This window comes from Enterobacter cloacae complex sp. IR5459 (genome assembly GCF_049238005.1).
Taxonomy (GTDB): domain Bacteria; phylum Pseudomonadota; class Gammaproteobacteria; order Enterobacterales; family Enterobacteriaceae; genus Enterobacter; species Enterobacter hormaechei_C.
On record NZ_JBMKIG010000008.1, the window covers coordinates 113,620 to 278,971 of the forward strand.

A 165,352-nucleotide genomic window follows, 5' to 3' on the forward strand; every position below is an offset into this window, starting at 1 on the left:
ATCAATCACCCAGCGTAATCCTCTGGCGCTGTAATCGCCAACCATGCCGCTGCGTTCGTCATCGCCCCAGAAGCGTTGCCACCAGATGACACCCTGCCCGTCTATCGTACCTGTACCGGTAATGCTGACGTTTTCACAATCGATGATATTAATAATCCCTGCCGGCCAGCGCATATCAATGCCGGCCACCCGGGTGTTTATCAGGGGATAATCAGCCAGATCCTGGCTTCCAACGAGCTGTGCGCCAGCATCCAGGCGAAGCGAAACACCGCTTTTCAGAAACAGTGCGCCGGTCAGAAAACGGCCTTGAGGAATAACAATGACATCGTTCTGTTGAGCACTGTTTATGGCCTGCTGAATGGCAGACGTTGACAGGCGTTGCGCGGTTGGGTCCGCGCCGCACGCCAGAATGGAGATCGCTTTCATGGCTTGTCCTTAAACAGATGAAAGCCTTAGTCTAGAAATCCGCGTGAAGGATAACCTTTGTCTTTTTGACAGCCTGGCGGTCAGGCTGGCAAAAAAGCGGATATTTACTGGCTTGCGATCACCGTAACGCCCTTTTCTTTCATGGCGCTCACCCAGCGTTCATCCGTTGTGTTTTCAACAACCAGCGTATTCACCAGCGACAGGTCGCCAATCACGAACGCCGAGGCCGTGTTGATCTTTTCCGGCGAGGCCAGTACCACCGTTTCCGCCGCTCTGCCGGAAAATGCACGTTTGATGCACGCTTCTTCATAATCTCCGGTGGTCAGCCCGGCCTCAGGATGCACGCCGGTGACACCCATGAAAAACAGATCCGCATGAATATTATTGATGCCTTCAATTGCGGCCGCGCCGACCGTGACGATGGAGTGTTTATACAAACGACCACCGATCAGGATCACCTCTATGCTCGGATGGCCGACCAGACCCAATGCGATACCCGGGCTGTGCGTCACCACGGTTATCGGTAAATCGGGTGGCAAGAATGTAATAAGTTCGGAGGTGGTCGTCCCGCCATCAATGATCACCACCTGCCCCGGTGAAATGAGCTGCGCGCCTCGCCGTGCCACGCGTTTTTTTGCATCCATTTTGACGGACTGACGCTCGGCAAAAGGCGCAATCGCTGAAGATGCTGGCAGTGCACCGCCGTGAACACGCTGCAAACGCCCTTCTGCCGCCAGTTCACGTAAATCCCGGCGGATAGTGTCCTCAGACACCGAGAAAAAGAGGCTGAGCGCAGTTGACTGGACCTGGCCTTCCGCCTCCAGTTTTTCCAGAATCAGCTGTTTACGCTGGCTTGTAAGCATGATTTATTCCTGCTGTTGCACGATATGTCTTGTATTTGCACGATAGTGCTGTTTATGATGCTTACTCTACGAGAGGAGAGCCAAACGTGCAATCAAAACGTGCAGATATACGCATCATCAACAGCGAAACGTTGTCCGACAACTGGTATAACCTGAAAAAATACACTTTTGACTTCCAGCGTAGCGATGGCGAGTGGCAGCGGCAAGAGCGTGAAGTGTATGACCGGGGGAATGGCGCGACGATCCTGCTCTATAATCGCGACAGCAAAACCATCATTCTGACGCGTCAGTTCCGTTTCCCGGTGTTTATCAATGGTCACGAAGAGGATCTCATTGAGGCGGCCGCCGGGTTGCTTGATAACCTTGACCCGGAAAGCCGGATTAAGGCCGAAGCGGAAGAAGAAACCGGGTTTAAGGTGACGCGCGTAGAGAAAATTTTTGAGGCCTATATGAGCCCGGGCTCGGTTACCGAGAAACTCTACTTCTATCTGGCGGAATATCATCCGCAGGATCGGACCAGCGCGGGCGGCGGCGTTAAAGCTGAGGGGGAAGATATCGACGTGCTGGAAATGACGCTGGACGACGCGCTTCAGGGCATTGAAAATGGGCAGATCGTCGACGGAAAAACCATCATGCTGCTCTATCACCTGGCCCTCAAAGGCATTTTATAATCTCACCATTAGCCAGATACCTGCCCCGGCGCAGGTATTTGCCTGTGCTATTCTTGCTGAACACCTCAACATGGAGATGCGAAAATGGCCGACTGGGATCCCTCTCTTTATCTACAGTACAGCGCAGAACGCACACGTCCCGCCGCTGAGTTACTGGCCCGGGTGCCGCTTGCTGACATAACCTCAGCCGTGGATTTGGGCTGCGGGCCAGGCAACAGCACCGCGCTGCTGAAACAGCGCTGGCCTTCTGCGCAGATCGCCGGCGTGGATAACTCCCCGGCCATGCTGGAGGAAGCCCGACAGGCCCTGCCAGACTGCCACTTTGTTGAGGCGGATATCCGGCACTACAAACCTGACCAGCCGCTCAGCCTGATCTACGCCAACGCCTCATTGCAATGGATCCCGGACCATTACCACCTTCTGCCACACCTGGTTTCACTGCTCCAGTTAAACGGCGTGCTGGCGGTGCAAATGCCTGACAACTGGCTTGAGCCGACGCACGCCCTGATGCGTGAAGTTGCCTGGGAACAGGGCTACCCCGATCGTGGCCGCGAGCCATTGCCGGGTATCCATGCCTACTACGATATTCTGACGGAAGCGGGATGTGACGTGGATATCTGGCGCACCACCTACTTCCATCAGATGAGCTCTCATCAGGCGATTATTGACTGGGTCAGCGCGACGGGGTTACGGCCGTGGTTACAGGAACTCAACGAAAGCGAGCAGAAAAACTATCTGAAACGCTACCTTGAGCTGCTGGAAGAGCAGTATCCGCTCCAGGAGAACGGGCAGATACTGCTGGCTTTTCCGCGCCTGTTTATGGTGGCTCAGCGGGTTCCGTAAGCCGGATCAGGAACGCGCTTCCTTGAGCAACTGCTGAATCACGGCCTCCTGCTTGTCGTAGTTACCTTCGCCAAACGCGGTGTAACGCAGTTGCCCTTTCGCATCGAAATAGTAATGCGCTGGCCAGTACTGATTTCCGAACACGCTCCAGATTTTGTAGTTATTATCCGTCACTACGCGGTACGGCAGCTGCCATTTATTGACCGCGTTTTTCACCGATGATAACGGCTTTTCCCAGGGGTATTCCGGGGTGTGGACGCCAATCACCACCAGACCTTGTGACTCATATTTCTTCGCCCAGTCTCGAACATGCGGAAGGGTATGCTGGCAGTTGATACAGTCCCAGGTCCAGAAATCGATAAGCACAACTTTCCCCCGCAAGGCCTCAGACGTGACAGGGTCACCGTTTACCCAGCCCGTACCGCCGCTTAATGATGGTAGCTGGCTGCTCGGCGTTGCGTCAGCGACTGGTTGCAGTTTCACCTGCGTGGAGGATGGTTGCGCAAGGCTCAACAGAGCGTTTTCCAGCTGGTCGGCAATACCGTTGGCACCTTTCAGGGCTGAGGTCATCCCGCTGGCGTTGAACGCAACGGCAGCTAACATCATCACTCCCGCTCCCTGACGCAAACGCGCCATCAATGCGGATTTGGCTCTCAGAGGGGTTATCAGCTTACGGCCCCCCGCGACAAGCAGCCCCAGCATCAACGCGCACCCACTGCCGTAAGCGGCTAACAGCGCTCCGGTTGCGATGGCCGAGTGGCCCGCAATATTAATGCTGAAGATCGCCCCGAGAATCGGTCCGGCACAGGGGGACCACAGAAGTCCAACGGCCAGCCCTGCCAGAAAAGCCGAAACCAGGCCGTGTCGCTGAACGCTGTGGGTGTTGAGAACGTTTCCCGCACTGACCGCCGGACGGGCAATGCGCTGAGCAAACTGCGGGAAGATCAGAGCCAGGGCAGCAATGCTCAGTATCAGCAGCGCAATCCAGCGACCGATAACGGTGGCGTCAGCGATCCACTCGCTGGCAACCGTTACTACCATCGCCACCAACGTGAACATCACAATCATTCCCGCCAGAAGCGCCAGAATGTGTTTGCGCTGCCCCTGAAAGCCAGCGAACAGCAGAGGAATGACGGGAAGCGTGCACGGACTGAGCAGGCTAATCATGCCGCCCAAAAAAGCGATTATCAGAAACATAACGACCTCACGATACGGTTGCTGCGAAGGTGCAGTGAGGTTATTTGACCGTACGAATGTGTTCAGGCCGTGTGCGAAAAGCTGAATTTTGTCTGCCTGCGTATCGGCACGGGGTGCAGATACACAGGCGTACAATTAACCGCGCGGAAGAGTCACGCTTACGGCCAACCCGCCCTCTGCCCGGTTTGCAATATGCAATTTCCCGTCAAGCTGGGCGGTGAGCTGCGCGGCAATGGCGAGGCCTAACCCGGTGCCGCCCGTTTCGCGGTTGCGCGACGTTTCAACCCGGTAGAACGGCTGTAACACCGCCTCCAGTTCTGCCTCCGGGATGCCGGGGCCGTTATCCATAATACGGATCGCTACCTGCCTTTCATCTTCATCAATCTCTATAACCGCGCTATCGCCAAACTTGAGCGCATTATCCAGCAGATTGGTCATTACCCTGCGCAATGCCTGTGGACGAGTAACGATCGGCAGACGCGCATTGCGTGCATGAAACTGCACGTTTTTACCAATGTCCTGATAATCACTGGCGATGCTGTTAACCCACGCGTTCAGCTCCAGCTTCAGCGTGGTCTCTTCCAGTGATTCTGATGACCGGGCATAGGCAATCCCCTCCCGTACCAGGCGCGACATATTATCCAGGTCGCTCAGCAGCTTATCGCGGAGTTCGGGCTGATCTGCCATTTCGATCCGCAGCTTCATACGCGTGATGGGCGTCTGGAGATCGTGAGAAATGGCCGCCAGAATCTGCGCGCGTTCACGCAGATACGTTTGTATCCGCGACTGCATCTCATTAAAAGCGTGTGCAGCCTGGCGCACTTCAACCGGTCCTTTTTCAGTCATCGGTGAATGGGCCGCAGGATCGAGGGAATCAACCGCACGCGTGAATTGCAGGAAAGGCCGGACAACCTGGCGTACGGCAATCCAGGAGCAGAGCGCGACAAGTAACAGCTGAAGAACTAGCACCACGGGTAACCAGCTGGCGACAGGCGGCATGCGCGGGATCAGATCGATAGTGAGCGGTGCGCCGTCGCGGAGCGTCAGATGGGCCTGAATATGGGAGATTGGCCCTGGCACCGCCGTAAACTGGAGCGGATATTGGGCTGAAAGCGTCTCTTTCAGGGTGCGAATTGCATCCCGCGAGCGCTTGTCCGTTGGTGCGGCGCCTGCCTCGCCGGGGCCAAGGATATAACGATAATTACCGCGACTGAGCCGTTCCAGCCACTCTGGCCTCTCTTTGGCCGGAAGCCGGTCGAGAATGGCCACGCTGGTCGCCACGTCATTCTCAAGATTGCCCAGCATAACCGTGCGCGCGCTGTGCATTCGCTCAACCATGACCAGCGTCAGGCTGAGCGCGTTAGCCAGTAAGAGTCCAAGCAGCACAATGATCAGCAGCCGGGCCAGTAAGGTGCGGGGCCACAGCGTCATTCATTGGCCTCGACGATGGTCACCGGCATGGTAAAAACGTAGCCTTCGCTGCGAACGGTTTTAATGTAGGCCGGCGTGCGGGCATCTTCATTCAGGCGCTGTCGCACGCGGCTCACCAGGAGATCAATCGAACGCTCAAACAGCTCGGCATCACGTCCCTGCGTCAGGTTCAGCAGCTGATCGCGGGTCAGCACCCGTTGAGGATGATCGAGGAATACGCGCAAAAGGCGATATTCCGCCCCGCTGAGCGCCACAACCATCCCCTCGTTATCAATCAGATGACGCGCCACGGTATCCAGTTGCCATTCACCGAACACCACCAGGCGCCCTGCCTCGGTCACCTGAAGATTAGGCGGCATAGTACGAAAACGACGCAGGATAGCTTTGATACGCGCCAGCAGTTCGCGGGCCACAAACGGTTTCACCACATAATCGTCGGCGCCCATCTCCAGTCCCAGGATCCGGTCCGTGTCCTCGTTGCGCGCGGTGAGCATCAGGATCGGTAGATCCTTATGCCTGCTGCTGCGCAGCTGTCGACACAGCGTCAGGCCATCATCGCCGGGCATCATCACGTCCAGCACCACCAGGTCGATATGCTGTTTGTCGAGCAGTACGCGCATCTCTTTCCCGTTCGCCGCGCCAGAGGCGTGGTAGCCGGATTTCACGAGGTAATCGACAATCAGTTCACGAATATCCCTGTCGTCATCGACGACAAGGATGTGATCAATATGCTCCACCGCAGGCTCCTGATTAAGAGGTAACGGATTGAAAATAGCACATATCAGAGCTTATCCGCGTCGACAACGGCTTTAACAAAGTCCTGCGGATCTTCCTGCGGCGGGTTGTGGCCAACCGTTGCGCCGAAAGTACGGTGCTCATATTTTCCGGTGAATTTCCCCGCATAGGCTGCGGGTGCAGGATGTGGTGCTCCGTTGTTACCACCCTCGATGGTGATGGTCGGCACCGTAATATTCGGCAGCGTAGCTAGCTTTTGTTCGTAGGCGTCATATTTCTGCTCACCCTTCTCCAGCCCCAGACGCCAGCGGTAATTACTGAGCGTGACGGCAACGTGGTCCGGGTTATCGAGGGATTTGGCGCTGGCATTGAAGGTGGCATCGCTGAATTTCCAGTCAGGCGAAGCCTGGGACCAGATCAACCGGGCAAAATCGTGCGTATTTTTAGCATAGCCCTCCGCCCCGCGCGGCGTGGCGAAATAGAACTGATACCACCACTGAACCTCTGCCTTCGGCGGTAAAGGCTGTTTGCCAATCGCCTGGCTGCTGATCAGGTAGCCACTTACCGAGACCAGCGATTTCACCCGTTCCGGCCAGAGCGCTGCAACGATATCTGCCGTACGCGCCCCCCAGTCATAACCGGCAAACACCGCCTGTTTGATATTCAGGGCGTCCATCAGGTTGACGATGTCTTTTGCCATTGCCGAAGGCTGGCCGTTTCGCGGCGTTTTATCAGAAATAAAGCGTGTGGTGCCGTACCCGCGCAGGGACGGCACAATGACACGATACCCCTTCGCGGCCAGCGCGGGGGCCACTTCTGCATAACTGTGAATGTCGTACGGCCAGCCATGCAGCAGGATCACCGGTTGCCCCTCTTTTGGCCCGATATCGACGTAACCGACGTTCAAATCGCCAGCGTTAATCTGTTTAACCTGGTTAAAGGCCGACGCGTAATCCTTACCCGTCGCTTCTGCCTGGCAGGACATCACGGTGCCAAGTGATACGGTCAGGGCGACGGCTGAGTATGCGAGTTTATTAAACATGATGTTATCTCCGGGTAAGTTCAGTTGACGGAGATATAACACCATGCGTTTGTACAGGAGATGTGTGCGGATGCGGTTTTATTGCATACCTGTGTATGTATCACAGAGGCAGATACAGTGTGATACAAACCCAGGTATTAAACGACTAAAGCGAGATTCGGTACCGGACGTAATCGTCGGCTTCACCATAGTGATCATACAGCTTACGCGCCGGATTGTTCATGCGGGTTACCCAGTAGAGTTTTGACCACCCTTCCCGCTTGCCTTCATCGATCAGGGCGTCGATAAGCGCTTTACCCGCCCCTGCGCCACGTTCGGCAGCGTCAACAAACAGATCTTCCAGATAGCAAACGGGCGCGGTTGACCAGGTCCCTTCATGCAGGACGCACATGGCGAAGCCGATGACGCGGCCGTCCTTCTCCACGACACGGCAAAACAGAGATGATGAATCTGCGAGCGCCCTGTCCCAGGTGGCCGCGGTAACGGACTCGTCAAGGTAGCACTCATAAAAATGGGTATAGCCATCCCACAGCGGTCGCCATTGTGGGTAATCATCTGTGCATAAAGGACGTACGGTTAGCGTCATCTGTTCTGACCTTACAAATCAATTGCCATTTCAATACAGCGTAAATGCGCGTCGGCCATACGCGAGTAATGCGTATTTTCACCCAGCATGGCAAAACCCACTAGATTTTGCAGCCATGGCGAATCGCTTCGTTACGGACGTGCCAGAGTGTTTCGGCTTCTTCGGGCCTGGCTTTTCTCAGCATCATATAACCCCTTTTATGGATAAACCTGAATAACAAAAGCACGACCAAATAGAATGTGATATTGATGAAAATACCAGAACCCAAACAAAAGCATAACGCTTAATTATGGAGATCAGCGGATGACCATACCCACGCTTACCACCGAGCGCCTGATATTACGCCCCCTGATTGCAGAAGATGCCGTCCAGATCCAGCAACACTATCCGCGCTGGGAGATTGTCCGCTATATGGTGGCTTCAGTCCCCTGGCCCTACCCGGAAAACGGTGCAGAAAATTATGTCAACAACGTTGCACTGCCCGATATGGCCAAAGGGATTGCGTGGTTCTGGACGATTCGCCGTCGCGAAGCGCCTGACGAACTGATGGGGTTGATTTGCCTGTATGACGTGGAGGACAACAATCGGGGCTTCTGGCTCGCGCCGGAATTTCAGGGCCAGGGATATATGCGCGAGGCGAGCATTGCGGCCACGGATTACTGGTTCAATACGCTCAATAAACCGGTGTTGCGCGCGCCGAAAGCGGCTGCAAACAGCCGCTCCCGATGTATTTCAGACAGCAGCGGCATGCGGCTCATCAGGACGGAGAAGAAAGCCTATGTCAGCGGTCTGCTGGATTCGGAGCTGTGGGAAATCACCCGCGACGAGTGGAATGCCCGTCAGGTCAGCTGATAATGCTTATCCGGCATCAGTCTTTCAGGTATGTTCTCTTCATCGCTCATCTGCAACAGATCGCGCTCCATCATGTTGCAGATGGCGTCCAGCGGCAGATCGTTATCTTCCGTCCCAAACGGATCTTCCAGCTCTTCCGCCAGCGTGTCCAGCGAGATAAAGGTGTAGGAAATCAGTGCAGAGACAAAGGGCGTCATGTAATGCAGGTCAACGACCAGCGCAAACGGCAGCATGATGCAGAACAGATACACCGTCCGGTGCAGGATCAGCGTATAGGCAAACGGGACTGGCGTATTGGCGATACGCTCACAGCCAGCCAGCACGATGGACATATCATTCAGGCGGTTGTTGAGGCTGTGAAACAGAATGTCTGAAAGGTGCCCGCTACGCCGCCGCACGGCCAGCCACTCCCCCATGATCAGCAGGATACGGTTCGCCGGCGAGTTGGCGTCCATCACTTTACGTAAATCGTCTGGAGCCAGATAGCGGGACAGCTGATCGGCATTGGTTTCTCTGCGTAGAGTCATTCGCAGACAGTTAGCAAACGCGATTTGCAGGCGGACAAACTCTCCAAGATGTTTATCATCCGGCAAGGTGTTTTTTACCTCGCGAAACAGCGAGCGCGCCGCTATCATCAACTGCCCCCAAAGCAGACGCGCCTCAACGTAGCGCGAATAACAGGCGTTATTGCGAAACCCCAGGAAGATGGCGATAGCCACACCCAGAATGCTGAACGGCGCGACGGTAAACCGGATACCCAGCGAGGTGTACCACGGCAGCATGACAATCACGGCGATGGAAAGCAGGAAGTTAAGCAGCAGTCGGGTATAAATTTTGGGAAGTACCGAACCATGCCAGACAAAAATCAGTTGCAGCCAGTGCTGTTGAGGACGAACAATCATAATCAGCTTCAGAAAAGTAAAGAGCGCGGCTATTAAACGTGATCCCCCTCACGGTTGCAAGCATGTTAATAGTTCATTGCATTTTCTGACCTGTTAAGCCTGAACCGCACGGTGCCGCAAGTGCGTTCTAAAAAAAGAACGGATAGTATGTTGTAACTAAATAGGGTCTTTAAAAAACCCGGCCAACGCCGGGCATTATGATTAGCAGAGCGGTTTCACCGCATCGCGCATGCCTTTGCTTAAAATTGCATCCAGATCCAGCGCAACCTGTTCTACCAGTCCGTTCACCAGAGTGAGATCCTGTTCCCAGTGCTCGCTCACGCTTAACACCGACGATACCAGTTCACGGGTAGTGACCTGTTTGTCGTGATGTTGCGTCCACAGCTGCTGGTAACGTTCAAGCCAGTGCGCATCGTCCTGCACCGGATAGCGCTCACCGTTGCGCTCGGCACGGTAAAATGCAATCAGCGCCGCCAGAGCAAAGGTCAGACGTGCTGGCAGTTTGCCGGTCGCCTTCTGCCCTGCCAGCAGTTGCGGCAGAATACGGGTGCGGTACTTGGTCATCCCGTTCAGTGCAATCGACAGCAGCTGATGCTTAATGTACGGATTACGGAAACGCCCCGTTACGGCACTGGCGAAGGAGTGCAGCTCGTCGCGCGGCAGATCCAGGACCGGAATAATCTCCTCATAAATAGCTTTCTCTACGAACGCGCAAATTTCCGCGTCGTTCATGGCTTCCCCAACCGTATCCAGGCCGGCCTGAAAAGCGACCGGAACCAGCGCCGTGTGCGCGCCGTTGAGGATCGCCACCTTACGCTCTTTATACGGTTTGATATCGTCAACAATCAGGACGTTGAGTGGGTATTTATCCAGGCGCAGTTCAGCTGCAAGTGATTTCGGCCCCTGAATAACAAACAGATAGAAATGTTCCGCCGTGTCGAGGAAGCTGTCGTGATAGCCCAGCCCGGCTTCCAGCTCTGCCACCTCATCACGCGGATAGCCGGTAACAATGCGGTCAACCAGCGTCGAACAGAAAGTGTTAGCATCATTCAGCCACGCAATGAATGCCGCCGGCAGTGCCCACTCCTGTGCATAACGCAGCACCAGTTCACGCAGGGCATCGCCGTTGTAGTCGATAAGCTCACAAGGAATAATGATCCAGCCTTTATCCGCAGCCCCGTTAAAGTGGGTAAAGCGCTCGAACAGCAGACGCGTCAGTTTGGCCGGATAGCTGGCAGCTGGCGCATCGTCAAACTTATCCCCCGCGTGATAGCTGATGCCCGCCTCCGTGGTATTGGAGAAGACAAACCGTATGTCCGGGTTATGGGCGAGCGCCAGAAATTCATCGTACTGGCTGTAGACGCTGATTTCACGATTTACGGAACGAATAAGACGCGCATCGCTTACCGCTTCTCCCTGCTCATTCAGACCACGAATAATTGTGGTATACAGACCATCCTGGGTGCTCAGCGACGGCGGAAAATCGCTCTGGATCGGCCGCACAATCACCACACCGGCATTGAGGTCGGTATGCTCGTTTAAGAGGTCGATTTGCCAGTCAACGAACGCGCGCAGGAAGTTACCTTCGCCAAACTGGATGATACGTTCAGGGTAGCACACACCGGGGAAATCACGACGGTTGAGAGTGTTCACAATGGAGGTCCTTTATGATTAGTCATACAGCCTGATAAGATTGGTGTGATAACTTATCAAAACTTCAGGACCAGAACCCCTGTCTGGATCAACTCAGGACGCGATGGTGAAAAATATCAAAGAAATTTATAGAACATCGAGGTCGCCGTCATGTCCCCGTTCGGCATCAGGGCGTAGCGTGGGATCTCCCCCGCCTTTTGCCAGCCCGCTCTCTGATAAAACGTCTCCGCGCCGCTGCCGGTCGAGGTATCAAGCACCAGCACCGTAAGCGCTTTTTCACGCGCAACCGCCTCCAGGGATTCCATCAGCGCCATTGCCGCCCCTTTACGGCGCGCCTTCCCATGAACCAGCAGTTTCGCGACATCTGCACGGTGCGGCTGGTTTTCAGGCTGATCGGTGATCAGCTGGACCGTGCCAACCAGCCCCTGCTCCGCATCAAAACAGCCCAGGACGGTACGCTCGTCGCGCCCGACGCTGTCTGCGACGCCGAGCCAGAAGGTTCGGGCTTTCCCGGCAGAAAAAGGCAGCATAAAGCTGACGGAGGCGCCGCCGTTGACACAGTTGACGAGAATATCGTTCAGGGCATCAATGTGGGTGAGGATGTCCTGTCGGGAGAGAGGTTTAATCAGCATGGGAGAGTTCATTGCGCGTCCTTAGGTTGAATCTCTCCACTTTGCTATTAACATTTTTGTAACGCAATAAGCGATGACATAGGATTTCGTTATGTCATTTTTCGCCGTGGTGTTGCCGCTTCATGGCGTACATTTGCGCATCCGCGTGTTTTAACCATGCCTGAATATCGTTGCGGTGATGATCGAACTCGCTCAGCCCCCAGGAGAACTGTAACGACCAGGGATGTAGCTGACGCGCGTTATACTTTTCCGTTTGTTCGACGAGATACTGCATGGCGATCCAGGCGCCAGGCTCATCGGTATCCGCAAACAGCACCGCGAACTCATCTCCCCCGAAACGTACCAGTAGATCGGCCTCGCGGAACGAGGAACGCATCAGGGCGGCCATCGCTTTCAGAGCTTTGTCACCCTCCTGATGTCCGAAGCGATCGTTAATGGTTTTGAAATGGTCCAGATCCAGCCAGCCAAGGGTTAACGGTTCTGCCCGACGCTGCGAAACCGACAGTGCAAACTGCGCAAACTGGTTAAACCCGCGACGGTTAAACAATCCCGTGAGTTCATCGGTCGTGGCGGCGCTAACGGCTGCAAATTCATCCTCCGCCAGCGCGCTGAGATCGGCCAGTACGGCGGCATCCGCCGCGGTAAACTCCCGCGGCGCGTAATCAATGAGACACAACGATCCTACGCACGCCCCGTCGCGTAAACGCAGCGGGAAACCGGCATAAAAGCGCACGCCCGGATCTCCCGCCACCTGCGGATTATCCGCGAAGCGTTCGTCCAGCAGCGTGTCACTCACCACCAGCGGCGCGTCACCCAGGATCGTATGACCGCAAAACGAGAGGTCGCGAGGCTGGCTGGCGAGTGCCCGGCCGTCAGCAGATTTCACGATCGCGGCGTGGTCATCCACCAGCGTAATCATCGCCAGCGGCACCCTGAAAAAGCGTGTTGCCAGCCGCGTAAGACGATCAAACGCGGGATAATTGTCGATCTCAAGCAGACCGGATTCGCGCAGCGCATTCATGCGCTGCGCTTCATTAACGGGAATTTGAGGTGCCTTCATAACGTCTCCTGACGCTGAGCATTAGTAAAAGCGTAGCTTAAACAGAGACATTGTCAGTTCAGGAGGCACGATTTACCTCTATGACCAGCCAATGATGGATTACGTTGACGATATACTGTTGTTGCTGCGCACTCAGCGGCACGCCCTGCGGAATAGCGTGCCACTTAGCCAGACAGCCCCGACAGCAGGTTGCCGTGGCATGCTGGGCGATAAAAACCGGATGGCCGCGCATCGGCGTCTGCTTACCGTCATTCACCGGGTGTGCAGGCGCCAGCCGCGCGGCGACAAAATCGGCGGCATGCTTATCGATAGTCTCTGCGCCCTTATCCCAGCAGTATTGCCGCTCTTTCGTCCCTAAATGAAATCGTGAACGAAACGTGGAGCGAGCCAGGCGCGCGAACAGAGGATCTAACGTGGACATCAGTATACGGACCGTCCAAGACGTTTGGTCAGCTGTTCCAGCGCCGCTACGCCCGCCAGTGAATTTCCGGTCTCGTCCAGTTCCGGGCTCCAGACGGCAATCGCCATCTCGTGGGGGACAATCGCCACGACCCCACCGCCAACGCCGGATTTAGCCGGCAGCCCCACGCGCCAGGCAAACTCCCCGGCATTCTGATACATTCCGCTGGTTGCCATTAAGGCGTTGATCTGCCGGGCCTGCATCGGGGAGACAACGTCCTCGCCCAGATGAGGGGCATGGCCCTGATGCGCCAGAAACAGAAAAGTCTGCGCCAGTTCAACGCAGTTCATCTTCAGCGCGCAGTAATGAAAATAGTTTTGCAGCACCGTGGCAACGTCATTATGAAAGTTGCCGAAGGACTTCATCAGCCAGGCGATGGCGGCGTTACGTGCAGAGTGTTCAAACTCAGAGCGCGCTACCACCGGATCGTAGGCGATGTCCTGCACGCCGGAAAGCTGCCGCACAATCTGGAGCATCCGCTGGCGCGGCGCGCTCAGCCGGCTTTGCAGCATATCGCACACCACCAACGCCCCGGCGTTAATAAATGGGTTACGCGGCTTACCCTGTTCGATTTCCAGCTGAAGAAGGGAGTTAAACGGCTGACCGGACGGATCTTTGCCCACCCGCTGCCAGATCTCCTGCTCGTCATACTGGCGCATGGCGGCAACGAGGCTAAGCACTTTTGAGATCGACTGAATGGAAAATCGCTCCAGCGCGTCTCCCGCCTGAAAACGCTGCCCGTCGACAGTACAAATGGCGATGCCGAGCTTATTACCGCTGATCGAGGCCAGCGCGGGAATGTAATCGGCAACCTTACCCTGCCCCAGTAACGGACGAACCTGCGCCAGAATCTCGTCCAGCATCTCATTATGGATGACCGCAGCCACACTTTGCTCCTTGCCCTCAGGCTAAAACGGGCTGCGAGTATAACAGAGGCTTATACGTCACGTCAGGCAGGGAGACGAAAACGCGAGACGGCCTGCAACAAAAGATCGGACTGTTGATGCAGGCGCTCAGAGGCATTTGACGCTTCGCTAACCAGCACATCAGTCTGACGTGATACCTGATTCAGCGCCTGAAGCTGACGGGTCATCTGATGGATGCTATCCCCCTGATTCAGGGTGGCCAAGGAAATATCATTCAGCAGGCTGCTCAGATTCGCCACCAGCCCGGTGACCTGTTGCAAATTCTCTTCCAGACGGTTTACCACCTGAGATCCTTCCTCAATGCCCTGAAGCGAGTGGTTAATCAGCGCCTGGATGGTTTGCGTAGAGTGACTGCTTTTTCTGGCCAGCAACCCCACTTCCCGGGCGACCACCGCAAATCCGCGCCCCTGCTCTCCTGCATGGGCGGCTTCAATGGCAGCATTGAGGGCGAGAATGTTGGTCTGAAACGCCACGCTGTCGATCATCGCGACGATCCCGCGCATCTCTGAGGATCGGTCGACGATCGTCTGCATCGAGCCATTCACCGCCGCCATCATTTGCTCCCCGCCTACGGCAGCCTGTCGGGCCTCATCCGCGCGCGAGCGGGCGAGTTTTGCATAACCTGTGTTCCCCTCAACGTGGGTTTCGAGATCGGCGATATGCGCGGTCACCTCCTCCAGCTCTTTGGCTTGTCGCGTAGACTGCTGATAAAGCTTCTGATTCCCCTGCGCAAGTGACCCAATATTTTCAACCATGGCGGTAGTGGCCTCGCTGACCTGAGTCACCAGCTGCTGTAGCCCAAGCTGCATGGCGGTAATACTGCCGCAGAGCTGGCTGATTTCACGGTTAAAGCGCACAACGTCAGGCGGCGTGCCTGATAAATCCCCTGCCGCAAGCTGGTTAATATGGATAATCAGACGGCGTAGCGGGGATATCACCCACTTCGCCATTCCAAACCAGACGGCTATGGCAATGGCCAGCAGCACCAGCGGCGCAAACAGGAACAGCCGTTGCAGGCCTGAGAGTTGTTCCATGAGCGACTGACGCCCCTGTATCGCCTGCTTCTCACTCCGTTGCTGATAGCGTGCAAAGTTGTCATTAAAATCGGTCTGAAAGGCCTGGGCGGGTACGGCAAAAAAGAGGTCGATGCTGTTGGTTTTCACCAGCCCTTCCGCCTGCTCGCTAATGGCACCGAAGAACAGCTGATAGCTGTTAACAAGCCCCTCGTCCTGCGGAGGATTAAGCGCGAGCCATGCTTGCCATGCCTGTTGAGACGCCGCCAGGGATTTTTGCGCCTCGTCCATCAGGCTATGCCAGCTCCCTTCCGAACCGGTCTCTTTATCCTGCATAAAGTACACTCCGGAGCGGTTGAGCAGATCGCTCGCCGCAAGCAGCGAAATACGGGCCTGATCCAGCCTGCTCTGTTGCTGCCAGGCCAGCTGATTGCGCTGTTCGTTACGCTGGGCTTGATTCAGGGAGGCGGTCAGCAGGAAGGAGGAAGAGAGTTGCAGGGCGGAGAAAAGGCCAATAATACAAAAGATGCCGGTCAGCAGGCCAAACTGACGAGGAATAAAGCGCGGCGCAAGACGGCGAAAAATTTGCGTTAGGTTCATAATTTTCTTCTGTAACAATACGTTAGGCGCGAGCGAGTCTACGAAACGAAAATGACAGAACCATTACGCAAAAATGACAGGAAACGTGAATTGCCGGGTAGCGGCCTGGCCTTACCCGGCAACAATATTAGATGCGGTCCTTCCACACCGTCTGCACATTACAGAACTCATGCAGACCGAAATGAGATAGCTCTCGCCCGAAGCCGCTCTTCTTCACTCCGCCAAAGGCAACGCGCGCATCGCTTGCGCTATAGCCGTTGATAAAGACTCCGCCGCACTCCAGCTCGCGAGAGAAGGTTTCAGCCAGCGCATCGTTCGCGGTAAAGACCGTCGCCGATAAGCCAAAATCGCTGTCGTTAGCCAGCTGCAACGCGTGCGCCGCATCATTGGCGACGGTAATCGCGGCCACCGGGCCAAACAGCTCCTGACGGAAGGCCGTCATCTGTGGGGTGACGCCGCCGAGTACGGTTGGCGCATAATAGTTACCGCTCCCGGCAAGCTTCTCTCCGCCGAGCAGCAGGGTCGCCCCTTCCGCCAGCGTAGCCTGCACCTGCTGATGCAGTTCATCGCGAAGATCAAATCGCGCCATCGGGCCAATATAGTTATCTTCCTCATCCGGTGCGCCCATCTTCAGCGCCTTGACCGCGTCAACAAAGCGTTGGGTAAAGGCGTCCGCTACGCCCGCTTCCACAATAAAGCGTTTTGCCGCCGCACAAACCTGTCCGGTATTCTGATAACGTCCGGCCACCGCCGCGTTGACGGCCAGATCAAGATCCGCATCGTTCAGAACGATAAACGGATCGGAACCGCCCAGCTCCAGCACGCATTTCTTCAGCGCCGCGCCCGCCTGCGCGCCAATTGCCGCACCAGCCCGAACGCTGCCGGTTACGGTCACCGCCGCGATATGCCGATCGTTAATCGCCTGGCTGACGCCGTCATTTGTCGCGTTCACCCAGCCAAAGACCCCCTCCGGGAAACCGGCATCCGCGAATACCTTCCCGATCAGCTCCGCCGAGCCGAGCACATTTGGCGCATGTTTAAGCAGATAGCTGTTCCCTGCCAGCAGGATCGGCACCGCACCGCGCAGCACCTGCCAGAGCGGGAAATTCCACGGCATCACCGCAAGAATAGGTCCCAGCGGACGGTACTCAATCACCGCATTTTCGACCTGGGTTGATTCCGGGTGCAGCATCGACGGGCCGTGTTCAGCGTACCAGTCGCAAAGGCTGGCGGACTTAGCCACCTCCGCACGCGCCTGCACAATGGGCTTGCCCATCTCCCGGGAGATAGTCTGCGCCATCTCTTCCGCACGGCTACGCAGTGCCGCACCCAGATCGCGAAGTTTTTGCGCCCGGTGCGCCACGCTTTCGCGTCGCCATTGACGAAAACCGGTATCCGCCTGTGCAATGGCACGCTCAACGTCACGGGACGTTGCCCACGGGTAAGCAGCCAGCGTTTCGCCGGTAGCCGGGTTGACAGAGTGGGCATGGGTAGCAGATGAATAGGTCATGATGTCCTCCACGTAATAACAATTGATTGATTGTGGCCTACTCTGCTATTTCTTAAAAATGAATAATACTCACCACCTTATTCACGAATCGAGAACGGCATGGACTTAACACAGCTTGAGATGTTTAACGCCGTCGCACTGACCGGCAGCATTACCCAGGCGGCGCAGAAGGTACACCGGGTGCCCTCAAACCTCACCACCCGCATCCGACAGCTAGAAGCGGATCTCGGCGTGGAGCTGTTTATTCGCGAGAATCAGCGCCTGCGGCTTTCCCCCGCCGGGCACAATTTTTTGCGCTACAGCAAACAGATCCTGGCGCTGGTCGACGAAGCGCGAATGGTCGTCGCCGGGGATGAACCGCAGGGATTATTCTCGCTCGGCGCGCTGGAAAGTACCGCCGCCGTACGCATTCCGGAAAGTCTGGCGCGGTTTAACCAGCGCTATCCGCGCATTCAGTTTGCGTTATCCACCGGGCCTTCCGGTACGATGATTGACGGCGTGCTTGAAGGGACGCTTAGCGCCGCCTTTGTCGACGGGCCGCTCTCGCACCCGGAACTGGAAGGAATGCCGGTTTACCGGGAAGAGATGATGCTGGTCACCCCTGCGGGCCACGCGGAAGTGTCAAAAGCCACGCAGGTGAGCGGCAGCGACGTGTATGCCTTTCGCGCCAACTGTTCTTACCGGCGTCATCTGGAGAGCTGGTTCCATGCCGACCGCGTAACGCCGGGAAGGATCCATGAGATGGAGTCCTACCACGGGATGCTCGCCTGTGTGATTGCCGGGGCAGGCATTGCGCTGATGCCCCGCTCCATGCTGGAGAGCATGCCGGGGCATCATCAGGTGGCGGCGTGGCCGCTGGCGGAAAACTGGCGCTGGCTCACCACCTGGCTGGTGTGGCGACGCGGGGCGATGACTCGCCAGCTGGAGGCATTTATCGCGCTGCTGAACGAGCGTCAGCCACCTGCGCCCAGTTGTTAAAGTTGAACGTAGTCCTGGAGTCGAAGGAAAATTTTTCCCTTCATATACAGCGTGGCCTGCCCGCCAATCAGCACGCGGTCGCCTTTCAGCTCGCAGCGCAGATCCCCGCCGCGCAAGGAGACCTGGCGGGCCGACATCTGCGTTTTACCAAGCTTTTCGCTCCAGTACGGGATCAGCATGCTGTGAGCTGATCCCGTCACCGGATCCTCCGGCACCCCTTCCCCCGGGCAGAAGAAGCGGCTGACGAAATCATACTCATCTCCCGGCGCTGTAACGCAGACCATTTTCCCCAGCGGGAGCATGGCAGTGATATCCGGCGTCAGCGCCTCCACCTGCCGCTGGCTGTCGAGCACCACCATGTAGTCACGCCCCACACGGACCTCGTTTGCCGCGTTAATGCCCAGCGCGCTGAACAGCACTGGGGGTGGAGTATCGACAACCTCGGTTGACCACGCCGGGAAATTAAGCGTCAGCCAGTCGCCGCTGCGTTGTACCGTCAGTTCGCCGACAAAGCGCGTGGTGAAGGTGATTTCCGTATGCGGATAATCCAGGTATTCAAAAATAACGTGAGAAGCCGCGAGGGTTGCGTGGCCGCAGAGGTTAATTTCATCCTGCGTGGTAAACCAGCGCAGCTCAAACCCGTTATCCGTTCGGACAAAAAACGCCGTCTCTGACTGATTATGCTGCTTCGCCATCTTCAGCAGCGTCTCATCCGGTAGCCACGCTTCCAGCGGACACACCGCCGCCGCATTGCCGCCGAACGCCCTGTCGCTGAAGGCATCTACCAGATAAAAATCAATTTCCTGCATCGTTGGTTCCTCTTAGATTTATTCAGCGCAGAAATACTGTGCCCTTCAGATACAGCGCCGCCTGCCCGCCCATCCGCACGCGGTCGCCCTTGAGTTCGCAGCGTACGTCTCCTCCACGGGCGGAAACCTGGCGGGCAAACATCTGTGTTTTGCCAAGCCGTTCACTCCAGTAAGGGATCAGCATGGTGTGCGCGGAGCCGGTGACAGGATCTTCCGGCACGGCCACGCCCGGCGAGAAGAAACGACTGATAAAGTCGTATTCTCCTTCGTCCCGGGCGGTGACGGCCACTTTATGCTCCCCCGGCGTCATGGCGGAGAAATCCGGATTAATGGCTTCCACCTGCTCGCGGCTCTCCAGTACCAGCACCCAGGCGCGGCCTTTTCGCGCCTCGACGTAGCGGGTGATACCGAGTGCGGTGAGCAACTCCGGTGGCGGCGTCTGTGCCTGCGTCGGGCAGGCCGGGAAGTCCAGCGTCATCCAGTCACCTTCACGGCTGACGGTCAGGCGACCAGAGGCAGTGTCAAAATGAAGGCGTGAGTCCGGATAATCCAGTTCGTTAAACAGAATATACGCCGCGGCAAGCGTCGCGTGACCACACAGATTAACCTCGGTTAGCGTGGTGAACCAGCGCAACTCGATCCCCCCTTTTGTACACACAAAAAACGCGGTTTCCGACTGGTTATGCTGTTGTGCCATCCGCAGTAACGTCTCATCCGGTAGCCACGCGTCGAGGGGGCACACCGCCGCCGGGTTGCCGCCAAAGGAGGACGCGCTGAACGCATCTACCAGATAAAAATCAATCTCCTGCATTGTGTTACCGCCTGTTTTTGTTGTGTTGTTCTTTATCTTCAATGAAAACAACCGCGTTCGCTACCGCTGCATGAAGGTAAATTTTGTGATTCATATCACATAACGGTTGAGTTTTCGCCGTTTAAGGCTTTAAGATCGTCTCCTCATCTTTCAGGCAACGAATCCCAGATATCCCTATGACAACACACACGGTTTCCCGCAGGGTCGCGTGGCTACGCGTGGTCACGCTCGCCATCGCAGCGTTTATTTTCAACACCACGGAATTTGTTCCGGTTGGGCTGCTGTCCGACATTGCAGCCAGCTTCCATATGGAAACGGCACAGGTTGGCATTATGCTGACCATCTATGCATGGGTGGTAGCGCTGATGTCGCTGCCGTTTATGCTGCTGACCAGCCAGATGGAACGTCGTAAGCTGCTGATTGGGCTGTTTGTGGTGTTCATTGCCAGCCATGTGCTGTCATTTATGGCATGGAACTTCACCGTGCTGGTCATCAGCCGCGTCGGCATCGCGTTTGCCCATGCCGTTTTCTGGTCGATCACCGCATCGCTCGCCATTCGTCTGGCCCCGGCGGGGAAACGCGCCCAGGCGCTGAGCCTGATTGCCACCGGAACGGCGCTGGCGATGGTGTTAGGCCTGCCGATCGGGCGCATTGTGGGTCAATACTTCGGCTGGCGCACCACCTTCTTTGCCATCGGCATGGGGGCGCTGATCACCCTGGTGTGTCTGATCAAACTGCTGCCAAAACTGCCCAGCGAACACTCCGGCTCGCTGAAAAGTCTTCCGCTGCTGATGCGTCGACCGGCGCTGATGAGCATCTATTTGCTGACCGTGATTGTGGTGACCGCCCATTACACGGCCTACAGCTATATTGAGCCGTTTGTTCAGGTTGTGGCGGGCTTTAGCGCTAACTTTGCCACCGTTCTGCTGCTGATCCTGGGCGGCGCGGGGATTATCGGCAGCATCCTGTTCGGGAAGCTGGGCAATCAGCATGCGTCTGCGCTTGTAAGCAGTGCGATTGGCCTGCTGCTGGCATGTCTGCTGTTGCTGATGCCTGCGGCAGGCAGCGAGAGTCATCTGGCGATCCTCAGTCTGTTCTGGGGCGTGGCGATCATGATTATTGGTCTGGGAATGCAGGTCAAAGTGCTGGCGCTGGCCCCGGACGCCACGGACGTAGCGATGTCGCTCTTCTCCGGGATTTTTAATCTGGGGATTGGCGCCGGTGCGCTGGTGGGAAATCAGATCAGCCTGCATGTATCGATGTCGGCCATTGGCTATCTCGGGGCGATTCCGGCGCTGATCGCGCTGATCTGGTCGGTGCTTATCTTCCGTAAATGGCCGGTCGCGATGGAAGAGCAGTCCAGCCACGGTTGAAGTTTGTTATGCCGGGTGGCTCTGCGCTTACCCGGCAACGTTCTCAATGATACGTCTTAACAATCTCCAGCACGCCGTTAATAATAAACTGCACGCCCATACAGACCAGCAGGAAGCCCATCAGACGGGAGATAGCTTCAATCCCCCCCTTGCCCACCCAGCGCATAATCGCCCCGGAACTGCGCAATGACCCCCAGACAATAATGGCAATAAGCGCAAAAATGATCGGCGGCGCAACGGTGATAACCCAGTGCGGAAATGTCGACCCATCACGCACCGTTGAGGCGGAACTGATGATCATCGCAATCGTTCCCGGCCCTGCCGTGCTCGGCATGGCTAACGGCACAAACGCGATGTTGGCGCTCGGTTCGCTTTCAAGCTCCTCCGATTTGCTTTTGGCTTCCGGGGATTCGTGCGCTTTGTGCGCCGGGAACAGCATCCGGAAACCAATAAAGGCCACGATCAGCCCGCCAGCGATACGCAGACCGGGAATCGAAATACCAAAGGTATTCATCACCAGTTGCCCGGCGTAATAAGCCACCATCATTATGGCAAAGACATACACAGAGGCCATCATCGACTGCTGATTGCGCTCCGCGCTGTTCATGTTCCCCGCCAGCCCCAGAAAAAGCGCCACCGTCGTTAACGGGTTCGCCAGCGGCAGCAACACCACCAGCCCAAGTCCCACTGCTTTAATCAAATCCAACATAATGCACCGCAGTCCTTATCCTTATTCAACATCGCAATTATAGGGGCAAATCCTCGTCCGTAGCCATCCGCGCAGCGTAACCATAATTGTCTCTCGTAATTGATAACCCCAGATTATCTGTATGATTTAAAAGCGTACAGAATGAGTTCCTGAAGCGTTTTAACATTTCGTGGCATCGGCCGATTCATTCAGTTGACTTATACTTGCCTGAGCAATAATATCTGCCGTGACTAAACTACTTGCCAGGGCAACCATTGTGAAAAGCACCAGTGACCTCTTTAACGACATAATCCCACTGGGTCGTCTTATTCATATGGTTAATCAGAAAAAAGATCGCCTGCTCAATGACTATCTGTCACCGCTGGATATCACCGCAACACAGTTTAAAGTGCTGTGTTCCATTCGCTGCGAAGTGTGTATCACGCCGGTTGAGCTGAAAAAGGTGCTCTCTGTCGATCTGGGTGCGTTAACCCGCATGCTGGATCGTCTCGTCTGTAAAGGATGGGTAGAACGAAGCCCTAACCCAAATGACAAACGTGGCGTACTGGTGAAACTGACCAGCGATGGCGCGGCCATGTGTGAGCAATGTCATCAATTAGTAGGACAAACACTGCACCAGGAACTGACAAAAAACTTAACGGCGGATGAAGTGGCAACGCTTGAGCTTTTACTCAAGAAAATCCTGCCGTAAACAGAAAAAGAGGTATGACGATGTCCAGACGCAATACTGACGCTATCACCATTCATAGCATTTTGGACTGGATCGAAGATAACCTGGAATCTCCGCTCTCCCTTGAGAAAGTGTCTGAGCGTTCAGGTTACTCAAAATGGCACCTGCAACGGATGTTTAAAAAAGAGACCGGCCATTCATTAGGACAATATATTCGCAGCCGCAAGCTGACGGAGATTGCCCAAAAACTGAAAGAAAGCAATGAGCCGATCCTCTATCTGGCGGAACGTTACGGATTTGAATCGCAACAAACCCTGACGCGTACGTTCAAGAACTACTTTGACGTGCCGCCTCATAAGTACCGTATTACCAGTATGCCGGGTGAATCCCGTTATCTGTATCCGCTAAAACATTGCAGTTAATCATCGCCTGTTAAGACGTAACCGAGGAAATCATGAAATTTATCGCCTCCGCCGCCCTCACCTTGCTGGTGCTGGTTTCCGGCCAGAGCTTCGCGGAGCAAACCCCCAGTGCGGGGCAGCAAAATAATCGTGACACCATGATTATGCCGTCCACGCAAAACCAGTCGCCCTGGGACTTCAATCACATGGGCGCTGGCAGCGACAAATCCGACGAATTAGGCGTGCCGTATTACAACCACGACCTGTAATTCGTTTTTGCCCCGCTAATGCGGGGCTTTTTTCTGCCTTAACTCTGCACCCGCGTCGCCCGACGCACCCGCAAGCCAAAGACGTTGATATACAACCCGGCCATAATCAGCCCTGCGCCACACAGTTGCAGCGCGCCGAGCGTTTCATCCAGCAACAGTGCGGCGCTGGCAAGCCCGACCACCGGTACCAGCAGCGATAACGGCGCCACGCGCCAGGTTTCATAGCGTCCGAGCAGCGATCCCCAGATACCATAGCCAATGATTGAGGCAACGAACGCCAGGTAGATTAGCGACAAAATAGTCGTCAGGTCGATTTCCACCAGGCTTTTCAGCATCGCCTGCGGCCCCTCCAGAATAAACGACGCGGCCATAAACGGTACGATGGGGATCAACGCGCTCCAGACCACCAGCGATAAGACCGCCGGACGCGCCTCGTGCTGCATTATCAGCTTGTTAAAGATATTGCCGCACGCCCAGCTCAGACCCGCCGCCAGGGTGAGCATAAAGCCCAGCAGCGCGACATGCTGACCGTTGAGGCTGCCTTCAATCAGCACCAGCACGCCAAAGACCGCAAGGCTAATGCCCGCCAGCTGTTTGCCCTGCAAGCGTTCGCCAAAGACAAACGCGCCGAGAATGATGGTAAAGAACGCCTGCACCTGAAGCACCAGCGAAGCCAGGCCCGCAGGCATACCGAATTTAATAGCGCAAAAAAGAAACGCAAACTGACCAAAGCTGATGGTGAGGCCGTAGCCCAGCAGCAGCTTGAGGGGAATTTTCGGGCGGGCAACGAACAGCAGCGCCGGAAACGCCACCAGCAGGAAGCGCAGACCCGCCAGCATCAGTGGAGGCATGTTGTGCAACCCCATTTTGATGACCACAAAATTGAGTCCCCACGCCACGACAACCAGCAACGCTAACAGCCCGTCTTTCCGCGTCATTTTCCGCCCCTGAAATATTAAAATTTTGTAAACACTTCAAGGTAACAGAAAAAATAGCCCCGCGAGAAGATCATTAATTCTGGTACTGAAGAGAAGCACTTGCGGATAAATTGGGTGCTATACAAGCTGCCTATCCCATGATAATCCTGTAATAACACAACAAAAAAAGCATAAGCATTTGTCGGGCAGGAAAATGAAACCATCAATCAGGCGCTCAACCGCAGCGCTGCTGGCATCGTCATTGTTATTAACAATTGGCCGCGGGGCAACGCTGCCCTTTATGACCATATATCTTACACGCGTGTACGATATGAGCGTGGAGAATATTGGCTATGCCCTTACCGTGGCGTTGACCATTGGCGTGGTGTTTAGCCTGGGGTTTGGCATCCTGGCGGATAAATTCGACAAAAAACGCTATATGCTGATCGCCATCGTCGCCTTTATCGCCGGGTTTGTGGCCATTCCGCTGGTGAATAACGTGACGCTGGTAGTGCTGTTCTTTGCCCTGATTAACTGCGCCTATTCCGTCTTCTCAACGGTGCTGAAAGCATGGTTTGCCGACGTGCTGACCTCCAGCGAAAAGGCGCGCGTTTTCTCACTCAACTACAGTTTCCTGAACATCGGCTGGACGATTGGGCCGCCGATCGGCACCCTGCTTGTGATGTACAGCCTGCAACTGCCGTTCTGGCTGGCGGCCTTCTGCGCCGCACTGCCGCTCGGGTTTATCCATTTCTTTGTGCAGAAAAGCATAGCCTCGGACAGCCCTGAGGAGAAAATGCCATGGCAACCCTCGGTGCTGCTGAAAGACCGGGCGCTGTTCTGGTACACGCTCTCCGGGCTGCTGGCGTCGTATGTGGGTGGATCGTTTGCCACCTGCATTTCCCAGTATGTCCTCGCTGCACATGCGGACAGTGATTTCGCAGAAAAGGTGGTGGCCGTTGTGCTGCCCGTCAACGCGGCGGTGGTCGTCACCCTGCAATATGCGCTTGGACGGAAGATCACCGCCAGCAATATCCGTCCGCTAATGACCGCCGCGACGCTTTTTTTCATCCTCGGGCTGGGGGGGTTTATGCTTTCCGGCGAGAACCTGATTTACTGGGGGATCGCGGCAGCGATTTTCACCCTGGGTGAGGTTATTTATGCACCGGGTGAATACATGCTGATCGACAATATCGCCCCGCCGGGCATGAAGGCGAGCTACTTCTCCGCACAAGCGCTGGGCTGGCTGGGCGCGGCGGCGAACCCGATGATCACCGGGCTCATCCTGACCCATCTGCCGCACTGGTCATTATTTATCATTATGATGGCCGCCATCATTGCGGCCTGGCTGATGATATTGCGCGGGATGCGCGTGAAAAGTGAAGATAGCGTGTCGAGTAGCGCTGCGCTTACCCGACCTGGAAAACCCTAATCCCAGGCCGGGTAAGGCGAAGCCGCCCCCCGGCAAAACCAACACCTTAGTGGTGCAACATCTCCTCCACCACCTGCTCTTTGTACATCTCATTCGGGTAGTAGGTCGGCCAGTTATCCATCTCTTTCAGCAGCGCCTCGTGGGAGGTGTTGCCCATAAAGATATGGAAGTGTGAAGAGGCTTTCGGCCCGATGATATGGTCGCTGAACTGCACAAACTTAGGCGCCTCGCTCGCGTTATCCTTGCATTCAAACAGGTAGCGCACACCTTTTTTCCCCGACGCATAGGTCAGAATTTTGTAGCCGCTGTAGTCGTAGCGGCAGCTGCTCACCGTTTTGCCTCGGTGGAATTCCATCACGTTGTTTTCAATGCCGATGGCGTCCACGTCCGTCGCGTAACCCTTGCGGTAGTAGGCCTTCACCTCGGCAGCAGATTTTTCTCCCTTCTGCGCTTTCTTTTCGAAAACCGGATCCAGCGAACCATCAAGCAGGAACGGGTAAACAGACTGCCATGTTCCGTCCCAGTCAGACAGCTTCCTGTCCCTGACGTCTTTATCCTCAAAGACGCCGTTTGCCGCCTTCTGTTCCGCCTCCGTCATCTGATGACCGTGCGAATGGGCAAAAAGCGAGCCGCTTACCAGCAGCGTTCCCAAAGTCAGCGCAATTTTTCCAGGTTGTGCAGCCACAGCAAAATCCTCATTCCGTTTTATAAGAACAGGGATGTTATATTATAACATTTCAGATCGCAACCAGCCCGCGAACGCCCTCCTGCTCCATATTCTCCCCGCGCCCCTGCTGGACGATGCTGCCGCGCGACATCACCAGATAGCTGTCGGCCAGCTCTGCCGCAAAATCATAAAATTGCTCCACCAGCAGGATCGCCATATCCCCCCGGTTCGCCAGGCTGCGGATCACCTGCCCAATCTCTTTAATCACCGACGGCTGAATACCTTCCGTGGGTTCATCCAGAATCAGTAACTGTGGACGGCTCGCCAGCGCGCGACCAATCGCCAGCTGCTGTTGCTGACCACCGGAAAGATCGCCTCCGCGTCGGTGCTTCATCTCCTTCAGCACCGGGAAAAGCTGCCAAATCTCCTCCGGTACGCTCCTTGCGTTTCCCGCTGAGAAGCGCGTCAGCCCCATCAGCAGGTTTTCTTCTACGGTCAGACGCGGAAAAATCTCCCGCCCCTGCGGAACATACGCCACGCCGGACTGCACTCGCTGGTGCGGTTTACTGTGAGTGATGGTCTTTCCCTGCCAGACGACCTCCCCGGCTTTCACCGGGATCAGCCCCATCAGGCACCTCAGCAGCGTGGTTTTGCCCACCCCGTTGCGCCCCAGCAGGCAGGTAACTTCCCCGACGACCGCCTCAAAGCTCACCCCGCGCAGAATATGACTTCCGCCGTAGTACTGATTCAGTTCGCAAACCTGTAACATCCCCTCTCCTTAACGTCCCAGATAGACGTCAATTACCTGTTCATTGGCCTGTACCTCGCGAAGCGAACCTTCCGCCAGTACCCGCCCCTGATGCAGCACCGTGACGTGGTCGGCGATGGTCTCGACGAAGCCCATATCGTGCTCAACCACCATCAGCGAATGCTTGCCTGCCAGGGTTCGGAACAGCTCGGCTGTGTATTCCGTCTCTGCGTCGGTCATACCGGCGGCGGGTTCGTCCAGCAGCAACAGGTGCGGGTCCTGCACCAGCAGCATGCCGATCTCCAGAAACTGCTTCTGTCCGTGGGAAAGCAGTCCGGCACGGCGATCGCGCTCACAGCCAAGCCGCAGCAAAACCAGCATCTCGTCAATGCGGTCGCGCTGCTCGCCGCTGAGCGTGGCCCGCAGGCTCGCCCAGACGGACCTGTCGGCTTTCATGGCGATTTCGAGGTTTTCCCCTACGGTCAGCGCTTCAAACACGGTCGGCTTCTGGAACTTACGGCCAATGCCCTGACGGGCGATGGCCGCCGGTTCCAGGGCTGTCAGATCGATGGACTGATCGTAAATAGCTTTCCCGCTTTTTGGCCGGGTTTTGCCGGTGATCACGTCCATCAGCGTGGTTTTACCGGCGCCGTTAGGGCCAATGATGCAGCGCAATTCTCCGACGCCGATATTCAGCGAAAGATCGGTCAACGCCTGAAAACCGTCGAAACTGACGTTAATGGCCTCGAGCTGCAACACCGGATCGGTCTGCTCACGGTAACGATCGCCCGGTAGCTGGCGGGTAAAGAGTCCTTCAGAGGGCTGCATTAATTCTCTCCCTTACGAAACAGACCGAACACGCCGCGCGGTAAAAACAGCGTCACGGCGATGAAAATCAGCCCCAGAAACAGCTGCCAGTACTCCGGCATCGCCACGGTGAAAAAGCTCTTCGCACCGTTGACCAGCGCCGCGCCAATCACCGGGCCCACCAGAGTGCCGCGCCCGCCCAGCGCTACCCAGATGGCCGCTTCAATCGAGTTGGTTGGCGACATTTCACCCGGGTTGATAATGCCCACCTGCGGAACGTACAGCGCCCCCGCCAGGCCACACAGCACGGCGGAAAGCGTCCAGACCAGCAGCTTGAAGCCGCGCGGATCGTAGCCGCAGAACGTGAGACGGTTTTCCGCATCGCGCACCGCCGTTAAAATGCGGCCAAATTTACTCTTCGCCAGCGCGTAGCCTGTGCCCAGGGCCAGAAGCAGCAGCACGACCGTTGCGAGAAACAGCGCGATCCGCGTGGTGGTCGCCGTGACGGAAAATCCGAGCAGCGTGGTAAAGCCGGTAAAGCCGTTATTGCCGCCAAAGCCGGTTTCGTTGCGAAAGAACAGCAGCATGCCCGCATAGGTCAGCGCCTGGGTCATGATGGAGAAATAGACCCCTTTGATCTTCGAGCGGAAAGCAAACCAGCCGAAGACCAGCGCCAGCAGGCCGGGTATCGTCACAATTAACACCAGTGCCCAGGCAAAATGCTGCGTTCCCCACCAGAACCAGGGCAGTTCGCTCCACGAGAGAAACGACATAAACGCGGGCAGCCCGTCTCCGGCCGCCTGGCGCATCAGGTACATGCCCATCGCATAGCCGCCCAGGGCGAAGAATATGCCGTGCCCCAGCGAGAGCATACCGGCATAGCCCCAGACCAGATCGAGGGCCACGGCGACCACCGCGTAGCAGAGGATCTTGCCGATGAGCGTCAACATCCACGTGGAAACGGCCAGCGGATGGGTGGCGGGCAACAGCGCGAGAAAAGGCAGCACCAGCAGCGCCGCAACCAGCAGACTGCCGAAGATTTGCGCGGTGCGCGGTGCCCTGCGCGCCAGTGTTAAGGTCAATGGCTGGCTCATCAGTCTGTCACCCTCCCTTTAAGTGCGAATAACCCCTGCGGACGTTTCTGGATAAACAGAATGATCGCCACCAGAATCAGTATCTTGCCCAGCACGGCGCCCATCTGCGGTTCAAGAATTTTATTGAAGATCCCCAGACCAAAGGCCGCCGCGACGCTACCGGCCAGCTGGCCGACGCCGCCGAGCACCACCACCAGGAATGAATCGATGATGTAACCCTGGCCCAGCTCCGGTCCCACGTTCCCCAACTGGGATAACGCCACGCCGCCCAACCCGGCAATGCCGGACCCGAGGCCAAACGCCAGCATATCTACCCGTCCGGTGGGAACGCCGCAGCAGGCCGCCATGCTGCGGTTTTGCGTCACCGCCCGCACGTTCAGACCCAGACGCGTTTTGTTCAGAATGAGCCAGGTGAAGAACAGCACCATCAGCACAAACCCGAGCACCACAATACGGTTCCACGGCAGCGTCAGGTTGGCGAAAACCTGCACCCCGCCGGACAGCCAGGCCGGGTTTGCGACCTCAAGGTTCTGAGCGCCAAAGGTCATGCGGACCAGCTGGATAAGCATCAGGCTGATCCCCCAGGTGGCGAGCAGGGTTTCCAGCGGGCGGCCATACAGATGGCGGATCACCGTGCGCTCCAGCACCATCCCGATGCCTGCCGTCAGGCAAAACGCCACCGGCAGCGCCACCACCGGATAAAGCGCCAGCCACTGAGGCATCCACTGCGCCATCACCTGCTGCACCATCCAGGTGGCATACGCCCCGAGCATCAGCATTTCGCCGTGGGCCATGTTAATCACCCCCAGCAGACCATAGGTGATAGCCAGCCCGAGCGCGGCCAGCAAGAGTACCGACCCCAACGACAGGCCCATGAAGGCCTGCCCCAGCAGTTCACCCCACATCAGCCGGTGCTGAATACGGTCCAGGCTCTCAGCGGCGGCGGCACGTACCCGTGCGTCCGGCTCGGTTTGCGCCCGGGTGAATGGCGTCAGCGTGGCCTGAACGTCCGGATCGTCAGACTGTCCCAACAGTTCAACCGCGTTGCGGCGCGTTTCCGCCTGCGGACTCGCCAGCTGAAGATTTGCCAGCGCCAGCCTCAGCGACTGTCGGGTGACGTCGTCCGTTTCGCGATTAGCCCGCTGTTGCAGAAACCCGAGCATATCCGGCTGGGCGTCACGCTGAAGCTGCCGCGCGGCATGACGTCTTTCGGTGACACTGTCACTGACAAGCTGATGCGTCGCCAGCGCCGTGACGGTTAACACGCGCAGCCGGTTGGTCAGTCGCACGGCTTTGGTCGTTCCTTCGGCGCTCTTTGCCGCGCCCAGGGCCACCATTTCACCGTCGATGCGGGTAAAAGCCTTCTTCTGGCTGTCGGTGTAGAGGTTCTCTTGTTGCAGCGCTTTAAGCAGCGGCAAGCGTGCAGGTTCCGGCGTGGCTGCCCAGCGGGTCAGCATGGAGGTTTGCTGGCTGCGGCTAGCGGCAACGAAATCATCGGCATCCGATGCCTGCGCCATCCCTGGCAGCAGTCCGGTAAGCCACACAATCGCAATCATCATGCGCATGGCGTTCATGACGTCTCTCCCTGGTGGTGGCTTAGTTGCTGGCGGTTTTCATCGGCTGGTCAGGCTTTTTGTCATTCCCGGCGATAAACGGGCTCCACGGCTGAGCGCGTACCGGCTGTTCGGTTTGCCAGACGACGTTGAACTGGCCGTTGCCTTCGATTTCACCAATCATGACGGGCTTATGCAGGTGGTGGTTGGTGGCATCCATGGTCAGCGTAAAGCCGGATGGCGCGTTGAACGACTGGCCCGCCATTGCCGCGCGCACTTTGTCCACGTCGGTTGTCCCCGCTTTTTCAACCGCCTGCGCCCACATATGCAGGCCGACATAGGTCGCTTCCATCGGATCGTTGGTGACGACGGTATCGGCATTCGGCAGCTTATGGGCTTTCGCGTAAGCTTTGTAGGCCGCGACAAAGGTCTGGTTGGTCGGGTTATCGACGGATTCAAAGTAGTTCCACGCCGCCAGGTTACCCACCAGCGGTTTGGTATCAATGCCCCGCAGTTCCTCCTCGCCCACCGAGAACGCCACCACCGGCACGTCCGTGGCTTTCAGGCCCTGGTTCGCCAGCTCTTTATAGAAAGGCACGTTGGAATCACCGTTGATGGTGGAGACCACCGCCGTTTTACCGCCCGCGGAGAATTTCTTGATACTGGCGACGATGGTCTGGTAATCGCTATGACCAAACGGGGTGTAGACCTCTTCAATATCTTTATCTTCCACGCCTTTCGAGTGCAGGAAGGCGCGCAGGATCTTGTTCGTGGTGCGCGGGTAAACGTAGTCCGTTCCCAGCAGGAAGAAGCGTTTCGCGCTGCCGCCGTCCTCGCTCATCAGGTACTCCACCGCCGGGATCGCCTGCTGGTTAGGCGCCGCGCCGGTATAGAAGACGTTAGGTGACATCTCTTCACCTTCATACTGCACCGGATAGAACAGCAAACCGTTCAGCTCTTCAAAAACCGGCAGAACTGATTTACGCGATACGGAGGTCCAGCAGCCGAACACCACGGCGACCTTATCCTGGCTCAGAAGCTGGCGGGCCTTTTCGGCAAACAGCGGCCAGTTGGAGGCCGGGTCAACCACCACCGGCTCCAGCTTTTTCCCGAGTACGCCGCCTTTGGCGTTGATTTCGTCGATGGTCATCAGGGCGACATCTTTCAGGGGCGTTTCTGAAATGGCCATCGTGCCGGAGAGTGAGTGCATGATCCCGACTTTAATGGTCTCTGCGGCCTGAACGCCAAAACTCACTCCCATGGCGACCACGGAGGCGGACAAGGCGAACGCTTTTATAAAGGTACGACGGTGCATATTTTCACTCCTGAAAAAGAAAGCTGTGCGAAGACGTCCGTTACCGCCCGGACGCAGAAAAAAGTAACGTCAGTTTCAGGAGAGCAAAAAGAGTGCCAGGTTGCAGAGGCAGGATTTAAACGGGTTCGAAGAGAGGATCTACGGGAAACGACTCAGAATGGTACAGCGCTGCACTGTAATAATGCAGCGCTGTAAACGATGTTACCAGACGTCGCTGGCGATTTGCGTCACCAGGCGAACTTTATCCCACTGCTGGGCTTCGCTCAGGCTGTTACCCTCTTCCGTGGAGGCAAATCCGCACTGCGGGCTGAGGCAAATCTGCTCTTTCGCCACGTAGCGCGCAGCCTCTTCCAGACGCGCTTTCACCCCTTCCGGGTTCTCCAGCTCACCGTGCTTGGTGGTGATCAGCCCCAGCACCACCTGCTGTTTACCCGGGCGCACAAAACGCAGTGGCGCGAAGTCGCCGCTACGGTCGTTGTCGTACTCCAGGAAGAACGCGTCGACGTTCACCGTGCCGAACAGCACCTCCGCCACCGGCTCATAGCCGCCTTCGGAAATCCAGGTTGAGCGGAAATTACCGCGGCAGACGTGTAGCCCGATGGTCAAATCGTCCGGTTTGCCCTCCAGCGCCTTATTCAGCACCCGGGCATAGGTTCGGGCAAGTTCGTCTGCATCATCACCGCGCTCGCGGATCTGGCGGCGCTGGTCTTCTGAACAAAGGTAGGCCCAGACGGTATCATCCAGTTGCAGATAGCGGCAGCCTGCATCGTAAAAGGCCCGAATGGCATCGCGCCAGGTTGTCGCCAGATCGTCAAAGTAATCCTTCAGATCCGGGTAGACCGTGGCATCAATATCCTTGCGGCCACCGCGGAAGTGCAGCACGCTCGGGCTCGGAATGGTCATCTTCGGCTGTGCGTTACCGCTGATGCTTTTGAGGTAGCGAAAATCTTCCAGCATAGGATGATCGCCGAAGCCCAGTTTGCCCGTTACGCGCACGCCGTGGGCTTTGGTCTGCACCCCGTTGAACTGAATGCCCTGCTGCGAATCATAACGCTCTACGCCCTGTAGCCCGTCAAAGAAGTCAAAGTGCCACCAGGCGCGGCGGAATTCACCGTCCGTTACCACATGCAGACCGCAGGCGCACTGCTGTTCGACAACATGGCGAATGGCCTCGTCCTCAACCGCGCGAAGCTGACCGGCATCGATCTCACCGCTGGCAAATTGCAGACGGGCCTGTTTAACAGAGTCCGGGCGTAAAAAACTGCCGACTACATCGGCGCGGTACGGGGCGTGGTGTCGCTGCATGGAAATCTCCTCTGTCTGTCGGCGTTAATTGCCCACAGTGATAATTCATCTCTTGAACATTTAGACTTCTGGATGTCTAAACGTCCTAAAAAGATGTCATACCGGCTCGCCGCCGACAAACGAGAAAATTTCATCTGTGATGAAATAAATTCATGTTCACAGGGCGGGCGATGAAGATCCTGCAAACGCGAACCGCTCATCTTCCCAGCCGGTCATGCCCCCGAGCATAATCTTAACCGGCAGACCCAGACGCGCCAGCTTCAGCGCCGCCCTGTCCGCCCCGTTGCAGTGCGGGCCTGCACAATAGACGACAAACAGCGTGCCCTCTGGCCACGCTGTCATCCGCTCGGCGGTGATCTGGCTCCAGGGTAAATGCAGCGCGCCGGGCAGATGCCGCCGGGCAAAATGTTCAGGCTTCCCGACAACGTGCAGCAGAACAAAGTCCTGCTCACCGCTGGATACCGCGTGATGGACATCGGCGCAGTCCGTCTCGACGCTCAGACGACGCAGAAAATGCCCCACGGCTTCCTGCGGATCAGCAGCCGGAAATTCAGTAACATAGCTCATGAATCTTCCTCATTTGTGGTGTTTGTGTTAACACTACTCTATCCCTTAATTCAGAACATGAATGCGTCCGCCTATGCCAGAAAACAGCAAAAAGATGACAAACTTAAGACATCCCTCGCCGCGCGCGGTCGTGCTAGCATATGACGGTTTATGTACCTTTGAGTTTGGCGTGGCGGTAGAAATCTTTGGCTTGCCGCGCCCGGAGATGGGCGATGACTGGTATCAGTTCGCCGTGGCGAGCGTGGATGGCGGCGAGCTCCGGGCAACGGGCGGGATCCGTATTCTGGCCGACGGCGATCTGCGTCTGCTTGAAACGGCGGATCTGGTTGTTGTACCCGGCTGGCGAGGGCTGGATGAACCCGTACCCGAAGCGCTCTGCCAGGCGCTCCGCGCGGCGCATGCCCGCGGCTGCCAGCTACTCTCGATCTGTTCTGGCGTTTTCGTTCTGGCAGCCTCAGGCCTGCTTGACGGGCGGAAGGCAACCACCCACTGGCGCTACACGCAAGCTCTGAAAACACGCTTTCCCGCCATCACCGTGGTCGAAGATGTGCTCTACCAGGACGAAGGCGATATTCTCACTTCCGCCGGCAGCGCCGCGGGGATTGATCTGTGTCTGCACGTGGTGCGCCGGAATTACGGTATGGAGGCAGCAAACCGCGTGGCGCGTCGACTGGTGATCCCGCCCCATCGGGACGGCTCGCAAACCCAGCAACTTAGCCGACCGGTGGCTCAGTTGCGGGAGAGCCAGCGCCTGGGCCAGCTGTTCGATTATCTTCATCAGCATCTGGCCGTTTCCCATACCGTCGAATCGCTGTCCCTGCGGGTAGGTATGAGTCAACGCACCTTTCTGCGCCGTTTCCAGGACGCGACCGGGACAACGCCCGCGCGCTGGTTATTGACTGCGCGATTGCAGCGGGCAAAAGATTATCTCGAAAACAGTCGGCTCAGCATTGATAATATTGCGGAACAAACCGGATTTGGACAAAGCGCCACGCTGCGCCACCATTTCCGGCAGCAATTTGCGCTTTCGCCCGCGCAATATCGCAAACAATTTTTACAGCCGGTACGATAAACGGGCAAAAAAAAACCGCCATAATCTGGCGGTAAATGCTTGCATGGATAGATTTGTATTTTGGTATCTACGCTCCGGTATTCCCTACCGGGATGTGGATCACCAGCAATCTACCACTGTGAGCCTCAACGAAGCATAAACGAATCGATTAACCCGCTTTGGTATTAATTTGCAGATAACGCATCAGCCCCTGATCTGCACTCTGGCGGGCATCATCATTAATCGCTTCGAGATAAAACGCACGCGAGACCCCATACGGTGCCTGCTCGGGTGGGTAAACGGCGAACTGGAAGGTTTTGCCTCTCGCCTTATTGGTACAGCCCAGTTCCCAGCGATCTTCACTTACCTGGGTGCTATTACATTCGACACGTCCGTAATCGCTGGTTAAATACGATCCGACACGGCTTTTTGCTGACTGAATATATTCTGGTTCTTCATTTGAATAGATGCTGGCCGCAGCACCCACCGCAACCACTACGCCCAGAAGTGATAGCACGATTATTTTTTTCATTTATTCGATCCAATCCTTAGCCAGAAAAATCTTATTGTAAATGATTTCCCAATAAATCTAGTTGTTCTTTTCATACCAGAAATGGGAGTTTACAACGTCGATATCGCTTTTAAGAATAGTCTTAAGCGCGTTTTATTGCGACCACAATTTTTGACACTCTATTTTCTCAAATTTAAAGAGTCGAATAATTACTCTATGAAATTATCCCTACGATGACCGTAGCGTATTTTCAGGGGATAAATGATGTTCAGAAAAGAATTTTCGCTACTGCTGGTGATTAGCGCCCTGTTCTCAGGACAGATTATGGCGGAGCACAAAGGGCATGAATTTGTGTATGTGAAAAACGCCGACCATCAGCTTCGTCATGAAGCTGACAGCGACGAGTTACGCAGCGCGGCTGAGGAGTCTGCGGAGGGGTTGCGCGAGCACCATACCTGGCAGAAATCGCGCAAACCGGATACCCACTCTGCGGGTTAGCTGCCTTTACGCTTCGGCAGGGTCTTCATCAAATCGTCAGGGCTGACGGAGGCCACAATGCTTCCCGGCGGCGGCATTTTGAAGATGTGATTCTTCATCTTGCCGATAACGTGCATTTCACACGGACGGCAGTCAAACTTCAGCGTCAGCACTTCATCGCCATTCACCAGCTGCATCGGCGTCGCTTTCCAGCTTTTAATATTGCCTTTCGCCTGTTTCGGACAAAGGTTAAAAGCAAACCGCAGGCAGTGTTTGGTGATCATCACCGGCACATCGCCCTTCTCTTCATGCGCTTCATACGCGGCGTCAATCAGCTGCACGCCGTGACGATGATAAAACGCACGCGCTTTGTGGTTGTATACGTTCGCGAGGAAAGAAAGATGCGTGTCCGGGTAGACCGGCGCAGGCACCGCTTCGGCCTTACGGCTGCCGCGCGAATAGTTTGCCAGGCGTACTTCATCCAGCATCTCGGCCGTTTCACGGCGGAACTGGTTCAGCAGGCTGTTCGGCACGAACAGCGCGTCCGGCAGATTCACCTCAATATTGCGCGCGTAATAAATGGTCTGCCCCAGCTTCGCCACGCCATCCTTGAGGTTGTTGAGCGCTTTCTCCGCATTGTTCGCCACCTCGAACAGGCCGTCGAGCGTATGCGTCACGCTGATGCCGTCTTCGCATGTCATGGTCAGGATCAGCTGCTCTTCCCAGCCCCCCAGCGCGATATCCACCGCAATGCGGCGCTCGCTGGAGGTCTTGAGCAAGGCCTGCTGCCAGTTGTGATCCAGGTTACGGTTAAGCGCCGCATTAGGACGGGCTTTGTAGAGATCGGCAGGCATTTCGTTCGGCCAGACGCGATAGCGATTTTCGCCGGTTTTCTCCACCGTATTGGCGCGGAAACCCACTACTTCACGTTTGATCATCACGTTGAGACCATCGCCGTTCGCCAGCGGCTCTGTCACCTGAACGTCAAGATGATCTTTCGCCACTTTCAGCACTTCACCCACCGGCAGGCCGATAAACTTCGGTGAGTCGAACGCGCCAATATCCCCTTTACGGGCATTCACGAAATAGTCCGTGCTGCCGCGGTGGAAGGTTTTGTCCGTAGACGGAATAAAGAAATGCTCTGTACGCCCGGCGGAGGCGCGCGCCAGATCACCGCGATCGTCGATGATGGCATCCAGCATCTGACGATAATGGGCGGTGATATTTTTGACGTAGCTCATGTCCTTGTAGCGCCCTTCAATTTTGAAGGAGCGTACGCCAGCATCGATCAGCGCACCGAGGTTCGCCGTCTGGTCGTTATCTTTCATCGACAGCAGGTGTTTTTCGAATGCCACCACGCGGCCCTGATCGTCTTTCAGGGTATACGGCAGACGGCAGGCCTGAGAGCAGTCGCCCCGGTTAGCGCTGCGCCCCGTCTGGGCGTGAGAGATATTACACTGCCCGGAATAGGCCACACACAGCGCACCGTGGATAAAGAATTCAATGGTCGCGTCGGTCGCCTGATGGATATCGCGGATCTGGTTCAGGTTCAGCTCGCGCGCCAACACAATCTGCGTAAACCCGACGTCCGAAAGAAACTTCGCCTTCTCGACGGTGCGGATATCGCACTGAGTGCTGGCGTGCAGCTCAATCGGCGGGATATCCAGTTCCAGAACGCCCATATCCTGAACGATCAGGGCGTCAACGCCGGTCTGGTAGAGATCGGTGATCAGACGCTGCGCGGGCTCCAGCTCATCATCATGAAGAATGGTGTTCAGGGTCACAAACACCTTCGCCCCGAAACGGTGAGCGAACGGTACCAGCTCGGCAATGTCGCGCAGGCTGTTGCTGGCGTTATGCCGGGCACCGAAGCCAGGGCCGCCAATGTAGACGGCATCCGCACCGTGAAGAATGGCTTCACGGGCAATGGCGGCGTCGCGGGCCGGGCTTAGCAGTTCAAGATGATGGGAGTGCAGGCGCATACTTCGTCGTTATCCGTTATGGTCAAAATGGCGGCTATTGTAGTCAGAAGTCTGTGTCAGTGAAACCGTTTTGCGACGCTTTAGCGGGGATAATGGATCAGGGAGTGAAAATGCACCGTACGGGCGCTGCTGTTGCGGTACGCGTGCGGTTTATCGCCGGCAAAACGCACGCCGGAATCAGCGTATATTATGCGCCAGACACCGTCGATCTGCATATCCAGCTCACCGCTTATCACCACCACATGTTCGATCACCCCGGCTTCGTGCGGCGTGGACTCGCTCAGCGCGCCGGGCGACAGGGTGATGGAGAAATGGTCGAACTTAAGCTGTTCATCCCAGGGGAAAAGCGGTTTCACCACCATCGCCTGCTGCTGCGGATCGAATACCGCCTGCGGTTCGCTTTCTGGAGTGATAAACGCCGAAAAAGGTACGTTCAGCCCGGTGGCGATTTTCCACAAGGTAGAGACCGTCGGGCTGGACTCATTGCGTTCGATTTGCCCAAGCATCGCTTTCGACACGCCCGTCTCTTCCGCCAGTTTTGACAGGCTCCAGCCCCGCGCCAGACGCAGCGCTTTCAGTGTGGTTGCCAGGTGTTGAGTGATATCCATAGTTCCTCCCGTTGCGGCAAAGCATACCACTTGTACGCTATAGCGCACAGTGATACCTTATCCCGGACGTTATAACGCACAACGGAGTTTCCATGCGATCGACTGCCTCTCTCTTTCCTGCCGTGCTGGCCGGTTTTGTTGCCGTTCTGGTGGGCTATGCCAGCTCTGCCGCCATTATCTGGCAGGCGGCTGCGGCGGCTGGCGCCAGTACACAGCAAATCGCCGGATGGATGACCGCGCTAGGGCTCGGGATGGGGATCAGCACGCTGGCATTGTCGTGGTGGTATAAAGCCCCCGTGTTGACCGCCTGGTCGACTCCTGGCGCGGCGTTGCTCGCCACCAGCCTGCATGGCGTGACGCTGGCGGAAACCATCGGGGTATTTATATTCGCGAATACGCTGATTCTGCTGTGCGGCGTCACCGGCCTGTTTGCCCGGTTGATGAAACTGATCCCGCACTCGCTTGCCGCCGCTATGCTGGCGGGCGTGCTGTTACAGTTTGGCCTGAAGGCATTCAGCAATCTTGAAGGACACATTTTTCTTTGCGGCAGTATGCTGGCCGCCTGGCTGGTGGCCAAAGCTGTAGCGCCCCGGTACGCCATTGTCGCCACGCTGCTGGTGGGCGTGTTCGTTGCCTGGGCTGGAGGTGACGTTGTCACGAAAAGGATAACGTTATCGGTCATCATGCCGGAATTCATTGCCCCTGCGTTCACCTTCACCAGCCTGATCAGCATCGGCTTACCCTTCTTCCTGGTGACCATGGCGTCGCAGAATGCGCCCGGCTTCGCCACTATGCAGGCATCGGGCTATCCGCTGGCGGTCTCACCGCTGATCGTTGCCACAGGCGGGCTGGCGCTGCTGTTGTCCCCCTTCGGCGTCTATTCTATATGCATCGCCGCCATCACCGCCGCCATCTGCCAGAGCCCGGACGCCCACCCGGATGCCAGTAAACGCTGGCTGGCTGCGGCGGCCGCAGGTGGGTTTTATCTGCTGGCGGGGGTGTTCGGCGGGTCGATTTCGGGGCTGATGGCCGCCCTGCCGCTGAGCGGCATCCAGACGCTGGCCGGGCTGGCCCTGCTCGGCACTATCAGCGGGAGTTTGTATCAGGCACTGAATCATGAAGCAGAGCGCGACGCGGCGATCGTCACCTTCCTGATGACCGCCAGCGGCGTCACGCTCCTGGGGATTGGCTCCGCCTTCTGGGGGCTGGTGTTGGGAGGGATCTGTTACGCCGTCTTCTCACGCCTTCGCCGCGCGTAGCTGTGACGGCGTAATGCCGGTCATGCTGCGAAAACGGTTACTGAAATGGCTGGCGGAGTTAAATCCGCAGGCCAGCGCGATGTCGGTGAGCGGCGTGGTCGTGTGCTGCACCATCGCTTTGGCCTTCTCCATGCGGCGCTGCATAACGTACTGATGCGGCGCCAGGCCCATCGACTGGCGGAACATCCGCGCAAAGTGATACTCACTGAGTGCGGCCTGGCCCGCCAGTTCCGCCAGCGTTAAGGGTTGCGCCAGGTTTTCCTCGATAAAGGCCAGCACGTTGCGCAGCACAAACGGCGATAACCCGCCGGTCACTACCGGCAGCTTCCACTGTACGCTGGAATAGTGCTGGACTAAATGCGTCAGCAATAAGGTCGACGCGGTGCTCAGGGTGAGCTGATTGGCGTTTTGCTGCCAGTCGCAGCCGAGCAAAAACTGGCGATAAAGGGCGGTGATTTTCGGATCGCTGCCGAATATTTTTTCCTCCAGCGTCAGCGATAGCGGTCGTTTATCCCAGATTTTCTCCCCCACGTCCCGCAGGTGTTCATCGGTGCAGTAGAGGTGCACGAACGACAGGTCGTCACGAATATCCCACGTGGATTCGCTCTCTTCCGGCATCAGACAAAAACGATCCGGCCCACCGCCATTTTTCCAGCCACCCGGCGTTTTTTGATAGCTTTCATAGCCATCTGCCACGTACAGGCTAAGGGTGTGATGGTTGCTTTTCACGGTGATCGTGTCGTGCTTGTTGTACCACGCCGCCAGTTGAATGCCAGTATTGAGCGCGACGGTTTCCCGCAGCACCGCATTTTGTTGGCGTAACGTTTCAAAGGTGTCGTAAACGAGAGACATGGCCGTAAACAGGTGATTAATCAGACTGTCAGTCTAAGAAGTGTTGCAGCCTGTTACCAGCCATTGTGCGAGAAAAAAGCGCAAGAATTTGCAAGTCCGGCGCAAGGCGATGAAAGCAGGGCCCATCTTCTTTCGCCACACTGTTGTTTTTCGCGGTATGAGAAGAGAGAAACCATGAACGCATTACTCTATGGGCTGGTTGTTGTTATCTGGGGCACGACCTGGATCGCCATTTTTTTGCAACAGGGGCCGGTTGCAGCGCCGGTCTCCATTTTCTGGCGCTTCGCCGTGGCCAGCGCCACGATGATGATCGTCCTGGTCGCCCTTCGCCGCCTGCGCAGGCTGGCGCTGCGGGATCATCTCTACTGCATGCTACAGGGCTGCTGCGTTTTCTGTTTCAACTTCTGGTGCTTTTACACCGCCGCCGCCCATATCAATACCGGCCTTGAGTCGGTGATTTTCTCGATGGCCGTGCTGTATAACGCCATCAACAGCTTTATCTTCTTCGGCCAGCGTCCACCCGCACGCTTCTGGACGGCGGCAGCGCTGGGGCTTATTGGGATCATTACCCTGTTCTGGAACGATCTGCTCGCCAGCGGCTGGAGCGCGTCGTTGCTTACGGGCATCGGGCTTTCCGCCCTCGGCACCTACGGCTTCTCGCTGGGGAATATGATCAGCATGCGTCATCAGCGAAACGGGCTGGAAACCATGACCACCAACGCCTGGGCGATGCTGTATGGCACCGTCGTGATGGGACTTATCGCCCTCTTCAGAGGCGATAACTTTATGCCGGAATGGACGGTGAGCTATATGGGGGCGCTGCTCTATCTTGCGCTGTTTGGCTCGGTGATTGCCTTCGGCGCCTACTTTACGCTGGTAGGCCGCATTGGTCCCGGTAAAGCCGCCTACAGCACCCTGCTGTTCCCGCTGGTGGCGCTGTCGATTTCAACGGTGTACGAGGGTTACGTGTGGCATCTCAACGGGATCGTCGGCCTGTTGTTGATACTGGGGGGGAATATGGTGATGTTTACGAAGCCGGAAACCTGGTTCCGCCGCCTGCGGACGGCATAAAAAAACGGCCTGCGAAAATGCAGGCCTTTTTTTATTAATTTGCTGTCTGATGAACATCAAACATAGTGGCATCCGTTGCCATGTCATCCACAACCTGCTTCAGGGTGCCGAAGCCCATTGGCGTATTCTCGTTCGCCAGCTCTTTCCCTTCCCCCTTACGAACAACCTTAATCACCGGTTTGTTCGTAGCCGCGTCGATTAACTCACCTTCGAAGAACAGATGCGTATCCATGGTGCGATGGCCCGTTGCCATCTGCGTACCCGCCACCAGCAGCGCCACAGGCACCACTTCATAGAACTGCAAACCTTCTTTGTCTGAGCTCACACCGGTAATGGCGCCGCGGAAGATCAGGCTATGTTTGCCCGGCGTCGTCACAATCGGCTTACGCTGGGCAATCGCGGTTTTCAGTTTGGTATTGGTATAATTCAACAGCTCATCAAGCGTTTTTTGCCCAAGCTGAGTGGTCGGTTTTGGCGTCGGATAATAGGTTATCGGCGTCCAGATAATGCTGTCATAATTCGCCTCATTATAAGAAGGATCAACCCAGCGCAGGGTTGGCTTCCCTGTTGCAGATTTCATCTCCTGCAAGCCTGAGTAATCTTTTAAAAAGCCTGAATATTGATCGGGGGCTGCGACTTTGGACGCACAGCCTGAAAGGGCCAACAGACCAGAAAGCACTGCAACTTTAAAAAAAGTGTGAGTACGCATGATGGTATTCCATGTTATCTGCAAGTATGCACTTGAAGTTATAACAAAAAACCGGGCGATGTGTTGTGGCAAAAAATGACGAAGACAGCACAAATAGCGAAAAAACTGCCCGACCGAAACCGGGCAGTGAAAATTACTCTTTCAGGTCCACTTGCCAGAACAGGTGTTTGCCGAAGGGATCAATTTCATAGCCCGTGACCTCTTTACGGACTGGCTCAAAAATCGTTGAATGAGCAATCATTACCGCCGGCATTTGATCGTGCATCATCTGCTGCGCCTGCTTGTACAGCGCCACGCGTTTTTCGCGATCGGTTATCGATTTTGCTTCGGCAATCAGGTTATCAAACGGCTTATAACACCATTTCGCCGAATTCGACCCGCCGTTGGCGGACGTACAGGTAAACAGCGGGCCGAAGAAGTTATCTGGATCCCCCGTCGCCGTTGTCCAGCCCATCAGCGCAGCCTGATGCTCCCCGCCCTTCACGCGCTTCAGGTATTCGCCCCATTCGTAGGTCACGATTTTGGTCTGCACGCCAACTTTCGCCCAGTCCGCCTGGATCATCTCCGCCATACGCTTCGCGTTCGGGTTATACGGCCGTTGCACGGGCATGGCCCACAGATCGATGCTTACGCCGTTGGCAAACCCCGCCTCCTTTAACAGCGCTTTCGCTTTTTCTGGATCGTAATCGTAGTCTTTCAGCTCACTGTCGGCACTCCAGACGCCAGGCGGCAGCAGGTTTTTCGCCGCCGTGCCGGTGCCGTGGAAAACCGCCTCAATGATGGCCGGTTTGTTAATCGCCATCGCCAGCGCCTGGCGCACTTTTACGTTATCCAGCGGCGGCTTTTGCGTGTTAAACGCCAGGAAACCGGTATTCAGACCGGCCTTGCTCATCAGGTTGATATGTTTGTTAGCCTTCATACGCGGCAGGTCCGCCGGGTTCGGGAACGGCATCACCTGACACTCATTCTTCTCGACTTTGGCAAAACGTACCGAGGCGTCCGGCGTGATGGTGAACACCAGACGATCCAGCTTCGATTTTCCCTGCCAGTAGTCAGGGAAAGCGGTAAAGAGGATGCGGGAATCCTTCTGATATTGCGACAGCTTAAACGGCCCGGTGCCAATCGGCTGCATATCGACCTTTTCTGGCGTGCCCGCTTTCAGCATGGCATCGGCATACTCCGCCGACAGAATGGAGGCAAAGTACCACGCCAGGTCAGCGACAAACGGCGCTTCCGGATGCGCCAGGGTGAAGCGCACGGTGCGATCGTCAACTTTATCAATGGCGGTAATCAGGCTGCCGAACTCCAGACTTTCGAAGTTGGAATAACTGCCGTTGGAGACGTTATGGTAGGGATGATTGACATCCTTCTGGCGCATAAACGAGAAAATCACGTCGTCCGCGTTGAAATCGCGCGTCGGCGTGAACAGCTTATTACTGTGGAATTTCACCCCTTTGCGCAGGTGGAAGGTGTAGACCTTGCCATCCTCGCTTACCTCCCAGCTTTCCGCCAGGCTCGGCACCAGTTCGGTAGTGCCCGGTTTGAAATCGACCAGACGGTTATAAACCGGTACGGCGCTGGCGTCCACGCTGGTCCCCGACGTATAGAGCTGAGGATTGAAATTTTCCGGCGATCCTTCGGAGCAATACACCAGCGTTTTTGCCGCGACGGTGGAACTGACCGTCAGTGCAGCAAGCGCCAGCGTTATCATTGTGAATGTGCTTTTCATCATTTATTCCTGTCTTTTTAATTCGACGGCTAATTACTTCTTTTGCCATTTCATAAATAACATTAAAGTGATGGCGCAAACACATGAAAAATAAATACAGAAGGAAACACTATGGGCTCAGAACTCTCCAGACAATTAACCCAACGCTTTTTCCGCTATCTCGCCATCACCAGCCAGAGCGACCCGAAAGTCAAAACCCTGCCCTCCACTCCGGGCCAGCACGACATGGCGCGGGAGCTGGCGAAGGAGCTGGAAACGCTGGGGTTAGACGATATTGTGATTGATGAGTTCGCCACCGTTACCGCCGTGAAAAAAGGTAATGTTCCCGGCGCGCCGCGTATTGGTTTTATTACCCATATCGACACCGTCGACGTCGGTTTATCCCCGGATATTCATCCACAAATATTAACCTTTACGGGGGATGATCTCTGTCTGAATAAAGAGAAAGATATTTGGCTGCGCGTAAAAGAGCACCCGGAAATTCTGGCTTATCATGATGAGGAGATTATTTTCAGCGACGGAACCAGCGTATTAGGCGCAGATAATAAAGCGGCCGTCACCGTGGTCATGACGGTGCTGGAAAACCTCACCGCTGAGCACAACCATGGCGATATTGTGGTGGCGTTTGTGCCCGATGAAGAGATTGGCCTGTGCGGCGCGAAAGCGCTGGATTTAAAGCGCTTCGACGTCGATTTTGCCTGGACCATCGACTGCTGCGAGCTGGGCGAAATTGTTTACGAGAACTTTAACGCGGCGGCGGCTGAAATTCGCTTTACCGGCGTCACGGCGCACCCGATGTCCGCCAAAGGGGTGCTGGTCAATCCGCTGCTGATGGCAACAGATTTCATCAGCCATTTCGATCGCCAGCAAACCCCGGAATGCACCGAGGGGCGCGAAGGTTATATCTGGTTTAACGGCATCCAGGCCGGGCAAAACGAAGCGGTACTGAAAGCCAACATTCGTGATTTTGACAAAGACGGTTTTGCCGCCCGCAAGCAGCAAATTGCCGATGTGGCGGCGCAAATAGCCGCGCAGCATCCCACGGCAAACGTGGAGTATCGCATTGAAGATACCTACAGCAATATCAGCAATGCGATTGGCGAAGACCGCCGCGCGATCGACCTGATGTTCGAGGCGATGGAGTCGCTCGGCATCACCCCAAAACCGATCCCCATGCGCGGTGGCACGGATGGGGCGGCCCTGTCAGCTAAAGGCCTGCTCACCCCTAACTTCTTCACCGGCGCCCATAACTTCCACTCGAAGTTTGAGTTTTTACCGCTGTCGTCGTTCGAGGCCTCCTGTCGCACTGCACTGCAACTCTGTCTGCTGGCCGCGCGTTAAGCGGGCTTGCGTGCGAGCATGGTGGCGAAGCGCAGCTTGATACGGTTCCCGTTGGCATCGGTACGGTGGAGTTCCCCCACCTCTTCGTTGTACTTGATCAGCTCCCAGCCTTCGTAGTAGTTACTCAGTTCACCGGGTTTGAAGGCAAACGGGAAGCCGACGGTGCACGGATAATCTTCCGTATCCATGGCGGCAACGATCAGGTTATAGCCGCCTGGTTTAGTGCAACGCTGCATATTGGCGATAAGACCAGGGATGGTATTCGCTTCGAGGAACATCAACACGACGGTGGAAAGAATAAAGTCGTATTCGCCGTCAAAGGTCAGGTTGTTCAGATCCTTGATCGCCGTTTGCAGATTCGCGATCCCTTCCGCCGCCTTAATGCGCTCAATGTTATCGATGCTCATCGGGTTTTTATCCCACGCCGTCACGTCATAGCCATTGGCAGCGAGGTAGAGGCTGTTACGGCCATTTCCGCAACCGAGATCGAGCGTTTTTCCCGGCTTAACAATGTCCGCGCTGAGCAGCACCTCTGAGTGCGTGCGGGTCAGCCCATATTTCTCAGTAAAGTAGTTTTCATCGACAGTCATTATTTTTCCTCAGATTGCATAAGCAGTGCCTTATCAGCGCGCACCAGAAGTTTGCCCTGCATCAGCAAGATAAAAGTACGGACCAGCAGCATCGCGATGATGACGTTGGTGAAAATAAACAGGGGAACCGCGAGGGCATGAAAGAACCCTGACGGACTGCTCTGCCCAAGATGTAAACCGGTGGTCGCCAGCGCCGACACCCCGAACGAGAAGCTCCAGAACGACGCGTTGAACGGCTGCGACAGATACCACGGCATCAGACGCAGCATAAACAGGAGTTGCAACAGGCCATAGCCGAAAAGCATTTTGGCGAAGGTGTCCGCTTCGCCGCCGTTGACGCTAAACCAGGCGCTACAGGCCACCAGAGCAGGCGCAAGCTGGATCCCGAGCGAGGTACGAAGGGCAGCGGGCAGCTCGCCCGCGCTGCGCAGGCGTTGTAAAATGACCGGCTCCAGGCTCAGCCAGGAAAAGACCCCGGCACCAAGGAACACCAGCCCCGCGTCGTGGAAACCCAGCGCACCGCAGGCCATCGCGCTGATAAAATTGTTCGCCACCGTTGGCAGATAGAGTCCCGGCGTCGTGGCTTCTTCCGGATGCTTGCCGCGCCACAGCCCGGCGCTTTGCCAGGCGGCATACGCAAGCTGGATCACCACGCCCACGCTAAACAACCCCAGCGCCACCGGGCGATACCACGGCACAAAGCCGATGGCCACCAGCAGCGTTGTGGCAGGAAACAGGCTGACAAAACTGCTCATTACCGGATGCCGCATCTCGGCCAACACGCTATGTGGAAACCGTACCGCACGGGTAAGAAACGCCACGCTCAGAAGGAACCAGATCGCCACCGCCAGCGCCACCAGGATCTCGCCCGGCCAGCGCGTCACCGGCCAGATGGTGCTGGCATAACGCCAGGCGAACCCCATGCCTATGGTCCCGAGGACCATACCGAAATACCCGGCGGGCAAGTTAAGAACGCGTTGGTTTTGGTTATGCATTTTTTTTAAAGTTTAAAATGTATTTTAAATGCCATTTTAAGGGGTTTCCTGAGCGGACGCCAGCACTTCGAAAAACCAAAACTTTGCTACGTTTATTGAAAGGCTTTTCAGGGATAACACGATGACAAAATATCGGCTCAGCAATGAAACGCGTCTCTGGCACTGGCAGGACGGATCAACACCGTGCACAACGCCTCTAAGACAAATTATTGCCGTGAAGGATTTTAACGATGTGACCAGCGGGACTAAAGGCGGTTGGGTTGAGGATGAACACGCGCTCGCCCAGGACGGGGATTGCTGGGTTTACGATGAAAACAGCGTGGTGTTTGCCGGGGCCAGGATATCCGGTAACGCCCGCCTCACCCAACCCTGCATCGTAAGCCACCGCGCACACGTTGGCGGCAACGGCTGGCTTGACGCGGCAGAGGTGAGTCACGGCGCGGTAATATGTGACAACGTCACCATTCAGCACTCTACCGTACGCGGGGAATGTCGTATCGCGGGTGACGCGCGGGTGCTGCATAACAGCCTGGTGATTGCAGCCAAAGGGCTGACACCCGACCGTGAGCAGATCCTGCAAATTTATGACCGAGCCACGGTCAGCCAGTCGCGTATTGTGCATCAGGCGCAAATCTACGGCGATGCCATGGTGACCTGGGCCTTTGTTGAGCACCGTGCCGAGGTGTTCGATCGCGCCATTCTTGAGGGCAACGCGCTGAATAACGTCTGGGTGTGCGACTGCGCCAAAGTGTACGGCAACGCCCGTCTGCTGGCCGGTCTGGAGGATGATGCCATCCCGACCGTGCGGTACAGTTCACAGGTCGCGGAAAACGCCCTCGTTGAAGGCAACTGCGTCATTAAACACCACGTATTAATAGGCGGCGAGGCGTGGTTACGCGGCGGGCCAATCCTGATTGATGACAAAGTGGTTATTCAGGGGCGGGCGCGTATCAGCGGCGATGTCCTGATTGAGCATCAGGTGGAAATAACGGACGATGCGGTTATCGAGGCGCTGGAGGGTGAAAGCATTCACGTCCGGGGAGCCAAAGTGATCAACGGCGACACGCGGATCACCCGGACGCCGCTGCTGGGGGCGCTATAGCGGGAAGATTCTGGCGTACAGGTTCACGTCATCGTAACGCCCGTTGAGCATTTCCGCTTTCCGCAAACAACCTTCCAGCGTGAAACCGTTGCGCTGCGCCACCCGGTTACTGCTCTGGTTATCCACGCGACACTTGATCACAAAACGGCGGATCTCGCCGCGCTCAACGTAATAGCGCATAAACGTCTGGAGCGCCTGAGAAAGAATACCCTGCCCCTGATGCGCCTCGTCAAGCCAGTAGCCAATGTACCCGGCTTTATTCGCAGGCTCGATCGCGTTGAAGGACAGCACGCCCACCAGCTCGTCCTTCATGAAAATCAGGAACATTTTGGCGTAACCGCGCTGGTGCAACATCTGATTGCTCTGCACGTTGCGGCGCGTGTCCTCTTCGCTGCCGACATGCTGCGCCCAGTCGAAGGCGGTTTGCAGCCAGGTTTTGTTTTTGATTACGAGGTTATGCAGATCGGTGGTATAGCGCTCTTCGACGGCGCGAAGCTCGATTTCCCGGTTAACGGGAATGATTTCTGAAGACATAGTGCCTCTTAATTGCCGGGTGGCGCTAACGCTTACCCGGCCTACAAATGCGTCCAGAGCAGGCCGGGTAAGGCGAAGCCGCCACCCGGCACAAACCCATAAGGACTAGCGCATGATCCGGTCGTCAACGTAGTTACGTTTGTCCGGCGCGGGCGGGAAGTACTGGTACAGCCAGGTCTCGCTGATGGCATCGCCCTGACAGCGCAGGAACAGGCGCATATCCACCGGCTCGGTGGAGTCAGAGGTTGGATACCAGTCAAACAGAATGCGATACCCGTCGAACGGTTCGACATAGAGGATCTCCACCTGCTTCGCTTCACCGCTGGACAGGGTAATCACCGGCTCAATGCCCTTCGGTGCGGCGGCCTTCAGATCGCCCCCGACGAAGTCAATGGCAAAGCGACGGGCCCACACTTTCGGGTAATTTTCACCCGGCGCCCAGCCCTCCGGGAAGCCGCCCATACCGGTACGGGTAGCGTAGACGTTTGCCAGCGGGGAACGCACCGGCGGCTGCGCGCTCCAGTAGAGACGGTATTTGAAGTCCAGCTCATCACCCGCCTGCACCGGTTTCTCCGGCTGCCAGAAGCAGACCACGTTATCGAGCGTCTCGCCGGTTGTCGGGATCTCCATCAGGGCAATAGAACCTTTCCCCCAGTTGTTGCGCGGCTCGACCCACAGGCTTGGTCGCTTGTTATACCAGCCCATGACGTCCTGGTAATGGGAGAAGTCACGGTCAAGCTGTAACAAACCAAAGCCTTTCGGGTTTTTATCCAGGTAGGCGTTGAATTGCAGCTTTTGCGGGTTGTTCAGCGGTCGGCAGATCCACTCCCCGTTACCGCGCCACATCGCCAGGCGGTCTGAATCATGGATCTGCGGATGTATGGTGTCGCACATGCGGCGTTCGTTGTTGCCGCAGCTGAACATGCTGGTCATTGGTGCGATGCCGAGCTGCTTGATGTCTTTGCGCGCATAGAGATGGTTTTCGACGTCCATGATCACCTGACTCTTCTCACAGTGGATCACAAACTTATAGGCACCGGTAATGCTCGGGCTGTCCAGCAGCGCATAGACGGTAAAGGTGGTATCACCCGGCTTAACGGTTTCAAACCAGAAGGAGGTGAAATCCGGGAACTCTTCCGGGGTGTCGGTAAAGGTATCTACCGCCAGCCCGCGCGCGGAGAGGCCGTACTGGTAGGTATCATCCACTGCGCGGAAGTAGCTCGCGCCCAGGAACGAAACGATATCGCGTCGCGCCAGTTCCGGCGCTTTAAAGACGCGGAATCCGGCGAAGCCGAGGTCACTCTGCCCTTCAAGCTGTTTGGTATCCACGCCCGTATCGCCATAGCTGAACAGCTCAGGCCGGAAGTGGATCTCACGCGCCTGAGAGGTGGTTTGATCCAGCGAGAACATGCGCACGCGGCGGCGGAATCCCATCCCCATATGGAAGAACTGGGCGTCCAGCTGACGGCCTTCAATGTTATTCCACAGCGACTGCTTCTCATCGTAACGGATGGCGTTGTACGCCTGCGGCGTCATGGTGGCCAGCGTTTCCGGCAGCGGACGCGGCGCACCGCCCCACGGGGTTTTCGCCAGATCGTGCGCCATGGATTGCAGAACAGAGAAGTCAAAGCGACGGCTCTGACCGTCGGCAATGTCGGAGTCAGCAGCATACGCCGCCTGGGAAAACAGAGATGCAAGGCCAGAAGTGCCGCTCAGGGCAGCCATTGCCAGGGAACCTTTGAGAAAACGTCTGCGATTCATGCCTGAGAAAACGTCCTTATGGTCGTGTGAATGAGTTTCGCGCGCAGCGAAATGACGGCAAGAAAGAACGCACAGCCTAAACAAAAACGGTTAAGAATCCAATTGTTGGCGGGTGATTATCTGAACAAACCGAGAAATATTTTCTGTCGACCAGAACGGCCTGAAAAAGGGGTAAAGTTATGTATAAAAATGCCCCGGCTGGACATCGACAGCCGGGACCAACGAGGCGGTTATTTTACGCTGACATCGATACCCGGGAAGTACTTATCAGCCAGTTTAGCGATCGTGCCGTCGGCACGTACTTTATCAATTGCGGCATCAAGCTGCTTTTTGGTGGCCTCATCCCCTTTACGCAGCCCAAAGCCGATCCCACTGCCGAGGATGGTGTCGTCCGACACCGGTTTGCCGATAAAGCCAAACCCTTTACCCTGCGGCTTACTGAGGAAACCTGCCTGCCCGGCCGCTGACATGACCAGCGAGGCATCAATGCGGCCATTCAGCAGATCTCCCCAGGCCATATTCTGATCTTTATAAGACACCACGGTGACACCGTGCTTTTCCCAGTGCTCTTTGGCGTAAGTTTCCTGAATTGAACCCTGGAGAACGCCGATGGTTTTGCCCTTCAGCCCTTCGGGGGTAGCCTCTACCGCAGAACCGGCTTTGCCCACCAGCTGGGAGGGAATGCGATAGATGGGCTGGGTGAAATCAATGCTTTTGCGACGCTGCTCGGTGATGTTCATCGCCGAGTTTATGGCGTCGAACTTTTTCGCCACCAGACCGGGGATCAGCGCATCAAACGAGGTTTCAACCCAGCTGCACTTCAGCGCGGCGGCTTTACAGATGGCATTTCCCAGCTCTACGTCAAACCCTTCCAGCTCCCCTGACGCATTGCGGCTTTCAAACGGTGGATATTCCGCTTCCAGCCCGTATCGCAACTCGGTGGCGGCAAACGACGAGAATGAACACAACAGTCCCATGCCGACAACTAACGCGTGTAATTTCATCTCAAATTCCTTAACGTGGTGTAACCCGACAAAGGGCCTGGGCACCTGCCCGTAACGTCGCCTCATCTTTCGCAAAAGAGAGACGGATTAACTTATTGTCCGTGCCATCGGCATAAAACGCCGACAGCGGAATGGTGGCAACCCCGTACTCGACAATCAGCCTTTTCACCATCTCGCTGTCGCGCTCGTCGCTAAAGCCGCTGTAATCCGCCAGCAGGAAGAACGAACCGGCACTTGGTAGCAGCCTGAACGGTGAGTCGGCGAGCAAACTTTGCAGCAGATCGCGCTTGCGCTGATAAAACGCCGCCAGCGACAGCCAGGTTTGCGGATCGGTCATGTGTTCGGCAAACGCGTACTGCATCGGCGTATCGGCCGAGAACATTAAAAATTGATGGACTTTACATATCTCATCCATCAGTTCCGCGGGTGCCACACAATAACCCACGCGCCAGCCGGTGACGTGATAGGTTTTTCCGAAAGAAGAAATAATCACGCTGCGCTCCGCCAGCTGCGGGTGCGTCGCCATTCCGTGGTGCGGTTCGCCATCAAAAACGACGTGCTCGTACACTTCGTCAGACAAAATGATGATGTCGGTGTGGCGCGTCAGCGCTGCCAGCTGGTGCAGATCGGCGGCTGAAAACACCTGTCCGCTCGGGTTGTGCGGCGTATTGACGATGATCATCCGCGTGCGTGGGGTTATAGCCGCCCGTACTTCATCCCAGTTCACGGCAAAATACGGTACCGTCAGTTTAATGGCAATCGGCGTCGCTCCTTGCAGACGGACAATCGGCGCATAGCTGTCAAAGGAGGGCTCGAAATAGATCACCTCGTCTCCAGGATGAACCAGCCCGCTGATGGCTGAGTAAAGCCCTTCGCTGGCGCTGGCGGTCACCAGCACCTCACTCGCCGGGTCATAGTGTGTGCCATAGAGCGTGGCAATTTTGTCCGCGATGCGCTCTCTGAGCGGTTGCAGACCGGTCATGGAGGCGTACTGGTTATGCCCTGCCTCCATGGCGCGGGTCACGCCGGTGATAAGTTTTGGGTCGCAGGAAAAATTCGGCGCACCCTGAGAAAGGTTGATGGCGTTATGCCGGGCTGAAAGCTGGCCGATAACGGTAAAAATGGTGGTTCCCACATCGGGCAATTTGGATCGTGTCTGCACCGGCGTTTTCAAAGTCATCCTCTGTCCCTTCTCGTGGTGAATGCATAACTATTCAAACAACAACTTCATTGCCGGGACAATCGAATTGTTGTCATAATAGCCATGACAAAAATGCATAGCTAAGGTGAGATATGTCGCGTCGTTCATTTCCGCTTAATGCCGTAGAGACGTTCATCGTGACCGCGCGTCACCTGAATCTTACCCATGCCGCAAAGGAGCTTTGTCTGACGCAGGGGGCGGTAAGCCGTAAAATCGCCTCGCTGGAAAGCTGGTTCGGCTTCCCGCTGTTCGAGCGCCATGCCCGCGGCCTGCGTCTCTCCTCACAGGGAAGCGCCCTGCTGCCGGAGCTGCAATCTGCCTTTGAGCACCTGCTGAACGTTGCTGAACAGGCGCGAACGCACCAGACCGTAATCCGTCTGAAAGCGCCTACCTGCGCGATGCGCTGGCTGGTGCCGTGTCTGCTACAGGTGGAGCGCGAACAGCCGGAACTCCAGATTGCGCTGACCACCACCACCGATCACAACGTCAATTTCAAAACCGAATCCTGTGACGCGGCGATTGTGTTTGGGACGCACATGAGCGCCGGCGATCTGCTGTTCGAAGAGGCCTTAACCCCGGTGATGAGCCCGCTACGGGCCGGCTCTGCGCTGGAAGCACTCACCTTCCTTCACCCCACGCGGGACAAAACGGACTGGACGCTGTGGCTGGCGAAACAGCCGGGTCCGCCGCCAGCTATGCTCAAAAATCAACACTTCGAAACCATGGATCTCGCCATTACCGCCGCCATTCAGGGACTGGGCATCGCCATCGCGGATGAAACGCTGGTGGAGGAGGACGTGCGCGCCGGACGGCTGATGCGCCCTTTTGACACGAGCATAAAAACGGGGGCGAGCTACCGGCTGGTATTACGCGACGCACCCGGCCCGGAAAACGGGCTGGATGCGTTTCGCGCCTGTCTGCTCAGTCGAGGCTGACGTGGTGTTTCATCACCCGTTTGAAGAGGCTCATACGGGCACGCATGAAGCGGTTTTCAAGCCGAAAACCTGCATGTTTATTCACACCAATACGTAACAGCACGTCCCGCCCTTTCCGGCAGGCGGGCCAGCGCGTGGGCCCTGCCAGGCTATCGCGTGCCCCCGCATCCCGGGCGAAGCTCACCCAGTAGTCCGCCACCTGAGCGGCGAAGGCCAGATCGCGTTCATTCACATACTGCCGCGAAGGTTCCACCTGTCCAAGGGTATCGAAGACGTAGGGCACTTCGTTGCCGTGCCAGGCGCCGTTGATGTACGTCGCGTGCTCTGCTTCGGCCACATAATCAAACCAGTATCGCCAGCACAGGCCGCCCGCCCGCTGCTGGGCCTGCATTACCACGTATCCCATGGTGGTGAAGGCCATGTCGCGGCATACCTGCCTGCCAAGTTCCTCATCGCCCTTCACGCCAGGATAAAGCAGCTTTATCAGCCCCAGGCCAAAGCGCCGCTCACGGCGGAGCTTCTGGATCTGCCCGGCCAGATCGACCCCGAATACCGACATCACGCTGGCTTCGTCGCTGTTCGACCCAATCATCACCGGTACAGGATGCTGGCGGGCCGCGAAGAAAACGTCGAGCATGGCCTCAGGCAAAACGCAATCCCCCACGATGGGCGCAGGGGCGATATTCAACGGCGAGGTCAGCGGCCAGAACGCCTCAGGCGGGATTGCGCGAAGCTGTTCCGCGGTAGCATTGTGCAGGCCGAAATGGGCGGCAATCGCTTCGCCTTTATGCAGGGCCTGCTCGCGCGGGGTGTCGGGCAGCGTGTACCCGCTTTGCACAATGGCTTTATGGAACAGTCCTCCTGCAAGCGGGGAAGCCATCAGCGACAGCACGCTGCGCGCACCGGCCGACTCGCCAAATACGGTGATGTTCTCAGGATCGCCGCCGAACGCGGCAATGTTATCGCGCACCCATTCCAGGGCCTGGATCTGATCGAGCAGTGCGAAGTTATGCACCACGCGCTCTTCCTCCCCCTCCAGCGCCGGATGAGCAAAAAAGCCGAGGTGGCCGAGACGGTAATTGATCGTCACCACCACCGTGCCACGCTTCGCCAGCGCCCTGCCGTTATACGGAGGCAGCCCGCCAGCGCCGAGGGTAAATCCTCCGCCGTGCAGCCAGACCATCACCGGAAGCGGATCGGCGCGTGCCACTGGCGACCAGACGTTAAGGTACAGGCAGTCTTCAGAGAACTGGCCGGGATCGCCGCCGCCCAGCTCCTGGCAGCTTTCGCTGCTCTGCCAGCTGGAGGCGGAGAACGCCGTCGCCGGACGCACGCCATCCCAGCGTGCAGGGGGACGCGGGGAGCGCCAGCGCCACGGGCCAACAGGGGGTGCCGCATAGGGAATGCCACACCACACATGGGTATCGCCTTCAGTAAAACCAATCAGTGCGCCCTGGCGCGTTTCAACCACAGGGGCAGAGGGATTTTCCATACCAACCTTCTTTTTCCATCACACCCTTGCAGAGTAACGGTTTCAGAGCAAACCGCAACGCTGTTTGCTGCGCGCTTCCGCCTCCTCGTAAAGCGAAAACTCGTCGTACACCGCACAGCCGAGCGCGGCTTCGAAGGCATTGCGGCTGGCATTGCCGTGGCTGCGCGCCTGCGTTTCATTGCCAAGATTCGACTGGAAGATCCCCGCCGCGCTGACGGGCAGAAAATCCTCGTAGGTGATGGGCTGTGCCACAACCCAGCCGCGTTCGATCAGCGGCTGCGGATCGTCGCCGGGACGAAATGCGTGGCGATGCGCCTCACCTGTCGGGGTCAGACGGTAGCGGAAATAAGCCAGCCCCTGACGGCGCAGGAACATTTCGCTGTCCGGGAAGGCGCTGAAGATCTCGCGCAGGTGAAGCTGGTGGGTCAGGTTGTCTTTGCCGGTCCCGGCCTGGTTTAACAGGCTGTCGTACAGCTCGCGCCCTTTCGGCGTAAGCGCCACGCCGCGCTGCTCAATCTCACCGAAACGCGCGGTATGGGTGCCCTTGTGTTCCCCCGCGAACAGCACCGGCTCCTCCAGCGCCTTAAAGCTGGTCTGACGCAGGAGGATCGGCACCTCGCGGCGCGGCGGGCCTTCAATCAGGATTTTCGGCTCGATGCCGTACTTCGGCATTAGCTCCTGCACCCGGTCGATATCCAGCGTGCGCGGCGTGAGATGGTTGATGTGGCACCCCGGGAAACAGACCACGTCGGCAATCAGGCGATGTTCGTTGCTCAGCGCCAGATAGGTTTCCTGATCGACCGTCGCATGGCGATGCCAGCGGAAGGTTTCTAAGGCTTCCTGCACAAATTCGCGCGCCTGTGCCTCGGTAAAGTGTCCCTGCGCATCATGCAGGTCGATCAGTTCCAGACAGCGCGGCGTAAAGATGTTGCGCCGGGAGAGGATCTCCGCCGCCCTTTCGCGCAGCGCAACGTTTTCAATCAGCTCCAGGCGCAGCAGCGAGGTAAAAATGCGAAACGGATTACGGCAGAGCGCCGCATCGTCTGTCGGACGAAACGCCGTCGAGTGGACGGGCACGCCCGCCTGGGAGAGATCGTAGTAGCTGACCGGGTACATGCCCATAATGGCGAAGATCCGGCGCAGGGTGGAAAGCTCCTGCGCGGTGCCAACGCGGATCGCACCGTGACGTTCAACATTCAGGCGCGCCAGTTCGTCTGCGTTCGCCAGTTGTTCATGTAAAAGTGGGTTATTTTCCAGAACCGCCAGGTTAACGTCCGCCACCAGTTCCAGCAAGGTGCCGTACTGCGGAACTTCCTGCTGGTACATCGCCGACATAGCCTGCGAAAAGTGTTCCCGAATATCATCAGCCGTGATGGTGTTCGCCATGATGTCATGCCTCCAGTGAATACTACCTGGAGTGTAGAGAAGCCCGTTCCTTTCGTTGGGAAGAATTTACGAATTGTGATCCAGGCAGACGAGTGGTCAAAGCGTGGGCATTTTCGAAAAACGGTTGTAACTCAAACAGATCAAATGTTAAAAATATTTTGCTATCAGGTTATCAAATTCAAACATCTTAACTTGTCACCCGCGTCGCTCTGTTTTTAACATCGCCTATGGAAAAAAATGGTCTGTTCAGTCAGCGCATACGCTTGCGCCATTTGCATACTTTTGTGGCCGTCGCTCAACAGGGAACGCTGGGGCGAGCGGCTGAAACCCTTAACCTCAGTCAGCCTGCACTCTCCAAAACGCTGAACGAACTGGAACAGCTTACCGGAACCCGCCTGTTCGATCGCGGCCGTCTGGGGGCTCAGCTTACGCTCGTGGGCGAACAGTTCCTGACGCATGCCGTTAAAGTTCTCGATGCCCTCAATACCGCCGGTCAGGCGTTAAACCGTAAAGAGGAGCCGGCCAGCGACATCGTGCGCGTGGGCGCGCTGCCAACGGCGGCGCTGGGCATACTGCCTGCGGCGATCGGCCAGTTCCACCGTCAGCAAAAGCACGCCACGCTTCAGGTCGCGACCATGAATAACACCATGCTGCTGGCGGGCCTGAAGTCAGGCGAGCTGGATCTGGGCATTGGGCGGATGTCCGATCCGGAACTGATGAGCGGCCTGAACTACGAGCTGCTGTTCCTGGAATCGCTGAAGCTGGTCGTGCGTCCGAATCATCCTCTGTTGCAGGACACCGTGACCCTGAGCCGTGTGATGGAGTGGCCGGTGGTGGTCTCACCAAAAGGAACCGTTCCGCGTCAGAATGCGGAAGCGTTGCTGCAAATGCAGGGCTGCACGCTGCCTTCCGGGTGTATTGAAACGCTCTCGGCGTCGCTGTCGCGCCAGCTTACGGTGGATTATGACTACGTATGGTTTGTGCCGTCCGGCGCGGTGAAGGACGATCTGCGACGCGGCGTGCTTACGGCGCTGCCGGTAACATCGCCCGGCGCGGGAGAACCGATTGGGATCCTGACGCGGGTAGATGCCCCGCTCTCTGAAGGTGCCCAAACGCTGTTAAGCGCCATTCGTAAATCAATGCCTCTCTGACCATAAACGCAGAACCCGCCGCGAGGGCGGGTCTGTCTTACTCAGAACGTTTCCCAGTTATCACCTGAGACGACCGCCGCCGGGGTTAAAGGCGCGGGTTTCGCTGCGTTTGCAGCGGCTGGAGCCCGTCCTGAACGCGCCCCGTTGAGACGAAACGCGCCAACGGCTTCCGTCAGACGTGCGCCCTGCTCCTCCAGCGAAGCCGCTGCCGCAGAAGCTTCTTCCACCAGCGAGGCATTCTGCTGCGTCACCTTATCCATCTCGGAAATCGCCTGGCTCACCTGAACGATGCCGCGGCTCTGCTCATCGGACGCCGCTGCAATCTCCAGCATGATATCGGTGACGCGTTTAACCGCCTCGACGATTTCATTCATGGTATTGCCCGCTGCAACCACCTCCCCGGAACCCTGATCGATAAGCGACACCGATTCATTAATCAGGCTTTCAATCTCTTTCGCCGCGTTTGCGCTGCGGCTTGCCAGGGTGCGAACTTCACTCGCCACGACCGCAAAGCCGCGTCCCTGTTCACCCGCACGCGCCGCCTCGACCGCCGCGTTGAGCGCCAGAATATTGGTCTGGAACGCGATGCTGTTAATCACGGCGGTAATTTCAGAGATCTTCTTCGAGCTGGTGGAAATATTACCCATGGTTTTCACCACGCCGGAGACCATCTGCCCCCCGCGGCTGGCCTTCCCGGAGGCATCTTCTGCCAGTTTACTTGCATGATGCGCGTTATCGGCGTTCTGTTTCACCGTCGCGGTGAGCTGCTCCATGCTGGCCGCCGTCTGTTCAATCGCCGCCGCCTGCTGCTCAGTACGGGAAGAGAGATCGGTGTTACCCGCGGAGATCTCGCTGGTTCCCCGGTAGATCTCCTCCGCCCCTTGCCGCACGGTGCCTACGGTGATCACCAGCGCGTGCTGCATCGTTTGCAGATCGCGCGTCAGGCGGCCAATTTCACTGCGCCCGGTCGGTTCGTCCGGCATGGTCAAATCGCCTTTCGCGATATTTTCGATACGCGTAGCGGCTCGCTGGAGCGGGTTTATCACCGTACGGCGCAGCACCACAAAGGTGATCACCGCCAGCGCCAGCGCCAGGCCAAACGCGCCGAACATAAACATCAGCCCCAGCCGGGTGCGGGTGTGAGCCTGCGCCGTCAGCGCGTTGGCGCGTTCGGTGCGGATTTTTATCGCCTTCAGCAGCACCGCGTTATAGGCATCGTCCAGCGGACGCGCGGTCTCATTTTCGTGGTTAATAATGGCTTCAAACATGCCGTTTTTGGCATATTTCAGCATCGGCTGCATACCGGCGATGTAGGCGTCATAGCGGGCTTTCAGATCGCCGTCCAGCGCTTCATCAGCCGGTGTGCGAATAGTGCGCTTCATATAGGCGGCAAATCCATCCTGCGACTGCCTGATGCGGGTCTCAGCCTCAGCGATGTTTTGTTTCATCGCCTCCATCTCCGCGATACGGCTCGCCGCCCCCGCGTGGATCATGTTGATACGGGCGGTGCGTAAATGGTTGGAACTGTTTGACAGCCCGGTGCGCACCTGGATTTCTGCCGTAACATCCTGCTGATCGTTATCGGCCTGGAGCAGGAAATAGCCTGCCAGACCCGAGCTCAATGCAAACAGGAGAATAATGCCACCGAGAATGGAGGAAAACAGCGGAACCAGCCGGATGTGGTGCAAGAAACTCAGCTTATGCTGCGCCTGCATCGATGTTGTGTTGTCCATGACCGTCGACTCTCTTATAGGTAAGATGCGTAAAAACACGCCTGTAAAAGAGTCATCGGCACGGCGTAGAATTAGATTACGGTTAAAAGCGCCAGACAGGTCACACTTTAGAAAAGATCAGGGAAGAAATGCCAGCGGAAAAAACCGCTGGCAGAATAATCAGTTGTCGCCGAAATGGATAACGGTACGAATAGATTTTCCTTCGTGCATCAGATCGAAGGCTTCGTTGATCTGCTCCAGCGGCAGGCGGTGCGTAATGAACGGGTCGAGCTGAATTTTACCGACCATCGCATCTTCAACCATGCCCGGCAGCTGGGTACGGCCTTTCACGCCGCCAAATGCCGACCCGCGCCATACGCGCCCTGTCACCAGCTGGAAGGGACGGGTTTTGATCTCCTGACCCGCGCCGGCCACACCGATAATGATGCTCTCGCCCCAGCCTTTGTGGCAGCACTCAAGCGCTGAGCGCATCACATCGACGTTGCCGATACATTCGAAGCTGAAGTCCACGCCGCCGTCGGTCAGCTCAACGATCACCTCCTGAACCGGTTTGTCGTAGTCTTTCGGGTTGATGAAATCGGTCGCGCCCATCTCACCTGCGAGCTTAAATTTTTCCGGGTTGGTATCCACAGCAATGATGCGGCCAGCTTTCGCCTGTACCGCGCCCTGGATGACTGCCAGACCGATCCCGCCGAGGCCGAACACCGCCACGGTGTCACCCTCTTTCACTTTCGCCGTGTTATGCACCGCGCCGATACCGGTGGTGACACCGCAGCCGAGCAGACAGACTTTATCCAGCGGGGCCTGCGGATTCACTTTCGCCAGTGAGATCTCGGCGCACACCGTGTATTCGCTGAAGGTGCTGGTCCCCATGTAGTGATAAATGGGCTCGCCGTTATAGGAGAAACGGGTGGTGCCGTCCGGCATAAGACCTTTACCCTGCGTGGCGCGCACGGCCTGGCAGAGGTTAGTTTTGCCGGATTTGCAGAACTTACACTCACCGCACTCTGCGGTGTAGAGCGGGATCACATGGTCGCCGGGCTTCAGGCTGGTGACGCCTTCACCCACTTCCACCACCACACCGCCCCCTTCGTGGCCGAGCACCGCCGGGAATACGCCTTCCGGATCGTCACCAGACAGGGTAAACGCATCGGTATGGCAAACGCCGGTATGGGTAATTTTGATCAGCACTTCGCCTTTCTTCGGCGGAGCAACATCAATTTCAACGATTTTCAGCGGCTGGCCTGGGCCGAACGCGACAGCTGCGCGAGATTTCATGATGTCTTTCCCTTGTTGTGAGGTGTGTGGATTTATTTTAGATAAGAGCGCAGTAAATGGCCGACTTCCGCCATCCGCACAGCCCGCTGATCCGGGGTGGTCTCCCCCGTCACCAGCTCATCTTTGAGGTGAATTTCAACCATTTCCCCCATCAGGCCATTGGCAGCGCCGCGCACGGCGGCGATTTGCTGCAAAATGGCGAGACAGGGATCGCCCGATTCCAGGGCGCGTTCAAGGGCATCAACCTGGCCCCGAATGCGGCGGACGCGGGTCAGAATACGTTTTTTATCTTCGGGTGAATGCGGCATACGCCCTCCTGATACTATAGGGGGGTATTGTATCTGTTAATACGATTTTATGTAAACATGAAGTTTATTGTGGGTTTTAAGTAGAGCCGTAGGTAATGTGAAAAATCAGCGTCTGGAGTTAATATTGGTGACTCGCTGATATATCAGAAGTGGGCAATCACGTGCCTCAGGCGCGTAAAGTAGGTATTGCTAGAAAAGCATAATTTTTAGAAATCATGCTTCATAACATTTTTTCCACGTTGTCTAACCAGGCGGGAAGATGCTCTCTGTACCAGTTGAGATACAAGGGAAAAGTACTCTTTCGCCGCATATGAAGCAGGACAATCACTTCCGTGACAATCCAGGCTTTGACAACTGCAATTTCTCTGGCCAGCTCCCTGATATTTTGATGGGAGGATAGCTGGCAATAGCGTTCTGCAAGGTCTATAAATTCTTGTTTTGTCCCCATTCCCCTTATGAGGGGAGCCAGGTCAATAGCAGGACTCCCTTTGCCAAACCTTTCCCAGTCAAAAAGAACTAAATTACCGTTTTCTCTTCTTCCCCAGTTGCCTACGTTGCTGTCGCCTGAAACCAGGCTTTGGCAGGCGAATAACGCATTACTATTCTGCTGAAATCGTCGAAGCTGCCGGACATTTAATTCAGGTAATGCCAAAAGCATGAGAGCGTTTTCAAGCGCTGTTTCTGTCCACGTATGCGTATGATAGAGCCATTCAGAATTTGCAGGATAGCGATGCAGGCGCCCCAGCATAGCTATGGCATAATCATTTGCCACCGCGGTCTGATCAACCTTATACGGAATATACTCTAGTTTTAACTGGCGTAAGGTGGCATCAGCAGAGAAAAGCGTTGGAGTAGCAATCCCTGCCTGGTTAAGCTCTGTTGCCGCGTAGAGATAAAAGGCCCACTCAACATCGCTGACAGGCCACTTTTCTATAACTATATGATTGCAATCACTGGTATTCAGCACCACTTTGGCAGTGCCCATTTTGGATAAATCCATGGCAGACATGTACTGTCCCTTAAAAATTCACATGTTGGTTGTTATTAAGTGTAATGCAAGTGTGGTACAGATGAAGTCATAAAACGTCATCCTTCCTTAAAAATCCTACTTTTAAAGACTTGTGCAATCACACTAACCCCCACTAAAGAACGTAGGTATCATAAGAATAAGAAAAAGAATAGACTAATACATGTTGGGTATATTTATTTTTGATAACATTTAGCCTGTAGTAAACAAAATAAGTCGGGTGCAACATATTGAATTAGGGTCACAACGCCTCATCATTAAGGAATGAATAAGTATGAAAAGAATTGTTCTCGCCTCTTTGGTTTTATCTTTTTCGTTATCTGCTAACGCTAATCAATTAAGCATTGATGACCAAATTAATAATGCTTGTGCTAAGGCCTTAAGCGGTGACAAAGAACCTTTGGGTAACTTCCCACCCGATAGGTATGCTGCAACAGTCAGTCCGAAAGTTAAAGAAGCTTACAACGAAGTTTTAAAATCTCGGCCCTCTATTGTAAACGATCAGAGTTTACAGAATGCAACCAGTTGCGCCAACCTGGTTAGAGATAAACTAAAATCAAAAGGTGAGTACACAGAAGAAAAATGATTGCCAGTGTGGAGAAACAGCATTTTTTCTGTGGAGCTGAACGCTTTCTCTATCAGAGTACGTTCTTAAGAAAACATCGACAAGATAGTTCCGCAGCTGTGTTTTCCACCTCTCGCTGGTCCCCCAATACCCTAACATCCCCTTGCCTGATGACACCCTCCGCAATGACATTGCCCCGCCTTAACAGCACAGACGATGTTGACGATATTTACGCTTTCGTCTCTTCGTGACCAACCCTATTTAGCTCAAAATGTTAAAAATCCGCACTTATATGGCACATTGTGAACAGAAATAACATTCTCGTCACCTAACATACTCGCTACAAACAAAATGGTGGTGTTAATGATTGTACTAAAGAGCTTTTTATTCTTCGTTGGCGCGGCGGCCGCTTGCGCACTTATTGTACTTTGTCTTTGGGTTGATATGCGGTTTGTCGGCCATGATATTCCGGAATTATCACTGACCGAAATTATGCAGGAAACGGTATTAGCGAGTATTGTCTTTCTCCATTTTCGTCTGGCGAAAATGTACGAATCCATGCGTTACTGTAATATTCTGGTGGGCGGATTTTTCCTGACAATGCTAATTCGTGAGCTGGACGCGCTTTTTGATCTCATTTCTCATGGGAGTTGGGTGTGGTTCGCGCTGATTACCGCTGTGCTGGCGTTAATTCGCCCCGTTATGCATTTTCGTGCTACCCTGGAACAGCTGGCAAAATATACCCAATCCCCCTGGTACGGTATTCTGTTGAGCGGCCTGCTGGCTGTACTGGTCTTCTCCCGCCTCTTTGGAATGCAGGTGCTGTGGCACGCCATCCTGGAGCATGGCTATATGCGTGTCGTGAAAAACGCCGTGGAGGAAGGTTCGGAATCGTTCGGTTATATGCTGTGCCTGGCCGCATCCCTTGGTTATTACGTTACCTTTCCCGCTCACGCACGACAAAAATAATCTCTTCGCACTGCGTAGAGAGACGGCGAGGGAAATAGTGATCAACAACATCCTAAGGACGTCAGGGTGGTCATGTAAGAAAGACATATCCTAAAAAGGGGCAATCAGGCGTCGATTTCAGCATATTCTCTCTCACGCCTGCAATCAGCGTCTATCCTTAGACTATCAACAAAAGGAGGCTGGAATGTCTGATTTCGACACTGATAAAAATGCACAATACGCTGGCGATAAAGCCAAAAACAAACTTGATGAATTATCCGGCTCTGCGCAGCAGCAGTTTGGTGAATTCGTTGACTCCCCTAAACACCAGGTGAAAGGTGCAGCGAAAAAATATGCTGCCCAGGCCAGTGATGCCGTCTCGGATGTTACTGAAGCCGTCAGAAATAACCCGTTAACGGGCTTAATCGCTGCGGGTGCGGTAGGTATCGTTCTGGGACTTCTGCTGGGACGTAAATAATTTCAGGCCCTCCGGGGCCTTTTCTTTTCCCCCTCTTTCCTTCTCTTCCCCCCCTAATCTTGATAGTTCTCCTGATAAAAGCTCAATCCATACGAAAAAGTTGTACAATTTTGATGTACAGATTTGACCATATAGTATAAATTCGATGCCAGTGATGTTACAAAATTGTTTGTTAACGGTGGAAAATTATGCGTCGCAACCATGCTCCCTCTACAGCAGAAAGCGCTATAACCTTGTATTTTAACAAGGATAACGTCCCAACACAGCAGGAAACCCTTGGTGCCATCGTCAGTGAGATCATCAAAGAAAATGTACAACTGAGCAGAATGACAATTTGTACAAAGCTGTTGCGCAGAATTGAAGAATCCACGTCTGACGTTGAGAAAGCGCACTACAACGGTTTGATAGCCCTCTTCTTCGAGCGTTAACCTGAACACTGTTTTTTAACTTACTAAGTTAGTCATGCTGAGTGAGAATAGAGCTTCTGAATGCGATGACTAACCCCATGCTACAGCCTGCCGCGTGTAGCAGAGTGAGATTGAAGGTATGCATAGAACTAAATTTGAACGACTTAAGGATGACCTTATCGGTGAGGCCGTATTATCCATACTGAAAGAGAACGGACCTATTACCTTTGTGTCTCTTGCTAATCGCCTGCGGGCGATGGCTAACGTTGAATCAAATGATGAACGTAAAAATGCATTGATTGCCGCTGAAGATGAAGTGCGCCAGCGTGTAACCGGCGTCTCGCACGACCGGGGAAGAGTGATGGGCAATTATGACATGGGTCGCATGCGATCTCTCTTTACTCACAACACGCTTTTGACCCCAGACAAGAAACACTAATTTTAACCGAAACGGTGACCACCATGAGTAAAGCGATTATGCAGCAGACGTATAATTTTGAAGCCTTGCACGATAAAGGACTGGCGGAACATTTTCTTAATGCAGGAAAACATCTCAGTGGTGAGGTTGAAGTGTTGGGCTCGGCAATACGCTGTATTATGCTGACCGGTGACAATCTCTCTAATAAAGAGATTATCCTGCAACTGATTCACGCCCTCGAAATTACCGAGGAGCCCGAAGCCTGCGATGTCATTCGAAATACGCTTGAAATTGTTGTCGGTTTTACTCGCGATGATATCTGATAACAGATTATTGCGCTGGTGAGTGACTGTTTTTGCTGGTGGTAGAAAAGTTTCTCTGTCGTACCACCAGCATAGTGAACCCATTAACTAAATAGCCGTACCATTCGATCAAGCTCTTCTTCTTTAACCGCCCGGGATAGATAATATCCCTGAAAGCGTTTAACCCCTAACGCGACAAGTTTTTTAAATTTTTCTTCGCTATCGACGCCTTCCGCAACGCATTCCCTTCCCGTCATGTCGCTGTATATCTGTATCGCTTTAATAATGCTATAGTCATTGTCGTTAGCAACAAAGTGCTCAACTATATCGCGGTCAAGCTTCAATCCATCAACATTAATCTGTCGGATGGGTAACATAGCGTAATCTCTGGAAAAGCAATCATCCAGAAACAGCCGACACCCCTCGGCGCGTAAACGCTGAAGAGTGACAGGAATATTTGGATCCTTTGTCACATCAATCGCTTCAGCTAATTCAAAGACAAGTTTCCCGGCCCACTGCGGCTTCAGTAACATCTCAACGGCTTTTTTCGCCATTCCCGGCAGCGCGTTCCCGGTAGCCAGTGGAGGCGGAATATTAACCGAAAAATAATATTTCCCATTGTATCTGTTGATACCTGACACGGCCGCGTGGATGACTAACGCCGTCAGCTTGAGCCATATTTCGCCATTTTTCACCCCACCCAGAAATTGGGCAGCCTTCAGAACCTGACCGTTTTTATGCCAGCGCAGCAGAATTTCAAAGCCTACTCCTTTTTTATCGCCATCGGTAATAATTTGATAAGCCGCAAAGATTTCCCGCTTATGTAACGCCTGCAAAATATCAATTTCCGCATCCGAAAACCCCTGCGGATTATTGTTTACTGCACAGACTTCATCTCTGAAAACACGTGCATCGCTAAACCACACCCTGATAAGATATAATTTATCCAACCCCACTTTTCTATGGGTATAAATGGTTTTATCTGACAACCCTAACCTCGCAGACTGCTCTTTTATCGAAATACCCCGATAAAAATTCAGCAATACGGTTAATTCGCGCTTTGTTAAACCATTCAGACTTTCTTTACCTTCTTTCTCGGGTCCATCACGCAATATGCGTGACGAATCGGTATGCACGTCATAAATGTTGTCTGCACAGTCCATTACGTCTGAAATATTCGCTATCCTGATCATCGATAACGATTTGGTATTATTAACGAGACTACACAACGTGGCATAAAGCCATCTCTCTGGTATTGCGCCATACAGCGTCACGCTACAAATAACCGGCAGCGCATTCAGCACCGATACCAACTGCTTCAGGCTTTCAAGAAAGGCAGCGACGTCGCGACCAAGAAAAACAGCAACTTCAGGTGGTTGATTTTGCATCATTTTATGAACATCACCTGAGCAAACTTCATCCTCTTCAAAATGGAGCCGCGTGGCGTTTACGCCACGTGACTTCAGAAGCAGGCTATACCCCTCGAAGGTGAAACCGCAGGCTGAAATAACAAACCGTTGCTTGTAGCACGTACCTTGTATAAAAGGTAAATTTTGAGACATAACCTGCTCCTGAGAATGCAAATAGTATTCCCATCTGTAATTAAAGCCAATACTCTTTGTCGCATTGAATAATTTTACCGCACCCTGTTTGGTTAATAAACCGTTATCAATGTTATGCACAGGAACATTTTTGCGTTAATCAACCGACTCATCCATATGCAGCATAAATATTACTTTCTTTTCATATAACGACAGTAAATATGCATTTCTCGAGGTATAATGAAAATTCCGAAAAAGAAGACCGGACACTTCATCTTATCGGCCCAGACAAAAAGAGAAAATGCTATGGATAATCACATCTCATCCAGGGCTTTGCTACATCGAAGGGATGTCATTAAAAACAACCCGCGATTTGGTGAAGCTATAACAGAACACTACAGAATTAATGATGCCATTTATAAAAAACAACCCTTGTTCTACAAAACGATGCTTCAGGAATCACGCTTCAACATAATACTGTCCATGTGTTGTTTTGTTTTTGGCAATCAGGCTGAGTCAGTTTCAGAGATTAAGGCGCTATGCACCCGTTATAATATCGCCAGCCCTAACAGTGTTATCGCGATCATTACCATACTTAAAACTACCGGGCGAATTAAGACCTGGCGCTGTAGTGAAGATCGCCGAAAAACAAAAATTGCGCCGACGGAAAAAGGACTCGATGAGCTTAAACGCTATATGTCCGGGGCGTTTACGCCTGTCAGCATTCTTTATCCGGCATTCAACATTAATGTTAACCTTCTGGACAATGACATTCTGAGGCACAACTTTTTCCGGCGCGCCGCAGAGTACCTTTTCCGCGGATTAACATTCAGGAAAGTGCTTCCGGAGGTGGGTTTATTTATTGATAAGGATGGTGGACGAATGATTATGCTCTATCTCTATTTGCAGGCCATTAAAAACAAAACAGCACACGGTGCCATAATAGCGTATTCAGCCAGCACGCTGGCAAAAGAATTTTTCGTCTCGCGTATTCACGTCAACCGCATTATCAAATCGGCGCAGGAGGCAGGTTATCTTAAAGATCGCGGCGATGGCCGGATGTCAATTTATCCGGCCTTTATCGAGCTTGTCGAAAATTATGCCGGATTATATTTTGCGTATGTCACACATTACATCAATGTGGTACCAAAAGAACGACGCCATGCTGTCAACATGACGCCTACACTCTGATCTGACGGGCGTTCGGTTTGCTGAACGCCTTTTTTACCGCTCGCGCAGCGCCTCTTTTGCCTTATTCAACGGTTTCAGCAGATAATCAATGACGGATTTACTGCCGGTTTTGATATCAACTGTGGCTATCATGCCCGGGAACACCGGGAACGCCTTGCCCTGCCTGTTGGTCAGATGGTTACTGTCTGTACGAATATAAACGCGATAATAATAAACATCCCGTTTCACCTCGTCCTGAAGGGTATCCGGGGAAATCATCGTCACCTCCCCTTCCAGCCCGCCGTAGATCGAGTAATCATAGGCGGTGATTTTCACCAGCGCTTTTTGCCCGGGATGGATAAACGCGACATCGCGCGGCGAGATTTTCGCTTCTATCACCATCTGGTCATCAAGCGGTACCAGGCTCATCAGTTTGCCGTTCGGCGGGATCACCCCGCCCACCGTCGTCACGTCAATATCCTTCACGATGCCACGCACCGGCGCATTAAACGTTAAGCGGGTGAGTGAATCTTCGCGTCCTTTCATGACCGAACGCTGCGCCTCTATTTCTGCGTTCGCTTTCGCCAGTTCTTCGCGGGCGCGAACGTAGTACTGGTTTTTCATCTCGGTGATTTTGCTCTCCAGCTCATTTTTTTGGCGTTCAAGGCGTAAGACTTCGACCTTACTGGCCGCCCCCTGCGTCACCAGCGGGCGCGTTAATGCCAGTTCACGCTGCACGAGATCCGCTCCCTGGCGTAAACCCGCCAGCCCTTTTTCAAGGCTTTCGCGACGTGACTGATAAAGCGCCGTTTCCTGTTTGACCAGCTCAACGTCGTCATCCAGCTCTGCCGGGAATGTCAGCCCGGTGTCGTTCACCTCAGCATTCAGACGCGCGGCCGTCGCCATCGCAGCGTTTAATCGAGACTCGCTCTCCAGCACGCTGGACTCGGTTTTCGTCCGGTCCAGTTGGGCAAGCTGTTGACCACGCTCGACGATGTCGCCTTCGCGCACCATCAGACTGTGAATAATCCCCCCTTCCAGGGACTGGATCACCTGCTCGTGGGAGGACGGGATCACCTTGCCACTGCCCGTAGTGACCTCATCCAGCTGGAACAGGCTGGCCCAGGTAATAAACACCACCAGCAGGGCAAACAGCGACCATGCCACCAGCGACGAACGCGGCAGGCGGGGCTCCTTCAGTCGGCTATTAAAGCGGGAGAAATCATTCATGCCACGCCCTCCGTTTTCAGTTTAACCGTACGCTGCGGCACCTGCTGCGGGGCCATTCCGTGCTGGCGTAAAATGGCATCACGAGGGCCATCCATCACCACTTTGCCGTTTTCCAGGACGATGATGCGGTCAACCAGGTCCAGAATCGGCAGGCGATGCGTCGCCACCACCAGCGTCCGGCGCTTACCGAGCCACTGGTGCAGATGCTGGATAAACTGCTTCTCGCTGACCTCATCCAGCCAGGCGGTGGGTTCATCCAGCAGCAGAATATTCGGCGAGGTGATCAGCGCGCGCGCCAGCAGCAGCGCCTGACGTTGCCCGCCGGAAAGCCCCGTTCCGCCCTCGTTGATGATGGTGTTTAGCCCCAATTTCTGCTTGCGCACAAACTCCAGCGCGCCGCTGTTGACCAGCGCCTGATGGATTTCCTCGTCTGTCGCCAGCGGATTACCCATCAGGATGTTGTCGCGTACGGAGCCGAAGAACAGCCGCGCCTGCTGGCTGAGCAACTGCATATCGCGGCGCACGTCGGCCGGGTCAAGATGATTGAGAGCAATATCGTCCAGCAAAATGCTGCCCTGCTGCGGCTCCTGCATTCCCGCCAGCAGATGCAGCAAGGTGCTTTTCCCCGAGCCATTCCGCCCGAGCACCGCCACGCGTTCCCCGGCGCGAATGCGCAGTTTGCTGATATTCAGCACGGTAAGCTTCTCTTCTTCATCGTAATAAAACCCGACGTCGTCCAGCCGGTAATCTCCGCGCAGGTGGGCTTTATGCACTTTTTTGCCGTGCTGGGGATCGTCAATCGGGCGCTGCATCAGGTCATCCAGTCCCTTGCGGGCCACCTTTGCCGACTGCCAGCGGGAGAGCACGCCGGAAATCTGCGACAGCGGCGCAATGGTGCGGGATGCCAGAATCGAGGTGCCCACCAGCGCACCGGTGGTCATGTCGCCGCTGATGACCAGATAACACCCCACCAGCAGCACCACGGCGTAGACGATAGATTGCACCTCCTGGGTCCAGGTTAGCAGCAGCCCCGTCAGCCAGCGCTGCTTCATGCCGACGCTGGCGGCGACGTCGTTGGTGTTATTCCACTGGTTCTGGAAACGCTGCTCGGCGCGCATCAGCTTGATGTCTTCAATGCCCTGCACCGCTTCCACCAGCGTGGCGTTACGAATGGCGGATTCACGCATCCCTTCGCTGGAGAGTTTCCCCAGCGGGCGCTGCACCAGCAGGCCAGGAATAAGCAACAGCGGCACGGCGAGCAGGACCACCAGCACCAGCGGACCACCAATCATCCACAGAATGAAGACGAACAGCAGGAAGAACGGCAGATCGGAGAGGGCCGCAATGGTCGTCGAGGTGATCAGCTCGCGCACCGACTCCAGCTCGCGGATCTGCGCGATAAACGATCCGGTTGATTTCGAGCGTGCGCCGTTTTTAATCCGCAGCGCGTGGGCAAAGACGCGTTCAGAGATGCGCAGATCGGCGCGCTTCCCCACCACGTCAGAAATGTGCACGCGCAGCATGCGCATGATGAATTCGAACACGATGGCAATCATCACGCCGCCAAACAGCACCCACAGCGTGGCTTCTGACTGCGACGGTACCACCCTGTCGTAGACCTGCATGGAGAAGACCATGCCGGAAAGCGCCAGCACGTTGGCGACCAGCGCCACCAGCATAATATCGCTGTAACGACGCCAGTCTTTCAGCGCCAGCTGCCAGAACCAGTTTTTCTCATAGGGTTTGATGTAATCATCCACGCGCGCATCCGGCGTGGACTCCAGGGGACGCAACACCATCAGCCCCTTTAACCGCGAACCGAGCTCGTCCCGCGTCAGCGTTGTCTCCAGGCCGCCGTCGCCGCTAAACTGCACGCTGACGTTCCCATCGTTGTCCATACGGTTGATGACCGCAATTTGCCCGCCGGTAAACTCCGCCAGCAGCGGTAAACGCCACGGATCGAGCGATAGGGCTTCCGCCGCCACCCAACGCATCCCCAGCCCAAGCTGGCGCGCCATCTCCTCCAGCACCAGCTGGCGTGGCGACTGGCTTTCATGGTTAATCGTGACCCGAACATGCTCCGCCGAAAAATCCAGCCGATAATATTTCGCGATGATGAGCATGCCCTGCAACCAGGGTTCGTACTGTGGATGTGTCTTCATAATGCTACGTCCTGTTCAGGGCGATGATTTCGCACTGAAATGATACCTTTCCGGGATGATTAGAAATCGAACACTGTCTAAACGAGCCCGCAAAATAATCTTGTTAAATATAGGGTTATGGCTATTCGTGTAAAGAAACGCAAAAAGCCGCGAGGATCGCTCCCCGCGGCAGTGTTTTACGCAATTAACAGCTGGTGGTTCGCCAGCAGCGTCGCCAGATCTGTCTGCACCCCGTTCAGCGTCACCAGCGTGGTGGGCGAGAACTGACCGCCGGTGCCGTCCAGGTCAACCTGGATCTCGGTGTTGCTGCCGTTCTGCACCACGCGGATGTAGTCGGCGATGTTGCCCGCGCTGCTGTCCAGCGTCGCCACGCCGTTGACGTAGCTCGCCGAGCCGGTGCCGGTATAACCGCTGTCGGAAAGCAGGTCGCGCAGGTCGATACGGTCCGTATCCGCCGTCCCTTCCCAGGTGCCGACGGTAAAGCCGTTCACCACATCGCTGCCGTTGCCGCCCGTCGCGTCAGACGCGTTGATCAGCTTATAGAGCAACGTATCGTGACCGTCGCTGCCGATGTTGAAGGTATCGTTCCCGCCCCGGCCTTCGAACTGGTTATCACCGCTGTTGCCGGTGATCACGTCGTCATAGTCGGAGCCGTTGATGCCTTCAATATTCACCAGTGTCGCGGTATCGAATCCGGTACTCTGCGCCGTAGAGCGTCCTAAATCGACGGTGACGCCGGAAGTGGCGTTGCGATAATCCACGACATCCATGCCACCCGTACTGCTCCACGTGTCGTGTTCAGAGGTCGTCGTCCAACCACCGGAACCGTTGTAGGTATACGTCCCTGCTTCAGCGATAAAGGTATCGTTGTAGCCGGTACCTGTCAGGGTGCCCTGGTGACCGCCCGTAGCAGCTTCAGCCGTCAGGGCGTAACTTTCTTTACCGTCTCCTGCCGTCAGCCCGTCCCAGGTTACGTTACTCGAAACACCGTTAACGGCACGAACCAGCACCGCGTGATACGTCTCGCTGGGATCCAGGCCGTAAAAACTGATGAGCGACGAGGAATCGTTAATGCCAATCCCGGACTGGGCATTGATGATTTCACTGGCGACCAGCTGGCCTGCCGCGTTGTACAGCTGGACAGTGTTGCCAAAGAAGGCGTTAATCCCTTCGCTGTCGACAATCTTCAGATGCAAGGCCGTACCTGGTGCGACCGTATTGGTATTCCGCTCCAGTAAAACCGTACCGTTTTGACGGAAAATGAGCAGATCCTGTGCGCCATCCCAGTCGTAATCAAGCAGAGCCGCGCCGGATACCTGAGTTGACGTAGCGGTACTGAATTTCGAAGCAGTAAAGCTTGCAGTACCTGCCAGTCCATCGTTGGTGTAAAGATAAGACTGCCCGCTATTCGCCAGCTTGATGATGTCCATGTGACCGTCGAGGTTCCAGTCCACCGCCACGCTGACGTTACCCACAAACTTATCCGTGGTCGCCGTTCCAACCGCGGTGCCGGCCAGAAGGTTGCCGCTACCGTCGTTCAGCATTAACACCCCGCCCTGACTGGTTCCGCTGGAGGTACGGGACATGCTCATATACAGGTCCATGTAGCCATCACCGTTAAAGTCGGCCCAGGTCATACTCACGGCATTGGACGCTGCGGCGGAACCATAGCCGCTGTACATGGTATTGGTGAAGTTTTGCCCCCACGTAAATGAGCCATTGCCCTGGTTAAACATGGTCGACAGGGCATAGTTGTTGCCCCCGTTGGTCGTATGCTGGGCAATATCCACTTTCCCGTCGTTGTTCAAATCCACACCGGACGTTTCAATCAGACTGTTGTAGTTACCTACCGTTGATCCCGATACGAAACTGGAGTACGTACCGGACTTCGAACTGCCCGTCAGCGTGCCGTTGTTATTGAGCATGACGGTGCTGGAATCAGGCCCGCCAGCATCGCCGATGACAAAGTCAGTGTAACCATCGCCCTTGATGTCAATGGCGACCACCGCGCCATACCACACCGCAGCCCCCATATTGGTCAGCGTACTGGAGGTGTATGTACCGTCTCCATTGTTAATCAGCTGCACCATGTACGAGTAACTTGTCCCTTCCGCCAGCACGTCAGCCAGCCCGTCGCGGTTGATATCCGCGTAAGTACCGGTTGTGTAACTCCCCGTCATTGAGAAATTGCCTGAAACGGTGTAAGCGTTACGGCTACTGGTATTGGCGGATGCGAATTGCTGGTTGGCCATAATCGTCCACAGCCCATCCGAATCCAGCATATAGCTGGCAGAATAGGAGTAGTTCGCGGCGGTAAATGACCAGGCCGGCGTCAATGATTCTTCACTCCCTACAATCAGGCTACCGGTAGTCAACCCAGCGGTATTACCGTTGCCGGCGCTGCTTTTCACCTGTGCCGTAACATCATAATTCTTCACGCTCAGCGCATCGCCGTCAGGGAGCTGCAAATACCATGTGTTGTTATCCGGATCGACCACGACCGCACCGCCAGTCTCTGAGGTGTAGGTTTTATCGTTCACGGTGATAACCACGTACTCGCCGTTGGTCAGTCCCGCCGATACAAGTCCACTCAGAATCGGGGTGCTATCTGTCGTCGTCTGAGGGTTAATGGTCACGGTGGTGGTCGGGATGCTCGTATCCACTTTCAGCACGAAATCATCTGAGTCGGTGAAGTTACCTGCCAGATCGGTCACACGCAGCATATAGACGTGATTACCGTCATTCAGACCACTGTCCTGGAAATACCAGCTGGCGGCGCCGTTCATCGTCACCTGTCCCAGCAGCACACCGTCACGATACAGTTGCACGATCTCGCCACTGTCCGGCGCACGGTTAAGCGTCCCGTTAATCACTGGAGAGTTGTCATCTGTTGCCACCGAAGCGCCGAAGCTGCCCTGACGTTCGCCTTCCCCGTCGGTATAGCTGACCACCGTTCCCACCGTATCAGGCGGCGTGGTATCAACCGTTACCACCTGCGAAGAGGTTGAGCCGACGTTGCCCGCCTGGTCGATGATCCGCACCTGGTAGTTGTAATCCCCGTCCGTCAGATCGCGGGTGTCCGTATAGCTCCAGCGCTGGTTAGTGACGGTAGCGTCAATCCAGGTATTGCCGCCGTCGAGGCTAATCTGTACGCGCTCGTCGCTGGCCAGCGCGCTGCCCAACGAACCGTTGATCGTCAGCGAGGTGTCCATGGTGATGAAATCACTTCCGGACTGCCCGGTATCTTCGCTGATGCTGTCAATGGTGATGCCGTACTGCGGCGCCTGGGTATCCACCGTCACGTCCTGCGTGGTGGTGGCCCCGACGTTGCCCGCCTGATCGACAACCCGCACCTGATAGCGGTAGTCGCCGTCGGCCAGGATGCGCGCGTCGGTATAGCGCCACTGGGTACCGCTTACCGTGGCGTAAACCCAGGTGGTGCCGCCATCCATGCTCACCTGCACATACTCACCCGCCCCGAGTTCGGCCCCGAGCGTCCCGTTGAGCGTGTACGAGGTCGAACTGGTCAGGAAGTCATTGTTATCGAAACCGGTATCGACGGTGATGTTATCCACGGTCACCGTAATCGCCGCATCCGGCGCGACCGTATCGACCGTCACCTGCTGATGAGCGCTAGCACCCACGTTGCCCGCCGCATCCACTACGCGAACGTAGTAGTCATAGGTCTGGTTACCCAGCGTGCGGCCGTCCACGTAGTACCAGCTGTTGCCGGTGACGATCACGTTCTGCCAGGTGACGCCGCCGTCGATGCTGATCTGGGCATATTCGCCGTCGGCCAGCGTCGCGCCGAGTGAGCCGTGCAGGGTCAGGGACGTGTCGCGAGTGATAAAGTCGCTGCTGCTCAGGCCGGTATCGTCGCTGATGCTGTCGATAGCGATCGTTTTGCTGGCGTCCGGCGCGACGGTATCAATGGTCACCACCTGGCTGGTGGTGGCGCTGATATTCCCCGCCTCGTCAATCACGCGCAGCTGGTAGTTGTAATCCCCGTCGGTCAGCGTACGGCCATCAATATACGTCCAGCTCAGGCCGCTAACGCTCACGTCAGTCCAGGTCGCGCCACCGTCCAGGCTGATCTGGGCGTGGTCGCCGCTGCCCAGGGCCGCGCCGAGCGTCCCTTTCAGGCTGATCTGGTTGTCGCTGGTAATGAAGTCGCTGTCGGACAGGCCGGTATCCTGCGAGACGGAATCCACGGTAATGGTCGCCGCCGCAGGCTTCGTCAGATCGATTACCACGTCCTGGCTGTCCGTTGCCCCAACGTTGCCCGCGTTATCAATCACGCGCACCTGGTACTGATACGTACCGTCCGTCAGGGTGCGGCCATCAGTGTAGCGCCAGGTGGTGCCGGTGACGGTCAGGTCGATCCAGGTGACGCCGCCGTCAAGGCTGATCTGCGCCTTCTCGTTATTGCCGAGCTGCGCGGTCAGGGAACCATTCACCACCACCTTGCTGTCGTTGGTGATGAAGTCATTCGCGCTGAGGCCGGTATCGTTTTGCAGGGAATCAATGCTGATCCCCATCGACGGTGCGGTGAGATCCACGGTTACGGTGTGGTTATCGCTGACGCTGTTGCCGATGGCGTTGCTCACCTGCGCGTTAATCACGTACGAACCGCCGTCCGCCAGCGCGGTCACGTCTGCGCTGCCGACCGTATAGCTCCAGGTGCCGTCATTTTGAACGGTAGCCGTGTAGGTTTTACCGTTAAGCGTAATTGTCACCGTCTGGCCCGCTGGCGCATCGGTGGTGCCGCTGATAACCAGTGGCGTGCCATGTTCGGCGGCATTTACGATATCGTCCTGCGCAAAGGTGTTAATGGCGATGGTCGGCACGTCGCCGTTAAGCGTCACGTCGTGCGTTGCGCTGCCCGGGTTACATGCCTTATCGCTCACCGTAGCCGTAATGGTGTAATCCCCGTCGCTCAGGCCAAGGAAATCACGCCCCGGCACGAAGACCGACCAGGAGCCGTCCGCCCCGACGGTCGCCTGATAGCTGTGGCCGTTGAAGGAGACGGTCACCGTCTGGCCCTGTTCCGCGGTGGTGGTCCCGCTGATGGTCTGTCCCGCCAGCTGCTCGGCGTTGTTGACGATATCGTCATCAGCCACGGTGCTAATGGTGACGGCTGGCGCGATGGTATCGACCGTTAAGGTATGCGTCGTCTGGCCGCTGTTACCGGCTTTATCGTTGACCGAGGCGGTCACCGTCAGCGCCCCCTGGCTCAGTGCAGCCAGATCGACTGTCGGAACATCCAGCGTCCACGTCCCGTCGTTTGCCACAAGCGCAGTGTAGGTTTTGCCGCCCAGCGTGACGGTCACCGTCTGGCCTGCTTCCGCGCTGGAAGAGCCTTGTACGGTGAGCGCCTGCTGGGCTTCCGCCGCATTCAGCACATCGTCGCCCGACAACGTGTTCACGCTAATCACCGGCGCGCTGGTATCCACGCTGATGGTATGCGTCGCCGAGGCGCTGTTCCCGGCGCTGTCCTGCGCCGAAACAGAAACCTGGTAGCTCGCGCCGTCGGCCAGGGTGCCCACGTCGGCGGCCGGTACGGTGGTTGTCCAGGAGCCATCGCTCTGGATAGTGGCCGTATAGCTCTTACCATTCAGGTTGATAGTGACCTGCGTACCGCTGGCGAACTGCGCGCTGGAGCCGTTGATGACCAGCGACGCGCCCGCTTCTGCCGCATTGATCACGTCATCACCGCTGAGGGTGTTGACGGTCAGCGCGACCGATGCGGTATTTACCACCACGTCATGGGTCTGAGTGCTGCTATTGCCTGCGCTGTCGGTGATAGTCGCGCTAAGGGTTACGGTGCCGTCGGTCAGCGCGGAAATCACGCTGGCCGGAACGCCCACGCTCCATTTGCCGCTGGCGTCAACGGTGGTGGTGTACTGGTTCGAACCGATGGTGATGACCACCTTATCGCCGACGCTGGCGCCGGTTGCGGTGCCGCTGACGATCTGCGCCTGCCCGTGCTCCACGCTGTTGATGACGTCATCGCCCGCCACAACGTTAAAGCTGACGGTCGGCGGCGTGGTATCAAGCGTAATCGCTTTCCCCGCGCTGCCCGGATTACCCGCGGCGTCACTCACGCTGGCCTGCACGGTGTAACCGTTATCCGCCAGTGCGGAAAGGTCTGTGCCCGGCACGTTCACGCTCCAGACGCCGCCCTGCTGAACCTGTGCGGTGTAGCTGTTTCCGCCCAGCGTCACGGTGACCGTCTGACCGACTTCAGCCGTGGTGGTGCCGGAAATGGCCACGCCCGCAGCCGCTTCGCTGCCGTTGATCACGTTGTCGCCGGCTACCGTATCAATGGTCACGGTTGGCGCAGTCGCGTCCACGCTGTATTCGCGGCCCGCCGAGGCGCTGTTGCCGTGCGCGTTGGTGACGCTCACCTGCACGCTGGCGTCACCGTCCTTCAGGCCCGCGAGATCGGCGGAAGGCACGGTGGCCGTCCAGTTACCGTCAGCATCCACCTTCGCGGTGTACGTCTTGCCGCCGAAGGTAACGGTAACGGTCTGGTTTTCCTCCACGTTCGAGGTGCTGCCGGAGAGCACCAGATCCACGCCTTTCTCCGCCGCGTTAATCACGTCGTCGGTGGCAATCGCATCAATGCTGATAGCCACCGCCGCCAGATCGACGGTCACGTCATGGCTGATGCTCACCGGGTTGCCCGCCGCGCTCTGGCCTGCCACGGTCACGGTGACGGTACCTGCTGCGAAGGCCGCGACGTCTGCCGCCGGGATCGCCGCGTTCCAGGAGCCGTCTGCCAGTACCGACGCGGCATAGGTCTTGCCATTCACGGTCACGGTGAGCGTTGTGCCTGCCGCCAGCCCGTCACTGGTGCCGGAGACGATCAGGTTTTGACCATGCTCAATGCTGTTGATCACGTCATCGCCCGCCACGGTATTCACGCGCAGCCCCGGCAGGCTGGCGTCGATAGTGATATCGCGCTCGCCTGTTCCCGTGTTGCCGTGGCCGTTGGTCACAGTCGCAGACACCGTCAGGTCGCCGTTGCCCAGCGCCGTCAGGACGGATTCCGGCACGTTCACGGACCAGGTCAGATCGCTCTGCACTGTCGCGGTGTACGTGTTGCCGCCAATGGTCACGGTGACGGTATTGCCCGCCTCCGCGTTCGCTACCTTGCCGCTGAGGGTCTGACCCGCGGCCACTTCCGCCGCGTTGATGACGTTATCGCCCGCAATGGTGTTGATGGTGACGGTTGGCAGCGCGGTATCCACCAGCAGGTTCGCGGTGTTGCTCACGCTGTTGCCCACTCCGTTGGTGGCGCTCGCGCTCAGGGTGTAATTCGCTTCGCCCAGACCCGCCAGATCCGCCGCCGGAACGGTCAGGCTCCAGGTGCCGTCTGCCGCCGTCGTGGCCGTGTAGTTTTTGCCGTTGAGGGTCACGGCCACCACGGTCCCTTCTGCCAGGTTGGCGCTGGTGCCGCTGACGCGCAGATCCTGACCTTTTTCCACCGCGTTCAGCACGTTATCGTCGCTGATGGCGTTGAAGCTGACCGAAGGCAGACCGGTATCGACGGTCACATTATGCGTGCCGCTGCCGGTATTGCCCGCCGCGTCGGTGACTGACACAGAGACGGTCGCGGTGCCGTCGCTGAGGCCTGAAATCACATTCGCCGGAACGCCCACGCTCCAGTTACCCGCCGCGTCCAGCACGGTGGTATAAGTCTGGCCGCCGATCGTGACGGTGACCTTATCGCCCGCCGCCGCGCCGGTGGCGGAGCCGCTGATAATCTGCGCCTGATTGTGTTCAGCCACGTTAATCACGTCGTCGCCTGCCACGGTGTGGATGGTCACTGCCGGAACGGTGACGTCCACCGTAAGGTTGTGGTCCGCCGACGCCGGGTTACCCGCCTTGTCGCTCACGCTCGCGGTCACGGTGACGCTGCCGTCGCTTAATCCTGCCAGATCCGCCGCCGGAACGTTCAGCGTCCAGCTGCCGTTCGCGCTGACGGTTGTGGTGTAATCTTTGCCGTTCAGCGATACGGTCACCGTCTGGCCCGCTTCGGCGGTGCTGGTGCCGGAGATTGCCAGGTCGGACTGCGCTTCTGAGGCGTTGAGGATATCGTCGGTGGCAATGGTGTTGATGGTCACGGACGGCGCGGTAGCATCCACGCTGTACTCACGGCCCGCCGAGGCGCTGTTGCCGTTCACATTGGTGACGCTCACCTGTACGCTGGCGACACCATCCTTCAGGCCAGCCAGATCCGCTGACGGCACGGTGTAAGTCCAGTTGCCGCTGTCGTCCACGGTGGTGGTGTAGATCCTGCCGTTCAGACTAATGGTCACGGTCTGCCCGGCTTCCACGTTGGTGGTCACACCGGACAGCACCAGATCCGCGCCCTTCTCCGCCGCGTTAATCACGTCGTCGGTGGCAAGCGCATTGATGCTGATGGCAACGGTAGCCAGATCAACGGTCACGTCGTGGCTGATGATGATCGGATTACCCGCCGCGCTGTCACCGGTAACGCTGATTTTCACGGTGCCTTCCGGCCACGCGCTCACGTCGGTGGACGGGATCGCCGCGCGCCAGGTGCCGTCTGCCAGCACCGTTGCCGCGTAATCTTTACCGTTGACGGTAACCGTCAGCGCCGTGCCCGGCGCCAGCCCGTCGCTGGTGCCTGAAACAATCAGGTTCTGCGCGTGCTCGATGGTGTTGAGCACGTCGTCACCCGCCACGGTATCGACGCGCAGCCCCGGCAGGTTAGCGTCGATAGCGATCTCGCGTTCGCCGGTGCCGGTGTTGCCGTGGCCGTTGGTGACGGTCGCGGTTACGCTCAGGCTGCCGTTGCCGAGTGCGGTCAGCACGTCAGACGGCACGTTGACGGACCAGGACAGATTATTCTGCACCGTTGCGGTGTAGCTGTGGCCGCCGATAGCGACGGTCACGGTGTTGCCCGCTTCGGCATTCGCCACGGTGCCGCTCAGGGTCTGACCCGCGGCCACTTCCGCCGCGTTGATGACGTTGTCGCCCGCCACGGTGTTGATGGTGACGGTTGGCAGCGCGGTGTCGACAAGCAGGTTCGCAGAATTGCTCACGCTGTTGCCCACGCCGTTGGTGGCCGTCGCGTTCAGGGTGTAACTGGCCTGACCGAGACCGGCCAGATCCGCAGCCGGAACCGTCAGGCTCCAGGTGCCTTCTGCCGCAGTTGTCGCCGTGTAGTTTTTACCGTTCAGGGTCACGGTGACCAGGGTGCCTTCCGCCAGGTTGGCGCTGGTGCCGCTGACGCTCAGATCCTGGCCTTTTTCAACGGCGTTCAGGACGTTGTCATCGCTGATGGCGTTGAAGCTGACCGATGGCAGACCGGTATCGACGGTCACATTATGCGTGCCGCTGCCGGTATTGCCCGCCGCGTCGGTGACTGACATAGAGACGGTCACGGTGCCGTCGCTGAGGCCTGAAATCACATTCGCCGGAACGCCCACGCTCCAGTTACCCGCCGCATCCAGCACGGTGGTATAAGTCTGGCCGCCGATCGTGACGGTGACCTTATCGCCCGCCGCCGCGCCGGTGGCGGAGCCGCTGATAATCTGCGCCTGATTGTGTTCAGCCACGTTAATCACGTCGTCGCCTGCCACGGTGTGGATGGTCACCGCAGGTACGGTGACGTCCACCGTCAGGGCGTGGTCAACCGACGCCGGGTTACCCGCCTTGTCGCTCACGCTCGCGGTTACGGTGACGCTGCCGTCGGTTAATCCTGCAAGGTCAGCTGCCGGCACGTTCAGCGTCCAGCTGCCGTTCGCGCTGACGGTTGTGGTGTAATCTTTGCCGTTCAGCGATACGGTCACCGTCTGGCCTGCTTCGGCGGTGCTGGTGCCGGAGATTGCAAGGTCGGACTGTGCTTCTGAGGCGTTGAGGATATCGTCGGTGGCAATCGTGTTGATGGTCACGGACGGCGCGGTAGCATCCACGCTGTACTCGCGGCCCGCAGACGCGCTGTTGCCGTTCACGTTGGTGACGCTCACCTGCACGCTGGCGTCACCGTCCTTCAGGCCAGCCAGATCCGCAGACGGCACCGTGGCGGTCCATTTACCCTCAGCGTCCACCGTGGCAGTGTAGCTCTTGCCGCCGAAGGTGATGGTGACGGTTTGATTTTCCTCTACATTCGCGGTGGTGCCGGAGAGCACCAGATCCGCACCCCTCTCGGCGGCGTTGATCACGTCGTCGGAAGCGATGGCGTCAATGCTGATCGCGACGTTTGCCAGATCCACCGTCACATCATGGTTGATAGTCACCGGATTGCCCGCGCTGCTCTGGCCTTCAACGTTCACGGTGACCGCGCCTGCGGCAAGGGCACTCACGTCCGCAGAAGGGATCGCCGCGCTCCAGGTGCCGTCTGCCAGCACGGTGGCTGCATAGGTTTTACCGTTTACGGTGACGGTCAGCGCTGTGCCCGCCGTCAGGCCGTCGCTTGAACCCGTGATAATCAGATTCTGCCCGTGTTCGATGCTGTTAATCACGTCATCGCCCGCTACGGTGTCCACGCGCAGGCCCGGCAGATTCGCGTCGATAGTGATATCGCGCTCTCCGCTGCCGCTGTTGCCCACGCCGTTCGTGACGCTGGCGGTCACGGTCAGATCGCCATTGCCCAGCGCGGTGAGCACAGATTCCGGTACGCTGACGGACCAGGTCAGATCGCTCTGCACCGTTGCGGTGTAGTTATGGCCGCCAACAGACACAGTCACGGTGTTGCCCGCTTCGGCATTCACCACTGTGCCGCTAATGGTCTGGCCGGTTGCCAGCTCCGCCGCGTTGATCACGTCGTCGCCCGCCACGGCGTTAATGATGACGCCAGGCAGCACGGATTCCACGTTCACGGTGTGCGAGGTGCTGGTGCTGTTGCCGACGCTGTCCGTTGCGGAGGCCGACACGGTGTAAAGCGCTTCACCCAGTTGCCCCACCTCGCTCGCCGGAACGGTTGTGGTCCATTGGCCATTGGTATCCACCGTGGCGCTGTACGCTTTGCCGTTGAGCATCACGGTGACCACCGCGCCCGCGGCCAGCCCGGAAGCCGTACCTGTGATGGTCAGATCCTGCGTTTTCTCACTGCTGTTGATCACATCGTCGCCGGACACGGTGTCAATGGTCAGCACCGGCGCAGTGAGGTTGACTTCAACCTCGTGCGTTGTGCTGTTGCTGTTTCCGGCTTTATCGGTCAGCGCCGCGGTGATGGTGTGATCCCCAGCGGTCAGGGCACTCACGTCCGCCGCAGGCACGCCCACGCTCCACCTGCCGGAAGCGTCCAGGGTCGCCGTGTAATCTTTGTTATTGATGGTGACGGTCACCACGTCGCCCGCCGCCGCACCGGTCACGGAACCGGTGACAATCAGCGCCTGCGCATGCTCGGCGCTGTTGATCACGTCGTCGTCGGAAACGGTGTTAATGGTCAGCTGTGGCACCGTGGTATCCACCAGCACATCGCGGTCCGCTAAGGCCGGGTTACCCGCCTTATCCGCGACGGCTGCCGTGATGGTGTAACTGCCGTCGGTAATCGCGCCGATATCCGCAGACGGTACGGTGACGCTCCAGCTGCCGTTCGCCTGTACGGTGGTGGTGTAGTCCACGCCGTTCAGCGTCACGGTGACGGTCTGGCCCGCTTCGGCGTTGGAGACACCGTTAACGACCAGATCCTGCTGCGCTTCGGCCGCGTTGATGATGTTGTTGTCGCTGACGATCTCGATGGACACCGTCGGCGCGGTGGCGTCCACGCTGTACTCGCGGCCCGCCGAGGCGCTGTTGCCGTTCACGTTGGTGACGCTGACCTGCACGCTGGCGTCGCCGTCTTTCAGGCTACCTAAATCGGCAGACGGTACGGTCGCCGTCCAGTTGCCGCTGGCATCCACCGTCGCGCTATAGGTCTTACCGCCGAAAGTGATGGTAACGGTCTGGTTTTCTTCCACGTTGGTGGTGGCACCCGACAGCACCAGATCTGCGCCTTTTTCTGCCGCATTGATTACGTCGTCGGTAGCGATAGCGTCAATGCTGATAGCAACCGTCGCCAGGTCGACCTTCACGTCGTGGCTGATAGAAACCGGGTTGCCCGCTGCGCTCTGGCCTTCAACGGTCACGGTGACGGTGCCTTCGCTCAGCGCGCCGACGTCTGCTGCCGGAACGGCGGCCGTCCAGGTACCGTCTGCCAGTACGGTGGCCGCGTAGGTTTTACCGTTAACGGTCACCGTCAATGCTGAACCCGCTGCCAGACCGTCGCTGGAGCCGGTGATAATCAGGTTTTGTCCGTGTTCGATGCTGTTGATCACGTCGTCACCCGCCACCTTATTGACCCGCAGGCCAGGCAGGTTGGCATCAATCGTGATGTCGCGCTCGCCGGAGCCGGTATTACCGTGGCCGTTAGTGACGCTGGCGGATACGGTCAGGTGGCCGTTGCCGATGGCGGTTAACACGTCAGACGCGACGTTAACCGACCAGCTTAAATCGTCCTGCACGGTTGTCGTGTAGGTATTGCCACCCACCGAAATTGTGACAGTGTCACCACTCGCGGCACCGCTCACTTTCCCGCTCAGGGTTTGTCCGGAAGCCACTTCCGCCGCGTTAATGACGTCGTCGGTGGCAACCGCATTAATGGTGACCTGCGGCAGCGCGCTGTCGACCAGCACGCTATGGCTGGTGTTCGCACTATTACCCGCAGTATCGGTCACGCTGGCCGTCACGCTATAGCTCGCTTCGCCCAATGCCGAGACATTTGCCGCCGGAACGGTGACGCTCCAGTTACCGCTGGCATCGGTGGTGGCGGCGTAACTGATACCGTTCAGGGTTACGGTGATGCGGGTCCCGTCCGGCTGGTTGCTGGTACCGGAGATCAACAGGTCCTGGCCTTTCTCGGTCGCGTTGATCACGTCGTCAACCGCCAGGGTATTGATGGCAATCACCGGCGCGGTCAGGGAGACGTCAAACGCGTGCGTCGCGCTGGTGCTGTTGCCCGCTTTATCGGTGACCGTGGCGGAGATCGTCTGATCGCCGTTAGCCAGCGCGCCCACGTCTGCCGCCGGAACGCCCACGCTCCAGCTTCCGGCACCGTCCAGCATCGCTGTGTAGTCTTTGCCGTTCAGGGTCAAGGTAATCACATCGCCCGCCTGCGCGCCCGTCACCTTGCCGGTGACAATCAGCGCCTGGCCGTGCTCGGCAATATTAACAATGTCGTCGCCCGCCACAATGTCGAAGGTAATCTGCGGCACGGTAGTGTCGACCAGCACGGACGCCCCTGCACTGGCCGGGTTGCCCGCTTTATCGGACACGGTCACCGTGACCGCCGCGCTGCCGTCGGCGATGCCTGCCATATCCGCCGCCGGTACGTCCAGCGTCCAGCTGCCGTTTGCCTGCACCTGGGCGGTGTACTGATTGCCGTTGAAGGCCACGGTGACCGTCTGGCCTGCTTCGGCAGTAGACGTCCCGCTCAGGGTCAGATCCTGCGCCGCCTCTGCCGCATTCAGCATGTTGTCGCCGCTGATGGTGTTGATGGTGACCGCTGGCGCGGCGGTAGCGACGCTGAATGCCTGCGAGGAAGAGGCCGCATTGCCGTTCACGTTGGTTACGCTGACCTGTACGCTGGCGTCGCCGTCCTTCAGGCCGCTCAGATCGGCAGCCGGTACGGTGCAGGTCCAGTCGCCGTTGGAATCGACCGTCGTGGTCCAGGTTTTACCCGCAAAGATAATGGTAACGGTCTGGCCCGCTTCAACGTTCGAGGAGGAGCCGGACAGCACCAGATCCTGGCCTTTTTCTGCCGCGTTCAGCACGTTGTCGTCCGTCACGTTGTTAATGCTTATCGCCACCGGGGCGAGATCGACATCCACCACGGTGCCGATGTTCACCGGGTTGCCGGAGGTATCCTGCGCGCTGGCGCTGATGGTGAGCGACCCGTCCGCCCACCGGGAGACGTCTGCGGCCGGAACCGCAGCCTGCCATGTGCCGTCCGCCAGTACCGATGCGGAATAACTCTTGCCGTTGATGCTCACGGTGACGGTGCTACCCGCCGCCAGGTCGGTGCTGGTGCCGGAGATAACCAGGTTCTGCGCGTGTTCAATTATGTTAATGACGTCGTCACCGGCGACGGTATCAATGCGCAGGCCGGGCAGCTCGGCGTCAATGGTGACATCCAGGGAAGACGATCCGGTATTGCCGTGCGCGTTCGTCACGCTGGCCGAGACGGTCAGGTCGCCGTTGCCGAGCGCGGTTAACTGACTCTGGGTTAACGGCAGGCTCCAGGTGAGATCGTCCTGTACGGTAGCCGTGTATGTCTGCCCGCCGAGGATAATCGTGACGGTATCACCCGATGCCGCGTTAGAAACCTTTCCGGTCAGGGTTTGCCCTGCGGCCACTTCCGCCGCGTTGACGATATTGTCGCCCGCAAAGTTGTTGAGGGTAACAACCGGCAGCGAGCTGTCCACCAGCACATCGTGCGTGGCAGCGGCGCTATTGCCCACATTATCGGTGACGCTCGCCGTTACGGTGTAATTGGCTTCACCCAGCGCGCTCACCGCAGAGGCGGGTACGGTAACGCTCCAGTTGCCGCTGGCGTCGGTGGTGGCGGAGTAGTTGATACCGTTCAGATTAACAGTGATGGTGGTTCCTTCCGGCTGGTTGCTGGTACCGGAAAGCAGCAGATCTTCGCCCTTCTCTGCCGCATTGATCACGTCATCCGCTGCCAGCGTGTTAATACCGATAACGGGCGTCACAGTATTGACCACCACATCCACTGAACTGCTGCCGGTGTTGCCGGACCGATCGGTCACGGAGACGTTAATAGTCCAGGTGCCGTCCGTCAGCCCCTGAATGACGGACGCAGGCAGGCCGAGACTCCAGTTTCCTGCCGCATCCACCACGGTGGTGTAGTCCACGTTATTGATGGTGATGGTGACCAAATCGCCCGCCGCCGCGCCGGTGACGGAGCCGCTCAGGATCTGCGCCTGAGCATGGGCCAGCTGGTTAACGGTGTTGGTGTCGGTGACGAAATCGTTGATGGTCACCTGCGGTACGGTAGCATCCACCAGCCCAACGCGGTCCGCGCTGCTGCTGTTGCCCGCCACGTCACTGACGGTGGCCGTCACGGTGACATTGCCATCGGTCAGCGCGCCCACGTCGGCGGCAGGCACGTTCAGCTGCCAGCGACCGTCCGCCTGTACCGTGGTCTGGTAAGATTTACCGTTCAGCGTCACGGTGACCGTCTGGCCCGTTTCAGCGGTTGTGCTGCCGCTGAGCACCAGATCCTGCTGCGCTTCTGCCGCATTAATGATGTTGTCGTCGGTCAGGTTATCAAGCGTAATGGCTGGCGGCTGCGTATCGACGATCACCACGCGTGAAGCGTCCGCGCTGTTGCCGTTGACGTTAGTCACGCTGACGCTCACCTGCGCACGCCCGTCGATCAGCGTTTCCATCGCGCTCGCCGGAACGGTCAGGTGCCAGGAGCCGTCCTGCTGCACCTGTGCAGTAAAGGTTTGATCCGCGAATTTCACCACCACGGTCTGCCCGGCCTCCACGCCCTGCGTCTGACCAGAAAGCGTGACATCCGCGCCTTTTTCTGCCGCGTTGAGCATATCGTCAGTGGTTACGGTATCGATGGTGACAGCCACCGCATTCAGGTCAAGCTCGATCGGGTGTTCAGCCGCCACGGTGTTGCCCCAGGCATCTTCCGCGCTGACGCTGACGGTGATGCCTCCCGCCGTCCATGCCTGAAGGTCCGCCGCCGGCACGCCAATCTGCCAGCTGCCGCTGGCGTTAACCGTGGTGACGTATTCGACATTATTGATGGTAACGGTGATCTGTGTGCCTTCGGCCAGATGAGTGCTGGAGCCGGTGACGGCCAGATCCTGCTGCTGCTCGATGGCGTTAATCACGTCATCGCCAGAGATCGTGTTCACGCGCAGGCCCGGCAGTTCGGCGTTGATGTTGATATCACGTTCGCCGGTGCCGGTATTGCCGTGCGCATTGGTGACAGAGGCGCTGAAGGTTAAATCGCCGTCGCCAAACGCCTGGAGGTCGGCCGATGGGATCGTCACGCTCCATTTCAGGTCGCTGCCAACCGTCGCGGTGTAGCTCTTGCCGCCCACGGTGACTGAGACGGTATCGCCCGCCGCCGCGCCGGTGACGCGTCCACTGAGGGTTTGGTCAACCGCCGCTTCGGCGTTATTGACCAGGTTATCCCCGGCAAAGGTGTTGACGATCACCTGCGGCAGCACGGTGTCTACCAGCAGATTCGCCTCGGCGGAGCCGCTGTTACCCACGCTGTCGGTGCCGCTGACGCTGACGGTGTAAAGGGTATTCGCCAGATCCAGCACGTCGGAAACCGGCACCTGAACGGACCAGCGACCGTTCTCAACGGTGGCCTGATAGTTAACGTTGTTCAGCGTCACGGTGACAGCGCTGCCGTTCGGCAGATTACTGGTCCCGCTCAGGCTCAGGGGCTGCATGGCCTCCTGCGCATTCAGGACGTTATCCTGGCTGATGGGATCAAGGGTAAATTCCGGCGGGTTGCCGCTCAGCGTAATGCCGTGCGTCGCGCTGCCGGTGTTGCCCGCCGCATCGGTCACGGCGACCGAAATGCTGTGGCTACCTTCCCCCAGCGCGCCAATGACGGAGGCAGGCACGCCGACGCTCCAGCTGCCGTCCGCCTGGACGACACCGGTAAAGGTCTTGCCGCCAACGGTCACGGTGACAACGTCGCCCTCCGCCGCGCCGTTCGCCTGGCCGGAAATAATCTGCGCCTGCCCCTGCTCGCTGGTGTTCAGAATGTCGTCGCCCGCGACGGTGTTGATAGTGACCACTGGCGCTGCGGTATCGACCGTGAAATCGGCGGTGATGGAGGACCCATTACCCGCTTTGTCGCTGACGTTTACCGTCAGGGTGTGCTCGCCGTTAGCCAGCGTCTGTACTTCACTGGCCGGAAGCGTAACGGACCAGCTGCCGTCGCTGCCCACGGTCGCCGTGTGATTTTTGCCGTTCAGCGTGACCGTCACAATCTGGCCCGCTTCCGCATCGGTTTTCCCCGTCAGCGTCAGCGGCTGATTATGTTCAGCCGCGTTGATGATGTTGTCCTGGGCGATCGTGTCGACAGAGATCACTGGCGAGGCGGTATCCACGCCAATCGTCTGGCTGCCGGACACGGTGTTGCCCGCCGCGTCTTTTCCGCTGACGTTGACCGTCCAGGTACCATCGCCCAGCGCCTGTGCGTCGGCAGCAGGGACCTTCACGCTCCATGCGCCGTTTGCCCCCACTTCTGCGGTATAGGTTTTACCGTTGAGCGTGACGGTAAGCGCCGTTCCCTGCGCCAGGTTTTTGCTGGTGCCGGACAGCGTAAAGCCCGCGGACTGTTCGCTGGCGTTGATCACGTTATCACCCGCCGTGGCGGCGAGCGTCACGCTGGTATCCGCTGTAGAAACGGTTACGGTAATACTGCCCGCAGAGGTCGTTTTACTGCCGTCGATCTGTACGACGGACCAGGTATGTTCCCCGTCCGCCTGGGTCGGGAGTGTTACCGTCCAGGTGCCGTCCTTCGCGACCATGGTGCTGGCGATGGTGCTGCCGCTGCCGTCTTTAACCTGAATGGTCGCGCCCGGCTGCCCGGTACCGCTGAAGGTGGGGGTGTTATCATCCGTGACCTCTTTTGCACTCAGCACGCCCTGCTTGTCACCCGCGTTGTCCGTCAGCAAAAATGTCGGCGTGGCGCTTTCGACTTCTTTTGTATTATCAATAACCTTCGTTTTGGTTTCGCCATCGCCGCCGTGAGCCAGCAGTGCGCCGATCGCACCGCCCCCTAACGCCGCACCGGCAATCCAGCCCCACGGCGCATCGCTTAATACGCTTCCCTGCTCCAGGAAAGGTTCAATGCTGCTAATGGGTGCAGCCTGGGCGGTTAATTCGGTGGCGGCAACGCCTGATGCTTCCCCGGCATCGGCAAATGAAATATGCGTCAACGCCTGGTTATCGTTAAATACCAGTTCGGAATGATTATGGGTTTCCGTGTCTTCGACAAAATAATTATTGCAGCGGATCACGCTGCCATCTTTCATATAAATGAGGAGGTCATTCCCCTGGCGGACATAACGCACCACGTCCTGAGCAGAACCCTGAATTTCAATCACGCTCGGTGAGGAAATAGAAACCGAGAGATTCCCTTCACCGGTTAATTTCGTCTTCTCTGCCGTTTTGCGAATGATGACATCAACAACTTTTGCGGTACTCATATTCTTCTCCTTGCAGGTGCGCGTATTCCTGTGGATATGTCCACCAGAGGGATGTAGCTATCCTTGGGAAAAATCACCCATTATTGTCTGACTTATTTCGCGCAGAAAGGCGCGCCTTTTTTTTAACTTAAATCAGGTAATTTCGCGGCAGCGTTTTTCTCTATTCCGATAAGCGGCATGAGATTATCCACCGCAGAGGCGTAATTAATCGCCGCACTCCAGCCATCGTATTCAGCCATTATTTTCGCGGAGGTGGCAGACCAGACATCCTGCTCCACGCTGAGCAGATCGTTAATGCTGCGCTTGCTCAGGGTATATTCATTTTTGTAGACATCGCGGGCGCGCAACGCATTTTCCAGCTGACGTTTCCCGGCTTCCATTCGTCCACGCGCCCCGGTCCAGTCGGCCTGTGCGACGGAGGCTTTTTGCAGGACATCAAAACGGGCCTGATCGACCTGAGACGATGCCATTGCCCTTGCGCCCTCGGCCTGACGGACGCGCGCCGAGACCGCGCCGCCCTGATAAAGCGGTGCGTCAATATTGAGCTGGATCTGATCATCCCAGTACGCGCGATTATCCGACTCATACCGGGTCCGGCCCCCTTTCAGGCTTAAGGTCGGCCAGTGCTGAGACTTCGCGGTTTCTACGCCGTACTGGGCTGAACGCTCCATGTTCTGCGCGGCCATCACCGTTGGGATCAGTGAATAATCAATCCGATTGAGAGAATCCGGCTCCACGGCCAGACCTCCCGGAACCGGTGAATAGCGTTCAGCCTGTATGCCAGTTAATACCGCCAGCCGCGCGCGGGCGCTGTTCAGGGATGCATTGTACTGCTCTACCGTCGCCTGCATCCCGGCAATACGGGTGCGGGTCTGAAGCTCATCAGAGGTGGAGCTTACGCCAGCGTCGGCGCGGAGTTTTGCCAGCTGCTCAACGTTTTTAAGCGCCTGCACGTTCTCTTTTGCCGCCTGCAACAGATCGCTGTAGCGTTTCACTTCCACATAGCTGAGCGCCGTTTTTTCCGCGACGGCAGACATCGTGCTCATCAGCTGGTAGCGATAGCTGTCACGCTGAGCTGAAGACTGGCTGATGCTGTTGTTGGTCTTGCCAAAATCGTACACCAGCTGCGTCAGACTCAGGCCCCAGGCTGCGGAATTTCGCAACGAGCCGCTAGAATCGGTGGTCTGGCTGTGACCCGTACTCCCGTTCAGGGCTATTTGTGGCATCCAGCCACTGCGCGCTTCGTCTATTTGTGCCTGGCCGATCCCCAGCTGTGCCGCCTGCTGACTCACCGAGGGGTCGCGATCGAGAGCGAAAAGAACACTTTCTTTCATCGTCATTGCCGCAACGGGAGATATCCCCGCCTGGCCGTTATTTGCATTTGCCGCAGTCACCACCAACGAAATTAAGGTCAGGGAGGCAGATAATCTGAGTAACCTGTTATTGCATTTCATCTTCATAATATCCCCCGACTCCAGGTGATAGCCAAATAAATACCCAGGAAGAGGTACAAATAATTCGCCAGAAATCCATTGCCCCTTCTCCATTAATTCCGGGCAAGAGTTCCCCTAACCCATTTCAATTGAGACGAGAGCCGTTCAATCCTTTTTTTCTTTTAAGAATTTACTTAAATATTTATTGATTCGCAGCATAACAAAATGTGATATAAGCAACCACACCCGCAATGTTAATGTGTTGTTACAAATAAGAAAAAAGATGGGGTTTCTGGACAAAACGTTATAAAAGACCTTTCAGATGAAACAAATAAACCCCCTGTAATATAAAGAAAATTCTAAAATACCCCGGTGTACATTTTTGCGTTAATTTCACCCCGAATCAGACACAAAGATTTTCAAAGAAATGTCAATTTAAGTAATCCACCGAATAAAACTGGATTATTTTACTTTATAAACACAGATTGTTAGATATATGCACTAATTTATAATTACAAATTAGTTATAAATATCAATTAGGCGCTGGAATGTGGCAGCTTAAGCCAAATTTATAAGTAAAACATAGCGATAACAACATACCTAAAAGATACATACATGTTTTTGATGACTGATTAATGCGATATCAATAATCACACCATTAAACTGTTTTTGGATAACATCCCGCGCCTGTCCCGATTCCCTTTTCTGCAAAATGCTGTAAAATGCGAAGTATTGCGACATTTTGCAGGATACTGCGCCCATGCATAAAACCGCCAGACAGAAATATGTGCTTGATTTCATTACTGAACAAGGCCAGGCCAGCATTACCGAGCTGGCAGATCGATTGCAGGTTTCAGCGGACACTATCCGTCGCGATCTGACCGACCTGGAAAAACAGGGACTGGCACAAAAAAACCATGGTGGCGCCATCGCGCTGAATCTCTCGACGATGAACCGGGTTAGCAGGAATACCTTGCTGCCTGAAATCAAGCAGCGGCTGGGTAAACAGGTTGCGCAATGCGTGCCTGCGGGCTCGACGCTATTTCTGGATGCCGGAAGCACACTGCTGGCCGTTGCCTCTTTCCTTCAGGGGCCGCTGACCATCATCACCCCTTCTCTTGATATCGCTCAACAGGTGAGCGATCGGGAAGGTATCGACCTGATCCTGCTCGGTGGAAAGTGGGATCAGAAACAGCGCCTGTTTGCCGGAAGCGCCACCCTTTCGCTGCTCTCTCGCTACCGGGCGGATATTGCCATCCTTGGCGCATGCGCCATCCATGCCGAACTCGGATTGAGCGCCAGTCAGGAGGCGGATGCCGAAGTGAAGCGTGCCATGCTGGCCGCAAGCCAGGCGCACTGGGTAGTCGCCGACCATCTAAAACTCAACCAGTGCGAACCGTATCTGGTGTCAGGGTTATCCGAGATTAATCAACTGTTTTTAGATCGTCCCTGGGCAGAGCTCGGGGACCATAGCGCCGTGCAGGTTACCGTTTGCGCACATTAACGTGGAGAAGGTCATGAATAAAGTGAAGACAATGAATATTGCGCTGATCGGGTATGGTTTTGTGGGTAAGACGTTCCATGCCCCGCTGATCCAGTCCGTTGACGGCCTGAAGCTGGCGGTGATCTCATCCCGGGATGAAGAGAAAGTGAAACGCGATCTGCCGGACGTGCTCGTTGTCGCCACGCCGGAAGAGGCCATTCAGCACCCGGATATCGATCTGGTGGTTATCGCCTCCCCTAACGCGACCCATGCGCCGCTGGCCACCCTGGCGCTCAATGCCGGCAAGCATGTGGTAGTGGATAAGCCGTTCACGCTGGATATGCAGGAAGCGCGGGATCTGATTGCGCTGGCTGAAGAAAAACAGCTGCTGCTCTCCGTCTTCCATAACCGCCGCTGGGACAGCGATTTTCTCGGCATTAAGCAGGTGATTGCGCAAGGCAGCATCGGCAAGGTGAAACATTTTGAGTCGCATATCGATCGTTTCCGCCCGGAGGTCCGCGTGCGCTGGAGAGAGCAAAACGTTCCCGGCAGCGGCCTGTGGTTCGACTTAGGCCCGCACATGATTGACCAGACGCTACAGCTTTTTGGTCTGCCGCAGTCGGTACAGGGCAACATCGCCACCCTCCGTGACGGCGCGGAGATTAACGACTGGGCGCACGTGGTGCTGAATTATCCGGAACACAAAGTGGTCCTCCATTGCAGCATGCTGGTGGCGGGCGGCGTATCCCGCTTTACCATTCACGGTGACAAGGCTAGCGTGGTGAAAGCGCGCATCGATCAGCAGGAAGCCCAGCTGCTGGCAGGCGTCATTCCGGGTAGTGAAAGCTGGGGTGAAGACAGCGACGCTATGGTGCTGCTTAATGCCCAGGGTGAAGCCAGCGCTATCCCTGCGCCAAAAGGCGACCAGCGACAGTACTATATAAACGTGCGCGATGCCCTGAACGGCAAGATTGACAACCCAGTCCCGCCGGTGGAAGCCCTGGCGGTGATGGCGGTGCTGGAAGCGGCGGTAAAATCTTCAGAAACGGGTACAACTCAGGAACTGGACTTAACGGCGCAGGAGCGCGCGCAACTGCAATAAGCCGCAAAAAATGCCCTGCGGGTTTGCAGGGCATTATCGGTTACTGACGCTTTTTCGGCATCATGCGCAGCAGCGTATTGTCTTTCCAGAAATAGTGATGCATCAGCGCGGCAAAGGCGTGCAAACCAATCACGAAATATCCCAGATTCGCCAGCGTCACGTGCCACGCTTTTAGCGTATCCACCAGGTCAAAATTCCCCTCCGCCGCATGCGGCATCGTCAGGCCAAACGCAAACCAGTCATTTCCCCGGTTATACATCATCACCATGCCGATCAGCGGCAGCGCAATGAACAGCAGGTAGATAACCAGATGCCCCAGATGGGACAGCCCGGTAATCATCGCTTTTGGTTTCGGTTGAATAGGCGGAGCCGGGAATTTGAGGCGGATAAGCAGGCGCGCCACCATCAGCACCAGGATGCTGATCCCGCAGGAAACGTGGATCATATTAATGAGCGGACGATCGCTTCGCGGGAACCATCCCCTGAACTCCATGGCGCAATAGGCCATAATAACTAACAGAAAAACCAGCCAGTGAATGCTGATTTGCAGACCCGTATATTTTGTGCGCATGTTGTTTCCCGATAAATAACCATTATCGCGCCAACATAACCACCTTTCCTGAAAATGTGAACCCCCTCGCATGGAGGGGGCTCCTGATTACGACTGCAAATAGACCACCTGCGTCTGCAAATACTCATTCAGACCGTGTTTACCATCTGCCCCGCCGATACCGGATTTCCGCCAGCCCGCATGGAAGCCCTGCATCGCTTCAAAGTTTTCACGGTTAATGTAGGTCTCGCCGAACTTAAGCCCCTTAATGGCTTTCATGGCGACGTTCAGGTCCTGCGTATAAACAGACGAGGTTAAACCGTAGTCGCTGTCGTTGGCCATGTTCAGGGCCTCTTCCAGGGTGTCGAAAGCCACCACCGGCAGCACCGGGCCAAAGGTCTCTTCGTGCATGATGGCCATATCCTGACGCACGTCCAGCAGCAGCGTTGGGGGATAAAAATACCCTTTACCTTCTGCCGCTTTACCGCCAAGGACCACTTTGGCCCCCTCCTGCACCGCGCGCGCCACCTTCTGCTCCACGCGCTCCAGCGCGGCGGCGTTGATCAGCGGCCCCATGGCAATATCCGTTCGCTCAGCCGGATTGCCAAACTGGACGGTTTTCATTGCCTCGCCCAGACGATTCACAAAGCGGTCATAGATCCCCTTCTGGACATAGACACGTTCCGCGCAGTTACACACCTGCCCGGTATTGATGACGCGTGAATCCACAATGGCCTTCACGGCCAGCTCAAGATCGGCATCGTCCATCACGATGGCCGGGGCTTTACCGCCCAGCTCCAGCCCCACTTTGGTGATGTTTTTCGCAGCCGCAGCCATGATCTTTTCACCTGCCCCGACGCTGCCGGTCATGCTGACCATCGCCACTTTCGGATTCCCGGCCAGCTCCTGTCCGACGGTTTCACCCCGGCCCAGCACCAGGTTAAAGACGCCTTTCGGCAGGCCAATCTCATCGACGATTTTGGCAAACGCGATGGCGTTGTTTGGGGTAAATTCGCTCGGTTTGATAACGATGGTGTTGCCGGTGATCAGCGCGGGAGCAAGCTTACGGGCAATCAGGAAGAAGGGAAAGTTCCACGGCAGAATGCCGGTGGTGACGCCCAGGGCACGCTTAAACACCAGAATATTCTCGCCCGGACGGTCGCTCTGAATGATTTCCCCTTCATACCGGCGCGCCCACTCGGCCATATAGTCGATATAGTCAGCGGTAAAGTTCACTTCCACTTCCGCCAGCTGCTGGATCTTGCCGCCTTCGGCCACAATCAACGCGCTGATTTCACTGACGCGCTCGCGGATCCCGGCAGAAATTTTGCGTAGCCAGCTGGCGCGTTCAATGGCTGGCAGCGCCTCCCAGCCAGCCTGCGCGCGCTCTGCCGCGTCAATGGCTTTGCGGGCGTCCTCGGCGGTGCCGTCGGGAATACGGGAAATGACCTCTTCCGTGGCCGGATTGATCACGTCAATCCATGCATCACCCTGCCAGGCAACAAACTGTCCATCAATATACATAGGATGTTGTACGGGTACTGTCATAACCTGCTCCTGTAATCACACTGTTTTTAACAAGTAAACTTATTGTTAAAAACTATAATTACCGGGGCAATTGCCTACTCTATGAGCCTGTTTTTGTGAGATATCTCATAAAAGATACGGGTCAGCCCGTTTCCAAAATCACAAATCGGCAACAAAGGCTGCCCGTTTGCGTAAAAGATGGCGCAAACGGGCAAGAGCATTACAGCAGAGAACGGCTCACCAGCGCGTCGGTGAGAATGACGTCGTTTCGCAGGATCTGCCACGCGGCGTCCACGTCGGCAGGGATATCGACATGGGCAATGAAATCACGTCCCGCCGGACCGTAGCCGTTGATGTCGTCCCTGAGTCGCGGAAATTCACCCAGCACCAGCGACAGGTAACGTTCTACCGGCCATAACCCCTCGACCGGGCCGCTAAACACCAGACCGTCGTCGCTGTTTTGCAGCACGGGCGTCAGGCCGGGATGACTCACCCATGCGGGCGCTGCGGCCTCGTCGCGGCATACGCGGGCAAACGTAGCCATTGTGCGCCGCTGCATCGTCGGGTCTTGCACCACCAGCACCCGGGCGGCGTTCAGTCCGGATTGTTTCATCAACGCCCGGCTGAAGCGGGCGTTTTCACCACAGTTGGTCGACTGATCCTCAACGTGAAGATGCTCAGCCGGAATGTTCCAGAATTCACGGGCGATGTCGGCCAGAATAGCTGCCTCAGCCCGCCCGGTGGTGGGTATCCTGTTATAGCGGGGGTGTTTCGCAATCGCGGCGTAGAGGAAGGTCGTCGAGTGACCGATCCCGCCGCTGATGATCAGAGGAACACCCTGTTCAGCCGCGTTTTTACAGGCAGCATCAATCGCGGGGATCACCGCATTACCCGCCAGAATCACCAGATCAACGGGCTGATTGTCCTGATAGTCGTCCTGAGCAAGCCACGCCCCAACGGTATTCACGGCGTCGAGGGTTGTGCCAGGCAGACAGGGGAAAAGTGCCATTGTCATCGTTACCTCCTTACAGCATACAGAGCCATCGATTATCCCCCTTTCTGCGCGTCATGCTATGGCATGAATGCTGAAAAAACGGGCTGGAACGTTCTCAAAAAGCACTCACATTTGATTAACTTGAGAAAATCGTATTCACTTGAATTATGATTTGCGTCAGCCTTAGAATCATTAGCCCGCTCACAATTCAACATTTTGAAAGGTAAACCACGTTATGCGCCTGCCCCAACGCGACCCTTATGCTCCTCGCGAGTGGCAGCCACACGAGAAACCCGCCCTGCTGGGTTCCCCTTCCACCCCGGAACATCCAACCCCAAAACGGATCGCCTATGGCGTGGTCGGCCTGCTGGTATGTCTGACCGGGGCGCTGGGTAACGCGGTCGTCACCGCTAATCTGCAAAATCTGCAAGGCACTTTTGGCGCCTGGTCGACTGAAATCGCCTGGTTGCCTGCCGTCTATGTCATGACCAACGTGTCCATCAACCTGCTGCTGGTAAAGTTTCGCCAGCAGTACGGTTTGCGCGCCTTTACGGAAGGCTTCCTGGTGCTGTATGTGCTGGTCACCTTTTTCCACCTGTTTGTGAACGATCTTAGCTCGGCGCTGATGGTAAGGGCGGCACACGGGATGGTCGCCGCCGCGCTCAGCTCGCTCGGCATTTATTACCAGATACAGGCCTGGCCCGCGAAGCATCGACTGAAGGCGCTGACCATTGGCATTACCGGGTCGTCCCTGGCGATCCCGCTGGCGCGGCTGTTCTCCACCGAGCTGTTACAGCTTGATGAGTGGCGCGGGCTGTACTTCTTCGAGCTGGGTCTGGCCCTGATCTCCCTGGCCTGCGTGATGGTGCTAAAGCTGCCGCCGGGCGATCGGCGCAAAGTCTTCGAGAAGAAAGATTTCATCACCTTCTTTTTGCTTGCGCCCGGCATGGCGCTGCTGTGCGCGGTTCTGTCGTTAGGGCGTCTGGACTGGTGGTTTGAAGCGCCGTGGATCGGCTGGGCGCTGGCCCTCTCGCTGGTGCTGATTGTCTCTGCGATCGTGTTTGAACATAACCGCAGCAACCCGCTGCTTAATACCCGTTGGCTGTCCAGCGGCAGCATCGTACGCCTGGGGCTGATTATGCTGCTGATCCGCATCGTACTGGCGGAGCAGAACACGGGCGTCATCGGCTGGCTGCAATATGTGGGCCTACAGAATGAACAGATGACCCATCTGGCGTGGGCTATTTTCGCCGGGATCGTCTGCGGTATCGTCACCAGCTGTCTGACGATTAAGCCCACTAAACTGGCCTGGCCGATAATCACCTCGCTGGTGCTGATGATCGTCGCCTCGCTGCTGGACAGCCAGTCCAACAACCTGACCCGGCCGGATCAGCTTATTTTCAGCCAGTTCCTGCTGGGCTTCGGCAGCGCTTTCTTCCTCGCGCCTGCGATGCTGGCAGCCATTGGCGGGGTGATCGCCGACCCGCGCAACCTGGTCAGCTTTTCCGTGATGTTTGGCATGAGTCAGAACCTTGGGGGCCTGCTGGGTTCCGCGATCCTCGGCACCTTCCAGACCTGGCGCGAGAAGTACCATTCCAGCCTGCTGGCTGACCAGCTCACCACCCTTAACCCGCTGGTGAACGAACGCATTCAGCTTTACACCCAGATGTACAAAAGCCTGATTGGCGACAGTTCCCTGCTGGGAACCCAGGCCATTACCCAGCTCCAGACGGTGACGGCGCTTGAGGCAAATATTCTGGCTTACAACGATACTTATCTCCTGACGGCGAGCATTGCCACTGCCACGCTGGTCTGGATTTTATGGCGCTTGCTGCGCCTGCGCATCACCGCCCGTATGGCCCTTAAGAACGCCACTGGCAACAAGTAATGACTATTTTTCAGGAGAGGTTATGAGTCAGCAGGATGCCGCCAAAGAGCATGCCAACACCCGTAAAAACGTGCGCGTCGTGTCCATTTTCACCGCCGCGGCTATCGGCATTGTCGGGGTACTGGTGATCCTTTATGCCTGGCAGCTGCCCCCGTTCACGCGTCATGCCCAGTTTACCGATAACGCCTACGTGCGCGGCCAGACTACGTTCATCAGTCCTCAGGTAAACGGCTACATTACCGAGGTCCATGTTCAGGATTTCGCGCAGGTTAAAAAAGGCGAGCTGCTGTTGCAGATAGATGACCGTATCTATCGCCAGCGCGTCCATCAGGCCGAGGCGCAGCTGGCAATGAAAATTGCAGCTCTTAATAACAACCTGCAACAGCGCAGAAGCGCGGAAGCGGTGATTGCCAAAAACGAGGCGGCGTTGAAAAACGCCCGTGCCCAAAGTCTGAAAACCCAGGCGGATTTGAAACGCGTGAAAGAGCTGACCGCGGACGGCTCCCTTTCCATTCGCGAGCGCGATTCGGCACTGGCCAGTGCCGCCCAGGGGAGCGCCGATATCGACCAGGCGAAAGCAACGCTTGAGATGTCGCGTCAGGATTTACAAACGGTTATCGTCAATCGCGGTTCGCTGGAGGCCGACGTTGAGAATGCGAAAGCCGCGCTGGAGCTGGCGCAGATCGATCTGCAAAACACCCGGATTGTCGCGCCGCGTGATGGTCAGCTCGGGCAGATTGCAGTGCGTCTGGGGGCGTACGTCGCCGCCGGGACGCACCTTACCACGCTGGTCCCGCCGCAGCACTGGGTGATCGCCAATATCAAAGAGACGCAGCTGGCGAATTTACGCGTCGGACAGCCGGTGAAATTCACCGTCGATGCCTTAAACGATAAAGCCTATCAGGGCCGCGTGGAGAGCATATCCCCGGCCACAGGCGTCGAGTTCAGCGCTATCACCCCGGATAACGCCACGGGCAACTTTGTTAAAATCGCCCAGCGCATCCCGGTACGCATTGAAGTACTCGGTGAGCCGGAGGCGTACCGGCTGCTGCGCCCTGGCATGTCGGTGCAGGTGACCATCGACACGCGGGAGGCGAAACAATGACGCTTCGCCCGATAGCCGGCCTGCTGATGATGGCTATCCTGGCGGGATGCCAGTCGGTTGACGTTGAGCCCGCCAAATCGTCCCTGCACATACCGGCCCAGTGGCGCGCGACGTCGGGGCCAGCCAGCCCGACAGAGCAGCTCTGGTGGCGAAATTTTCACGACAGCAATCTGAACCGCTATGTGGATCAGGCGCTGAAGAACAACAGCGACGTGCTGATTGCACGCGAGCGGATTAACGAGTACCAGGCCCGGGTGTTCGCCGCCGACGGCAGTCTGTTCCCGTCGCTTGACGCGGGCGTGACCGGGACGCGCGCACGCTCGCAGTCCGCCGCCACGGGGCTTCCGGTATACGGTACGTTGTACAAAGGCAGCCTGACCGCCAGCTACGACGTGGATATCTGGGGCGTAAACCGTAGCACCTCCCGTGCCGCTGAAGCATCGCTGGAGGCACAAAAGGCGGCGGCAGCGGCGGCTGATCTTACTGTCGCATCATCGGTGGCCTCCGGGTATGTCACCCTGCTGTCGCTGGATGAACAGCTTCGCGTTACCCAATCCACGCTGAAGTCGCGTGAAGAGGCGTTCAATCTCGCCAAACGACAATTTGAGACGGGATACAGCTCTCGCCTTGAGCTGATGCAATCGGATTCTGAGCTGCGCGCCACCCGCGCCCAGGTTCCACTGCTTCAGCACCAGATTGCACAGCAGGAAAATGCGCTTAGCCTGCTGCTGGGCAGCAACCCGGGTGACGTTGCGCGCGGTGAAAGCTTTGATGCCCTGACGCCGCTGAAACTGCCCTCCCAGCTGCCGTCGACACTACTCAACCGGCGCCCGGATATCGTTCAGGCGGAACGTCAGCTGATTGCGGCAGACGCGACGCTGGCGGCATCGCGCGCCAGCCTGCTGCCGTCGATCAACCTCACGGCCACGGGATCGGTGCAGGATCGCACGCTGTCGGGATTGCTGGATAACCCCCTACAGCTCTGGAGCGTGGGCGGCAGTATTCTTGCGCCGCTGCTGAACCGTCAGGCGCTGAATGCGCAGGTGGATATCTCCCAGTCCCAGCGGAATCAGGCTCTGTATAGCTACGAAAAAACCGTGCGTAACGCGTTTGCTGAGGTGAATGACAGCCTTGATGCCATCACCCGCTATCAGGAACAGCTTACCGAGCTGCTGGCACAGCAGGCGGTCGCGCAGGAAACGCTGCGGATTGCGCAAAACCGCTACCGCAACGGGTACTCTTCTTATCTGGATGTGCTCGATGCGCAGCGCACGCTGTTCTCGGTGCAGACCAGCGTGGTACAGGTGAAAAACAACCTGTTGCTGGCGCAAATTGATTTGTATAAAGCGCTGGGCGGCGGTTGGAGCAGTGCGTGAAAACATGCCGGGTGGCGCTGCGCCTTACCCGGCCCACATGCTCTCCCGTAGGCCCGGTAAGCGCAGCGCCACCGGGCAACGGTTTTAGCCGGAGATCTGCTCCATCGCCTGCAAGATACGCTTATCCGAAATCGGATACGGCGTACCGAGCTGCTGGGCAAAGAAGCTGACGCGCAGCTCCTCGATCATCCAGCGGATCTCCCGCACGTCGTCGTCATCGCGACGCGCTGGCGGCAGTTTGTTGAGCCACTGCTGCCACGCCTGCTGCACGTTTTCGACTTTCAGCATCTGCGCGCGATCGCGATGCGGATCGACCGCCATTTTCTCCAGACGCTTCTCAATCGCCTGCAAATAACGCAGCGTATCGCCCAGACGCTTAAAGCCGTTGCCGGTGACAAAGCCCCTATACACCAGCCCCGCCATCTGCGCCTTGACGTCCGACAGCCCCAGGGCCATGGTCATATCCACCCGCCCCTTCAGGCGCTTGTTGATATTGAACACGGCGGTAAGGATCTGCTCGACCTGTTTGGCAATCTCCACCACGGTGTCGTTCAGCTCCGCGCGCACCTTTTCATGAAGCTGAGCAAAGCCCTCTTCCGTCCAGACCGGACCGCCCGCCTCGTGGATCAGCTTATCCACACCGCAGGAGATGCAGTCGTCGATCAGATCCAGCACCTTACCGTACGGGTTAAAGTAGAGCCCCAGCTTGGCTTTGTTCGGCAGCTTCTCGTGCAGATACTTAATCGGCGACGGGATGTTAAGCAGAAGCAGTCGACGCAGCCCGCGCCACATCATCTGCTGTTGTTCCTGCGGATTGTCAAAGAGCTTAATCGCCACGCTGTCGCGCTCATCAACCAGCGCGGGCCAGGCTTTGACCTTATAGTTCCCGCGCTTCTGCTCATAGCTTTCCGGAAGCTGACCAAAGCTCCAGATGTGCAGCCCGCTCTGCTCGATACCGTCGTCCGCCACGGCAGACAGGGTTTCCTGCACTTTGCCCTTCAGGGCGTCCTTCAGTTCCGAAAGCGAGCGGCCTTCCAGCAGCTTTTTGTTTTTATCGTCCACCACGCGGAAGGTGATTTTCAGGTGATCGGGCACCTGATCCCAGTTCCAGTCGTCGCGGTCGATGGTGGTCCCGGTCATGCGTCGGAACTCACGCTCCAGCGCGTCCAGCAGCGGCAGCTCCAGCGGCGTGACGCGGCCCAAAAACGCTTCGGCGTAGTTCGGCGCCGGCACAAAGTTACGCCGCACCGGTTTAGGCAGGGATTTGATTAACGCAATGACCAGCTCGCGGCGCAGGCCGGGAATTTGCCACTCAAACCCGCTCTCGTCGACCTGGTTTAACAGCGGCAGCGGAATATGAACGGTCACGCCGTCCGCGTCGGCCCCCGGCTCAAACTGATAGGTCAGACGCAGCTTGAGGTTGCCCTGATGCCAGAAGTTCGGGTAGTCGAGCTTGCTGACCGACTCCGCGCCCTCTTTGATCAGCATGCTCTTTTCAAAGTTGAGCAGGTCCGGGGTCTCTTTGCTGGCTTTCTTCCACCAGCTGTCGAAATGGCGCGCCGAGATCACATCGTGGCTGATGCGCTGGTCGTAAAACTCAAACAGCGTCTCGTCGTCCACCAGAATGTCGCGGCGGCGGGACTTGTGCTCAAGCTCTTCCACCTCGGCGCGCAGCTTCAGGTTTTCGCGGAAGAACGCATGACGCGTCTGCCAGTCGCCCTCCACCAGCGCATGGCGGATAAACAGCTCGCGACTCAGCGCCGGATCGATCTGGCTGTAGTTAACCTTACGCGCGGCCACCACCGGCAGGCCGTAGACGGTGACTTTTTCCGTCGCCATCACCGCGCCCTGCCCGCGCTCCCAGTGCGGCTCGCTGTATGAGCGTTTCAGCAGGTGCTGCGCCACCGGCTCAACCCACTCCGGATCGATACGCGCGGCGATACGCCCCCACAGACGGCTGGTTTCCACCAGCTCGGCGACCATGGTCCACTTCGGCGGCTTTTTAAACAACCCGGAGCCCGGGAAGATGGAGAAACGCGCGTTGCGTGCGCCGGTAAATTCCTGTTTATCCGCATCCTTCATCCCGATATGGGACAGCAGGCCGGTCAGCAAGGCGATATGAATTTCGCGGTACTCCGCCGGTTCACTGTTGACCGGAATGCCCAGCTCTTTTACCACCTGGCGCAGTTGGGTGTAGATATCCTGCCACTCGCGCACGCGCAGGTAGTTGAGGAAATCCACCCGGCACTGACGGCGGAACTGATTTGAAGAGAGCGTTTTTTGCTGCTCGCCCAGGTAGTTCCACAGATTCACAAAGGCCAGGAAATCAGACTCTTTATCGTGGAAGCGACGGTGTTTTTCATCCGACGCCTGCTGCTTGTCCATTGGGCGCTCGCGCGGATCCTGAATGGAGAGCGCCGAGGTGATGATCATCGCCTCGCGCACGCAGCCGTGTTTTTGCGCCTCCAGCACCATGCGCGCCAGACGCGGGTCGACCGGCAACTGGCTAAGCTGGCGGCCCAATGGCGTTAGCTTGTAGGCCGTCGCCTGCTCGTCGGTGGTAATCGCCCCGAGCTCTTCCAGCAGACGCACGCCGTCCTGAATGTTGCGCTTGTCCGGCGCTTCCACAAACGGGAAGGCGGCGATATCGCCCAGCCCCAGCGCGGTCATTTGCAGGATAACGGATGCCAGGTTGGTCCGCAGAATTTCCGGATCGGTAAACTCCGGGCGCGACAGGAAATCGTCTTCCGAATAAAGACGAATACAGATCCCTTCCGACACGCGGCCGCAGCGGCCCTTACGCTGATTAGCCGACGCCTGGGAAACCGGCTCAATCGGCAGGCGCTGAACTTTGGTTCGGTAGCTGTAGCGGCTGATGCGCGCCGTACCCGGGTCGATCACGTATTTAATGCCCGGCACGGTGAGCGAGGTTTCGGCCACGTTGGTCGCCAGCACGATGCGGCGTCCGCTGTGCGGCTGGAACACGCGGTTCTGCTCACTGTTGGACAGGCGCGCGTACAGCGGCAGGATCTCGGTATGGCGCAGATCGCGTTTGCTGAGCGCATCGGCGGTATCCCGGATCTCGCGCTCGCCGCTCATGAAGATCAGAATGTCGCCAGAACTCTCGTTGCCCAGCTCGTCGACGGCATCGAAGATGGCCTGAAGCTGGTCGCGCTCGGTATCGTCCGCCTCTTCCACAATCGGGCGATAGCGCACTTCAACCGGGTAGGTTCGGCCTGAGACTTCAATGATCGGCGCATTGTTGAAATGTTTTGAGAAACGCTCCGGGTCAATGGTCGCAGAGGTGATGATGATTTTCAGATCCGGACGCCGGGGCAGCAGCTCTTTCAGGTAGCCGAGCAGGAAGTCGATGTTCAGGCTGCGCTCGTGCGCTTCATCGATGATGATGGTGTCGTACTGCATCAGCAGACGATCCTGCTGGATTTCCGCCAGCAGGATACCGTCTGTCATCAGCTTAACCATGGTGTTATCGCTGACGTGGTCGCTGAATCGCACCTTGTAGCCGATGCAGCCGCCCGGCTCCGTTTGCAGCTCTTCCGCAATACGGTTCGCCACGGTGCGCGCCGCCAGACGACGCGGCTGGGTGTGACCGATCAGCCCTTTCAACCCGAGGCCCAGCTCCATGCAGATTTTCGGCAACTGGGTGGTTTTACCTGAACCGGTTTCCCCCGCGACGATCACCACCTGGTGGTCGCGTACGGCCTCAAGAATGTCCTGTTTCTTCTGGCTGACGGGCAGGTTTTCCGGATAGGTAATCTCCGGGCGTGCGGCTTCACGCAGCACAACTTTCCCTGCCGCCTGTTCAATCTCTTTGGCCATTTCCTGGTAAATGGCCTGTTGTGCATCAGGATTTTTAACCTTCTTAACGCCGTGCAGACGGCGCGCAAACCGCTGTTTATCGCGCAGCATCAGTGAATCAAGCTTTTGCATCAGCATGGAGAAGGTCAATTTTTGGTGTTCTGTCATAGCGTTAACGGGCAGTGCACTGCCGGATAAAATCTCTTTTTAATGATTGCTATAGAGTACCACATCAGCGCTTTGCGCGCCTTATTCAAAAAATTCGAACATAGGCTTCGATATATTGCGCTATCCCTGTGGCAGGATTGTGAATAAAGTGTCAACAAGCAACGGGGCAACCCCCTCAATCAAATACAAAACAGGAATTTCCCATGAGCAAAGTATTAGTGTTGAAATCCAGTATTCTGGCAGGGTATTCACAGTCTGGTCAGCTGTCTGACTATTTCGTTGAACAGTGGCGTGAACAGCACAGCGCGGATGAAATCACCGTGCGTGACCTGGCGGCAAACCCAATTCCTGTGCTGGACGGCGAGCTGGTTGGCGCGCTGCGTCCGAGCGATGCGCCTCTTACCCCGCGTCAGCAGGAAGCCCTGGCGCTTTCCGACGAGCTGATTGCTGAATTGCAGGCGCACGACGTTATCGTGATCAACGCCCCAATGTACAACTTCAACATTCCTACCCAGCTGAAGAACTACTTCGACCTGGTGGCGCGCGCTGGCGTAACCTTCCGTTACACCGAGAACGGCCCGGAAGGTCTGGTAAAAGGCAAGCGTGCGGTTGTACTGACCAGCCGCGGCGGTATTCACAAAGATACCCCAACCGACCTGGTGGCGCCGTACATGACCCTGTTCCTCGGCTTCATCGGCATTACCGACGTGAACTTTGTGTTCGCTGAAGGTATCGCTTACGGCCCGGAAGTGGCTACCAAAGCGCAGTCCGACGCGAAAGCCGCTATCGACAGCCTGGTCGCTGCCTAAGATCTACCCCTCTCACCGCCCGGTGGGAGGGTTTTTCTTTTCCTGCATATTTCGTTATCATCCGCACCCACTCTCCAGCCGGGCGGCCTGATGTCTGTCATTATCGATACGTTTATTGCACCACCCTGTCACGACGACATTGAGATCCTCTGGCAGGACGAGCATCTGCTGCTGATCAACAAACCTTCCGGCCTGCTCAGCCTGTCCGGGAAAAATCCGCAAAACCGCGATTCCGTCCACTACCGTCTGGTGCAAACCTTTCCCGGCTGCACGCTGGTGCATCGTCTTGATTTTGGCACTTCGGGTCTGATGGTCATTGCGCGTAACAAAGCGATTAACGCCGCGCTTTGCCACCAGTTCAGCCAGCGCGCCGTGAGCAAGGTTTACACCGCCCTGTTGTGCGGACATGTGGAACAGGACGAAGGGACCGTGGATGCCCCGATTGCCAAAGATCCGGCGCTGTTTCCGCTGATGACGATCTGTGCCCGCACAGGTAAGCCCGCTCGCTCCCGCTATCGGGTGATGGAACGTATTTATCAGGATACGACAATGCCATTGACGCGGGTAGAGCTTACCCCGGAGACCGGGCGCACCCACCAGCTGCGCATTCACTGCCAGCAGTTAGGCCACCCGATTCTGGGGTGCGATCTGTATGGTGGTCTGGAATGGCCGGGCGCGGAAGAAACGCCCCGGCTGATGCTGCATGCCAGCGTTCTGAATTTTATTCATCCGCTGAGCGGCGAGACGATAAACGCCTGTCACGCCGCGCCATTCTGAGCGGGGATTACCACATTAAATCGTCAGGGATTTTAAAATCTGCGTACGGATCGTCTTCGTCCTGCTCTTCCTGACTCAGCGCGCTGTTAAGCACAATGCTGTCCGCATCGCGTTGGGCAATTTTATCCGCCACCACCGCCGGGATAATCGCGTAATCACAGTCGCCCTTCGCATTAATCACCAGTCGGGCAATCGCCAGACGGCCGTTGATCAGCTGGGTTTGCGTCTGCTTATCGACCTCGATTTTTTTGATCAGGTTGCCGTCGGTAAAGTTAAAGGTAATGTTGCCCTTCGCCACGGTGATGCGGTTCATCTCAATCAGCTGCTTCACCTGCGCCCTGAACTCTTTTGCCAGCACCGCCTGTTTTTGCTGTTCGCTCAGCTGCTTATCACGCTCCAGCTGGGCTTTCTTGTTCTCTTCAACAGCCTCTCTCGCCTCGCGAGCCTGGACGCGGGATTTTTTCGCCGTGCGCTGGACCTTGGCCATCTTTTTACTGCTGACTAAGCCCGCTTTCAGCATCTGCTCTTGTAGGGTGAGTTTTGTCATGTTCGTTTAAACCGGTTGGAAATGTCGGGGGATTATACCTGAATCGCGCAGTTCATGAAGAACCCTCATGTTGCAGTGAAATTAAGTCACTTCCCCTGCGCCAGGGGCTCAGGCATAAATTATGCATTGATAACGTTCCGGCAACATGAACTTAGGATGCATAACCAAATGAGTCAGGCTTTCACATTTACCCTTAAGCGCAGTTGCTTTGATGAAAATTATAACCCGTCAGAAAACACGCGTACCACCACCAACTTCGCCAACCTGGCGCGTGGCGAGAAGCGTCAGGAGAACCTGCGCAACACGCTGGTGATGATCAACAACCGCTTTAACGCGCTGGCGAGCTGGGATAACCCGAAAGCTGACCGCTATGCCGTCGAGCTGGAGATTATTTCAGTCGATATGAATATCGGCGGCGATTTTACTTTCCCGGCCATCGAAATTCTGCAAACGACAATCGTGGATAAAAAAACCCACGAGCGCATCGAAGGCATCGTCGGAAATAACTTCTCATCGTATGTTCGTGACTATGATTTCAGCGTCCTGCTGCTGGAGCATAATAAAGATCAACCCCGTTTTACCCTCCCCGAGAATTTTGGCGAGCTGCACGGCAATATCTTTAAAAGCTTCGTTCATTCTGCGGAATATCAGGCGAACTTCAAAAAAGCGCCGGTGATCTGCCTGAGCGTCTCCAGCAAAGACACCTATCGTCGTACCGGTAACCACCACCCGGTGCTGGGGTATGAGTACCAGCCGGACGGCGAGTCGCTAACGGAACAGTACTTCGCGAAGATGGGCCTGAAGGTTCGCTATTTCATGCCGGAAAACAGCGTCGCGCCTTTCGCCTTCTTCTTCACCGGCGATTTACTGCGTGATTACACCAATCTGGAGCTGATCGGCACCATCAGCACCATGGAGACGTTCCAGAAGATCTATCGACCGGAAATTTACAATGCCAATTCCGCTGCGGGACAGTGCTATCAGCCCGACCTGAATCAGCAGGATCACTCATTAACAAAAATCGTCTATGACCGTGAAGAGCGCAGCCGGCTGGCCATTGAACAGGGGAAATATACCGAAGAGCGGTTTATCAAACCCTACAAAACCCTTCTTGAGCAGTGGTCTCATCACTTCACGCTTTCATTTAATACGGATAAAAGGTTCTTCTCATGAAAACATTGCTCCCGACATCGACGGCTGGCAGCCTGCCGAAACCCACCTGGCTTGCGCAGCCGGAAACGCTCTGGTCGCCGTGGAAACTCCAGGACGAGGAATTACTTGCAGGGAAACAGGATGCGCTACGTTTGTCTCTGGATGAACAGATTCGCGCCGGGATTGATATCGTCAGCGACGGGGAACAAACTCGCCAGCATTTCGTCACCACCTTTATTGAACATCTCAGCGGCGTGGATTTTGAGAACCGTCAGACGGTACGCATCCGTAACCGTTACGATGCGAGCGTGCCGACCGTGGTAGACGCGGTGGCGCGTCAGAAACCGGTGTTTGTTGACGACGCGAAATACCTGCGCCAGCTGACGGACAAGCCGATCAAGTGGGCGCTGCCCGGCCCGATGACCATGATCGACACGCTATACGATGCTCACTATAAAAGCCGTGAAAAGCTGGCCTGGGAGTTCGCAAAAATCCTTAATCAGGAAGCCCGCGAGCTGGAGGCGGCCGGTGTCGACATTATTCAGTTCGATGAACCTGCCTTTAACGTCTTTTTCGACGAGGTGAATGACTGGGGCATTGCCGCGCTGGAGCGCGCCATTGAAGGACTGAAATGCGAAACCGCGGTACATATCTGTTACGGGTACGGCATCAAAGCCAATACGGACTGGAAAAAGACGCTCGGCTCCGAGTGGCGCCAGTATGAAGAGGCGTTTCCAAAGTTGCAGACCTCAAAGATCGATATTATCTCGCTGGAGTGCCACAACTCGCGCGTACCAATGGATCTGCTGGAGCTTATCCGTGGTAAAAAAGTGATGGTCGGGGCAATTGACGTCGCCACCCAGACCATCGAAACGCCTGAAGAGGTCGCCGATACGCTGCGCAAGGCGTTGCAGTTTGTTGATGCAGATAAGCTCTATCCGTCCACCAACTGCGGTATGGCTCCCCTTTCCCGCCAGGTCGCCAACGGTAAGCTGAAGGCGTTAAGCGCCGGGGCTGACATTATCCGTCGCGAGCTTGCCCGCTAACCTTCAGGTTTGCCAGTACAGCGGCGTACCGAATCGCTCAATATAGTAATCAATCACCGCCCTGACGTTCAGGGGCGGATGACGCGCGTTCGGGTAAATCGCCGCAATCGTCAATGGCTCCGTATTAATTGAACACTCCATTTCCGGCAGCAGTGCCACCAGCTCACCGCTTTTGAGTCGTTCGCTCACCATCCAGTCCGGGAAAAGCACAACGCCCATACCGCCCAGCGCCGCAATCAGGAGCGTTTCCGCGTTATTGGAAGTCATCAGCGGTACGATGGGATAGTGAACCCACGCCTCGCCCGGCTGTCGGATCAGCCAGCGGTTAGGCCCGGACGAGCCGCGGTAAACCAGACAGTGGTGAAGGCTGAGATCGTCCGGCCCCTCGGGCGCGCCATGTTTTTGCAGATAGTCCGGCGAGGCCGCCAGATGGTAGAACTGCTGACCAAACACCCGGGCGTGAAACGAGGAGTCCGTCAGCGCGCCGATGCGGAAGATAACGTCCGCGGCGTCACGGTGCGGATCGATAAAATCGTCGGTGAGGGTCAGTTCAATGGAGAGACGAGGGTAACGCGCCAGAAGCCCCGGCAGGCCAGGCGCGATGTGCCTCTGTCCGAAAAAGACCGGGCCATTGATACGCAGCGTGCCCGACGGCTCGCGGGCGCGTTCATCCAACTCGCGTCGCGCGTCCTCCATATTCCCGGCCATCGCCCTGGCATAGCGCACAAAAAGATGCCCGCTCTCTGTGGGCATAATCGCCCGCGTGTTGCGGTAGAAAAGCTGTTGCCCGAGGGCGTCCTCAAGCTGGTGGATCACGCGTGAGACCTGCGACGCAGAAATCCCTTCCCGCCTCGCCACCACGGAGAAATTCTGCGTTTCATAAACGTCGATGAAGATCAGCAGCGCGCGAATGCTGATATGTCCGGCATCCATCATTAATGCATTTCCTGCACAGGTGTTTCCTGCATTATGGCATTTTTCTCAATGATGTTCAGACGTAATCTTCTCCGCCTGGAAAAAGGAGAAAAAGCGTTATGCACATTATTTTAATTTTACTGGTGATTGCCGGTGGCATGGGGCTGTCCGTGGAAGCCGGGCTGCTGGGGCCGCTGGGCGCAGAGGTGGGCGACCTGTGGGCGGCGTTCAGCATATTTAGCGTGGGAACGGGGCTAACGTTTCTGCTGATGCTGTTTTTCAGCCCCCGCAACAGTCCCTCATTTTTTGCGCAGCCTTCATGGCACCTGTTGGGCGGCGTGCTCGGCCCGGTTTACGTCATCATTCTCACCATTGCCACGCCTGCGATCGGCATTGCCATGACGATGATCGGCATTCTGGCAGGCCAGGTTTTCAAAAGCCTGATTATCGACCACTATGGCCTGCTGGGTACGCCGCACCGCAGGATCGATACAAAACGCATTATTGCGCTGGGATTTATCATCGCCGCGCTCATTCTCGTGGCGCAGGGGTAACGTTATGACAGTGATTATGATTATTCTGGCGGTGATTGGCGGCGCAACGCTGAGCATTCAGGCTGCCATTAACGGGCAATTAGGCAGCAGCGTGGGGGTATTCAAAAGCGCGTTTCTGACGTTTTCCGTCGGCGCGCTGGTGACCGCCCTGCTGATCTTCTTTTTTGAGCCGAAACAGGCGGTCAGCCTGATGGATGTACCCAAATGGCAGCTTCTGGGCGCCCTGTGCGGCGTGCCCTATATCGTGATTATGGTGCTCGCGGTGCAGCGCATCGGGACCGCTGTTGCCACGGTAGCGGTTATCCTGGGCCAGCTGGCCATGAGCATGCTGATTGATAACTTTGGCTGGCTGAACAATGAAGCCATTCCGTTTTCAGTGAGCCGTTTCGGGGCCGTCGTCTGCCTGAGTATTGCGCTCTTCTTCATTTACTCAAGCAGTAAACTTCAGCCCGAAGAGGATTAACCGCCCTCTTTGCGGGTAAAGAACAGCGTCACCGTGGCGACGGTGACGCCAAATTTCTTCATCTCAGTTTTATTGAACAGACGGGTGCTGTCCTGCAAATACATCCAGTCATCAAAGTGCAGCAGCCAGGTTTTGCCGTCCGCCTTCACGTTCATGCTGTAGCGCCAGTTAAGGGCATTGCCCGCCGCCTGGCCTGTCGCGACACCTTCTATGTCACCCGCCGTGCCTTCATAGCGATTCTGCCCAACGCGGCGGATATGCCAGACGCGCTGCTGCTTTTCGCCGTCATCGTAGACAAAATGCTCGTTCAGGGTCAGCGTATCGCCGATAACATCCCCGGCGATCTCGACGTGAAAACGGCGGATCTGCTTACCGCTGCGATCCTGCACCATCCCCCACGCCTCGGTTTTCCCCTGGAAGTAAGTAAAAATATCAAGCCGTGGCTGCTGCTGACGATACTCTGTCACCTCGGTGCTACATCCGGCCACCAGCATCGTCAGGGCAAGCGCCATAAGCAGGAAACGTTTCATTGTGCTCCTCCAGTTAACTGCTGACGCAGTTCAGGATATTCGGTGCGGGGATCGAGCCAGATCGCCAGAAAGCGTGAGCTAAACGCTGCCGTCTGGCGTGGCCCGAGTGGCGTAAATTTTTTCTGCGACGCCGTGGGGCGATACCAGAATTGTCCCTGGCCGTTATTAACCACAAACGCGAGCTGCGTGCCGGGCGTGACGTCGGGCCAGAGCGTGGACAGCATGCGTAGCCAGGCTTCACTCTGCGGCTCCTGCTGCAAAATGCCCTGCGCCTGCCACTGGTCGCGGGTCGCCTCGACCAGGTCGTCACCATCGATGTCCCGGGCATAGGTGATAATCAGCGCATTATCGCCGTCTAATCCTGTATAGCTGCCGTCGGGCGTCAGAAGCTGAGAGGTATAGACGGTAAACGGCCCCCAGGTGAGGGTGGCGTCACCCACCTTGCGCCAGCTCAGCCAGTCTGCCGCCTGCACGGTACAGGTGAAGACGGATAACGCGAGCATCAGTACCAGATTTCTCATTGTTGTCTCCCCATCAACAGGTGGAAAAACAGCATCAGCACCAGCCAGCCGGGGAACATCCAGCTGACGACGATAAAGGTCGGCTCCTGAAACGTAATGGCCCCAAGATGCTCGCCGATCAGGTAGGCTACCGGTCCGCCCAGAGTCGCCAGCACCGTCAGCAACCATCCTGGCAAGGTGGTCGTGCGGGTCAGGTGCGTCCAGACGGTGGCAAACATTAGCCACAGCGCCACCATCCATAGCGGCATCAGGGACGCGCCTGTGAACGCAATCAGCCCCGTCAGCGCCCAGAGGGCGTCCAGCAGCGCACCCGACGCCGCCAGCACAAGGGCGTATACCCGGTGTGATGGCGGTAATAACAGCCAGGCAAGCACCGCCAGCGCGATCCAGATGACCAGCCCCTGCTCGCGAAACAGCACCACCAGCGTCCAGTAGAGATCAAAACCGATGGCCAACAGAAATACCTGCCCGTAACGCTTCATACGCGTTCCGCAGTCAGCTGCACCACGCTGATGGTGCGGGCATTAAACCCGGCTTCACAGTAGCCGAGGTAGTACAGCCACATCCGCCGGAAACGGTCATCAAACCCGAGCTTTTCAATCTCCTGCCAGGCGTGAACGAAACGCTGACGCCAGTGCGCCAACGTGCGGGCGTAGTCCGGCCCCATATCGAAGAGATTACGCACCACAAAATCGGTATGGCGGGTCATCAGTTCATTCATGGCGGTGATGCTGGGCAAAAAGCCGCCGGGGAAGATGTAGCGCTGAATAAAATCGACGCTTTTGCTGTAGTCGCGATAGCGTTGATCCTGAATGGTGATGGCCTGAATCGCCATCCGCCCGCCTGGACGCAGACGCGCCTGACAGGTACGGAAAAACGTTGGCAGGTAGCGTTGGCCGACGGCTTCGATCATCTCAACCGAGACCAGTTTGTCGTAAACCCCGGTCAGATCGCGGTAGTCGCAAAGCAGCACCTCAACGCGATCCTGCAACCCTGCCCGGGCGATCCGCGCGGTGGCCCAGTGGTACTGCTCCTGCGACAGCGTGGTGGTGGTCACCCGACAGCCGTAGTGACGGGCGGCGTATTCCGCCATCGCCCCCCAGCCGGTGCCAATCTCCAGCAGATGATCGTTTGCCGTGAGCGCCAGCTGGTCGCACAGCCTGGCCATTTTCGCCTGCTGAGCCGCGTTCAAATCCTGCTCGTCCCCGTTAAACAGCGCGCTGGAGTACAGCAGGTCTTCATCAAGGAAATGGGCGTAGAAGGCGTTGCCCAGATCGTAATGGGCGGCAATATTTTCACGCGCCTGAGCGCGGGAGTTGCGCCGCATCCAGTGCCGTAGCCGCTCCACCGGTTTCCCGAGCAGGCGAAACCCTTTTTCCAGTTGCCCGAGGATTTGGCTATTACGTGCAATCAGCTCCAGCAGCGGCGTCAGGTGGGGCGTCTCCCAGTCGCCATCCATCCACGCTTGTGCCGCGGCGAGGCTGCCCCCGGTTAAAATGCGCCAGTAGACGCCCGGAGCAAGTACCTGCACCTCAGCATGAAGCGCGGCGGAGGCGTCGCCGAACTGGAACGTCTGCGCGCCTTCACGCAGCGTCAGCGAGCCACCGCGCAGACCGTTCAGCAGGCGGAAGAGCAACCATCGCGCGACGCGGACGTTGCGCGGGATATCGGGTTCAAGCGCAAAGACGGGATCGGTCATGAGCGTTCACTCCTGCTGAGGGGATGGTTATGCAGCGGCACGCGCTTCAGCCACAGCCTGAGCGCCTGCCAGTAAATGGCGAAAACGGTTTTGAGGGTCATCAACGGGATCCGCGCCAGCAGCGAACGCAGCGCTGCGCGCGTCAGCGGCGCCCGGCGTAGCGTCAGGGTGGCATCAAACACCTTCGTCTCCTGATGGTTTTCGATATGCATGCGCAGCGTGCTGTCCGGGCTGTTGAAGCGCCAGTGGTAAACCATATCCATCGGATTAAAGGGCGAGACGTGAAACGCTTTCTGCGTCGGCGGGGCGTCCCGCCCCGCTACCGCGTAGTAATGTCGTTCATTCCACGGCGTGTTACGCACTTCGGCGAGAACCCAGCGCAGAGTGTCTTCGCCGTCATAGCAGTAGTAAAAATTGACCGGGTTGAAATGAAAACCGAAATAGCGCAGCTGAGTCAGAAGCATGACCCGCCCCGCCGGACGCTCGCCGGTCAGATTTTCCAGACGCTCAAGGACGTGCTCTTTGAGCGGCGTGCCCAGCGGGTAGTCCGCATCATAAAATGCCGCGGGCGCAACGCGGTTACGGCGCACGCCGACGGAGGGCAGTGCGTCCAGCTCATCGAGATCGAGCCAGGCCATAAAGACGCTGTAGGTAAAGTGGTGCGCTTTTGGCGCAAGCCGACGATGGCGCAATGTACCGTGGTAAAGGCAGCTGTTCATCTCAGTTGCCCTCCCCGGCCGCGATAGCGTTTACCACATCCAGCGCACTGCGTACGCCATCTTCGTGGAAGCCGTTGTACCAGTACGCGCCGCAGAACCAGCTCCGATGGCGACCGTTTATTTCGCCGCGCCGGGCCTGAGCTTGCCAGCTTTGCGGGTTAAAAAGCGGATGCTCATAGACAAAGCGGCGCAGCACATAGCGTTCTTCCACCGGCGTTTCCGGGTTGAGGGTGACGCAAAACAGCGGGCTACCCGGCGGCAGTCCCTGCAAGATATTCATGTTGTAGGTGACGCAGGCGCTGGCCCGATCCTGTTCGCTGAGGCGGTAGTTCCAGCTCGCCCACGCGCGCTTGCGCACCGGCAGCCAGCGCGGATCGCTGTGAAGCACCACCTCGTTACGCTGCCAGCCGATATCACCCAGCACCTCACGTTCAGCCTGCGTTGGGCTGGCGAGCATCGCCAGCGCCTGAGCAGAGTGACAGGCGAAGATCACCTGATCGAAGGTATGAGTGACGCCTTCCCGCTCAATATCGACGCCACGATCGTGGCGAACAACCTTCTGAACCGGCGCGTTGAGGTGCAGCGTCAGGCGATCACCAAGCTTGTCCATCATCGCGCGGATATACTCCCGGGAGCCGCCTGGCACGACGTACCACTGCGGACGATGGGTAATGTCCAGCAGACCGTGGTTTTCAAAAAAGCGTAAAAAGAGCGGCAGCGGAAAGCGTTTCATCTCCTGTAGCGACGACGACCAGATAGCCGCTCCCATTGGCAGGATGTAGTGGCGCGCAAAAAAGGGCGTAAAGCGGTGCTGGCGCAGGAATGTTTCCAGCGTGGCGGATCCATCGACTTCGCCCCGGAGCGTCTGTTTCGCCAGCCGGTTAAAGCGCACGATCTCCTTCAGTAGCGTCCAGAAGGCAGGGTTCAGCAGATTACGACGCTGGGCGAACAGCGACGTCAGCGTGTGCCCGTTATACTCCAGCCCGCTCTGCGGGTTGTGCACCGAAAAGCTCATCTGCGTTTTTTGCCCGCTGATGCCCAGTTCGCTGAGCAGCCCCATGAAGCGCGGATAGGTGCGGTCGTTGTAGACGATAAAACCGGTATCGATGGCAAAGGTGCCCTGGGGCGTGTCGACATCCACCGTTGCGGTATGGCCGCCCGGGGTGGCCTGCGCCTCAAACACCGTGATCTGATGATGTCCGGCGAGCCGCCAGGCACAGGTTAACCCGGCGATGCCGCTGCCGATAATTGCGATTTTCATGGTCGCACCATCCCGCGCAGCAAAGCGCGCTGAAGTACATCGGGCAGGCCGGAAAGCAGGCGCAGCGCCAGGCTGAACCCGGCGGGAAACGCGATGTGATCCTTCCCTTTTGCCAGACCGCGACGAATGGCGTGGACGGCGTCCCCCACGCTGACCCGGCCCGGCATCGGGAAATCGTTTTTGCGGGTCAGCGGCGTGTCGACAAAACCGGGTGAAACGACCGTGACGGCAATCCCTTTCGGTTCCCAGTCGAGGCGCAGCGTGTCGGCAAACCAGGTTAATGCCGCTTTAGAGGCCCCATAGGCTTCGGCTCGCGGGAAGTGAAGCCAGTGCGCCATCGAACTGACCAGCACCACGCGGTTGCCGGATACCAGTTGCGGCTGCAACGCCGCAAGGCAGTTTACCGGCCCCATGAAATTGGTGGTCATGACCCGCGCCACCAGCTCGGCATCCACCTCGCCGCGGTCGAGATACTCGCAGGTTCCGGCGCAGAGAATCACCGTGTCGGCAGCACAGTCCGCCAGCGCCTGGCGACAGGCGTCCCTGTCTGTCATATCGAACAGGCGCACCGTGATGTTGGGGCTGTGCTGATGCACAGCGGCCAGACGTTGCGCATCGCGCCCGCAGGCAATCACCCGGTGACCATCGTCAGCAAAAGATTTCGCCAGCCCCGCCCCGATGCCCGAGCTTGCGCCGGTGATCAGAACCGTTTTCATGATTTCACTCTCCGCTTCACGCCGCGCACGGCCCAGCCGAGTATCGGGAGATGTTCGTAAATCATCTCTCCGGCATCGTAGTAATCCCGCTGGCGAACAATGCGATCGTCGCGCATGTCTACCACGGAGCAGCCCGGCAGCTGTCGCACTGCACCCCGGGCAATACGCGGGTGCGACCAGTGCATCATCCAGGTGACCACAAAGCGATCGCCCTGCTGCAACGGCGCATCAACGGTAAAGCGACAGTGCTGGACGTTAGCCAGCAAGTGGGTGAAATAGCGCTGGATCGCGAACACCCCGCTATGTTCGCCAAAGGGATCGATAAGCGTGGCATCGGCGCGATAAATTCCCGCCAGCGCCGAAGGTGGCTGGGTATCCAGCGTGGCGTAGTAATCAACGAACCGACTGATGACGGACGGCAACGTGCTCATGGGTCACATCCTGGGTGTAAACAACGTAGCGAAATCGCATAATTTAAACTTACACAATTAACGTTATTTGTCCAAGTTTGCGCAGATATATTTTTTATTCTTATTATTTTTCAAAGACCTGAAGTGTTACCTCGCGCAACCATTTTGTGCATAAAGTTGAATTTCGCCGCCAGGCTGCCGTTTTTTTAGGGATAACCTTAAGGCAAAGGTGCCATTTATCTTCCAGACTTATCCTTTTAATTCATAAGGATGTCACGCGATGAAACATTTACTGATGACGCTCTTTTCCAGCCCGGAATCCTTGTTGCAGGTCATGAGTCACCAGGAAATTATCGAAGCCGTAGAGGATGGCGACCGCATCATCATCGATCAGGATGGAAACGCCTCGGTTAACTACAAAAGCCACGAGGTGCGGCAGGACTTTCTGCGCCATGTCAACGCGCTGAAGAGGGCCTGAAATGGGAACGGCAATATTCATGGTATTGATGGTATGCGGGTACTGGTACACCAGCCGCGACCTCTCAACACGGTTTAAAATCAAGCGATCCTTTGGCTGGGACGTCTATTTTCTTGTGGCGCTGTATGGCTGTATTTTTGTTCTTCAGGGCGTGATCGCCACCGGCCTGCTGTGGCTGCTGTTGTTCGCCCTCTCCGCCGCCGACAACACGTTCCATTTCACGTCTGCAAAATATGCCGACTGGCAAATTGATTTTATGAACTGGAGCTTCCTGGGGATTCAGGCCCCGGTGGTGGTAATGCTGACCTTCGCGATCCTGTTCTGTCTCTACCGCTCGAACTGGGCCGGGAGCGCGCGGCTGGACGGCGAAGGCCGAAAAAAGCTCTACAAGCGGCTGGCGCAATCGAGCGGGATTGAACAGCTGCTCTATCAGTGCATGGAGGAAGGTGAACTGGCGCACGTCACGCTGAAATCGCGGCGGATCTATATTGGGATGATCCATACCGCCACGCTGGAGTATGAAAAAACGGCCAATATCGTGCTTATTCCGATGCTGAGCGGCTACCGTGACGGGAAAAACATGCAGCTCTGTATCGAACATAACTACAGCAAATGGTATGCCGAGCATGATATTACGCTCGATTCAGAGCCCAAAAGCGCCATGGATTTTCGCAAAGTGATCATGCTGGATCAGATCGAGAGTATTTCGCTGTTCGATCCGGCAAGCGCCAGCGCGCTGGCAATGCGTGAATAAAAAAATGGCGCCTTATCGCAACAAGGCGCCAGGATTAACCAGGATGAACGCTAAACTTATGGCGTCACAATATTGAACCAGAAGTCAAATGTGTCCATGTAGCTCAGCATCTCTTCCAGCTTCGCCCCGTTTCCGCTCACCTTCACGTCACCCTTATCCATCGCCTGCTTCAGCGTCTCTTTCTTAAGGATGATGTTGTTCAGCGTGGTACGGTCCAGCGTGATGGTTGCGTCAGCATCCTTCGCCTGCGCGTTGGCGGTATGGTTCAGCACGCCGTTTTCCAGCTCCAGCTTGTATTTGCCGCCATCCTTACAGAGATCGACATTGAAGATCGCCTTCGCGTTACCGGCCCGTACCCCGTTGATGTGCACACCCAGGTAGTCGAAGAACATTTCCGGGGTCATCGCCCGCACGGTATCCGGGCTGGCGGTGTTCGGCGTCGGCAGCTTCTTCACGCCATTACGCAGTTCTTGCGCGCCGGTCAGGTAGAAGTTACGCCAGGTGCCCGCTTCCGCCTGGTAACCTAACTGCTCCAGCGCGTCGGCTTCCAGATTACGGGCAGCCTGGTTGTTAGGATCGGCAAAGACCACTTTGCTGACCACCTGAGCCACCCAACGGTAATTACCCTGCTGATAATCCGCTTTGGCTTTCTGCATGATGGCATCAGCGCCGCCCATGTACTGCACGAACTTCTTCGCAGCCAGTTCAGGCGGCAGCTCGTCGAGGGTTGCCGGGTTGCCGTCGAACCAGCCGAGATAAAACACGTAGGTGGCTTTGACGTCGTGGCTAACGGAGCCGTAGTAACCGCGGCTTGCCCACTGTTTTTCCAGCGATTCCGGCAGTTTAAACTCGGCGGCGATCTCGTCGCGGGTCAGCCCCTTGTTTGCCATACGAAGGGTCTGGTCGTTGATGTAGCGGTACATATCGCGCTGACCTTTCATCAGCTTGACGATATTCTCGTTACCCCAGGTCGGCCAGTGGTGCTGCGCAATAATCACTTCCGCGTCCGCCCCCCAGCGCTCAATGGCGGCGTTAATGTACTTAGACCAGGCCAGCGGGTCGCGGATTTTCGCGCCGCGCAGGGAGTAGGTGTTGTGCAGAGTATGGGTCACGTCCTCTGCGGCCTCGATCATTTTCTTCTCTTTGACATACCACAGCATCTCCGACGGAGCTTCTGAACCCGGCGCCATCATAAAGTCGTAGGTCAAACCGTCGATCACTTCTTCCTGACCGGTATGGGTAATGTAGTCGGTCGGCGGGATGAGGGTGACAGTACCCGCAGAGGTGGTGGTGCCAAGGCCTGCACCCACCTGGCCTTTTGCATTCGGCTTCAGCAGGTTGCCGTACATATAGCTCGCACGGCGGCTCATCGCGTTTCCGGCCATAATGTTTTCGGAAACCGCCTCTTTCATAAAGCCATCCGGCGCGTAGATTTTCACTTTGCCAGACTTGACGTCAGCTTCGTCAACCACGCCGCGCAGGCCGCCATAGTGGTCAACGTGGCTGTGGGTGATCACCACAGCGACGACCGGTTTCTTGCCGCGGTTTGCATAGTAGAGATCCAGCGCTTCTTTCGCCGGTTCAGCGCTTAACAGCGGGTCGATAACGGTAATGCCCTTCTCGCCCTCAATGATGGTCATGTTGGAGAGATCGAGATTACGGATCTGATACACGCCGTCGGTGACCTTAAACAGCCCGCCAATGTTGATCAACTGTGACTGACGCCACAGGCTCGGGTTTACCGTATCCGGGGCTTTCTCACCCTCTTTCACGAAATCATATTTCGCCGGGTTCCAGATAACGTTCCCCTGCTCGCCTTTAATCATGTTTTGCGGCAGCGGGGCGATAAAACCTTTATGGGCGTTCTCAAAGTCGGTTTTATCGGCAAACGGTAATTTGTTATACAGGGCGTTATTTACCTGCCGGGTCGTGGCAGTGGCATCCTGCGGCTGTACTTCCGCAAACGAGGAAAGCGACAGCGACGTCAACACACCGGCAAGCGCCAGATGTTTAGCAATTAGGGTTAATTTCATTGAATGGCCTCATAGATTAATTGCGCCGCCTGGATATTTACTGTTGGCGGATAATTTTAATGCGAACTCATTGACGACCATTCTAAACAGAATACCTTTCCATCATAGTCCCATATGGGACTGGTTATTTATGGGTTCGTAATTCGGGGGCTATTGCTGCTATACTCGCTACCACGGCAAACGTTGCGGGGAGAGGCTTAGCGTGAATTTTCAGGATATCCATACCTATTATCAGCAACTCAATATTGGGCAATTTTTTCCGCACATGCTTTGTAAAGGCGAGGCCTTAACCGTTGCCGCAAATAAAAAACTCACCGTCGAGCCTGGCTATATCTATTTTTGCACTGAAGGGTCGCTGACGATATTAATGCCTGATGATGGCCTTAATATTGGCAATACTATCGAGTATATGCCGATAGGGTTAATGGAAAGGTATTGTCCACTGGCGAAGTATGAATATCGCAGCAGTGCGAAGGTGAAGCTGGTGAGAATAGCCTGGGTCGACTTCGACCAGATATTTTTCCAGGGCGGGCCTGAGCGCATGCAGGCGCTGGCCACCATACTGACCTACATGTCCATATTTACCATCGACCTGCACAATGAACGCAGGCAGGTCACCAGCTACCAGACCATCAAACCAATGCTGTACCGCTATCTCTATCGGCAGGAGACCCACACGGGAGAGAATGAGGGCCTGGCGCTGTTTATCATCAAGCGCACTAACCTTTCACGAACGCATGTCTTTCGCGTGCTGGCAGATCTAAAAGCCGGGGGCTATATCACCATGAAGCGCGGAAAGCTGGTGTCGATTGACCGGCCCCTGCCGGATGCGTATTGAGCTCATTTTCACGCCTTGATCAACGTGCGGGAGCGAACAGCCTTATTTATCCCGGCCAGCCGACTTGGGCCGTAAATTCTCATCGAAGACCAGCCGTTTGCGGCCGGGCTCTTCTTCCCGCAGCGGCTCCACCTGATGCAGCGTCTGCTTACAGCGATCCACCAGCACCTGATACTCCCGCGTGCCCTGCTTTTTCCACTCTATTTCCTGCGCACTTAGCTCACGAATCGCTTTCGCCGGACTGCCAAGAATTAAGTGATTCGCAGGCATTTCCGCTTTGGCCTTCACAAACGCCGCCGCCCCGACGATGCTGTTTTCGCCGATCGTCGCCCCGTCCATCACCACCGCATTCATCCCCACCAGCGCATTACGGCGGATAATGCAGCCGTGCAGGATCGCGCTGTGGCCGATATGCCCGTCCTCTTCCACCACCGTGTCCTGCTCCGGAAAACCGTGCATCACGCAGTTATCCTGGATGTTCGCGCCGTCTTTCACCACGATCCGGCCAAAATCGCCGCGCAGGCTGGCGTTGGGCCCCACGTAAACGCCTTTGCCGAGGATCACGTCGCCAATCAGCACCGCGGTCGGGTGAACATAGCTCTCTTCAGGCACGACCGGCGTCAGACCATCAATTTGATAAACAGGCATACCCTCTCCTTATATGATATTCAGACCACCAAAACGCTGGTGATAAAGCGTGCCGGGAGCGGGCAGCTCGCCCACAGAGGTTTCCCCCTTCTCACTGACAAACGCCAGGGCTCCCGCCGCCACGCGCTGGTAGATATTAATGCACAGCTGTCGCGCGCTCTGTCCCGCCCAGTGCGCAGGAAGTAACTCCTCCGGCAACAGCGGATCTTTCAGCACCACGCGACGATAAAAATGAATGAGTAACAGCTGGATCTGGAAGCAGCGTTCCGGAGTCAAATCCTCAGGCGGCGCCTCTTTCAGCAGTGGCAGCAGCGGACGGAACGAGTTGATAAACGTTTCGTACATCGCGTTTTGTTCGGTCAGCTGCCAGCACTCTTCCACGCGGGATCGTAGCGCCGCGCGTGACAAGGCCAGCGGCGAATGGGCTTCAAAGAAGATGACGTTTTCCGCCACGCCCGCGTCATGCAGCAGAGACTGCACGTCCGCCAGGTTCTGCGACGGCGAGGCCATCAGGCTCGGTGCAAGCGTGCCGAACCCTTGCCAGATGAGCTGTTTTTTCACGTCCGCGAGGGTGGTTTTATCCAGCCCCTCGGAGAGCAGCAGCAGCCATTTGCCATCCCACGCCGGCAGTTCCGCACGGTAGATTTTATTTTCCGCGCGGCGTGTCAAACGCAGCCCCTTGTCGCTGAGACGGTAAAAGCTGCGGCGGCCAATGCGGGACACATCCAGCCAGCCCTCTTTGTTGAGGCGAAACAGCGCGGTGCGCACAAAGCGCTCGCCAAATCCCATCCCTTCCAGCAGGGCCGCCAGGCTGCCGAGCCAGATCTCTCCGCCGCGGTGCGCAAGCGCGTCGCCATACAGTGAGGATATAAGCGACGTTCCGCTGACGGGAACAGAGCTGACTGCATGCTGGATAAAGGCATCAAGTTTATTCATGTGATTCATTCTGTTGTTATTTTTTTCCTGGATGAATCATAGCATACGAATCTGGGGTGTACCCTCACCCTAACCCTCTCCCAAAGGGAGAGGGAACTTAATACACCCTCTCCCTTTGGGAGAGGGCTGGGGTGAGGGAATTCAACCGTTGGCTGCCACTTTACGCAAATCAAACACCCGGCAAGCTTTACCCTCGGAGCGCGGTATGCTGCCACAGTTAACGATCATCACGTCGGTCGAGATCCCCACCATCGATTTAATCCGATGACGCAGCTGATGGCAGACCTGACAGCGCTGCTCATGGGTCAGCGTTAAGCTGCTCTGTTTCAGCTCGACCTTCACCGAAAGCGAATCAAGATGCCCGCGGCGGTTCACCTCCAGCTGATAGTGTGGCGAAAGATGTTCGAACTTAACGATCTCCTCTTCCAGCTGTGACGGGAAGACGTTCACGCCGCGAATGATGAGCATGTCGTCGCTGCGCCCGCTGATGCGATCCATCCGGCGCATGGTGCGTGCAGTGCCCGGCAGCAGGCGCGTCAGGTCGCGGGTGCGGTAGCGGATCACCGGCAGCGCCTCTTTGGTCAGGGTGGTGAACAGCAGTTCGCCCTGCTCGCCGTCAGCCAGCGGCGTGCCGTCATTCGGGTTGACGATCTCCGGGTAGAAGTGATCTTCCCAGATGGTCGGGCCGTCAGCGGTTTCAAGACACTCCATCGCCACGCCCGGCCCCATCACTTCGGAGAGACCATAGATATCCAGCGCGGTAATGCCCAGCCGTTTTTCAATTTCGCGGCGCATCGCCTGCGTCCACGGCTCGGCGCCAAACACGCCGACGCGCAGGGAACAGGCGCTGGCGTCACCGCCCATCTGACGCTCCAGCTCTTCAATTAAATTCAGGCAGTATGAGGGCGTCACCATGATCATATCCGGCTGAAAATCGCGGATCAGCTGCGCCTGCTTCTCCGTCTGGCCGCCGGACATCGGGATCACCGTCGCACCCAGACGCTCGGCACCGTAGTGCGCCCCCAGCCCGCCCGTGAAAAGCCCGTAGCCGTAGGCCACGTGAATTTTATCCTTCGCGCTGCCCCCGGCGGCGCGCAGGGAACGGGCAACGATATTGGCCCAGTTGTCGATATCATTCTGGGTATATCCCACCACGGTCGGCTTTCCGGTGGTGCCCGACGAGGCGTGGATGCGCACCACCTGCTCCATCGGCACCGCAAAGGTATCGAACGGGTAGTTGTCGCGCAGATCCTGCTTGGTGGTGCACGGGAATTTTTGCAGGTCCGCCAGCTCGTTAAAATCGTCAGGGTGAACGCCCGCGGCGTCAAACTTGCGTTTGTACATCGGAACGTTGTTGTAGGCGTGGTTCAGCGTCCACTTCAGGCGCGCGGTCTGCAACGCCTGCAATTCATCAATGGACGCGGTTTCGATCGGATCAAGCTTTGTTGTATTTATCATCGCAGGGTACTCACATTATTGTTCGCTCAAACACGCTCAAGGATCATGGCAATGCCCTGACCCACACCGATGCACATCGTACACAGCGCGTAGCGCCCGCCGCGTCGGTGCAATTCATTGCTCGCGGCCAGCGCCAGTCTGGCACCGCTCATTCCCAGCGGATGACCTAACGCGATCGCCCCGCCATTCGGGTTCACATGCTCCGCGTCATCCGGCAAACCCAGCTGACGCAGCACGCCCAGCGCCTGTGCGGCGAAGGCTTCGTTAAGCTCAATGACGTCCATATCGGTGATACTGAGTCCGGCACGTTCCAGCACCTTACGGGTGGCGGGAACCGGGCCTAATCCCATCAGACGCGGCTCGACGCCCGCGGTCGCCATGGCCACAATGCGGGTGCGCGGGGTTAACCCCTGGGCAAGCGCCATCGGCTCGCTGGCGATAATCAGCGCCGCCGCCCCGTCGTTCACGCCAGAGGCGTTCCCCGCCGTCACCACACCGTTCTTGCGGAACGGAGCTTTCAGCGCGGCAAGCTGTTCAAGGGTGGTTTCGGCGCGCGGATGCTCGTCCACGCTCACTTCCGTTACGGCACCTTTTTTCCCCGCCACCTGTACCGGGATAATCTCCTGCGCCAGAACGCCATTCTGCTGCGCCCGCGCGGTGCGCTGCTGGCTGCGCAGGGCAAATGCATCCTGATCGGCACGGCTTATATTTAACAATTCCGCTACATTCTCTGCCGTTTCCGGCATGCTGTCAGTTCCGTATTGCTGATGCATGAGCGGATTCACAAATCGCCAGCCGATGGTGGTGTCGAAGATCTCCGCCTGACGCTGAAAAGCCGCGGTGGCTTTGCCCATCACGAACGGCGCACGGGACATGGATTCGACGCCACCGGCGATCAGCAGATCGCCATCCCGGGCCCTGATGGCGCGCGCCGCGAAGCCAAGGGCATCCAGACCGGAGCCGCACAGGCGGTTAATGGTGGTACCGGAAACGGTCTGCGGCAGCCCGGCCAGCAGCGACGACATGCGCGCTACGTTGCGGTTATCCTCTCCCGCCTGATTTGCGCAGCCGAAGATCACATCATCTATGCGCTCCAGATCGAGCTGCGGGTAACGCGCCAGCAGCGCACGCAGCGGCACGGCCCCTAAGTCATCGGCACGCACGCTGGATAATCCTCCACCGTAGCGACCGACCGGGGTACGCACACCCTCACAAATAAATGCGTCACGCATCAGGCTTCTCCTGTCACACTGCCGCCGGTGCGGTGCGATTTCCCGCGAAAAAGAGCGACGGTTTTCTGTTGTTGGTTCTGAATTTCAATGTCGTATACGCCGGTCAGTTTGCCCTGATGCTTCACCCACGCGGTAGCGGTCAGCTTATCGCCGGCAAAGCCCGGACGCAGAAAATCGATGGCGCAGCCTGAGGCCACCGCCGCCAGCCCCTGACTGTTGCAGGCGTAGGCAAAGGCGGTATCGGCCAGCGAGAACAGCTGTCCGCCGTGGCAGGTTTTATGCCCGTTGAGCATCTGCGGGGTGATGGTCATGGTCACCACCGCGTAGCCCTCTTCCATGTCGATGATATCCATCCCCATCGCCTGCGCGCAGGCGTCCCGTTCGTACATCGCACGGGCGTTATGCCAGGCGTTATGACTCATAGCTACTCTCCAGAAGCGCACGCTGGCGCAGCAGTGAACAGGGGCGATAGCGTTCCTCGCCGTAGTGACGTTGCAGGTTCTCCAGCAGCGTTAACAGACGCTGCCAGCCAAGGCGCTCGCCCCAGGCGATGGGCCCGCAGGGATAGTTGACCCCTAAGCGCATGGCGGTATCGATGTCTTGCTCGCTGGCGACCCCTTTTTGCAGGGCGTCCAGCGCTTCGTTGGCAATCATCGCTACCGTGCGCCAGACCAGCAGACCGGGGTAATCGGCAATCTGTACCACCCGTTTCTGCTGGTGCTGCAACCAGTAAATGGCTTTCTGCGTGGCGGCGTGCGGGTTGCCGGGTGCGGCGGCTATCACGGCCACATCCCGCTCGATGCGGTCGACCACCACCACCGGGCAGCCGTGGCGCAGCGCCAGCGACTGCGCGGTTTCACCCTGCGTTTCGATCAGCAACAGATCGTCAATTTCCGTGACGCCGTCACTTCTTCGCTGTACGCGCATGGGGTTGAAGCTGTCGCTGACCGGGGCGAGCCAGCTGACGGTGGGTTTCTCCTCCAGCCAGCGGTAAACGCCCTGCCCGCTTTTCTTACCCAGACGCCCCGCCAGCACCAGCTCCTGCTGCACCAGCGACGGCAGAAAACGACGCTCCTGCCAGAAGGCATTAAACACGGAGCAGGTCACGGCAAAGTTGACGTCCTGACCTATCATGTCCGTCAGCTCAAGCGGCCCCATCGGGAAGCCTCCGCCGTCTCGCAGGGCGGCGTCAATCACCTCGGGCGTTGCCACCTGCTCTTCCAGCGCGCGCCAGGCTTCCGAGTAGAACGGGCGCGCCACGCGGTTGACGATAAACCCCGGCGTGGACTGGCAGCGTACCGGCTGCTTTCCCCAGCTCAGCGCCAGCTCGCACAGCGCATCGGCCACTTCTGGTGAGGTCGCCAGCCCGCTGACCACCTCCACCAGCTTCATCACCGGGGCAGGATTGAAGAAGTGCAGCCCGGCGACGCGTTCAGGGTGGTTTATCTCCGCCGCAATCGCGGTAACGGAAATGGACGAGGTATTGCTGGCGAGCAGCGTCTGCGGCGGGCAAACCTCTGCCAGCTGGGTTAACAGCGCCTTTTTCACTTCAAGCCGCTCGGAGGCCGCCTCGATCACCAGATCGGCTTTCGCCAGAGCACTGATATTCGTCACCGGCGTCAGGCGGGCGAGGATCTGCTCCCCGGCGTCGGCAGAGAGTTTTCCACGCGCAACGCGTGAGGACAGCCGCTGGCGAATGCCGTCGACGGCGCGGGAAATCGCCGCTGCGTCAATGTCGTACACCAGAACCGGATGACCGTGGCTGGCTGCCACTTCGGCAATCCCGGCGCCCATGGTGCCGCTGCCAATGACGGCGACCGTATGGATATTCACCATATTATTTCCCCGTAAAGTTCGGCGCGCGTTTTGCCAGGAACGCGCTGACGCCTTCCCGGTAGTCGTCGCTGCGTCCGGCCAGGCGTTGATAGTCGCGCTCCAGATCAAGCTGGGCGTCGAGGGTGTTGGTTTCGGCGGCGTTGATCGCCTGCTTGATCAAGCCCAGGCCAAAGGTCGGCTGCGAGGCAAAATGCAGCGCCATCTGCTGTACGGTGGCGGAGAGCTGCTCGTCGTCCACCACCTGCCAGATCATTCCCCAGGCCTGTGCCTGTTCAGCGCTGAGCTTATCGCCCAGCAATGCCAGCCCCATGGCGCGGGCGCGTCCGGCCACGCGCGGCAGCAGCCAGGTGCCGCCGCAGTCCGGGACGAGGCCGAGCTTGCTGAAGGCCATCACAAAACTGGCGGAGCGCGCCGCAATCACCATGTCGCAGCCGAGGGCCAGCGTCGCCCCCGCGCCCGCCGCCACGCCGTTAACCGCGCAAATCACCGGCTTCGGCAGTTTTGCCAGGCGGCGCACCAGCGGGTTGTAAAAAGTCTCAACGGACATGCCCAGATCGGGCGCCGGGCCGTTCGGGTCGACGTTACGGTCGTTGAGATCCTGCCCGGCGCAGAAACCGCGTCCTGCCGCGGTGATCAGCAGGCAGCGGATGGCGTCATCGCGCTCGGCCTGCTTCAGGCATTCGGAAAGCTGCTGGTGCATGACGTCGTTAAAGCTGTTCAGGCGCTCCGGGCGGTTCAGCGTAATGGTCATTACGCCCTGCTCAACATGGCTCAGAATAGATTCCACAATTAGCGTCCTTTAAAGTCTGGGGTGCGTTTTTGTAAAAAGGCGTTGATCCCTTCCCGGCGATCGTCGGTGGCCGCGAGCAGCGCAAACAGCTGACGCTCCTGCGCCAGCCCGGCCTGAAGCGGGACTTCCTGCGACTGGCGAAGCGCCTGCTTCGCCGCCTGTAGCGCCAGCGGCGAATGGCGCGCCATCAGCGCTGCCTGCTTCAGGGCGTACTCCAGCGTCAGCGAGGCCGGATAGACGTCGCTGACCAGCCCGGCGCTGTGCGCCTGCACCGCCGTGATGCTTTCGCCCGTCAGCACCATTTTGCTGGCCAGCGATTTGCCTACGCTGCGGATCAGCCGCTGGGTGCCGCCTGCGCCCGGCATGATCCCGAGGGTGATTTCCGGCAGGCCAAAACGGGCGTTATCGCCAGCAATCACGACATCGCAGAGCAGCGCCAGCTCACAGCCTGCCCCCAGCGCGAAGCCGTTTACGGCGGCAATCAGCGGTTTGGTGAAGGCGTTGATCCGCGCCCACAGCTGCGGACGGATATCGTTCAGGGTGGCGGGCAGGTCTTTCTCCGCCATTTCGTTGAGATCGGCCCCGGCGGCAAAGCAGCGTTCGTTGCCGTACATCACGCAGACGGCGATCTCAGCATCCGCGGCGGCGGCCTCAAGCTGCTCCGCGATTTGCAGGAGCAGCGCATTGTTGAGCGCGTTGCGCGCCGCCGGACGGTTAAGCGTTAGCTGCAACACGCGGCCATGACGGGTAACAATCAGTTCGCTCATGCCATCCCCTTCGCATCAAAATCGACGATAACGTCGGCGGTTAACGGCAGCGCCTGACAGCTCAGCACATAGCCTGCGGCCAGCTCGTCCGGCTCCAGGCTGTAGTTGGTCGCCATATCGACTTTCCCACGCAGCACTTTGCATTTGCAGGTGGCGCATACGCCGCCCTTGCAGGCGTAAGGCAGATCCGCCCCCTGACGCAGGGCCGCGTCAAGAATGCTTTCGTCGTCCGCCGTCAGGGTGATCTCCCTGTCGCGCCCGTCCTGACGGACGGTGACCTTCTGGCCATCGGCCTGCACGCTGGCTGTCCGTTTAACGGCGGTACCCGGCGTGTTAAAGCGCTCAAGATGGATCGCTTTTTCCGGCATACCCAGCGCTTTAAGCGCCGCTTCGGCCTCATCCATCATCGCCGACGGGCCACAGATGAAGGCTTCATCGTACTGACGGAAATTCACCAGCGTTTTTGCCAGCGCCTGGAGCTTTTCCCCGTCAATGCGGCCATGGAGCAGATCGCTGTCGAGCGTCTCCTGGCTGAAGATGGCGATCAGCTGTAAACGCTGCGGGTATTTATCTTTCAGGTCCGCCAGCGCCCGGCGGAACATCATGCTCTGGCTGCTGCGGTTGCCGTAAATCAGGGTGAAGTGGCTGTGGGCTTCAGTGGCCAGCGTAGCGGACATAATCGCCAGCATCGGGGTGATCCCGGACCCGGCGGCAATCGCCAGATAGTGGCCTTCGCGTTCAGCCTGCGGCTGGTAGCCAAAATGCCCCTGGGGCACCATCACCTCCAGCGCCATGCCCGGTTTGATCTCGTCCCGGGCATAGCGGGAAAAACGTCCGCCCTCGATGGCTTTGACCGCCACGCTGATCTCACCGCACGCGGTGCTTCGGCAGATGGAGTAGCAGCGGCGCAGTTCATCCCCGCCAGGACTGGCTTTCAGGGTCAGATGCTGACCGGGACGGAAGCGGTACGCCTCCTGTAACGCCTGCGGCACCGCGAAGGTAATGGTCACCGCGTCGCGGGTTTCGGGCTCCACTTTTGCCACTATTAATGAATGAAACGTTGTCATGGCAGCCTCAAATACATTTGAAATAATCGAAGGGCTCACGGCAGGTATTGCAGCGGTAGAGCGCTTTGCAGGCCGTGGATCCAAATTCACTGATAAGCGAGGTATCGGTGCTCGCACAGCGCGGGCAGCTCACCTCCGCGGGAACGTGGGCATGGCAGCTATGACCAACAGGCGGGCTGATGCCATATTCACGCAGGCGCCTGCGGGCATCGTCGGTCATCCAGTCGGTGGTCCAGGCGGGCTCCAGTTGCAGCACAATATGTACCGGGCTAAAGCCGTTTCCGGTCAGGGTTTCGCGGATCGCCCCCAGCAGATGCTCCGTTGCCGGACAGCCCGAATAGGTTGGCGTGAAGCCGATAACCCAGCCTTCCCCCTGTGCCTTCACGCTGCGCACCATGCCCAGGTCGGTGATGGTCAGCACCGGCACTTCCGGGTCGGGGATCTGGCTTAACAGCGCCCAAATCTGCGGGATTTGTGCAGGCGCGATGTCGACGAGGCGTTGCATGGCGTCCTCCTTTACCACTGCTGGCCGGGGTAAACGCGCTGGAGATACTGCATCTCTGCCAGCATCGGCCCGAGGTGTTCGGTATGTAGCCCCTTCTTACCGCCCGTGCGATACGCCACCTCTTCGGGCACGCGGAGGGTGGCTTCCGCCAGGCCAGCAAACACTTCGCGCTCCCACGGGTCCCGCAGGTCGCGCGGATCAACCGCCACGCCGTCATCAATTAGCGCCAGCTCGACCTCGTCAGCGTCGAACAGTTCAGCCGTAAAGCGCCACAGGCTATCCACCGCCTGCTGCATTTTTTGTGCGGAGGTTTCTGTTCCGTCCCCCAGCCGCACCAGCCAGCCGCGGCTAAAGCGCAGGTGATAGCGCGCCTCCTTAATGGCTTTTGCCGCGATGGCGGCAAGCTGACTGTCGCTGCTGTGGATCAGCCGCTCGTAGAGCGCCACGTTCCACGCATCCATCAGATACTGACGGGCAATGGTGTCGGCGAAGCTGCCGTTTGGCTGTTCCACCAGCAGCAAATTGCGGAACTGACGCTCATCGCGGCCATAGGCCAGGGTATCTTCATCACCCTTACCTTCCCGTTCAGCGGCGTAGGTCAGGAAATTGCGCGCCTGCCCGAGCAGATCAAGGCCGATATTGGCGAGCGCCAGGTCAATTTCCAGCTCCGGCGCGTGGCCGCACCAGGCACCCAGACGCTGTGAGAGCACCAGACCGTTGTCGCCCAGACGCAGGGCATAAGCAGATACGTTGTTCATCCCCAACCTCACATATGCTCGATACCATCAGGGATGGTGTAAAACGTCGGATGGCGGTAGACCTTGCTTTCCGCCGGATCGAAAAACTCCCCGCTCTCTTCCGGCTGGGAAGCGACGATTTCAATCGCCTTCACCACCCAGATAGAACAGCCTTCGCTGCGGCGGGTATAGGCATCGCGCGCGTTTTCCAGCGCCATGCGGTCGTCGGCAGCGTGAAGGCTGCCTACATGCCGGTGCGACAGCCCCTGCTTCGAACGGACAAAAACTTCGTATAACGGCCAGTAAACGTTGCTCATGGTTGATTCCTCTTATGCGGCCTGGCGGGCGCGTTGTTTTTCCGCGTGGGCCAGAGCGGCTTCACGCACCCATGCGCCGTCGTCCCAGGCTTTACGTTTTGCGGCCAGACGTTCGTGGTTGCAGATCCCGCGCCCGTTGATCACCTCGTCAAATTCCTGCCAGTCGATTTCGCCGAAGCGGTAGTGGCCGCTCTCTTCATCGAAACGCAGGTCGGGATCCGGCACGGTCATGCCGAGCATCTCCACCTGAGGCACCGTGTTGTCCACGAAGCGCTGGCGAAGCTCATCGTTGCAAAAGCGTTTGATCTTCCAGGCCAGACTGCGGGCGCTGTTTGGGGAGTTGTCGTCGTTGGGTCCGAACATCATCAGCGCGGGCCACCAGAAGCGGTTGATGGCGTCCTGCAACATCTGCCGCTGGGCTTCGCTACCCTGCGCCAGCGCCATGCAGGCCTCAAAACCCTGACGCTGGTGAAAGCTCTCTTCTTTACAGATTTTCACCATCGCCCGGGCATACGGGCCGTAAGACGTACGGCACAGTGCCACCTGGTTCACAATGGCCGCCCCGTCCACCAGCCAGCCAATGACCCCGATATCGGCCCAGCTCAGGGTCGGATAGTTGAAGATGGAGGAGTATTTCATCTTGCCGTCGAGCATCTTTTGATAGATGTCCTCCCGGGCGCAGCCCAGCGTTTCCGCCGCGCTGTAAAGGTACAGGCCGTGTCCGGCTTCATCCTGCACCTTCGCCAGCAGAATGGCTTTCCGGCGCAGCGTCGGTGCGCGGGTGATCCAGTTCCCTTCCGGCAGCATGCCGACAATCTCAGAGTGGGCGTGCTGTCCAATCTGGCGGATCAGCGTCTTGCGGTAGGCATCCGGCATCCAGTCCTGCGGCTCGATGGCCGTCTCCTGTGCGATGCGTTGCTCAAAGCGTTGTTCTTGCGTCACATAACCACCTTTGTGATTCATTAAATCACCACAAATAGCAAAATGGTGAATCATTTGGTTTCTTAAAAGTTACACAAAGGTTAAATATAACCCCAAGAAGCGTTTGTTTATTTTGTGACGACGCTCGCAAGCCTTTTCATGAAAGGCCGATGGCGCAAGGCTTTCTGTTGGTCAGGCCAAGCAATACAGATCACAACGTTAACAATTCATTAAAACTCAGCTTGATTTTTATGATTCGAGATCAAACTATTTATAGTGAAATCACGAAACATCTGGAGAGAAGAAATGCAGCAGTTAGCCAGCTTCTTGTCCGGCATCTGGCAATCAGGCCGGGGCCGCGAGCGCACCATCACCCACGCCATCAGCGGGGAAACGCTATATCAAGTCACCAGCGAAGGGCTGGATATGGCGGCCGCGCGCCGTTACGCCATTGAACACGGCGGAGAAGCGCTCCGCGCAATGAGCTTTATCGAGCGCGCCGCCATGCTGAAGGCGGTGGCCAAACATCTGCTGAGCCAGAAGGATCGGTTTTATGCCCTGTCAGCCCAGACCGGCGCGACGAAGGCTGACAGCTGGGTGGATATTGAAGGCGGTATCGGCACCCTCTTCACCTACGCAAGCCTCGGCAGCCGTGAGCTGCCGGACGATACCCTGTGGCCGGAGGATGAGCTGATCCCACTGTCGAAGGAAGGCGGCTTTGCGGCACGTCACGTGTTAACGTCGAAATCCGGCGTGGCGGTGCATATCAACGCGTTCAACTTCCCGTGCTGGGGGATGCTGGAAAAGCTCGCGCCCACCTGGCTTGCCGGGATGCCCGCCATCATCAAGCCCGCCACCGCCACCGCGCAGGTGACTCAGGCGATGGTGAAAGCGATCGTGGAGAGCGGACTGGTGCCGGACGGCGCCATCAGCCTGATCTGCGGTGGCGCGGGCGATCTGCTGAACCACCTCGACAGCCAGGACGTGGTGACGTTTACCGGGTCGGCCAGCACCGGGCAGAGCCTGCGCGTCCACCCGAATATCGTCGCACATTCCATTCCGTTTACCATGGAAGCAGATTCTCTTAACTGCTGCGTGCTGGGTGAGGACGTGACGCCGGAACAGCCGGAGTTTACGCTGTTTATCCGCGAAGTGGTGCGCGAGATGACCGCCAAAGCCGGGCAAAAATGTACCGCCATCCGCCGCATCATCGTGCCTGAAGCGCAGGTTGAAGCCGTCAGCCAGGCGCTGATTGCGCGGCTGGAGAACGTGGTCGTCGGCGATCCGGCCCAGGAAGGGGTGAAGATGGGGGCTCTCGTCAACAGTGAGCAACGTGCTGACGTGCAGGAAAAAGTCGATCATCTGCTGGCCTCGGGCTGCCAGATCCGTCTGGGTGGTAAAGCTGATTTGCAGGCGCCTGGCGCATTCTTCCCACCCACCCTGCTGTTCTGCCCGCAGCCGGACGAAACCCCGGCCGTTCACGCCACCGAAGCCTTTGGCCCCGTCGCAACCCTGATGCCCTGCCGTAACACCGAGCACGCCATGCAGCTGGCGCGGGCGGGCGGCGGCAGCCTGGCGGGAACGCTGGTTACGGCAGATACCCGCGTGGCGCGGCAGTTTATTGCCGGTGCCGCGCGCGCCCACGGACGCATTCAGATCCTCAACCAGGAATCCTCGAAAGAATCTACCGGCCACGGTTCACCGCTGCCACAGCTGGTGCACGGTGGTCCGGGACGTGCGGGCGGCGGCGAAGAGCTGGGCGGCCTGCGCGCTGTGAAGCACTATCTTCAGCGCACGGCTATTCAGGGCAGCCCGTCCATGCTCGCCGCGATCGGTAAACAGTGGGTCCGTGGCGCGGAGGTGCAGGAAGATCGCGTTCATCCGTTCCGTAAATACTTCGAGGAGTTACAGCCGGGCGACAGCCTGCTGACCCAGCGTCGTACCCTGACGGAAGCGGATATCGTGAATTTTGCCTGCCTGAGCGGGGATCATTTCTACGCCCATATGGACAAAATTGGCGCGGCGGAGTCGATTTTTGGTGAGCGCGTGGTACACGGTTATTTCCTGATTTCCGCCGCGGCGGGGCTGTTTGTCGATGCCGGGGTTGGGCCGGTTATTGCCAACTATGGCATGGAAAACCTGCGCTTTATCGAGCCGGTCAAGCCGGGTGATACCATTCAGGTGCGCCTGACCTGTAAACGTAAAACGCTGAAGAAACAGCGCACTGCCGAGGAAAAACCCACCGGCGTGGTGGAATGGGCTGTGGAGATCTTCAACCAGCACCAGCAGGCCGTGGCGCTCTACTCCATCCTGACGCTGGTGGCGCGCCAGCAGGGTGACTTTTAATCAATGCAATGGCATTAACCTTGCTGCCTCGAGTGTTTGAGCGCATCAAAATAAGCGGAAGGTAAAACAGGGACTGGATGGCTTTGATTAATCGAACCATCCAGTCTGCCTGGTTTGGATAAGTTACAACCGGAAACACTAAGCAAATTGACCATGTAGTTAGAATGGTTATTATTTGGCGTCGGGAATATTTCCGCATTAAATTACATGGATGATTAACAAACTATGGCAATTCCTGTTTACCTTTTCTTAACTGAAGATGGTGGGTCAAAAATTACAGGCTCGGTGGATGTTCGTTACCGTGAGGGAAGCATTGAAGTCACCGGCTTTACACACAATCTTCGCCTCCTAATTGATCCTGCCGAATTTGCAAAATTCCAGAACAATAATAATTACGGTAATGATCCAGTCGATCAGTTATGGATAAGGGCAGGAATAGATTATGCGCGACGTTCGGGTTTTTAACTGGCGAGCTGGAATTATTATCTTTATTTTTCTCATATTCATTGCATACCCTTTCCGCGATCTTTTTACCGTGTATGAAAATTTGCAGGAAAAAATCAAGGTTAACGATCGTTTAACTCTTTACATCACCCAGGTTGAGACGGGCTCGCTGTCTAAAAACAGGTATCATATTTATCTCTTTGATGCGAAAAAAAGTCCGGAAGAATTCATGTCTAACATTAAGAATATCAATCCCGTCATGATCACCGATGATGATAAAGCTTCAGTGGCAATTAAAAATGGAGACATTTATCTTCGCGTTCGCGGTACGGTTTATTCGTTCACGACGGTAGGTTTTGATGTCCGCACGCATCTCGATAGCTCGCCTTACTGAAGCGCACTTTATCTGCCATGGGGGTGTGATGCACCCCCGCTCTTTTTTAACCTGGCAAGACTGACAAACAACCTGGCAGATGCAGGCAAACGCTTTACGTGCGCGCCTGTCAGGATAACGCTGACACTACACAATAAACACAACAAGATGAGGTCTGCGATGGGAAGCAATTCTTCTTTTTCTGCCCGTAGAACGGCACTGGCCATGGCCGTTGCGCTCTGTTGCGCCTGGCAATCCCCTGTTTACGCTCACGGCAGCGAGGCGCATATGGTCCCGATGGACAAAACGCTTCAGGCGTTTGGCGCGGACGTGCAGTGGGATGATTACGCCCAGATGTTCACCATCGTCAAAGACGGTGCCTTTGTGAAGGTCAAACCCGGCGCAAATACCGCCATCGTTAACGGCAAACCGCTGACGCTCCAGGTGCCCGTGGTGATGAAGAACAATAAGGCGTATATCCCGGAGACCTTTATCAACGATGTCTTTCAGTCCGGTCTTGATCAGACATTCCAGGTTGAAAAAAGCCCCCACCCGTTAAACGCGCTGACGGCTGATGAAATCAACCAGGCCGTAGCAATCGTGAAAGCCTCAGCGGATTTTAAACCCAATACCCGCTTTACCCAGATTGCGCTGGCGGAGCCAGAAAAGGCCAAAGTCTGGGACTTTGTGCTTAACGGCACGGCGGTGGATGCGCCCCGCCAGGCCAATATCATCATGCTTGATGGTAAACACATCATCGAAAGCCGGGTGGATCTGAAGGAGAAAAAGATCCTCCGCTGGGAGCCGATCAAAGACGCGCACGGCATGGTGCTGCTGGATGACTTCAATACCGTGCAGCAGATCATCAATGAAAGCCCGGAGTTTGCCGTCGTGCTGAAAAAGCGCGGCATTACCGACCCGAAGAAAGTGATCACCACCCCGCTTACCGTCGGCTTTTTTGACGGCAAGGATGGGCTGAAACAGGAAGACCGCCTGCTGAAAGTGATCAGCTATCTCGACGTGGACGACGGTAACTACTGGGCGCACCCGATCGTAAACCTGGTTGCGGTGGTGGATCTCGAGCAGAAGAAAATCCAGAAGATTGAGGAAGGCCCGGTCGTGCCGGTGCCGCTCACGCCGCGCCCTTATGATGGCCGTGACCGCGTTGAAACGGTGAAAAAACCGCTGGAGATTATCGAGCCGGAAGGCAAGAACTACACCATCACCGGGGATAGGGTGCACTGGCAGAACTGGGATTTTCATCTGAGCCTGGACTCACGCGTCGGCCCGATAATCTCCACCGTGACCTATAACGACAACGGCAAAAAGCGACAGGTGATGTATCAGGGGTCGCTCGGCGGCATGATTGTGCCGTACGGCGACCCGGATATCGGCTGGTACTTTAAAGCCTACCTGGACTCCGGCGATTACGGCATGGGTACCCTGACCTCCCCGCTCGTGCGCGGCAAGGATGTTCCGTCTAACGCCGTGATGCTCAACGAAACCATCCCGGATTACACCGGCGCGCCAATGGAGATCCCCCGGGCGATCGCCATTTTCGAGCGTTACGCCGGGCCGGAATATAAGCATCAGGAATTAGGAAAACCCAACGTCAGCACCGAACGCCGCGAGCTGGTGGTGCGCTGGGTCAGCACCGTGGGTAACTACGATTACATCTTCGACTGGGTATTCCACGAAAACGGCACTATCGGCATTGATGCAGGGGCTACGGGCATTGAAGCGGTGAAAGGCGTGCAGACGAAAACCATGCATGATGCCACCGCGAAGGATGACACCCGATACGGAACGCTGATCGACCATAATATTGTCGGTACCACCCACCAGCACATCTACAACTTCCGTCTGGATATGGACGTGGACGGCATCAACAATAAGCTGGTGGCCATGGATCCGGACGTCAAACCGAACACCGCTGGCGGACCGCGCACCAGCACCATGCAGGTTAATCAGTATGATATTGATACCGAACAGCAGGCGGCGCAGAAGTTTGACCCGGGCACCATCCGCCTGCTGAGCAATACCAGCAAAGAGAACCGCATGGGCAACCCGGTCTCATATCAGATCATCCCTTACGCGGGCGGTACACACCCGGTAGCGTCCGGCGCGAAGTTTGCCCCGGACGAGTGGATTTATCACCGCCTGAGCTTTATGGATAAACAACTGTGGGTAACGCGTTACCATCCCGACGAGATGTACCCGGAGGGAAAATACCCGAACCGTTCCACGCACGATACCGGCCTCGGCCAGTACAGCAAAGATAACGAGTCGCTGAACGACCAGGATAACGTCATCTGGATGACCACCGGCACCACCCATGTCGCCCGTGCCGAGGAGTGGCCAATAATGCCGACGGAATGGGTGCACACGTTGCTCAAGCCGTGGAATTTCTTTGACGAGACGCCAACGCTCGGCAAGAAAAAAGCCGAGCAAAAATAAGCAAACGCCGGGCGCAATGCCCGGTTTTTTTGTGCAAACATTTGAGGAATAATCGAGCCTGCTTATAGTTAATACTACCTGGCTTTAGCGAGCTATCCACCGGACGGGAAGAAAACCATAATGGAAAAAAGACACAACGCAACGCCAGAACCTGCGACATGGCCTACCCGTAAATCAATGGTTGTTCACGGGCTGGCCGTGAACCTGCCGTGGCTCGCCTTTGTGAATGCCAGCTTTGCCCTTATGGTCCTGCTGCGCAATTCGCTGTTCGGCCATATCGATGCCCTCCTGCACATCAGCCCGCCTCTGCGGCAGATGATAGACGCCTCCATGCTGGGCGTGGTGATCCTTTCCGTGGCGCTGGTGATCATGGCCTGGCGCCACATCCGCGGCGTCAGCGCCGTTTTGTTTATGTGCAGTCTGCTGTGGTCGATAAGTTGTTACTGGTTTATCAACGTGTTACATCTTCCGCATCCCTGGCCTATATTCGTTACCCTGCTGATGGCCGGTATGACCGCGCTCTATTTTCACCCGGTGGCACTGCTCTGCTTCACCGTTCCGCTATGGATAAGCCTGCCCGTTGCCAGCATGCTGCTGAATCAGGAAATTAATTATCGCTTCGCCGGGCTGTGGGTGGTGTTCACCTTCATTCTCGTGTGCGGGCGCTATATCCTGTTGAGCTGGTTTGAAGAGGCGTGGCGTCGCAACCAGCAGAATCAGCGTTTAATTTCGCGGCTGGATGCGCTGGCCCATCAGGATCCGCTGACGAAAACGGCCAACCGGCGGGCGATGGAGCTGGTGCTGGAAAACGCCGTGGAGCAAGGCAAACGCTTCGCGGTGCTGATGCTGGATGTCGATTACTTCAAACTGTATAACGACACCTATGGTCACCAGGCAGGAGACGCGTGTCTCGCGAGGGTGGCAGAGGTGCTGAACACCTCGGTGCGCACGCCAGAGGATGTGGTTTCGCGCTACGGTGGTGAGGAGTTCGTCGTGATCCTCTTTGACTGTGAAGAAAGCGTTGCTGAGAAAGTCGCCGCGCGGATCCAGGCTGGCCTGCGCACCGCAGCCATTGCGCACAGCGCGTCGAAGGTGAGTGAATGTGTGACGGTGAGTATGGGCATTGCCGGCTATACCCCAGGACTGGCCGGCCCGGAAATCATCGCCCGCGCCGATGCAGCGTTGTATCGGGCGAAGGAGTCCGGGCGGGATAGGTGGTCGCGTTAAATAATGCCGGGTGCCGGCTTCGCCTTACCCGGCGTTTTATTAATACCGCACACACACCGACTTGGTTTCACACCAGCCATCCAGCCAGTCGGGGCCGAAATCGCGCCCGGTGCCAGACTGCTTCATGCCGCCGAACGGCAGGTTGGCGTCTATCAGCGTGTGGCTGTTCACCCACACGGTTCCTGCCTGTAACCTGTCGGTATACGCTAGCGCTTTACTGATATTCTGCGTCCAGACGCTGGCCGTTAAGCCGTATTCAGTGTCGTTCGCCAGCTGAAGCGCCTCTTCCCCGTCGTCCACACGAACCAGGTTCACCACCGGCCCGAAGACCTCTTCACGCGTCAGTCGCAGATGATTATCCGGGTTGACCACCAGCGTTGGCGAAACGTAATAGCCTTTGCCGTCTGGCCCCCGGTTCCCGGCGATCAGCTCCGCATTGTGCGCCTTCGCCTCATCCAGGAACGCCTGAACCTTATCGCAATGGGCGCGCGACACCAGCGGGTTGATAAACGCATCCGGCGACATGCCCGGCCCGACGCTCAGAGATTTCACGGCCTGTTCAAAGCCGCTGACCAGCGTGTCGAACAGCGGAGCCTCAATATAAATACGCGAGCTGGCCGCGCAGACCTGCCCCTGATTCAGGAAGCTGCCGGTCATCAGCCCTTCAATTACCCACGCCGGATCGGCGTCTTTCAGCACGATGGCCGGGTTTTTGCCGCCCAGCTCCAGCGTCACGCCCGTTAGCGTATCCGCAGCCACGCGGGCAATCTGCTTGCCCGTCGCCGTCGAACCGGTAAAGCTTACTTTGGCAATGCGCGGGTGCGAGGTTAGCGCCGCGCCACAGACGGCGCCACTACCGGTCACCACGTTGAACACGCCATCCGGGATCCCCGCCTCGCTCGCCAGTTCCGCCACCCGTAACAGGGTGAGCGGCGTGGTTTCCGAGGGTTTGATCACGATGGAGCAACCTGCCGCCAGCGCGGGCATTACTTTCCACATGCCAATCATCAGCGGGAAGTTCCACGGCACAATCCCCGCCACGACTCCCACCGGCTCTTTACGCGTCCACGCCTGATAACGCGCGCCCTGCGGCAGTGGAATCGAGAGATCGAGGGTTTTACCGGCAATTTTGGTGGTCAGCCCTGCCGTGTAGCGCATCCAGTTCAGGGTGCATCCCACCTCGAAGGCGCGGGAGATGTTAATGGATTTCCCCTGCTCCAGGGTTTCGAGCTGTGCCAGCTCTTCGCCATGCTGTTCCACCAAATCGGCAAACCGCAGCAGGATGCGTTCCCGCTCTGCCGGCAGACGCCCTGCCCAGCTTCGGGCGACAAAGGCGCGCCAGCCAGACATCACCGCACGATCGACATCATCGACGCTGGCATCGGCGGTGGAGGCAATAACCTCTCCGGTCGCCGGGTTGTAGACGTTCAGGCGCTTTTCGCTGTCGGATGCCGCCTGACGCCCTTCGATCCACAGGCCGTGCTGGCGATCTAAAAACTGCTGCACGCCTGGCAGGATGGCGACGTGTGATTCGGACATAGGATACTCCTTCGTTATGCTTCGCAGGGTGTGTATGCAGTCTAAGAGGGGAATCGCATTCCTGCTTTTGTCTGTGTGACATTCGCTTTGTCAGCTGTGACAGGCTCCGCAAATCGTGATAATTCCCGCTTATATCGCTGTAACCGTTGAGTGTTCTTTCCTATAGTCAGCCTCGTAGCCCTGACAAAATGCAACATAAATGCAACAATGCGAAAACAGTGACGGTGCAGCGAGAACATCAATGGCGTGTGCAAGCGAACAGGACAATTTTCAGCAGTGGCTGGCGCAAATTAACCAGGTTTGTGGGCGCTTTGCGGCACGTCCGTTAGAGGGGGCGTTTCTCGGCGAACTGGAAACCAGCTATACCCAAAGTCTGAAGCTGAGCACGGTGACCGCCGCAGGCGTTAACCTTTTTCGCACCCGTCAGGAGATCAAAAACGGCAACGACGCCTGGTTCTACACCGTGTTTCAGCTGGAAGGCAGCGCCGGAATCGAACAGGACAACCAGCGCGCGATGCTGAAAGCCGGGGATATCACGCTGATTGACGCCTCCCGCCCGTGCTCCATTTACTGGCAGGAGCGTTCCCGCCAGATTTCGCTGCTGCTCCCGCGACAAATCATTGAGCAACACGCGCGTTTTCAGGAAGTGAGGTGCGCGCTGCCCCTCTCCCGCAGTCTGCCTACCGTACAGCTGAGCTACCGACTGCTACAGGAGAGCATGGGCAATGCCGATCTCAGCGCCAGCGAAAGCGAAGCGGCGCTGGAGGCGATGGTGTGTCTGCTGCGTCCGGCCTTCCAGCAGCAACACGAGGTGCTGCCGCGCAAGGAGCGTCAGTTCCGCCACGTTCTGTCCCTGATTGATGATCATATTCAGTCAGAGGCGTTAAGACCGGAGTGGATAGCTTCAGAGAGCGGCATGTCCGTGCGGAGCTTGTACCGCATGTTTGCCGGGAAAGGGCTGGTGGTGGCGCAGTATATTAAGAACCGTCGCCTCGATTTATGCGCTCAGGCGCTGCGTTCCATCAGCGATGACGAAAAGCTGGCGGGCATTGGCTACAGCTGGGGCTTTACCGACCATAGCCATTTTTCCACCGCCTTTAAGCAGCGTTTCGGGGTTTCGCCGGGCGAATACCGTAAGCGTTACCGCTAGTTACTTTTTTAGTCACTTGCCGTTAATCCCCTTCACGTATTCACCCGGCTGGGCGCGCGCCACCAGCTTTTGTCCCGCCATTTTCGCCACCTCGTCGACGGGCAAATTATTGCTGTCAGCTAACTGCTGGTAACTTTCCGTGCGTGCGGCGTTGATACGGCTCACCAGCGCCAGGGTTTCAGCGTCGTGCTGAACGGGCGCAAGATAGCCGCTCAGGGTTTCCCCTACGCGCCCCTGGGCACGTGCATCGTTGAGCGTAAGCGTGGCGGCGTGAACGTTCATCCCCAGCGCCAGTAACATCAGAGCTAATCGTTTCATGGCATCCTCAGAACAGATCGCTGCGGGATTTCAGCAGGGCTTCAACGTCTTTATCCACCTTGATATGGATTTCATGCTCGATTTTCACGTTCATGTTGATAGTGATCGGCTCTTTGGGCGCTGCCACTTCAATGCGCGGCGTGCAGCCTGACAGCAGCGCGACGACGGCCACGGTGAGTACACCAGCCCTCTTTTTCATTGTTGTTCCTCACTTTCCTTGCCTGTCGAACCGCGGAGAAGGGGTATCGCCGCATGTTGCTCAAACCATGTTTGCAGATTGTCCCCAAAGCGCAGGCTGCGCCAGAGGGTAAAAATGTTCTCTTCATGGGTGTAATTCAGGTTTACGAAACTGCTTTTGCCCTCGACGCGGCTGGTGCCTTTAATGGCCGCCTGCATGGTTAACACACCCAGATTATCCACATTGAGTTTTGTCCACGACTGCGAAATTTCCATATAGCGGAGCCAGTTGATCGCCGCCCCGGCAACCACGTTGTCTTTCACAATGGCATCCGCCGTGTCCTGGTCGATGCGCAGCGTCATCGGCCCCGGGTTGGTCAGCCAGCCATCTTTAATGATCCATTTTTCATTGTCCAGCCAGAACGGCAGCGCGCCGCTCACCGGGCCGGACATGGCAAACTGCTTCGGATTCACCGCGCTTATCAGTTCGCTGGAGGAAATATTATCCACGCGTAGTAAAGCCGGATCGTGCTGCGGCATTCTCAACTGCTGCATGGTGATTTTCCCGCCGAGCGCTTCCACCTTCACGTTGGTGAGCAGGAGCGGGTTCGCTTCGGTCCAGGGATAATCGCCCTGGAGATCCGCGGTGATATTTCGGGCTGTGACCAAGTTTTTTACCTCGTCGATTCGTAACGTTACCGGCCCGCGCGTGCCCAGCGACCAGGTACCCTGGCTTAAGCGGAACGGCAGAACAAAATCAACGCCGTTGATTTCGTTATCCGGCATCCACGCGCTGCCCGCTTTCAGCACCCCGTGCCCCCCGGCCTCAAACCCCTGATCGGAGGCCGCTGAGAAAGCCACCTGTGCGTACATTTCGCCGCCGCGCAGGGTCAGTTTCCAGTCTGGCGGGATCAGCGGCTGGAACACCGTAAGAGACTGTTTTGGCCACCAGGCCTGACCGCGAAGGCGTTCGCCATCCCAGCGTCCATTCACCTGGACCGGGCCGATGTCGTCCGCATGCAGGTTCCCTTTAAACTGGAACACCGTCGGGTCTGTCCCGTCAACGCTGAAGGTCAAAACGGACGGCGGCAGCACGCTTCCGCCCGAGAAGCTTGTTTGCCCGGCATTGAGCGCGAGCGCGCCGCTAAAGGTGGGGTTATCCGGGTCCCGCGACCAGCGCACCGGGTGATCCAGCACCAGGCGCGGCTTGCTGACCAGCATCGTACCGTACTGCAATTTGTCGAACCCCGTGGAAAGATCGGTCAGTTCGATAACGTTGTCGCGCCACTCCCCGGTTCCCCGGACATCCCAGCGCGCATTCATCGGCGTGAAATTCCCTTTACCCCAGTAGCGCCACTGCCACAAACCGTTGTCCGGTAAAAAGTCGTTAGCCTGGCCGTCCAGATGCAGCTCAAAATCGCCCATCTCGTTTTCATGCGCCCGCAGAATGGCTTGCAGGCGGCCGTCCACGCCCTTCTGCGTGAGCTTCACGCCTGCCAGCGGCCAGCGGATCTCATCGATATCCAGCGAGTCGATGATGCGCCCGCGCGAGCGCAATAATGCGCCGGGTTCAAACGTAAGCTGCGGATCGTAAAGGCTGCCGGTCAGCTTCGCCGGGAGTCTGGCATACAGGATCAGATCGTTTTGCTTGGCTTCCCCGCTCAGGTGCAGCGGCATAGCGCTGTTTTCCATACTGAGCGAGCCGGGACCGATATTCAGCACCGCGTTGCCCTTCCCCGCATCCCCCTGGGTCAGCACGTTGAGCCGCCCCGTGAAGGTGGCTTTCTCCAGCCCCTGCTGCCAGTTATCCACTTTCAGCCCGACGCGACCGCTCATCGGCATACCGGAGGCTGACCAGTTCCAGCGTCCGTCGCTGATGGTTAACTGCTGAGCGGTGATCTGCCACGGTAAATCGAGCAGTGGATCGGGGTTGTCCCGCGCCATGACCACCAGCTGGCCCTGATTGTCCTCCCAGTCCAGATCGGCATCGACCAGCGAGGATAACTGTGGCACGTTAAAGGTCGCGACCGTATGCCCTTTCACCGGCACGCCGTCCGGTACCAACGGCAGGGTAAATTCACCGATCAGCTTCACGGGCTGCGGCTGATCCGGCAGTTGCACATCGAACTGGCTGATGGAGAGCGTCTGGCCGCGCAACTGCCCCTTAATGCTCACCTGCTCGCCGTTATAAGTGATGTCCTGGCGGGCTGGCGTGAGTGAAGCATGCAGCTCACCCTCCCACTGCTGCCAGGGAGAAAGGGTAAAGCGGTGGATGGTCAGCCAGGTGTTGGGCAGGATGGCCTGCCACTGCGCCAGCGTTTTCGGCGCCACCGTTGAGGACGCTGACTGCGGTAATTTGCTCAGGCAGACAGAGTTAAGTTCAAGTGCGCCAATATCAAGATCCCAACGGCTGGGGTGTGACAGGGTCACGTTTTCCACACGGGCAATTTCGCACTCTTCTACCAGATAGCGGAGATCGGGGATGATCAGGGCGTGGCGCGTGAGCCGTGGGCTTTCTTCAAACGCGATGCGCGTTCCAACAGGGAGCCAGATCCCGGCGAGCGTGGGTACCCACTGGGCGAGCGTCATCAGCAGCGTCAGCGGCACGAGTAATAGCAGCAGTAATAGCGCGATTGCGGCTTTGTATTTACCCTTCATGGGCAGTTAATATCCTGATTTTGCGAAAAAAATAAGCCGTTCTTGCCGCTCATTGTCGCATGTTTAGCCAGTCAGTTGAAGGTAATGCCATTTTTAAGAGTAGATGCTCTACAATAATTCATAGAACTTATTGATTTCAATGAATTTTGAAAAATTGTAAGATAATTTTAAACATGCTAACGTGGTTCCAAAATCACTGGAGAAAGTCTTATGAAACTCGCGGTATATAGCACAAAGCAGTACGACAAAAAGTATCTGCAACATGTTAACGAGACGTACGGTTTCGATCTTGAATTTTTCGACTTTCTGCTGACAGAAAAGACGGCTAAAACCGCTCACGGCTGCGAAGGCGTGTGTATCTTCGTTAACGACGACGGTAGCCGACCGGTGCTGGAAGAGTTGAAAAAACAGGGCGTGAAATACATTGCCCTGCGCTGCGCAGGCTTTAACAACGTCGATCTCGATGCCGCCAAAGAGCTGGGTCTGAAGGTCGTTCGCGTCCCAGCCTATTCTCCGGAAGCCGTGGCTGAACATGCCGTCGGGATGATGATGTCGCTCAACCGTCGTATTCACCGTGCCTATCAGCGTACCCGTGATGCTAACTTCTCTCTGGAAGGGCTGACCGGCTTTACCATGTACGGTAAAACCGCAGGCGTGATCGGTACCGGCAAAATTGGTGTGGCCGCCCTACGCATCCTGAAAGGATTTGGCATGCGCCTGCTGGCGTTTGATCCGTACCCAAGCGCCGCTGCGCTGGAGCTGGGCGTGGAGTATGTCGATCTGAAAACGCTCTTCTCGCAGTCTGATGTTATCTCCCTGCACTGCCCGCTGACTCCTGAAAACTATCACCTGCTTAACCAGTCGGCGTTCGACCAGATGAAAGACGGCGTGATGATCATCAATACCAGCCGCGGCGGACTGATCGACTCTCAGGCGGCTATCGAAGCGCTGAAAACGCAAAAAATTGGCGCGTTGGGTATGGACGTGTATGAGAACGAACGCGACCTGTTCTTTGAGGATAAATCTAACGACGTGATTCAGGACGACGTGTTCCGTCGCCTGTCGGCCTGCCACAACGTGTTGTTCACCGGCCACCAGGCGTTTCTGACCGCCGAAGCGCTGATCAGTATATCGGAAACCACGCTGGGGAATTTACAGCAGCTTGATAAGGGCGAAGCGTGCCCTAACGCGATCGTTTAAGACCGTCAGGCCGGGCGGCTGTAACCTCTGCCCGGCCAATAACAAGCCCATCAGAAAAATAAGCACAGGTTAACTATTAAGATGGGTAACGTTCATCGTAAATATAACAATCAAGGATATGACTGTTCCGGTGTGACCATATCAGAATGAGACTCTGATGAAGGCTGCGTGATTTGCTGCACTATCGTAACCAGTTGTTCAAAAACAGCTCTCATTTGCGTCGGGTAGGTTAAAGACAACCAGGTTGCCAGCACTGCTCCAGCCAAAAAGCCCAACTTCATACACTATCCCTAATAAATTCAGCGAGATACAAGCTTTAACGTATGTGTGGTGCCGGGTGCCTCCCGGTGAGTCGTTAGTCAGCCACCTTGACCCGCTACTGATTGCCTAAGCTACACGTGCTGTTTAGCCTCTCCGCACAGGAGGATTCACCACGCGAGAAAAATAACACAGTGCCCCGGCTGGTTTAGGGGATATTTCGTTTAAAAATAAATAATGACCATACAAAATTAATCTATAACTGTTTTTCAGGAACCCTTCTACACTTTAAGCGGATATATCAGTAATAAGATTAATATAAGTCAGTTTTATTACGTCCCTAAATGCTGGGCTATTTACTTAGCCTTCACACGTTTTTGCCATTAGCAGAGGAGTCTGAAATATGGCATTCGTAACAACGAAAGATGGTGTCAGTATTTATTACAAAGACTGGGGTCCGAAGGATGCGCAGCCGATCGTTTTCCATCACGGCTGGCCGCTGAGCGCCGATGACTGGGATAACCAGATGCTCTTTTTCCTTGCAGAAGGCTTCCGCGTCATCGCCCTCGACCGTCGTGGTCATGGTCGTTCCGATCAGGTAAGTGAAGGTCATGATATGGATCATTATGCCTCCGACGCATCGGCCGTGGTCGAAAGCCTTGATTTGCGTAATGCAGTGCACGTCGGCCACTCCACCGGCGGGGGCCAGGTCGCCAGGTACGTTGCGAAGTACGGCCAACCTCAGGGGCGAGTGGCCAAAGCGGTACTGGTCAGCGCCGTTCCTCCGCTGATGGTAAAATCAGACGCTAACCCCGGCGGAACGCCCATTGAGGTGTTTGACGGCTTCCGCCAGGCGCTGGCCGCTAACCGCGCCCAGTTTTACCTCGACGTCGCCAGCGGTCCTTTCTATGGATTTAACCGAGACGGAGCAGAGGTTTCGCAGGGCACAATTCAGAACTGGTGGCGTCAGGGAATGATCGGTAGCGCCAAAGCCCACTATGAAGGCATTAAGGCGTTTTCAGAGACCGACCAGACGGACGATCTTAAAGCCATTACGGTTCCCGTCCTTGTGTTGCAGGGTGATGACGATCAGGTCGTCCCCTATAAATATGCCGCCCTTCTACAGGATAAGCTGCTCGCAAACAGCGAACTCAAAATTTATCCAGGCTTCCCGCATGGGATGCATACCACACATGCAGATACCATAAACGCCGATATACTGACATTTATTCGCTCATAAAGACGATGATTATCCATAATACAACCGGGCATCACACCCGGTTTTGTATTGCGGCAAGAATTGAGCAACCATTTCAGGAAGAAACGCCTACAGGAGTTTGATTTTTACTTCGTACCCCTCGAGGCCCGCCATGGCCTCACGAGCGATAAACTCTATTTCAGAAACTTCCTGCCCTGTTTTTTTTCGTAACTCTGCAATTTTTTTGGCTATAAGCGCTGAAATCTCTTCCTCTGCCTTTTGTGTCAGTGCGTCAACTTTCATCTTTACCTCTTACGACCGTTAACTGTATCCATTCTCTAAATGGTTTTAACCATAACCCTTTGTAAAGCGTAGACTATCTGCGTTACGTATGCTGCATTAACCTTAAGATGAGCAGCATGATGGAGCCGTCACATTTAAACATGCATTTATATTGCATTATTTGAACAAGCTGTTATTGTCCCAAAGCCTTAGAGCACATAAACATAAGAAAAGTTTTGACTTAAACTCGCCCCGCATCAGGGGCATTTTTTTGGCTGTCTGTAAACAAAAAACCCGCCAGAAGCGGGTTTTTTGTGGTATTCAAGAAAATTATTTAAAGACTTCTGCGACGGCCTGGAAGTTAGGGCCATGCTCGCGGGCAGCGATAATGACGTAGTATTTCCCGCCCTTCTCGTCTGCCAGTTTTGAGAGTTTTTGATGAAGATCTGAAGGTGAAGAAATTTGTCCACCTGAAGCCCCTACAGATACATTACCAAGGTATTCAAGTTTGAAGTGGTGCGCTTCATCCTTGGAAATCATATCTGCCGCAGATGCGCCGAAGCTTGCTACTGTTAAAGCCAATACACTCCCTAATAGTGCTTTTTTCATATCATTCCTCCTGTTGATGAATCTATATATTTAACATTAGCACCAAATATGTAAATGATCCGTATCAATATTGTAGAAGAATTGAGCATCACGACCAGCCATCACTGACCTGAACGGCGGGTGCAGCAGTTTCATCTACTATACTGACCCTTGTAGTGAGCATTTATCTGTCCGGTTGCGCCTGAAGCAACCGAAACTTACCTGTACCATGACCATCAGGAGAACAATATGCACACGAGTAAAACCCTGAAAAGGCTGCTAGCCGTATCAGCAGTTGCAGCAATGTTCAGCACCGTTGGCGTACAAGCCCAGACGACAAGCGCCGCACAAACTCAAACTGCGGGCAAGGCTCAACCGGACGCCAGACTCAGCTCCGGCGACGAGAAAGCGTTGAAGGACATGGCGCAGGCCAATATCAACGAAGTCGCCGCCGCCAGGCTCGCCCTGGACAAGGCCCAAAGCAGTGAAGTGAAAACATTCGCTCAGAAAATGGTCGACGATCACGGCGCCGCGCTGACCAAAGTCCAGACCGTTGCCCAGAAAAAGGGCGTGGAGCTGCCGACCGAACCAGACGCCGCGCATAAAGCCCTGAACTCAAGGCTGGAAAACCAGCGTGGTGACGCTTTTGACAAAATGTATATGGAATATGCTGGCGTGAAGGACCACGAGAAGGTGCTGTCGAAGCTTAAGAGCGACGCCAGTAAAATCGACGATCCGGATGTGAAGGCTCTGGCCAACGAGCACACGCCGGTCGTTGAGCAGCATCTGAAGTCCGCCGAGCAGATGTCAACCCACTCCGGCGCATCAGCCGATAAATAACGCGTCGGTAAAACGACAATTGTAAAACAAAGTGGGGCCCGCAGGCCCCACGCTTATTTCCCCTTCCTGATGAATTATTCCGGCAAGGCGTAGACCACCACCTGATCGCCCACCTGATCCTTCAGGATCGTATTCCCGCCTGCCACGAAGGCCACATACTGGCGACCTTTATATTCATAGACTGACGGGTTCGCTACTGCCGGCGCTTCTGCCTGATCGGACCACAGCTCTTCACCGCTCTCGACCGAGTAGGCACGCACTTTGGCATCCATTGAAGCACCGATGAAGATCACGCCACCCGCCGTCACTGCCGGGCCACCAATGGTAGGTGAACCCCAGCTCTCCGGCATGAAGAAGCCATACTGCTGGGAGGCGCCAACCGGACGACGCCATTTCACATCGCCCGTATGCATGTCCAGCGCCACGATTTCGCCAAACGGCGGCTGCCAGCACGGCATGCCCAGCCAGTTGCTCGCCACCAGCAGACGCATACCGTACGGGGCGCCTTCCTGTGGGGCAAAGCCGCTTTCGTTACCGGAGTCTTTGTCTGCGTTATCGTAATCTTCGCGGCTGTAGAGCTTCACGTACTGGACGATATGCGAGGTGTTGACGATGGCGATCTGTTTTTGCGGATCGAACGCCACCCCACCCCACTGTACGCCGCCAGCGCTATCAGGATAGGTTAGCGTGCCTTCGCCCTTTGTGGTCGGCGGAGTATACATTCCCTCATAGGTCAGGTTATCCCACAGACGAGAGCACTGGCCGCCACCGACGATATCCGCCAGCTTCCAGATTTCCGGTTTTTTCGACTGGTCGAGCAGCGGTGCGGGTTTGGTCGGGAACGGCTGCGTGGGCGAGAGAACTTCACCCTGAACCGAACCATCACCCTGCGGAACCGGACGTTCTTCGATTGGCCATACGTCCTCCCCCGTCAGGCGGTTAACCACGAACAGGAAACCCTGCTTGGTGGCCTGAATCAGCGCCGGGATCTGCTTGCCGTCTACGGTGATGTCCATCAGCGTCGGGGCGGAGTTAATATCGTAATCCCAGACGTCGTGGTGTACCCATTGACGGGACCAGACCACTTTACCGGTGTTGATGTCCAGCGCGGTGGTCGAGGTGCCAAGCGGAATAGCGTCCACGCGGTTGCCGCCCCAATAGTTGGGAGATGGCGATGAAACCGGGAGATAGACCAGCCCGTTGGCCTCATCGGCGGACATGTGCGTCCAGACGTTGGCGGTACCGGTACGCTTGCGGATCTCTGCCGGGATCGCCTCAAAGGTCCATTCAAGCTTACCGGTCTGGGCGTTGACTGAAAATACGGTGCCCGGAGGGGCTTCGGCATAGGCCCAGTCCTTCCCGGCCCAGCCCACCAGCAGATGGTTGCCGACAACGGTTGGCGGTTGCAGGACAGAGAGCGGATACTTCGCGTTAACGGTATTCCACTGGTTCAGATCCAACACGCCGTTATTCGCAAAGCCGCTGCAAGGTTTGCCTGAATCGGCGTCCAGCGCAAAGAGCTTGCCGTCAACGGTGCCCATATAAACCATCTTCTGGCATGCCTCTCCGCTCACCGGATTTTTGGCCTGCCAGTAGGAAACGCCGCGGTTTTTCAGCACTGGCTGGGTCAGCGCCTTGCGCGACGATTTCGTGTCATAATGCCACTTCTCTTTACCCGTCCCCGGATCCAGCGCAATCAGGCGATCGAATGGCGTGCCAATGTAGAGCGTATCGTTGGCGAAAATGGGCGTTGCGGACCAGACGGTGGCTGGCGTATCGCCTTTACCATCCGAGACGTCGCCGGTATGGAATTCCCAGACTTTCGTTAATTTCCCGACATTATCCGCCGTAATTTGGGTCAGGGGGCTGTATTTCTGCGCGTTAAGCTGGCCGTGGAAGCTGTCCCAGGTGGGCGTGCCGGGCACCAGCGGCGTCGCGGGCTGGCTGGCCGAGGCGACTTTCTTTCCGTCACCGCTGCCGGTTGAGGCATCGTCGGTGGTTTTTGTGGTTCCGGGTGCCTGCTGATCGGCGGCATCAATGTTAAGCGATTCCTGAGTCCCCTGAGAGGCCTCAGTGGCCTTATCCTGCGCCTGTAGCGCGAGCGGAGCGACCAGCAGCGCCAGCGCCGTCATGCTGACTTTTATGAAGGGATAATGCTTATCGTTGTGCACGGGCGGCTCCTCAGCTTCTGACGCGATGGTTGTAACGGGCGGAATGGCTGCTCAGCATAATCAGACCTATCAGGCCGACCACCATGGCTGCCGTTATGATGTACTGGTGCAGCAGCGCGGCGGCAAAACCAATACCCGCCAACACCACCAGGGTGACAATAATCAGGAAAACGCGCGCCCCGCGACGCGATGCCGCGCGTAGCATAACGGTCAGGATCGCCAGCACTACGCTGGCAATGACCACGCCCAGTGCGCCAATGGTGCCAGTGACGCCGGTAAGCGGCGTCCACCAGGCGTATAGCGCCACCGCGAAGGCTATTATCGCGGTCAGCAGCAGCAACATGCTACCGACCCGCGAGGATTGAGAATGCAACATACCAGGAATCCCCCTCTAAAAATGCAAAATTGACCATTATTAAGGCGTTTTCGTGGATATATGCCCCTGCTGCCCGCTGCTATTAAGGCAACGCGACGTGTGGAGCGGCGGCATATTTCACTAAACGTAACTGAGTATAGAAGAGGATTTTTTTATGGGGCGTTTAATAGCAGGCATACGACGCCTTGTGCCCCTTCGCCACCATAAAGATAGCGTTATGTTACAAGACAGTTCGAAAGCTACGAGCAGGTTACGTGATTGTCTATATCCTGTTTTTTAATTTGAGGCATGACGGGATAATTCTCCGCCCAATAAAATAATTAAATAAGTCCCCCTTCAATATGATGGCGCCTTATGGTACTTAATAAAACAGGGTATTTATTCTTTAATTAACAGACGTGCAGGCAGGGAAAGTCAGTCGTTATTTGTTCGTTAATTTAACAAATCCCCTTCTTAATTAACCGCCTGTTAAAGCATCGTCAAAGAATAACGATAGTTATTGCAGGCATACACATAAGGTTTACGGTATGCGAAATCAAACCCCTCCCACCCGTGGTGTAATGGCGCAGCAACGACTACAGGCAGATAAAAACTAAATAAGTCGTCGCTCCTCTAACAACGCGGTAAATATGATGAATAAAGCCACCACTCTCTCAGCTAATATTACAACACGCTCTAACTGGCACTGGCAGGATAACATCTGGACGCTGGGCCTCTACGGTACAGCCGTCGGGGCGGGAACGCTGTTCCTGCCCGTGGAAATCGGCACCCGTGGTCCGGTTATTTTCCTGGTCATGCTCCTGCTGGGGCTGCCGTTATCCCTGATCCCCCATTTACTCCTTTGTCGTGTGTATATGCGAGAAGAGAAGACTGAAAACGGCACGTTGCCGATCTTCGGCTCCTTCTTCAGCGGACGGGGTGAAAAGCTGATCACCCTGTTCTATTGTGTGACCTTCTTCCCGGTAACCCTGGTTTACGGGGTGGCGCTGATTAATGCGCTGAGTAATTTACTGGTGGAGCATCTGCATATTACCGCGCTCAGTCGTGGGCCATTGTCGTTTATCGTGGTTGCCGCACTTTATGTGGTGCTTAGCAAGGGCCGGGACAGAGTCGTGGCCATTATGAGCGCACTGGCTCTGCCGTTCGCGGCATCTGTACTGCTGATCGCCATATCACTTATCCCGGGATGGCATCTGTCTAACCTGACCAATACGGCCGCTGAAATGAACGCCACGCCGCTGCCGGTAACGCTGAAAAATATCTGGCTGACGCTGCCGCTTATTACCTTCTCGTTTTGCTGTGCGCCTATGGTCTCCCCGCTGAGCTCTTACTACCGGGAGAGGAAAGCGGAGGGCGAGAAAAAGGCACTGTTCGTGATCCGCATCGCCTATTTAGCCATCTTCGCCAGTATCCTCTTTTTCGTGCTGAGCTGCGTGCTGGGGATCCCGCATGACAACTTTGTACGGGCGAAGGCGGAAAACCTGAATGTGCTGTCCGTGATGAAAGGAAACGGTGATTTCAGCCTGATTTACCACATTGCCCCGCTCATCGCTATCATCGGTATGACGAAATCCTTTCTCGGCGTAGGCCTGTCGGTCGCACAAACGTTTGGTCAGCTGGCTGCCAGCGTATCCGGCAATAAGGCCAGCGCCAGCAAGCGGCTGGCCTCTCTGGCGCTGTTCCTGCTGACCTATGGCATTGTTTATGCCAATCCGGATGTGCTCAGCCTGATTGAAATGTTCTGCGGACCACTGATCGCGGTGATCCTGTTCCTTATCCCTGCGTACCTCATATACACCCGCCCCTCGCTGGCGGAGCTTCGCGGCGTGACGGTGTTTCTGGTTGTTCTGGGCGGACTGGCAACGCTGTCTGCATTGCTCTGGACAATGCTTTAGCCTGAACGCCGTTTGACTGTACCCATATACAGTAGTATTTTACGTTCAGGCTGAATCACATGCGTAATATCCATAAGGTAAACAATCATGTTTGTGGAACTGGTTTATGACAAGCGAAACGTACAGGGGCTGGAGGGAGCCAGGGAAATCATCCTGGCCGAGCTGACAAAACGCGTGCACCGGATTTTTCCTGATGCCAGCGTGACGGTTAAGCCAATGCAAGCGAACGGCCTGAACAGCGACGCCAGCAAAAGCGACCGTGAAAAGCTCAACCGCATGCTCGAGGAGATGTTCGAAGAGTCGGATATGTGGTTGATACAAGAGTAACCGGGCGCAAAGCCCGGCTCTGTTTTCAACTAACAATACCCCTGTGTATTCAGGCCGCGATTTTCCAGCATCGGTTCAATCTCAGAAGCATGCCCGCGCGACTTTTTCTCCCTGCCCTATACTTTCAGTCTGACTGACTGGAGGTTTCTATGTGTGGACGTTTTGCACAAGCCCAAACCCGTGAAGAATATCTGGCTTACCTGGCCGACGAAGGCGAACGCGATATCGCATATGACCCTGAACCCATTGGCCGCTACAACGTTGCGCCCGGTACCAAAGTGCTGCTGTTAAGCGAACGTGACGAACAGCTGCACCTCGATCCGGTATTCTGGGGCTACGCGCCTGGATGGTGGGACAAAGCACCACTGATTAACGCGCGTGTAGAAACCGCAGCCACCAGCAGAATGTTTAAACCTCTTTGGCAGCATGGCCGGGCGATCTGCTTTGCCGATGGTTGGTTCGAATGGAAAAAGGAAGGCGACAAGAAACAGCCGTATTTTATTCATCGGGCCGACGGGCAGCCGATATTCATGGCGGCGATCGGCAGTACGCCGTTTGAGCGCGGCGATGAAGCCGAGGGATTTCTCATAGTGACCTCTGCTGCGGATAAAGGCCTCATTGATATACACGATCGACGGCCGCTGGTTCTGTCGCCAGAAGCAGCAAGAGAATGGATGCGACAGGATGTTGGCGGGAAAGAAGCGGAAGAGATTATTGCCGACGGTACAGTACCCGCCGACAAGTTTAATTGGCATGCTGTAACTCGCGCCGTGGGGAACGTGAAGAATCAGGGGGCGGAGTTAATCGAGGTGGCTCATAAAATGGAAAAATAAGCTGCATACCCATTATGACCAGGAAGCGATGCCGCTCGGCGTTAATCCTGGAGAACCGTTCATTCCCTTTCTTCAATCCAGTTCACAAGCTCCGCAAACTGAGTTTCTGAAAATACCGCAATACCATGCTCGGAGAGTAATGATGCTGCCACTCCCATACCCGATTTACGCTGATTACTGAAAGAACCGTTGTAGATAAACTGAGTTCCGCACGTTGGACTACCATCAGTTAACAAAGCAGCAGTACATCCTGCTTCTTGTGCTGCTCGCAGAGCCAGCCAGGCTGCAAGTTGATAATGCCCGGTAACATCTGTTCCGGTGTTTTCAATTATTCTGGCTTGTCCACGCATTACGTCTTTACCCTCAGCAGACATAATCTCAGCGGGTGGTCTCGGAACAGGTAGCCCCGCAGCCAACTCAGGGCAGTGGATCACCAGGCGCTGCTCCTGTTGCCAGCGAGCAAGTTGATGAGTCATCTGCGCTTTCTCTTTCCCGTTATAACGGACTTTAAGGCCCATCAGGCAGGCACTGACCAGTATTTTATTTATCATTATTTAATAGTATTAAGATCCAAAACGCCTACGATTTTAACACCTTAACCCTTCTCATGAATTAAAGAATTTGACGTGGCAGCGTCTTTAGCTGGTACATAGCTGACGCTATGATCGGTGCCCTGTCCCGTGGAACTTTTTGAATAATGCCGGGTGATAATACGAAGGTGGCTGTCCTGTGACACGGCGGAACATCGTTGCGAAGGATGATGCATTATCGTATCCAAGAGTCAAGGCTACTTCATTTACGGGTTTTCCCGTTATCAACAATGCCAGCGCGCTAACCACGCATGCTCGTTGGCGCCAGACAGAAAATGACATGCCCATTTGCGTAAGGAAATGGCGACGAAAGGTGCTGTCGCTCATGAACAGCGCATTTGCCCAGCGCTCTGCTGGATCATGGATTGAGGGATTGAGTAAAAACGCCTGACAAAGAGCCAGTAGGGCCGGATGTCGCGGCAGCGGAATATCGAATTCGCGAACCGGCATAGCCGCCAGCTCCAATATCATCAGATTTATCAGTGCACGGTCACGCGTGCTTTCATACAGTGGCGGTAAATCCACTGACTCAAGCAATAGCTGACGTAATAATGGCGATACGCTAATAACTTCACAACGAGGATATTTTAAGAAGGCATTCACGAAATCTGGTTCTATATACAGACTGCGAGTGGTCACGCCAACAAATTTGACGGCGTGCATAGTTTCGGGTGGGATCCAAACAGCATGTTGTGGAGGAACAATCCACTCTCCATCCTGGGTTATGACATGCATTAATCCGGTCGCGCCATATAGCAGCTGCGCGCGGCGATGTTTGTGCTGTGGCAGCATAAATCCCTGCACATAGTCATTGCCTATCGCTACCACTTCACGATCTAGCTGCTCGACCTCTTCAATCTTTACGTTGCGCACACCCGTCTCCTTATGACCGATTTACAAAGGTAATTGAGCGCGGCGCTAATGGGAAGCAGGACGCTACCGGTATAAGCTGCGAAATCATTTTCAGGTCGAGGGTATGATTTTGAATGATATCGCAATCATTGCGTTGGCAGGCTTTACTACCGGTATTACCACCGTGCTTTTTGGCTTTGGCGGCGGCTTTGTCGTAGTACCATTCGTTTATCAACTAATGCTACGGCAGACCGAACTGGCACTAAACGCCATGCATATCGCGGTTGCTACCTCTACATCGGTGATGATATTTAACGCGGGCTGGGTCACCTATCGAAACTGGCGAGCTTGCGAGCTTTCATCGCAAATGTTATTCCCGTTACTATGGTTTATAGCCATTGGGGCTATCGTGGGTTCCTGTCTGGCAGGAATATTTAGTGAGAGTGTTGTTCGCGCGCTGTTCATTTTCTACATGCTGGCAACAATCAGCGATTGTTTGTTGCGTAAGGGTTTTCTCGGAGGAAGTTCTCTGCGTCGCTTGTCATTTCCTGTAGTAACGGGCGGCGGAGTGACCATTGGTATGATAGCCGCATTGCTTGGCGTGGGCGGAAGCGTAATGACGGTACCCCTGTTACGGCGCCATGGTTATGCGATGCGTGAATGCATTAGTGCTTCTAATCCGCTTTCCCTGCCCGTCGCGCTATGTGGTGCCGTGACGTATGCAGTTATTGGCTGGCAAACTATTCCTGTGAATGGATTTCTCGGTTTTATCAACCTGAAAATTTTAGGTATGTTGGTACTAACAGGCTGGGCAGGAATAGTTTTTAGCCGTCGGGTTATACCTGCTGTACCTGATATTTGGCACGCACGAATCTATGTCATGCTGCTGTTCCTGGTGTTACTGGCGATGCTATTTCAGTAACCCTCTTTTATCGCAGCGACTAATGGCCCGTAATTATACCTGTCTCAATGTACCTTTCAGACACAAAGCGGACCAAAGCGTACAAAAAACCGGGCCTCGCGCCCGGTTCTGTTTACACACTAAAAAAGCCTTACGCACTCAATCCGCGATTCTCCAGCATCGGTTCGATCTTCGGAGCGTGCCCGCGCCAGTTCCGGTAAAGTTCAGCTAGATCAGTGCTGTTGCCGCGGGACAAAATCGCCTCGCGGAATGTCTGTCCGTTTTCGCGGGTCAAACCACCCTGCTCGACAAACCACTGATAGCCATCGTCCGCCAGCATTTGCGTCCACAGGTAAGCGTAATACCCCGCCGCGTACCCGCCGCCGAAGATATGGGCGAAATAGCTGCTGCGATAGCGCGGCGGTACGGCTGGAAGATCCAACCCCTCTTTTTTCAACGCGGCGGCTTCAAAGGCTTCCACGTCTTCAACGGGCTCCTGAATGCCGTGCCAGTTCATATCCAGCAGCGCGGCGCTCAATAGCTCCGTCATGTCATAACCCTTGTTAAACTGGGTCGCATTGAGCATTTTTTCCCGCAGCGCATCCGGCATCGGTTCGCCGGTTTGATAATGACGAGCAAAGTGCGCAAACACCTGCGGATGGCTGGCCCAGTGTTCATTGATCTGCGACGGAAATTCAACGAAATCACGCGGCGTGTTGGTGCCTGAAAGCGTGGCATAGCGCTGGCTGGCAAACAGACCATGCAGGGTATGGCCAAACTCGTGGAACAGGGTAATCACATCATCCCAGGAGATCAGCGCGGTTTGCCCGTTCGCCGGTTTTTGATAGTTGCAGACGTTATAAATCACCGGACGCGCAGCAAACTCGTAAGACTGCTCAACAAAATTCCCCATCCACGCACCGCCCGCTTTGGAATCACGCGCGAAAAAGTCGCCATAGAACAGCGCCATGCCTTCACCCGTATGGTCGAAAATCTCCCACACGCGAACATCCGGGTGATAAACCGGAATATCGAAACGCTCGACAAAACGGATACCGAACAGCTGCGTGGCGGTCCAGAATACGCCATCTTCAAGCACGGTATTGAGCGCGAAATAGGGTTTGATCTGCGACTCATCCAGCGCGTATTTCGCTGAGCGCACGCGTTCGGCATAAAACGCCCAGTCCCAGGCCTGCACCGTAAAACCGCCCTGCTCGTCGTCGATGACTTTCTGAATATCCGCCTGCTCCAGCGCAGCCCTGCCGCGCGCCGCAGGCACTATTCCGCGCATGAATTCGAGCGCGGCTTCCGGCGTTTTCGCCATTTGATCGGCAATGCTCCAGCTCGCATAGTTGTCAAAGCCGAGCAGCTGCGCCTGTCTTGCCCGTAACGCGGTAAGCCGACGGATCAGCTCGCGCGTATCGTTTTCGTCGCCTTTCTGAGTGCGTTCCCAGCCCGCGCTGAACAACTTTTTACGGGTCTCGCGCAACGCCAGCGCCGCCAGCGCGGGCTGTTGCGTGGTATTCAAAAGCGGGATCAGCCAGCGCTCCTTCAGCCCTTTTTCTGCGGCAGCGTGAGCCGCGGCAGCCATCTCCTCCGCACTGAGCCCGTCAAGCTGGCGAACATCGTCCACCACCAGCCCTCCCGCCTTATTCGCCGCGAGCAGGCGCTGGTTGAACTGGCTGGTCAGGGTGGCGGCTTCGGTATTCAGAGATTTCAGCTCGGCTTTTTCATCGGCGTTCAGACGCGCGCCCGCAAGAACAAAGTGCTGATACGTCTCCTCCGTCAGTCGGCGGGATTCGGCATCCAGCGCCTCGCGATCCTGCCAGACGGCTTCCACGCGGGCGAAAAGCGTATCGTTTAGCCAGATATCGTTCGCCAGCCCGGCCAGTTCGGTGGAGAACTGCTCGTCCAGCGCCTGAAGATCATCGTTAGTGTGTGCGGACGTCATGGCGAAGAATACGCTGCTCACGCGCGACAGCATGGCCCCGCTTTTTTCAAGCGCCAGCACGGTGTTATCGAAGTCCGGCGCGGCGCGCTGCGCGATAATCGCGTCAATGTCTGCACGCTTCAGGCGCATTGCTTCATCAAACGCCGGGCGATAATGGCTGTCGTTGATCGCATCAAAACGTGGCGCCTGATAAGGCAACAGGCTAATTTCAAAAAAAGGATTGTTGACCGACATCGTTTACTCCTGTGCACGGTATTTCTCCCCAGAGTAGGCCAGCCTGCGCCAGCCTGCAATGGCGTCATACAAATGTTGCCTTAACGACGTGCCGGAGAGCGTGCTATGTTAGTACAACACAAAAAGCGTTGAGGAACAGTGAGATGATTATTTTAGTTACCGGGGCGACAGCGGGTTTTGGTGAAAGCATCACGCGTCGCTTCGTCGCAAACGGACACAAAGTGATTGCAACGGGGCGTCGTCAGGAGCGTTTGCAGGAGCTAAAAGACGAGCTGGGTGCCAGCATTCTGACCGCACAGCTGGACGTCCGCAACCGCGCCGCCATTGAAGAGATGATTGCCAACCTGCCTGCCGAATGGCGTGAAATTGACGTGCTGGTCAATAACGCTGGCCTGGCGCTGGGTATGGAGCCTGCTCACAAAGCCAGCGTGGAAGACTGGGAGAACATGATCGACACCAACAACAAAGGCCTGGTGTACATGACCCGCGCCGTGCTGCCGGGCATGGTTGAACGTAACCGTGGTCATATCATTAACATCGGTTCCACCGCCGGAAGCTGGCCTTACGCGGGCGGCAACGTCTATGGCGCGACCAAAGCCTTTGTCCGCCAGTTCAGTCTGAACCTGCGCACCGACCTGCACGGAACCGCGATCCGCGTGACCGATGTTGAACCGGGTCTGGTAGGCGGAACCGAATTCTCCAACGTGCGTTTCAAAGGCGATGACGCGAAAGCGGATAAAACCTATGAAAACGCGAATGCGCTGACGCCGGAAGATATCACCGAAACCGTCTGGTGGGTCGCGAATTTGCCGAAGCATGTCAACATCAACACGGTTGAGATGATGCCCGTCAGCCAGACCTATGCCGGACTCAGCGTGCATCGCGGGTAATTCACCCTTCCCGGCCTGCGGGCCGGGTATGTGATGGCAGGGAAAAGAATGGTAGTATGTTCAGGTTAACTCTCTGAGAAATCACAACCCATGGCCGCTGAATCGCAACTTAATCCTACCCAGCCCGTTAATCAGCAAATATATCGCATCTTACGCCGTGATATTGTTCGCTGCCTGATCCCACCAGGAACGCCACTCTCAGAAAAAGAGGTTTCGGTACGTTTTGACGTTTCCCGTCAGCCCGTGCGCGAGGCGTTTATTAAACTCGCAGAAAACGGCCTTATTCAGATCCGCCCACAGCGCGGCAGCTATGTAAATAAAATTTCGCTTTCGCAGGTACGGAATGGCTGTTTTGTTCGCCAGGCCATCGAGTGCGCCGTGGTGCGTCGCGCCGCGTCGCTCATCAACGATAACCAGTGCTACCTGCTGGAGCAAAACCTGCATCAGCAACGAATCGCCATCGACCGCAAACAGTTAAACGACTTTTTCCAGCTGGACGACGAGTTTCACCAGAAACTGGCGCAGATCGCCGAGTGCCAGCTCGCGTGGGATACCGTTGAAAACATCAAAGCGACCATCGACCGCGTGCGCTACATGAGCCTCGACCATGTTTCTCCGCCAGAGATGTTGCTGCGCCAGCATCATGATATTTTCAGCGCGCTGGAAAAACGCGACGTGGAAGCCGTAGATAAAGCGATGACGCTTCACCTTCAGGAAATTAGTGAGTCAGTTCAGTTAATTCGTCAGGAAAACCGCGAGTGGTTCAGCGAAGAATAAAACCTCGCCGCCCCCTTTCGGTTGCGGCGAAGTAATTAGCGGACCACTAACACCGGAATAGTGGCGTAGCGCAGGATAGTTTCAGCATTTGAACCCAGCAGATGGGTTGTCATGCTCGGATTTCTTGATCCAATAACAATAACGTCATATTTCCCCTCTTTGCTGAGCTTGATGATTTCATCGCGTACGTTGCCGAAGCGAACTTCACAATCAATATTTTCCGGGGACATATCAAAGAGCCGTTTCAGCGCCTTCATCTTCTTATCAGACTCGGCGGTCATATACTCTTCGAACTTCTTAATATCGGCATTGAACCCCCGCAGTAATGAACGGCTGCTGTTAGGGAGAATGTTGACCAGGGTGATCGTCGCGCCTTCCGCCTTCGCGAGGTTGACCGCATGGCGTACCGCTTTATCGCTCAAATCCATTTCAAACACGTCAACAGGCATCAAAATTTTCTTATACATAAGCCTGACTCCTTTTCCGATGAAGGGTTATTTTCTGTCTCCAGAATGACATTGTGGATATAAACAAAGCCTAAACACTTGCATCCGTAAACTATCAATTAAGGAAAATAACTGTCCGCTTTGTAAAGTGGTGTCCTTAACCGTCAACGCCTGCATGAAATAAGAAAAAAGTGTGAGCTTGATCAAAAGCAAATAATTTCGTTAAAGAGAGGCGTATTAATAGTGCCCCGTGAACGGCAGCCGTCGAATTAGCGCCGTAGCGGATAAGTACGAGAGGAGAAAATACCATGATGACATACGACCGTAACCGAAATGCAATCACCACTGGCAGCCGCGTCATGATTAGCGGCACAGGTCAGTTCGGCGTGATTAAAGCGATCCACAGCGACGGCCTTAATGCCGAGCAGGTGCGTCGTGGTAAAACGGTTGAAGTGGAAGGATGCGAAGGTAAGTTCGAACCGATTGAGCTGATTCGCCTGGGGATGCACTAAGCTGCGCCCCGACATGCCGCCGCGGACGGCGGCATGTCATAGCGTTAAAGCCGGGTGGCGTACTCAGCAACCGTGGCCTTCGCGCCTTTTTGCAGCAACGTCTGATAAGCCTGCATGACCGACGCCACAAACACCGCGTCCTTCGGCAGCTCGTTACCGAAAATAGCCTCAATGCCCAACAGCGCATTAACGCGGCTTTCGCCTTCAGCGCTACCGTTTACCGCCGCCTGAATCACCGCCAGCTGCGGGTCACTCACCTCAATCGGGTTACCCTGCTCATCCACACCGCCGACATAACGCATCCAGCCCGCCACACCGAGGGCCAGCAGCGGGAAGGGTTTCTGGTGGACCAGGTGCCAGCGCACGGAATCGAGCATCCGCTGCGGCAATTTCTGGCTACCGTCCATGGCGATTTGCCAGGTGCGGTGACGCAGGGCCGGATTGCTGTAGCGCGCGATCAACAGGTCAGCATAGTGAGCTAAATCCACCCCCTTTACTTTCAGAGTCGGCGCCTGCTCTTTCAGCATCAGCGCATGCGCGGCTGCGCGATAATGTTCATCTTCCATGCAGTCGTTAATGTGCTGATAACCGGCAAGGTAGCCGAGATAGGCCAGGAACGAGTGGCTGCCGTTAAGCATTCGCAGCTTCATCTCTTCAAACGGAATGACATCAGAAACCAGTTCCGCACCGGCCTTTTCCCACTTTGGACGTCCGGCGACGAAATTATCTTCCACCACCCACTGGCGGAACGGCTCGCAGGCGACACCTGCCGGATCGCGTACGCCGGTCAGCTGTTCGATTTTATCCAGCGTGTCAGCCGTGACGGCGGGCACAATACGGTCCACCATGGTTGACGGGAAGGTGACGTTCGCTTCAATCCAGTCGGCCAGTTCGCCGTCAACAGCGCGCGCGTAGGCGCAGGTGACATTGCGCATCACGTGGCCGTTCTCCGGCATGTTATCGCATGACATCACGCTGAATGCTGGCAGCCCCGCCGCCTTACGCCGCGCCAGCGCTTCAACCACAACGCCCGGCGCAGATTTCGGCTGATGGGGGTTTTGCAGGTCGGCAACGATTAACGGATGATCGAACATCAGTTGTCCTGTTGCCGGGGAATGGCAATACCCTTTCTCGGTGATGGTCAGGGAAACAATGGCGACCTGTGGCTCGCACAGCGCCGCCAACACGGTTTCCAGCCCGTCGACCTGCGCATGCAGCGCGTTTTTGACGACGCCGACCACGCGCGCTGTCCACGCATCGGCAGACATCTCTGCCACGGTATAAAGGTTATCCTGTGCCTTCAGATCGGCGATCTGCTGTTCGCCGCCAATCAGGTTAACTTCGCAGTAACCCCAGTCGCTGCCCTGTTCTGCGGCGAGTATATCGGTGTACACCGCCTGGTGTGCGCGGTGAAACGCGCCAAACCCTAAATGAACAATGCGTGCCTTGAGGCTGTCGCGATCGTACTGAGGAAGCGTTGCCTTCGCCTGTAATAACTGGTTTTCCATGATTGAGACTCGTTAATTAATGAACGCTGTGATCCGCTGCCGCTTCCTTTTCAGAGCGGCAGCGCCTGCTGACTACACCAACTAGAATGGCAGTCAGAGTCAAAAAAGCTGCCATTAACCATACTGATACGTCGTTTTCAGATCTTGATTTACATTAACTTTTCGCCATGTGGTGTGACATCAGTAAAAAGTTGTGTGACAGATAGCGCAAGATGTAAACCATTAACGCCGTGAAGAGAGCGCACCGTAGGCTACCGCTTCTTTACGCGGCGCTTCGGCTGCATCTTCGGCTTCACTCAAATCGCGGTCGCTCACTTCCGGCATCAGCAACGCAGAGACCAGCCCAATCAGCGAATACGCTACCAGCATCGCCACAATCGGCCACCAGGACCCGGTCATGTTGCAGAAGATCCCCGCCAGCACCGGACCAAAGCCAACGGCTACCAGCCCGCCCGCCTCTTTCGAAATGGCCATACGGGTAAAGCGGTTCCGCGAACCAAACATCTCTGCCATGGTGATGTTTTCCAGCGCAAACAGCCCGAGGACCGCAAAGTTATGAATAACGATGATAGAGAGCATAATCACGCCCGGCGCGTAACTCTTATCGACGATAATCGACAGCATCGGGTAAGCCAGAATAATGGCTGAAATGTTAAGGAGGATATACGGCAGACGGCGCCCCACTTTATCGGACAGCCAGCCCAGCAGCGGGATGGTGAGGAAGCCGAGAATCGAACTGATCATCAGCGCATCGGTTGGGATCGCCTTATCAAATAACAGCGTCTGCACCAGATACCCGGCAAGGAAGGTCTGGATAAGCCCAGAGTTACCGGCCTGGCCAAAGCGCAGCCCCGTCGCCAGCCAGAACGATTTGCTCTTAAACATCGCGCCTAATGAGGTATCCTGCGCCGCCGCTGGCGCAACGGTTTCGGCGTCGTTAACCTTCTCAAACACCGGGCTCTCTTTAAGGTTCATACGCAGCCAGATGGCGAAGATCATCACCACCACGCTGGCGAGGAATGGCACGCGCCAGCCCCAGGCAATAAGTTCTTCACGATCGAGGGCAAAGAACATCACGGCCCAGATCGCCGTGGCGCTCAGCGTTCCGCAGTTGGTGCCCATGGCCACCAGCGAGGAGATGATGCCGCGTTTACCCTTCGGCGCGTACTCCGCCAGCATGGTGCCCGCACCGGAGATTTCTGCCCCCGCGCCCAGCCCCTGAATAATACGCAGCGTCACCAGCAGCACCGGTGCGAAAATCCCGATCTGCGCGTAGGTCGGCAGCACGCCGATTAAGGTGGTGCAGATCCCCATCATGGTGATGGTGATAAACAGCACTTTTTTACGGCCAATTCTGTCGCCCATTCTGCCGAAAATAAATGCCCCGACGATACGCGCGATGTAGCCTGCGCCGTAGGTGCCCATCGCCAGGATCAGCGCCATGGCCGCCGATTGCTCAGGGAAGAAAATTTCATGAAACACCAGCGCGGCGCCAAGGGAGTAGAGCTGGAAATCCATAATTTGCGGCACTACAAACAGGATGTATGCTGATGTAAGTTGAAAGCAGGCTTAAACCAAAACATTAGCGCAAGATGAATCACTACCCTCCACGGTTTTGAGTTGTTTTGCGCTAATTTTTTGCCCCAACCATGCCCCATTGCCCCATCACACCACCCTGTCATCCTGCATCACGCTGTTGATGAAGAACGTCACCCGCCCCATCACCTCAACCTCTTCCGCAGCCTCCCCCTCTATCGCTTCACCATCATCACAAATCAGCGCCCTGCC

The 165,352-nt window shown here is 56.6% G+C and carries 144 protein-coding genes and 2 pseudogenes (1 of these 146 cut by a window edge); 54 read left to right on the forward strand and 92 right to left on the reverse strand.

The features are described from left to right. Window positions 1-426 carry the start of a glycoside hydrolase family 28 protein gene (locus ACOTX4_RS17260; RefSeq protein ID WP_045333044.1) on the reverse strand. It extends 867 nt beyond the left edge of the window, so the window shows 426 of its 1,293 coding nt (coding positions 1-426); its start codon is at window positions 424-426; its stop codon lies beyond the left edge, outside the window. Window positions 427-530: 104 nt separating this feature from the next. After that, the gene (locus ACOTX4_RS17265; RefSeq protein WP_003857136.1) at window positions 531-1,289 is read right to left on the reverse strand and encodes a DeoR/GlpR family DNA-binding transcription regulator; all 759 of its coding nucleotides are present in this window, start codon (window positions 1,287-1,289) and stop codon (window positions 531-533) included. A gap of 86 nt (window positions 1,290-1,375) precedes the next feature. Here ACOTX4_RS17265 and ACOTX4_RS17270 point away from each other — a divergent pair, with 86 nt between their 5' ends. Together ACOTX4_RS17270 and tam are read left to right on the forward strand one after the other, a co-directional pair. Beyond that, entirely contained in the window at window positions 1,376-1,960 is a 585-nt protein-coding gene (locus ACOTX4_RS17270) for a GDP-mannose pyrophosphatase (protein WP_063937591.1), read from the forward strand. 84 nt (window positions 1,961-2,044) lie between these two features. Continuing rightward, window positions 2,045-2,803: a trans-aconitate 2-methyltransferase gene (gene tam / locus ACOTX4_RS17275; RefSeq protein WP_023314159.1), complete on the forward strand. Its 759-nt coding sequence runs from the start codon at window positions 2,045-2,047 to the stop codon at window positions 2,801-2,803. 6 nt (window positions 2,804-2,809) lie between these two features. Here the strand turns inward: tam and ACOTX4_RS17280 are convergent, their stop codons facing one another. From ACOTX4_RS17280 to ACOTX4_RS17300, 5 genes are all read right to left on the reverse strand, one after another. Continuing rightward, window positions 2,810-4,000, reverse strand: coding sequence for a cytochrome c biogenesis protein/redoxin (locus ACOTX4_RS17280; RefSeq protein WP_050870613.1), 1,191 nt, complete (start codon window positions 3,998-4,000; stop codon window positions 2,810-2,812). 135 nt (window positions 4,001-4,135) lie between these two features. Then, a complete protein-coding gene (locus ACOTX4_RS17285) occupies window positions 4,136-5,431 on the reverse strand; it encodes an ATP-binding protein (protein WP_050870614.1) in 1,296 nt (431 codons plus the stop codon). After that, window positions 5,428-6,168 carry a response regulator gene (locus tag ACOTX4_RS17290; protein ID WP_045342947.1) on the reverse strand — a complete coding sequence of 247 codons (741 nt, stop codon included), beginning with the start codon at window positions 6,166-6,168 and terminating at the stop codon, window positions 5,428-5,430. The genes ACOTX4_RS17285 and ACOTX4_RS17290 overlap by 4 nt, the downstream gene beginning before the upstream one ends. Window positions 6,169-6,212: 44 nt before the next feature. Further along, a complete protein-coding gene (locus tag ACOTX4_RS17295) occupies window positions 6,213-7,208 on the reverse strand; it encodes an alpha/beta fold hydrolase (protein ID WP_003857149.1) in 996 nt (331 codons plus the stop codon). Between the two features lie 145 nt (window positions 7,209-7,353). Further along, window positions 7,354-7,794: a GNAT family N-acetyltransferase gene (locus ACOTX4_RS17300; RefSeq protein WP_003857152.1), complete on the reverse strand. Its 441-nt coding sequence runs from the start codon at window positions 7,792-7,794 to the stop codon at window positions 7,354-7,356. 303 nt (window positions 7,795-8,097) lie between these two features. Between ACOTX4_RS17300 and ACOTX4_RS17305 the strand changes: the two genes are divergently transcribed. After that, window positions 8,098-8,646: a GNAT family N-acetyltransferase gene (locus ACOTX4_RS17305; protein ID WP_023314155.1), complete on the forward strand. Its 549-nt coding sequence runs from the start codon at window positions 8,098-8,100 to the stop codon at window positions 8,644-8,646. On the opposite strand, the gene ACOTX4_RS17310 is transcribed toward ACOTX4_RS17305, so the two are convergent. The 8 genes from ACOTX4_RS17310 to sad all read right to left on the reverse strand — a co-directional run bounded on the left by ACOTX4_RS17310 (window position 8,634) and on the right by sad (window position 17,402). Further along, window positions 8,634-9,548 carry a bestrophin family protein gene (locus ACOTX4_RS17310; protein ID WP_063937589.1) on the reverse strand — a complete coding sequence of 305 codons (915 nt, stop codon included), beginning with the start codon at window positions 9,546-9,548 and terminating at the stop codon, window positions 8,634-8,636. The genes ACOTX4_RS17305 and ACOTX4_RS17310 overlap by 13 nt on opposite strands. 201 nt (window positions 9,549-9,749) lie before the next feature. Continuing rightward, window positions 9,750-11,201 (reverse strand): tagaturonate reductase, encoded by a 1,452-nt coding sequence (locus tag ACOTX4_RS17315; RefSeq protein WP_063937587.1) that lies wholly within the window; start codon window positions 11,199-11,201, stop codon window positions 9,750-9,752. A 116-nt stretch (window positions 11,202-11,317) separates the two neighbouring features. After that, entirely contained in the window at window positions 11,318-11,845 is a 528-nt protein-coding gene (locus ACOTX4_RS17320) for a GNAT family N-acetyltransferase (protein WP_023314153.1), read from the reverse strand. Window positions 11,846-11,927: 82 nt separating this feature from the next. After that, complete coding sequence (locus ACOTX4_RS17325) at window positions 11,928-12,893, reverse strand: sensor domain-containing diguanylate cyclase (protein ID WP_022651189.1); 966 nt, start codon at window positions 12,891-12,893, stop codon at window positions 11,928-11,930. Window positions 12,894-12,951: 58 nt separating this feature from the next. Next, on the reverse strand, window positions 12,952-13,314 hold the full coding sequence (locus tag ACOTX4_RS17330) for a DUF4186 domain-containing protein (protein ID WP_003857163.1): 363 nt from the start codon (window positions 13,312-13,314) through the stop codon (window positions 12,952-12,954). Continuing rightward, window positions 13,314-14,240, reverse strand: a complete 927-nt coding sequence (gene glsB / locus ACOTX4_RS17335; protein WP_003857165.1) for a glutaminase B — start codon at window positions 14,238-14,240, stop codon at window positions 13,314-13,316. Before glsB ends, ACOTX4_RS17330 begins: the two co-directional genes overlap by 1 nt. 62 nt (window positions 14,241-14,302) lie before the next feature. Continuing rightward, window positions 14,303-15,892, reverse strand: coding sequence for a methyl-accepting chemotaxis protein (locus ACOTX4_RS17340; RefSeq protein WP_063937585.1), 1,590 nt, complete (start codon window positions 15,890-15,892; stop codon window positions 14,303-14,305). Between the two features lie 127 nt (window positions 15,893-16,019). Continuing rightward, window positions 16,020-17,402 carry a succinate-semialdehyde dehydrogenase gene (gene sad, locus ACOTX4_RS17345; protein WP_045333037.1) on the reverse strand — a complete coding sequence of 461 codons (1,383 nt, stop codon included), beginning with the start codon at window positions 17,400-17,402 and terminating at the stop codon, window positions 16,020-16,022. 99 nt (window positions 17,403-17,501) lie between these two features. Between sad and ptrR the strand changes: the two genes are divergently transcribed. Beyond that, window positions 17,502-18,380, forward strand: a complete 879-nt coding sequence (gene ptrR / locus ACOTX4_RS17350; protein WP_017382364.1) for a putrescine utilization regulator PtrR — start codon at window positions 17,502-17,504, stop codon at window positions 18,378-18,380. On the opposite strand, the gene ACOTX4_RS17355 is transcribed toward ptrR, so the two are convergent. After that, window positions 18,377-19,189: a PhzF family phenazine biosynthesis protein gene (locus tag ACOTX4_RS17355; protein ID WP_032609197.1), complete on the reverse strand. Its 813-nt coding sequence runs from the start codon at window positions 19,187-19,189 to the stop codon at window positions 18,377-18,379. The genes ptrR and ACOTX4_RS17355 overlap by 4 nt on opposite strands. A gap of 22 nt (window positions 19,190-19,211) precedes the next feature. After that, window positions 19,212-20,000, reverse strand: a complete 789-nt coding sequence (locus ACOTX4_RS17360) for a PhzF family phenazine biosynthesis protein (RefSeq protein ID WP_045333036.1) — start codon at window positions 19,998-20,000, stop codon at window positions 19,212-19,214. A gap of 176 nt (window positions 20,001-20,176) precedes the next feature. On the opposite strand from ACOTX4_RS17360, the gene ACOTX4_RS17365 reads away from it, so the two are divergent. Then, window positions 20,177-21,373 (forward strand): sugar transporter, encoded by a 1,197-nt coding sequence (locus tag ACOTX4_RS17365; RefSeq protein ID WP_017693434.1) that lies wholly within the window; start codon window positions 20,177-20,179, stop codon window positions 21,371-21,373. A gap of 43 nt (window positions 21,374-21,416) precedes the next feature. Here ACOTX4_RS17365 and ACOTX4_RS17370 read toward each other — a convergent pair whose 3' ends face one another. Continuing rightward, window positions 21,417-22,082, reverse strand: coding sequence for a MarC family NAAT transporter (locus tag ACOTX4_RS17370; RefSeq protein ID WP_003857180.1), 666 nt, complete (start codon window positions 22,080-22,082; stop codon window positions 21,417-21,419). Between the two features lie 256 nt (window positions 22,083-22,338). Between ACOTX4_RS17370 and marR the strand changes: the two genes are divergently transcribed. Genes marR through marB form a run of 3 tightly spaced genes read left to right on the forward strand, consistent with a single transcriptional unit; the run spans window position 22,339 to window position 23,422 of the window. Beyond that, the gene (marR, locus tag ACOTX4_RS17375) at window positions 22,339-22,773 is read left to right on the forward strand and encodes a multiple antibiotic resistance transcriptional regulator MarR (protein WP_003857182.1); all 435 of its coding nucleotides are present in this window, start codon (window positions 22,339-22,341) and stop codon (window positions 22,771-22,773) included. A 20-nt stretch (window positions 22,774-22,793) separates the two neighbouring features. After that, window positions 22,794-23,174 carry an MDR efflux pump AcrAB transcriptional activator MarA gene (gene marA, locus ACOTX4_RS17380; RefSeq protein ID WP_001303241.1) on the forward strand — a complete coding sequence of 127 codons (381 nt, stop codon included), beginning with the start codon at window positions 22,794-22,796 and terminating at the stop codon, window positions 23,172-23,174. Window positions 23,175-23,206: 32 nt separating this feature from the next. Beyond that, window positions 23,207-23,422 carry a multiple antibiotic resistance protein MarB gene (marB, locus tag ACOTX4_RS17385; protein ID WP_003857184.1) on the forward strand — a complete coding sequence of 72 codons (216 nt, stop codon included), beginning with the start codon at window positions 23,207-23,209 and terminating at the stop codon, window positions 23,420-23,422. 38 nt (window positions 23,423-23,460) lie between these two features. Here the strand turns inward: marB and eamA are convergent, their stop codons facing one another. Beyond that, window positions 23,461-24,360, reverse strand: coding sequence for an O-acetylserine/cysteine exporter (eamA, locus tag ACOTX4_RS17390; protein ID WP_003857187.1), 900 nt, complete (start codon window positions 24,358-24,360; stop codon window positions 23,461-23,463). 193 nt (window positions 24,361-24,553) lie between these two features. Here eamA and ydeE point away from each other — a divergent pair, with 193 nt between their 5' ends. Then, window positions 24,554-25,771 (forward strand): efflux MFS transporter YdeE, encoded by a 1,218-nt coding sequence (gene ydeE, locus ACOTX4_RS17395; RefSeq protein ID WP_003857189.1) that lies wholly within the window; start codon window positions 24,554-24,556, stop codon window positions 25,769-25,771. A 46-nt stretch (window positions 25,772-25,817) separates the two neighbouring features. Here the strand turns inward: ydeE and zinT are convergent, their stop codons facing one another. The 8 genes from zinT to ACOTX4_RS17435 all read right to left on the reverse strand — a co-directional run bounded on the left by zinT (window position 25,818) and on the right by ACOTX4_RS17435 (window position 33,827). Beyond that, window positions 25,818-26,456 carry a metal-binding protein ZinT gene (gene zinT, locus ACOTX4_RS17400; protein WP_003857190.1) on the reverse strand — a complete coding sequence of 213 codons (639 nt, stop codon included), beginning with the start codon at window positions 26,454-26,456 and terminating at the stop codon, window positions 25,818-25,820. A 52-nt stretch (window positions 26,457-26,508) separates the two neighbouring features. After that, entirely contained in the window at window positions 26,509-27,207 is a 699-nt protein-coding gene (gene urtE / locus ACOTX4_RS17405) for an urea ABC transporter ATP-binding subunit UrtE (protein ID WP_023324642.1), read from the reverse strand. Between the two features lie 9 nt (window positions 27,208-27,216). After that, a complete protein-coding gene (gene urtD / locus ACOTX4_RS17410; protein WP_032658381.1) occupies window positions 27,217-28,014 on the reverse strand; it encodes an urea ABC transporter ATP-binding protein UrtD in 798 nt (265 codons plus the stop codon). After that, window positions 28,014-29,087, reverse strand: a complete 1,074-nt coding sequence (gene urtC, locus ACOTX4_RS17415) for an urea ABC transporter permease subunit UrtC (protein WP_032609181.1) — start codon at window positions 29,085-29,087, stop codon at window positions 28,014-28,016. Before urtC ends, urtD begins: the two co-directional genes overlap by 1 nt. Then, window positions 29,087-30,661, reverse strand: a complete 1,575-nt coding sequence (gene urtB, locus ACOTX4_RS17420; protein ID WP_045333035.1) for an urea ABC transporter permease subunit UrtB — start codon at window positions 30,659-30,661, stop codon at window positions 29,087-29,089. The genes urtC and urtB overlap by 1 nt, the downstream gene beginning before the upstream one ends. Window positions 30,662-30,683: 22 nt before the next feature. Further along, window positions 30,684-31,955 (reverse strand): urea ABC transporter substrate-binding protein, encoded by a 1,272-nt coding sequence (gene urtA, locus ACOTX4_RS17425; protein WP_015570544.1) that lies wholly within the window; start codon window positions 31,953-31,955, stop codon window positions 30,684-30,686. A gap of 201 nt (window positions 31,956-32,156) precedes the next feature. Then, window positions 32,157-33,260, reverse strand: a complete 1,104-nt coding sequence (locus ACOTX4_RS17430; protein WP_015570545.1) for a cobalamin-independent methionine synthase II family protein — start codon at window positions 33,258-33,260, stop codon at window positions 32,157-32,159. A gap of 156 nt (window positions 33,261-33,416) precedes the next feature. Then, window positions 33,417-33,827, reverse strand: a complete 411-nt coding sequence (locus ACOTX4_RS17435; RefSeq protein ID WP_045333033.1) for a rhodanese-like domain-containing protein — start codon at window positions 33,825-33,827, stop codon at window positions 33,417-33,419. 73 nt (window positions 33,828-33,900) lie between these two features. Here ACOTX4_RS17435 and ftrA point away from each other — a divergent pair, with 73 nt between their 5' ends. Next, window positions 33,901-34,899: a transcriptional regulator FtrA gene (gene ftrA / locus ACOTX4_RS17440; RefSeq protein ID WP_045333149.1), complete on the forward strand. Its 999-nt coding sequence runs from the start codon at window positions 33,901-33,903 to the stop codon at window positions 34,897-34,899. 148 nt (window positions 34,900-35,047) lie between these two features. On the opposite strand, the gene ACOTX4_RS17445 is transcribed toward ftrA, so the two are convergent. Then, entirely contained in the window at window positions 35,048-35,410 is a 363-nt protein-coding gene (locus ACOTX4_RS17445; RefSeq protein ID WP_003857209.1) for a hypothetical protein, read from the reverse strand. 243 nt (window positions 35,411-35,653) lie between these two features. Between ACOTX4_RS17445 and ACOTX4_RS17450 the strand changes: the two genes are divergently transcribed. Next, on the forward strand, window positions 35,654-35,887 hold the full coding sequence (locus tag ACOTX4_RS17450) for a DUF2554 family protein (RefSeq protein WP_003857211.1): 234 nt from the start codon (window positions 35,654-35,656) through the stop codon (window positions 35,885-35,887). Here ACOTX4_RS17450 and ACOTX4_RS17455 read toward each other — a convergent pair. Together ACOTX4_RS17455 and ACOTX4_RS17460 are read right to left on the reverse strand one after the other, a co-directional pair. Beyond that, window positions 35,884-37,848 carry a peptidase U32 family protein gene (locus ACOTX4_RS17455; protein ID WP_003857212.1) on the reverse strand — a complete coding sequence of 655 codons (1,965 nt, stop codon included), beginning with the start codon at window positions 37,846-37,848 and terminating at the stop codon, window positions 35,884-35,886. The genes ACOTX4_RS17450 and ACOTX4_RS17455 overlap by 4 nt on opposite strands. An 80-nt stretch (window positions 37,849-37,928) precedes the next feature. Then, window positions 37,929-38,456 carry a helix-turn-helix domain-containing protein gene (locus ACOTX4_RS17460; protein ID WP_045333032.1) on the reverse strand — a complete coding sequence of 176 codons (528 nt, stop codon included), beginning with the start codon at window positions 38,454-38,456 and terminating at the stop codon, window positions 37,929-37,931. Between the two features lie 92 nt (window positions 38,457-38,548). On the opposite strand from ACOTX4_RS17460, the gene ACOTX4_RS17465 reads away from it, so the two are divergent. After that, entirely contained in the window at window positions 38,549-39,715 is a 1,167-nt protein-coding gene (locus tag ACOTX4_RS17465; RefSeq protein WP_045333031.1) for a benzoate/H(+) symporter BenE family transporter, read from the forward strand. Here ACOTX4_RS17465 and ACOTX4_RS17470 read toward each other — a convergent pair. Continuing rightward, a complete protein-coding gene (locus ACOTX4_RS17470; protein ID WP_003857218.1) occupies window positions 39,695-40,567 on the reverse strand; it encodes a helix-turn-helix domain-containing protein in 873 nt (290 codons plus the stop codon). The genes ACOTX4_RS17465 and ACOTX4_RS17470 overlap by 21 nt on opposite strands. 174 nt (window positions 40,568-40,741) lie before the next feature. On the opposite strand from ACOTX4_RS17470, the gene ACOTX4_RS17475 reads away from it, so the two are divergent. Next, window positions 40,742-41,638: a DMT family transporter gene (locus ACOTX4_RS17475; RefSeq protein WP_003857219.1), complete on the forward strand. Its 897-nt coding sequence runs from the start codon at window positions 40,742-40,744 to the stop codon at window positions 41,636-41,638. 34 nt (window positions 41,639-41,672) lie between these two features. On the opposite strand, the gene ACOTX4_RS17480 is transcribed toward ACOTX4_RS17475, so the two are convergent. Both ACOTX4_RS17480 and ACOTX4_RS17485 read right to left on the reverse strand, forming a co-directional pair. Next, on the reverse strand, window positions 41,673-42,347 hold the full coding sequence (locus ACOTX4_RS17480) for a DUF3313 domain-containing protein (protein ID WP_045333030.1): 675 nt from the start codon (window positions 42,345-42,347) through the stop codon (window positions 41,673-41,675). 133 nt (window positions 42,348-42,480) lie between these two features. After that, a complete protein-coding gene (locus ACOTX4_RS17485; protein WP_045333029.1) occupies window positions 42,481-44,076 on the reverse strand; it encodes an ABC transporter substrate-binding protein in 1,596 nt (531 codons plus the stop codon). Between the two features lie 111 nt (window positions 44,077-44,187). Between ACOTX4_RS17485 and pepT the strand changes: the two genes are divergently transcribed. Next, window positions 44,188-45,417: a peptidase T gene (gene pepT, locus ACOTX4_RS17490; RefSeq protein WP_045333028.1), complete on the forward strand. Its 1,230-nt coding sequence runs from the start codon at window positions 44,188-44,190 to the stop codon at window positions 45,415-45,417. Here pepT and tehB read toward each other — a convergent pair. Together tehB and tehA are read right to left on the reverse strand one after the other, a co-directional pair. After that, a complete protein-coding gene (gene tehB / locus ACOTX4_RS17495; RefSeq protein ID WP_032609167.1) occupies window positions 45,414-46,007 on the reverse strand; it encodes a tellurite resistance methyltransferase TehB in 594 nt (197 codons plus the stop codon). The genes pepT and tehB overlap by 4 nt on opposite strands. Beyond that, window positions 46,007-47,002 (reverse strand): dicarboxylate transporter/tellurite-resistance protein TehA, encoded by a 996-nt coding sequence (gene tehA, locus ACOTX4_RS17500; protein ID WP_045333027.1) that lies wholly within the window; start codon window positions 47,000-47,002, stop codon window positions 46,007-46,009. Before tehA ends, tehB begins: the two co-directional genes overlap by 1 nt. 121 nt (window positions 47,003-47,123) lie before the next feature. Here tehA and ydcK point away from each other — a divergent pair, with 121 nt between their 5' ends. Beyond that, on the forward strand, window positions 47,124-48,104 hold the full coding sequence (gene ydcK, locus ACOTX4_RS17505) for a YdcK family protein (protein WP_045333026.1): 981 nt from the start codon (window positions 47,124-47,126) through the stop codon (window positions 48,102-48,104). Here the strand turns inward: ydcK and rimL are convergent. The 4 genes from rimL to ACOTX4_RS17525 form a co-directional block, all read right to left on the reverse strand. After that, the gene (gene rimL / locus ACOTX4_RS17510; protein ID WP_045333025.1) at window positions 48,099-48,638 is read right to left on the reverse strand and encodes a 50S ribosomal protein L7/L12-serine acetyltransferase; all 540 of its coding nucleotides are present in this window, start codon (window positions 48,636-48,638) and stop codon (window positions 48,099-48,101) included. The two genes, ydcK and rimL, sit on opposite strands and share 6 nt — an antisense overlap. A 105-nt stretch (window positions 48,639-48,743) precedes the next feature. Further along, window positions 48,744-50,399: a glucan biosynthesis protein D gene (locus ACOTX4_RS17515; RefSeq protein WP_032609161.1), complete on the reverse strand. Its 1,656-nt coding sequence runs from the start codon at window positions 50,397-50,399 to the stop codon at window positions 48,744-48,746. Between the two features lie 230 nt (window positions 50,400-50,629). Further along, window positions 50,630-51,403: an ABC transporter substrate-binding protein gene (locus tag ACOTX4_RS17520; protein ID WP_023314127.1), complete on the reverse strand. Its 774-nt coding sequence runs from the start codon at window positions 51,401-51,403 to the stop codon at window positions 50,630-50,632. Between the two features lie 10 nt (window positions 51,404-51,413). Further along, the gene (locus ACOTX4_RS17525) at window positions 51,414-52,583 is read right to left on the reverse strand and encodes a pyridoxal phosphate-dependent aminotransferase (protein ID WP_023324630.1); all 1,170 of its coding nucleotides are present in this window, start codon (window positions 52,581-52,583) and stop codon (window positions 51,414-51,416) included. A 113-nt stretch (window positions 52,584-52,696) separates the two neighbouring features. On the opposite strand from ACOTX4_RS17525, the gene ACOTX4_RS17530 reads away from it, so the two are divergent. After that, on the forward strand, window positions 52,697-53,539 hold the full coding sequence (locus ACOTX4_RS17530) for a LysR family transcriptional regulator (RefSeq protein ID WP_045333023.1): 843 nt from the start codon (window positions 52,697-52,699) through the stop codon (window positions 53,537-53,539). Here ACOTX4_RS17530 and ACOTX4_RS17535 read toward each other — a convergent pair. Both ACOTX4_RS17535 and hglS read right to left on the reverse strand, forming a co-directional pair. Continuing rightward, the gene (locus tag ACOTX4_RS17535; protein WP_023314125.1) at window positions 53,526-55,031 is read right to left on the reverse strand and encodes a carboxylesterase/lipase family protein; all 1,506 of its coding nucleotides are present in this window, start codon (window positions 55,029-55,031) and stop codon (window positions 53,526-53,528) included. The genes ACOTX4_RS17530 and ACOTX4_RS17535 overlap by 14 nt on opposite strands. Window positions 55,032-55,073: 42 nt before the next feature. Further along, a complete protein-coding gene (gene hglS / locus ACOTX4_RS17540; protein ID WP_003857245.1) occupies window positions 55,074-56,417 on the reverse strand; it encodes a 2-oxoadipate dioxygenase/decarboxylase HglS in 1,344 nt (447 codons plus the stop codon). 227 nt (window positions 56,418-56,644) lie between these two features. Here hglS and ACOTX4_RS17545 point away from each other — a divergent pair, with 227 nt between their 5' ends. Next, window positions 56,645-57,568 carry a LysR substrate-binding domain-containing protein gene (locus tag ACOTX4_RS17545; protein ID WP_003857247.1) on the forward strand — a complete coding sequence of 308 codons (924 nt, stop codon included), beginning with the start codon at window positions 56,645-56,647 and terminating at the stop codon, window positions 57,566-57,568. Between the two features lie 41 nt (window positions 57,569-57,609). Here the strand turns inward: ACOTX4_RS17545 and ACOTX4_RS17550 are convergent, their stop codons facing one another. The 4 genes from ACOTX4_RS17550 to ACOTX4_RS17565 form a co-directional block, all read right to left on the reverse strand. Further along, entirely contained in the window at window positions 57,610-59,301 is a 1,692-nt protein-coding gene (locus ACOTX4_RS17550; protein ID WP_045333022.1) for a methyl-accepting chemotaxis protein, read from the reverse strand. Between the two features lie 159 nt (window positions 59,302-59,460). Next, window positions 59,461-60,579, reverse strand: coding sequence for an S-(hydroxymethyl)glutathione dehydrogenase/class III alcohol dehydrogenase (locus ACOTX4_RS17555; RefSeq protein ID WP_003857251.1), 1,119 nt, complete (start codon window positions 60,577-60,579; stop codon window positions 59,461-59,463). Window positions 60,580-60,611: 32 nt separating this feature from the next. Next, the gene (locus ACOTX4_RS17560) at window positions 60,612-60,887 is read right to left on the reverse strand and encodes a metal/formaldehyde-sensitive transcriptional repressor (RefSeq protein WP_003857256.1); all 276 of its coding nucleotides are present in this window, start codon (window positions 60,885-60,887) and stop codon (window positions 60,612-60,614) included. 220 nt (window positions 60,888-61,107) lie between these two features. Next, window positions 61,108-61,896, reverse strand: coding sequence for a phosphotransferase family protein (locus ACOTX4_RS17565; protein ID WP_045333021.1), 789 nt, complete (start codon window positions 61,894-61,896; stop codon window positions 61,108-61,110). A 292-nt stretch (window positions 61,897-62,188) separates the two neighbouring features. Between ACOTX4_RS17565 and ACOTX4_RS17570 the strand changes: the two genes are divergently transcribed. The 6 genes from ACOTX4_RS17570 to ACOTX4_RS17595 all read left to right on the forward strand — a co-directional run bounded on the left by ACOTX4_RS17570 (window position 62,189) and on the right by ACOTX4_RS17595 (window position 65,053). Further along, window positions 62,189-62,500 carry a hypothetical protein gene (locus ACOTX4_RS17570; protein WP_045333020.1) on the forward strand — a complete coding sequence of 104 codons (312 nt, stop codon included), beginning with the start codon at window positions 62,189-62,191 and terminating at the stop codon, window positions 62,498-62,500. Between the two features lie 342 nt (window positions 62,501-62,842). Next, the gene (locus ACOTX4_RS17575; RefSeq protein WP_022651169.1) at window positions 62,843-63,448 is read left to right on the forward strand and encodes a hypothetical protein; all 606 of its coding nucleotides are present in this window, start codon (window positions 62,843-62,845) and stop codon (window positions 63,446-63,448) included. Between the two features lie 184 nt (window positions 63,449-63,632). Then, window positions 63,633-63,905 carry a DUF883 family protein gene (locus ACOTX4_RS17580; protein WP_003857263.1) on the forward strand — a complete coding sequence of 91 codons (273 nt, stop codon included), beginning with the start codon at window positions 63,633-63,635 and terminating at the stop codon, window positions 63,903-63,905. Between the two features lie 188 nt (window positions 63,906-64,093). After that, complete coding sequence (ycgZ, locus tag ACOTX4_RS17585) at window positions 64,094-64,333, forward strand: regulatory protein YcgZ (RefSeq protein WP_003857265.1); 240 nt, start codon at window positions 64,094-64,096, stop codon at window positions 64,331-64,333. A 118-nt stretch (window positions 64,334-64,451) separates the two neighbouring features. Further along, a complete protein-coding gene (locus ACOTX4_RS17590) occupies window positions 64,452-64,751 on the forward strand; it encodes a hypothetical protein (RefSeq protein ID WP_003857266.1) in 300 nt (99 codons plus the stop codon). A gap of 23 nt (window positions 64,752-64,774) precedes the next feature. Beyond that, window positions 64,775-65,053, forward strand: coding sequence for a biofilm development regulator YmgB/AriR family protein (locus tag ACOTX4_RS17595; protein WP_044596271.1), 279 nt, complete (start codon window positions 64,775-64,777; stop codon window positions 65,051-65,053). A gap of 83 nt (window positions 65,054-65,136) precedes the next feature. On the opposite strand, the gene ACOTX4_RS17600 is transcribed toward ACOTX4_RS17595, so the two are convergent. Further along, window positions 65,137-66,594, reverse strand: a complete 1,458-nt coding sequence (locus ACOTX4_RS17600) for an EAL domain-containing protein (RefSeq protein WP_045333019.1) — start codon at window positions 66,592-66,594, stop codon at window positions 65,137-65,139. A gap of 285 nt (window positions 66,595-66,879) precedes the next feature. On the opposite strand from ACOTX4_RS17600, the gene ACOTX4_RS17605 reads away from it, so the two are divergent. Continuing rightward, on the forward strand, window positions 66,880-67,764 hold the full coding sequence (locus ACOTX4_RS17605; RefSeq protein WP_032634546.1) for a hypothetical protein: 885 nt from the start codon (window positions 66,880-66,882) through the stop codon (window positions 67,762-67,764). Window positions 67,765-67,797: 33 nt separating this feature from the next. On the opposite strand, the gene ACOTX4_RS17610 is transcribed toward ACOTX4_RS17605, so the two are convergent. The 4 genes from ACOTX4_RS17610 to ACOTX4_RS17625 all read right to left on the reverse strand — a co-directional run bounded on the left by ACOTX4_RS17610 (window position 67,798) and on the right by ACOTX4_RS17625 (window position 90,825). Continuing rightward, window positions 67,798-68,973 carry an HlyD family type I secretion periplasmic adaptor subunit gene (locus tag ACOTX4_RS17610; RefSeq protein ID WP_022651165.1) on the reverse strand — a complete coding sequence of 392 codons (1,176 nt, stop codon included), beginning with the start codon at window positions 68,971-68,973 and terminating at the stop codon, window positions 67,798-67,800. Beyond that, a complete protein-coding gene (locus tag ACOTX4_RS17615) occupies window positions 68,970-71,135 on the reverse strand; it encodes a type I secretion system permease/ATPase (RefSeq protein WP_045333018.1) in 2,166 nt (721 codons plus the stop codon). Before ACOTX4_RS17615 ends, ACOTX4_RS17610 begins: the two co-directional genes overlap by 4 nt. A gap of 176 nt (window positions 71,136-71,311) precedes the next feature. After that, the gene (locus ACOTX4_RS17620; protein ID WP_421635403.1) at window positions 71,312-89,365 is read right to left on the reverse strand and encodes an Ig-like domain-containing protein; all 18,054 of its coding nucleotides are present in this window, start codon (window positions 89,363-89,365) and stop codon (window positions 71,312-71,314) included. A gap of 122 nt (window positions 89,366-89,487) precedes the next feature. Further along, on the reverse strand, window positions 89,488-90,825 hold the full coding sequence (locus tag ACOTX4_RS17625) for a TolC family outer membrane protein (protein WP_045333017.1): 1,338 nt from the start codon (window positions 90,823-90,825) through the stop codon (window positions 89,488-89,490). A 733-nt stretch (window positions 90,826-91,558) separates the two neighbouring features. Here ACOTX4_RS17625 and ACOTX4_RS17630 point away from each other — a divergent pair. Together ACOTX4_RS17630 and ACOTX4_RS17635 are read left to right on the forward strand one after the other, a co-directional pair. Next, window positions 91,559-92,302: a DeoR/GlpR family DNA-binding transcription regulator gene (locus ACOTX4_RS17630; RefSeq protein ID WP_045333016.1), complete on the forward strand. Its 744-nt coding sequence runs from the start codon at window positions 91,559-91,561 to the stop codon at window positions 92,300-92,302. A gap of 13 nt (window positions 92,303-92,315) precedes the next feature. Then, a complete protein-coding gene (locus tag ACOTX4_RS17635) occupies window positions 92,316-93,383 on the forward strand; it encodes an oxidoreductase (RefSeq protein ID WP_023314112.1) in 1,068 nt (355 codons plus the stop codon). Window positions 93,384-93,423: 40 nt separating this feature from the next. Here ACOTX4_RS17635 and cybB read toward each other — a convergent pair whose 3' ends face one another. From cybB to ACOTX4_RS17650, 3 genes are all read right to left on the reverse strand, one after another. Then, a complete protein-coding gene (gene cybB, locus ACOTX4_RS17640) occupies window positions 93,424-93,954 on the reverse strand; it encodes a cytochrome b561 (protein WP_003857288.1) in 531 nt (176 codons plus the stop codon). An 87-nt stretch (window positions 93,955-94,041) separates the two neighbouring features. Beyond that, window positions 94,042-95,481, reverse strand: coding sequence for an aldehyde dehydrogenase (aldA, locus tag ACOTX4_RS17645; RefSeq protein WP_022651158.1), 1,440 nt, complete (start codon window positions 95,479-95,481; stop codon window positions 94,042-94,044). Between the two features lie 199 nt (window positions 95,482-95,680). Next, window positions 95,681-96,475 carry a YdcF family protein gene (locus tag ACOTX4_RS17650; RefSeq protein WP_072202968.1) on the reverse strand — a complete coding sequence of 265 codons (795 nt, stop codon included), beginning with the start codon at window positions 96,473-96,475 and terminating at the stop codon, window positions 95,681-95,683. A gap of 214 nt (window positions 96,476-96,689) precedes the next feature. Here ACOTX4_RS17650 and ACOTX4_RS17655 point away from each other — a divergent pair, with 214 nt between their 5' ends. Genes ACOTX4_RS17655 through ACOTX4_RS17665 form a run of 3 tightly spaced genes read left to right on the forward strand, consistent with a single transcriptional unit; the run spans window position 96,690 to window position 100,823 of the window. Next, complete coding sequence (locus tag ACOTX4_RS17655; RefSeq protein ID WP_003857293.1) at window positions 96,690-98,342, forward strand: MFS transporter; 1,653 nt, start codon at window positions 96,690-96,692, stop codon at window positions 98,340-98,342. 22 nt (window positions 98,343-98,364) lie between these two features. Beyond that, window positions 98,365-99,447: an HlyD family secretion protein gene (locus ACOTX4_RS17660; protein WP_421635404.1), complete on the forward strand. Its 1,083-nt coding sequence runs from the start codon at window positions 98,365-98,367 to the stop codon at window positions 99,445-99,447. Then, a complete protein-coding gene (locus tag ACOTX4_RS17665) occupies window positions 99,444-100,823 on the forward strand; it encodes an efflux transporter outer membrane subunit (protein WP_023324614.1) in 1,380 nt (459 codons plus the stop codon). Before ACOTX4_RS17660 ends, ACOTX4_RS17665 begins: the two co-directional genes overlap by 4 nt. Before the next feature lie 84 nt (window positions 100,824-100,907). Here ACOTX4_RS17665 and hrpA read toward each other — a convergent pair whose 3' ends face one another. Further along, on the reverse strand, window positions 100,908-104,810 hold the full coding sequence (hrpA, locus tag ACOTX4_RS17670; protein ID WP_063937581.1) for an ATP-dependent RNA helicase HrpA: 3,903 nt from the start codon (window positions 104,808-104,810) through the stop codon (window positions 100,908-100,910). Between the two features lie 203 nt (window positions 104,811-105,013). On the opposite strand from hrpA, the gene azoR reads away from it, so the two are divergent. Continuing rightward, window positions 105,014-105,619: an FMN-dependent NADH-azoreductase gene (gene azoR / locus ACOTX4_RS17675; protein ID WP_003857298.1), complete on the forward strand. Its 606-nt coding sequence runs from the start codon at window positions 105,014-105,016 to the stop codon at window positions 105,617-105,619. 90 nt (window positions 105,620-105,709) lie between these two features. Beyond that, the gene (locus ACOTX4_RS17680; RefSeq protein WP_003857299.1) at window positions 105,710-106,396 is read left to right on the forward strand and encodes an RluA family pseudouridine synthase; all 687 of its coding nucleotides are present in this window, start codon (window positions 105,710-105,712) and stop codon (window positions 106,394-106,396) included. A gap of 7 nt (window positions 106,397-106,403) precedes the next feature. Here the strand turns inward: ACOTX4_RS17680 and ACOTX4_RS17685 are convergent, their stop codons facing one another. Continuing rightward, window positions 106,404-106,943, reverse strand: coding sequence for a DUF2058 domain-containing protein (locus ACOTX4_RS17685; protein WP_003857300.1), 540 nt, complete (start codon window positions 106,941-106,943; stop codon window positions 106,404-106,406). Between the two features lie 168 nt (window positions 106,944-107,111). On the opposite strand from ACOTX4_RS17685, the gene ACOTX4_RS17690 reads away from it, so the two are divergent. Further along, window positions 107,112-108,116, forward strand: coding sequence for a DUF1852 domain-containing protein (locus ACOTX4_RS17690; RefSeq protein WP_032610219.1), 1,005 nt, complete (start codon window positions 107,112-107,114; stop codon window positions 108,114-108,116). Continuing rightward, a complete protein-coding gene (locus tag ACOTX4_RS17695) occupies window positions 108,113-109,141 on the forward strand; it encodes a methionine synthase (protein ID WP_003857302.1) in 1,029 nt (342 codons plus the stop codon). Before ACOTX4_RS17690 ends, ACOTX4_RS17695 begins: the two co-directional genes overlap by 4 nt. Before the next feature lie 3 nt (window positions 109,142-109,144). Here ACOTX4_RS17695 and ACOTX4_RS17700 read toward each other — a convergent pair whose 3' ends face one another. Next, a complete protein-coding gene (locus ACOTX4_RS17700) occupies window positions 109,145-110,077 on the reverse strand; it encodes a LysR family transcriptional regulator (protein WP_032634166.1) in 933 nt (310 codons plus the stop codon). A 98-nt stretch (window positions 110,078-110,175) separates the two neighbouring features. Between ACOTX4_RS17700 and ACOTX4_RS17705 the strand changes: the two genes are divergently transcribed. Together ACOTX4_RS17705 and ACOTX4_RS17710 are read left to right on the forward strand one after the other, a co-directional pair. Further along, window positions 110,176-110,610: a DMT family transporter gene (locus ACOTX4_RS17705; RefSeq protein ID WP_003857304.1), complete on the forward strand. Its 435-nt coding sequence runs from the start codon at window positions 110,176-110,178 to the stop codon at window positions 110,608-110,610. Window positions 110,611-110,614: 4 nt separating this feature from the next. Then, a complete protein-coding gene (locus ACOTX4_RS17710) occupies window positions 110,615-111,073 on the forward strand; it encodes a DMT family transporter (protein WP_045333015.1) in 459 nt (152 codons plus the stop codon). Here ACOTX4_RS17710 and ACOTX4_RS17715 read toward each other — a convergent pair. Genes ACOTX4_RS17715 through ACOTX4_RS17750 form a run of 8 tightly spaced genes read right to left on the reverse strand, consistent with a single transcriptional unit; the run spans window position 111,070 to window position 116,950 of the window. Continuing rightward, on the reverse strand, window positions 111,070-111,603 hold the full coding sequence (locus tag ACOTX4_RS17715) for a DUF3833 domain-containing protein (protein WP_032653483.1): 534 nt from the start codon (window positions 111,601-111,603) through the stop codon (window positions 111,070-111,072). The two genes, ACOTX4_RS17710 and ACOTX4_RS17715, sit on opposite strands and share 4 nt — an antisense overlap. Then, complete coding sequence (locus ACOTX4_RS17720) at window positions 111,600-112,124, reverse strand: hypothetical protein (RefSeq protein ID WP_023314102.1); 525 nt, start codon at window positions 112,122-112,124, stop codon at window positions 111,600-111,602. The genes ACOTX4_RS17715 and ACOTX4_RS17720 overlap by 4 nt, the downstream gene beginning before the upstream one ends. Further along, window positions 112,121-112,606 carry a DUF2878 domain-containing protein gene (locus ACOTX4_RS17725; RefSeq protein WP_003857308.1) on the reverse strand — a complete coding sequence of 162 codons (486 nt, stop codon included), beginning with the start codon at window positions 112,604-112,606 and terminating at the stop codon, window positions 112,121-112,123. The genes ACOTX4_RS17720 and ACOTX4_RS17725 overlap by 4 nt, the downstream gene beginning before the upstream one ends. Then, window positions 112,603-113,823, reverse strand: coding sequence for an SAM-dependent methyltransferase (locus ACOTX4_RS17730; protein ID WP_003857310.1), 1,221 nt, complete (start codon window positions 113,821-113,823; stop codon window positions 112,603-112,605). The genes ACOTX4_RS17725 and ACOTX4_RS17730 overlap by 4 nt, the downstream gene beginning before the upstream one ends. Continuing rightward, window positions 113,820-114,542: a DUF1365 domain-containing protein gene (locus ACOTX4_RS17735; protein WP_003857311.1), complete on the reverse strand. Its 723-nt coding sequence runs from the start codon at window positions 114,540-114,542 to the stop codon at window positions 113,820-113,822. The genes ACOTX4_RS17730 and ACOTX4_RS17735 overlap by 4 nt, the downstream gene beginning before the upstream one ends. 1 nt (window position 114,543) lies before the next feature. Next, window positions 114,544-115,803: an NAD(P)/FAD-dependent oxidoreductase gene (locus ACOTX4_RS17740; RefSeq protein WP_003857313.1), complete on the reverse strand. Its 1,260-nt coding sequence runs from the start codon at window positions 115,801-115,803 to the stop codon at window positions 114,544-114,546. After that, entirely contained in the window at window positions 115,800-116,519 is a 720-nt protein-coding gene (locus ACOTX4_RS17745) for an SDR family NAD(P)-dependent oxidoreductase (protein WP_003857315.1), read from the reverse strand. The genes ACOTX4_RS17740 and ACOTX4_RS17745 overlap by 4 nt, the downstream gene beginning before the upstream one ends. Beyond that, entirely contained in the window at window positions 116,516-116,950 is a 435-nt protein-coding gene (locus ACOTX4_RS17750) for a nuclear transport factor 2 family protein (RefSeq protein ID WP_003857316.1), read from the reverse strand. The genes ACOTX4_RS17745 and ACOTX4_RS17750 overlap by 4 nt, the downstream gene beginning before the upstream one ends. A 259-nt stretch (window positions 116,951-117,209) precedes the next feature. Between ACOTX4_RS17750 and ACOTX4_RS17755 the strand changes: the two genes are divergently transcribed. Together ACOTX4_RS17755 and ACOTX4_RS17760 are read left to right on the forward strand one after the other, a co-directional pair. After that, window positions 117,210-117,407, forward strand: a complete 198-nt coding sequence (locus ACOTX4_RS17755) for a hypothetical protein (protein WP_003857318.1) — start codon at window positions 117,210-117,212, stop codon at window positions 117,405-117,407. 1 nt (window position 117,408) lies between these two features. Next, window positions 117,409-118,161, forward strand: a complete 753-nt coding sequence (locus tag ACOTX4_RS17760) for a hypothetical protein (RefSeq protein WP_022651152.1) — start codon at window positions 117,409-117,411, stop codon at window positions 118,159-118,161. 56 nt (window positions 118,162-118,217) lie between these two features. On the opposite strand, the gene ACOTX4_RS17765 is transcribed toward ACOTX4_RS17760, so the two are convergent. Then, complete coding sequence (locus ACOTX4_RS17765) at window positions 118,218-120,194, reverse strand: alkyl/aryl-sulfatase (protein WP_063937579.1); 1,977 nt, start codon at window positions 120,192-120,194, stop codon at window positions 118,218-118,220. Window positions 120,195-120,396: 202 nt separating this feature from the next. Here ACOTX4_RS17765 and ACOTX4_RS17770 point away from each other — a divergent pair, with 202 nt between their 5' ends. Beyond that, window positions 120,397-121,032, forward strand: a complete 636-nt coding sequence (locus tag ACOTX4_RS17770) for a helix-turn-helix domain-containing protein (protein ID WP_063937577.1) — start codon at window positions 120,397-120,399, stop codon at window positions 121,030-121,032. Window positions 121,033-121,074: 42 nt separating this feature from the next. Here the strand turns inward: ACOTX4_RS17770 and paaY are convergent, their stop codons facing one another. The 13 genes from paaY to paaA form a co-directional block, all read right to left on the reverse strand. Further along, the gene (paaY, locus tag ACOTX4_RS17775; RefSeq protein WP_006810541.1) at window positions 121,075-121,680 is read right to left on the reverse strand and encodes a phenylacetic acid degradation protein PaaY; all 606 of its coding nucleotides are present in this window, start codon (window positions 121,678-121,680) and stop codon (window positions 121,075-121,077) included. 9 nt (window positions 121,681-121,689) lie between these two features. Beyond that, window positions 121,690-122,625 (reverse strand): phenylacetic acid degradation operon negative regulatory protein PaaX, encoded by a 936-nt coding sequence (gene paaX / locus ACOTX4_RS17780; RefSeq protein WP_063937575.1) that lies wholly within the window; start codon window positions 122,623-122,625, stop codon window positions 121,690-121,692. 132 nt (window positions 122,626-122,757) lie between these two features. Continuing rightward, on the reverse strand, window positions 122,758-124,074 hold the full coding sequence (gene paaK, locus ACOTX4_RS17785) for a phenylacetate--CoA ligase PaaK (protein ID WP_022648028.1): 1,317 nt from the start codon (window positions 124,072-124,074) through the stop codon (window positions 122,758-122,760). Between the two features lie 26 nt (window positions 124,075-124,100). Next, on the reverse strand, window positions 124,101-125,306 hold the full coding sequence (pcaF, locus tag ACOTX4_RS17790) for a 3-oxoadipyl-CoA thiolase (RefSeq protein WP_045333013.1): 1,206 nt from the start codon (window positions 125,304-125,306) through the stop codon (window positions 124,101-124,103). Continuing rightward, window positions 125,306-125,728 (reverse strand): hydroxyphenylacetyl-CoA thioesterase PaaI, encoded by a 423-nt coding sequence (gene paaI, locus ACOTX4_RS17795; protein WP_063937573.1) that lies wholly within the window; start codon window positions 125,726-125,728, stop codon window positions 125,306-125,308. The genes pcaF and paaI overlap by 1 nt, the downstream gene beginning before the upstream one ends. Continuing rightward, a complete protein-coding gene (paaH, locus tag ACOTX4_RS17800) occupies window positions 125,718-127,142 on the reverse strand; it encodes a 3-hydroxyacyl-CoA dehydrogenase PaaH (RefSeq protein ID WP_199129173.1) in 1,425 nt (474 codons plus the stop codon). Before paaH ends, paaI begins: the two co-directional genes overlap by 11 nt. A gap of 1 nt (window position 127,143) precedes the next feature. Further along, window positions 127,144-127,932 carry a 2-(1,2-epoxy-1,2-dihydrophenyl)acetyl-CoA isomerase PaaG gene (paaG, locus tag ACOTX4_RS17805; protein WP_096888897.1) on the reverse strand — a complete coding sequence of 263 codons (789 nt, stop codon included), beginning with the start codon at window positions 127,930-127,932 and terminating at the stop codon, window positions 127,144-127,146. Next, window positions 127,932-128,699 (reverse strand): 2,3-dehydroadipyl-CoA hydratase PaaF, encoded by a 768-nt coding sequence (gene paaF / locus ACOTX4_RS17810; RefSeq protein ID WP_003857343.1) that lies wholly within the window; start codon window positions 128,697-128,699, stop codon window positions 127,932-127,934. Before paaF ends, paaG begins: the two co-directional genes overlap by 1 nt. After that, the gene (paaE, locus tag ACOTX4_RS17815) at window positions 128,696-129,766 is read right to left on the reverse strand and encodes a 1,2-phenylacetyl-CoA epoxidase subunit PaaE (RefSeq protein ID WP_045333011.1); all 1,071 of its coding nucleotides are present in this window, start codon (window positions 129,764-129,766) and stop codon (window positions 128,696-128,698) included. Before paaE ends, paaF begins: the two co-directional genes overlap by 4 nt. Before the next feature lie 7 nt (window positions 129,767-129,773). Beyond that, entirely contained in the window at window positions 129,774-130,271 is a 498-nt protein-coding gene (gene paaD, locus ACOTX4_RS17820) for a 1,2-phenylacetyl-CoA epoxidase subunit PaaD (RefSeq protein WP_003857347.1), read from the reverse strand. 11 nt (window positions 130,272-130,282) lie between these two features. Then, window positions 130,283-131,029 (reverse strand): 1,2-phenylacetyl-CoA epoxidase subunit PaaC, encoded by a 747-nt coding sequence (paaC, locus tag ACOTX4_RS17825; RefSeq protein WP_023314089.1) that lies wholly within the window; start codon window positions 131,027-131,029, stop codon window positions 130,283-130,285. Window positions 131,030-131,037: 8 nt separating this feature from the next. Next, window positions 131,038-131,325 (reverse strand): 1,2-phenylacetyl-CoA epoxidase subunit PaaB, encoded by a 288-nt coding sequence (gene paaB, locus ACOTX4_RS17830; protein WP_193527308.1) that lies wholly within the window; start codon window positions 131,323-131,325, stop codon window positions 131,038-131,040. Between the two features lie 12 nt (window positions 131,326-131,337). Continuing rightward, window positions 131,338-132,267: a 1,2-phenylacetyl-CoA epoxidase subunit PaaA gene (gene paaA / locus ACOTX4_RS17835; protein WP_421635405.1), complete on the reverse strand. Its 930-nt coding sequence runs from the start codon at window positions 132,265-132,267 to the stop codon at window positions 131,338-131,340. Between the two features lie 285 nt (window positions 132,268-132,552). Here paaA and paaZ point away from each other — a divergent pair, with 285 nt between their 5' ends. The 5 genes and pseudogenes from paaZ (at window position 132,553) to ACOTX4_RS17860 (ending at window position 139,093) form a co-directional block, all read left to right on the forward strand. After that, entirely contained in the window at window positions 132,553-134,592 is a 2,040-nt protein-coding gene (gene paaZ, locus ACOTX4_RS17840; protein ID WP_421635406.1) for a phenylacetic acid degradation bifunctional protein PaaZ, read from the forward strand. Window positions 134,593-134,817: 225 nt separating this feature from the next. Continuing rightward, window positions 134,818-134,949, forward strand: a pseudogene (locus tag ACOTX4_RS17845) (type VI secretion system tube protein Hcp); the annotation flags it as partial. Window positions 134,950-135,034: 85 nt separating this feature from the next. Next, window positions 135,035-135,430: a hypothetical protein gene (locus tag ACOTX4_RS17850; protein WP_022651150.1), complete on the forward strand. Its 396-nt coding sequence runs from the start codon at window positions 135,035-135,037 to the stop codon at window positions 135,428-135,430. Window positions 135,431-135,589: 159 nt separating this feature from the next. Further along, window positions 135,590-137,866, forward strand: a complete 2,277-nt coding sequence (gene tynA / locus ACOTX4_RS17855) for a primary-amine oxidase (RefSeq protein WP_421635407.1) — start codon at window positions 135,590-135,592, stop codon at window positions 137,864-137,866. A gap of 120 nt (window positions 137,867-137,986) precedes the next feature. Next, complete coding sequence (locus ACOTX4_RS17860; protein ID WP_023314085.1) at window positions 137,987-139,093, forward strand: GGDEF domain-containing protein; 1,107 nt, start codon at window positions 137,987-137,989, stop codon at window positions 139,091-139,093. 39 nt (window positions 139,094-139,132) lie between these two features. Here ACOTX4_RS17860 and ACOTX4_RS17865 read toward each other — a convergent pair whose 3' ends face one another. Next, entirely contained in the window at window positions 139,133-140,632 is a 1,500-nt protein-coding gene (locus tag ACOTX4_RS17865) for an aldehyde dehydrogenase family protein (protein ID WP_022651146.1), read from the reverse strand. A gap of 241 nt (window positions 140,633-140,873) precedes the next feature. Here ACOTX4_RS17865 and feaR point away from each other — a divergent pair, with 241 nt between their 5' ends. Next, window positions 140,874-141,782, forward strand: a complete 909-nt coding sequence (feaR, locus tag ACOTX4_RS17870) for a transcriptional regulator FeaR (protein WP_023314084.1) — start codon at window positions 140,874-140,876, stop codon at window positions 141,780-141,782. Between the two features lie 12 nt (window positions 141,783-141,794). On the opposite strand, the gene ACOTX4_RS17875 is transcribed toward feaR, so the two are convergent. The 3 genes from ACOTX4_RS17875 to ACOTX4_RS17885 are packed head-to-tail and all read right to left on the reverse strand — an operon-like array spanning window position 141,795 to window position 144,935. Beyond that, the gene (locus ACOTX4_RS17875) at window positions 141,795-142,100 is read right to left on the reverse strand and encodes a YdbL family protein (protein WP_045333008.1); all 306 of its coding nucleotides are present in this window, start codon (window positions 142,098-142,100) and stop codon (window positions 141,795-141,797) included. 7 nt (window positions 142,101-142,107) lie between these two features. Further along, a complete protein-coding gene (locus ACOTX4_RS17880; protein WP_003857369.1) occupies window positions 142,108-142,299 on the reverse strand; it encodes a YnbE family lipoprotein in 192 nt (63 codons plus the stop codon). After that, on the reverse strand, window positions 142,296-144,935 hold the full coding sequence (locus ACOTX4_RS17885) for a YdbH family protein (protein ID WP_045333007.1): 2,640 nt from the start codon (window positions 144,933-144,935) through the stop codon (window positions 142,296-142,298). The genes ACOTX4_RS17880 and ACOTX4_RS17885 overlap by 4 nt, the downstream gene beginning before the upstream one ends. A gap of 210 nt (window positions 144,936-145,145) precedes the next feature. Here ACOTX4_RS17885 and ACOTX4_RS17890 point away from each other — a divergent pair, with 210 nt between their 5' ends. After that, window positions 145,146-146,135, forward strand: a complete 990-nt coding sequence (locus ACOTX4_RS17890) for a 2-hydroxyacid dehydrogenase (RefSeq protein WP_003857375.1) — start codon at window positions 145,146-145,148, stop codon at window positions 146,133-146,135. A gap of 661 nt (window positions 146,136-146,796) precedes the next feature. Beyond that, complete coding sequence (locus tag ACOTX4_RS17895) at window positions 146,797-147,633, forward strand: alpha/beta fold hydrolase (protein WP_023314082.1); 837 nt, start codon at window positions 146,797-146,799, stop codon at window positions 147,631-147,633. 87 nt (window positions 147,634-147,720) lie between these two features. Here the strand turns inward: ACOTX4_RS17895 and ACOTX4_RS17900 are convergent, their stop codons facing one another. After that, window positions 147,721-147,894, reverse strand: a complete 174-nt coding sequence (locus ACOTX4_RS17900) for a GnsA/GnsB family addiction module toxin (protein WP_023314081.1) — start codon at window positions 147,892-147,894, stop codon at window positions 147,721-147,723. 309 nt (window positions 147,895-148,203) lie between these two features. Further along, a complete protein-coding gene (locus tag ACOTX4_RS17905) occupies window positions 148,204-148,482 on the reverse strand; it encodes a DUF1471 domain-containing protein (RefSeq protein ID WP_003857380.1) in 279 nt (92 codons plus the stop codon). A gap of 228 nt (window positions 148,483-148,710) precedes the next feature. On the opposite strand from ACOTX4_RS17905, the gene ACOTX4_RS17910 reads away from it, so the two are divergent. Beyond that, window positions 148,711-149,301 carry a DUF4142 domain-containing protein gene (locus ACOTX4_RS17910; protein ID WP_003857383.1) on the forward strand — a complete coding sequence of 197 codons (591 nt, stop codon included), beginning with the start codon at window positions 148,711-148,713 and terminating at the stop codon, window positions 149,299-149,301. Window positions 149,302-149,375: 74 nt separating this feature from the next. Here ACOTX4_RS17910 and ACOTX4_RS17915 read toward each other — a convergent pair whose 3' ends face one another. Further along, the gene (locus tag ACOTX4_RS17915; RefSeq protein WP_023314079.1) at window positions 149,376-151,472 is read right to left on the reverse strand and encodes a pyrroloquinoline quinone-dependent dehydrogenase; all 2,097 of its coding nucleotides are present in this window, start codon (window positions 151,470-151,472) and stop codon (window positions 149,376-149,378) included. 10 nt (window positions 151,473-151,482) lie between these two features. Beyond that, entirely contained in the window at window positions 151,483-151,848 is a 366-nt protein-coding gene (locus ACOTX4_RS17920) for a hypothetical protein (protein ID WP_022651139.1), read from the reverse strand. Window positions 151,849-152,480: 632 nt separating this feature from the next. Here ACOTX4_RS17920 and ACOTX4_RS17925 point away from each other — a divergent pair. The 3 genes from ACOTX4_RS17925 to ACOTX4_RS17935 all read left to right on the forward strand — a co-directional run bounded on the left by ACOTX4_RS17925 (window position 152,481) and on the right by ACOTX4_RS17935 (window position 154,903). Next, window positions 152,481-153,743 (forward strand): amino acid permease, encoded by a 1,263-nt coding sequence (locus ACOTX4_RS17925; RefSeq protein ID WP_080336093.1) that lies wholly within the window; start codon window positions 152,481-152,483, stop codon window positions 153,741-153,743. A gap of 87 nt (window positions 153,744-153,830) precedes the next feature. Continuing rightward, complete coding sequence (locus tag ACOTX4_RS17930) at window positions 153,831-154,070, forward strand: DinI family protein (protein WP_003857390.1); 240 nt, start codon at window positions 153,831-153,833, stop codon at window positions 154,068-154,070. Window positions 154,071-154,219: 149 nt separating this feature from the next. Next, window positions 154,220-154,903, forward strand: coding sequence for an SOS response-associated peptidase (locus ACOTX4_RS17935; RefSeq protein WP_045333006.1), 684 nt, complete (start codon window positions 154,220-154,222; stop codon window positions 154,901-154,903). A 59-nt stretch (window positions 154,904-154,962) separates the two neighbouring features. On the opposite strand, the gene ACOTX4_RS17940 is transcribed toward ACOTX4_RS17935, so the two are convergent. Then, the gene (locus tag ACOTX4_RS17940) at window positions 154,963-155,454 is read right to left on the reverse strand and encodes a DUF523 domain-containing protein (RefSeq protein ID WP_003857394.1); all 492 of its coding nucleotides are present in this window, start codon (window positions 155,452-155,454) and stop codon (window positions 154,963-154,965) included. Window positions 155,455-155,562: 108 nt separating this feature from the next. Next, window positions 155,563-156,366, reverse strand: a complete 804-nt coding sequence (locus ACOTX4_RS17945; protein ID WP_023314077.1) for an AraC family transcriptional regulator — start codon at window positions 156,364-156,366, stop codon at window positions 155,563-155,565. 109 nt (window positions 156,367-156,475) lie between these two features. On the opposite strand from ACOTX4_RS17945, the gene ACOTX4_RS17950 reads away from it, so the two are divergent. Continuing rightward, the gene (locus tag ACOTX4_RS17950) at window positions 156,476-157,267 is read left to right on the forward strand and encodes a sulfite exporter TauE/SafE family protein (protein WP_032610216.1); all 792 of its coding nucleotides are present in this window, start codon (window positions 156,476-156,478) and stop codon (window positions 157,265-157,267) included. A 130-nt stretch (window positions 157,268-157,397) separates the two neighbouring features. Here the strand turns inward: ACOTX4_RS17950 and dcp are convergent, their stop codons facing one another. Further along, complete coding sequence (gene dcp, locus ACOTX4_RS17955; protein ID WP_063937569.1) at window positions 157,398-159,431, reverse strand: peptidyl-dipeptidase Dcp; 2,034 nt, start codon at window positions 159,429-159,431, stop codon at window positions 157,398-157,400. 143 nt (window positions 159,432-159,574) lie between these two features. On the opposite strand from dcp, the gene ydfG reads away from it, so the two are divergent. Together ydfG and ACOTX4_RS17965 are read left to right on the forward strand one after the other, a co-directional pair. Then, complete coding sequence (gene ydfG, locus ACOTX4_RS17960) at window positions 159,575-160,321, forward strand: bifunctional NADP-dependent 3-hydroxy acid dehydrogenase/3-hydroxypropionate dehydrogenase YdfG (protein ID WP_421635408.1); 747 nt, start codon at window positions 159,575-159,577, stop codon at window positions 160,319-160,321. 90 nt (window positions 160,322-160,411) lie between these two features. Continuing rightward, complete coding sequence (locus tag ACOTX4_RS17965; RefSeq protein ID WP_003857403.1) at window positions 160,412-161,098, forward strand: GntR family transcriptional regulator; 687 nt, start codon at window positions 160,412-160,414, stop codon at window positions 161,096-161,098. Between the two features lie 35 nt (window positions 161,099-161,133). On the opposite strand, the gene ACOTX4_RS17970 is transcribed toward ACOTX4_RS17965, so the two are convergent. Continuing rightward, complete coding sequence (locus ACOTX4_RS17970) at window positions 161,134-161,565, reverse strand: universal stress protein (RefSeq protein ID WP_003857404.1); 432 nt, start codon at window positions 161,563-161,565, stop codon at window positions 161,134-161,136. Window positions 161,566-161,852: 287 nt separating this feature from the next. Between ACOTX4_RS17970 and ydfZ the strand changes: the two genes are divergently transcribed. Then, window positions 161,853-162,056, forward strand: a complete 204-nt coding sequence (ydfZ, locus tag ACOTX4_RS17975) for a putative selenium delivery protein YdfZ (protein ID WP_003857405.1) — start codon at window positions 161,853-161,855, stop codon at window positions 162,054-162,056. A 44-nt stretch (window positions 162,057-162,100) separates the two neighbouring features. Here ydfZ and ACOTX4_RS17980 read toward each other — a convergent pair whose 3' ends face one another. Together ACOTX4_RS17980 and ACOTX4_RS17985 are read right to left on the reverse strand one after the other, a co-directional pair. Continuing rightward, entirely contained in the window at window positions 162,101-163,564 is a 1,464-nt protein-coding gene (locus ACOTX4_RS17980) for a mannitol dehydrogenase family protein (RefSeq protein ID WP_063937567.1), read from the reverse strand. A gap of 222 nt (window positions 163,565-163,786) precedes the next feature. Continuing rightward, window positions 163,787-165,088, reverse strand: a pseudogene (locus ACOTX4_RS17985) (MFS transporter); the annotation flags it as partial. Between the last annotated feature and the right edge of the window lie 264 nt (window positions 165,089-165,352).

Excerpts from the sequence above, each read along its gene's own strand:
- ACOTX4_RS17565 (WP_045333021.1), bottom strand. The coding sequence starts at position 61,896 with ATGTCTGCCATGGATTTATCCAAAATGGGCACTGCCAAAGTGGTGCTG.
- urtD (WP_032658381.1), bottom strand. The coding sequence starts at position 28,014 with ATGCAGCCCTCTGAAGGACTCTTTACCCGCCAGCTACCGGGCGATCGT.
- paaX (WP_063937575.1), bottom strand. The coding sequence starts at position 122,625 with ATGAATCACATGAATAAACTTGATGCCTTTATCCAGCATGCAGTCAGC.
- paaE (WP_045333011.1), bottom strand. The coding sequence starts at position 129,766 with ATGACAACGTTTCATTCATTAATAGTGGCAAAAGTGGAGCCCGAAACC.
- sad (WP_045333037.1), bottom strand. The coding sequence starts at position 17,402 with ATGACCTATTCATCTGCTACCCATGCCCACTCTGTCAACCCGGCTACC.
- azoR (WP_003857298.1), top strand. The coding sequence starts at position 105,014 with ATGAGCAAAGTATTAGTGTTGAAATCCAGTATTCTGGCAGGGTATTCA.
- ACOTX4_RS17445 (WP_003857209.1), bottom strand. The coding sequence starts at position 35,410 with ATGAAAAAAATAATCGTGCTATCACTTCTGGGCGTAGTGGTTGCGGTG.
- ACOTX4_RS17305 (WP_023314155.1), top strand. The coding sequence starts at position 8,098 with ATGACCATACCCACGCTTACCACCGAGCGCCTGATATTACGCCCCCTG.
- ACOTX4_RS17360 (WP_045333036.1), bottom strand. The coding sequence starts at position 20,000 with ATGCAGGAGATTGATTTTTATCTGGTAGATGCGTTCAGCGCGTCCTCC.
- ACOTX4_RS17580 (WP_003857263.1), top strand. The coding sequence starts at position 63,633 with ATGTCTGATTTCGACACTGATAAAAATGCACAATACGCTGGCGATAAA.
- ACOTX4_RS17695 (WP_003857302.1), top strand. The coding sequence starts at position 108,113 with ATGAAAACATTGCTCCCGACATCGACGGCTGGCAGCCTGCCGAAACCC.
- ACOTX4_RS17295 (WP_003857149.1), bottom strand. The coding sequence starts at position 7,208 with ATGTTTAATAAACTCGCATACTCAGCCGTCGCCCTGACCGTATCACTT.
- ACOTX4_RS17850 (WP_022651150.1), top strand. The coding sequence starts at position 135,035 with ATGCGCGACGTTCGGGTTTTTAACTGGCGAGCTGGAATTATTATCTTT.
- ACOTX4_RS17265 (WP_003857136.1), bottom strand. The coding sequence starts at position 1,289 with ATGCTTACAAGCCAGCGTAAACAGCTGATTCTGGAAAAACTGGAGGCG.
- pepT (WP_045333028.1), top strand. The coding sequence starts at position 44,188 with ATGGGCTCAGAACTCTCCAGACAATTAACCCAACGCTTTTTCCGCTAT.
- ACOTX4_RS17610 (WP_022651165.1), bottom strand. The coding sequence starts at position 68,973 with ATGAATGATTTCTCCCGCTTTAATAGCCGACTGAAGGAGCCCCGCCTG.
- ydfZ (WP_003857405.1), top strand. The coding sequence starts at position 161,853 with ATGATGACATACGACCGTAACCGAAATGCAATCACCACTGGCAGCCGC.
- ydcK (WP_045333026.1), top strand. The coding sequence starts at position 47,124 with ATGACAAAATATCGGCTCAGCAATGAAACGCGTCTCTGGCACTGGCAG.
- ACOTX4_RS17535 (WP_023314125.1), bottom strand. The coding sequence starts at position 55,031 with ATGGAAAATCCCTCTGCCCCTGTGGTTGAAACGCGCCAGGGCGCACTG.
- ACOTX4_RS17895 (WP_023314082.1), top strand. The coding sequence starts at position 146,797 with ATGGCATTCGTAACAACGAAAGATGGTGTCAGTATTTATTACAAAGAC.
- ACOTX4_RS17525 (WP_023324630.1), bottom strand. The coding sequence starts at position 52,583 with ATGACTTTGAAAACGCCGGTGCAGACACGATCCAAATTGCCCGATGTG.
- rimL (WP_045333025.1), bottom strand. The coding sequence starts at position 48,638 with ATGTCTTCAGAAATCATTCCCGTTAACCGGGAAATCGAGCTTCGCGCC.
- ACOTX4_RS17740 (WP_003857313.1), bottom strand. The coding sequence starts at position 115,803 with ATGAAAATCGCAATTATCGGCAGCGGCATCGCCGGGTTAACCTGTGCC.
- ACOTX4_RS17750 (WP_003857316.1), bottom strand. The coding sequence starts at position 116,950 with ATGAGCACGTTGCCGTCCGTCATCAGTCGGTTCGTTGATTACTACGCC.
- ACOTX4_RS17550 (WP_045333022.1), bottom strand. The coding sequence starts at position 59,301 with ATGGACAACACAACATCGATGCAGGCGCAGCATAAGCTGAGTTTCTTG.
- ACOTX4_RS17555 (WP_003857251.1), bottom strand. The coding sequence starts at position 60,579 with ATGAAATCTCGCGCAGCTGTCGCGTTCGGCCCAGGCCAGCCGCTGAAA.
- urtA (WP_015570544.1), bottom strand. The coding sequence starts at position 31,955 with ATGCACCGTCGTACCTTTATAAAAGCGTTCGCCTTGTCCGCCTCCGTG.
- ACOTX4_RS17595 (WP_044596271.1), top strand. The coding sequence starts at position 64,775 with ATGAGTAAAGCGATTATGCAGCAGACGTATAATTTTGAAGCCTTGCAC.
- ACOTX4_RS17435 (WP_045333033.1), bottom strand. The coding sequence starts at position 33,827 with ATGAGCTATGTTACTGAATTTCCGGCTGCTGATCCGCAGGAAGCCGTG.
- marA (WP_001303241.1), top strand. The coding sequence starts at position 22,794 with ATGTCCAGACGCAATACTGACGCTATCACCATTCATAGCATTTTGGAC.
- ftrA (WP_045333149.1), top strand. The coding sequence starts at position 33,901 with ATGCCAGAAAACAGCAAAAAGATGACAAACTTAAGACATCCCTCGCCG.
- hrpA (WP_063937581.1), bottom strand. The coding sequence starts at position 104,810 with ATGACAGAACACCAAAAATTGACCTTCTCCATGCTGATGCAAAAGCTT.
- hglS (WP_003857245.1), bottom strand. The coding sequence starts at position 56,417 with ATGGCGAACACCATCACGGCTGATGATATTCGGGAACACTTTTCGCAG.
- marB (WP_003857184.1), top strand. The coding sequence starts at position 23,207 with ATGAAATTTATCGCCTCCGCCGCCCTCACCTTGCTGGTGCTGGTTTCC.
- ACOTX4_RS17615 (WP_045333018.1), bottom strand. The coding sequence starts at position 71,135 with ATGAAGACACATCCACAGTACGAACCCTGGTTGCAGGGCATGCTCATC.
- ACOTX4_RS17340 (WP_063937585.1), bottom strand. The coding sequence starts at position 15,892 with ATGAACCTAACGCAAATTTTTCGCCGTCTTGCGCCGCGCTTTATTCCT.
- ACOTX4_RS17660 (WP_421635404.1), top strand. The coding sequence starts at position 98,365 with ATGAGTCAGCAGGATGCCGCCAAAGAGCATGCCAACACCCGTAAAAAC.
- ACOTX4_RS17365 (WP_017693434.1), top strand. The coding sequence starts at position 20,177 with ATGACAACACACACGGTTTCCCGCAGGGTCGCGTGGCTACGCGTGGTC.
- ACOTX4_RS17630 (WP_045333016.1), top strand. The coding sequence starts at position 91,559 with ATGCATAAAACCGCCAGACAGAAATATGTGCTTGATTTCATTACTGAA.
- ACOTX4_RS17875 (WP_045333008.1), bottom strand. The coding sequence starts at position 142,100 with ATGAAACGATTAGCTCTGATGTTACTGGCGCTGGGGATGAACGTTCAC.
- ACOTX4_RS17330 (WP_003857163.1), bottom strand. The coding sequence starts at position 13,314 with ATGTCCACGTTAGATCCTCTGTTCGCGCGCCTGGCTCGCTCCACGTTT.
- ACOTX4_RS17530 (WP_045333023.1), top strand. The coding sequence starts at position 52,697 with ATGTCGCGTCGTTCATTTCCGCTTAATGCCGTAGAGACGTTCATCGTG.
- ACOTX4_RS17965 (WP_003857403.1), top strand. The coding sequence starts at position 160,412 with ATGGCCGCTGAATCGCAACTTAATCCTACCCAGCCCGTTAATCAGCAA.
- urtB (WP_045333035.1), bottom strand. The coding sequence starts at position 30,661 with ATGAACGCCATGCGCATGATGATTGCGATTGTGTGGCTTACCGGACTG.
- ACOTX4_RS17725 (WP_003857308.1), bottom strand. The coding sequence starts at position 112,606 with ATGAAGCGTTACGGGCAGGTATTTCTGTTGGCCATCGGTTTTGATCTC.
- aldA (WP_022651158.1), bottom strand. The coding sequence starts at position 95,481 with ATGACAGTACCCGTACAACATCCTATGTATATTGATGGACAGTTTGTT.
- ACOTX4_RS17625 (WP_045333017.1), bottom strand. The coding sequence starts at position 90,825 with ATGAAGATGAAATGCAATAACAGGTTACTCAGATTATCTGCCTCCCTG.
- ACOTX4_RS17865 (WP_022651146.1), bottom strand. The coding sequence starts at position 140,632 with ATGTCCGAATCACACGTCGCCATCCTGCCAGGCGTGCAGCAGTTTTTA.
- paaF (WP_003857343.1), bottom strand. The coding sequence starts at position 128,699 with ATGAGCGAACTGATTGTTACCCGTCATGGCCGCGTGTTGCAGCTAACG.
- paaB (WP_193527308.1), bottom strand. The coding sequence starts at position 131,325 with ATGAGCAACGTTTACTGGCCGTTATACGAAGTTTTTGTCCGTTCGAAG.
- cybB (WP_003857288.1), bottom strand. The coding sequence starts at position 93,954 with ATGCGCACAAAATATACGGGTCTGCAAATCAGCATTCACTGGCTGGTT.
- paaY (WP_006810541.1), bottom strand. The coding sequence starts at position 121,680 with ATGCCTGTTTATCAAATTGATGGTCTGACGCCGGTCGTGCCTGAAGAG.
- ACOTX4_RS17485 (WP_045333029.1), bottom strand. The coding sequence starts at position 44,076 with ATGAAAAGCACATTCACAATGATAACGCTGGCGCTTGCTGCACTGACG.
- ACOTX4_RS17765 (WP_063937579.1), bottom strand. The coding sequence starts at position 120,194 with ATGAAATTAACCCTAATTGCTAAACATCTGGCGCTTGCCGGTGTGTTG.
- ACOTX4_RS17890 (WP_003857375.1), top strand. The coding sequence starts at position 145,146 with ATGAAACTCGCGGTATATAGCACAAAGCAGTACGACAAAAAGTATCTG.
- ACOTX4_RS17475 (WP_003857219.1), top strand. The coding sequence starts at position 40,742 with ATGAACGCATTACTCTATGGGCTGGTTGTTGTTATCTGGGGCACGACC.
- ACOTX4_RS17655 (WP_003857293.1), top strand. The coding sequence starts at position 96,690 with ATGCGCCTGCCCCAACGCGACCCTTATGCTCCTCGCGAGTGGCAGCCA.
- tehA (WP_045333027.1), bottom strand. The coding sequence starts at position 47,002 with ATGCATAACCAAAACCAACGCGTTCTTAACTTGCCCGCCGGGTATTTC.
- ACOTX4_RS17480 (WP_045333030.1), bottom strand. The coding sequence starts at position 42,347 with ATGCGTACTCACACTTTTTTTAAAGTTGCAGTGCTTTCTGGTCTGTTG.
- ACOTX4_RS17635 (WP_023314112.1), top strand. The coding sequence starts at position 92,316 with ATGAATAAAGTGAAGACAATGAATATTGCGCTGATCGGGTATGGTTTT.
- ACOTX4_RS17515 (WP_032609161.1), bottom strand. The coding sequence starts at position 50,399 with ATGAATCGCAGACGTTTTCTCAAAGGTTCCCTGGCAATGGCTGCCCTG.
- ACOTX4_RS17700 (WP_032634166.1), bottom strand. The coding sequence starts at position 110,077 with ATGATGGATGCCGGACATATCAGCATTCGCGCGCTGCTGATCTTCATC.
- ptrR (WP_017382364.1), top strand. The coding sequence starts at position 17,502 with ATGGACTTAACACAGCTTGAGATGTTTAACGCCGTCGCACTGACCGGC.
- pcaF (WP_045333013.1), bottom strand. The coding sequence starts at position 125,306 with ATGCGTGACGCATTTATTTGTGAGGGTGTGCGTACCCCGGTCGGTCGC.
- eamA (WP_003857187.1), bottom strand. The coding sequence starts at position 24,360 with ATGACGCGGAAAGACGGGCTGTTAGCGTTGCTGGTTGTCGTGGCGTGG.
- paaI (WP_063937573.1), bottom strand. The coding sequence starts at position 125,728 with ATGAGTCATAACGCCTGGCATAACGCCCGTGCGATGTACGAACGGGAC.
- ACOTX4_RS17310 (WP_063937589.1), bottom strand. The coding sequence starts at position 9,548 with ATGATTGTTCGTCCTCAACAGCACTGGCTGCAACTGATTTTTGTCTGG.
- ACOTX4_RS17735 (WP_003857311.1), bottom strand. The coding sequence starts at position 114,542 with ATGAACAGCTGCCTTTACCACGGTACATTGCGCCATCGTCGGCTTGCG.
- ACOTX4_RS17685 (WP_003857300.1), bottom strand. The coding sequence starts at position 106,943 with ATGACAAAACTCACCCTACAAGAGCAGATGCTGAAAGCGGGCTTAGTC.
- ACOTX4_RS17925 (WP_080336093.1), top strand. The coding sequence starts at position 152,481 with ATGAATAAAGCCACCACTCTCTCAGCTAATATTACAACACGCTCTAAC.
- ydeE (WP_003857189.1), top strand. The coding sequence starts at position 24,554 with ATGAAACCATCAATCAGGCGCTCAACCGCAGCGCTGCTGGCATCGTCA.
- ACOTX4_RS17370 (WP_003857180.1), bottom strand. The coding sequence starts at position 22,082 with ATGTTGGATTTGATTAAAGCAGTGGGACTTGGGCTGGTGGTGTTGCTG.
- ACOTX4_RS17745 (WP_003857315.1), bottom strand. The coding sequence starts at position 116,519 with ATGAAAACGGTTCTGATCACCGGCGCAAGCTCGGGCATCGGGGCGGGG.
- ACOTX4_RS17560 (WP_003857256.1), bottom strand. The coding sequence starts at position 60,887 with ATGCCGCATTCACCCGAAGATAAAAAACGTATTCTGACCCGCGTCCGC.
- ACOTX4_RS17860 (WP_023314085.1), top strand. The coding sequence starts at position 137,987 with ATGGAAAAAAGACACAACGCAACGCCAGAACCTGCGACATGGCCTACC.
- ACOTX4_RS17430 (WP_015570545.1), bottom strand. The coding sequence starts at position 33,260 with ATGCAGCGACACCACGCCCCGTACCGCGCCGATGTAGTCGGCAGTTTT.
- ACOTX4_RS17355 (WP_032609197.1), bottom strand. The coding sequence starts at position 19,189 with ATGCAGGAAATTGATTTTTATCTGGTAGATGCCTTCAGCGACAGGGCG.
- ACOTX4_RS17935 (WP_045333006.1), top strand. The coding sequence starts at position 154,220 with ATGTGTGGACGTTTTGCACAAGCCCAAACCCGTGAAGAATATCTGGCT.
- ACOTX4_RS17980 (WP_063937567.1), bottom strand. The coding sequence starts at position 163,564 with ATGGAAAACCAGTTATTACAGGCGAAGGCAACGCTTCCTCAGTACGAT.
- ACOTX4_RS17680 (WP_003857299.1), top strand. The coding sequence starts at position 105,710 with ATGTCTGTCATTATCGATACGTTTATTGCACCACCCTGTCACGACGAC.
- ACOTX4_RS17605 (WP_032634546.1), top strand. The coding sequence starts at position 66,880 with ATGGATAATCACATCTCATCCAGGGCTTTGCTACATCGAAGGGATGTC.
- paaC (WP_023314089.1), bottom strand. The coding sequence starts at position 131,029 with ATGAACAACGTATCTGCTTATGCCCTGCGTCTGGGCGACAACGGTCTG.
- ACOTX4_RS17930 (WP_003857390.1), top strand. The coding sequence starts at position 153,831 with ATGTTTGTGGAACTGGTTTATGACAAGCGAAACGTACAGGGGCTGGAG.
- ACOTX4_RS17570 (WP_045333020.1), top strand. The coding sequence starts at position 62,189 with ATGAAAAGAATTGTTCTCGCCTCTTTGGTTTTATCTTTTTCGTTATCT.
- ACOTX4_RS17285 (WP_050870614.1), bottom strand. The coding sequence starts at position 5,431 with ATGACGCTGTGGCCCCGCACCTTACTGGCCCGGCTGCTGATCATTGTG.
- dcp (WP_063937569.1), bottom strand. The coding sequence starts at position 159,431 with ATGTCGGTCAACAATCCTTTTTTTGAAATTAGCCTGTTGCCTTATCAG.
- ACOTX4_RS17910 (WP_003857383.1), top strand. The coding sequence starts at position 148,711 with ATGCACACGAGTAAAACCCTGAAAAGGCTGCTAGCCGTATCAGCAGTT.
- ydfG (WP_421635408.1), top strand. The coding sequence starts at position 159,575 with ATGATTATTTTAGTTACCGGGGCGACAGCGGGTTTTGGTGAAAGCATC.
- ACOTX4_RS17470 (WP_003857218.1), bottom strand. The coding sequence starts at position 40,567 with ATGTCTCTCGTTTACGACACCTTTGAAACGTTACGCCAACAAAATGCG.
- ACOTX4_RS17920 (WP_022651139.1), bottom strand. The coding sequence starts at position 151,848 with ATGTTGCATTCTCAATCCTCGCGGGTCGGTAGCATGTTGCTGCTGCTG.
- tehB (WP_032609167.1), bottom strand. The coding sequence starts at position 46,007 with ATGACTGTCGATGAAAACTACTTTACTGAGAAATATGGGCTGACCCGC.
- ACOTX4_RS17665 (WP_023324614.1), top strand. The coding sequence starts at position 99,444 with ATGACGCTTCGCCCGATAGCCGGCCTGCTGATGATGGCTATCCTGGCG.
- ACOTX4_RS17900 (WP_023314081.1), bottom strand. The coding sequence starts at position 147,894 with ATGAAAGTTGACGCACTGACACAAAAGGCAGAGGAAGAGATTTCAGCG.
- ACOTX4_RS17720 (WP_023314102.1), bottom strand. The coding sequence starts at position 112,124 with ATGAGAAATCTGGTACTGATGCTCGCGTTATCCGTCTTCACCTGTACC.
- ACOTX4_RS17300 (WP_003857152.1), bottom strand. The coding sequence starts at position 7,794 with ATGACGCTAACCGTACGTCCTTTATGCACAGATGATTACCCACAATGG.
- ACOTX4_RS17760 (WP_022651152.1), top strand. The coding sequence starts at position 117,409 with ATGGGAACGGCAATATTCATGGTATTGATGGTATGCGGGTACTGGTAC.
- ACOTX4_RS17460 (WP_045333032.1), bottom strand. The coding sequence starts at position 38,456 with ATGGATATCACTCAACACCTGGCAACCACACTGAAAGCGCTGCGTCTG.
- urtC (WP_032609181.1), bottom strand. The coding sequence starts at position 29,087 with ATGAGCCAGCCATTGACCTTAACACTGGCGCGCAGGGCACCGCGCACC.
- ACOTX4_RS17450 (WP_003857211.1), top strand. The coding sequence starts at position 35,654 with ATGTTCAGAAAAGAATTTTCGCTACTGCTGGTGATTAGCGCCCTGTTC.
- paaK (WP_022648028.1), bottom strand. The coding sequence starts at position 124,074 with ATGATAAATACAACAAAGCTTGATCCGATCGAAACCGCGTCCATTGAT.
- ACOTX4_RS17590 (WP_003857266.1), top strand. The coding sequence starts at position 64,452 with ATGCATAGAACTAAATTTGAACGACTTAAGGATGACCTTATCGGTGAG.
- ACOTX4_RS17715 (WP_032653483.1), bottom strand. The coding sequence starts at position 111,603 with ATGAAACGTTTCCTGCTTATGGCGCTTGCCCTGACGATGCTGGTGGCC.
- ACOTX4_RS17690 (WP_032610219.1), top strand. The coding sequence starts at position 107,112 with ATGAGTCAGGCTTTCACATTTACCCTTAAGCGCAGTTGCTTTGATGAA.
- ACOTX4_RS17320 (WP_023314153.1), bottom strand. The coding sequence starts at position 11,845 with ATGAACTCTCCCATGCTGATTAAACCTCTCTCCCGACAGGACATCCTC.
- ACOTX4_RS17880 (WP_003857369.1), bottom strand. The coding sequence starts at position 142,299 with ATGAAAAAGAGGGCTGGTGTACTCACCGTGGCCGTCGTCGCGCTGCTG.
- ACOTX4_RS17705 (WP_003857304.1), top strand. The coding sequence starts at position 110,176 with ATGCACATTATTTTAATTTTACTGGTGATTGCCGGTGGCATGGGGCTG.
- ACOTX4_RS17575 (WP_022651169.1), top strand. The coding sequence starts at position 62,843 with ATGATTGTACTAAAGAGCTTTTTATTCTTCGTTGGCGCGGCGGCCGCT.
- ACOTX4_RS17730 (WP_003857310.1), bottom strand. The coding sequence starts at position 113,823 with ATGACCGATCCCGTCTTTGCGCTTGAACCCGATATCCCGCGCAACGTC.
- ACOTX4_RS17905 (WP_003857380.1), bottom strand. The coding sequence starts at position 148,482 with ATGAAAAAAGCACTATTAGGGAGTGTATTGGCTTTAACAGTAGCAAGC.
- ACOTX4_RS17455 (WP_003857212.1), bottom strand. The coding sequence starts at position 37,848 with ATGCGCCTGCACTCCCATCATCTTGAACTGCTAAGCCCGGCCCGCGAC.
- ACOTX4_RS17465 (WP_045333031.1), top strand. The coding sequence starts at position 38,549 with ATGCGATCGACTGCCTCTCTCTTTCCTGCCGTGCTGGCCGGTTTTGTT.
- ACOTX4_RS17325 (WP_022651189.1), bottom strand. The coding sequence starts at position 12,893 with ATGAAGGCACCTCAAATTCCCGTTAATGAAGCGCAGCGCATGAATGCG.
- ACOTX4_RS17620 (WP_421635403.1), bottom strand. The coding sequence starts at position 89,365 with ATGAGTACCGCAAAAGTTGTTGATGTCATCATTCGCAAAACGGCAGAG.
- ACOTX4_RS17885 (WP_045333007.1), bottom strand. The coding sequence starts at position 144,935 with ATGAAGGGTAAATACAAAGCCGCAATCGCGCTATTACTGCTGCTATTA.
- ACOTX4_RS17710 (WP_045333015.1), top strand. The coding sequence starts at position 110,615 with ATGACAGTGATTATGATTATTCTGGCGGTGATTGGCGGCGCAACGCTG.
- feaR (WP_023314084.1), top strand. The coding sequence starts at position 140,874 with ATGGCGTGTGCAAGCGAACAGGACAATTTTCAGCAGTGGCTGGCGCAA.
- ACOTX4_RS17650 (WP_072202968.1), bottom strand. The coding sequence starts at position 96,475 with ATGACAATGGCACTTTTCCCCTGTCTGCCTGGCACAACCCTCGACGCC.
- paaH (WP_199129173.1), bottom strand. The coding sequence starts at position 127,142 with ATGGTGAATATCCATACGGTCGCCGTCATTGGCAGCGGCACCATGGGC.
- ACOTX4_RS17600 (WP_045333019.1), bottom strand. The coding sequence starts at position 66,594 with ATGTCTCAAAATTTACCTTTTATACAAGGTACGTGCTACAAGCAACGG.
- urtE (WP_023324642.1), bottom strand. The coding sequence starts at position 27,207 with ATGTTACAGGTTTGCGAACTGAATCAGTACTACGGCGGAAGTCATATT.
- ACOTX4_RS17545 (WP_003857247.1), top strand. The coding sequence starts at position 56,645 with ATGGAAAAAAATGGTCTGTTCAGTCAGCGCATACGCTTGCGCCATTTG.
- ACOTX4_RS17970 (WP_003857404.1), bottom strand. The coding sequence starts at position 161,565 with ATGTATAAGAAAATTTTGATGCCTGTTGACGTGTTTGAAATGGATTTG.
- tynA (WP_421635407.1), top strand. The coding sequence starts at position 135,590 with ATGGGAAGCAATTCTTCTTTTTCTGCCCGTAGAACGGCACTGGCCATG.
- paaD (WP_003857347.1), bottom strand. The coding sequence starts at position 130,271 with ATGCAACGCCTCGTCGACATCGCGCCTGCACAAATCCCGCAGATTTGG.
- ACOTX4_RS17940 (WP_003857394.1), bottom strand. The coding sequence starts at position 155,454 with ATGATAAATAAAATACTGGTCAGTGCCTGCCTGATGGGCCTTAAAGTC.
- ACOTX4_RS17280 (WP_050870613.1), bottom strand. The coding sequence starts at position 4,000 with ATGTTTCTGATAATCGCTTTTTTGGGCGGCATGATTAGCCTGCTCAGT.
- tam (WP_023314159.1), top strand. The coding sequence starts at position 2,045 with ATGGCCGACTGGGATCCCTCTCTTTATCTACAGTACAGCGCAGAACGC.
- ACOTX4_RS17520 (WP_023314127.1), bottom strand. The coding sequence starts at position 51,403 with ATGAAATTACACGCGTTAGTTGTCGGCATGGGACTGTTGTGTTCATTC.
- ACOTX4_RS17755 (WP_003857318.1), top strand. The coding sequence starts at position 117,210 with ATGAAACATTTACTGATGACGCTCTTTTCCAGCCCGGAATCCTTGTTG.
- paaZ (WP_421635406.1), top strand. The coding sequence starts at position 132,553 with ATGCAGCAGTTAGCCAGCTTCTTGTCCGGCATCTGGCAATCAGGCCGG.
- ycgZ (WP_003857265.1), top strand. The coding sequence starts at position 64,094 with ATGCGTCGCAACCATGCTCCCTCTACAGCAGAAAGCGCTATAACCTTG.